Origin of the sequence: Cohnella herbarum, from assembly GCF_012849095.1 — a bacterium.
GTDB classification, from domain to species: domain Bacteria; phylum Bacillota; class Bacilli; order Paenibacillales; family Paenibacillaceae; genus Cohnella; species Cohnella herbarum.
In genome coordinates this window covers 7394115-7624800 of the sequence record NZ_CP051680.1, presented here as the reverse complement: position 1 = coordinate 7624800, position 230686 = coordinate 7394115, and the positions used below count along the sequence as shown (strand labels likewise).

General features: G+C 50.6%; 204 protein-coding genes, 5 tRNA genes, 3 pseudogenes, 2 riboswitches and 1 other annotated feature (2 of these 215 only partly in view). Of the genes and pseudogenes, 38 read left to right on the top strand and 174 right to left on the bottom strand.

All coding sequences use genetic code 11. The features are described from left to right. The 12 genes from HH215_RS32035 to HH215_RS31980 form a co-directional block, all read right to left on the bottom strand. Window positions 1–245, bottom strand: the beginning of a protein-coding gene (locus HH215_RS32035; RefSeq protein ID WP_169283599.1) for a fatty acid desaturase family protein. Its footprint begins 847 nt before the window's first position; 245 of the gene's 1092 nt are visible here — the first part of the coding sequence; it begins with the start codon at window positions 243–245; its stop codon lies off the left edge, out of view. A gap of 100 nt (window positions 246–345) precedes the next feature. Then, window positions 346–1248, bottom strand: coding sequence for a sugar phosphate isomerase/epimerase family protein (locus tag HH215_RS32030; protein WP_169283598.1), 903 nt, complete (start codon window positions 1246–1248; stop codon window positions 346–348). A 92-nt stretch (window positions 1249–1340) separates the two neighbouring features. Then, on the bottom strand, window positions 1341–2444 hold the full coding sequence (locus HH215_RS32025; RefSeq protein WP_169283597.1) for a Gfo/Idh/MocA family protein: 1104 nt from the start codon (window positions 2442–2444) through the stop codon (window positions 1341–1343). Continuing rightward, a complete protein-coding gene (locus HH215_RS32020; RefSeq protein WP_169283596.1) occupies window positions 2441–3055 on the bottom strand; it encodes a hypothetical protein in 615 nt (204 codons plus the stop codon). Before HH215_RS32020 ends, HH215_RS32025 begins: the two co-directional genes overlap by 4 nt. Before the next feature lie 792 nt (window positions 3056–3847). After that, a complete protein-coding gene (locus HH215_RS32015) occupies window positions 3848–4825 on the bottom strand; it encodes an aldose 1-epimerase (RefSeq protein WP_169283595.1) in 978 nt (325 codons plus the stop codon). A gap of 90 nt (window positions 4826–4915) precedes the next feature. Continuing rightward, window positions 4916–5914: an ABC transporter permease gene (locus HH215_RS32010; RefSeq protein WP_169283594.1), complete on the bottom strand. Its 999-nt coding sequence runs from the start codon at window positions 5912–5914 to the stop codon at window positions 4916–4918. A gap of 2 nt (window positions 5915–5916) precedes the next feature. Then, the gene (locus tag HH215_RS32005) at window positions 5917–6891 is read right to left on the bottom strand and encodes an ABC transporter permease (RefSeq protein ID WP_169283593.1); all 975 of its coding nucleotides are present in this window, start codon (window positions 6889–6891) and stop codon (window positions 5917–5919) included. Window positions 6892–6918: 27 nt separating this feature from the next. Beyond that, complete coding sequence (locus HH215_RS32000; protein ID WP_169283592.1) at window positions 6919–8430, bottom strand: sugar ABC transporter ATP-binding protein; 1512 nt, start codon at window positions 8428–8430, stop codon at window positions 6919–6921. Between the two features lie 75 nt (window positions 8431–8505). Beyond that, entirely contained in the window at window positions 8506–9597 is a 1092-nt protein-coding gene (locus HH215_RS31995) for an ABC transporter substrate-binding protein (RefSeq protein ID WP_169283591.1), read from the bottom strand. Between the two features lie 178 nt (window positions 9598–9775). Further along, window positions 9776–11404 carry a response regulator gene (locus HH215_RS31990; RefSeq protein WP_169283590.1) on the bottom strand — a complete coding sequence of 543 codons (1629 nt, stop codon included), beginning with the start codon at window positions 11402–11404 and terminating at the stop codon, window positions 9776–9778. 422 nt (window positions 11405–11826) lie between these two features. Continuing rightward, window positions 11827–13650, bottom strand: a complete 1824-nt coding sequence (locus HH215_RS31985) for a cache domain-containing sensor histidine kinase (RefSeq protein WP_169283589.1) — start codon at window positions 13648–13650, stop codon at window positions 11827–11829. Between the two features lie 701 nt (window positions 13651–14351). Beyond that, window positions 14352–15533 carry an IS256 family transposase gene (locus HH215_RS31980; RefSeq protein ID WP_169278200.1) on the bottom strand — a complete coding sequence of 394 codons (1182 nt, stop codon included), beginning with the start codon at window positions 15531–15533 and terminating at the stop codon, window positions 14352–14354. 388 nt (window positions 15534–15921) lie between these two features. Between HH215_RS31980 and HH215_RS31975 the strand changes: the two genes are divergently transcribed. The 3 genes from HH215_RS31975 (at window position 15922) to fdhD (ending at window position 19643) form a co-directional block, all read left to right on the top strand. Further along, window positions 15922–16284 (top strand): Na-translocating system protein MpsC family protein, encoded by a 363-nt coding sequence (locus tag HH215_RS31975; protein WP_169283588.1) that lies wholly within the window; start codon window positions 15922–15924, stop codon window positions 16282–16284. A gap of 194 nt (window positions 16285–16478) precedes the next feature. Beyond that, window positions 16479–18833, top strand: coding sequence for an FdhF/YdeP family oxidoreductase (locus HH215_RS31970; protein ID WP_169283587.1), 2355 nt, complete (start codon window positions 16479–16481; stop codon window positions 18831–18833). Between the two features lie 18 nt (window positions 18834–18851). Next, a complete protein-coding gene (gene fdhD / locus HH215_RS31965; RefSeq protein WP_169283586.1) occupies window positions 18852–19643 on the top strand; it encodes a formate dehydrogenase accessory sulfurtransferase FdhD in 792 nt (263 codons plus the stop codon). Between the two features lie 187 nt (window positions 19644–19830). Here fdhD and HH215_RS31960 read toward each other — a convergent pair whose 3' ends face one another. The 14 genes from HH215_RS31960 to HH215_RS31895 form a co-directional block, all read right to left on the bottom strand. Beyond that, a complete protein-coding gene (locus tag HH215_RS31960; RefSeq protein WP_169284675.1) occupies window positions 19831–21006 on the bottom strand; it encodes an MFS transporter in 1176 nt (391 codons plus the stop codon). Window positions 21007–21183: 177 nt separating this feature from the next. After that, window positions 21184–21987: an ABC transporter permease gene (locus HH215_RS31955; RefSeq protein ID WP_169283585.1), complete on the bottom strand. Its 804-nt coding sequence runs from the start codon at window positions 21985–21987 to the stop codon at window positions 21184–21186. Continuing rightward, entirely contained in the window at window positions 21971–22789 is an 819-nt protein-coding gene (locus HH215_RS31950; RefSeq protein WP_169283584.1) for an ABC transporter permease, read from the bottom strand. Before HH215_RS31950 ends, HH215_RS31955 begins: the two co-directional genes overlap by 17 nt. Continuing rightward, window positions 22786–23793 carry an ABC transporter ATP-binding protein gene (locus HH215_RS31945; RefSeq protein ID WP_169283583.1) on the bottom strand — a complete coding sequence of 336 codons (1008 nt, stop codon included), beginning with the start codon at window positions 23791–23793 and terminating at the stop codon, window positions 22786–22788. Before HH215_RS31945 ends, HH215_RS31950 begins: the two co-directional genes overlap by 4 nt. A 255-nt stretch (window positions 23794–24048) precedes the next feature. Beyond that, window positions 24049–25632 (bottom strand): stalk domain-containing protein, encoded by a 1584-nt coding sequence (locus tag HH215_RS31940; protein ID WP_169283582.1) that lies wholly within the window; start codon window positions 25630–25632, stop codon window positions 24049–24051. A 60-nt stretch (window positions 25633–25692) separates the two neighbouring features. Next, the gene (locus tag HH215_RS31935) at window positions 25693–25866 is read right to left on the bottom strand and encodes a hypothetical protein (RefSeq protein WP_169283581.1); all 174 of its coding nucleotides are present in this window, start codon (window positions 25864–25866) and stop codon (window positions 25693–25695) included. 195 nt (window positions 25867–26061) lie between these two features. Then, window positions 26062–27060 carry a zinc-dependent alcohol dehydrogenase gene (locus HH215_RS31930; RefSeq protein ID WP_169283580.1) on the bottom strand — a complete coding sequence of 333 codons (999 nt, stop codon included), beginning with the start codon at window positions 27058–27060 and terminating at the stop codon, window positions 26062–26064. Between the two features lie 59 nt (window positions 27061–27119). Beyond that, the gene (locus tag HH215_RS31925; RefSeq protein ID WP_169283579.1) at window positions 27120–30815 is read right to left on the bottom strand and encodes an RCC1 domain-containing protein; all 3696 of its coding nucleotides are present in this window, start codon (window positions 30813–30815) and stop codon (window positions 27120–27122) included. Between the two features lie 17 nt (window positions 30816–30832). Next, a complete protein-coding gene (locus HH215_RS31920; protein ID WP_169283578.1) occupies window positions 30833–31636 on the bottom strand; it encodes an amidohydrolase family protein in 804 nt (267 codons plus the stop codon). Next, the gene (locus HH215_RS31915; protein WP_169283577.1) at window positions 31633–32376 is read right to left on the bottom strand and encodes an amidohydrolase family protein; all 744 of its coding nucleotides are present in this window, start codon (window positions 32374–32376) and stop codon (window positions 31633–31635) included. The genes HH215_RS31920 and HH215_RS31915 overlap by 4 nt, the downstream gene beginning before the upstream one ends. Beyond that, a complete protein-coding gene (locus HH215_RS31910) occupies window positions 32369–33202 on the bottom strand; it encodes a hypothetical protein (RefSeq protein ID WP_169283576.1) in 834 nt (277 codons plus the stop codon). Before HH215_RS31910 ends, HH215_RS31915 begins: the two co-directional genes overlap by 8 nt. Before the next feature lie 14 nt (window positions 33203–33216). Continuing rightward, the gene (locus HH215_RS31905) at window positions 33217–34122 is read right to left on the bottom strand and encodes a carbohydrate ABC transporter permease (RefSeq protein WP_169283575.1); all 906 of its coding nucleotides are present in this window, start codon (window positions 34120–34122) and stop codon (window positions 33217–33219) included. Then, the gene (locus HH215_RS31900) at window positions 34076–34945 is read right to left on the bottom strand and encodes a carbohydrate ABC transporter permease (RefSeq protein ID WP_169283574.1); all 870 of its coding nucleotides are present in this window, start codon (window positions 34943–34945) and stop codon (window positions 34076–34078) included. Before HH215_RS31900 ends, HH215_RS31905 begins: the two co-directional genes overlap by 47 nt. Window positions 34946–35075: 130 nt before the next feature. Next, complete coding sequence (locus HH215_RS31895; protein ID WP_169283573.1) at window positions 35076–36440, bottom strand: extracellular solute-binding protein; 1365 nt, start codon at window positions 36438–36440, stop codon at window positions 35076–35078. A gap of 330 nt (window positions 36441–36770) precedes the next feature. Here HH215_RS31895 and HH215_RS31890 point away from each other — a divergent pair, with 330 nt between their 5' ends. Continuing rightward, complete coding sequence (locus HH215_RS31890; protein WP_169283572.1) at window positions 36771–38153, top strand: extracellular solute-binding protein; 1383 nt, start codon at window positions 36771–36773, stop codon at window positions 38151–38153. Between the two features lie 127 nt (window positions 38154–38280). Here the strand turns inward: HH215_RS31890 and HH215_RS31885 are convergent, their stop codons facing one another. Genes HH215_RS31885 through HH215_RS31870 form a run of 4 tightly spaced genes read right to left on the bottom strand, consistent with a single transcriptional unit; the run spans window position 38281 to window position 40927 of the window. After that, the gene (locus tag HH215_RS31885; RefSeq protein WP_169283571.1) at window positions 38281–39252 is read right to left on the bottom strand and encodes an aldose epimerase family protein; all 972 of its coding nucleotides are present in this window, start codon (window positions 39250–39252) and stop codon (window positions 38281–38283) included. 16 nt (window positions 39253–39268) lie between these two features. Continuing rightward, window positions 39269–39460: a hypothetical protein gene (locus HH215_RS31880; RefSeq protein ID WP_169283570.1), complete on the bottom strand. Its 192-nt coding sequence runs from the start codon at window positions 39458–39460 to the stop codon at window positions 39269–39271. Between the two features lie 20 nt (window positions 39461–39480). After that, window positions 39481–39804: a MocE family 2Fe-2S type ferredoxin gene (locus tag HH215_RS31875; protein ID WP_169283569.1), complete on the bottom strand. Its 324-nt coding sequence runs from the start codon at window positions 39802–39804 to the stop codon at window positions 39481–39483. Between the two features lie 16 nt (window positions 39805–39820). Further along, entirely contained in the window at window positions 39821–40927 is a 1107-nt protein-coding gene (locus tag HH215_RS31870) for a fatty acid desaturase family protein (protein ID WP_169283568.1), read from the bottom strand. 206 nt (window positions 40928–41133) lie between these two features. Between HH215_RS31870 and tgl the strand changes: the two genes are divergently transcribed. Next, complete coding sequence (tgl, locus tag HH215_RS31865) at window positions 41134–41925, top strand: spore coat transglutaminase TGL (protein WP_169283567.1); 792 nt, start codon at window positions 41134–41136, stop codon at window positions 41923–41925. A 103-nt stretch (window positions 41926–42028) separates the two neighbouring features. Continuing rightward, window positions 42029–42433: a LysM peptidoglycan-binding domain-containing protein gene (locus HH215_RS31860; RefSeq protein WP_169283566.1), complete on the top strand. Its 405-nt coding sequence runs from the start codon at window positions 42029–42031 to the stop codon at window positions 42431–42433. A 181-nt stretch (window positions 42434–42614) separates the two neighbouring features. On the opposite strand, the gene HH215_RS31855 is transcribed toward HH215_RS31860, so the two are convergent. The 12 genes from HH215_RS31855 to HH215_RS31800 all read right to left on the bottom strand — a co-directional run bounded on the left by HH215_RS31855 (window position 42615) and on the right by HH215_RS31800 (window position 54748). Beyond that, entirely contained in the window at window positions 42615–43703 is a 1089-nt protein-coding gene (locus HH215_RS31855; RefSeq protein WP_169283565.1) for a response regulator transcription factor, read from the bottom strand. Further along, window positions 43700–45511 (bottom strand): cache domain-containing sensor histidine kinase, encoded by a 1812-nt coding sequence (locus tag HH215_RS31850; protein ID WP_169283564.1) that lies wholly within the window; start codon window positions 45509–45511, stop codon window positions 43700–43702. The genes HH215_RS31855 and HH215_RS31850 overlap by 4 nt, the downstream gene beginning before the upstream one ends. Before the next feature lie 82 nt (window positions 45512–45593). Continuing rightward, entirely contained in the window at window positions 45594–47162 is a 1569-nt protein-coding gene (locus HH215_RS31845) for an extracellular solute-binding protein (RefSeq protein WP_169283563.1), read from the bottom strand. A gap of 89 nt (window positions 47163–47251) precedes the next feature. Further along, the gene (locus HH215_RS31840; RefSeq protein ID WP_169283562.1) at window positions 47252–48130 is read right to left on the bottom strand and encodes a carbohydrate ABC transporter permease; all 879 of its coding nucleotides are present in this window, start codon (window positions 48128–48130) and stop codon (window positions 47252–47254) included. A gap of 14 nt (window positions 48131–48144) precedes the next feature. After that, on the bottom strand, window positions 48145–49116 hold the full coding sequence (locus HH215_RS31835) for an ABC transporter permease (protein WP_169283561.1): 972 nt from the start codon (window positions 49114–49116) through the stop codon (window positions 48145–48147). Between the two features lie 146 nt (window positions 49117–49262). Continuing rightward, window positions 49263–51677: a discoidin domain-containing protein gene (locus tag HH215_RS31830; protein WP_169283560.1), complete on the bottom strand. Its 2415-nt coding sequence runs from the start codon at window positions 51675–51677 to the stop codon at window positions 49263–49265. A 260-nt stretch (window positions 51678–51937) separates the two neighbouring features. Then, window positions 51938–52444, bottom strand: coding sequence for a C40 family peptidase (locus tag HH215_RS31825; protein ID WP_169283559.1), 507 nt, complete (start codon window positions 52442–52444; stop codon window positions 51938–51940). A 3-nt stretch (window positions 52445–52447) separates the two neighbouring features. Then, window positions 52448–52583: riboswitch (cyclic di-AMP (ydaO/yuaA leader) on the bottom strand. A 130-nt stretch (window positions 52584–52713) separates the two neighbouring features. Continuing rightward, window positions 52714–53604, bottom strand: coding sequence for a helix-turn-helix domain-containing protein (locus HH215_RS31820; RefSeq protein WP_169283558.1), 891 nt, complete (start codon window positions 53602–53604; stop codon window positions 52714–52716). A gap of 162 nt (window positions 53605–53766) precedes the next feature. After that, a complete protein-coding gene (locus HH215_RS31815; protein WP_169283557.1) occupies window positions 53767–54294 on the bottom strand; it encodes a hypothetical protein in 528 nt (175 codons plus the stop codon). A 163-nt stretch (window positions 54295–54457) separates the two neighbouring features. Continuing rightward, a tRNA-Leu gene (locus HH215_RS31810) sits at window positions 54458–54543 on the bottom strand. A gap of 51 nt (window positions 54544–54594) precedes the next feature. Further along, a tRNA-Lys gene (locus HH215_RS31805) sits at window positions 54595–54670 on the bottom strand. Between the two features lie 3 nt (window positions 54671–54673). After that, a tRNA-Glu gene (locus tag HH215_RS31800) sits at window positions 54674–54748 on the bottom strand. A 786-nt stretch (window positions 54749–55534) separates the two neighbouring features. Here HH215_RS31800 and HH215_RS31795 point away from each other — a divergent pair. After that, on the top strand, window positions 55535–55720 hold the full coding sequence (locus HH215_RS31795) for a hypothetical protein (protein ID WP_169283556.1): 186 nt from the start codon (window positions 55535–55537) through the stop codon (window positions 55718–55720). A 67-nt stretch (window positions 55721–55787) separates the two neighbouring features. Here HH215_RS31795 and HH215_RS31790 read toward each other — a convergent pair. Both HH215_RS31790 and HH215_RS31785 read right to left on the bottom strand, forming a co-directional pair. Then, window positions 55788–55878: transfer RNA gene (locus HH215_RS31790), tRNA-Ser, on the bottom strand. 1 nt (window position 55879) lies between these two features. Then, window positions 55880–55955 (bottom strand) — tRNA-Asn (locus HH215_RS31785). A 285-nt stretch (window positions 55956–56240) separates the two neighbouring features. Here HH215_RS31785 and HH215_RS31780 point away from each other — a divergent pair. Together HH215_RS31780 and HH215_RS31775 are read left to right on the top strand one after the other, a co-directional pair. Beyond that, window positions 56241–56768 carry a TetR/AcrR family transcriptional regulator gene (locus HH215_RS31780; protein ID WP_169283555.1) on the top strand — a complete coding sequence of 176 codons (528 nt, stop codon included), beginning with the start codon at window positions 56241–56243 and terminating at the stop codon, window positions 56766–56768. Window positions 56769–56834: 66 nt separating this feature from the next. Continuing rightward, on the top strand, window positions 56835–58280 hold the full coding sequence (locus HH215_RS31775; RefSeq protein WP_169283554.1) for an MFS transporter: 1446 nt from the start codon (window positions 56835–56837) through the stop codon (window positions 58278–58280). On the opposite strand, the gene HH215_RS31770 is transcribed toward HH215_RS31775, so the two are convergent. Then, complete coding sequence (locus HH215_RS31770; protein WP_169283553.1) at window positions 58277–58777, bottom strand: SprT family protein; 501 nt, start codon at window positions 58775–58777, stop codon at window positions 58277–58279. The two genes, HH215_RS31775 and HH215_RS31770, sit on opposite strands and share 4 nt — an antisense overlap. A 116-nt stretch (window positions 58778–58893) precedes the next feature. On the opposite strand from HH215_RS31770, the gene HH215_RS31765 reads away from it, so the two are divergent. Together HH215_RS31765 and cmpA are read left to right on the top strand one after the other, a co-directional pair. Continuing rightward, the gene (locus tag HH215_RS31765; protein ID WP_169283552.1) at window positions 58894–59250 is read left to right on the top strand and encodes a hydrolase/acyltransferase; all 357 of its coding nucleotides are present in this window, start codon (window positions 58894–58896) and stop codon (window positions 59248–59250) included. Between the two features lie 84 nt (window positions 59251–59334). Beyond that, window positions 59335–59475, top strand: a complete 141-nt coding sequence (gene cmpA / locus HH215_RS31760; protein WP_169283551.1) for a cortex morphogenetic protein CmpA — start codon at window positions 59335–59337, stop codon at window positions 59473–59475. Between the two features lie 100 nt (window positions 59476–59575). On the opposite strand, the gene HH215_RS31755 is transcribed toward cmpA, so the two are convergent. The 11 genes and pseudogenes from HH215_RS31755 to HH215_RS31705 form a co-directional block, all read right to left on the bottom strand. After that, window positions 59576–60226, bottom strand: coding sequence for a nitroreductase family protein (locus HH215_RS31755; protein WP_169283550.1), 651 nt, complete (start codon window positions 60224–60226; stop codon window positions 59576–59578). A gap of 275 nt (window positions 60227–60501) precedes the next feature. After that, a complete protein-coding gene (locus HH215_RS31750; RefSeq protein ID WP_169283549.1) occupies window positions 60502–60984 on the bottom strand; it encodes an RrF2 family transcriptional regulator in 483 nt (160 codons plus the stop codon). A gap of 153 nt (window positions 60985–61137) precedes the next feature. Further along, complete coding sequence (locus tag HH215_RS31745; protein ID WP_254450291.1) at window positions 61138–61386, bottom strand: glycoside hydrolase family 99-like domain-containing protein; 249 nt, start codon at window positions 61384–61386, stop codon at window positions 61138–61140. Further along, window positions 61299–62273 (bottom strand): glycoside hydrolase family 99-like domain-containing protein, encoded by a 975-nt coding sequence (locus tag HH215_RS31740; RefSeq protein ID WP_169283547.1) that lies wholly within the window; start codon window positions 62271–62273, stop codon window positions 61299–61301. Before HH215_RS31740 ends, HH215_RS31745 begins: the two co-directional genes overlap by 88 nt. Window positions 62274–62314: 41 nt before the next feature. Next, the gene (locus tag HH215_RS31735; protein WP_169283546.1) at window positions 62315–63262 is read right to left on the bottom strand and encodes an AraC family transcriptional regulator; all 948 of its coding nucleotides are present in this window, start codon (window positions 63260–63262) and stop codon (window positions 62315–62317) included. Window positions 63263–63349: 87 nt separating this feature from the next. Continuing rightward, window positions 63350–64195, bottom strand: coding sequence for a carbohydrate ABC transporter permease (locus HH215_RS31730; protein ID WP_169283545.1), 846 nt, complete (start codon window positions 64193–64195; stop codon window positions 63350–63352). Further along, window positions 64195–65073, bottom strand: a complete 879-nt coding sequence (locus HH215_RS31725) for a carbohydrate ABC transporter permease (protein WP_169283544.1) — start codon at window positions 65071–65073, stop codon at window positions 64195–64197. Before HH215_RS31725 ends, HH215_RS31730 begins: the two co-directional genes overlap by 1 nt. An 84-nt stretch (window positions 65074–65157) precedes the next feature. Further along, window positions 65158–66482: pseudogene (locus HH215_RS31720) on the bottom strand (ABC transporter substrate-binding protein). A gap of 195 nt (window positions 66483–66677) precedes the next feature. Then, complete coding sequence (locus HH215_RS31715; RefSeq protein ID WP_169283542.1) at window positions 66678–68861, bottom strand: Tex family protein; 2184 nt, start codon at window positions 68859–68861, stop codon at window positions 66678–66680. A 104-nt stretch (window positions 68862–68965) separates the two neighbouring features. Next, window positions 68966–70297 carry a (Fe-S)-binding protein gene (locus tag HH215_RS31710; RefSeq protein WP_375140476.1) on the bottom strand — a complete coding sequence of 444 codons (1332 nt, stop codon included), beginning with the start codon at window positions 70295–70297 and terminating at the stop codon, window positions 68966–68968. Then, on the bottom strand, window positions 70290–71705 hold the full coding sequence (locus HH215_RS31705) for an FAD-linked oxidase C-terminal domain-containing protein (protein WP_169283541.1): 1416 nt from the start codon (window positions 71703–71705) through the stop codon (window positions 70290–70292). Before HH215_RS31705 ends, HH215_RS31710 begins: the two co-directional genes overlap by 8 nt. A gap of 119 nt (window positions 71706–71824) precedes the next feature. Here HH215_RS31705 and HH215_RS31700 point away from each other — a divergent pair, with 119 nt between their 5' ends. After that, on the top strand, window positions 71825–72541 hold the full coding sequence (locus HH215_RS31700; RefSeq protein ID WP_169283540.1) for a FadR/GntR family transcriptional regulator: 717 nt from the start codon (window positions 71825–71827) through the stop codon (window positions 72539–72541). A 60-nt stretch (window positions 72542–72601) separates the two neighbouring features. Here HH215_RS31700 and HH215_RS31695 read toward each other — a convergent pair whose 3' ends face one another. The 14 genes from HH215_RS31695 to HH215_RS31630 form a co-directional block, all read right to left on the bottom strand. Continuing rightward, window positions 72602–73738, bottom strand: coding sequence for a GNAT family N-acetyltransferase (locus tag HH215_RS31695; protein ID WP_169283539.1), 1137 nt, complete (start codon window positions 73736–73738; stop codon window positions 72602–72604). A 150-nt stretch (window positions 73739–73888) separates the two neighbouring features. Continuing rightward, the gene (locus HH215_RS31690) at window positions 73889–75970 is read right to left on the bottom strand and encodes a putative phage tail protein (protein ID WP_169283538.1); all 2082 of its coding nucleotides are present in this window, start codon (window positions 75968–75970) and stop codon (window positions 73889–73891) included. Between the two features lie 98 nt (window positions 75971–76068). Continuing rightward, window positions 76069–77694, bottom strand: a complete 1626-nt coding sequence (locus HH215_RS31685; protein WP_169283537.1) for a type 2 periplasmic-binding domain-containing protein — start codon at window positions 77692–77694, stop codon at window positions 76069–76071. A 178-nt stretch (window positions 77695–77872) separates the two neighbouring features. Further along, the gene (locus tag HH215_RS31680) at window positions 77873–78760 is read right to left on the bottom strand and encodes a carbohydrate ABC transporter permease (RefSeq protein WP_169283536.1); all 888 of its coding nucleotides are present in this window, start codon (window positions 78758–78760) and stop codon (window positions 77873–77875) included. Between the two features lie 40 nt (window positions 78761–78800). Then, entirely contained in the window at window positions 78801–79751 is a 951-nt protein-coding gene (locus HH215_RS31675; RefSeq protein ID WP_169283535.1) for an ABC transporter permease, read from the bottom strand. 23 nt (window positions 79752–79774) lie between these two features. Beyond that, window positions 79775–80764, bottom strand: coding sequence for a zinc-dependent alcohol dehydrogenase (locus tag HH215_RS31670; protein ID WP_169283534.1), 990 nt, complete (start codon window positions 80762–80764; stop codon window positions 79775–79777). 323 nt (window positions 80765–81087) lie between these two features. Next, window positions 81088–82518 carry an extracellular solute-binding protein gene (locus tag HH215_RS31665; protein WP_169283533.1) on the bottom strand — a complete coding sequence of 477 codons (1431 nt, stop codon included), beginning with the start codon at window positions 82516–82518 and terminating at the stop codon, window positions 81088–81090. A gap of 177 nt (window positions 82519–82695) precedes the next feature. Continuing rightward, on the bottom strand, window positions 82696–83931 hold the full coding sequence (locus tag HH215_RS31660) for an aminopeptidase (RefSeq protein WP_169283532.1): 1236 nt from the start codon (window positions 83929–83931) through the stop codon (window positions 82696–82698). A 77-nt stretch (window positions 83932–84008) separates the two neighbouring features. Next, a complete protein-coding gene (locus HH215_RS31655) occupies window positions 84009–84359 on the bottom strand; it encodes a type II toxin-antitoxin system PemK/MazF family toxin (RefSeq protein ID WP_169283531.1) in 351 nt (116 codons plus the stop codon). Window positions 84360–84362: 3 nt separating this feature from the next. Further along, the gene (locus HH215_RS31650) at window positions 84363–84644 is read right to left on the bottom strand and encodes a CopG family ribbon-helix-helix protein (protein ID WP_169283530.1); all 282 of its coding nucleotides are present in this window, start codon (window positions 84642–84644) and stop codon (window positions 84363–84365) included. A gap of 197 nt (window positions 84645–84841) precedes the next feature. Further along, entirely contained in the window at window positions 84842–86029 is a 1188-nt protein-coding gene (gene alr, locus HH215_RS31645) for an alanine racemase (protein WP_169283529.1), read from the bottom strand. A 161-nt stretch (window positions 86030–86190) separates the two neighbouring features. Continuing rightward, window positions 86191–87330, bottom strand: a complete 1140-nt coding sequence (locus HH215_RS31640) for a LolA family protein (RefSeq protein ID WP_169283528.1) — start codon at window positions 87328–87330, stop codon at window positions 86191–86193. A gap of 1434 nt (window positions 87331–88764) precedes the next feature. After that, window positions 88765–89955 carry a copper amine oxidase N-terminal domain-containing protein gene (locus tag HH215_RS31635; RefSeq protein WP_169283527.1) on the bottom strand — a complete coding sequence of 397 codons (1191 nt, stop codon included), beginning with the start codon at window positions 89953–89955 and terminating at the stop codon, window positions 88765–88767. A gap of 246 nt (window positions 89956–90201) precedes the next feature. Further along, on the bottom strand, window positions 90202–90534 hold the full coding sequence (locus HH215_RS31630) for an S-layer homology domain-containing protein (RefSeq protein WP_169283526.1): 333 nt from the start codon (window positions 90532–90534) through the stop codon (window positions 90202–90204). 109 nt (window positions 90535–90643) lie between these two features. Between HH215_RS31630 and HH215_RS31625 the strand changes: the two genes are divergently transcribed. Beyond that, window positions 90644–91183 (top strand): DUF1697 domain-containing protein, encoded by a 540-nt coding sequence (locus HH215_RS31625; protein ID WP_169283525.1) that lies wholly within the window; start codon window positions 90644–90646, stop codon window positions 91181–91183. Window positions 91184–91237: 54 nt separating this feature from the next. Here HH215_RS31625 and HH215_RS31620 read toward each other — a convergent pair whose 3' ends face one another. The 18 genes and pseudogenes from HH215_RS31620 to iolG form a co-directional block, all read right to left on the bottom strand. Further along, entirely contained in the window at window positions 91238–93058 is a 1821-nt protein-coding gene (locus tag HH215_RS31620) for an ABC transporter ATP-binding protein (protein ID WP_169283524.1), read from the bottom strand. After that, window positions 93051–94796, bottom strand: a complete 1746-nt coding sequence (locus tag HH215_RS31615; protein ID WP_169283523.1) for an ABC transporter ATP-binding protein — start codon at window positions 94794–94796, stop codon at window positions 93051–93053. Before HH215_RS31615 ends, HH215_RS31620 begins: the two co-directional genes overlap by 8 nt. A 6-nt stretch (window positions 94797–94802) precedes the next feature. Beyond that, entirely contained in the window at window positions 94803–96932 is a 2130-nt protein-coding gene (locus HH215_RS31610; protein ID WP_169283522.1) for a methyl-accepting chemotaxis protein, read from the bottom strand. 49 nt (window positions 96933–96981) lie between these two features. Further along, window positions 96982–98598, bottom strand: coding sequence for an inositol monophosphatase family protein (locus HH215_RS31605; RefSeq protein WP_169283521.1), 1617 nt, complete (start codon window positions 98596–98598; stop codon window positions 96982–96984). A gap of 17 nt (window positions 98599–98615) precedes the next feature. Beyond that, window positions 98616–99377, bottom strand: coding sequence for an MgtC/SapB family protein (locus tag HH215_RS31600; protein WP_375140475.1), 762 nt, complete (start codon window positions 99375–99377; stop codon window positions 98616–98618). 13 nt (window positions 99378–99390) lie between these two features. Next, window positions 99391–100497: an ABC transporter ATP-binding protein gene (locus HH215_RS31595; RefSeq protein WP_169283520.1), complete on the bottom strand. Its 1107-nt coding sequence runs from the start codon at window positions 100495–100497 to the stop codon at window positions 99391–99393. A gap of 1 nt (window position 100498) precedes the next feature. Next, complete coding sequence (locus HH215_RS31590) at window positions 100499–102334, bottom strand: ABC transporter permease (protein ID WP_169283519.1); 1836 nt, start codon at window positions 102332–102334, stop codon at window positions 100499–100501. Further along, on the bottom strand, window positions 102331–103215 hold the full coding sequence (locus HH215_RS31585; RefSeq protein ID WP_169283518.1) for a sugar phosphate isomerase/epimerase family protein: 885 nt from the start codon (window positions 103213–103215) through the stop codon (window positions 102331–102333). Before HH215_RS31585 ends, HH215_RS31590 begins: the two co-directional genes overlap by 4 nt. A 30-nt stretch (window positions 103216–103245) precedes the next feature. After that, window positions 103246–104514, bottom strand: coding sequence for an ABC transporter substrate-binding protein (locus HH215_RS31580; protein ID WP_169283517.1), 1269 nt, complete (start codon window positions 104512–104514; stop codon window positions 103246–103248). Window positions 104515–104548: 34 nt separating this feature from the next. Beyond that, entirely contained in the window at window positions 104549–105421 is an 873-nt protein-coding gene (locus tag HH215_RS31575; RefSeq protein WP_169283516.1) for a protein-tyrosine phosphatase family protein, read from the bottom strand. 89 nt (window positions 105422–105510) lie between these two features. Beyond that, on the bottom strand, window positions 105511–106515 hold the full coding sequence (locus HH215_RS31570) for a LacI family DNA-binding transcriptional regulator (protein ID WP_169283515.1): 1005 nt from the start codon (window positions 106513–106515) through the stop codon (window positions 105511–105513). A 105-nt stretch (window positions 106516–106620) separates the two neighbouring features. After that, window positions 106621–108066 carry a CoA-acylating methylmalonate-semialdehyde dehydrogenase gene (locus tag HH215_RS31565; RefSeq protein WP_169283514.1) on the bottom strand — a complete coding sequence of 482 codons (1446 nt, stop codon included), beginning with the start codon at window positions 108064–108066 and terminating at the stop codon, window positions 106621–106623. Further along, window positions 108066–108902: a class II fructose-bisphosphate aldolase gene (locus HH215_RS31560; protein WP_254450631.1), complete on the bottom strand. Its 837-nt coding sequence runs from the start codon at window positions 108900–108902 to the stop codon at window positions 108066–108068. Before HH215_RS31560 ends, HH215_RS31565 begins: the two co-directional genes overlap by 1 nt. A gap of 21 nt (window positions 108903–108923) precedes the next feature. Further along, window positions 108924–109925, bottom strand: coding sequence for a 5-dehydro-2-deoxygluconokinase (gene iolC / locus HH215_RS31555; RefSeq protein WP_169283512.1), 1002 nt, complete (start codon window positions 109923–109925; stop codon window positions 108924–108926). Beyond that, window positions 109922–110737 (bottom strand): 5-deoxy-glucuronate isomerase, encoded by an 816-nt coding sequence (gene iolB / locus HH215_RS31550; protein WP_169283511.1) that lies wholly within the window; start codon window positions 110735–110737, stop codon window positions 109922–109924. The genes iolC and iolB overlap by 4 nt, the downstream gene beginning before the upstream one ends. Window positions 110738–110775: 38 nt before the next feature. Next, window positions 110776–111666: a myo-inosose-2 dehydratase gene (gene iolE, locus HH215_RS31545; RefSeq protein ID WP_169283510.1), complete on the bottom strand. Its 891-nt coding sequence runs from the start codon at window positions 111664–111666 to the stop codon at window positions 110776–110778. A 20-nt stretch (window positions 111667–111686) separates the two neighbouring features. Further along, window positions 111687–113554: pseudogene (iolD, locus tag HH215_RS31540) on the bottom strand (3D-(3,5/4)-trihydroxycyclohexane-1,2-dione acylhydrolase (decyclizing)). A gap of 27 nt (window positions 113555–113581) precedes the next feature. Next, window positions 113582–114610, bottom strand: coding sequence for an inositol 2-dehydrogenase (gene iolG / locus HH215_RS31535; RefSeq protein WP_169283509.1), 1029 nt, complete (start codon window positions 114608–114610; stop codon window positions 113582–113584). A 531-nt stretch (window positions 114611–115141) separates the two neighbouring features. On the opposite strand from iolG, the gene HH215_RS31530 reads away from it, so the two are divergent. Next, window positions 115142–116557, top strand: coding sequence for a phytase (locus HH215_RS31530; RefSeq protein ID WP_169283508.1), 1416 nt, complete (start codon window positions 115142–115144; stop codon window positions 116555–116557). Window positions 116558–116583: 26 nt separating this feature from the next. On the opposite strand, the gene HH215_RS31525 is transcribed toward HH215_RS31530, so the two are convergent. From HH215_RS31525 to HH215_RS31505, 5 genes are all read right to left on the bottom strand, one after another. Then, window positions 116584–117816 (bottom strand): MFS transporter, encoded by a 1233-nt coding sequence (locus HH215_RS31525; RefSeq protein ID WP_254450290.1) that lies wholly within the window; start codon window positions 117814–117816, stop codon window positions 116584–116586. A gap of 9 nt (window positions 117817–117825) precedes the next feature. Continuing rightward, complete coding sequence (locus HH215_RS31520; protein ID WP_169283507.1) at window positions 117826–118278, bottom strand: MarR family winged helix-turn-helix transcriptional regulator; 453 nt, start codon at window positions 118276–118278, stop codon at window positions 117826–117828. A gap of 195 nt (window positions 118279–118473) precedes the next feature. Further along, window positions 118474–119310, bottom strand: coding sequence for a VanW family protein (locus HH215_RS31515; RefSeq protein WP_169283506.1), 837 nt, complete (start codon window positions 119308–119310; stop codon window positions 118474–118476). 40 nt (window positions 119311–119350) lie between these two features. Continuing rightward, a complete protein-coding gene (locus tag HH215_RS31510) occupies window positions 119351–120511 on the bottom strand; it encodes a pyridoxal phosphate-dependent aminotransferase (protein ID WP_169283505.1) in 1161 nt (386 codons plus the stop codon). Between the two features lie 143 nt (window positions 120512–120654). Then, window positions 120655–121686: a M23 family metallopeptidase gene (locus HH215_RS31505; protein WP_169283504.1), complete on the bottom strand. Its 1032-nt coding sequence runs from the start codon at window positions 121684–121686 to the stop codon at window positions 120655–120657. A 191-nt stretch (window positions 121687–121877) separates the two neighbouring features. Here HH215_RS31505 and HH215_RS31500 point away from each other — a divergent pair, with 191 nt between their 5' ends. The 3 genes from HH215_RS31500 to HH215_RS36595 are packed head-to-tail and all read left to right on the top strand — an operon-like array spanning window position 121878 to window position 124364. Next, on the top strand, window positions 121878–122600 hold the full coding sequence (locus tag HH215_RS31500) for a response regulator transcription factor (RefSeq protein ID WP_169283503.1): 723 nt from the start codon (window positions 121878–121880) through the stop codon (window positions 122598–122600). Continuing rightward, window positions 122590–123342 carry a hypothetical protein gene (locus tag HH215_RS36600; protein WP_254450289.1) on the top strand — a complete coding sequence of 251 codons (753 nt, stop codon included), beginning with the start codon at window positions 122590–122592 and terminating at the stop codon, window positions 123340–123342. Before HH215_RS31500 ends, HH215_RS36600 begins: the two co-directional genes overlap by 11 nt. Next, the gene (locus HH215_RS36595; RefSeq protein ID WP_254450288.1) at window positions 123291–124364 is read left to right on the top strand and encodes a sensor histidine kinase; all 1074 of its coding nucleotides are present in this window, start codon (window positions 123291–123293) and stop codon (window positions 124362–124364) included. Before HH215_RS36600 ends, HH215_RS36595 begins: the two co-directional genes overlap by 52 nt. Here HH215_RS36595 and HH215_RS31490 read toward each other — a convergent pair. Beyond that, window positions 124361–125029, bottom strand: a complete 669-nt coding sequence (locus HH215_RS31490; protein ID WP_169283502.1) for a M50 family metallopeptidase — start codon at window positions 125027–125029, stop codon at window positions 124361–124363. The two genes, HH215_RS36595 and HH215_RS31490, sit on opposite strands and share 4 nt — an antisense overlap. Window positions 125030–125275: 246 nt before the next feature. Between HH215_RS31490 and HH215_RS31485 the strand changes: the two genes are divergently transcribed. Then, entirely contained in the window at window positions 125276–125692 is a 417-nt protein-coding gene (locus HH215_RS31485; RefSeq protein ID WP_254450630.1) for a RelB antitoxin-like protein, read from the top strand. Window positions 125693–125938: 246 nt separating this feature from the next. Here HH215_RS31485 and HH215_RS31475 read toward each other — a convergent pair whose 3' ends face one another. From HH215_RS31475 to HH215_RS31465, 3 genes are read right to left on the bottom strand one after another with little or no spacing between them, the layout of a single operon-like run. Continuing rightward, the gene (locus HH215_RS31475; RefSeq protein WP_169283499.1) at window positions 125939–127018 is read right to left on the bottom strand and encodes a Gfo/Idh/MocA family protein; all 1080 of its coding nucleotides are present in this window, start codon (window positions 127016–127018) and stop codon (window positions 125939–125941) included. Then, window positions 127015–128073, bottom strand: a complete 1059-nt coding sequence (locus HH215_RS31470) for an AraC family transcriptional regulator (protein WP_169283498.1) — start codon at window positions 128071–128073, stop codon at window positions 127015–127017. Before HH215_RS31470 ends, HH215_RS31475 begins: the two co-directional genes overlap by 4 nt. Before the next feature lie 39 nt (window positions 128074–128112). Further along, window positions 128113–129099, bottom strand: a complete 987-nt coding sequence (locus tag HH215_RS31465; protein ID WP_169283497.1) for a Gfo/Idh/MocA family protein — start codon at window positions 129097–129099, stop codon at window positions 128113–128115. Window positions 129100–129315: 216 nt separating this feature from the next. Between HH215_RS31465 and HH215_RS31460 the strand changes: the two genes are divergently transcribed. Both HH215_RS31460 and HH215_RS31455 read left to right on the top strand, forming a co-directional pair. Further along, on the top strand, window positions 129316–130476 hold the full coding sequence (locus HH215_RS31460) for a M20 family metallopeptidase (protein WP_169284671.1): 1161 nt from the start codon (window positions 129316–129318) through the stop codon (window positions 130474–130476). Window positions 130477–130727: 251 nt separating this feature from the next. Continuing rightward, window positions 130728–134417 carry a glycosyl hydrolase family 18 protein gene (locus HH215_RS31455; RefSeq protein ID WP_169283496.1) on the top strand — a complete coding sequence of 1230 codons (3690 nt, stop codon included), beginning with the start codon at window positions 130728–130730 and terminating at the stop codon, window positions 134415–134417. Window positions 134418–134515: 98 nt separating this feature from the next. Here HH215_RS31455 and HH215_RS31450 read toward each other — a convergent pair whose 3' ends face one another. Next, window positions 134516–135385: a helix-turn-helix transcriptional regulator gene (locus tag HH215_RS31450; protein WP_169283495.1), complete on the bottom strand. Its 870-nt coding sequence runs from the start codon at window positions 135383–135385 to the stop codon at window positions 134516–134518. Window positions 135386–135512: 127 nt separating this feature from the next. Between HH215_RS31450 and HH215_RS31445 the strand changes: the two genes are divergently transcribed. After that, window positions 135513–137555 carry a beta-galactosidase gene (locus HH215_RS31445; protein WP_169283494.1) on the top strand — a complete coding sequence of 681 codons (2043 nt, stop codon included), beginning with the start codon at window positions 135513–135515 and terminating at the stop codon, window positions 137553–137555. A 167-nt stretch (window positions 137556–137722) separates the two neighbouring features. On the opposite strand, the gene HH215_RS31440 is transcribed toward HH215_RS31445, so the two are convergent. Further along, window positions 137723–138127 carry a hypothetical protein gene (locus HH215_RS31440; RefSeq protein WP_169283493.1) on the bottom strand — a complete coding sequence of 135 codons (405 nt, stop codon included), beginning with the start codon at window positions 138125–138127 and terminating at the stop codon, window positions 137723–137725. A 229-nt stretch (window positions 138128–138356) separates the two neighbouring features. Here HH215_RS31440 and HH215_RS31435 point away from each other — a divergent pair, with 229 nt between their 5' ends. Further along, window positions 138357–138701 carry a winged helix-turn-helix transcriptional regulator gene (locus tag HH215_RS31435; protein WP_169283492.1) on the top strand — a complete coding sequence of 115 codons (345 nt, stop codon included), beginning with the start codon at window positions 138357–138359 and terminating at the stop codon, window positions 138699–138701. A gap of 18 nt (window positions 138702–138719) precedes the next feature. On the opposite strand, the gene HH215_RS31430 is transcribed toward HH215_RS31435, so the two are convergent. Next, complete coding sequence (locus tag HH215_RS31430) at window positions 138720–140222, bottom strand: PH domain-containing protein (protein ID WP_169283491.1); 1503 nt, start codon at window positions 140220–140222, stop codon at window positions 138720–138722. Continuing rightward, on the bottom strand, window positions 140215–140403 hold the full coding sequence (locus HH215_RS31425) for a PH domain-containing protein (protein ID WP_510549644.1): 189 nt from the start codon (window positions 140401–140403) through the stop codon (window positions 140215–140217). Before HH215_RS31425 ends, HH215_RS31430 begins: the two co-directional genes overlap by 8 nt. Window positions 140404–140497: 94 nt before the next feature. Between HH215_RS31425 and HH215_RS31420 the strand changes: the two genes are divergently transcribed. Continuing rightward, the gene (locus tag HH215_RS31420) at window positions 140498–142231 is read left to right on the top strand and encodes a methyl-accepting chemotaxis protein (RefSeq protein WP_169283489.1); all 1734 of its coding nucleotides are present in this window, start codon (window positions 140498–140500) and stop codon (window positions 142229–142231) included. A 68-nt stretch (window positions 142232–142299) separates the two neighbouring features. On the opposite strand, the gene HH215_RS31415 is transcribed toward HH215_RS31420, so the two are convergent. Then, on the bottom strand, window positions 142300–143031 hold the full coding sequence (locus HH215_RS31415) for a glycerophosphodiester phosphodiesterase (protein WP_169283488.1): 732 nt from the start codon (window positions 143029–143031) through the stop codon (window positions 142300–142302). Window positions 143032–143162: 131 nt separating this feature from the next. Further along, window positions 143163–143291 carry a hypothetical protein gene (locus HH215_RS36775; protein ID WP_256376656.1) on the bottom strand — a complete coding sequence of 43 codons (129 nt, stop codon included), beginning with the start codon at window positions 143289–143291 and terminating at the stop codon, window positions 143163–143165. Between the two features lie 184 nt (window positions 143292–143475). On the opposite strand from HH215_RS36775, the gene HH215_RS31410 reads away from it, so the two are divergent. Then, entirely contained in the window at window positions 143476–143724 is a 249-nt protein-coding gene (locus tag HH215_RS31410; RefSeq protein ID WP_169283487.1) for a hypothetical protein, read from the top strand. After that, entirely contained in the window at window positions 143711–143935 is a 225-nt protein-coding gene (locus HH215_RS36170; protein WP_217362262.1) for a PIN domain-containing protein, read from the top strand. The genes HH215_RS31410 and HH215_RS36170 overlap by 14 nt, the downstream gene beginning before the upstream one ends. A 276-nt stretch (window positions 143936–144211) precedes the next feature. Here HH215_RS36170 and groL read toward each other — a convergent pair whose 3' ends face one another. From groL to HH215_RS31360, 9 genes are all read right to left on the bottom strand, one after another. Continuing rightward, window positions 144212–145840 (bottom strand): chaperonin GroEL, encoded by a 1629-nt coding sequence (groL, locus tag HH215_RS31400; RefSeq protein WP_169283486.1) that lies wholly within the window; start codon window positions 145838–145840, stop codon window positions 144212–144214. A gap of 35 nt (window positions 145841–145875) precedes the next feature. Further along, window positions 145876–146160, bottom strand: coding sequence for a co-chaperone GroES (gene groES / locus HH215_RS31395; RefSeq protein WP_130605926.1), 285 nt, complete (start codon window positions 146158–146160; stop codon window positions 145876–145878). Between the two features lie 240 nt (window positions 146161–146400). Then, window positions 146401–147672 (bottom strand): methyl-accepting chemotaxis protein, encoded by a 1272-nt coding sequence (locus HH215_RS31390; RefSeq protein WP_169283485.1) that lies wholly within the window; start codon window positions 147670–147672, stop codon window positions 146401–146403. Window positions 147673–147833: 161 nt separating this feature from the next. Further along, window positions 147834–148610 (bottom strand): twin-arginine translocase subunit TatC, encoded by a 777-nt coding sequence (tatC, locus tag HH215_RS31385; RefSeq protein WP_169283484.1) that lies wholly within the window; start codon window positions 148608–148610, stop codon window positions 147834–147836. 125 nt (window positions 148611–148735) lie between these two features. Continuing rightward, on the bottom strand, window positions 148736–148966 hold the full coding sequence (tatA, locus tag HH215_RS31380) for a twin-arginine translocase TatA/TatE family subunit (RefSeq protein ID WP_169283483.1): 231 nt from the start codon (window positions 148964–148966) through the stop codon (window positions 148736–148738). A 39-nt stretch (window positions 148967–149005) separates the two neighbouring features. Then, window positions 149006–150058: a molybdopterin-binding protein gene (locus HH215_RS31375; RefSeq protein ID WP_254450287.1), complete on the bottom strand. Its 1053-nt coding sequence runs from the start codon at window positions 150056–150058 to the stop codon at window positions 149006–149008. A 1-nt stretch (window position 150059) separates the two neighbouring features. After that, the gene (locus tag HH215_RS31370; RefSeq protein ID WP_169283482.1) at window positions 150060–150548 is read right to left on the bottom strand and encodes a MogA/MoaB family molybdenum cofactor biosynthesis protein; all 489 of its coding nucleotides are present in this window, start codon (window positions 150546–150548) and stop codon (window positions 150060–150062) included. Between the two features lie 55 nt (window positions 150549–150603). Further along, entirely contained in the window at window positions 150604–151095 is a 492-nt protein-coding gene (gene moaC / locus HH215_RS31365) for a cyclic pyranopterin monophosphate synthase MoaC (RefSeq protein WP_256376654.1), read from the bottom strand. Window positions 151096–151108: 13 nt separating this feature from the next. Further along, window positions 151109–151780 (bottom strand): 5-formyltetrahydrofolate cyclo-ligase, encoded by a 672-nt coding sequence (locus tag HH215_RS31360; RefSeq protein ID WP_169283480.1) that lies wholly within the window; start codon window positions 151778–151780, stop codon window positions 151109–151111. A 110-nt stretch (window positions 151781–151890) separates the two neighbouring features. Between HH215_RS31360 and HH215_RS31355 the strand changes: the two genes are divergently transcribed. From HH215_RS31355 to HH215_RS31350, 3 genes and pseudogenes are all read left to right on the top strand, one after another. After that, the gene (locus tag HH215_RS31355; protein ID WP_169283479.1) at window positions 151891–153807 is read left to right on the top strand and encodes an ABC-F family ATP-binding cassette domain-containing protein; all 1917 of its coding nucleotides are present in this window, start codon (window positions 151891–151893) and stop codon (window positions 153805–153807) included. Between the two features lie 766 nt (window positions 153808–154573). After that, on the top strand, window positions 154574–154870 hold the full coding sequence (locus HH215_RS36165) for a transposase (RefSeq protein ID WP_217362261.1): 297 nt from the start codon (window positions 154574–154576) through the stop codon (window positions 154868–154870). Window positions 154871–154878: 8 nt separating this feature from the next. Further along, window positions 154879–155745: pseudogene (locus HH215_RS31350) on the top strand (IS3 family transposase); the annotation flags it as partial. A gap of 306 nt (window positions 155746–156051) precedes the next feature. Here HH215_RS31350 and HH215_RS31345 read toward each other — a convergent pair. From HH215_RS31345 to HH215_RS31300, 10 genes are all read right to left on the bottom strand, one after another. Next, the gene (locus HH215_RS31345) at window positions 156052–157656 is read right to left on the bottom strand and encodes a 2-isopropylmalate synthase (RefSeq protein WP_375140474.1); all 1605 of its coding nucleotides are present in this window, start codon (window positions 157654–157656) and stop codon (window positions 156052–156054) included. Window positions 157657–157750: 94 nt separating this feature from the next. Next, window positions 157751–157993: a hypothetical protein gene (locus tag HH215_RS31340; RefSeq protein WP_169283478.1), complete on the bottom strand. Its 243-nt coding sequence runs from the start codon at window positions 157991–157993 to the stop codon at window positions 157751–157753. 130 nt (window positions 157994–158123) lie between these two features. Next, window positions 158124–158386: a binding site (T-box leader), on the bottom strand. Window positions 158387–158883: 497 nt separating this feature from the next. Continuing rightward, window positions 158884–159939 (bottom strand): tRNA (adenosine(37)-N6)-threonylcarbamoyltransferase complex transferase subunit TsaD, encoded by a 1056-nt coding sequence (gene tsaD / locus HH215_RS31335; protein ID WP_169283477.1) that lies wholly within the window; start codon window positions 159937–159939, stop codon window positions 158884–158886. Next, window positions 159936–160436 carry a ribosomal protein S18-alanine N-acetyltransferase gene (rimI, locus tag HH215_RS31330; RefSeq protein ID WP_254450286.1) on the bottom strand — a complete coding sequence of 167 codons (501 nt, stop codon included), beginning with the start codon at window positions 160434–160436 and terminating at the stop codon, window positions 159936–159938. The genes tsaD and rimI overlap by 4 nt, the downstream gene beginning before the upstream one ends. A gap of 4 nt (window positions 160437–160440) precedes the next feature. Further along, entirely contained in the window at window positions 160441–161235 is a 795-nt protein-coding gene (gene tsaB / locus HH215_RS31325) for a tRNA (adenosine(37)-N6)-threonylcarbamoyltransferase complex dimerization subunit type 1 TsaB (protein ID WP_169283475.1), read from the bottom strand. After that, window positions 161232–161750 (bottom strand): tRNA (adenosine(37)-N6)-threonylcarbamoyltransferase complex ATPase subunit type 1 TsaE, encoded by a 519-nt coding sequence (gene tsaE, locus HH215_RS31320; protein ID WP_169283474.1) that lies wholly within the window; start codon window positions 161748–161750, stop codon window positions 161232–161234. Before tsaE ends, tsaB begins: the two co-directional genes overlap by 4 nt. 8 nt (window positions 161751–161758) lie before the next feature. Continuing rightward, complete coding sequence (gene thiL, locus HH215_RS31315) at window positions 161759–162784, bottom strand: thiamine-phosphate kinase (RefSeq protein ID WP_254450285.1); 1026 nt, start codon at window positions 162782–162784, stop codon at window positions 161759–161761. A 123-nt stretch (window positions 162785–162907) separates the two neighbouring features. Continuing rightward, complete coding sequence (locus HH215_RS31310) at window positions 162908–163816, bottom strand: hypothetical protein (protein WP_169283472.1); 909 nt, start codon at window positions 163814–163816, stop codon at window positions 162908–162910. Continuing rightward, complete coding sequence (locus HH215_RS31305; protein ID WP_169283471.1) at window positions 163813–164307, bottom strand: GyrI-like domain-containing protein; 495 nt, start codon at window positions 164305–164307, stop codon at window positions 163813–163815. Before HH215_RS31305 ends, HH215_RS31310 begins: the two co-directional genes overlap by 4 nt. A gap of 31 nt (window positions 164308–164338) precedes the next feature. Next, on the bottom strand, window positions 164339–165595 hold the full coding sequence (locus HH215_RS31300; RefSeq protein ID WP_169283470.1) for a VOC family protein: 1257 nt from the start codon (window positions 165593–165595) through the stop codon (window positions 164339–164341). Between the two features lie 218 nt (window positions 165596–165813). Continuing rightward, a riboswitch (cyclic di-AMP (ydaO/yuaA leader) is annotated at window positions 165814–165944 on the top strand. Between the two features lie 6 nt (window positions 165945–165950). On the opposite strand from HH215_RS31300, the gene HH215_RS31295 reads away from it, so the two are divergent. Next, on the top strand, window positions 165951–166733 hold the full coding sequence (locus HH215_RS31295) for a CAP domain-containing protein (protein WP_169283469.1): 783 nt from the start codon (window positions 165951–165953) through the stop codon (window positions 166731–166733). 67 nt (window positions 166734–166800) lie between these two features. Here the strand turns inward: HH215_RS31295 and HH215_RS31290 are convergent, their stop codons facing one another. The 4 genes from HH215_RS31290 to HH215_RS31275 form a co-directional block, all read right to left on the bottom strand. Continuing rightward, window positions 166801–167181, bottom strand: a complete 381-nt coding sequence (locus HH215_RS31290) for a hypothetical protein (protein ID WP_169283468.1) — start codon at window positions 167179–167181, stop codon at window positions 166801–166803. 140 nt (window positions 167182–167321) lie between these two features. Continuing rightward, a complete protein-coding gene (locus tag HH215_RS31285) occupies window positions 167322–167885 on the bottom strand; it encodes an FAD-dependent oxidoreductase (protein WP_169283467.1) in 564 nt (187 codons plus the stop codon). A 112-nt stretch (window positions 167886–167997) separates the two neighbouring features. Continuing rightward, window positions 167998–168180 carry an H-type small acid-soluble spore protein gene (locus HH215_RS31280; RefSeq protein WP_169283466.1) on the bottom strand — a complete coding sequence of 61 codons (183 nt, stop codon included), beginning with the start codon at window positions 168178–168180 and terminating at the stop codon, window positions 167998–168000. Next, a complete protein-coding gene (locus HH215_RS31275; protein ID WP_169283465.1) occupies window positions 168177–168353 on the bottom strand; it encodes a hypothetical protein in 177 nt (58 codons plus the stop codon). Before HH215_RS31275 ends, HH215_RS31280 begins: the two co-directional genes overlap by 4 nt. Window positions 168354–168471: 118 nt before the next feature. Between HH215_RS31275 and ku the strand changes: the two genes are divergently transcribed. Further along, window positions 168472–169362, top strand: a complete 891-nt coding sequence (gene ku / locus HH215_RS31270) for a non-homologous end joining protein Ku (RefSeq protein ID WP_169283464.1) — start codon at window positions 168472–168474, stop codon at window positions 169360–169362. Between the two features lie 69 nt (window positions 169363–169431). Here the strand turns inward: ku and HH215_RS31265 are convergent, their stop codons facing one another. The 7 genes from HH215_RS31265 to catR form a co-directional block, all read right to left on the bottom strand. Beyond that, the gene (locus HH215_RS31265) at window positions 169432–170382 is read right to left on the bottom strand and encodes an ATP-dependent DNA ligase (protein ID WP_169283463.1); all 951 of its coding nucleotides are present in this window, start codon (window positions 170380–170382) and stop codon (window positions 169432–169434) included. 87 nt (window positions 170383–170469) lie between these two features. Beyond that, on the bottom strand, window positions 170470–171165 hold the full coding sequence (locus HH215_RS31260; RefSeq protein ID WP_169283462.1) for an ABC transporter permease subunit: 696 nt from the start codon (window positions 171163–171165) through the stop codon (window positions 170470–170472). Further along, entirely contained in the window at window positions 171162–172082 is a 921-nt protein-coding gene (locus HH215_RS31255) for an ABC transporter ATP-binding protein (protein WP_169283461.1), read from the bottom strand. The genes HH215_RS31260 and HH215_RS31255 overlap by 4 nt, the downstream gene beginning before the upstream one ends. Window positions 172083–172084: 2 nt before the next feature. Further along, window positions 172085–173047 carry a sensor histidine kinase gene (locus tag HH215_RS31250; protein WP_169283460.1) on the bottom strand — a complete coding sequence of 321 codons (963 nt, stop codon included), beginning with the start codon at window positions 173045–173047 and terminating at the stop codon, window positions 172085–172087. Continuing rightward, entirely contained in the window at window positions 173048–173749 is a 702-nt protein-coding gene (locus HH215_RS31245) for a response regulator transcription factor (protein ID WP_169283459.1), read from the bottom strand. A gap of 13 nt (window positions 173750–173762) precedes the next feature. After that, the gene (locus HH215_RS31240) at window positions 173763–175229 is read right to left on the bottom strand and encodes an alpha/beta hydrolase family protein (protein WP_169283458.1); all 1467 of its coding nucleotides are present in this window, start codon (window positions 175227–175229) and stop codon (window positions 173763–173765) included. Between the two features lie 214 nt (window positions 175230–175443). Continuing rightward, entirely contained in the window at window positions 175444–175764 is a 321-nt protein-coding gene (gene catR / locus HH215_RS31235; RefSeq protein WP_169283457.1) for a catDE operon transcriptional regulator CatR, read from the bottom strand. Window positions 175765–175942: 178 nt separating this feature from the next. Here catR and ligD point away from each other — a divergent pair, with 178 nt between their 5' ends. Then, entirely contained in the window at window positions 175943–176830 is an 888-nt protein-coding gene (gene ligD / locus HH215_RS31230; protein WP_169283456.1) for a non-homologous end-joining DNA ligase, read from the top strand. Window positions 176831–177269: 439 nt separating this feature from the next. On the opposite strand, the gene cls is transcribed toward ligD, so the two are convergent. Then, window positions 177270–178700 carry a cardiolipin synthase gene (gene cls, locus HH215_RS31225; protein ID WP_169284668.1) on the bottom strand — a complete coding sequence of 477 codons (1431 nt, stop codon included), beginning with the start codon at window positions 178698–178700 and terminating at the stop codon, window positions 177270–177272. 160 nt (window positions 178701–178860) lie between these two features. Between cls and HH215_RS31220 the strand changes: the two genes are divergently transcribed. Both HH215_RS31220 and HH215_RS31215 read left to right on the top strand, forming a co-directional pair. Continuing rightward, complete coding sequence (locus HH215_RS31220) at window positions 178861–179859, top strand: M23 family metallopeptidase (RefSeq protein WP_169283455.1); 999 nt, start codon at window positions 178861–178863, stop codon at window positions 179857–179859. Window positions 179860–179864: 5 nt separating this feature from the next. Then, the gene (locus HH215_RS31215; RefSeq protein ID WP_254450284.1) at window positions 179865–180308 is read left to right on the top strand and encodes a bactofilin family protein; all 444 of its coding nucleotides are present in this window, start codon (window positions 179865–179867) and stop codon (window positions 180306–180308) included. A 347-nt stretch (window positions 180309–180655) separates the two neighbouring features. On the opposite strand, the gene HH215_RS31210 is transcribed toward HH215_RS31215, so the two are convergent. From HH215_RS31210 to HH215_RS31115, 19 genes are all read right to left on the bottom strand, one after another. Continuing rightward, window positions 180656–181810, bottom strand: coding sequence for an SGNH/GDSL hydrolase family protein (locus tag HH215_RS31210; RefSeq protein ID WP_169283454.1), 1155 nt, complete (start codon window positions 181808–181810; stop codon window positions 180656–180658). Between the two features lie 28 nt (window positions 181811–181838). Beyond that, window positions 181839–183551: a glycosyl hydrolase family 28-related protein gene (locus HH215_RS31205; RefSeq protein ID WP_169283453.1), complete on the bottom strand. Its 1713-nt coding sequence runs from the start codon at window positions 183549–183551 to the stop codon at window positions 181839–181841. Window positions 183552–184903: 1352 nt separating this feature from the next. Continuing rightward, window positions 184904–186106 (bottom strand): glycosyltransferase, encoded by a 1203-nt coding sequence (locus HH215_RS31195; RefSeq protein WP_169283451.1) that lies wholly within the window; start codon window positions 186104–186106, stop codon window positions 184904–184906. A 43-nt stretch (window positions 186107–186149) separates the two neighbouring features. Then, on the bottom strand, window positions 186150–187721 hold the full coding sequence (gene murJ, locus HH215_RS31190; RefSeq protein ID WP_169283450.1) for a murein biosynthesis integral membrane protein MurJ: 1572 nt from the start codon (window positions 187719–187721) through the stop codon (window positions 186150–186152). Beyond that, complete coding sequence (locus HH215_RS31185; RefSeq protein ID WP_169283449.1) at window positions 187718–188317, bottom strand: serine O-acetyltransferase; 600 nt, start codon at window positions 188315–188317, stop codon at window positions 187718–187720. Before HH215_RS31185 ends, murJ begins: the two co-directional genes overlap by 4 nt. A 176-nt stretch (window positions 188318–188493) precedes the next feature. Further along, window positions 188494–190107 carry a glycosyl hydrolase family 28-related protein gene (locus HH215_RS31180; RefSeq protein ID WP_169283448.1) on the bottom strand — a complete coding sequence of 538 codons (1614 nt, stop codon included), beginning with the start codon at window positions 190105–190107 and terminating at the stop codon, window positions 188494–188496. An 84-nt stretch (window positions 190108–190191) separates the two neighbouring features. Beyond that, complete coding sequence (locus tag HH215_RS31175; protein ID WP_169283447.1) at window positions 190192–191184, bottom strand: GNAT family N-acetyltransferase; 993 nt, start codon at window positions 191182–191184, stop codon at window positions 190192–190194. A gap of 16 nt (window positions 191185–191200) precedes the next feature. Continuing rightward, complete coding sequence (locus HH215_RS31170; RefSeq protein ID WP_169283446.1) at window positions 191201–192217, bottom strand: GNAT family N-acetyltransferase; 1017 nt, start codon at window positions 192215–192217, stop codon at window positions 191201–191203. Between the two features lies 1 nt (window position 192218). Further along, on the bottom strand, window positions 192219–193403 hold the full coding sequence (locus HH215_RS31165; RefSeq protein ID WP_169283445.1) for a glycosyltransferase family 4 protein: 1185 nt from the start codon (window positions 193401–193403) through the stop codon (window positions 192219–192221). A gap of 13 nt (window positions 193404–193416) precedes the next feature. Then, a complete protein-coding gene (locus HH215_RS31160) occupies window positions 193417–194526 on the bottom strand; it encodes a glycosyltransferase family 52 (protein WP_169283444.1) in 1110 nt (369 codons plus the stop codon). A 144-nt stretch (window positions 194527–194670) separates the two neighbouring features. After that, window positions 194671–194895 carry a glycosyltransferase gene (locus HH215_RS37115; protein ID WP_375140473.1) on the bottom strand — a complete coding sequence of 75 codons (225 nt, stop codon included), beginning with the start codon at window positions 194893–194895 and terminating at the stop codon, window positions 194671–194673. Continuing rightward, window positions 194877–195929 (bottom strand): pseudaminic acid synthase, encoded by a 1053-nt coding sequence (gene pseI, locus HH215_RS31150; protein ID WP_169283442.1) that lies wholly within the window; start codon window positions 195927–195929, stop codon window positions 194877–194879. Before pseI ends, HH215_RS37115 begins: the two co-directional genes overlap by 19 nt. A 7-nt stretch (window positions 195930–195936) precedes the next feature. Further along, window positions 195937–196584, bottom strand: coding sequence for a formyltransferase family protein (locus HH215_RS31145; protein WP_217362260.1), 648 nt, complete (start codon window positions 196582–196584; stop codon window positions 195937–195939). Further along, window positions 196578–197621 carry a UDP-2,4-diacetamido-2,4,6-trideoxy-beta-L-altropyranose hydrolase gene (gene pseG, locus HH215_RS31140; protein ID WP_169283441.1) on the bottom strand — a complete coding sequence of 348 codons (1044 nt, stop codon included), beginning with the start codon at window positions 197619–197621 and terminating at the stop codon, window positions 196578–196580. Before pseG ends, HH215_RS31145 begins: the two co-directional genes overlap by 7 nt. Beyond that, entirely contained in the window at window positions 197618–198817 is a 1200-nt protein-coding gene (gene pseC, locus HH215_RS31135) for a UDP-4-amino-4,6-dideoxy-N-acetyl-beta-L-altrosamine transaminase (protein WP_169283440.1), read from the bottom strand. Before pseC ends, pseG begins: the two co-directional genes overlap by 4 nt. Further along, on the bottom strand, window positions 198814–199794 hold the full coding sequence (gene pseB / locus HH215_RS31130; protein WP_375140472.1) for a UDP-N-acetylglucosamine 4,6-dehydratase (inverting): 981 nt from the start codon (window positions 199792–199794) through the stop codon (window positions 198814–198816). The genes pseC and pseB overlap by 4 nt, the downstream gene beginning before the upstream one ends. Before the next feature lie 118 nt (window positions 199795–199912). Next, entirely contained in the window at window positions 199913–201202 is a 1290-nt protein-coding gene (locus HH215_RS31125; protein WP_169283438.1) for an aminotransferase class III-fold pyridoxal phosphate-dependent enzyme, read from the bottom strand. A gap of 14 nt (window positions 201203–201216) precedes the next feature. Then, entirely contained in the window at window positions 201217–202098 is an 882-nt protein-coding gene (locus tag HH215_RS31120) for an aldo/keto reductase (protein ID WP_169283437.1), read from the bottom strand. Next, window positions 202095–202907: a cytidylyltransferase domain-containing protein gene (locus HH215_RS31115; RefSeq protein WP_169283436.1), complete on the bottom strand. Its 813-nt coding sequence runs from the start codon at window positions 202905–202907 to the stop codon at window positions 202095–202097. The genes HH215_RS31120 and HH215_RS31115 overlap by 4 nt, the downstream gene beginning before the upstream one ends. Before the next feature lie 142 nt (window positions 202908–203049). Here HH215_RS31115 and HH215_RS31110 point away from each other — a divergent pair, with 142 nt between their 5' ends. The 3 genes from HH215_RS31110 to HH215_RS31100 are packed head-to-tail and all read left to right on the top strand — an operon-like array spanning window position 203050 to window position 207310. Next, the gene (locus tag HH215_RS31110; protein WP_169283435.1) at window positions 203050–204402 is read left to right on the top strand and encodes a DUF4910 domain-containing protein; all 1353 of its coding nucleotides are present in this window, start codon (window positions 203050–203052) and stop codon (window positions 204400–204402) included. Beyond that, window positions 204399–205979: a hypothetical protein gene (locus tag HH215_RS31105; RefSeq protein ID WP_169283434.1), complete on the top strand. Its 1581-nt coding sequence runs from the start codon at window positions 204399–204401 to the stop codon at window positions 205977–205979. The genes HH215_RS31110 and HH215_RS31105 overlap by 4 nt, the downstream gene beginning before the upstream one ends. A 23-nt stretch (window positions 205980–206002) precedes the next feature. Further along, entirely contained in the window at window positions 206003–207310 is a 1308-nt protein-coding gene (locus tag HH215_RS31100; RefSeq protein ID WP_169283433.1) for a DUF4910 domain-containing protein, read from the top strand. 162 nt (window positions 207311–207472) lie between these two features. Here HH215_RS31100 and HH215_RS31095 read toward each other — a convergent pair whose 3' ends face one another. The 16 genes from HH215_RS31095 to HH215_RS31020 form a co-directional block, all read right to left on the bottom strand. Continuing rightward, window positions 207473–208078, bottom strand: coding sequence for a putative colanic acid biosynthesis acetyltransferase (locus HH215_RS31095; RefSeq protein ID WP_217362259.1), 606 nt, complete (start codon window positions 208076–208078; stop codon window positions 207473–207475). Next, the gene (locus HH215_RS31090) at window positions 208075–209343 is read right to left on the bottom strand and encodes a glycosyltransferase WbuB (RefSeq protein ID WP_217362258.1); all 1269 of its coding nucleotides are present in this window, start codon (window positions 209341–209343) and stop codon (window positions 208075–208077) included. The genes HH215_RS31095 and HH215_RS31090 overlap by 4 nt, the downstream gene beginning before the upstream one ends. Window positions 209344–209379: 36 nt before the next feature. Further along, a complete protein-coding gene (locus HH215_RS31085; RefSeq protein ID WP_169283431.1) occupies window positions 209380–210732 on the bottom strand; it encodes a sugar phosphate nucleotidyltransferase in 1353 nt (450 codons plus the stop codon). Continuing rightward, window positions 210729–211904 carry a glycosyltransferase family 4 protein gene (locus HH215_RS31080; RefSeq protein ID WP_169283430.1) on the bottom strand — a complete coding sequence of 392 codons (1176 nt, stop codon included), beginning with the start codon at window positions 211902–211904 and terminating at the stop codon, window positions 210729–210731. Before HH215_RS31080 ends, HH215_RS31085 begins: the two co-directional genes overlap by 4 nt. Continuing rightward, window positions 211897–213039, bottom strand: a complete 1143-nt coding sequence (locus HH215_RS31075; RefSeq protein WP_169283429.1) for a glycosyltransferase family 4 protein — start codon at window positions 213037–213039, stop codon at window positions 211897–211899. Before HH215_RS31075 ends, HH215_RS31080 begins: the two co-directional genes overlap by 8 nt. After that, the gene (gene gmd / locus HH215_RS31070) at window positions 213036–214073 is read right to left on the bottom strand and encodes a GDP-mannose 4,6-dehydratase (RefSeq protein WP_169283428.1); all 1038 of its coding nucleotides are present in this window, start codon (window positions 214071–214073) and stop codon (window positions 213036–213038) included. Before gmd ends, HH215_RS31075 begins: the two co-directional genes overlap by 4 nt. 8 nt (window positions 214074–214081) lie before the next feature. Beyond that, entirely contained in the window at window positions 214082–215035 is a 954-nt protein-coding gene (locus tag HH215_RS31065; protein WP_169283427.1) for a GDP-L-fucose synthase family protein, read from the bottom strand. A gap of 14 nt (window positions 215036–215049) precedes the next feature. Continuing rightward, the gene (locus HH215_RS31060; RefSeq protein WP_169283426.1) at window positions 215050–215736 is read right to left on the bottom strand and encodes a sugar transferase; all 687 of its coding nucleotides are present in this window, start codon (window positions 215734–215736) and stop codon (window positions 215050–215052) included. 25 nt (window positions 215737–215761) lie between these two features. Then, window positions 215762–216658 (bottom strand): UTP--glucose-1-phosphate uridylyltransferase GalU, encoded by an 897-nt coding sequence (galU, locus tag HH215_RS31055; RefSeq protein ID WP_169283425.1) that lies wholly within the window; start codon window positions 216656–216658, stop codon window positions 215762–215764. A 20-nt stretch (window positions 216659–216678) separates the two neighbouring features. Beyond that, window positions 216679–217431, bottom strand: coding sequence for a YveK family protein (locus HH215_RS31050; RefSeq protein ID WP_169283424.1), 753 nt, complete (start codon window positions 217429–217431; stop codon window positions 216679–216681). A 51-nt stretch (window positions 217432–217482) separates the two neighbouring features. Continuing rightward, window positions 217483–218154, bottom strand: coding sequence for a CpsD/CapB family tyrosine-protein kinase (locus HH215_RS31045; protein WP_169283423.1), 672 nt, complete (start codon window positions 218152–218154; stop codon window positions 217483–217485). A gap of 200 nt (window positions 218155–218354) precedes the next feature. Further along, the gene (locus HH215_RS31040; RefSeq protein ID WP_254450283.1) at window positions 218355–219164 is read right to left on the bottom strand and encodes an ABC transporter permease; all 810 of its coding nucleotides are present in this window, start codon (window positions 219162–219164) and stop codon (window positions 218355–218357) included. Beyond that, window positions 219148–220071, bottom strand: coding sequence for an ABC transporter ATP-binding protein (locus tag HH215_RS31035; protein WP_169283421.1), 924 nt, complete (start codon window positions 220069–220071; stop codon window positions 219148–219150). The genes HH215_RS31040 and HH215_RS31035 overlap by 17 nt, the downstream gene beginning before the upstream one ends. An 83-nt stretch (window positions 220072–220154) precedes the next feature. Next, window positions 220155–220304: a hypothetical protein gene (locus HH215_RS31030; RefSeq protein WP_169283420.1), complete on the bottom strand. Its 150-nt coding sequence runs from the start codon at window positions 220302–220304 to the stop codon at window positions 220155–220157. Window positions 220305–220348: 44 nt separating this feature from the next. Beyond that, window positions 220349–221410, bottom strand: coding sequence for an LCP family glycopolymer transferase (locus HH215_RS31025; RefSeq protein WP_169283419.1), 1062 nt, complete (start codon window positions 221408–221410; stop codon window positions 220349–220351). A 20-nt stretch (window positions 221411–221430) separates the two neighbouring features. Then, complete coding sequence (locus tag HH215_RS31020) at window positions 221431–221877, bottom strand: PilZ domain-containing protein (RefSeq protein WP_169283418.1); 447 nt, start codon at window positions 221875–221877, stop codon at window positions 221431–221433. 254 nt (window positions 221878–222131) lie between these two features. Here HH215_RS31020 and HH215_RS31015 point away from each other — a divergent pair, with 254 nt between their 5' ends. Next, complete coding sequence (locus HH215_RS31015) at window positions 222132–222503, top strand: helix-turn-helix domain-containing protein (protein ID WP_169283417.1); 372 nt, start codon at window positions 222132–222134, stop codon at window positions 222501–222503. Between the two features lie 467 nt (window positions 222504–222970). On the opposite strand, the gene HH215_RS31010 is transcribed toward HH215_RS31015, so the two are convergent. The 5 genes from HH215_RS31010 to gltB all read right to left on the bottom strand — a co-directional run bounded on the left by HH215_RS31010 (window position 222971) and on the right by gltB (window position 229513). After that, window positions 222971–223336, bottom strand: a complete 366-nt coding sequence (locus HH215_RS31010) for a LytTR family DNA-binding domain-containing protein (protein WP_169283416.1) — start codon at window positions 223334–223336, stop codon at window positions 222971–222973. A gap of 69 nt (window positions 223337–223405) precedes the next feature. Then, complete coding sequence (locus tag HH215_RS31005) at window positions 223406–223534, bottom strand: cyclic lactone autoinducer peptide (protein ID WP_169283415.1); 129 nt, start codon at window positions 223532–223534, stop codon at window positions 223406–223408. A 6-nt stretch (window positions 223535–223540) separates the two neighbouring features. Next, window positions 223541–224059: an accessory gene regulator ArgB-like protein gene (locus HH215_RS31000; RefSeq protein WP_169283414.1), complete on the bottom strand. Its 519-nt coding sequence runs from the start codon at window positions 224057–224059 to the stop codon at window positions 223541–223543. 2 nt (window positions 224060–224061) lie between these two features. After that, window positions 224062–224706: a hypothetical protein gene (locus tag HH215_RS30995; protein WP_169283413.1), complete on the bottom strand. Its 645-nt coding sequence runs from the start codon at window positions 224704–224706 to the stop codon at window positions 224062–224064. A 202-nt stretch (window positions 224707–224908) separates the two neighbouring features. After that, on the bottom strand, window positions 224909–229513 hold the full coding sequence (gene gltB / locus HH215_RS30990; protein ID WP_174887647.1) for a glutamate synthase large subunit: 4605 nt from the start codon (window positions 229511–229513) through the stop codon (window positions 224909–224911). Between the two features lie 289 nt (window positions 229514–229802). Here gltB and HH215_RS30985 point away from each other — a divergent pair, with 289 nt between their 5' ends. Beyond that, a protein-coding gene (locus tag HH215_RS30985; RefSeq protein ID WP_169283412.1) for a stalk domain-containing protein crosses the window boundary here: on the top strand, window positions 229803–230686 show its 5' portion. 400 nt of this gene lie beyond the right edge of the window; only the first 884 of its 1284 coding nucleotides appear in the window; it begins with the start codon at window positions 229803–229805; its stop codon lies beyond the right edge, outside the window.

Genomic DNA, 230686 nt, shown 5'->3' with positions numbered 1-230686 from the left:
AATGCCGGAATGGCCCACCAAGTGCCCCAGGAAAGGAAGGCGAGATAGCCCAGTACAGCAAGGCCGCCGAACCAGATAATCGTATCCCGAATGGCCGGACCGTTCCTTCTTTTCATGAGTTCCTTCATCTTCGCGCGCGGAATCGGGCTCGTGTACCACTCCGCAGTCGCCAGCCCTTTCTCCTGAGCCCTTTTGCTTTCCGGACCCGTAATGCTGTAATCCCTCTTCTGCACAACGATCGCCATGCTCTAATCCACCCCGCTCGTATAAATATCTAACAGATAAGCGCAATCGCGATTGCGCTTACCTGTAGACGAAGCTTGCATGTTAACCCATCAAGCTCGATTAGACTCCGTTTTTCTTCAGTTTACCGTCCAAGAACTTTTTCGCGCGCGGAATGTCCGCCTCGTCCAAATGTTCGATAATGATAGGAATGTTCGGGTGCAGCTTGCCGAGTCTTTGCAAATACAGATCGTAATTCAAATTGCCCAGTCCCGGTGCCGGAAGCTCTACCGCTCCCGCTCCGCGGAACGTGTGCGATTCCGTCGCGTCGATTGCGGCGTGTTTCTCCGAGGTGTCTTCCGCCGGTTTGCAATCTTTGGCGTGCGCAATTTTGATTCTATCGCCCAACGTGTTAAAGATGCGATTAAGCTCGTCATCGATGTGATTAATGTTGTGGTCCGTGAAATAGTTGGTCGGATCCATCAGCAACCCAAGCCCCGGATGGTTAACGTCGGAGAATAGACGGGTCAGATGATCCACGGAACCGATGACGTTATTGACATAGTTCTCTATCAAAAACACGGAGCCGTGATCATAGGCGAATTTGGCAAGGTCTTCGAGCTGCTTGCAGATTTCCTCGTAAGCTTCCTCCGTGCCGTTTTTCGGATCCCATACCCAGTCGCTATCCGTGTTGTAAGTACCCGTTTCGCTGATGACATAAGGACTCCCCAGATCGCGAGCGTATTTTAGCAGGTTTTTAAGCCCGTTTACGTTCTGTTCGCGTTTCTTAGCATCCGGATGAATGATATTCGTGTAACCGGAAATACAGACGATAGGTAAATTCGCGTCACGAAACGCATCGCGGATCATGTGCGCTTTGTCGCGCGTCAGGTTATCCGGGGAAACGTCCATATCTTTGAAAGCAAGGTCCAATTGAACGCAGTTAAATCCGTCTTTTTTGATTCTGGAAATCGATTCCGCTAGCGAGTAAGGATAATATCCGTTAAAAATACCTACTGAGATCATGAGCAATTTCCTCCCTTAAAATGGTTTTAGTCTATAAAAGGCCGGATCTTCCAACCTTCTCGGTGCTGAAAACATAACTTTTTGAACTCGCACTATAAGTTGGATTGCGTAACTTCGCTGAAGGATATCGTCCGGCTTTCGGCAATGGATTTGTAACAAGCGTCTACGGCGGCCATCGTATTCAGGTTATCCCTGCCGCCGATTTCCGGCTCGCTGTCCGTCTCCACCGCGCGAAGCAACTGCGCCATCGTCCCTTGGAAAGCATCCGGAAACCACACCGTATCCCACTTCGGCCGGAACCATTGGTTCGGAGACTGCTTCGTCGTGAATTCGAGCGTGCTCGGCGTTCTTTCCGGATGAGGCCATCCGATCGTCCCTTGGGCCATTCCGTCCAGTCCGACGACTCTCCATTTGATATAGATGTCCTTCTCGGCGCCTTCTCCCGGCCAAGCCCAGACGTCATCCAGACTCGTAGCCATGAGTTCGTTGCCGTATTGGAACGTATATTGGGAAATCCCGTCGATGTGCTTGAATTTCGTTCTCGGATCCTTGCGCGCGACCGCCGTAACTTTCTCCGGATCGCCGAACAGGTATCGGAACGCGTCGATATGGTGGATACCCATGTTTAGAATTTCGATTCTCTCGTATTGATGAAGGAAATCCTGCCAATGCGGGATCGCCCGCATTTCGATCGTCGCCAGCACGGGTTCTCCGAGATAACCGCGATCGAGCACCGTTTTGAGCGCCCGGATCGATTGATCGTAGCGCATATTCGAGTTGACTCCGATTTTAATGCCCGCGGCTTCGCAGAGCTCGACGATCTCCCGCGCTTCCTGCGAGTTCATAGCCAGCGGCTTCTGACACAGAATGCCTTTGATATGCGGCTGCTTGACGGCCAACCTCACGACTTCGAGTTGACGATCCGGGGGAACCGCGATGTCGAGAATCTCGATCTCGGGATCTTGGACCAACTGTTCCCACTTCTCGTGTACCTTCGGGATTCCCCGCAGTTCGGCAACCGCCTTCGCGTTCGCGTAAGTACGCGACGCAATCGCAACGGGATTAAAGCCCGCATCCTTGTATGCGACCAAGTGGCAATCCCGCATGATGAATCCGGAACCGATGCAGCCGATCCGGTAATCTTTGCGCTTAGGCATTACCGGTTCGATGTTCAAGTTCAAGTCAATTGCGCTCAATCGTTGTTCCTCCTCTTCAGCCAAGCCGTTGTTATGTATTCATCATAAAATTCCGCGACCTCTAATCCGACCCATAAAATCAACTTCTTAGGAGTGTTTTTTATACCTGTTGAAGCGCTTACTTTTGACGGTTGCTGATGGATAACCATACTAACTCCCCCGCTCTCTCGCTTATAGTCGGAAAAACCGACTATGAGCCACACTAACTCGCCAATCCAGCGCTTATAGTCGAAAAAACCGACTATGAGCCACACTAACTCGCAAATCTTGCGCTTAAAGTCGGAAAATCCGACTATGAGACACACTAACTCGCAAATCTTGCGCTTATAGTCGGAAAATCCGACTATGAGCCACACTTGCTCGCTGATCCCGCACCTATAGTCGGAAAAACCGACTATGAGACACACTAACTCGCTGACTCCGCGCCTATAGTCGGAAAAACCGACTATGAGCCACACTAACTCGCCAATCCAGCGCCTATAGTCGGAAAAACCGACTATGAGACACACTATCTTGCTGATCCCGCGCCTATAGTCGGAAAAACCGACTATGAGCCACACTAACTCGCTGACTCCGCGCCTATCGTCGGAAAAACCGACTATGAGCCACACTAACTCGCTGATCCCTATAGTCGGAAAAACCGACTATGAGCCACACTAACTCGCTGACTCCGCGCCTATAGTCGGAAAAACCGACTATGAGCCACACTAATTCGCTGATCCCGCGCTTATAGTCGGAAAAACCGACTATGAGACACACTAACTCGCTGACTCCGCGCCTATAGTCGGAAAAACCGACTATGAGACACACTAACTCGCTGATCCCGCGCCTATAGTCGGAAAAACCGACTATAGGCGCAAGGGCGACGCTTGATGAAACCTATGGTCAAAAGAAAAAGTGTTGGTCCAGGAGGATTTATCCTAGATCAACACTTTTCATTTCTGGTCAAAGTGCTCATTGTCGCAAAACGCGACAATGACGGGCCCTTCACTCTCTCGCTCTCGCTCTCGCTCATTGTCGCAAAACGCGACAATGGCGGGCCCTTCTCTCTCTCGCTCACGCTCATTGTCGCAAAACGCGACAATGGCGGGCCCTTCTCTCTCTCGCTCACGCTCATTGTCGCAAAATGCGACAATGGCGGGCCCTCCACTCTCTCGCTCTCGCTCATTGTCGCGAAATGCGACAATGACGGGCCTTTCACACTCTCGCTCATGCTCATTGTCGCAAAACGCGACAATGACAGGCCCTTCTCTCTCTCGCTCTCGCTCATTGTCGCAAAACGCGACAATGGCGGGCCCTTCTCTCTCTCGCTCTCGCTCATTGTCGCAAAACGCGACAATGGTGGGCCCTTCTCTCTCTCGCTCACGCTCATTGTCGCAAAACGCGACAATGGCGAGCCTCTCCTACTCCACCCACATACCCGTGCTAAAACGGAAAGTCTCGCCTGCGCCTATGCCCCGAGCGCCCGTCAGTTCGTGCTCGTATGGAAGATTAAAAGCATCCGTCACATACGTATACGGTTCCAACGAATACGCCGCCGCCCAATCCGGCCGAAACAGGACGACGTAGGGAAACTCCGGTCCGAATCGATAGGCTATCGTATAATTCCGGTCTTTCACCACCATGCGGCAGGTGCTATCCCCTCCGGCTAGCGATAACAAAGAGCATCCGTTCACGGGATAATCGGCAATGGAAACGCCCTCGTTCAGAGCCCGGCTGAGATCCGTAACCGATGGCCTATCCGTAACGAAAGCTTCGTTCGTCACCGGCCACTCCGCTACCGCCGGAACCTGCAGTTCGATCTCTTCTCCGCTACCGTACGGCACAGAGAAATAAGGATGCAACCCGAAAGCGAACGGAGCTTCGTCCTCTCCCTCGTTCACGATCGTACCGCTCATCTCCAACCGCCCGTCGCATAGTCGAACGGTCACCGTAAACGTCAGCGGATGGGGGAAATATGCCATCAGTTCCGGATATGAAGCATAACTAAACCTGCTAGTCACGAACGCGCCTTGCTCATCTGATGCGCCCGCTTCGACAACTTCCCAAGCCCTGCTGCATATCTCGCCATGAAGATGACGATTCGGAGGCTCGTTCAACGGCAACCGATATTCCCTGCCGCGAAAATCGATCCTCCCGTCCATTACCCGATTCGGCGGAAACAGGATCGGCGTACCGTACATGAAAGTCGCGTTGTTCTCGTTCCTCAACGCGTACATGCTTGCCGGCGGAACAAGTACCTGCCGTCCCCGGCTCTCGAAACGATACAGATTGTTCCCGACACCGGGAACAATCTCCGCAACGGAATCGCTACTCGCATCAGTCAACGAAATCACCTCGAACCCATCCTGCGTCTCCCAACTAGCTGCATATCGGCTCATTTTCCCAACACCTTTCCCTTCCCTGTCTTCTTGCCTTCTTAGCTTCTTAGCTTCTTATCTTCTTCTCTTAATTCGCAGTCCAGCTAACCGTCAATTCATCTTCTGCCTACCATAAGCAATAAGAAGGAGCAACAATATAACTCCGTAAACGATCTGCCGACCGCCTTCGGTAATGTTCATCGTGATCAGAATGCTGCTCAACGATGTTAACAAAATCGCCCCGGCAACGGTTCCGTTATAACTTCCCAATCCGCCCGCCAAGGAAATTCCTCCGATCACGACCGCGATGACCGTCGGCAACATATACGTCGCGCCGATATCGAGAAAAGCAGTACCCGTATAGCTAAGCAGCAACATGCCGCCGATCGCCGATATCGCCCCGCTTGCTCCGTACACGACGGTACGCACGACCTTCGTTCTCACTCCGGACAGCTCGGTCGTCAGTTGATTGGTACCCAATCCGTACAGCACTTTGCCCCATTTCGTGCGGAGAAGGAAGACGGCGACGATCACCGCGATCACGATCCACAACAGAACCAAATGGGGAATCCCCGCGGTCCTGCCCGTTCCAAGTTCCTTCAGTAAAGGAGAAGCCATCCCCTTCGGTTGTCCGTTCGTATAGACGAGCGCTCCTCCCTGGATTACGCTTGCCATCGCCAGCGTCATGACCAGAGGAGGAACTTTGAAATAGGAAATTCCCAGCCCGCTGACGCAGCCGATCAGAAATCCAATCAGCAACACGACGATAACGGCCAAAGGAAGGTTTCCGTCCAAACCGCCGATGATCTGCGAAGACATGACGGCGCCTAGCGACGCCATCGCGCCGACGGATAGATCTATCCCTTCTCCGCCGGACATCACGACCAACATCTGCGCCAATGCGATAAACCCCAGCAGCGCGGATATGTTCAGTACATTCATTATATTAGAAAATTCGCCGAAACCGGGAGAGATGATCTGTCCCGCCACGAAAATCAATAGGGCAAGCAGATATGCGATCAGAACCTTATGATTGCCTAGGCTCTTGACCTTCCTCAACGTCAAACCCGCCGTGCGCGCCTCGTTCGTTCGTAATTGGCTCGTGCTCATGGTCAACCTCCCGATTGGGCAAGCGCCTTCTTCCGAAGCGTCGGAAGAATAGACAGCGTCAGCGCGAATATGATAATCAAGCCTTTAATCAAATCTTGGTAAAAGGAGGAAAGGTTCGCGAAAAAAATAATGTTGGATATAAACCCGAGTATCAAAGCCCCTAGAACCGCTCCGATCAGATTGCCTTTCCCGCCTTGAAGGCTGATTCCTCCGATAACGACGGCGGCTATCGAATTCAGCGTATACGCCCGGCCGATATTAGCATCGCCGGTCGCGGTCTGCGAAACGACGACCAACGCGGTCAGAACGATGAAAACGCAGCTAATCAAGAAGGCATACAGCTTCACCTTCTTCGTATTGATTCCGTTCGCGTAAGCGGCAGATTCGCTGCCTCCGACGGCGTAAATATAACGGTAGATTTTTCTTCGCGAGATAAGTCCCCAGATCGCAAGGCCAACGATAATGATCAATAACGAAATCGGTAAAATCGATGCAATGCTCGTTTGATAAGTCTCGTAAAAAAACGAAGGGATATACCCGCCCGGCTGAGGCATGATCAGCAGCGCCGCTCCGTAACACACCGAGGATACGGCGAAAGTGGATATAATCGGCGGCAGCTTTAAGTAACCGACCGTAATCCCGTTAAGCGCTCCGACCGCGAACGTAGCGACGATAGCGAGTCCGAGTCCGATAAAGACGCTGGAGGGAGAGTCGTTCATCGTCGCGGCCATGATGACCGTCGACAACGTAATCGCCATCCCGATGGACAGATCGATTCCGCCGACCAGAACGACGACCGCTTGGGCCATGCTTGCGAGCACGAGCGGGGTAAAGCTGGACAGATTGGATTGGAAGACGTCATAGGTGAAAAACCCCGGTTGCAAGGCGGCGTTCACCCCGACGACGATCAGAAAAATGATAACGATCGGGAATAAGCTATGATGTTGAAGCTTATGCAAGCGGTTATGCCCATTCAATTCGACTCACCCCACATTTGAGATAAACTAGTTTACTGCGCTCTTCGCGGATCGCAGGGATGCGGACACGAAACGTTGTTCGCTGTAATCGGAAGGCAACAGTTGTTCCACGATCTGGTCTTCGAATAGGATAAATACCCGATCGCAAATATTCATCAGCTCTTCATGATCGCTTGCGTATAGCAGCACGGAAGTTCCTTGATCGGCCAGCTTCCTTACGGTATCGTACAGTTCCTTCTTGGCGCCGACGTCGACTCCCTTAGCCGGATCGCTGAGCAACAGCACTTTAGGAGATAGAGGCAGCCACTTCCCTACGACAACCTTCTGTTGATTGCCTCCGCTTAAGAATTGCACCACTTTGCCCGGATCGTTCGGAACGATATTCACTTGGCGAATGACCTCGTCCGCTTCGGCCTTCAACTTCTTCATATTCAGGAAAAACTTCGTTTTCTTCGTCGCGAATTGCGGATAAATCAGATTTAGCAGGACGTCGTGTTGCAGGAATAACCCTTCCTTATGCCGGTCTCCCGGAACGAGAACCATCCCTTCCCTCACGGCGTGTTTAGGATGCCGCAGCTTCAGCTTCTTCCCGTTCAAGGCGATCTGCCCGCCTTCAGGCTGAATTAATCCGGACAGTACGAGCAGCAATTGCTCCTGCCCTTGTCCTTGTAGCCCTCCGAGTCCGACGATCTCGCCTTTCTTTATATCAAAGCTCACCCGATCCTTGGATTTGCGGAGCGCGAGCTCCCGGACTTCGAGCATCGTTTCCGTCTGTTTGGCGTTTCTCGGGGCGTTGTCCTTCGCATGCTCATGCTCCTTGCCCGATATCATCGAGACGATAAGGTTCTCGTCCTTTGCCTCGGTTTCGAAATCGATGGCTCCGACGGTTTCCCCGTTCCGGAAAACAACGACGTAATCGCAAATGCTTTTGATTTCCCACAACCGATGGGAGATAAAGATGATCGACGTATGAAGAGCCTTTAATTCCCGAATGACCGCGAACAGCTTCTCTACTTCGGATTGCTCCAAGGGAGCCGTCGGCTCGTCGAGGATGAGCAGCTTAGGTTTCTGGGAAATGGCTTTGGCGATTTCCACGAATTGTTTTTGCGCGAGCGAAAGATCCTTCACCTTCTCATGAATGGACAGCTCGGGCGCGAATTTCGACAGGTACGTCTGCGCGATCCGCTGCGACTGATGATCGTTCATAAAGCCCATTCGGCCTTCCGGCTCCGAGCCTAGCGTCATATTTTCCCAGATCGCCAGCTCGGGAACGAGACTCAGATGCTGATGAACCATAATGATACCGTGTTTCTTGGCTTCTTGCGGGTTCGCAACGCTGAGTCGCTCGCCGTTGAACCAAATTTCTCCGCCATCCGGCTTTACGACTCCCGAGATCATTTTAGAGAAAGTCGACTTCCCGGAACCGTTAGCCCCGAGGAGTCCGCATACTTTGCCTTGCTTGCAGATCAGATTTCCGTCGCGAAGTGCCATGACCCCGCCGTAGGATTTGCGCAACGATTTCGCTTCGAGTAATTGCATGGCCAGTCTCCTCTTGTCGAAAGAGGGAATACCGAGTACTCCCTCTTCCGTTGTTTCGATCCTATCGGTATGACATTATTCAAAAAAAGAATTCAACTGCTCTTCGGACAGCTTCTCGTCAAGCGTGTACGTATCCGGCTTGTCGGATACTTTGCCCAGCTCGGCTTCGAGGTTGTCGTTCTTGATGTGCGTGCCGATCGGATAGATGTAAGTGTTATCCGTCATAGGCAGTTTGTTTTCCTTGCCTTGAAGCATTCTGACGCCGATTCCGAGCGCGGTCGCGCCGATTCCCGGAGGGTTATTCAGTCCATAGGTGTTGAATCCTTCGCTGTCCTTCAATTCCTTCCACTTCTTAAGGAAAGCGACGTTGTTCTCGCCGGTAATGACGGGAAGTTTCTTATTCGCCGCTTGGAACGCGTTCACTACGCCAAGCGCCATACCGTCTTGGGTAAGCACGCCGTCGATTTTCGGATAGGAAGCGATCAGGTTGGAAGTCACTTGCTGCGCGTTCGCTTCGTCCCAGTTTCCGTTAACTTCGGTCAGCACTTTGATGTCCGGATGTTTCGCCAGCACTTCTTTCATCCCGATCAAGCGGTTAACGTTCGCCGGATGGCCAGGCAAGCCGCTTACGATGACGATATCGCCTTTGCCGCCCAATTCGTTCACGAACCACTCGGCAAGGTTTCTTCCGAACTGCTGCTGGTCGATGACGACGTTGAGCGATTTCTTGGTCGTTACCGGTTGGTCGAACGTAATGACGGTAATCCCTTTCTTGACCGCTTCTTCGATTACCGGATTGAGAGCGGTTTCAGAATTGGCATCGATAAGCAACAAATCGACTTTGGCGTTGATCATGTTGCGGATTTGCGCGATTTGGTTGTTCACGTCGACTCCGGCGTGCTGGATAGTAATCTTCTCGATCCAACCCTTTTGTTTGTATTCTTCCGCGAGCGTCTCGATCGCTTCCGTCATTTGCGTTCTCCAACCGTTGCCGATATATCCGTTGCTCACCCCGACGACGATCGGTTTAATCTCTTTGGATTTCTCTTGAGAGTCGCTTGCGCTGCTGCCCGAGGCCGGCTTGCTTTCGTTGTTTTTACCGCAGGCCGCCAAAATCAGAACCAATGAAAGCATGATGCACAGTACGATGGATAAACTTCTTTTCATTGAAAAGCCTCCCTTTGTCATAGAAAATCCATGATTCCATTGTCCGCAGCATCCCGAACTGTGTCATTGCTCTTGGAGGTATGGGCCGCTGTCTGAGACTTAGGTTATCATGGATGGTTACTTGCGCAGACTCACAGAATCAACTAAACGAGTGCAAAAATTATACCTTTCATTTTCCTTACGGCTTACCCGAAGTCATTTCAGGTGACCGATTTTCGGTATATTGGCTCGGGCTGATGCCGAAAAATTTCTTGAACACCTTGCTGAAATATTTCGGATCCTCGTAACCGACGATCTCCGATATTTCCTGCTGTCTCAAAGAAGTCGTCTCCAGCAAATGTTTCGCTTCCTCCATCCTGATTCTCGTAATATAGTTGTTGAAGCTTTCTCCGGTGTAGGTTTTGAAAATTCTGCTGAAATAAATCGGATTGATATGATACTTCTCGGACACCATGTTCAACGTTAAATCCGAGCTGCAGAACTCTTTAATATAAGCTTGGACGCGATATACGATTTCTTTGCCCGTAGCGTCTTGTCCCCCGATCAGATGTTGGCAAGCGCTCTCCATGTACAGATACAGCCAATCCACCATCTGATCCATATGACTGAATCCCGTTACGATATCCGTGATATCCGCAACCGAACCCGCAACCGCGTAATCGGAATGAACGGCGGCTTCTTCTTGGGAGAACTGTTTGATCATAAAATAAACCTCGAAAAACAGCTCGTGAACATGGGTGTGGTTGGTAATCTGTTTCTTGCGGACGACGTTCGTAAACAAATAATCGATGTGCTCTTTGGCCTTATCCCACTTCTTTTCCTTCAGAAATCGCGTCAGAAGTTTCGTCTCCGCGTTGAAATTCGGTTTATCGCTCTTAACCGGGATTCGCGAATAGTCGATCGCTTTGCCCGTTCCGAGCAATAGCCTTTCCTTCACGGCGTATACCGCTTCGCGGTAAGAAGCTTTGATCGCATGCGCCTGATCGTAAGCCTCGCCGATTCCGATCGTAACCCGGATGCCGAGCCTCTTCTCCAGCTTTTCCGCGAATGGGGTTAACGCTCGTACGATTTTGTCTTTGCCGTTCGCGGGATCGGGATGGAGCAGCAGGATGAATTCATGATCGGGCCGAATGTTCTTGATGACGTAGCCGTCTCCCAGATGATCCAAGTGCTCGCTGCATGCCGTTTCTATCTCGTGATAGAGGACGATATTGCGGATTCTCTCGGGATCGTCCGCGGATGAATCCAATGCTTCCGTCTTGATCACTCCGATGAGGAAACGATTCGCTTCAAGCTCCTGCTTCCACTCTTGCACGACGTCGGCCGGAACGTGCTTGGAGCTCTTGTCCGATAGCCAATGAAGCAAGGATTCCTCCTTGATCTTAAGCTTCTCCCTTTTCTCCCGTTCCTTCAGCCATGCAGGCTCGGAAGCTAGTATTTCTTCTTTGACGGCAAGGAGGGACGCCCTCATCTCCGCTTCTTTCAAAGGCTTGAGCAAATATTCCGATATCCCGTATTTCATCGCCGTACGCGCGTATTCGAACTCGCTGTAGCCGCTTATGATAATGAATTTAACGTTGTCGTTGATTTCCGTCGCTTTCCGGATCAGGTTCAACCCGTCCATGACGGGCATCGTAATATCCGTAATGACCAGATCGATATCCCCCCTCTCGATCAACTCCAGCGCCTCGGCTCCGTCGCTCGCTTCCGCGGCGACCTGCATGCCGAGCTCTTCCCAATCGACCTTCATTTTAATCCCGCTGCGTATGGGCGCTTCATCGTCCACGATCATCACGTTTAATAGCATAGTAAGAAAACCCCTCTCTCTTTAACGGATGTTAGGCAATATTATCGAACTGTGCAATGACTTGTGATAAACTTAATAGCATATCTTCTTCCGAGTAGCCACCGCCACTAGATATGAGGAGTTGTTACCCATGAGATACAGTGCTAATGGAGCACCAATTTCCTGCCCCTGCTGCCGGAATGATACTTTTAAGCTTGATTACAAAAAGTTAAACACTACCGGGATGTCATTGTTTGGACTTGATTGGGCGAATAAAGATGCAGCCATCCTGATCTGTGAAAGGTGTACTCATATCTCATGGTTTATGTCGAAACCTGATTCTGAAGGTTAGTCCCCTTCTCCCCTAAGAGTTAGGATCGTCCCGTCAAAGCTCTCTTAGATGAGAGCTTTTTTATTGCGCAAAATGCGATCTTTACGACAAATCATCGTTCATCGTTTTGCTCTGCCTCTCGCACGATAGGAATCGTGATCGTCACCTTCGTCCCTAATCCCTCCGAGCTTACGATCGTTAACCCGAACGCTTCTCCGTAGAAGCTCTTAATTCGGTGACAAACGTTCGCGAGCCCGATGTGCGAGCCCCCGTCGGTTTTGCTGCGAAGACGGTTTGACGATGTTTCCAACCTTTCGATTAACGCCGTCAGCTCCTCTTCCGTCATCCCGGAACCGTTATCTTCCACCGCGATCGATAGATTGTCCCCGCTTGGCAGAATGATGACTTTGATCGTACCGGCTTTGCGGATGCCGTGTATGACGGAGTTTTCCACGATGGGTTGAAGCAATAGCTTCACGATCTTGCATTCGCGGACGTTCGGGTCGATGATAAATTGCCAACGCAAATCTTCTCCGTACCTGGTCTTCTGAATATGCAAGTAGCGCTGCAATTGACCGACTTCTTCCTCGATCGTGGCCACGTCGTTGCCGTTCGTGCTGTATCGGAATATATCCGCTAGCATTTGAGTGATGGCGCTAATCTCTTTCTCCTGCTTCACCGTCGCGATGCTGTCGATAACGGATAACGTATTGTACAGAAAGTGGGGATTGATCTGCGATTGCAGCGCCTTGATTTCGGCGTCTTTCTGCAAAATCTCCGCCTCGTAGACTCTATCGATCAACTGGTTGATCCGTTTGAGCATCCGATTGAAGCTATTGCCGAGCACTCCGATCTCATTGTTGCTCTTCAGATTGACGAATACTTTCAGATCTCCGCCTTCGACCTTGCCCATCGCCGCGACGAGTCTTTGCACCGGTCTCGAGATGCTGATGGAGATTAACAAGGAGATCAGAATCGCCAATAAGAACAGGACAACGTCCAGTTGGATAGCGAACTTCCCTACGGAGACGATCCTTTCCATCAGATACGAATACGGGATTGCGCTGACGACATACCATCCGGTCGCAGTCGACTTGGCGTACGTGATCATGAATTTCTGCCCGTCCAAATCCGAGGAGAATATACGGTTGTCGCCTTCGCCGGAATGGACGATCTGCGGGACGAACGAATATTCCGCCGGTTTCGTCAGCTTCTTCTTGCTCAGATGGGAGACGACCTTGCCTTCCTTGTCCATAATAAAAACGAACCCGTTAGGACCTAGATCGATGTAGGAGAACGTATCCGCTAGCGCGAACTCTTTCGTTCCCAGCACGAGAGTTCCCATCACCATGCCGCTGGAAGGATCGTAGATTTTGCGCGTGAGCGTCGTTAAATACTCGTACAGCATCGAGGGACTTTGATTGCGAATCGTTCCCCTCCAATATACCGGTTCGGGTCTGCTCATCGCCTGCGTATATTCATTCGACAACTTGTAATCGGCGGACACCATCGTTTCTCCCGACGTTATCGCCAAATCCTTTTCCGCCATCAGAACCTGCGCTCCCACGATCTCGCGCTTCGAGCTTAGGATTTGACCTAGCTTCATCTTCAGTTTGGCGGCCGACTTAGCTTCCGTAGCGACGTCGTCATTCTCGGATATTTCCTTGATGAGCTGCTGAATATCGACCGCGGACACCATTTGGAGGCTAATATCCTCGATTCCCGTAAGCAAAGCGTCTAGCCGCCCAGCCGACTGAACCATGATCTGCTCCGAATAAAGTCCGGTTTTCTCTTCAATGGCTTTATAAGCGTTGTTGTATAGAACATATCCGATCAAGATCGCCGGAATGACGGTCAGAATCAGGAAAAAGACGAAAAGCTTCCACTGCAATCGCCCGAAGAACGAGCGGGACATGCGGTTCCAATGACCGAACACGGTTTTCCTCCTCTTTCTCATGCAGCATGTAGCAGGATATTCTCTCACTTTTGCCGCTATATGGCACTCTATCCAACCAATTAGTCCGCACTCAGCGGCTTGCATCGCGCTTTTTCTCGAAATCTAACCAACGGCTTGTAGCACACTTTCGCTCCGCCACCCGATTTTCGGCCGATCAACGGTGCTCAGAACCGCTATTTCGCTCCGCCACCCGATTTCCGGTCAATCAACGGTGCTCAGACACGCTATTTCGCTCCGCCACCCGATTTCCGGCCGATCAACGGTGCTCAGACACGCTATTTCGCTCCACCACCCGATTTCCGGTCAATCAACGGTGCTCAGACCCGCTATTTTGCTCCGCCACCCGATTTCCGGTCAATCAACGGTGCTCAGACCCGTTATTTCGCTCCGCCACCCGATTTTCGGCTGATCAACGGTGCTCAGACCCGCTATTTCGCTCCACCACCCGATTTCCGGTCAATCAACGGTGCTCAGAACCGCTATTTCGCTCCGCCACCCGATTTTCGGCCGATCAACGGTGCTCAGACCCGCTATTTCGTTCCGCCACCCGATTTTCGGGTAGCGTCAAGTAGTCTGTGTAGTAGGTTTTTCCATCGGGACGATGGATAGAAAAAATCAATTTGTTTAAGGTCGTGTGACTTGAGGCGCGTAGCTCAAGCGAAGGCGCGGGAGCTACAGCTTTAAGTCTTTTGTCTTGAATATTTCTCAGTGTACATCTTCTCAAATGCTGCTTTGGTGTCCGGGTCTACAAAGCCTCGAATTGCTCTTCCGCACCATTTCTCATTGTAGTCTAGGGATTGGAGGTAGATGATTTTCTCTGCTGCTTCAATGTTAGTTAGACTATTCATTGGCTTCAGGCGCTTGCGTAACTCTTTGTTCGTCCGTTCAATGGGGTTCGAAGTGTAAATCGCAGGTCGTGTGAGTGCTGGGAACTTGTAGAAGGTCAGTAATGTCGGGAGTTGTTCCTCCCACGACTTCACTTCCTTCGGATATTGCTTGCTCCATTTGGCTTTGAACCCATCGAAGACCGCCAAAGCTACATCGCCATCAAATGCCGTGTATACACCCTTCAAATCTTCGAGAAACTCGGTTTTATCGTTGACTCGAATTTTTGGAAAGGTACTTCTCACTTTATGGACGATACAATGCTGCACATCGGCCTGAGGATACACTGCTCGAAAAGCTTCCTCAAGTCCAGGTAGCCCGTCAAAAACGCCAACTAGCACTTCGGTTGCTCCGCGGTTCTTTAAGTCAATTAAGACCTCTTTCCAAACGTTAGAACTCTCTTGGCCACCGACGTAAAATCCTAGAATTTGACGTATCCCTTTCTCGTCGATACCCATGACCAAGTAAACAGCCTCGCTACTGACTGTATTACGTTTGAGCTTAACATAGAGCCCGTCCAAATAGATAACGGAGTAGCGTTTCTCTAACGGGCGCTTCTGCCACTGTTCGATGTCTTCCATAACCGTCTGTGTAATGTTACTGATGGTGGTCGGAGAGTACTGAGTACCGAACATGCTCTCGATGAACTTGGCAACTTCGCGTGTGCTCATTCCGCCTTTGTACATATGAATGATGGCCTCTTCCAACCAGCCTTCCCTACGTTGGTAGGGTTGGAACAAACGCGTTTGAAAAGTGCCTTTACGGTCGCGAGGAACTTGGAGTTCGTTTATGGTTCCGTAACGGGTTTGGAACGTACGCTTGTAGTGACCATTACGACTGTTTCGCTGATCCTGTTGCTCGTTAAGCATGTAGTTCTTAATTTCTTCACGCATGAGCAGTTCTAGCTTCTCCTGCAACAGCTTTTTTACAGCATTTTCAAGTAGATTGTCGTACGCATTTTCGGATATAGTAGTCATCGAGTAGGGCTCCTTCTTGGTGATGTCGTAATCCCGAGGATACCCTACTTTTTTGTTGCCTGTTAAGGCTCCAAATGTTGGTACACAGACTACTTTACATCATCGATTTTCGGCCGATCAACGGTGCTCAGAACCGCTATTTCGCTCGTCCTTCAACCGTTTCATTAGATGCAGCTCGCACACCAATGAATGCGCTTCCATTAGCATTCGGGTGAAGAACCATTCAGTATAGCAAGGATAAAGCAGCCCGTATTCGGAAAGCAAGCCTTGTTTTTTAGAACAAAGGATTGCCGATATATACGTTCTATTGTTAAGATGATCTTATCAACGCCTCTTGCCACGGAGCAGCGTTCCTGCCACCGGCCCTGAGGTTTAACGAGGGACAGCGATGAACCGATACGAAGCCGAATTCAGCAATCTTGTCAAAGCCTACCGGAAACGGCACATGGGCAAAGGGCCTAGCCGGATCGTCACGACGTTCTGCAAAAACTGGGCAATCTGCGAGATGGAAGGCAACCTGTCTTCAGTCGAGAAATTCATGGTTTCCGCGCAAGACGGGAAAAGCATGGTTCGCGATGCACGTACTTTGTGGGTAAAAGAAATTTACCGTAAACACCCGCCCGTTGAAATGGAAGCGCTGTTAGGCGCGAAATTTCTCGATCTGTATCTCGATATCGACGTGGACAAAGACTTCGGAATGTCGATCTTCGTGTTCGACTCGGATTTGCAAAGCAAGTTCGGCTCCGCCTAGGCGCTCTAAAATAAGAGTGCAAGCAATTTGTCAGCCGGAGAATGGCACAAAACTACGCTTATGGCATAATTGGATTGGAACCCGGCAGCGCACCTGCAAGGGACTAACCGCAAGACTTGAACTCTTCTACGCGAAGACTCATAGACTTGGCGGTTTTTTTATTTTTCGATGCGAATGTAAACGGAGGAATCCACATGGGAACAACGAAACATTCCGGCAGAATCAAGCTGCCCGGACGGCCCGATTCGAAGTTATGGGTAAGCAAAGTGCCGTTCGGACTCGGCAAGATCAAGCCGAAACATATTCGCGATACGATGAAAGTGATGTGGACCAATCGAGATAATCTGCCTTATGCTTATCGGATTTTGACGCAGGGAGTGTGCGACGGATGCGCGCTCGGCGTCTCCGGTTTGTACGACCAGACGCTGACGGGGCCGCATCTGTGCACGACGAGGTTGAACGTGTTGCGGCTGAACACGATGCCCGCGATCAAATCGGAAGTGCTGCATTCGGATATTGACGAACTGCGCAAGATGGACAGCACCCGGCTTCGGGATCTAGGACGGATACCCTATCCTATGGTTCGGGGCAAAGGAGATTGTTCGTTCCGGCGAGCGACTTGGGATGAGGCGCTTGACCGAATCGCGTCGAAAATCCGGGGCATCGATCCGAAGCAGCTCGCTTTCTATCTTACTGCCCGAGGCATTACGAACGAATCTTATTACGCCGCGGCGAAAGCGGCCCGTTATATCGGAACGAACAATATCGATAACGCATCGCGAATTTGCCACTCCCCTTCCAAGACCGCGCTTAAACGCTCGCTCGGAATCGGCGCTTCGAGTTGCAATTACAAGGATTGGATCGGTACCGACGTTCTTGTGTTCTGGGGCAGCGTAGCCGCCAACAATCAGCCGGTGTCCACGAAATACATGTACGCGGCCAAACGCAAAGGGACGAAAATCATCGTCATCAATCCTTACCGCGAACCCGCGATGGAAGGCTATTGGATTCCTTCCATTCCGGAATCCGCTCTGTTCGGGACTAAACTCGCCGACGACTTCTACCAGGTCAATATCGGCGGGGACATCGCCTTCATGAACGGAATTATGAAGGCATGGTTTGAAATGGAGGCCGTCGCGCCAGGTTCCGCGATCGACCATGATTTCGTTAACGCGCACGCCGTAGGGTACGAGTATCTGCAAGCGCATGTAGGCCGTCAGGACTGGGAGACGTTGGAACGTTCCTCCGGCTTGTCCCGCGATCGCATCGAGGAGTTCGCCCGGTTGCTTGCAAGCTCGCGGTCCGGGGTGTTCGTCTGGAGCATGGGACTTACGCAACATCGCTTCGGAACGGACAACATTTCGCAAGTCGCGAATTTGGCGTTGCTTCGAGGCTTCCTAGGACGCGAACACTGCGGGGTCATGCCGATCCGCGGACATAGCGGAGTTCAGGGCTCCGGCGAGATGGGGGCCGATCCGTTCAGCTTGCCGGGCGGAGAGTTTTACGGCAAAGACATCGAGCGGATCGAACAATTATGGGGGTTCGAGCTTCCGAAATGGCAAGGGGATATCGTCGGCGTATCGCTTGAGAACGCCTTGCTTCCCGACGATCACGAGCGCAAGCTGAAACTGTTCTACACGTCGGGCGGTAATTTTCTGGAGACGATGCCTGAGCCGGAATTCGTTCGAAGCTGCTTGGAAAACGTCGAACTCCGCGTCCATCAAGACATTGTGTTAAACACTTCGACATTGGCAGATGCCCTGGAAGAGGTTTGGGTACTTCCCGCCATGACGCGCTATGAACAGCCGGGCGGCGGAACATCCACTTCCACGGAACGAATGGTTTACTTCTCCCCGGAGATCGCCGGCCCGCGAATCGGCGAAGCGAGACCGGAGTGGGCCATCTATGCCGAGCTGGCCGCCCGTGTTAAACCGGAGAATAGCCAAGCGATCGCGTTCAACAACACGGCGCATATCCGGGAGGAAATTGCCAAGGCTTCTCCTAATTACGACGGCATTCAACATCTCTCCAAGCAGGGAGACGTATTTCAATGGGGCGGCGCATGGCTGTGCGAGGAAGGAGTTTGTCCGACGAAGGACGGCAAAGGCCGTTTGCTCCCGATCGAGCTTCCCGAGCTCCGCAAGCCGGAAGGCCAGTTCTACGCGACGACCCGCCGCGGCAAGCAATTTAATTCGATGGTGTACGGCGAGACCGACCCATTCAACGGGGCAGAACGTTACGACGTGCTGATCGAATCGGGAGACGCCGGAAAGCTGGGCATCCGCGAGGGCGATGCCGTTGTCGCCTACAATCGCTATGGCGTTTTCCACGGAAGGGCGAAATTCGAAGATATTGCCGCGGGTAACATCGAGCTTTATTGGCCGGAAGGAAACGTGGTGTTGCCTAAAGGCGTGTATGAACCTCATGCGGGCATACCGGAATATAACGCTGCCGTCGTCGTGGAGAAAGCGGAAACTTACCATGCGTTGAAGGATACCCGTTATGTCGAGAAGCGCATCGAGGAGTTGGAGCTTGATCTGCCGGGGTGAGAAAAGGAGGCGTATCCTATGGAACATCAGCTTAACGTAAAATGGCGAACGATCAAATTCAGCGGCGAGCAATCCGTTGATACGGACGAGGACATCGCGGCCGAATTCCCGCTAACGATCCGGCTAGACGGGGAAGAATTCGCTACGATCGTATGCTCTCCTAGCGATCTGACCGATCTCGTCGTCGGATTCTTGGCTTCCGAGGGCGTTATCCGCACGATGGACGACATCAAACGGATGTCGCTCGACGAGGATCGCGGATTCGCGTACGTCGACTTGCATCGCCCGCAATCGACCGCGAAGGAGCTCCATTCCAAGCGGATCATCGGCTCCTGTTGCGGCAAGAGCCGCCAGTTCTACTACCACAACGACGCCCGGACGGCCAAGACGATCGTCGGAGGAGCATCGATTGCGGCGGAGCGGTGCTTCGAGTTGATGGGGCGGATGCAAGCCGGCTCCGCCTGCTTCCATCAAACGGGCGGCGTCCATAACGCGGCGCTCTTCGACGAGGAGGGCGACATGGTCGTCCGCACGGACATCGGCAGGCATAACGCGCTCGACAAGTTGTTCGGCCATTGCCTCCGCCACCGCGTTCCGGCGAAAAGCCGCATCATCGCCTTCAGCGGACGGCTCTCCTCCGAAGTCGTGCTGAAAGCCGCCAAGATCGGCTGCCCGATCCTGCTCTCCAAATCGGCTCCGACCGATCTCGCGCTCCGTCTGGGCGTCGACCTCGGCCTCACCTGCGTCGGCTTCATCCGCGCGAATTCGATGAACGTCTACACGCACCCCGAGCGGATTATTCGCCAATAGGAGGAGCGACGAGTCGGTTCGTGTCCGCCGGTTGGAAGGCGTTCTCTTCCGCGAATTCGTTGAAGGATACGATGATGACCGTTTGCCAAATCCCCTGCCGGCAAAAGCGCGACAGGGGATTTCGGACTTCCGATATCACATTGGTTCTTCAATAATCACGCAAAGCTATCGTTGCCGTAGTGATCGGCTAAGCGACTTTCCGATCCCACATATAGACGACTGCGGCAAGCACGCAGCCGACCAGCGACAGCAACGCTCCCGTCCATGGAAGCATGCCGAGACCCGAATTCGTGATCACCATCCCGCCCAAGAAGGCTCCCCCCGCGTTGCCGAAATTAAGCGCGGAGTGATTGGACGTGGAAGCCAGCGCCGGCGCGTCCTTAGCTAACGTCATGATTCGGACTTGTAATCCCGGCAATACGGCGAACGCGGCGATTCCCCAGATGAAGATCGTGATGACGGCGGCGATGGGAAGCTCGTCGACCAATGCCAGTATCGCCAGAATCGCGGCCAATGACGCGAATCCGGCGATTAGCGTAGGCATCAGCTTCCAATCCGCGAGTTTTCCGCCGAGGATGTTGCCGACCGTTACCCCGATTCCGAACAACACCAACACCCAAGTCACGCTATATTCCGCAATGCCCGTCACCTCTTGGAGCAACGGCGCGATGTACGTAAATACCGTAAACAGACTGCTGCATCCGATCGCCCCGGTAAGCAGAACGAGCAACAGCTTCGGTTGAAGCAAGGCGCGAATTTGCCTGATCGCGCTGGAACTCTCTTGCTGGCGAATATCGGGAATTAAAGCGATGATTCCGATCAACGTAACGATTCCCATCAGGACGACGGAACCGAACGAAGCTCTCCAGCCCATATGCTGTCCGATGAACGTTCCGAAGGGCACGCCGATAATATTCGCTACCGTTAGTCCCGCCATCATGACCGAGACGGCGGCCGCCCTTCTATTGGGAGCGACCAGGTTCGCGGCGAGAATCGAGCCAACCCCGAAGAACGTGCCATGAGCGAGGGCGGTGAACAGTCTTGCCCCCATTAAGATGGCATAGTTCGGAGCGATCGCGGCAATCCCGTTGCCGATAATAAAGAGGATCATCAACAAGCAGAGCAGCTTCTTCTGCGGGATCCGATGCGTGGCCACGGCCAAGATCGGCGCTCCGATCGCAACGCTTAGCGCGTATCCCGTAATCAGTTGCCCCGCTTGCGGTATCGTGACGTTCAGATCCGAAGCGACGTTAGGCAACAACCCCATGATGACGAATTCGGTCATGCCGATCGCGAACGCTCCAGCGGTTAACGAGAACAACGCTAACGGGAATCGATCCGCCGCCTTGCCTCCGACGGCCATACTTCCAGTATTCAATTCGTTCTAACCTTCCTTCTGACTGACTAGTGAGCACTTGCGTTCGAACATCCGAAAGCTTTCATGCTTTACTAGAATAAGGGCAAACCGGAAGATGTACAATCATTCCCGTAGAAAAAACCTAATCCGCATAGTAGAATGCCTAACGGATAACCTTTGGCTTTAACTTCTCATCGCAATCGTGTTGCCCGAAGAGTATCTGCGCAACCCGATACGAAATAGCAACGCCGCGGCTATCGTAAGTCCGGCCGCCACTGCCGTAGCCCCCGCCACGAAGGCCGGATCGAAATCCTTCAACAGCCCGATGGGCAAATAGCTGATGAACCCGGCCGGCACGAGCGAGAAGAGCGCCAGCTTAGCGAGCCCTCGAAAGATATCGGAAGGATACGTCGTTAACGCGATGAAGCTGTTGAACAACTGCTGCGTAAACCCCTCGGCGTGGCCGATATAGAAAGCCGAGCAGCCTGCAATCACCATCACGGCGATAAACAGCAATCCGCTGATCAGAAGGCCGAGCGCGAATAGCAGAATGCCCCGCAAAGACGTATCCCCGGCGATAAGAAATACCGTAATTCCGAATAGGAAATCCCCGGCCGCCGTTACTGAGCTTCGGCTGGCAAGCACGCTGAGCAGCACCGGTTTCGGCTGCGACAAATACACGTCCAGCTGCCCCGTAGCGACGATTCCCGCGATTCTAGAAAAGTTGCCGAACAGCATCGCGGCCCAACCGAATCCACCCGCGCTTAATGCCCATAGCATCATGACGTCCTCCATCTCCCAGCCTTGCACGACCGGGAAACGTTCGAAGAACAGACTCCAGAAAAATAACCAAATAAAATTGTTGACGAACATCATTCCCGCCAGCAAGAAGAAGCTTAACCGATACTCCATCGCCGACGCCAGATTCACTTTCCAGCAAGTTAACGCGAACCGCACGTTCGCTCCGATTTTAGCCGCCGTTTGCATGTAGCTTCGTCACCCCTCTCCGATACAGCCAAGCTACCGCGAACCCAAGACCGATTATCCAGGCAACCTGGATTCCGAGTTGTTGCGCGAGCAGCGTTGGATCATAATGCACGGCCATCCGCGCGGGAAAATATAACGCCGCCTGAAACGGAAGCCAAGCGCATATCCGCTGCAGCCATTCCGGCATCAGATCAATCGGCAGCAGCATGCCGCCGATCGTGAATTGCAGCTTCTGCAGCACGAAATACAGACCGCTCGTCTCTTCCACCCAGAACGCGCACAGCCCGACCAACATGAGCAGCAAGAACGTAATCGTCAATGCCCCCGCGCTTAGCGCCAATAGTCCAAACCAGCCAAAGCCGAATGTCGGAGCGCCGACGAACGTCCAAGCAATGGAGCTGCCGACCAGCAGATGGACGAAGAAACGAAGCAAGGCTTCGGAGAAATAGACCGAGAAATGGTAAGCGACATAGGACTGCGGGCGAATTAATCGAATCGCGACGTCGCCGTTCTTGACCTCCTCCTCGATCCGCGAACACAACGGAGGCGCCGCCAGCGTTAATGCCTCCGTGAATACCAAATACCAAATCATATGCTTCAGGGTAAAGCCGGCAATCTCCTTCGTATAATTCCCATCGTAAGCCGCGGACCATAATTGTATGAAAACATAGAGAATAAACAACAAGAAAAAACAACGAAGCAGAAAATCGGTTTTGTACGCGAACTGGTGTCGGAACGTAATTCTGCCGACCGCCGACGTTTTACGCCAGCTTGACGTCCAGCGGCTACTCTCTCCGCTCATCCCGCCCCCTCCTTCTCCGCGCGCATGCCGTAAATATGCTTGATGATTTCCTCGAGCGGCGGATCTTCGACGTTCACGTCGGTGAAGCTGACGCGGCCGATCAGTTCGCCCATTACCCGTTCGATGTTCGTTTGTTTTAAATCCACGGTCAAGCGGTACTTGCCGCCTTCCTCTTGCAACCATTGCCCGCCCCAGATCGCGGGCAGATCTTCATAATCGATCACGTTCGGCAATGTCAGAGTGACGTTCTTGCGGCTCAGCACTTCCCGCTTCATCTTATCGACGGGCTCATCGATCAGAACGCCCCCATGATGAATGACGACGGCCCGCGAGCACAGCGTCTCTACGTCTCCGGCATCATGCGAGGTAAGGAACACGGTCGTTCCTTCCTTGCGGTTCCGTTCGCGGATCAATTCCCGTATGCGCTGCTTGACGACGGCATCCAAGCCGATCGTCGGTTCATCCATGAACAACAGCTTGGGACGGTGCAACATCGATGCCGCGATCTCGCAACGCATCCGTTCTCCCAGCGACAGCTTGCGCACCGGCGTGTGCAAATAAGGTCCAAGCTCGAAGCGTTCGATCAAGTCATCCCGTCTCTTCGTGTAATCGTCCCGCTTCAGCTCGTAGATCCGTCCGATTAACTCGAACGTATCCACGGGCGGCAGATGGTACCAGAGCTGGGATTTCTGCCCGAACACGGTACCGATGCGATAGGCCAGCCGCTCTCTTTCTTTCCACGGCGTAAACCCTAATACGTCGGCTTCACCGGACGTCGGGTGAAGAATGCCGGTCAGCATCTTGATCGTCGTAGATTTGCCCGCTCCGTTCGGGCCTAGAAACGCGACCGTCTCCCCTTCGTGAACGTTCAGATCGATCCCGCGAACCGCTTCCTTCGTCTCCCATCGGGGGTTCCACAGCGATCGAAAGCTTCCGGTCAGCCCCGTTTCCTTCCTCTTCACGCGAAAAGTTTTCCCCAATCCTCTTGTCTGCAACGCCAACATGCCGATCCTCCCCCTTTTCTCCCTCTGCCACGGTAAAGCAAAAAAGACCATCAGCCCGATCCGCCACAGAGTAGCGGAACTTGCCGAAGGTCTTTTATCCCTCTCGGTGTAAATGCGGCCATAGCCGCAGCCGGTTTCGCTCGGTTCGGCCAAGCTTGACGCGATGAACTCGCCCTAGCTTCCGGCTCCCTAGAAACCCTTCCGTTTGATGTTAGATTTTACCTTGAATAGGCGACGATGACAAGAGGATTTTTGTCAATTCGTTTTGTTTTTTGAAGCATCGTCTTTCTTTAGGTTCACGATTATATTCTGTATGCCGGGTTCGCCGTTAATCGCGATGATTCCGTCAACCGCGTAATCGACTCGATCAGTTCCAGTGTACGAACTGATTCGATAATGCCCCTCAGGAGCGTATAGCGTAAAGCGATCGCCGGTTACGGGGACAAAATAGAACCATTTGTTCCACTTATCGACAATAAAGAAACGACCGCCGTCGATTCGAATGGATTCGCTCGTCAACGTTCCGCTAACGTTGGGGGATGGGAGCTTGACGACATCGGGATCAGCTTTTCCGCCTTGAATCGTGATCGATGAAGACAAAGGAGAAATCATATGGAGACCGTTTCCGCCGACGTTTAATAGGGTATATTTCCCATCCGGCAAATCCGCATAGACCTTGTTTCCCCTCCAAATGATAGACTTCGGTATAGAATCCTTATTATTCGCGTCTCTCAAAATCAAGCTTCCATCTACAATCGTATTGCCCGAATCATCCGTTACGCTAAATGAAGGCAATGCGGGCGGCTCTTCCCGAATCGTCAGCCATCGGTTAATATGCCTTTCCTTGCTCAACTCGTAAGGCGTTTTACCGCCCATCCCGACCTTATTCGGATTCGCTCCCGCTCGGATCAACGACTGGATAATCTCATAGTTTTGAGCTTCGACCGCATTGATTAACGAGTTGTCCAAACGCGGCTTTGCGCCATGTTCAATAAGGGTATTCACCATATCCGCAGATGGAAATAGAAACTTCGGTTGCGCGGGATCCTTGCTTATATCGATGAACCCCGATGCTCTCTCCAGCAGCGTACCCGTATGGTTCTTCGCATTCGAGTCCAGTCCAGAATCGAGCAACAGGTTCAGCATTCGAGCGTTCTGAGTCAGTAGCGTACCGAATGCCAAATCGGTATCATGATATCCTGTCTTTGCACCGCTTACCAATAGGGACTGAACGGCATCGGTTTTATCGTTAACTACCGCCTCTCGCAACGGAGTGGACTCCCCGTACTCGCTTAACTTGCCGTTCGGATCTGCCCCTCTCTCTAGCAGCATTTCGATCTTCTCTGAGTTGCCGGCTTTGGCGGCTTCAAATAAATCGCGCTGAATCACGGTTCGTTCCTCTGCCGTTAGCCCTACGTTCAATATTCGATTATCTGTATCGTAAACTACTGCTTTGCCTAGAACGATACCGATGAGATCTGCGGGGATATAAATACGACCTTGCCTGGCAACCGGAGCTTGGGCCATTCGCACTTCGCGTTGTCCTGCCATTACACGATTCCGATTCATTTCCATCGTAAATACAATTCCCCGATAATGAATAACGATCGTTTTTTTCTCGTATTTCCATTGGATCCGCATAGCCTTGAACGTTTCCTTGGCCTCAAGCAAGAGACCCCCCTTCTCCTCGACGGGTCTAACCTTTAACGGCAACTCAATGGCATCGACGGAAATTCGGATTGCCGGTTGAACTGCCGAATAGACGGAGCGATCGGCTGCGACAACTGCAACGATAACTAGAAAAATAATCATCATAACGAAACTTCGCCTATCCCGCATTTTCGCCCCAGCCTCCGGCCTGTTCTCTTATTCTTGCATTCTATCATATCTCCCAATCATCTACTCATCCTGCGCTCGTCTACCGACAGGGTTAACTAGTAGTTCGATTAAGGAAAGCTCATCTTCCGATGGCGAAATCCCCGTATTCTCGGCGCGATGATCCATTTCATCCGCCATTTTATCCGGCTCATTCCGTTCGAGCATCGTTGAATAAATGTTATATAATAGTCCCATTCCAAGCTTCCTCCTCGCGACTAACTGTCCAATCTATCCGATGCCTAGTACACTCCGAGCAAAGCGATATCCGAACCGGCCGCATTCCTCCGCTTCCGCCGAGGACAAAGCTACACCTACCAAAGAAACATCGGCTATCCGGGACGTGAAAACCATGTCCTAGAAAGCCGATGTTTTATTGTCCATTTTTTTTGCTCACCCTATCTTCAGAAGTACCCCAAGCTCGTTCCCTGAGACTTCCGAGCATCGACGATACGCTTCCCCGATCTCGCTTAAAGACCATTCGCTCGTAATCATTGGATTAACCGTAATCCGCTGCTCTTGCAGCAATCTGATATAAGCCGCAAGGTTTCTTCCTTCTGTCCAACGTACGTAACCAAGCGGATAATCTACGCCGCTTTGCTCGTATATTTCATCGTAGCGGCCTGGCCCTCCCGCTCGGGAGATACGTATGTCCACTTCCTTGGAGAAAAGGGCATTCCGGTTAAAGGTCGGGTTCGGCACGCCCACGATTACGATTCGACCGCGGTCCCTTAACCAGCCGATACTTTGGTCGAGCAAGGTATCGTTGCGGCCTCCGGCGCAGAGGAGTACGCAGTCTACCCCTTCACCACGCTCAGTATGCTTCTTTAGTTGCTCTGCAAGCATCTGATCCGATGAAGCTACATATGCAGTTGGCATGCACTGATTCGCTGCGCGCCTTCGGGTCTCAAGCTTATCCGTGGCAAGAACGATAGACGAGGCAGCGTATCCTACTTGAGCAACCAGTTGCCCCAAGATGCCAAGCCCTACGATGAGGAGACTCTCACCGAAATGCGCGTCGGCTTGACGCAAGGCATGAATCGCGATCGTGCCCAATCCGGCGAATGCAGCCTCTCGCGGATCTACGGAGTTGGGGACCGGTACGGTAAGATGTTTAGGCGCGATAATGATTTCACTATGGGTCGGCACTCCGTACACCGCAGCTCTCTGTCCGGGCTGAAGATGTTCCACCGCGCTGCCTATCGCCTCGACTATTCCTACCCCGCTATATCCCGGAAGAACAAAACCGGCTTTATTTCTTAGATGCATTAACTCCGTTCCCGGGCTGATTGCCGAGTATTCCGTCCGAATTCTGACTTCATAATCGCCCAGCTCTCCCGGTTCGAAATCCTCTACTATCGGTACTCCATCTCTTACTGCAACACGTCTCATTTCCGCAAATCCTCCAGTCCGTCCTTTGCTAGGAGCGGCCGCACTGTTCATTGCTGCTTTTATCTTGTAAATCTGAAGACAGTCGTAGAATAGGCTCCCCCATCTACGCGCATGATTCGGCTTACGCCTGCCACTTCCACTGGCGTACTCCGGTTCGTCGTCGTTCCGTCTCCTAATTGTCCATAACCGTTGTCGCCCCACGCCCATACCGAGCCGTCATTGTATTTCGCTGCTAGAGTATGGTAAAGTCCTGCCCCTACCGTCTTCATATCGGTCAGATTCAAGACTTGCGTCGGAACGGTCCTTCCGATCAACGTTCCATCTCCGATTTGCCCTTTGTCGTTGGCTCCCCAAGCGAACACGGTTCCATTCGTTCTAACCGCGACGCTATGGTAACCGCCGGCAGCGATGGCCGTAACCTTATTGATTCCTATGACCTGTACGGGCGAGCTTCGGTTGATCGTCGTTCCATCGCCAAGTTGCCCGCTGTTGTTATAACCCCAGGACCATACCGTTCCGTCCTTCTTTAACGCAATGCTATGGCCCACGCTCGCATCAATAGCTTCGATATTGGACAAACCAGGAACTTGAACCGGAGTTAATCGATTGACGGTACCGTGATCCCCGAGCTGACCCGCGTTGTTAGCCCCCCATGCCCAAAGCGTCCCATCCGACTTTAAGGCAAAGCTATGGTAGCCGCCTGCGGCTATGGCAACAATGTTGCTTAACCCCGCTACCTGAACGGGAGCGCCACGATTTGCAATCGATCCGTCCCCGAGTTGTCCGCTATTGTTATAGCCCCATGCCCACACTGTTCCATCGGATTTGAGCGCCAAGCTGTGATAATGTCCCGCTTTAATCGAGATTACGTTCGTTAATGTCGGAACATCAATCGGCGCCGTACGGTTAAGTGTTGTTCCGTCTCCCAATTGACCATAGGCATTATACCCCCAAGCGGATACTGTGCCGTCGGCATTCAGCTCGAGATTATGGAACTCGCCGTTCGAAACCTGAGTCGCTCCCTGCACGGAAAGCAATCCTGGCGTCGATCTCGCTGTCGTAGAACCATCGCCAAGCTGGCCGTAAATGTTGTTCCCCCAAGTGTAAATACTTCCCTTATTCGCCGCGATCGTCGCAAACTCGTTAAAGTGCGCCGAACGAGTATAATAGGGAGAAATCGCAGGGTCAAACGATTGTGAGGAGAAAAGCTTGCGAGACATATGGAAAATTCTATCGTCCCATGGCGCGGTTTTAAGCCATTGAGTCGCGAACACTTCTTGTATTCCCGGTGCAATCGCTCCTATTCCGTCCACCGCAAAGTAAAGCTTTGGCGTTCCGACTGCGTCATACGTTAGCACATTCCTCGTAAACGTGTTTGCAAACCTCCGCATGTCCTTCTCGTCGAACACGATTCCGGCATCGTATGCGGCAGCGGCAAAATCAACCTCAATCCCGGCATAAGGGATTTTGTTCACGTCATGATCAGCCGGCCAGCATGCACTATATTCATGATTGATTGTCGCGCTAGTCCGTTCGTCCCAACCGGAATAAGTCGCGCTCTTCGTCGGGTAATAATGCCAGACATACGTGTCCTTATTGTCGTCCCACGTCAGATCGTTCTTAAACCGATTCGCCATTCGGGTAGCTTTGTTCAATGCGTCCGCTTGGTGCGGCCCGGGAATTTGCGCAAGCTCCACATAAGTTTTGCCTAAGCTAAGATAGTGGTTGAATTGGTTCTCGGAGCCGTCCACGAACATCGGCGCACCCTTGGGATATATGTACCAGCCTTCGTTGTTCGCGCCTTCAACCCATTGATAGTCATGCGTTGAAGCTGCGTCTACAGCCGCTTGGAAGAAACGATCCGCTGCCGCTTTGTACACTAGATTGCTAGATAATGCAGGAGTACTATAAACAACGTTGGCGAACGTGGCCATCGGATAAGTCAGCAATCCCGTATGAACCGGGAAGCTCATCCTAAGGGGCACGAAGCTTGTTGAAGCGCTCACGGGATTTCGAGCCGAAATAGCGGATGAAGACGATAAATCCTTGACCGTTATTCCGTTGGTCATCCCATCGAACGTGCAATACGCCCCTGCCCTGACCTTAGCGGGCGCATAATTCGTACTAGAGGGGTCCATGGTCAAATTATCGTAAGTGTCCGCCCTCTCCATATTCTTGAACGTAACGGGAATTCCCATATTAAGGGTACTGTTGTTTCCGAGCTGCCCGTAATCGTTCTTTCCCCAAGATACCGCCCGATGATCTGTGTTGATGGCAATATTATGCTGCTTTCCGGCAGCGATAGCGCTTGCGTATAATCCGGCCACTTGAACGCCAGTCAACCTCTGGGTAGTTGTCCCATCGCCGAGTTGGCCTACGTCATTTGAACCCCATGACCATACAGTTTGATCCGACTTAAGAGCCAAGCTGTGATACCCTCCGGCGGATACATTCGTTACTCCGCTAAGAGAGCTAACTTGTACAGGCGAAGAAGTCGAAGTTAAAGTACCATTCCCAAGCTGACCGTTTGAATTTGAACCCCAGCCCCATGCCGTACCATCGCTCTTCACTGCCAAGCTGTGCCCAAGTCCGCCTGAGATATCCACTACATCGGATAGAACGCCTACTTGTACGGGGGTAAGTCGGTCCGTCGTCGTGCCATCCCCCAATTGTCCAGCCTGATTGGAACCCCAAGCCCAAACCTTGCCATCCGATTGTAAAGCAAGACTGTGGTACCCTCCGGCGGCAATTGCGATAATATTGCTCAATCCGCTGACCTGTATGGGAATCGAACGATTCGCAATAGAACTGTCGCCCAGTTGACCGCTATTATTGTAGCCCCAGCTCCACACGGTCCCGTCCGATTTCCGAACAAGATTGTGATAATATCCGGAGGCGATTTCAACAACGTCCTTCAGGCCGCCGACCTCGACCGCTGATGACCGATTGGCGGTTGTTCCGTCTCCCAACTGTCCATAGGCATTGTACCCCCACCCCCATACCGTGCCATTGGTTTTCAGCACCAACGAATGAAATTCCCCTGCCGAAACCGCGCTCGCCACGTCCATTACATTGTAATAATCGATGACTCCGTCCGCCGGAAAAGGAATACTCTGGTTTGCGGTTCCGAAAGCCAACTGTCCGTAATAATTATTGCCCGCGCTCCATACTCTTCCGGTTGAGTTCAAGGCGACCGTATGAAGACCGCCAGCCGCGACCTGCTCGGCCCGCGTGTACGCTTCCAGCTTGAACGTGTTCGGTTGCGAACCCGCGGAGACTTTCAACTGATTTTCCGAAGAATCAAATAGCAGCGCGCTTCTTACCTCTAAGGTAGGAATGCCATTGGCATCCATCAGCGTGGTTGTTCCTGCGGTAAACCGCGTAGCCGCCGCCCAAGTCGGCTCCGAAAGTCCTCGGTAATCTATTTTCCCGCGAACGTTGTCTCTTAAGCCCAAGACTTGGTCGGCTTGGGTAATGAACTTATCCAAGTAAGATAGATCGGAATGCTGTTTATACATAGAGATATAGGAAGCTAGAGTAGGACCCTCCACCCAAGCAAGACTCGTGGCCCCTTCATCATTGGGTTCCATATTTCCGTTTCCTTGATTGTAGCCGTAATCCAAAGCATCGAACGTCGTTTTAGTAGAGAAATCGTAGTACTGGGCGTGAACGGATGGAATTGCGGAATCGAAAAGAGATGAACAAATCGCAAGCGTCATCGTAAAGACGGCTAGCCTCTTCAATTGAATTCTCATACTCATCATCCAACCTCTCATTTAAATAGACGCATGGCATTGCCATAAATCAGGTCGATGCGTTCCTCTTCTCCGATATCGCTGCTGGACAATTGCAGTGCCGTTGCCTCCGCGGTCTGAAGCGGCGTACAAGAGCTATACGCATAGGATTGAGCCAGTCCGGCACGACATATCGATGCAATGACGGCCAGCGGACCGTTACAGAACCACAAGTCGAACAGCACTTGGCGTATCTTGCTGTCAGACGTAACGTTTCGCATGACTAAATCTCGCTCGTGATCGCGTAAGCCGCTTATGAGCAAGGGATGACCATCCGCAGTCATGATCAACTCCGCCAGTTCGTGAAGATCAACGACATCGACGAGCAATAATCGATGCTGTAGCCTTTCGTCCTGCAAGCGTGCGCAAACTTGCAATGGAAGCCCATGTTTACGCACCTCGTTTAAAAGCTCTTGTAGTCCGTTCTCATTCAAACCGTATCCATGATAACCGGGAACGAGTCGAATTCCCCTGGCCCCCCTGCTTACCGCCCAATCCAACTCTTCCTTCCATCCGGCTTCAAGCGGATTAACGATCGGAAACGGCCACAAACGTACATCCTGTGCGGCTGCCGCGAACAACTCTTCATTGCCCGTGCGGGTGTCATGCCCGAGCACCGAGGATAAGTGACTTACGCACATCGCTCGTAACCCTAATCGATCCGCCATATCCGTTAAATCGCCCGCTTCGGCGCGAAGCGCTTGACGATCTGGCCATTGACCGATAAAAGTAAGCACGTCTATGGCTCCATAACGGGTAAACCTATCCAGCATAATGTTCATTTCGCCACCTCGGCGAGAAGCTTCGCCATATTCCCTTCCGTAACGAGCTCGAACTCCCGCTCCGACAACCGGGCTCCTAGAACTTTACCTAAGTTGCTCGCAAGGCAGGCGTAAGGCAGGTCCGAACCGAAGATGACTCTTTCCGCCCCGAGCCGATTAACGGCTAGCGCAACTTCCCCCGCGCCGATCGGGGTTCCCGATGTATCCGTGTATACATTACGATAATTAGCGATTGTATTGATTGCAGTTTCGGCTTGGCCGCCTAGATGGGCCATAATGAGACGGGCTTCGGGATATCGACGTGCCAATTCCGCCACGTGAACGGCCGTGGACTCATAATGGAGCTGATCTACGGATTTTCTCCATGCATGGATCAGAATCGGCGCGCGATAAGCGATAGCTTGCTCGACGAAAGGGTAGACGAGCGGATCATTGCACAGCGTAGCTACCCAAAGCTTAATTCCGATCATCCCTTGGTCTTCCATTCGTCCGCGGTAATCCTTCAAGGCTTCTTGGCCATGCCGAGGATTCACGTAGCAATACCCGGCCACCCGATCCCGATGGGTGCGGATGACGTTAACCATGTCATCGTTCGCTTTGCGAACCTCCTCGAATGTCGGACTGGGGTTCAAGGAATTCAACGAACTCCCTACAAAGAGTCGTATTCCTAAACGATCGCCTTCTTCTAACGTCTCATGATGCAATTCGGAGCCTTGGAGATGGATGTGCGCGTCAATCATTGGAATGTCCTGCCCCTAGCTTGGATTCGGATAATGCCGAAACGAGATCTTCAAGGGAATACACGAAACCGAAGAACAGAGACACGCTCCATAGGGATAACCGTTTAGCCTCTTCCCCTCGCGCCGTTTCTTTATTTTCGACTGCCGTCACCGCTTCCGGGACTACCGAACAAAGCAGCCCATGCCGCTTCATATCATGCATTCCGCCGGGATTCAACAGAAGACAAGCATTAAGGGCAAATCCTGTATAGATCAAATGGTTAATTCCTTGTTCTTGGCATAGGGCGAATAATTGTCCCGAAGTGGCAACCACGCCTTCATTCCCAAGCGGTTTAACCGAATCGGGAATAGCCAGACGGGCAAAGCCGGCGTTGATGTCATCGATATTATGAGCCCCCGGGAAAGCATTCGCCTTCCGAAAAGCTTCAAGATTCGCATGAGACTCATCGACGGGGATTTGCTCGATCTTCGGATCCTCTTCCCCGGCGAGTTCAACCGCATGCTTGTACCCAGGATATTGCTTATAATAATCTCCGATCGGCTCTACCACATGGAACACCGTCATGCCTGCTTCCCGGCTTGCGCTTAACAACCTAGGCAGCTCCTGCTCGGCAATCGCGTTGGCTCGAGGTAAAAATTCAACCGCTCTATACCAGCCGGGAAATCGGTCTCGCGATCCGGAATCCCATGCATGCATAACAACGATAGCCGTACGGGATAGATCCAACTCCAAATCGTCTTTGCACCACCCCGCGTAGCCTTCACCGGGGAATTCAAGCCGATCGTCTGCGTCAAACTGTTTGTAATAGCCTGTTTTCACCCTCATCTTCAATGCCCCCATTATCCTTTAACCGCGCCGATCGTGATCCCTTTTACGAAAAAGCGTTGAAACGCAACGAACAAAATGACGATAGGCGCCATCGTCCACGTTGCCCCTGCCAATACAAGACCATAATCAACGTTCTGCAATTGCATGGAGGCAAGTCCGACTTGCAGGGTTCGCATATTCTGCGATTCCGTCGCAAGAAGCGGCCAAAGGAAATCATTCCATTGCGTAATGAACCCGAAGATGCCTACGATCGCCAGCACCGGCATTGAAACGGGAACGATGATATTCCAGTACGTTCGCCATTCTGAACATCCGTCCATTCTCGCCGCTTCAAGCAAATCTTCGGGAATGGTCTGCATAAACTGCTTCGTTAAGAACACCGCCAAAGGCGATACGAGTATCGGTAGCAGGAGCGCCCAATACGTATTGAGAACTCCCATATCTCTGATTTGCATGAACAGGGGAACCATGATGATCTGAGTGGATGTCATCATGATGCTTACGATAGCCCAGAACAGAATGCGCTTGCCCGGAAACTCCTTCTTGGCGAAGGCATAGCCGGCCATGGAACAAAGAATGACGTTTCCTAACATTCCGCTTATGGCCACGATCAAGCTGTTGGACGTCCAAACCCAGATGTTCCCGGCCATCAGCTTCTTGAAGTTATCGAGCGTAAATCCTCCCCAAGATAAATCCGGAGGGGTTTGAATAGCCGACGTTGGCGGCTTAAACGACTGAAGCACCATCCAGTAAAACGGAAAGAGCAATGCGAGCGCCGCTATGCTCAGTACGATAAAGCTTACCCATTGATACCCTTTAATGCGAAGGATGACTAACCCCTCCCCTTCTCTATAGCACCTGTTGTCGCCGTCAATATTCCAAATCTTCGGACATTGTTCGGAACTGGAAAATAGCAATGATCATAACGATAACCAGCAATATAACCGCCTGCGCGGAAGCCACGCCGAAATCAAACTTCTTAAACGCATTTTCGTAAATCAGAAAACCGATCGTCGTCGTTGAACGGTTAGGACCGCCCGCGGTAAGCATATAGATCGGAGCGAACACTTGAAACGATCCGACCGTATTCACAACGATCAAATACGTAAGCGTCGGCTTTAACATCGGCAGCTTGATTTTGATCATTTCTTGCCATAGATTTGCTCCATCGATGCGCGCCGCTTCCTGGTAATCCTTCGGTATACCGCCGAGCGAGGTTACGAGAATTAAGATGTTCGCTCCCTGCGAAACGGCCACCGTCATTAGAATAATCGAGAACAAAGCGATTTTCGGATCGCCCAGCCACAATACGGGGGAAACCCCGACGAATTCGAGCAGATAATTAAGCAAGCCGAACGAGGGATGATATAACCAAAGCCATATGATCGACACTATGACGATCGGCGCAACGCTCGGCAAATAAAACGCGGATTTAAACACGCCTTGCATCCGTTGCTGAAAGGGATCTATCATGAACGCCGCAATCAATGACAACACCAGTCCTGCAACTACCGTTATGACGGTAAAAACTGCGGTAATCCATAAGGATTTCCAAAAGAAGCTATCGCCGAACACCTGATTGTAATTGCTGAAGCCGACCCATTCATAGCCGTTTAACGTCCACTTCTGGAAGCTAAGCTGTAGCCCCTTGAAGATGGGCAGGAACATGAAGCCGGCGAACATGAGGCAAGCCGGCAATAAAAATAGATAACCCGGAAGTGCTTTTCGTATACGATACATGCGTCTCACCTCAATCACTGCTTCTCGACGATTTCACTCCAAAATCATCCAATCCGTTTACGTCGGGTTTAAGACGCGCCTGGCCGCTTAGCTTAGAATCATTAAGCGGTCAGGCGCTCTCGAAACCCTGTTATTGCAGCTTTTCCATAATCAACTTGTCCAACGTATCGAGGGATTCGCCGACCGTCTTGCCGCCGGTAAGAATCGCCTGTATTTCTTTCTCCCAATCTCCCACGCTCACCAGACCGAACGCACGTGAAAACACGGAGTTTCCGTAATTGGACAAGGCGTCGAAATACGTCATTACCGGATCGTCGCTGTAGAGGTTTCCTGAAGAATTTCGTGCCGGGAAAGTTCCGATTTGCTTGACGATTTTAGAGTTTTCGGCGTTCGTAATAAAACGCGCGAATTCCATGACAAGCTTCTTCTTCTCTTCCTCTTTTTGCTTAAATACGATAAAGCCGCCTACGTTATTCCATGCCGCGGTCTCTTGGCCTTCCCCATGAGGAGGAGCGACAAATGCGATTTCAAAAGGCTTAGGAGCCTTCTTCACTTCTTCGAGCAAGAAAGGAGCATCGGGCATCATCGCGATTTGCTGATTCAGAAACATTTCCTTCGCGTTCATTGCGCTGATCCCCGCTCCTCCCGGAGGAGCGACTTTATGCTTATTAGCTAAATCTATCGTGAATTGCAAGCCGTCCGCGAACGCCTTGTCGGTAATCGCGGTTTGATCGAAAGCTGGGTTCACGATATTACCGCCGTTCGTCAATCCGTTTAAGTACATGTAGAACGGTGCGTCTTTGCCCCACACTACAGTACCGTAAACATCGGGCTTGTTTCCTCCGCTCCGGCTGAATGTCGTAGCTTGTGCCGCCTTAAGGAACTCGTCAAAGCTCCAGTCCCGCAATTCCTTGCTTGTCGGCAGCAGATCGGTAGCATTTCGTTCCTTGAATAAATCCATATTCACGGCAACGGCAGATACCATCTTCAGCCAAGGCCACATGTAAGTTTGATCTTTGTACTTAATCGCGCCCTCCACCGCATCCGAATAATCGTCCCAGTCGGCTTGAGTCAAGAACTCGTCTATCGGCTCCAAGACGCCCATCTTGCCGTACTTCGTAACCCCGCCAAAGTTATTGATGGTGTAAACCAAATCCGGCGGCGATCCGGCGGCGACGCCTACATCGATTTTCTCCGTGCCGCCAGCCCAGTCGAGCAGTTCAACGGAAATGTTCGCTTGCGGATATTGCTCCTTAAACTTGCGGGCGTATTCTTTGGCCCAATCGTCCGGATTGCCCGTCCCGTCGCCATTGATCCCGTTCATCATCGGATAGATCCAAAGCTTGATCGGAATTTCGCTTACTTTGCCTGTCTCTTTCGCGCTTTCCGATGATTGGCTGGTTGCAGAACCCGTATCGTTGCCGTTCTTCCCGCAAGCCGACATTAGCATGCCGAAGATGAAAACGGTTGCTAAAATGATGGATAATTTACGCATTTCTTGAAACCCCCATTGTTGTAGTATGAACACATTCAACGACTACCGGCCCAATGATAACTCGAAAGCAGTTCGGTACCTCCTAAAGAGTTTATTCTTCTTTCAAATTTCGTCAAAAATATGATATAATTCAAGTACGCTATAAAGGATATATGTACCGTACCTGTACCCTTTATGTTAGAGGTCGTTTTCAGCTCTGTCAATCTATTTTTCATACTTCATTTCACATTTCGTCAATTAATCTAACATGCATATGGCTTGCGTTGTCCGAGACCGGAACCACGCATCGGTTTATTTGCCTGTTTTTCTTATAGGAATAGGAGGGTCTTCATGCGTAGAGAAAACGAATTTCTTTACACCAAATTGTACAAAAACCTGAAGGAGCAAATCTGCACCGGACTTATTAAGCCGGGAGAATACTTATTGCCCGAGAACGAATTAAGCAACCACTATGGGATTAGCCGCAAATCGGTTCGCCACGCTCTTTCCTTGCTGCAGAGCGACGGACTGATCATCAAGCGCGTCGGCCTCGGCACGATGGTTCCGGAAGATCTGTTAATCGAGAAATCCGAGCCGCAAACGCTGCGGATTCTGACGCCGTCCCCCGCTTTCTTTCTTGAGCGCGGTTTGCCCATTTTCATTGAGGCCTTTAATAAAAAGCATCCGCATATCGAAGTCCAGGTTCTCGGTCTCCCTGTCGATAAATTCTGGGAGTCCTTCCATTCAAGCAACGAAATGGGCTTGATTGCCGATCTTGTCCTTGTGCCCGACATGAAGTTCTCGGAATGGAGCGGCTCGACCGATTTCGTCGACATAGCTCCGTTCTTATCCGATCTCACCGATTCCATCTATCCTAAGCTGTTGAATCACTTCGGAAGCGACGGTAAGATGTTAGCTGCTCCTTTTACCTTTTCTTCCGTATTTTTTGCATGCAATCCTCGGTTGTTCGAACAGCATGGTATACCAGTTCCGAACGCCCGCTGGAGCTTCGACGAATTCGTCGCGGCAGCCGAGCAACTGACTCTCGTGCAGGACGGCATCACGACGCAATTCGGTTTTTCCATGCATCCCGTCGTTAATCGATGGCTGGCTATGGCCGTAATGAACGGGTTTGCGCCGGGCGATCACGCCAGTCGTACGCAAGTCCTTTCCCGCACCCTGTCGGTCATTCAGGACCTGTTTTTCCGCAAACGAATCGCCACTACGTTTCCCGATATGGTGTGGCCGAGAACCCCGTTCATCCACGGGAAATCGGCTATGGTTCTGACAACGACATTCGAAATGGCCAACTGGCAAAACGACGACATGGATTTTATCCCGCAAGTCATTCCGTTGCCGTTCGACAATGATTGCTCGTCATTGCTTCTCGCAAATGCCTTTATGGTTCCTGCTTCTAGCCAAAACGTGCAGTCGGCGGTATCGTTTATCCGTTCCGCGCTGGAAGACGCTACGCAAAGTCGATTGACCGAGCAAACGCTGTTCCTTTCCGTTAAGGAATCGATTAACCTGCATGCGAAAGAGAGTTCTTATTTGCAGGCTTTGAATATTGCCAATCATCAAATCGACAACGACTACTTCATTAACGAGTTGTTCGACGACACCGTCCGAAATGCTCTCGAGGAAGAAATGAGCATGTTTTGGCTTGGCCTTGAGCCCCCTTCTTCCATTGTCGACGTATACGAAAGGTTAGTTCTGGAGTGCGCGAGAAGATAAAGGGGCAAATCGTATACCTCGTAGTCTAGCCACGACAAAGACCCTGCCCGCTTGAGAGCGATCAGGGTCTTTAAGATTGCCATAGGTCCGGTAGAAATATCTCGGCAAGCGGTACAGGTAATCTTAATTATTCAGCGCGTCTATCGTTCCCGAACCGCACGTCCAAATTCCAGCCCGCTATCTCGCCAGGAGCGATGCGGAGATGTTTACCTTGTTTGACCGCCTCCGTCAGGCTGTCGTAATAGCCGTTGCACGGCTCTAACGCGCACACCGAATAGCCGGTGTGCTCTCCTTCGTCGATCCAGAAGCCGAAGTAAGGAAGCTGCTCCTTGGACCACGCCATTTCGACGTACTCCCCCGTATCGTTCTCTCTAAGTACAGCTAAGCCTTGAGTCAGTGCTTGCTCCGCGTAAAATTTACGCGAATCAAGCGCCGTCCGCGGCCCGATCCGGTCCAGCGGTCGCGTCAAACCTCCGTCCCCATGCGGCCAAGAATAGCGTTTTCCTTTTTCCAGAACTTTACCGCCGTCGACGCACAGAAGCTCATCCAAACCTTCCGGCAAAACGATCCTCGTATGCTCCGTCGCCGCAAACAGCGGATGAGCCGTCCAGAAAACGGTCAAAGCCTCGTCTCCGGTATTCTCGACGGAATAACTCATCCGTAACGTAGACTCGTTCGAGAACGCTAGATCTCTCGAGAACCGGTAAGGCAGCGCGATGCCGTCCACGCGTCCCGCTAATCTCCCATCGACCGGATCGATCTCCCACGGAACGGACCAAAGCTCGCCATGATCGGGTAACTTTCGTCCGAAGTACTCGCCTTCCTCCGGATACTCGCATGCGACGATCGTCGGAAAGCATTCGTCCCAGCCGCTTACGTCCGCTTGGATAAAATTCGATCCATACGGAACTGCGGCCAACTTCCTAGACCCGGAATCGATCAACCATTCTTTGCCCGTAGGCTTATACAGCAACGACACGATTTTACCGCCGAGCCCGGGAACGACCGTTAGCCTAACAAGCCCCGATTCCATCTCGTAAGAAGGGAACGTTCGATAGACGGACTTTTCGATCCGGATATTGCCCCGATTGTCTCCCAATATATCCTCGCTCCCATCACCAGAACTTCGTGTCATAGAAATTCCTCACCCAGCGATGATAACGAAACAGCTCTTCGAATACGTCGTCCGGCAGCGATTCTTTATCAGCCGCCTCGGTGGAATCGCCCAAGGTTCCTCCCAGTCCCATCGCTCCGAAGCCGAGACGCGAGACGGAATCCGACGTGCCGGCGAACTTCGAGAACTTCATCTGAACCTCGACTCCCTCCTCTAACCGATCCGGATGTATACCTTGCCCGCCTCCACTTTCACGGGATAAGTTTTAAGATCAACGCAAGCCGGGGCTTTCTTCACCGCGCCCGTCGTATAGTCGAACCGACCGTTGTGCTTGGGACACTCAATGATCTTTCCCATGACGAAACCGTTTGCCAGATGTACTTTTTCATGCGTGCAATGCCCGTCGGTCGCGAAATACTCGCTATCTTCCGAACGGTAAATCGCGAACGAGCGATCCTCGTAATCGAAACGTATGACGTCCTCTTCATCGATATCGTCGGCCGCGCAAGCTTCCAACCAATTCTCGTCTTGAGCCATGTGTTGTTCCACTCCTTTAAGCTGTCGTCGTTTCCGTTCCGCCGCGAACCCTCGATACCTCAGAAGGACCATATTGATAGGGTTGCGCGGTCGGTGGCAGTTCTCTACGTATCGTATAATCACGATCTTTTCGTTGCTTCAGAAGAGCCCGAATAACTTCGGAGAACGCTTCCCAGGTGCTGCGGTTCGGTTTGGGGCAATCCCCCTTCATTTCTTCATGCAAAGCCGCCAACGCATGATAGGGAACCATCGGAAACATATGATGCTCGATATGATAGTTCATGTTCCAATAGAGAAAACGGAATACCGGATTCATATAAACGGTTCGCGTATTCAGCCGATGATCGAGTACGTCCTCATGAAGGCCGAGATGCTGGATCATTCCGAACACGACCATCAAGCAAGCCCCGTAGAAGGACGGAAGAACGATGAACATGGCCGGCAAGATGCTGGACGTGTACAAGCAAGCCGCGATAACTATGGCGAAAATAACGACGTAAGCGCGGGATTCCCAGAATGTCTTGCGATACTCGGTTTCCGGAATGAACTCTTTCTCTTCCTTGTCGATGACGCCGAAAGCATGCATGAACATCCTCTTAATATCCCGAGGCCCGCCGTATAAGTGAGCGAATTGCATAATAATAATCCGCCACACCGGAGGACGCGGTTGATGAATCTCCGGATCTCTTCCGACAACGTAAGTATCCGTATGATGCCGGGCATGGCTCCAACGCCAAGGCGTTGCCGGACGAAGAACGAGGAACGAAGAGAATTGGTAGACGACTTCGTTCATCCAAGACGTCTTGAACGCCGTTCCGTGACCGCATTCATGCCAGCGCGAATCTCCGGGCGATGCATATAATAGGCCATAGACGAAAAATGCCGGAACCGCCCACCAGGTACCCCAAGATCGATAAGCCGCTATGCCTGCTCCGGTCAGCAGAACCAGCCAAACGATCGTGTCCCTAATAGCCGGGCCGTCCTTTCGCTTCATGAGTTCTTTCAACCGTTTGCGAGGAATCGGAGTCTCGTACCATTCGGCGGCAGCGAGTCCCCGTTCCTGCGCCCTTCTATTTTCCGGTCCCGTGAGACTATAATCCCGCTTCGTTTGCGAGGTGCTCATTATTCCTTCTCCTCCTTGTTCGCATATGCATATCGGGAGCGTATGGCTAAATTATAAGCGCTTCCGCGGCGACTGTATTTGGCTCAGAGTAATAATGATGTGTCCGAAATCACAGTAGCGAACAAAAAAATACCCCGCATAAGCGCGAGGGAGAACTGTTGCACGGCGAATTCATTTTGGTTACTAAAGAAAGGGGAAAGATGTCTATGATCACTATTTCCGGCGTCCAGAGACCTATCGATACGACTTCGTGGTCTCCCGCGGAGATCAAAATTTATGAGCAGAAAAAGAACAGTACGGTTACCTACGATTACGAAACCGTTCAACAATTGAGGTTCGAAATGACTCTGAGGGCCGCAATCGTGGCCGAAGCCATTGCCTTAAGTCAGAGCGGTTTAAGATTTGCAGACTTCGATAAGGCCAAATGTAACGAGGATATGTGGACTTTAACGGATCTAGGCGGATTTTTGATCAGAGACGATAGGTCGCCCGCCGCGGGAATCCGGGATATATTCGCGAATGGCGACAAATATGCAACCGAATGCGCTACCGCCGCGGTCATTGCAGTCTATCAAGGCGTGCTCGATTCTATCCGGGAAACGGATTTCAATCGCCTCTTCGCCGGTTTGCTTCTATATGACTGGCACACGAACAAGAATTTGCGGCTTTCCGTGCACACGGATATCGAAGAGTCTTACCCCGGCGACCTGCTCTACTTCAACAATCCCGATTTTTCACCGGATACGCCGGTATGGCGCGGCGAGAACGTGATTAAGATCGGGGATGATCTGTATTATGGGCACCCTTTCGGCATCGCTCCCTCGCAAACGATTATCAACGGCTTAAACAACAATCGTCGTCCGGGTAGCAGCCAAACCGCATACCTCACCGAAACCGTTACTCAACCGGGTTATGTCTATCTTTCGCAGTATGCGTCTAATAGAAGGTCTTTTATCTCTGCCCGGATAGGCTTACGTTATTTCATATCCCCGGTATAATAGCCATGACATGAGCCTATTTTTAGGAGGAAGTGTCACCATTCCATGACCAAATCGATACTCTGCATAGACGAATGACTATCATTTATGCGGAGGTTACATTATGGATCGTGGATTTTTCCCTGGCGGCGGTTTCGGTGGAGGATTCGGTCGCCCCTTCTTCCGTCCTTTTCCCCACCCTTTTTTCCCTAATCGTTTCTTGTATCCGTTTTTCGGCTTTTCCCCGTTCTTCTTCCCGTTCTTCAGAGATGGGAAATCGGATGACATGTTATTCGCGCAGCACAAAGCTCAACCGGGCGATACGTTGGCTTCCGTTTGCCACAAATACAACATGCCTTATGCCATAGTTGAGGAAGCAAACCCGCACATTGCCAATCCGAACCAACTGAATGCCGGGGAAATCGTATCGATCCCTCGTATTTCAAACATGGTCTGCCAGAAGAGCTATAGCGAAATGCCGGTTACGACGCAGCAAGGACAGCCTATGATGCAGCAACAGAAGTCGTAGAATGGATTTGTTTCCTTCAAGAAAGGCGACAACCTGCCAAAATGCGGAGGCTGTCGCCGTTTTCTAGACTGTTCGAAAGTACGTATTCGCAATCCGATGCAAAAACGTCCTTTTGTCCTCTTCCGGCGAGACGAACGTCCGTTGCATTCTTCTATCGGGTAACTTTCCCCTCACCCGCCTCTCATCTCTCCATCCTTTTCTTGTATTCGGCGGGCGTAAGGCCGTAATACTCCTTGAATAGCTGAGAGAAGTGGACGCTATTGTCGTAACCAACCTCGCTCGCGATTTCGTACACCTTCTTATCCATTCCCAGAAGAAGCTCCCGGGCCTTGCCCATCCGGATCTGAACTAGATAGTTCCATATCGTCGTACCCGTTTCTTGCTTGAACAACTGAGCGAAATAGTTCCGGCTAATCGCCACCCTGTCCGCCAATTCCTGCAAATTCAGTTTCTCCCCGTAGTTGGCGCCGATGAAAGCTTTGACCTCCTTGACCGCGCGCCGCGAAGGGTGATCCAACAGAGCTCCGGTCACTTCGAAGATGCGATTCGATCCCTCCTCGAGACGCCTGACCGCGCACAACCGGAAGTAAGAACGCACCTTGCCCAACGGGATGGTCTTGTCCCCAAGCCCCAGATCCTTGCCTTCCCGCAGCTCGATGACGAGCTTTTCTTTGCTCAGTTCCTCCACGACCAAGCCCAGCCATGCCATTGAAAGCGAGTTAAGCAAATAAAACCTATCCCCGATCAAGCTTTCCAAAGCGTCCAGCGTATCGACGACCAAGAGAGGCATCGTCTCCAACTGCACGGTGCGGATCTGACGCACCCATCTCTGCAACAACTCTTGATGATGAGGTAGATGACGCACGAGAAGCATGGCGGCTTCCGCCCGCCGCTTCTCCGCAATCTCTCCCGCCACCCTCGACAGCACCCCGTTCAATTGCTCCTGATCGACCGGTTTCACGATGTAATCCACGGCGCCCAATCTTAAGCTCGTCTTGGCGTATTCGAATTCGTCGTAGCTGGAGACGACCACCGCGGACATCCACGGGTACTCCGCTTTCATTCGACCGATCAGCTCCAAACCGTCCATGACCGGCATTTTGACGTCCGTTACGCAGAGATCCGCGTAATGCTCGGCCAGCCATTCAAGCGCCTTGGCGCCGTTGGCCGCGGTGCCGGATACGACCGTTTCCTCGCTCTGGCTTTCGACTTTGCTGGTCAAGCTGGTTCGGATGAGCGGTTCGTCATCGACAAGCAATACCCGAATCATAGTGCGGCCCCCTCCTCGATTTCCCTGTTTCCGGCCGGATAGCGAACGATGACCTGAACTCCGCCAAGACGGCCGCCCGGCTGAAGAGTGACTCCGACGTCGCTCCGCTGATAATACGTGCGAAGCCGATAATGGGTGTTCAGCAAGCCTACGTTACCGTTCAAAGAAGTCGATTCCGGAGCGAGCGCTCCTGAGCCGGCTTCGAGCCGAGCATGGAAGCTCCTTAGTCGTACGGCATCGTACCCGGTTCCATTATCCTCGAACGACGCGAGAATCAAGTCCCCTTCCAGGCGGATCGTCACCGCAAGACGCGTAGGCTCGCCCGTCGATTCGATGCCGTGCTTGACTGCGTTCTCCGCGATCGGCTGAAAGACCGCCTTTAAGCACGGCGCGGCGCGGCAATCGTCCGGAATATCCGTCTCGAACGAGACGTTCTCCCCGTAGCGAATCCGGCAGATGTACATGTAATGGGAAACATGGGCGATCTCGTCATCCGTCCGGACGAGCGTATCGCGGTAATTCGACGTGTAGCGTAGCATTCGGGAGAGCGAGATAGCCGTTTTCTCGATATCGGCATGCCCGGCGAGATGAGCCATCGAATTGATCGATTCCAGGGCGTTATAGAGAAAATGGGAATGGATCTGGGACTGCATCGCCGATAGAACGGCCTTCTGCTGCATCAGCCGCGTCGTCGTCAGCTGAGCCACCGATTCGTCGAGTTCCTCCATCATTCGATTGAACGCGCGGCCCAGATCGGCTACTTCATCAGAGCCTCGCTCGTCGATTCGGCTAAGGAAATTGCCCGTTCGAGTCTGTTTCATATGTTTTCTTAGCTGCGACAACCGCCTCGTCACGGAGGTCGTGACCCAGGCGATCAGCACTACCGCAACAAGGAGCCCGAGGGAAGTCACCGCGACCGTCACGACTCGGACCCGGTCGATGCTTCCAGCCACGTCGCGATTGGATACGATGGCCACCGTCTTCCAGTTCGTATACGGAATCGTCTCGAACACGACGAGTTGCTTCGCATTTTTTCGATAAAAAGACCCGCTTGACTCCCGAAAATGTTCCGCGAGATCGCCGTCCAGCCTCGTCCCTACCTGTCCGGCATCCTGATGGACGAGAATGATGCCATCCGGGCCCGCGATAAAGCCTTGCCCGCCCTTTCCCAGTTCCATCTCGTTAAGAATCGCTTGGGCGGGTGCGAAAGCGATGTCCATCTTCAAATACCCTTTCGCTTCGGGTTTGCCGAAACGGCCCGCCAAGGTGAACAAGAGCATCGGGTTCGGGCTACCCATCGCATCCACGTATGCATTCGATTCGCTCACCCGCTTATAGATAGCGCCTCCCTGCGTCAGTTCCTTCAGCCATGGCTCCCGGGCGAACGAATAGTCCTTCGACACTCCGGCATCGAGCGCGTACGTGAATTCGCCGCCCTTGTCCGACAAGAGCGAGACGGACAAAATTTCCGGATGACGAACGAGAAAAGCGCGCATATAGTTTCGTTCAATCGACTGGTAGCCCGAAATCAGAGCGAATCGGTCGGACAGGGGGGCCTGGAGCCATTGATTGAATTCGTAGCTAGTCCCGAGCACGAGAAAACCCTGCTCGTACTCTTGGTACTGACGATTCAAATTCAGATTGGCCTGCCGGAGAACCTGAGCGCTGAAATGCTCGACATCCCGTCGAATCGTCCGCGACGTATCGTAGTAACTGAACAGCCCGACCAGCACCATCATCGCAACGATGATCGAGACGATCAGGCTGATCAGTTTCCATTTCAGGGAAGATCTGATTTTACGAAGCATCGGCGGACCCTCGCTCCCGAATACCGGACTTTCGGACGTAACCTTCTACAGATCGTTCCGAAAGTCCGGATGGATATCAATGCTATTTCTTCCGGTTCGCGTTATACCAATCGGTACGTTCCTTGATCAATTGATCGCCGCCCTGCGCCCGCCATTGCTTGACGAACCCGTCGAAGGAGTCGATCGGCGCTTGGCCGAGCACTATTTTGCTGGCGGCTTCCAAGAACATGGTCGTCAGGTTATAATCGCTCTTCGCCGCAGGCATGCCTACCGCTTCATTGACGAAGCCTTCCTTGGAGCCGATCTCCCGGGCCGCCTTCAGTTTCGCATAAGCCGCAGGATCGTTCAGCTTCGCTTCCTCGACGGCTTCGTTCGTTCCATGCACCTTGAAAATCGAGGTGAACGTGTTCAGTCCCTTGATCTTCTCGGTATCGACGACCGGTTTGCCGCCTTCCATCTTGTAGGCGTCACCTTCCCGTCCGAGATCCGTGAACAGCTGTCCTTCTTCGCTCATGAGCCAATCGAAATATTTGACTATCGCTTCGGGAGATTTGGCGTCCTTCATGAAGATATATGTCTTGCCGACCGGGCTCCAGCGACTACCGAGCGGGCCAACGTAACCCGTCCCGCGCGGCGTCGGAATAGCGACCACGTCGGTCTGCTCGCCTGGAATGGTCGCGTTCAAGTCCGCCTGCCACTGCCATGCCAGCGCTTGAACGTGAGACCAAGAGCCGACGAGACCCGATTTGATCTTCTGTTCCCATACCGACTTGGAGTTGGTCAGAAACTCGGAATCTATCACTTTTTCCTCGACCATCGTACGAATAAATGCAAGCGCTTCCTTCATGTTCGGCTGAATATTCTGCAAAACGACTTCCTTTCCATCATACACCTCGGTCCAAGAGTTGTTAACGCCCCACATGCCGAAAATGTTGTCTCCCCAAGTCAGCTTCTCGCGCATCGAGAACGGAATTTCATCCGGCTTGCCGTTCCCGTTAGGATCTTTGTCGCGGAACGCGCGCAGGACGTCGAGCAGTTCTTCCGACGTCGTCGGCACTTGCAGACCCAGCTTATCCAGCCAATCCTTGCGCATGTAAATGACGCTGTTCGATTGATCTGACGGCTGCGGGATGGCGAGAATTCTGCCGTTAACCGAGACCGCGTCCCAAGCCGCTTGCGGGATGAACTTCTTCAGGTTCGGACCGAATTGGTCGATCAGATCGTTCAATTCGAGAATTTTGCCGGCTTTGATCAAGTCCGAGTCCGGACCGGACCACGATTGATAAACGTCCGGAAAGTCCCCCGAGGCGAATTTCAGCCTGAGTTGATCCTCGTACTGCGCGTGCGGCAAGTAAACCATGTTTAGATCCGTGTTCGTAGCCTGCTCTAGATAAGCGATATTCGCGTCCGCCTTATCGAGAGGCGGCAGCCCTTGATCCGAGACGAACAATCGAATCTCTGCCGGCTTGGATCCGGTCTCCGGTTCCGCGGAAACTTCCCCGTTGCCTTCCGGGCTTCCGCTTTCTTGCGCTTGCGAACTTACCGCCGGACTTGATTCGTTTCCCGAGTTCGCCTTCTCGTTGCCGCAACCGGATAGAACGAGCGTCGTCAGCGCAAACAGCGCTACGAACAGCTTAACATCTCTCTTCATTCCCCGAACCTCCTTGAATAGTCTAGAATAGTTGAATAGAACGGTTGTAACCGTCGTTAAAGCCGATTGAGGATGGCGCGAAGCCGCCCTCATTCTTTGAGCGAGCCGATCAGGGCCCCTTTCACGAAATGCTTCTGGATGAAGGGATATACGAGCAGGATCGGCACGGTCGCCACGAGAATGGTGGCCATCTGCAACCCTTGCGGGGATAACATCGTATTAGCTTCGATCGCGTTAGAGAGCGTCTCGTTCATGTTGAATTGAGCGATCAGATTAAACAAGTACAATTGCAAAGGCCTTAACTCGTAGTCGTTGATATATAGCAAAGCGACGAAGTAATTGTTCCAATGATCGACCGCGTAGAAGAGCGATAGCGTCATGACGATCGGCTTGGATAGCGGGAGCGCGATTTTCCATAGGATGGCATACTCGCTCATCCCGTCCACGCGAGCCGCTTCGAACAATTCTTCCGGCAAGCCGCGGAAAAAGGTCAGGCAAATCAGCAAGTAAAAAGCGTTCAGCGCCAGAGGAACGATCATCGACCATACCGTATTGAGTAAGCCGAAGGATTTGACGACCAAATACAACGGGATCATGGGGGCATGAAAAATGATCGTGAACACGATCATCATGAGCAGAACGTGCTTGCCTCTCAGCCCCTGCTTGGAAAGAGGATAGGCGGTGATGACCGTCATCCCCATATTCAACGCCGTACCCGCTCCAACGATGAACAACGTCACCCCGAACGCGCGCCAGAACATCTCGTTGTTCAGCGCGGTGCGGTAATATTCAAGCGTGAAGCCTCGCGGCCAGAAGGTTACTTCTCCCCGGATAATCGCTCCCGGTTCGCTAAGCGAGCTTGCCAAGATAAAAAGAAACGGAAGCAGAACCGTCGCGCAAGCGGCGAGCAGCAGGAAAAGGTTGACGGTATCGAAAGTTCGTTCGGCGAACGATGGACGGTAGCTCATCTGCAAAATCCCTCCTATATCAGTCGTTCGCCGGTCGTCAAGCGGCTAACGCGGTTGGCGATAATCAAAAGCGCGAAGCCGACGATCGACTTAAACAGTCCGATAGCGGTCGTCATGCCGTACTGTCCCTTAAGAACGCCTTCGCGGTAAGCATACGTGTCGATGATATCCCCGACCGAGTAGGTGACCGGGTTGAGAAAGACGTAGATTTGCTCGAAACCGACGTCCAGGATTTGACCGATTTTCAGCAAAAACAGGATCATGATCGCAGGCATGATGCCCGGAACCGTAACATGGAGCAATTGCCTCCATCGCCCCGCTCCGTCGATTCGGGAGGCCTCGTACAGCGTGGGGCTTATTCCCGCGATAGCCGCCAGGAAGATGATGGCGTTCCACCCCATCTCCTTCCATATAGCCGACGTTACGATGATGGGACGGAACCAGCCGGGTTCTTGAAGAAAGAAGACAGGATCGAAGCCGATAGCCCGAATCAGGTGATTGATCAATCCGACCTGAGGAGAGAGAAGCATGTAGCCGAAACCGCCGACGATGACCCAGGAAAGAAAGTGCGGAATGTACACGACCGTCTGAATGAAGCGCCGCATGGCCATGTTGCGAAGTTCGTTGAGTAGAATTGCCAGCATGATCGGCGCGGGGAAAGCGAACAGCAGTTGGAGGAAGCTGATGGCCAGCGTGTTCCACAGCAGCCTGCGGAAGTGGGCGAACGCGAAAAACTGCTCGAACCATTTGAATCCCACCCACTCGCTGCGCCAGAACCCTTCATATATGTTGTAGTCCTGGAAAGCGATGACGCTACCGAGAAGCGGAACGTACCGGAATACGAGAAAATACAACACGCCGGGTACGAGCAACAAGTAAAAGGGGGCATTCCTTTTCCAATAGGAAGCTCTTCGTCGCCGCTCGGAAGCAGGATTCAGCGCTTTTCTTACGGAGGATGGCCGAATGCCGGTAGCAGATGAACCCATTCCCGTCTCTCCTTTTTCTTACCGAATAATTCCATTATAGATGCAGCGCTTTCATAGCTACAATGAGGGGATGAACCGAAATACATGGAAATCGTCCTTAAAAAGGAGGAGGCGCTTTCGCGGGAAAAGCGCCTTCTCCTGCTACACTATTTCACCGGTCCGAACGTATACACGGCGATCTCCGACACGTTGGCGGAGTTGGTCGTTTTCTGGAAGCGTAAATACCGAGTCTGAACGTTCTCCACGATATGCTCGTTCCAGGTCTGGTACGTCGCGCAGGGGTCGGTGAACAGAGGCGTCCACGTGCCGCCCGGGCTACCGGCATAAACGGTAAAATTACCCTGGTTCTGATAATCGCGGAGGTAGATTCGATCGATATCGTAGACTTGGCCAAGATCGATATACGCGAACGCGGGAGTACGACCGGCTTGGTAGCCCGGATCCCAGTAGGTAACCGGCGCTCCCCCGGTTCCGCCCCGGGGATCTCCGACAAGCGATTGTTCGTCTGCCAACAGGTTCGCGTTGCCGTAACCGGATTCGTTCGTCACTGTGGATGAGGTAAGATCCAGCCACGAGCTAGGCGACTTCGTCGTCGCCGAGACCGCGTTCGATAGCGACGACTTATTCTCGCTCTCGTCCGCGGCTTTCATGGCGAAATAATACGTTGTCGTCTGGGACAACTGCTTGACCAGCATCGTCTGGGTGGTGCCCGCGGCAGTAGGTATCGGTTCGGAACCCAAACGGGTAGCGGCTGCCCAGTCGCCTTCTCCGGTAATCGGAGATTCGCTGTAGCGTATATCGTAATATTTCGCGTCGCCCGTGTTGCCGTCGTCTCCGGGCACCGTCCAAGACAGCCGAAGCGACGTGCTCTGGATGGAGGCTACCGCCAGATCGGAGATGGCCGAAGGCGGTATCACGTCTCCGGAAGCACCGCCGTCGGGAAGAAGGCCCAATCCCTGGTGGGGCGAACTCGAAGCCAGCCGCAAGTCGTCCGTCATCCAAGGCACCGCCGTCCAATACGAGGCGTTACCGGGCGCATTGGCTTCCGTTGCGACATGGGTCTGGATACTTTGATACATTTTCCCCTCATGAACGACGTAATCGCCGGCATTATAGGTGATCGCGATCTCGTTCGGCGGCGTTAAATTATATAAGGCATTATAAGCGGTAGATTTATAGGTCCATCTCTCCAACAAGGAGTAATCGAAGTCGGAAGAGAAGGTCGGATCCCTGAATTCTACGTCGGTGACGTCGGCGTTCGCGTTGCCTGAAGCGTGATAGTTGTTCAGATCTCCGTTAGCTGCGTTCAACGGGCCGATGAATGTCCGGGTTCCCTCGTACACGTTGTCGTTGATGGAGATCGGATTTGACGGCGCGAGAGCGTTGATCAACTTATTCGTATCCGTCTCCGTCAGCTTCACTTCATTAGCCTGGAACTGGATTCCGCTAATGAAGTTATTCTCGAGCCGTAAACCGGAAGTCGTATTCTGCTGGGGAGTTGGATTATTAAGATAGGAGAAAAAGCTTCTGCTATGAGAGAAGTAGTTATCGTGAACGTAGACTTCTCCTTGGGCGGGAATTTCGCTTCCGGGCGATGCCGTCCTAGCAAGGAAATGCACGTTGAACAGGTCGCCGCCGCTTCCGATCACGATATTATGATGGATGTCGATATCGCCATCCCTGGCCGTTAGTTGGAACGCTCCGTCCTGCCAGATTTGGAAAGGATCCTTCCAGTCGAGGGCGCTGAACAGGATAACGTTGTGATGGATTTCCGCCCCGTCGCCTAAATGACTAAGCTGCAGCCCTTCCGTGCCGGAACGGACGATCCGGTTATTATAGAATTGGAGATTCGTAAACTTGTGCTGCGCGTTCGAGTCCTTGCTCGTATTGCCGATATACGCGCCTTCCGATTCGTTATCGTGAATGTACAGATCATGGATTTTAACGTCATCCATATTAGCAAGCGGCTGATTATCGGACTTAATCAAGAGTCCGGCAAATCCGGCATGCCCGACCTCTACATACGAGAGCTCGAAGCCGGTTGCGCTGTCGACCTTGAGGGCGCTATCCCTCGTGTGAGTCACTTCGATCCCATATCTGCCCTCCGAGTCCCCGTATCCTCCGTTCTTATGTCCAACGTAACTCGGATGCCCCGTCTGTTGAACCGGATCGTATTCTCCGGTCAGAACCCAATTCGATCCACCGCTAAGCCACAGCGAATAACCATGGCGTTGATTCATCGGCCTCTCCTGTTCGTTAATGAGGACCTGCCCTCCGTAATTTGTGATGACTAACGGATCACTGGCGCTTCGCTGCGGCAAATTCCGGATCGTGATATACCTGTATTTACCGGCTGGAATATAGAGCCGATCCAAAGTGCTCCATGCGACATCAGGGTACTTGGTCTGTACGTTCTCAATGGAAACCTCCGTCTGTCCTTGAATGGGTAATACGAAGACGTTCAGCGGTTCATCCGCCGATACCGTTGCTCCGCCGGCCGGGAAGATTGCAACGAATAGCAATGCTAAGGCAAGCAATTGAACGAAAGGCTTTTTTCTCATAATCCTTCCTCCTCGAATTTGGTTTTCGCTTGCTTTCCTTCCTCGTTCTTCTCCTTCCCCTTTTAAGGTAGCTTGCTATATCAGCGTAAATATTTCCCTTTCTCAATCCAATTAGGTGATGTTACGAAATACATCGCGATAGAACTATCTTTTTCTCGAGTTGTCGCCAATAATTTAAAAACCAAAAAAACCACCCAATCCCCTTCTGCTGGGGATTGGGTGGTTGGGTGATTATTGTTTTATCACTTCGCTCGCGCAGCCTACTCTTCCAACACTTGAGAATCATCTTCGCTCTCGTGACCCTCATTGATCATATCCGCGTAGTTCTCGCCGGAGACGACTCTTCTAGCCGTTACATATCTCTTAGCGTAGTATTTATCCGACAACTTACTAATCCGCACGCCTTTGCTGCTCGACGAGTGGGCGAATTGTCCGTCGCCTACATATATTCCCGCATGAGAAACCCCTTTGCCGCTCGTGTTGAAAAATACGAGGTCCCCAAGACGAAGATCGTCTTTCTCGACTTTCTCTCCGATTTTGGATTGGGAACTAGACGTTCTAGGCAGCTTCGTCTCATATTGATTAAAAATGTACAAAATAAATCCCGAGCAATCGAATCCGCTAGTCGTCGTTCCCCCCCATTTGTAAGGAGTTCCTACGACTTCATCTATTGCTTTGTTCAAATCGTTCTGCGATGCGAAAACGCTTCCCCCGCTAAAAGCAATAACCAAGACGAAGCTAAACAACGATAAGACAAACTTCTTCAATGTTGCTACTCTCCTTCGGTGCCTACGAGGTTAGCTTAAGGGTTCGGTTGAAGGTTCCCTATAATCCCTTGACAGCAGGATTAATTCACCCAACTTGGTTCTCCCGTTTCTCCAATCGAGAATTCGGCATAAATAGATATTAAATTACATTATGTAATATAAATTCAAAAAAAATGCGGTAAATCCTGCTTCCCAAAGATTAGAATCCTCTCATACGTTACGGATCCAATTACACCGTAAATGCGAGGACGAATAGAGGACCGGATCGCTTATCTGTCAGGCGTGTCCCGATACAAAGTCGCGACGAATTGGCTCAAGTTCATCCCCGTCTTCCGCTTGAACATTTTCCCGAACGCGTGAATATCCGAATACCCCACTTCCGATGCGATCTCGCTAAACGACATCCCCGATTGGAGAGCCAGACCCTTCGCCTTCTCCAGCCGTATCCATACCAAATATTGAAGCGGCGACATGCCGAAGGCTTGCTTAAACTGAGTAATAACGTAATTACGGCTCCAACCGGTCAGTCGCTCTAATTCTTCATGTCGGAAACCGCTTCTCAGGCGACTGTCGATGTAGTTGCGGATGAGCACGAGCTTGGCGCTTCCTGAAGACTCTTTGACCGCCGAAGCAGCCTCGTTGGAGCGGCGCGCCTCGGATAAAGCGAGCAATATTCCCATGAGCAGCTGCTGACATCTCACCTTAGCCAACGTTCCCGGCTGACGATAATAATGAACGAGCTCCGATAGGCGATTTTCCAGCGAGTGATCCGAATAATTCCCCATGTCGTGGGGAGTCTCCGCTTCCGATCTGCCGAACGCGAGTAGATCCTGCAACGGAAATTCCGCGCTCCCGAAATGAAAAACAATCGAAACGCACACATACGGCTTCCCCGGAACGGTATTCACGTAATGCGCCTCTCCCGGGCCTTGGAACAGCAAATCCCCCTTGGACGTATGATACCGGATTCCGCCAATGACGTACTCCGCATAACCTTCCACCACGTATTGAAGCTGATATTGCTTTAAGACCCTCGGTTTCAGCGACCACTCCTCCGGCGCGTGGAACATGTGGGCTAAAGTAATGTACGGCGGAAAATAAAACTCCTGCAAGTCCTCCAGCGTCTCGGAAGGATCGAGGTAATGCAGTTTCTTCGTCATAACCCCGCGCCGCCCCTCTAGGTTGACTCTTACTTCTACCTTTCTTTTCGACAATGAGGACGATTCTTCCTTTTCCATCTACTCCTAAAAACCTAACCTATTGAAGCAAAAAACGATCCTTCCCCGGTGCAATCCCGAGAAAAGATCGTTGCGTGCGCTTATTTAGAATATGGCGTTTTCCAAGTGTACATAGACGAGTTCCCCATCCGTCTCGATCCAACCGTTATCCAGTTGAACCGTTTGAGGCTCGTTCCCGTTCGTAATCGCCGTTAGCCGATCCTCTGCCCAGCTATTACCGGAGAACACGGTCAAGACTCGGTTAACCGCGTGTACGGCTTCTGCATTGCCGCCCGGGTACGTTACATCGAGCACAAGCCGGTTGCCTTGAATCCCGACGACTCCCTCGACTCCGTTCGAATTGGTGAACCCGATGCCATTTTCGCGGAACGACAGCTTATAGTCCAATTCTCCGAATAAGGAAACGATATCTTTGGTTGATGCCGCGACGCGTTCGTTCACTCCGTCCAAAGAGTCCACTTGCCGGCCTGCCCAATCTCTCATTTCGCCGAGCGCCGTTTCCAATTCGCTTCGCGCTTCTTCCACCGTCGGGGCCGCATTGCCGCATGCCGCAAGGAGAAGCAGAAGAAGCAATGCTAGAATAGTCGTCTTTATTTTACTTTTCGCCATCACTCACCCGTCCACCTCTCGTCGTTTTTCTCTACAATACGTATGGAGAGGAAGTTGGTAGCAATATCTAATATCCGCCCAAGCAAGAACCCCTCGTTATTTTCCGATACCGAAAAAGAACAATAAAAAAATCCCCGGGCAACCAGGGATTCGAACTTATTAAGTATGGTGCGGTCGAGAGGACTCGAACCTCCACGAGATTGCTCCCGCCAGCCCCTCAAGCTGGTGCGTCTGCCATTCCGCCACGACCGCATACTATTGAATTGTCGCCCGATTCGGCTTACGCCTTACGGAGCAAATAAATGGTGAGCCATGAAGGACTCGAACCTTCGACACCCTGATTAAAAGTCAGGTGCTCTACCAACTGAGCTAATGGCTCGCATGGTGACCCCTAGGGGATTCGAACCCCTGTTACCTCCGTGAAAGGGAGGTGTCTTAACCGCTTGACCAAGGGGCCATTTCCGGTCTGCGATTTCGTAATTTCGCGTTACCCGTTTCAGACGACAAATATGATTATATCCGAATCGGATGGCGAGTGCAAGCATTTTTTCGGCATTTTTTTCGGACAAGTTTTGAGACGAGTTATTCTTCAGATATTGGGCACAATCGGTGTGGATTCGGTCACCCATAATTCGATGCGATATTGAAAATGAACAGTGTCGAAGGCTTGCAGAAATAACGTTAAGCCATCATCTTATGGCTGCCTTATCCTCGCGTCACACAGCGCATAACACCCTGGCATCACCTTATTGTTAGCCCAGTCATCGAATTTTACACTCTTCTGCCGGAATAACGTTACTGCATCACCCTATTCCCTCCGTACTCTCATGTACCTATCAAATAACACCTTCGTATCGCCTTAATCGCAAATCCGTGTCCCCACTCTCTCTTACAACCTAGTCGAACATTTATCGCCGCTTCGCGCCGTGCGCAGCTCCCAGCTCAGCGATGTCGTCTTAACACCTCTCAAACTGTCGCAATATTTCTCCTTTGTCATTAGAAGTCGAAGTTGTTGTGTTTGTGTATCGATAGCGGAATTCCGATCCGTTATATGCATTGTAGGGTCCGTTTTTTCATGTGTTAGCGGAAGGCTTTTCCGTTATTATTCGAAAATGCATTATATTGTTGTACCTCCTGAGAGAATAACGGAAATTCGTTCCGTTAAACAATACATCGCGCTAGAAAGAGAGTGTCATAGTGGAAGAGAATTCCGTTATTGATGACGGATAAAGGGTGATGTTGGTTGGCGGTTGGCGGTTGGCGGTTGGCGGTTGGCGGTTGGCGGTTGGCGGTTGGCGGTTGGCGGTTGGCGGTTGGCGGTTGGCGGTTGGCGGTTGGCGGTTGGCGGTTGGCGGTTGGCGGTTGGCGGTTGGCGGTTGGCGGTTGGCGGTTGGCGGTTGGCGGTTGGCGGTTGGCGGTTGGCGATTAAAATCAAAAAGAGCCCTCCGGCATTAAGCCGTGGACTCTTTCAAGTCGTCTTATTGAATGAACATGGGTGGCGGGGAGAGAGGGATTCGAACCCTCGCACGCATGACACGTCTACTCCCTTAGCAGAGGAGCCCCTTATAGCCACTTGGGTATCTCCCCATGGCTCCCCGAACAGGACTCGAACCTGTGACAACTCGATTAACAGTCGAGTGCTCTACCAACTGAGCTATCAGGGAAAATTGTTTTTCAAAAGCGACAAGTAATAATTTATCATGGTTCGCAAATGAAGTCAAGCATTTGAAAATGGTTTTTTTCGTTTTTTTCGAATAACCATTTTCGCCTGACTTATCTGCAATAATTTGGTTGAAAACCATTGACTTCACCCTTTTCCGTATGTTATTTATTGATTAATAAATCAAATCACGCAAACAACACAACACATCCGTCGTCGGTTGCAGAGAACCGGAATTCAGCGGTACTTGAAGACCTGCGAGTCCATAATGAAAGGAGAAGAAACTAAGATGAGTCCTAAAGAGGAAGTCGCAGCAAGCCGGAAAGATCAGATCATGAACAGCGCGGCAGCCTTATTCGCCTCTCAGGGCTACTACAAAACAACGACGGCTCACGTAGCCGAAGACGTTGGCGTAACGCAGCCTTACGTATTTCATTTCTTCAAATCGAAGGAGCAGCTCTACCTCGCCGTATTGGAACGGGCTTACGAAAGAATGGTGAACGCCTTCTCGGTCGTGCAAGCGCCGCCTGAGCACCTAAGCGATCAGATGGGTCAAGCGTTCCACCTCTTGCTGGAAACCCACAGAAACGAGATGTTGCTGCTGATGCAATGCTTCACGACTCCAGAGCCGTCGATCAGAAGTTTCGCCAAGGAAAAATACTCCTTGATCTACGACAATATCTCAGCACGGTTCGAGAAAGCTCAAGTTCCGAATCCCGGTCACGAAGCCAGCTCTTTTATTTCCGCCGGTTTAATCATTACGCTATCGGAGGTACTTGAGATGCCGAAGCTATCCCCCTGGTGCGACCACGAGTAATCGTGGTTGAGTGTTGGCTTTAATTTATTTATTGATAAATAAAGTTATATAGAGGAGAGATAAACCATGTTCACCCCCGCCCGCGTACGACTATTATTCGTCACCTGCATCGCCTTATTCATGGCAATGCTCGATAATTTGGTACTTGGAGTCGCGCTTCCCTCGATTCAGAAGGACCTTGGCGCTACGCTTTCAGATCTGGAATGGTTCATGAACGCCTACACGCTCGCCTTCGCCGTGCTGCTTATCCCGTTTAGCGTGCTTGGAGATTCGATCGGCAGAAAAAAAGTGTTCTTGGGCGGCGTAGTCATCTTTACCCTCGGCTCCCTGCTCTCGGGTCTCAGCGACAGTTCGATCGGATTGATTCTTTCCAGAGCCCTGCAAGGCGTCGGAGGGGCCGCGATCGTTCCGCTAAGCTTGACCCTGGTCAACAAGGCTTTTCCTCCCGAGAAACGAGCCGCGGCCATCGGATTATGGTCGGGAATCTCCGGGCTTGGCCTGAGCATCGGACCGCTCGTCGGAGGATTAATTATGGAGGGCGCTCCGTGGCAAGTCATTTTCTACGTGAACGTTCCTGTCGGGATTATCGCTTTCGTGCTTGGGTTGAAATGGCTTGAGGAGTCCAAAGGAGTCCGCAAACCACTCGACCCGTTAGGCGTGTTGCTGTTGACCGCCGGTCTATTCGGGATTATATTCGGCTTGGAACGGGGAAATTCCGAAGGATGGGGAACGCCGATCGTGTATGGTTCAATCGGTCTTGGAGCCTTGCTTCTTGTTCTATTCTATTTCTGGGAAAGAACACGCGCAAACCCGTTCGTGCGCTTCGATCTATTCCGCAGCAAAGCGTATACCTTCTATACGTTCGCGGGTTTCTGGATGAACGCCGGCGTTTTCGGCGCCATCTTCCTGCTAACCTTGTTCCTCCAACAAGCGCAAGGCAACACCCCGCTCGGCGCGGGAATCAAGGAAATGGCTTGGACGACGATGACGATGATCGCCGCTCCGTTGGCAGGGCTTGCCATTAGCCGATTCGGGAATAGAACCGTATTGCTCTTCGGACTTCTGTTCCAAGCGGCGGCGCTGGCGTGGTTCGCGCTGATCATCCAATCCCAAGGATTCGATTTCCCGTTCGTCTATCTTCTGGCTCCAATGATGCTGGCGGGTACCGGAATGGGACTCAGCTTCACTCCGCTCTCCCATGGATTGATCTCTTCCGTCCCGGAAGACGCCGCGGGTGAAGCGAGCGGAATGGGTAACGCCACTCGCGAGTTAGGCGGAGTGTTCGGCATCGCGATCAGCGGTTTGATCTTCCAATCGGGCGCCGCTATTCGGTCGCCGCAGGATTTCGCCGATCATATCGTTCCGAGCCTGGGTACCGGGGCTCTCATGATGACCATCGCTTTCCTCGGAATCGCGATTTTCGTCAGGAACAAACCGAATAAACCGAACAAACCCGATCCCGCGAAACCGATCGCGAAACCGCAAACGAAATCGGCGAATTCCACGATCTAATCGGATACCCGTTTCCGTGCGTCGAGCGCCGGCTGAGGCTGTTGCACCTGCAATAGCATAAGCCGCCCTCCGCAACGTCCGCAAGCGTACTTGCGCGGGTCCGTACGCCGTTTGCGAGGATAGTTCATCCCGCAAGCGCCGCATACGAGCAAATACTTCACGGGGAGGCTTCTGGCCGCTCCGGGGAGGGGACGGCAGTGCCTCGTAGCGCCTACCTCGACGAGCAATCGCTTGAAATCCTGATCCCGATGCTGGAATCCTTTGCGCTGAAGATGAAGATGATAATGACATAACTCGTGTTTAATAATGGCTTCCGTTTCTTCGACGCCATGAATCGCTAACTGATGAGGACTGATCTCGATATTGTGGCTCTTCGTAAAATAACGGCCGCCCGTCGTTCGCAACCGAGAATTGAACGATGCGCGATGCAAGAACGGCCGCCCAAAAAATTCGAGAGACACCCGTTCAATCCATCGTTGCAGTTCCTGATCTTCCATTTTCCAATCCTCCTGAACTTCAACGTAACGCCTTTTATCGGCTTGACCTACTTGAATTGTAGACTCCGATTGGGCTACACTGTCAAGTAGAAATGGTTGAGGGGAGACCGCGTCATATGCCTGAAATGTCATACGTTCTATTGCAGCAAGAAGATGGAGAGCTCCAGTTCGTGGAGATGCCCGCTTCCCATGCTTACCAATTAAGCGCATTGAATCTACGCCTTCATAAAGAATTGACCAAATTAACCGCCGACAACGTGCCGAAGCTGCCTAAAGCGATCGCCGAATTCCGCGCGTTGGATTTACTCGACGAGAAACGTTGTCCGATCGGCGGCTTGCAATACGTCAATGAACTCGAGCAAACCTTCGCGTCGATCCGGGAGGGTTCTTATCCGCTTGTCTCGTTATTGACGGAAATACGCGCGTTGCAAGCTCAATTAGAACAGTGGTACGAAGATGAGGAAATGTTGTAATCGTTGCGTCATCGGACCTGCACGGTCATCCGCCTAGCCCCATATGCTATTCATACAGCATGTGATGGGAGGAGGACGATTTCGATGCCTCAGTGGCTCTGCAACCAATTAATGTCCGCTTTTCAGAAAAAAGACCGCCGGCAAATTCGTCTGTTGAACGATTGTTGGTTCTACTACCGCGCCAAACCCGATAGATCCAAGGATAATGTTGGGATGAACCCTTGATAATTCGTACGCCGGCCTGCAAGCTTATAAATTCCGAATCAGAAAAAAAAGGATCTTCTCCCCGCCGAGCCGGTGGGATAGAAGATCCTTTTTGGTTTTGTTACAGAGTGAATTCATTCCATCTGGCCACTTCGTCAACCGTTAGCCGCACGGAAGGATGCCCTTCTTTGGCGGCTTTACCGACCGCGATCAGCATGATCGGAATGTACCGCTCGCCGATCCCGAACGCCTCGACGAATTTCTCCGCGTTATAGCCGCCCATCGGTACCGTATCGTAGCCTCTTGCTTTGGCCGACAGCATCAGCTGCATCGAGACAAGGCCGCCGTCCGTATAAATGATTCTGCGCGCGACTTCCGGCGGCAGCGAGGAGTACATTTTCGTCGAGTTGGCGATAAACGCATCCTTCGTCGCTTCGGGCATGTAGCCCGCTTCATAGGCGCGATTAAAAGTCGTTTCGATAAGCTTGTAACCTTCCAGATCCCCAAGCACCGCAATGACCGCGGATGCTTCTACGATCTGTTGCTGGTTATTCGCGATCGGGAGCAGCTTTTCTTTCAACGGCTGAGAGTCGATGACGAGAAAACGCCAAGGCTGGACGTTGGAAGAGGAAGGAGCGCGTACCGCTTCCGCGAGCAATTCCGTCATGTCTTCTTTGGAAATCTTGAAAGACGGATCGTAACTCCTTACCGAACGACGTCCATGGACCACTTCGGAAAATGTCGGGCTTTGTACTTCGGTTGTCGTTGTCATAAATGATTCCTCCATTCGAATGATAAAACTGAGTAAAAATATACACAGTTAACAAAATGTTAACATGCATGCGTGAGGCGAATACCAGTCTGTCCGGTTCGAATCGCTTACCAATACGCTTCTCCATGAACTAAGCTCATGAATAGAATTCCCGCATTATTCTGTGTTAATTTCAGCACAGTCAACTATTCAAAAGTTGGCACAGTATCCTGCAAATAAAAAAGTCGTTTAACTGTTACTTATATTGCACAGTATAGATCCGACAAAATCAAAAGTCAACTGCTAATATTTCCGATCTCGGCAAGCGAACTTCCCGTTAAGTTTTGAGCGCGGTCCGAGATTTGTCCGACCGTATAACGACCAAGCACTTCGAGCAAGGAACGATCCATTTCGGTCGTAATCTCGCTGAAAATCGTCTTCATCTCCATACCGAACGTATGCGTGCCCGTCGTTTCCTTAATTCCGAGACACAAAGGATCGCTCACTTGAAGAACGGTGTATACTTCCGCCAGCGTAATCGAATCGGGATCTCTTTTCAACCGGTATCCGCCATCCCGTCCTTCGCGAGTTTCCAGAATTCCGCCTCTTACCAGAGTAGCTAGAATTCGTCTAAGCAACGTCGCTTCGGATTGCAAATAAACGGCTAATTCCGCGCTTGGGCAAGTTTGGATATTATCTTTCGATAAAATGACAAGCGCTTGCAGCGCTAATCCAAACCATTTCGGATGATGGGACCCGACACACTTTTCCGGCTTCATTTTATCGCCTCCAGTTGCTTGAATTGTATCGAAAGATACGCGCTTGATCAAGGGGGAAATGTGAACGGGTTGAATTTAGAGCCTCCTGGAATTCCCGAATAATGCCTTGAAAAGGCCCTGAACCTTGGCTCAGGACCTGCATCCGACCGCTTGCTATTTCCGAATTCCGAACACTTCTTTGATCGCTTCTAAATAACCCAGCCCGTTAACCGTATCCGGCTCGAGATAACTGCCTTCCGTCCACTCGTTCCATGAATTCACGGTAACTATGGGGGTGCTCAACTGCCCCCGGTCCAAATAATCCCTCACCGCGATCAATGCTTCCTTGAATTGCTCCGGCGTATTGTCCACAAGAACGGGAGTAAACGGATAACCGATATTCGCATGCGTGTCCGATTGCACCGTCCGAGGCGTTGAATCCCAACCCACCGAGACGTTCGGATAATAAGGCAAGCTGTGCTCCCCTTGAAGAACGTCCCAGTAATCGATCGATTTACGGGCGTATTCCGGGTAGGAGACAGTGGGATACCCTCAAGCGGGGTATGATGAATCCAGACGTACGAGGTCACGGAATCGAAGCCAAGAGCTTCCACCATACGCTTAGGGTCGTGAACCTTCGTTTCCGTCGGAAGGATTTGAATGCCCCAGACGACCGCGTTAAGATTAAGCTCCCCTAAGCCCGCTTCTCTCACCCGGATTCGGAATGCCTCCAGCGCATCCCTCGTCTGCTCTACGCCTCCTAAACCCTTAATCAAGCTACCAAGCTCATATAACGAAAAGTATAATTTGCCATCGACGCGCCAGTATGATGGGTGATTGAAATAGTTATGAATGATGTATTCCGTCGCTTTGTCGAACGACTCTCTTGGCGTAGGCCCTTTAGTCAACAAGGTAACGTCCGTCGAACGTTTCAGCGGAAAAATGTTGACCCAATCGTGGTTCGCCCACATGAGCGAGAATTTCAGCCTGTCGTTGTTCGAGGCTTGCATAAAGCCCGATTCAAGCGCCCTTTGCAGGAACGGTTTGCCGTCGTACCAATACCAATCGTAGATAAACGATGTCACTCCGTGATCAGCGGCAGCCGCGATTTGCTTCTCCGATACGAGAGGGTCCGATTCATCCAAATAGCCCCACAGAGGGACTTTCGGTTGTTGGTGACCGGGAAACCGCGGCGTCGCGGCTTGAACCAGATTCCACTCCGTCCACCCTTCTCCGTGCCACTCTTCGTTGCGGGGATCGATATGATAATTGGGAAAATAATAAACGGCGACTTCATAAGGGTTAGACAAAGTAGGTTCCTCCTTGATGTTACGTTGCCTGGCTGGCTTCGTTACTCGTCTTCCGAGAGATGCGGAAGCGAATTCAAATAATTTTTGGGCGATAAGCCTTCGACTTTCTTAAATACTTTACTGAAATGATGCCGGTCTTGATAACCGACCAGACTGGAAATTTCATTAATCGTATATTTGCCTTCCGCCATCAGGGTTTTCGCTTTCTCCAATCGCAGCATCGTCAAGTACTCCAGCGGCGACTTCCCCGTCGCTTGCTTAAACAGCGTACGGAAATAATTCGGAGATAGAAACAACGATTGGGCAATGTCGTTGATATTGATATCCTCATGAAGATGTTTATACATGTAGTGAATCGCCTCGATCGCTTTTTCCCCTTGAGGATGGCTCTTCTTGACGCCTTCGTCCGTCGACATATCCTTGACCATCTGATGGAGGATACGCAGCATAAGAGAACGCATAATCAAATGATATCCGTACGGCTTAGTCTGGAAAACGTTCAGCATCTCGCGGAATAAGGGCAAATAGACATGGTATTCCGGCGAGTGGATAACATACGGAAAATCGATTTCGGCCAACTCGAATACCGGCCTGTCCACAAGCTTCTCGTCTACGGGAACATGATCCAAATTCGGATAATCCACGTCCGTATAGACGACGGGATCGAAATCGAAAGGCTCCCCCATATAGGCAAGGTCGAAATGCACGGCATAATAATGAAACGTATTCCCGTCCGGATCATAACAATGATGCAGCACATGCGGCCTCATGAAATGAATATCGCCGGGTCTGAGCAAGTACTCTACTCCCTGGATATTGTAGAGACAGCCGCCTTTGGTGACGTAAATGATCTCGTAATCGTAAATAGCCCTCGGAGGGAGGCGGTACAATCTGCTCTGCGGCTCGTTTTCCGGAATGTGTTCGTGTATATATCTTACGTAAGGCGCTAAATTCATAAAGTCGATTTTCTTGATCATATGTTCACCCATCGGTTTATTCCTCCGGCTTCTTCTTCATTGTTTGTCGCAATGATTTCAGAATAGCACAGAGGGAGTTCAATGGCAGGTTAATCGCGATCAGCCCTTAATCGCTCCGGCCGTCAAACCTTTGATCATATACTTCTGCGTGATAACGAATAACAGAATGAGCGGCAACGTCGCCAGCGAACATAACGCGAAAATCCCGCCCCAATCGCTGGATCTCTCAGCCTTGAATTGAAAGATTTGCGTAATCAGCGTTAACTTGCTCTTATCCGTCAAGTACAGAAGCGGACCTATGAAATCGTTCCAGAATCCGAAAACGGTCGTGACGATCAGCGTACCGGTGGCCGGTAGAAGCAACGGGAATATAATCAGCCAATACATCCGCAAAGGACCGTAGCCATCGATGCTGGCCGCTTCCTCGAGCTCTCTGGGAATTCCTTTGGTGAAACCTACGTAGATCATCGTTGCAAAAGGAATCGTTCCCGCCGTGTACAGCAGGATCAGAAGCGTTCTCGTATTCATCAAGTGAAGCGATTGCGCCAATTTATAGATAGGCACCATGCTCGTCTGGAAGGGAATGATCATTCCCGCCAGAAATAAAACGAACAGAAATTGGAATAGCTTATGCTTGTTGCGGGAAATCGTATACCCCGCCATCGATGCGACGATAATGAGCAAGGCCAGCGTTCCGCCGCAGATGAGCAGCGTATTTAACAATGCCCGCCCAACCTGCACTTTGGCGAACACGTTCTCGAAATTCCCCCAATAAATTCGGCTTGGGAATTTAAGCGGCTCGTAGAACTCCTTCGGAAGCTTAATGCTTGCTTCGAAAATGTAGTAGCACGGGTAGAGAACAAGTAATGATAGAACGACCATGAACGCTTCGAGCATTCGATCGAATATTTTATCTCGGAGGCTGCTAACGGAAGAGGAGCGCATTAATATTCAACCTCCTTGCTTCTCGTTAATTTGAGCTGCAACGCCGTCACCACGGAAATCGCGATCATGAATAGAATTCCGGCAGCCGTCGCATAACCGAAAGTATTGTTCTTGAACGCATAGTTATAGATCACGAGCGCTAAGGTAGATGTAGCATCGCCGGGCCCTCCGTTCGTCATGATGTAAGGCATCTCGAAAAACTTAAGAGCGCCGACCATTCCGAGAAACGTGCAAATCGTAAACGACGGCATCAATAACGGGAACGTAACGAACCTGAATTTCTTCCATCCCTGAGCTCCGTCGAGCTGCGCGGATTCATAGACTTCCTGGGGAATCGACTGCAATCCCGCTAAATAAATGACTGCCCCGTATCCCGTTCCATACCATAGCTGGATCAGAATGATCGAGGTCAGCGCCGACGAAGTCGTACCCAGCCAATCCTGAATGTATTTCTCCGCCCCGAGCCTGAGAAGAAGTTCGTTGAATACCCCGTCATACTGAAGGAGATTCGACCAGGTAACCGACACGACGACAAGCGAGACGACTAGCGGGAGATAGAACGCCGTTCTTAAGAAATAGCTGGATTTGAACGGTTTATTAAGGACTAACCCCAATAACAAAGAGAGAGGGTTCTGTACGATCACTACGAATAGAGCGATGGTTACGGTGTTTAACGCCGAACGAATAAACAACCGATCCTCGAGTAAATTGCGATAGTTGTCGAGACCGATAAATTTCGGTTTGTTAATGATGTCCCACTGCGTGAAGGAGTAATACAAGCTGCTAACGAACGGATAAAAGGTAAACAGCAAAAAGATGATCAGCGCCGGTAAAGTAAAGGTGACTCCGTATACCAGCCTCTTGCGCGTTGGATGCATATTCGTTCACCTTGCTTCTGGAAAAAACCAGACGATGAGGAGAACCTCGCCTCATCGTCTCGCTTCCCGGATTTGGAATATCAATTAAGGCAGGATAATTAGATTTTTGTCTTTCTCGTAATTTTTCTGCACTTCATCCAACTCTGCGTCGCTGCCCTTGCCCCCGCCAATCACCTTTGTCACGTAATTGAGCAAACCTGTTTTTACGGAAGGAGGGTAATAAGTGCCCCACTGGTAGGTTGTCGGATTGTTCTTCAGCACTTCAAGCAATTCTTTGGTAGCGGGTAGCTTGGCTTCGATAGTAGCGCTCTTCATGCCGGACATCCCTCCTTCGCCCAAATCCGCAACGACCGCTTCGGGACTCAGGATAATAGCCAGCAAATCTTTGGCTTCCTGCGGATACTCCGTCTGAGCGTTGATGGATACGCTGTGATCCGGTCCGACGCCCATGACGACCTTGCCATTCTCGTCGCTTATCGGGAAGAAGCCCACCTCGAAAGGATCAAACCCTTTGTTCGCGAACGTATCTTGAGCGACCTGAGCCATCCAAGGCCCTTGATAGATCATCGCGGCTTTGCCCGAAGCGAATTCGATCTGGGTTTGCGGCCAGTCGATGCTTAGCGCGCTCTTGTTAAACATGTTCTTCTGCGCCAACTGCGTGAATTTGTCCAACGCGCTCTTCGTTTCCGGGCCTATCAATTGCTGGGTACCCTTGAATACGTCCGCTTCGAACGTCGGACTGGTTAAAGCTTGCGCGGTTTGAGCATAACCTCCGAAGAAGTAATCAAGCGTCCATTGATCCTTGAAGCCGACCGTGATCGGAGTGATCTTGGCTGCGTTCAGCTTTTCCCCCGCCGCAAGAAGTTCATTAAAGTTAGTCGGAGGGCTATGCCCAGGTCTGCGAAAATCTTCTTGTTGTAATAAAATCCGAACGATTGAATCGTTGTCGCGGCTCCGTAGATTTTGCCGTCGTATGCTTCGACGATCTTCGTTGCGTCGACCATGTCGTTCACCCACGGCTCGTTCGATAAATCCATCAGGTAACCCGCCTTGCCTAGGCTGGGCACTTGCTGGCTGTAAATAATATCTGCCGCGGAAGAGGATGCCAGTTCGGCTTTCAATTTATCGAAGTATTTCTCCCCGGTAAGATTATCCCATTGGATTTTGCCTTTAGGATATTTGGCCGCGAACTTCTCCTCCACGACCTTCTTGAAGGCATCGGTCGTCCCTTCGCCGTCAATGAGGAACCAACCGGAAATCCTTATCGTGAAGTCCTTGCCCTCGTTGCTTGCGGCGCTCGCATCCGGGCTCTCGCTACCCGAGCCGTCACTCGAAGATGCCTTCGGCGATGGCGACGAATTACCGGAATCGTTACTCCCGCAACCGGTGAGCGCCAGCGCCGTAACCATGCCTATCATAAGTAACGTTGTCAAAAGCTTTTTCATATTTTATCCCCCTATCGTGATCGTTACAATCTGATTATAAGCGCTTACATAAATATAGTATTTGGCGAAAACGACTTTCCAGGGGGCGTTTTCACGCATTCGAAGGCGCATACGCAAAAACCCGAAGGCTCGGCTTACTACCGGCTTCGGGTTTCTTTATTACACGGGTTGGCGCATCGTTAAGCTGACGCGGCCCTTCTTCAGATCCGAACCTAACACCCATACCGTAACCGTATCGCCGACCGCGACGACTTCGGTAGGATGCTTGACGAATTTATTGCTGATCTGGGAAATGTGAACAAGACCGTCGTTCTTGATGCCGATATCGACGAAAGCGCCGAAATCGACGACGTTGCGGACCGTCCCCTTAAGCTCCATGCCAGGCTTCAAATCCTCGATATCCAATACGTCCGTATGGAAAATCGGAGGCGGCAGCTCGTCGCGGGGATCACGTCCCGGGCGCTGCAAGCTGTCGACGATATCGCGAAGCGTCGGAATGCCTACGGCAAGCCTAGCCGATACTTCGTCCAGTTGAATCTCCTTCAGCTTGTCTTTAAGCGCATCCGTGCCGATGTCGGTTAACTTCACGCCCAGATCCTTGAACAGCTTGCCGACGACGTCGTAAGATTCCGGATGAATCGGAGTGCGGTCCAGCGGATTCTTCCCGTCGGATATGCGTAGAAATCCCGCGCATTGCTCGTAAGTTTTGGCTCCGAGACGCGGTACCTTCTGAATCTGCGAGCGTTCGACGAACTTCCCTTTCTCCTCGCGGAGCTTCACGATATTGCGGGCCATCGTCGCGTTAATGCCGGAGACGTAGGATAATAACGACGGAGACGCCGTATTCACGTCTACGCCGACATGGTTAACCGCCGATTCCACGACGCCCGACAAGCTCTCGTCCAATCTCTTCTGCGTGACGTCATGCTGGTATTGCCCAACGCCGATCGCTTTCGGTTCGATCTTGACGAGCTCGGCCAGCGGATCCTGCAAGCGGCGGGCGATAGATACCGCGCTGCGCTCAGAGACGTCCAAATCGGGGAATTCTTCGGCGGCCAGCTTGGATGCGGAATAGACGCTCGCGCCCGCTTCGTTCACGATCAAATATTGCAGGCTGCGTTCCGGCATCGCATGGATGATTCCGACGACGAATTGCTCCGTCTCGCGCGAACCCGTTCCGTTGCCGATGACGATCAGTTGCACGCCGTACTGGTTGATCAAGCGGCGGAATACGACTTCCGCCTCCGCTTTCTTGTTGTGCGGCGGCGTCGGGTACGTGACCGCGACTTCCATCAGCTTGCCCGTATCGTCCACGACGGCCAGCTTGCAGCCCGTCCGATAAGCCGGATCGACGCCGAGCACCACACGCCCTTTGACCGGAGGCTGCAACAACAGATTCCGCAGGTTCTCTGAAAATATGCCGATCGCGTGCTCCTCCGCCTTCTCGGTCAATTCGTTCCTAAGCTCGCGCTCTATGGAAGGAGAAATTAGCCGTTTATAAGCATCTTCCGCCGCTGCGGCTAATGTGTCGCGAGCAATAGATGGTCCTCTTAGCGTTCTACGATTCAACTCCTCAACGATACGATCCGTCGGAACGTCGATCGATATTCCGAGCACATCCTCGCGTTCCCCGCGATTCATCGCCAACACGCGATGAGGCGGCAGGCGCTTCACCGGCTCGGAATATTTGTAATACATTTCGTATACGGTTTCCGCTTCGGAGTCTTTGGCTTTGCTGATCAGAACTCCCTGATCCCAAGTGAACCTACGAACCCAGCGGCGAATATCCGCATCGTCCGCGATCCCTTCGGCCACGATATCGGACGCGCCTTGAACGGCTTCCTCCGCGGAGTTGACCCCCTTGTCCGGATCCACGTATTTACCCGCTTCGCCAAGCAAATCCCCCTGTCGCGGCTGAGAAAGTAACCACAACGCCAACGGTTCAAGGCCACGCTCCTTGGCGACGCTTGCGCGCGTTTTTCTTTTCTGGCGGTAAGGACGGTATAGGTCTTCGACTTCTTGCAGCTTAGTCGCCTTCACGATAGCCGCTTGAAGCTCCGGAGTCAGCTTGCCCTGCTCCTCGATGAGCCGGATGACTTCTCCTTTGCGATCTTCAAGCCCTTTAAGGTACGTGCGGCGATCATCTATGGCGCGAAGCTGCACCTCGTCGAGCTCGCCCGTCATCTCTTTCCGGTATCGCGCGATAAACGGAATCGTATTTCCGTCATCCAACAAGGCCGCTACGGTTCTGACTTGACCTAACCCGATGCCCAATTCGCCTGCGATTTGCTTAATCATTCTCTCTTGCGCAGCTTGCGTTCCCGCCTCAATGCCAATACTCATCGATAAGTGCCTCCCGCTACTATTTGCATCTTACCATTATGAATTTCAAGGCGGTCATACGCAAGTTTTCTTCTTTATTCGCTAGACATGCTACCTTCCGAACTTCAGCTTTTCACCATTCGATCGAATAGAAAATCGACGATATGAACGGCTTGGACCCGATCGTTGTCCGCATGCTTGTCGATGCCGAGCTTCATCTGCATCAAGCAGCCCGGGTTGCTCGTTACGATATAGTGAGCTTTCGTGGCATTGGCGTTTTCCATCTTGTGTTCGAGAATCTGATTGGCCATTTCCGGTTGCGTCACGTTGTATATTCCGGCCGAACCGCAACAGGAACCGGCATCCTTCATCTCCACGAGCTCCACGTCCGGCAGAGCGGCCAGCAGCTTCCTCGGAGAATTCCCGCCTTTCATGACGTTGCGCAAATGGCAGGAGTCTTGGTACGTGACGCGAACGCGGTCGTTCGATTGCGGTTGCGAGGGTTGCGGCAATCTTCCCTTCTCAACGAGAATCGTGCTGATATCCTTCACTCGCTTCGCGAACCATTCGGATTGCTCCCGCCAATCCGGCTCGTCGTGCAACAGATGGTCGTATTCGATAAGAATCGCTCCGCAGCCTCCGGCGTTGGAGATGATATAATCGACGCCAGCTTCTTGGAAAGCGCGTATATTGCTCTTGGCGAGCTGTTTGGCATCGTGTGTTTCCCCGCTATGGGCGTGGAGAGCGCCGCAACAATTTTGCGATTCGGGAATGATGACTTCGAATCCCGCCTCCGACAGCAAGCGCACCGTTTTGTTGTTCGTTTCGGTGAACATGGAATCCATCAGGCATCCCCTGAACATGCCGACCGTAGCGAGTTTCTCCCCTTTGGCGGGAATTCGCGTGCCTAACTGCTGAATGACGCCCTTGCCCGATACTTTGGGCAATGTCCGTTCAAGATCCGCCAACTGCTTGGAGAACAGTCCGACAGCTCCGGTTTTCCTGACCGCCGTTTGGAGTCCCGTCTTCTGATAAATCCGCAGTCCTTTCCCGAGGAGCCCCATCCGGTTCTGATGCGGGAACAGTTGCTTGAACACGAGCTTGCGAACGACCTTTACCCATCCGCGGTGCCGTACGGTATGCGCTTCGATCGCATCCCTTGCCTGCTCGATCAATTGGCCGTATTTCACGTCCGCCGGACAAGCCGGCTCGCAGGCTCTGCAGCCCAAACAATGGTTCATTTGGTCTTCGAACTGGTCGTTAGGCTCCATGACGCCGTCAACCGTCGCCTTCATCAGCGCGATCCGTCCGCGCGGGGATTCCGCCTCCAGTCCCGTTTCCTTGAACGTAGGACAAGCCGGCAAACAGAAGCCGCAGCGCATGCAGTTCGTCAATTGGTCATAGTCCAGCTTGATCTTCAACGTTTGCCGCAGCGCTTCGGCAGTCGATTTAGCCACGGTTCAACACCACCCTGCGTCTTGTTTCCTTGGCGAACATTTTCCCCGGGTTGAGCAGATTGAGAGGATCGAAGGCTTGCTTGATGTTCTTCATAATGGCGATGCCCGCGCTGCCTACCTTCCATTCCAAGAACGGCGCTTTAACCAAACCCACTCCATGCTCTCCGGTAATGGTTCCACCAAGCTGAATCGCCGCTTCGAAAATTTCGGCGAACGCTTCCTCGACCCTGTGGATCTCTTCATGATCCCTTGCGTCGGTCGTAGCCGTCGGATGCAGATTGCCGTCCCCCGCATGCCCGAAAGTACAAATCTGCACGTTATATTTCTGCGCGATCCGATTAATCTCCAGCACCATGTCGGCGATCTTCGAGCGCGGCACGGTCGCATCCTCCAGAATCGTCGTCGGACGGAGTCTGGCCAGCGCCGTGAACGCGCTGCGCCTTGCGGTCAGAAGCTTTAACGCCTCCTCTTGATTGCTCGCGATGCTGATCTGATCCGCCTTCTCAGCGTGGCAGATCTCGGAAATCAACTCGATGTCGCGTTCCACCGTCTCGAAGTCGCCATCCTGTTCGATCAGCAGGATCGCCGCCATGTTCAAGGGCAATCCGAGCTTCGCGTAATCGTCCACGACCCGAATCGTCGGATTATCCATGAATTCCAGCGTGGCGGGAATGATCCGGTTCTCGATAATACGGGAAACGGTACGAGCCGCTCCGTATAAATCCGTAAACATGGCCAGCATCGTCTTCTTGTGCTTGGGCGGAGGAATCAGCTTTAACGTCGCCTCCGTGACGATAGCGAGCGTGCCTTCGGAACCGATCAGCAGCTTCGTAAGATCGTAACCGGCGACGTCCTTCATCAGCTTCCCGCCGGTACGAATGATCTCCCCGGACGCAAGCACGCATTCCAGCCCGAGCACGTAATCCTTGGTCGTCCCGTATTTCAAACCGCGCAACCCTCCCGAGCATTCCGCGATGTTGCCTCCGATCGTGGAGATGGACATGCTGCTCGGATCCGGCGGATAGAACAGCCCCAACCCTTCGATATGTTCAATGAATCGTTTCGTGATGATTCCCGGTTGAACCGTTGCAGTGAGATTCTGCAAATCGACTTCCAAGATGTCGTTCATCCGGTGCATGACCATCACGACGCCCCCTTGCACGGGTACCGTTCCTCCGCATAGATTCGTCCCCGATCCCCGGCTTACCAAGGGAATGCGGTGCTTATTCAAGATCGTCATAACCGCCGAGACTTCCGCCGTATTACCGGGATAGATGACTCCGTCCGGCAATGATTGCAACATAGGCGTGCCGTCATAAGAATGCGTGACTAACGATTCCTGATCCTCTTTGTAATAACGTTCTCCTACCGCTTCCCGAAGCTCCGCGACAATCGCTCTGTCCAACATGAGATGAGCTCCTCCTCGATTATCATTTTCTGGTTAATTGATCATGTGATCTGATGACTTTTCTTATAGCTTAACGTATGATTGAATAGATGTATATGTTTTTTTATGGAGGTAGCGCCGTGGCATTCCAGAAAATCAAGACGCAAAGAGGCTCCGAAATCGTCTTGCAGCAAATCAGAGAGCAGATTCAATCGAATCTCTATCCTCCAGGATCCAAATTACCGACCGTAGTCGAACTTGCCGCAAGCTTCGAAGTCGGGCGTTCCACGATCCGCGAAGCATTGAGCGCCTTGAAAGCGATGGGGTGGGTAACGATCCGCCACGGCGGAGGCACTTACGTCAGTCTTCAGACGCCCGGTGAAGACGGCATCGAACCTACTGCATACAATACCGAGCTATTGCAGGAAGTGCTGGAAGTGCGCAAGTTCATCGAGATCGGTTGCGCTACGCTTGCGGCGAAAAGAAGAAACGACGAAGATCTCGCGGAGTTGAAAACAATCCTTGACGAAATGGAAGCCGCTCTCGATAACGAAGGGGAAAGCGAACAAGCGGATTTCCGGTTCCATCTGCTCGTCGCGAACGCCTCCCACAATTCGCTCTTGATCTCCATGATGGAATCGCTGACCGAACGGATGCAGGAAAGCATGAAGGAGTCTCGTCGGCTGTGGTTTTTCGCAGAACGTTCTTCCGCGGAGAAGCTGTTGCAGGAGCATAAGGAAATTTACGGTGCCATCGAAGCGAAGAACGAGGAGCTGGCAGGGGAAAGAATGATGCGGCATCTGGTGAAAGTAGAGAAGGTCCTCTACGTTAAAGCGCCGCAAGGAACGGGAGAATAGCCCCGCTTTGCATGCTGCATGCAAAGCGGGGCTACTCTAGTCGTGCGTGCGTGCGGTCGGTTAAACGAAGTTTAAACCGGCGGCATAAGGGAGGGGAATCGGGAATAGCTTACCGAGCATCTCCCGATACTGGGCGATTGCCGCAACGTCGGGATCAAGGTCGAACAGGACCGAGACCAGCTCCTCGGACGTAAGCCTAATCGAATTGTCGTCGATCCTTAGTTCCGCCGCCCCTTCCTCCCCTTTCACGTTATCCAGAGTTATCCTGGGAGCAACCTCATTGTTCTTCTCCTTCAGGTATGGAGCGAGCTGCGTTAGCAACCGTTTCGGATCGATGATCTTAACCGTGCCGGTGTTCGTCCCTTCCGTATAGGGAACCCGTTGAAGCGCCTCTTGCATGTCCGAATCATGGAACGGAACCGCCACCCGAAGCTCGGATAGTCCGCGCGACTCTTGGATGAAACTAAGGAGTTGAGCCGCCTTAACCGCATCGCCGCCCCATTCGACGACGAAAGGCGACGACTGCGTAGGATGTTCCGCCGGCATGGCTACGACAGCGTAAGCCGCGATGCTCCCTTCCGATTCCGCGACATAGGTCTCGTTCCTTAACTTAGAAATGCTCGCTAGGGATTCGGAACGAATAAGCAGAGCCGTTTCGTATAGTCCCCGGCGATATCGCGCGAACGCATCGTCGGCCAGAGCCTGCAGGCGAAACCGGTCGCTCTCCCGAAATTTCCTGTAGCTCGCTGAACCGGCTTGCTCGGTTTCCATGAATTGCCCAGGCTTAATCGAGTAGTTCCTAACCGACCCGAAGCGATGACACCCATGACGCCGATACAAGCTCCGATCCCCGGACACGTACAAGAGCGAAGCACCGGACGCAGCGATATGTTCGAATGCCAGCTTTAGCATATCGCCGGCGTAGCCGCGCCCCCTGTAATCCGGATGCGTGCAGACGGCGCCCATGGAGAACAACGGCAGTACCGCTTTGCCGATCTGAAGCTCGCTTGGGACGAGCCCCATGAACGCCGCGAGTTTTCCGTCTTCGAATGCGCCGACGGAACTCCCGAAATTGCCGGAGAATATGAAGGGAAATGCAACCCCCATCGAAGTTTGCTCTTCGTCGCGAAACACGAGATCGGCAAGAGCTGCCGCGCTCCCTATCTCCTTCTCCTCCACGAACCGGATTTCCGCCATTTTAATCAACCCTCTCCCTAGATGTTCTCGATTGTTTCCAGCTTCGCGTCATTCTCATTCCTGTTTAATTTATCGAAAAAAACCGCAGCGTACAAGGATTAATAATTCATGGAGACCGGCTTGCCCGAAGCAGCAATAGCAACCGTAACTCTAATCTTCGTGAGTCACCTTCTTCTCGTTAATGATCAGATTATTGCTCCCGTGCCGGATCGAATCGTTCTCGCCCGGCAGCCCGCTCCGGTCCACGCCTTTCTCCACGTTCGTTGCGTGCAGCATATGGCCCCCGTCTTCGAAGGCTCCGTCCGCAACCGCGAACCGACCGCCTTCGAACCGGGAACCGGTGGACAAATACGTATTTCGTCCGGCCTCGATGCGATAGTGGGAAGTTTCCGCATCGGCGGCCCGGCTAACGCAATTGAAAAACCGCCAATCGGTTGAGCCCGTTCCGGGTTCTTCGCGCTCGAAGAAAGCCTTGCCGGCATTCGTGCCGCTAACGGCCGCTCCCGTGCCGATCTCGACTTGGCGATCTCCCGCTCCGGTCAAGACGACTCCGGTATTCGTCATCGTTCCCCCGTGGAAGCTGAACGCCGACCCTTCCACGCGAAGAGCGCTAGCTTCGGCACTCGCGCCCTCGAGCAAGCAATCCCTGAACGATAGCTTTCCGGTTCCGGCAAATCGATTGCCGTCGATCCCGGCGAACCTGCAATTGCGGAACGACAGCTCGGCTTCCACGTTCTCGTGGGATAAGCGACGCCCTTGCGTAAGCGCGAACGAGCTATTCTCGATCACGTTCGGTCGCTCCGACCGGGCCGAAACCTGCATGAATTTCACCATTGCCTCTGCCGTGCAGTTCTTCATCTGCACGCCGTCCGGATTAAGCCAGAAGGAACCCGTATTCGCCGAGTTTTCCACGCCTTTCCGGACGAACACGTGCACGTCCTCCAGCGTGAGATCGGTCACTTTGCGGAAAGCGAGAAACCAAGAGGCCACGTGTTTCTTCACCGTGATTCTCTTCGCGCTCTCACCCCAGGTCGGACCGCTATTGGCGAAGGACATGAGCCCGGAATTGCCGACGTAAGTCAAGTCGTGCTCGTATTGGCCGTGCGTGACGAACGCCCCAAGATCGTCGCCATCGCAATGGCAGTTGTCCACGTAACAATAAGCGGATCCCGTAAAATCGTTCAGATGCCTGCCGTTGCTCGTCTGGCAATCCCGAACGTGGCCGTAAAGGCAATAGATTTGCTGGGTAAGATAACCGGTGCCGCCGATCACGACTTCCACCGGATTCGTCAGATTGCAGCGCTCGGTCACGTAGTGCGTGCAGTAACGCCGCATGACGACGGGCCAGAACGTACCGTATGCGTTGATGCCTACGGCGTCGCACTCCACGGCGAACTCGTACGCAAGCGGATGCGAACCCGTCTTATCCGTGCTGCCCGCGCCGATGAATCGCATATTCCGTACCGATACCTGCTCGACCGGAATCGCCTTTTTATAAGTAACGGTTCTGCCCGGAGCAAGCTCCCAACCGTTCTTATAATTAAATCGGACATGCGTCGCGTCTACGATCTCGGTTACCCTTATAAGCTTCTCCAGCTCCCGTTCGGCGCCGCCCGATAACGCATTCGATTGAACGATCCACCATTCGCCGACGGCGAAGGCGGAGGAATCCGATACCTCGAACAATTCCGACATTTCGGCCAGAGGCTCCGTTAAGACCAGGCTCTGCGTCAACCCGGTCAATAAACCTTGAAAGAACAACACCGCCGCGAACGGATCGTTCTCGGGCGCGTCCTCGATCCCGTCCGTGCGGACCGTAAAGCCGTTAAACTCCATGACCAGGCGACTTCTATTCATTCGGTGCCTGCGGGCGAAATTCAGATCCGAGTCCGCTTCGATTTTATATATCGTTTCATCGTTCGCCATGGCGTCGAGCGCATCGTCCGCTTGGCGATCCGTTCCGAATATGCCGAAATAACGGTAACGGCCAACGCCGTCATGGATCGTCAACCATCGTCCCGCGCCGCCATCCGCGGGCGCATGCACGGTTCCCCCATTATCGGCAGCTTTGCTGTCCGATACGAAACGAACGAACTTGCCGCCCGGATCGCCTTCCTCGTAATAACCCTTTACCCATACGGTAGTTCCCGGCTGCCTGATTTCCGGCGGAAGATTCTTAAGCGCGTCCACGTTCCGAACGCAACGTACTGCGCTGTCTGCCTGATCGTTCATCTTCGTCTCCCCTAACCGACGCGAATGGTCTGCCCAATGCGATAGAGCGGAGAGTCGATGATCCGACTCTCCGCTCCTTTCATCGTTCGATTGTTGCCTTATTGATTTGCCGATTTGAACGTAATCGCTTTACCTTGGGATGCGGCGACTTGCTCCGCGTAGTAATCGAAAATAATTTGACCGCCGTATTTGGTCATAATCTCTTCGCGGTACTTCGGCCAGTTCGAAGCATCCTTCTCGTCGTACAAAATTTTAACTTGAAGCTCGTTCATCCGTTTTCTCAGAGCGCCCAGATCCATGCCTTCTTTAATGACAAGACTCGTGCCTACGGACGGTAGAATTTTATAGCCGTTCATCGTGTTGACGATTTCCCTGTCTCTGTCGGTCACGTTCGGATCCAGAACCTCGACTCCGAACGCTTCCGGACCGGAAATCGGAGTAAACCATTGATAGACGCCGAGGAAGTTGCCTTGATCGGTTACGTTTTGTTTGATCGCGTCTTGGTTCAACGTGATTTGGTTGCCGGTACGGGTGAACTCCGTTCCTTCGCGGCCGTAGTGCGCCATCAGGAAACCTTCTTCGCTGGCGAGCCAGTCGAGCACTTGAAGGGAACGCTCGATTTCCGCATCCGACGATTTGGAACTGAGCACGAACGGATTGCTAGGCACGGGCTCAATGAATACTCCCGTCGTCGCGAACGGATCGAATGCCGCCCAATTGGCGTTGGCATTGCCGGTAATTTCCTTCGTCTTCGCCTGCAAGCCGACAGGGTTGTTGTCGAATGCCAGGTTTTTGCCGAAGCCGAGAACGATGCCCGCTTTGCCTTGCTCCGCTTTCTCGAGCTGTTGTCCGTTCTTGTTCAGAAGCCAGTCGGGATCGACAACCTTCAAGTCCAACAATGCTCTCGTGTCCGTAAGCGTCTGTTGCATGCGGAGATCCGTACGGGTATCGATGAACTGGTCGCCTTCGATTACGAAGTCGCCGATAAGACCGTTCTTCACGTAAGTAGGAAATTCCATCGACATGTTCGTTCCGTTGCCGTAAGCGGTGAAGCCGAACGTATCGTTCTTGCCGTTGCCGTCCGGATCGTTAAACGTGAAAGCTTTCATGACTTCTACCATCTCGTCGTACGATTTCGGAATTTCAAGACCGACCTTCTCTAGCCAGTCCGTACGAATGTAATAAGAACGGAAATAGTTTTTCTCGTAAGGAACCGGCGCGCGGGCGAATTTGCCTTGTACTTGATACTTAGGCAAATCTTCTTCTTTGACCCAATACTTGAAATAGTTCGGCATCTTGGCCGGAGTCACCAATCCGGTCATCTCGCGAACGACGCCGTCTTTGATATATTGGTTGGAAGTAATGCCGTCCACGAAGAAAACGTCTGGAATATCGCCGGATGCGATCAAGGAATTCAGCTTATTCTGGAAATCCGTCCCCAGAGGCATGTAGTCGATGGTCAGATCGACGTTGAACTTCTCGGCGATCGCCTTCTTCACGAAATCCGCATCCCCTTTCGGAAGCTGGGATTCCGCCGCGGCTGTCACGAACCAATTCAGCTTGATCGTTTCTTGAGCCGGAGTCCCGGAAGCTTCGCCGGAAGCCGTACCCGGCGCGGGGGAGCTGGCCGATGGAGACGCCTCGTTACCATTGTTGTTACCGCATGCCGAGACGATAAGAGTTAGAACCATCAAACAAACGAGCAGAGTGCTGTTTCTTTTCATCGATGTTACCTCCTACAAGGGATTGGATGAGTCTATTTCTTGCGTCCTTCATGTTGCGGCAATTATTCTCTACGGTATCCGGCCGAAGCTGAGTCACAGCGGCCAAGCGCATACCCCCCTTATTTAGTCAACGTCCTATTCCTCTCTCCTCCTGCCGACTAACCCTGTTTCTTGCCCCCTAGCCCTTCACGGCGCCGAGCATCATCCCTTTGATAAAATACTTCTGAAGAAACGGATACACGGCGATGACCGGAATGATCGCTACGACGACGGTGGCCATCTTGATCGATTCGGGCGGCAGCGCGCTTAATTGCGACTGCGGCACCGCAAGCTCCTGACTGACGCTCGGGGTCACGATCATGTTCCGGAGAACGACCTGGAGCGGATACAGATCCCGATCGTTCAAATACATAATTCCGTTGAAGTAAGCATTCCAGTGGTTAACTCCGTAGAACAAGCCCAACGTCGCGATAATCGGCATCGACAAGGGAAGCACGATCTTGAGCAACGTCGAAGCGTCTCCGCAGCCGTCTATCTTCGCCGCTTCTTCGACTTCCGAAGGAAGCGATTCAAAGTAAGTTTTCATGATCAGCAAGTTAAAGGTAGATACCAGTCCGGGAATGATCAGCGCCCAGATCGAATTCATGAGCCCCGTCGCCTTAACGGTAAGGAACGTCGGAATCAATCCTCCGGAGAATAGCATCGTGAACACGATCGCCAGGAGAACGGCGTTCCGGCCGGGCAAATATTTCTTGGACAACGGATACGCCAGCAGCGTGGTCACCATCAGATTGAGAGACGTTCCGATCGCCGTCACCATCGTCGTAATTCCAAGCGCTTTGGGCACCGTGTTGCTGCTTAAGATCGCCTCGAAAGCTTCCATCGTGAATTTCCGAGGTACGAGCAGGAAGCCGCCGTTGCGCAGTACCTCAGAATAAGGAGTTACCGCGACAACGAATACGTAGTAGATCGGGAACAGGGTCGCTAATCCGAAGATCGCCAACGTGATATAGATGAAGAGATCGGCAATTCGGTCGGACCATGTTTTCTGGAAAATATAAGGCACTTCCGTTCACCTCCGCTAGTTGCTTCAGTCTGCAATTCCATTACCAAATGCCGGATCCGCCGAATCGCTTAGCCAATTTGTTGGCCCCCAGCACGAGCACGAAACCGATAACCGATTTGAAAACGCCAACCGCGGCCGGAACGCTGAAATCCATCTGCTCGATCCCTCTTCTGAATATCCAAGTGTCGATAATGTCTCCGACGTTGTACACTCTCACGTTCAAGAAGATGTATACTTGCTCGAATCCGGCATCTAAGATGCTTCCCAGACGGAGGATGATCAGAAGAATGAATACGTCCCGAACGCCCGGCAGCGTGATGTGCCACATCTGTCTCCAACGTCCGGCTCCGTCTATGGAAGACGCTTCGTACAGATCGTTGTTGATGCTGGCGAGAGCGGCCAAGTAGATAATCGCTCCGTACCCCGTGCTCTTCCATATATCCGTCAGCACCAGCATCGGGCGGAACAAGGCGGAATTGGTCAGTACGTCTATCGATCCCCATCCCATATCCCGGAAGAACGTGGACACAAGGCCCGAACCCGGGCTGAAGAAGGAGAACATGATGCCGTACACGATAATCCAAGACAGGAAGTGCGGTCCGTAGGTCAACGTTTGAATCGTCCGTTTGAACCAACGCACCCGGATCTCGTTCAACATGAGCGCGAGTACCAAATCCGGCAGCATATTGAAGATAATCCTGTACAAGCTTAGCAGCACCGTGTTCTTCAGCAGATCCGGAAAGTCCGGCGACTGGAACACGATACGGAAATTATCGAAGCCGACCCAAGGGCTTCCGGAAACGCCCTTCATCAGGTTGTAATCTTGGAAAGCGATGACGAGGCCGAACATCGGGACGTAATGATAGATAATGTAATAAAGAAGGCCGGGCACCATGAACAAGTAAAGCCAACGATATCGCCATAACGTTCGGGTCCATCTCGTTGTAGCCCGGACGGGCTTGGGAACGATTGCTGACGCCGTATCTTTCATGCGCTTGTTTCCTCCCTTCCGGGTTAATCGAATCGAACGATGATTCCCATTTTATTTTGCGGTTCGCGCTCGTATCGGACGTACAATTCGGGCAGATCGTCGAACGCGACCACGTCCGACACGAGCGATTGAATCTCTATTCGTTTCTCTTGGATCATTCTTAGGAACTCTTGAATGTTGCGTCCCTCGGTCCAACGGACGTACCCGATCGGATAATCGATGCCGAGTTGCTCGTAATCGCTCTCGTATCTTCCCGGACCTCCGGCCCGCGAAATATGAATGCTGGCTTCTTTGCCGAACAGCAGATCCCGGTCGAAGCCGCTTCCCGTATCCCCGACGATGACGACCTTGCCGCGATCCCGGAGCACCTCGATGGAGCTGTCGATCAGATTGTCCTTCCGGTTGCTGGCGCATACGAGGATCGCGTCCGCTCCCTTAGTATCCGTAAGCGTATCCAACGCCGCTTTCATCTCCGCTTGATCCCCGTATACATGGGGGATACCGGCGGCGATTAGCCTGTTCCTGCGTTCTGTAAACGGTTCCAAACCGACGACTTGAAAATTAGACGCGTGCGCGATACGAGCTATAATCTGGCCGAGAATGCCCAGCCCCGTCACGACGACCGTTTCTCCGAAACGAAGGTCCGCTTGCCGAAGAGCATGTACGGCGATTGCGCCGATCCCGCAGAAGGCGGCTTCGGCGTCGGTGACGCCATCCGGTACGGGGACGGTGAGATGCTTCGGGGACAACATGATCTCGCGATGCGCCGGCGTACCGTAGCAAGCGACCCTCTGTCCCGGGCTAACGTGCGTGACGCCCTCTCCGACTTCGAGTACGACGCCCGTTGCGCTATAGCCCAGCGAGGCTTCCGAGTTTCCCCGGATCATGAGCAACTCTGTTCCAATGCTCACGGACGAACGGCTTATTTTGACTTTGACGAATTGGGGTTTAATGTCCGGCTCCGGCAGATTGACGAACACCGCAGCGCCGTTCCGTGTTTTTATCGCTCGCATACGCGCCTCCTGATGTCTTTCTGATTCGTTTCTAATCCCCATCTGATTCACATCTGATTTACATACCATCTTTTTACAATTTCTTTTAATGCATTTGATGTATATCTGATGTACCGATTATACACAGCGAATAAAAACGCTGTCAATCCGATTCTCGCGAATATTTTATATTTAGGAATAGCCTCTAAATAATCGAGAGACGATACGAATTGATTGCGGATACATTCGGCAACTGACGACAAGTCGCCGACGCACGAAAAAAGAGGCCTATCGGTTTTCAGCCGATTGACCTCATTGTCGAAATAATTTAGTTAAATTACCGGTTAGAGCTTAGCGCCCAGAATCTCTTCTTCCTGATCATCGTTCGCATTGGCCGCGTAAAGTCCCGCGATCTTCGAATGCAACGTCTGCTCGTCGATCATGCCCGACCAGAATTCCTTCAGCCACTTGGTGAATTGTCTCAAGTCCTTCATCCTAAGGCCGGTGTCCCGGTGATACGCGAAGGATGGGAACATCTCCCTGAACATCGCGTAACGTGAAGGACGCGTAAGACTCCCGTCCGACAAGGGCTTCTCCGCGGATTCCTTCCTTGCGGGAATGCTCACCGTTCGTTCGCGAATGAAATTTTGCGCCTGCGCGGAAGACAGAAACTCGACGAACCGAAGCGCGGCTTCCTTTTCCTTGGAATGCTTCACGAGCGCTGCTCCGATCGATAAGAGCAACGTTTTCTGCGGATCTCCCCGCCTTAAGCTGGGCAACGGACAGATGTCGTAATCCAGCTTGAGATGCGAAAATTCGTTCAAATTGAAATAGGTGGACAAAATAATCGAAACCTGCCCGTCCGCGAACAGTTGAATCGTCTCATCGTTGCCTTGCGCCATGTAATTCGGGAAGATGTCCCGGTTACCGATCAATTCGTTCAAAGTACGCAATCCCTCGGCCACTCTCGGACTTAGCCCGGCATCTCCCTGCGTGCTGTACGGCCGATTCCCCATCCCCTGAAGCAGAAAAACGGAATAACGGTTTTCGGAAGCCGGGAGGAAGTATACGCCGTGCCTGCCCCTGGATTGCGCAAGCTTAACCGAAGCCGAGACAAGATCCTTCCACGTCCAGTAACTGTCCGGTTCGTGCAATCCGGCATCCCTAAAGTGCTTCTTGTTGTAGCATACGACGACCGGAGAGAAGGTAATGGGCTTAACGTAGATCTCGCCTTCGTGCTGGAACGCCTCTTCGGCGATCGGGTACAACGCTCCGTCCGACTCTAAAGGCTCCAATAACGAAGTCAGCCCTTCCTCCGACCACTCCTGAAACTGCGGGCTATTGAAGGCGACGATATCCAATAGGCCGTTGGAGATCATTTCCTCGGCGGATTGGACGTAGCTTAGGTGATTCAACGTAATGCGCCGGACGTGAATGCCGGGATTCTTTCTTCCGAACTCGGCAATCAGGTCATCGATGAGAAAATCGGTCGTCAGCGAGATCGGACAACCGAAATTCAAAGCGATCGATTGCTTCGCGCTCGTGGTGACCATGCTACCGACGCGGTCGATCTTGACGATCAGCCCTTCTTCGACCAATTGATCCAAGCCTTTGCGAATCGACTTGTTGCTGAGCTGGAATTGCTTGGACAGAGCGCTCTCCGCAGGCAAATACGTTCCTTCCTGCCTAATTCCGTTAAGAATTTCCGTTCGGAGGACATTCACGAAATGATCCAGCCGCTCCTGAAACGAAGGTCGGTCTGATTTATAACTCATGTATATTTCTCCTGTATAATATCAACTTGAACATCAGATATATTTTCAGATATTTCACATCAAATGTCAACTGTCCGCTTATTGTCCGCTCATTGTCGAAACCCCTAAATCCATAAAAAACCTCTCCTCCAGCCGAAGCCGGGGAGAGGATATTATCTTATCGATACAGGGTGGGAACTAGAGAGCCCAATTCCCTTTGCGGAACACCGGAACGATCGTGCCGTCGGCCAGGATGCCGTCGATATCCATCTCCGCGGAGCCGATCATGAAATCTACGTGCGTGATGCTGGAGTTAACGCCGCTGTTCAGCAATTCCTCCGGAGACATCATCTTGCCGCCTTCGACGTTAAAGGCATATCCGCTGCCGATCGCCAGATGGTTAGAAGCATTCTCGTCGAATAACGTATTAAAGAATAACACATTCGATTGCGAGATCGGGGATTCATGCGGCACTAAAGCGACTTCTCCCAAGTAATGAGAGCCTTCGTCCGTGTCGACGAGCTGCTGCAAAATTTCCTGGCCTTTCTCCGCTTCCACTCGGACGATCCGACCGTTCTCGAAAGTAAGCTTGAAGCCGTCGATGATATTACCGCCATGGCTTAGCGGCTTGGTGCTCGACACATAACCGTTAACGCCCGTTTTCAGAGGGACCGTAAACACTTCTTCCGTCGGCATATTCGCCATGAAAGGAATCCCTTTCGCGTTGGTGCTGCTTGCGGCAACCCATAAGTGCTTCTCGGGCAGCTCGATCGTGAGCTCCGTTCCCGGCGCCCGATATTGCAGCTTGCTGAAATGCTTCTCGTTCAAGAGATCGCTCTTACCGTGTAAAGTCGCGTTATGTTCATCCCAGGCTTTCACCGGATCGGCAGCATCCAAGCGCACCGACTTGAAGATCGCCTCCCACAGCTGATCTACCGCATGCTGCTCCGAAGCGCTGTTCGGGAATACTTTGGCGGCCCAGTCTTTCGTCGACGCCGCAACTACCGTCCAACTGACCTTATCGGCTTGAATGGCTCTTCTGAATTCCGAGAGGCCTTGACCGGAAGCTTTCTGATAGTTGCCGATCCGCGATGAATCGATTCCCTTCAGTAAATCGGGGTTTGGAGAAATGATGGAGATAAAGGCCGCGCCGTTACCGACGAACGCGTTTCTCTTGGCCGTTTCCCACTCCGGGAAACGGGTAAACACTTCATCCGCCGCTTTCTCGTATTTCAAGCGGGACAACGCCTCGTCAATCCAATCCACGTGTACGTTACTTGCCCCGGCTTCATAGGCTTTGCCAGCCACGAGGCGAACGAGCGTCGCCATCTCGACCGAACCCGTAATGAACACTTCCTGATCCTGCTGAACGTTTACGCCTACTCTAACGATCAATTCCGCGTATTTTTCCAACCGTTGGTTAAAAGTCGTCATGTCTCGCACTCTCACTTTCGTTATGTACAATCGCAAAAACGACAGGAACCCGCAAGAGCAGTACCTGTCATCTTAATTTAGAAATCAATCAAACCTACGCTGATTTGCAAAGCTTCATCCACCTTGCGCATGGTCTCGTCGTCCAAATGCGTGATCTTATCCGTTAATCGCTGTTTGTCGATCGTCCGGATCTGCTCAAGCAAGATAACCGAATCCCGTTCCATGCCATGAATTTTCGCTTCTATTTCGACGTGAGTCGGCAGTTTCGCTTTCTGGATTTGCGCCGTTATGGCCGCTACGATGACCGTTGGACTGAATCGGTTGCCGATATCATTCTGAATAATCAGAACGGGTCTTACCCCGCCTTGCTCCGAACCTACGACCGGCGACAAATCCGCATAGAAAACATCCCCGCGCTTCACAATCAAAGCTTACACCCCGCTCACGAGGCGACCGAGTATGCTTTCCGCATCCTCTTCTGCGTGGAATGCTTCCGAGGCCATATGCAAATTGATCTTAGCCATCTCCAAATACCCGCGCTGCATCGCGTCGCGAATTAACCGCTTCTTGCGATCGACCAGATAATGTTTCATGGCCTGGCGGATGATCTCGCTGCGATTGGTATTCTCCTTGGCGACGACGAAGTCGACTTCGCGCAGCAAATGATCCGGAAGACTGATCATAATGCGTTTCGTATTGTGTAAATTGGCCACCGAACGGACACCCCCAAAGAATTTCCAACAAGCAACCTATTTTCCAGTATGCATGAGTTAACAAAGAAATATACGATTTCGCTAGTAAATAAGCATCGAGTCCCGCTGCCGGGCGACATCGACGAGTCGTACTATCTACAATTCGATGTCGATAATTACAATCCTGCCGCGAACGGGCAAATAATTCGTTACCAATATTATCCTAATAGCGGATTAACGACGGCAACGATTTCTCCGCCGCTTCTGTAAATACGCGGAACTCGCGCGGCTAGCATACAAGTTAACTCATAATTAAGCGTGCCCAGCTTCCCCGCGACTTCCTCGGCCGAGAGGACGGCGTCCCCTTGCTTGCCGATCAGCACGACTTCTTCACCGGGTTGTATCCTGGCGGAGCCCGCAGATTCCGCATCGCTCAAACGGATCATGCACTGATCCATGCAGATCGTTCCTAACACGGGAACTCTCCGTCCGCGTACGAGCACTTCCACTTTCCCGCTTAACATCCGGCTGAAGCCGTCCGCATAACCGATCGGAAGCGTGCCTATGGATTCTTCGCGCTGCGTGAAATACCGGGTGCCGTAGCTAATCCCTTCCCCTGCCGCCAAGCTCTTCACATGGACGATGGAAGTTTTCAAGGAAAGAACCGGTTCTAATTGCACATGGCGGGTATCCACTTCATCGCTTGGATATAAGCCGTACATGCTAATGCCTAAACGCAGCATCTGGCCTACGTGCTCCGGGAGATCTATTCCCGCGGCGCTATTCCCGGAATGAATGATCGATATCGGCATTCCGGAACGGCGTACGTAATCGACAACGCCGGCAAATCGCTCGACTTGCAGGAAAGTATACTTCTTATCGGTTTCATCGGCACGGGCATAATGGGTGAATAACCCCTCCACGTGCAATTGCGGAATCGAGAAAGCCCGCTCTAGAAAGCGCTCGGCTTCTTGACCCGGCATCAATCCCAATCTTCCCATTCCGGAGTCGATCTTGACATGCGCTCTTAATTTCTTGCCCGAAACGGATAGAGGAAGAGCGGCTGCCTCATCCAGCATTTGTTCTCGATATAGCGTGACGGTAATCCCTTGCTCTCTGGCAATCGGATAACCTTCGGGAGGCGTATATCCCAGCACCAGAATGGGGGCGCCGATTCCCGCGGCGCGGAGCTGCAACGCCTCATCCAAGAATGCGACACCCAAATAATCCGCGCCGGACGCGACTGCCCGTCTCGCAATTTCCACTGCCCCATGTCCGTAAGCATTCGCTTTGACGGAAGCCATTATTTTGGTTCCCGCTGCTAAATGTTCACGGAAAGCCCCGATGTTCCGATCCAGGGCATCTAGGGAAATCTCGGCCGCTGTCGGCCGGTAATGACAGTCCACGGACCGTTCACCTTCCCTGCTGCAAAAGCTACAATAAGTCAATGTTACCGGGAGGATGGGGTACTGTCAACGATATTCAAGCAGACAAACTTTTCCTGTCGGGAGAGAAACAGGGCCGATCCTATTGCGATCGGCCCTGCTCCCCCTTCCTTGATCCTTCCTTATTTCCCCGAAGATTGCTCCATCGATTGGGCGATGCGAATCATATCTTCCTGCGGGAGATCTTGGGTGCTTAAGCGGAATTCCACGCCGTCGTTGGTCCAGATCAGCGTGCTCGTCTCGCCCGAGGATAGATGTCCCATCGTAAAGCCAAGATCGAGCCCGATGCCTTCGTTGTACGTAACGGCACGGTCCTTGGCGACGACCTCGACGATCGTAAAGTCGTAGCTGCCCGTGTAACGGAGCATGACGCCTTGTTGATCTCCGAGTTGCAACTCGCTCTGATCCTGGAGTTCGACGCCTACGGGAAGCGCATCCGCATCAGGTTCTGTAAGCGTAAGCTTAACGGCCTCAGCCGGCGTCTCGGTTCCTTCTTGGTCCGGTTGGACGGAAGTTTCCTCGTCCGGCGTTAAGGATGCTTCCGGCGAAGAGCCGCTATCCGGCACGGCCGTAACCTCTGGGCCCGCGCTTTCCTCGGCCGTATTGGACGGCTTGGCATTCGGCGCGACTCCCATATTTTTATCCATATCGAACGCGGATTTCTCGAACTTCTTATCGAAGTTGAAGGTATCGAAGATGACCTCCACCATCTTGGTGCCGTTCGCGTCCGAAACCTCGACGTGCTTAGGCGAGTAATCCTTCTGATTCAGCCAGATCTTCTGGCGCGCGAACGATCCGTTCTGATAGTTGCCGGCCATGACGTCGAACACGTAACTTTCTTTGTCCGTCGTGAACTGCCTTTGGTTATCCAGGATGATGCTCTTCGCCAACGTTTGGAACAAGTAAACCTGTCCTTGATTGTCCGGCCAATCGCTCTGGAACCGATAGCTCTTGTTCAGCTGCGGGGTAAGCACGAATACCCCTTGGTCATTGCGGAGAACGATTTGCGTAATGTCCCGTTTGGCGTTGGTCAACGAAATCCGGTACAAATCCGGCTTCTGGTACCAAACCTCGACTTTGTACTCAAGCGGCTGTTGTCCTGTATGTAAGATCATCGTACCGCTGCCTTCATAACTCTCCATCTTGCCAACGACTTTGTCCAGGTCCTTCACGATCGAATCCGCATTTTTGCTCCCGCAACCGGCCAAGAAGATGACCGAGACAAGAACAATAGCGGTGATCCATGAAATCCGACGACGCATGCGATCCACCCCTCTGCACATTAATAATTCCATGGTTCATGTCTATGAGGGGACTTGACCATTTATGCAGACTAGCATGACAAGCTTGACGAGCCATTACTAGAACGGAATAATTCTAATTTCACGAGACCGCGTTCGTCGCGGATTCTGTACTCTTCGTAGCTCTCTAGAGTGTCCGAGATGAAAATGTTTACAGGGTTGTTGGCAAACACGGGAGCAAACAAGGAATCCATGTAAGTACTTTCTCGAATACATCGACACAAACATGAGCTCTTATGCTTGCCGTTCCTTATAGAAGATCACAGGAGGGCTGAGAGCAGCGTTTGCTATTGAGGAGCAGGTATTTACCGTGCCTCAGTCCAACTCGGCTTATTTGTTCCCTTGCCATGCCTCTAACTCGGACACTCCGAGATAAAGAAACGGCTTTGGCAGAAACAACCCCGTAAAAGATCATCTGTAGAGTAGAGAACTGAAATTTTATTGGAGGGCGTAAGCCCTGCTTTTACTTCTCCAGCTCCCCCTGCATCAAACCGTACTTGAGGCTTTCCCTCATACGGCTTTCCGATGTTCTTCTTTCTTCCGCGTTACGGTACTTTCCTAGCCGACGAGTTTCTTTAACCCCTAGTGCTGAGCGACAATGCCTGCTTCCTTTCCGCAGCTCGCTACTTCACCTTTCGGGCTTATAGGTTTGCTCTTTTCGAAAAAAAATTCTTACGGGGGAGGACATGCCTAGTTCCAGACACAACTCTCACAGCATGCCGCTCCCTATACACCGGGAGTTCTTCCGCGCTGCGTTTCCAAGGACTTCACGCGTTCCATGGTCTTCGCTCATCGAATCGGCTCTCGGCTCTCTCTTGTCCTTTCGATCAATGAAGAGCCGTTGCATTGGCCGGACTTCACTTTTCTTGCAGTAAGGAAATTAACTTGTCGAAACCCTCGAAACACTGCATACCGATAAGTCTCAAGCGAAAGTATTAGTTGAAACCTGTTCAGCCCTGTAAACAAGTCACCATTCAAATGTAAAGACCGAGTGTTACTTGCACTTGGTCTTTCCCTTCCCATAAAAGTGACTGGGGATTATGCGGCCCTAAATGTAACTGACTTACCTCCGTTTTCAAACTGATAAACACAAAAATTGGAACATGAGAACATGAAAACAAAAGCAGTAACTAAAAGTATGAACATCAGTAAAGTATTCTCTGATTTCATCCCCAAAAAATTCGTCATCATTGCAATCAATACAATAAGAGTACGCATGAATATGACTCCTAGAAAGCCCACTAAACCATTGGAACAGTTCGCTTTCAATAGTATGTTTCCACCTCGCGAGCCCCCGTCCGAGGTGGGCTTATGGCTCTTGCTTTATTTTCAAACACCTTGTCTAAATAATTAACAAAGCCACTCCAGGAGCAGAGTGGCTTTGTTAATTGATAATTATAACTTCCAAGAAGTCCCGTCGGAAAATTTAACGGCAGTTATCTTTATATTTTTAACTTTTGTAGCCAAGTCATAGAGGTTTAGAGTCCATGTATCGGTTTGAGATTGTCCAGATGTAAGATTGTTCCCTTGCGAAATCCCTTTAAATAAGTTACTTGAGCTTAAAAACCTATTTACTGGTCTGTCGAAATCGTCATAGCAACTTACTCTCATTTCATAAGCTACAATTGTTTTAGTAGTTAAGTTCTTAATAGTAAGATTTACTTCAGGTATGTCAATCAAATTGTATGTAACTTCAGTACTAATCAGTTTTATCGGTTTATTCTTATTCGCTTTAAGCTCTATTTTGAGCTTTGCGATACTTGCATCCTGAGCTTTCTTAAGCTTAGCATCGTTTGCATCTTTTTCAGATTTGATAAAGGCTCTAACTTGGTCTAGGAAATCTTGTGATTCATAATAGGCTTTAACTTTGGAGTAGTTCGTATTATTTTGAACGTTATGGTCGAAATCTTCAAGGAATTTAATTGCACTCCCGATATAAATTTCATCGCCCTTATCCTGTTTACCAACTTGAAAGCTATTATACTTATAGCTCGTGTTAAAATTAAACCCAATAACACTAGAATAGAAATCGTACTCGCTTACCTTTTTTGTTATCGGATCATAGAAGAAATCAACGATATTTAACTCGAGAAATTCTTCTCCCCGTAAGTTAACAACATAATTTCCTGTAACTTGCACAGGCAAATCAATATCATACATAGTACTACTATTATTGTTCGAAATGTGAATGATTCCTTCTGCAGATGATACACTGGCACCTAGACAATCAACAATAAATCTAAGAGGCACCATCGTAGTATTATTTATTAGCTCGACAGGTTCACTTAGAATAACGGTAACACCGTTTACTCTGGCTATCTTACTTCCCACAACCATATGGATAACAAGTCCTATTTTACTTCCTTTCAAAGATTTCCCGTCCACTTGCAATGTCAGATCTAGATATCTGAAGATTGGAGCGATAGGGACCATGGTCGTTCCATTTACTTGAACGGGTGACAGCGGTAAACTCAGAAGCTCTCCGTCAATGGATATTTGGAGATTAGATGGTGTCGCGCTAACAATATTCGGGATCTGGATAGCTAATAACATACAGATAAGAAAAGAGACTATTTTCTTAGACATGGTTTGCTCCTCTTCGACATAATCATTGTCAAAATATTATATGTAAAACATTTCCTGTGGTATTATATCACACAAGGGATTATAAGGTGTAATTAATCCCAATAATCGGAAAATCGGTGGCAAAATCCCCCCCTATGCAAGCATCTATACCTCTTCAAAGTGCATGTACGAATGGCAGGCAAGGAACCGATACAGATCGGCATTGAGACATGAACTTATAGAGACATGTTGGATGCCACACGCTAGCTATGCAGAATAGCATGACAAGCTTGACGAGTTGCCGATAGCATCGGTTAGTTTCAGTTGATTCGGGACGGCATAGTTTCTTAGCATAACTCCTTCAACTTGGACTTTAATGTCGCCTTTGACTTCTTCTACGCCGGAATCAGGGCCGTAAGTTCCCGCCTTTCTTATCGTCAGGGCCTGCTCAAAGCCAAGCATCTTCGCTACGCGATCAAGAACGACCATGACTTCCGCTCTAGTAGCCGGTTTGTTCGGCTGGAAATGTTTCTTGGAGTCCGTCGACATGAGGCCTTTATCCAGCACGCCGCCGATTAAGCCTTTGCTCCAAGCCGGCAACGACTTTATGGAAAACCAAATAATCCATAGTATACTAACATATCAATACGATCTTTCATTGTATAAATTGGGTAAATACACTAGGTCTAGTTAGGGGAGAAAAAACGAAATGACGATCTATATCGCATTGATTAGAGGGATTAACGTCGGGGGCCACAACAAGGTCCCAATGGCCGAACTGCGGAAAGCTTATGAAGCCATTGGCCTTAATCGGGTACAAACGTATATTCAGAGCGGCAATGTGCTGTTCGAATCGGAGAAAAGCGCGGATACGTTACGTCCTATGCTGGAACAGGCGATTGCGGAGACTTTCGGTATCAGCGTTACCGTCGCTATGAGAACCGCCGAACAATGGGAACGAATCGTCGCGAATTGTCCGTACGGCAAAGACGGGCTATTAGAAGGCGAGAGCATTCAAGTTACGATATTAACCGAATCTCCTTCTCCGAAAGCCATTGCCGCTCTTGAAGCGAACAAAGGTGACGGCACCGATGAGTACTTCGTCCATGGGCTGGAGATTTATTTCTTGTTCCGACGAAGCGTGCTCGATTCCAAGCTTGCAAATAGCATGAATAAGCTAGGGAATACGGCTACCTCTCGCAACATGAACACGATCAACAAACTAGCCGGGTTGGTCGGGAAAATGTAAAACACCGAGCGGAGGGGGGGAGCGTTTAAGCCCTCCCCTCCCCCTAGCCCGACTTCACTCCGCCTTAGACCTTCCAAGAGAATGCAGGTACAGTTGCTCGTAATAGCCGTGAATCTCCAGCAACTGTCCATGCGTTCCTTCTTCCACGATTTCTCCGTTTTTCATGACGAGGATGCGATCCGCATGCACGATGGTCGACAGACGATGGGCGATAACCAATGTCGTTCTCTCATAGGATACGACTTCAAGCGCGTTCTGGATCAGTTGCTCCGTATAGGAATCCATATTCGCCGTCGCCTCGTCCAAGATTAAGATGGAAGGTTTAAATACGAGAATACGCGCGAACGAGATCAGTTGCCTTTCGCCGGCCGATAATCCGCTACCGCTTTCCGACAATCGCGTTTCGTAGCCATGCTTCATCCGTCCGATTATCGAGTCGGCTCCGATCAGTCTGCAGGCTTCGATCACCCGCTCCTTGGCGACCGTCTCGTCGAACAGCCGAACGTTATCCATCACGCTCCCAGAGTAGAGGAACGGCTCCTGTTGGACAAGCCCGATCGCCCTGTGCAACTCGCTTTGGGGAAAGTATCGGATATCTTTGCCGTCGATATGAATGCTTCCCGACTGAACATCGTAAAATCGGCACAACAAGCTGATCAGCGAGCTTTTGCCCGCTCCGGTCGTTCCGACGATTCCGATCGTTTCTCCGGGTTCGACGTGCAAATCCAAGTCGCGAATAACGGGATTAGCTTCCTGATAACCGAACGTTACATTCCGAAAATCGACTTCCCCTTTCACCGCCTCTTCCGGGTGTTTCCCGCCTTCTGGATGATCCGTGATTTCCGGGGTAACCGACAGTAAATTCGAAATCCGGCCTGCCGACACCGTCGCGGACTGCAGCGTGCTCCACTGCTGGGTAATCGCGCTAATCGGTTGAAAGAACATTCGGGTGTACGTGATGAAAGCGTACAAAACGCCGAATTCCAGCTCCTGGTTCAATACCGATTTTCCACCGATCCAAACGAGAAAAGCGACGGAGACGTTGCCCAAAATATCGAATGAACGATTAAACAGTACGCTAGTGCGGATTTCCCGGAGATTCGCGCGATAATAAGAACGGTTGCGCTCTCGGAACCGGGAGCCCTGCTCCTCCTGCTGGTGAAAGGCTTGAACGATATTCATTCCGGCCAAATTCTCGGCGACGAAGGAAACGAGCCGGGAAATTTGAGTCCTTGCGTTCTGATAAGTTTTACGCATGTACGAACGAAAGGAAACCGCTATAAAAGCGATTACGGGAAGCAGCGCCAGACAATAGAGCGTACTCGTCCAATCCAGTCGGACCATCATGAAGATGATGAGAATCAGAGTAAGTCCATCCCTCATCAGGCTAAGAAGAACTTGACTGAAAAACTGGCTCAGCGTTTCCGTATCGCTGGATACGTGAGTAATTAAATTCCCCCTCGGGTTGCGATCGAAAAACGAAATCGACTGCAATCCGATATGGCCGAACAAGCTTTTGCGAACTCGCGCTACGATGTTCTGTCCGGCGAATTGCAGAAGATTGTTCTGAACGTACGTGAAAAAGAAATCCGTCAACGATAACGCGAAATAAATACCGGCAAAGAGGATTAACTGCCGATATTCCCCATGCCCTGCCAGCAAATAGTCGTCGATGAAGACTTTCACCAGATAGGGTTGCAGCAAATCCGCCGTAATCGCGAACAAAATACAAACGAATACTAGGACGAACGTTAACCGAAGAGGCCAAACGTAGGCAAGCAATAATCGCCAAACCGAAGAATACGGAGTGTCCTGTTTCGGATGGTTTAACGCTGTCTTATTGTCCAACTGCCAGTTGTCTATCGCTCTAGCCATTCATGCTCCCTTCCTCCTGCAAGGCATGAAGCTCCGCATACAAACCCTTTCGGGACAGGAGCTCCCAATGCTTGCCTCGCTGCACGATCCGTCCTTCGTCTAAGACGATAATTTCGTCCGCCGACTTCACGGCGCTAATCCGATGCGATACGATAATATTCGTTTTGCCGTCGCGTTCCTTACGAATCGAGTCGAGAATTCTATTTTCCGTAATCGAGTCGACCGCGCTAAAGCTATCGTCGAGAATGAGCACCGGCGCTTTTTTGATCAACCCGCGTGCCAAGCTCGTTCGTTGTCTCTGTCCGCCCGATAAAGTCACTCCGCGTTCCCCGAGTTTCGTATTGAATTGCTCCGGAAACTCCCGAACATCGTCGTATAATTGCGCCAAGCGTGCGGCGAGCTCCACTTCATCCAATCTTGATTTCCTTTCATAGAACGCGATATTGTCCCGAATCGTGGAGTTAAATAGAAACCCGTCTTGCGGCACGTAAGCGATCCCTTTCCTTAAGCTTCCCAGCTTTAACTCGCGCATATCTACCCCGCCCGTTGTAATCGCCCCTTCCGAGGGATCGTAAACGCGAAGCAGTAATTTCACGAGCGTGGTTTTACCGCTGCCGGTCTTGCCGACAATGCCTAGCGTTCTACCCGGCTCGAGACGCAGATCGATTCCTTGTAGCGCTAATGAAGCAGCATCGGGATAAGCAAACGAGACGTTCCGAATCTCAAGCGCGGATTGGGCGAAGTTCGCATCGTGAGCCTGTTCCTTCTCCTCCACGTCCGCTTTAACCGCGAACAAGCGATTCAGCCTTTCCAGCGACGCCCGGGAACGCTGCATCGTATTGATGACGTTGCCTATCTGCTGCAAAGGGGTGATCATCATCCTGATGTATAGCGTCAGCGCAACAAAGTTGCCCACGGTGATACTCCCGCGCAACGTCAAATACCCGCCAAAAGAGATAGCCGTGCTCATAGACAGAGCCCCCGCGAACGGAATGAGGGCCTGAAAGAAGGAAGATATGCGAACTAACCGGATCTGCTTATCGCGGACTAGATCTACCTCCCTGCCGAAGCGGCGATTCATAATCGACTCGACCGCGAATTTCTTCGTCACCCGGATGCCGCCGAACTGTTCCTCGGCCATCTCCGTCATTGCTCCAAGCGCTTGTTGAACTTCCATGGAACGCCTGCGAATGACAGGACCGAATTTAACGACGATAAAGGGGATCGTCAGCAAAGGCATGATGCACGCAAGAATTAAATAATAGGGGATGGAGCTCGTTAACATCGCGTATACGGAGGACAATAAGAGCATTATCGCGTTCGTCGTGTGATTAACCCCGCCGGATATGGATTCCCGAACGCCCTTAACGTCGTTCATGAAATAATTCAATAGTTTCCCCACTCCTTGTTTGGAGTAGAAGGAATCTGTCATTCTCGTAAAATGGTCGAAAAGCAATTGACGGGTTTCATATTCGAATACCCTGCCGATGTACATCACATGATATTGGCCGATGCCGCCAAGTGCCGCGTAGCCTACGCCGATCGCCAGAAGGAACAGCCCATAATCCGTAATGGATGATAGGCTGAGAATTCCATCGTTTAACTTATCCGTGAATTGTCCGATCGTCTTGGGGAATTGGGCGTATACGACGTTAGCAGCGGCAGTGAACGCCATTCCCGAAGCGTAGACGTACCATTTCGCTTTCAAGAAATCGAATACTAACCGAGGAGACCTCAATTTTCATCACTTCCTGACTTGTGCAAGCAAACTCTCGTCCAGCAGAAATTTATCCATCGAAGTTGTCAACTGCCGGGCAAGCTTGTTCAAATTTTGGGAAAAGGCTAAGTTTTGTTCGACCGATCGATATTGTTGTTCGGAAGATTCCGATACGAGCTCTGCTTGGGTACCCGTCGCTTGAGCGATTGCCAGCACTTCTCTAAGCGCATCCGACACCTGTTCCGAGCTGGCCGCGGATTGTTCGCAAGTTGCGGAAATCTCTTGAATGTTGGCGGCCATACGATTAACCGAATTTCGAATGTTCCGAAATTGCAGTCCGGTTCGATCCGCCTTATTCATTCCTTCGCGGACTTCTTCTACTCCTTGCTTCATCCGGTCGGACGCTTCGTTAACGGAAAATTGTATTGCCCTTACTCTCGCCTTTATTCGTTCGGTCGCCCGAGAAGATTGTTCGGACAGTTTTCTAACTTCGCTTGCTACGACGGCGAATCCCTTGCCTTGCTCTCCGGCTCTCGCGGCCTCGATCGCGGCGTTCAACGCGAGTAAGTCCGTCCTATCCGCAATGTCCCTGATCTCCCCGACGATCGTTCCGATCGACCCGGATTGTTCTTTCAACAAGTCGATCATGTTCGAGAGCTCTGTCACCGATTGGCTGATCGCGTCCATCTGTCCGATGACGGCTTGAATCGAATGGACGCCAGCATCGGCTTCTTCCGAAGCATGGGCAGCCGCTTCGGCGGCCAAGCTCATATTGTCCGAAATATGTCCCAGGCCATTAGACATCGCTAACATTTGCTCGAAAGAGGACGATGCTCCGTCCCGCTGCCGAATAGCCCCATCCGCGATCGAAGCGAATGCCGTGGAGATCCGGCTTGACCTTTCGGCGGATTCGGTCGCGCTCAGCTCCAGTCTCAGCGACGACGACGATATTTCCTGAGCGGCCTTCAAGTGCGAGGCGATCATCATTCCGAAAGTCGCGGACATTTCGTTGAACATTTCGGATATCGATCTGAGCTCGTCTTTCGCTTCGAGAGGCGCCCTGACGGTTAAGTCGCCGGAAGAGAGCTTCTGGGAATGAATGGCCAGACCGGAAACCGTTTTACGGATAGCCAAATACAACCCCCAGAACAAATACGCGTCAAGCAAGATGAAAAAGGCGATGACGGCCAACAAAACATTCCGTTCCCGCTGTTCCCCGTCCAGCTTTTCTCGGATTGTTTCTTTAAGCTCCGCCAGCACTTGGCGATACAATTCCGCATTCGCTTCTACGGCTTGCGCGGCTAACCGTTCGTACTCTGCCGGTTCCGCGCTCAATTCCGTAAGCAATCGGTAATTCACCGTATCCATCAGCTTCGCGACGGACGTCTGCTGCTTCTGCGACGCGGACTCCAAACGAACGCTTACCTTCGATCCGACTAGTTTGTCCATATACTCTTTGAGCAGCGTCAACCGCCGATTATCCATTTCATCCTTCAATAGTTCCCTATTCGTTTCCGATAGATTTCCGAGGATCGAAACTTGAAGTCCTACGGAAGATAGAATTGCCGTGCCGGCGTTCTGGTCTGACAGCTGGGTCGCCATCATCCAAAGAGAGGAAACCCTCGTTTGAGGATCAAGGTTCAGCCTTGAAGTCGCGGCAATCCGTTGCCGCAAAGCTTGGATATCCTCCACTAAGCGGACATGTAAGCCGGCAATGGTTTTATAGTCATCTTTGCGGACTTGTTGCTTGGTGAAATACCAATGGTTATTAAAATCTCTCCACTTATCTTCCGCTCCGAAGCTTGGAGCGTAATTGTCGATCCATGCGATTCTCTCTATCTCTTCGTTAACGATCATCTCCTGCTCGTTCATCCGCTCTCTATAATCGCTCAATCCGCTTCCGTACAGAAGCGCATATTCCCGATGCTTATCCAACTCCAGTTGCAATGAAGAGAGCCGGATAATCGGTTCGATGCCCCTTTGCTCCCGGGAGGTGAACGCCATTCTGTCCTGCAGATCGGACAGAAACATCCACGAGGAGAACACGATCGGAATGGTAAATATAAGTGCGACGAGCATGAATTTCTTCAAGAAATTCAACCGGTTCATCAAACGGACGGACGGTAGAAACCAAAAGGGAATCTTCCCGTTTGCCATATTGACACCTAACCCCTCTTAGGGAAATATATGCGATCTTAGCCTCTATTTATTTTAAGCAGGCCAACATTTTCGCATGGATGTTCCCGTTGCTGCCGAACATATCCTTCGTTTTTAAGCTGAACGGAGCGCCTCTCGTGTCTGACACTTGGCCTCCGGCTTCGCGAATGAGCACGACCCCGGCAGCTACGTCCCATACGTTAAGGCCGTTTTCCCAGAACGCGGTAAGCCTGCCCGCCGCCACGTAGGACATCTGGCAAGCGGCCGACCCGAGTGCACGGATCGTCCGACATCGTTTGCCTACTTCCAGCAGACCGGCCATCACTTTCTCCCGGGCTTCGGTCTTGGATGGAAACCCCGTTCCTACTACGCTTTGATCCAAGCGAGAAGTTAAGGCTACCCGCAGCGGAATCCCGTTCATGAATGCCCCTTTCCCTTTCTCCGCATAGAACATTTCATCCTTCATCGGGTCGTACACGACCCCAAGTATGATTTCTCCGTAAGAGGCCATGGCGATCGATACCGTAAATCCGGAGATGCCTTGAACGAAATTGCTCGTTCCATCGATAGGATCGACGATCCATAAGTTAGGTTCAGTCTCGGCGCTATCCAATCGTTCGGAGAAGGATTGGGCATTGTCGAACGACTCCTCTTCGCCAAGGAAAGTATGGTCCGGCGCAATTTCCCGAATTCGATCGCGGATTAACTTCTCCGATGCCCGATCGACCTCGGTGACCACGTCGAAGCTCGAGCTTTTCTCTTCGGCCAAAAATCCGCTTCCGACTCTTGATTTGATCATCGTTCCGGCTTCCATAGCAATTCTCTTCGCTTCTTCCAGCCAATTCATTTCAATCACTCCCGTCTTGTTCGTGGGCTTCAACAACTCGTTCACGATCAGGGAAATCGCATGCCGCTCGTGGTGGCCGCCGATGGATTTCGCCACTTGCTTGAGATCCGGATGGGCATTCTCGACGGCCACTCCCAAATCGGCGCGCATTAGCATCGTGAGATCGTTCAGATTATCTCCAACAGCCACGGTGTACACGTCATCGAACTCCAGAAGCCTCAACAATTGGCCTAACGCGGTTCCTTTAGAGACGTTCGAAGGCAAAATTTCCAAATAATCGGATTCGGAATAGACCATCTCGCAATCGATGCCGCAATCCCTTATCTTCCTCTCCAGATCGAGCAAACTGTCCGTTCGATCCGCGATGAGCAAAATTTTGTTAAAGGGCTCTTGGACGAAACCGGCCTGAAACGGCTTGCAGGTTACGCCGTCCTTGCGCTCGTGTTTCTCCAATCTCGCGTTGCGTTCCGGCGCATACACATTCCCGTCCCGATAGAGGAGCAACGCAACGCCGGATCGAGCGGCAACTAGCAATTCCTCCCACAGATTCAACGGCAGGGAGAGCTTTTCTTCATATAATACTTCGCCTGTTCGAGGATCGGTGATTCTCGCCCCGTTATATAAAATCATGGGAATGTCGAGCTGCAGCTGACGAACGAACCGGTCGACCGCGGCTTCCGTTCTGCCCGTGGCGAAGGTGAACAATCCTCCCCGCCGTTGGAACAACTTTATCGCGGCTTCGTTTTCCGGGCTGATCCGTTGGTCTCGCGTCAATAAAGTTCCATCCAAATCGGTAATCAACAATGTTCTTTTGTTCATATCGCCCCCCCTTTCCTTCACATGGATACCGAACCGGATTTGGCTCCTCGGCTCTTCCCCGCGTCCATATTGCCCGTTTCCAGGGAAATCACCTTCTCAAGCAGCGAAATGCGCTCCAAAGCGACGATGAACCGCTCCGGATTCTGAAGCTTAAGACTGAAAATAAGCTGCATATATCTTTCCGCGGGATGATCTTCCGCGGGATTCATCCTCAAATTAGCAATTTGAATACCTTGTTCTCCGAAAGCGCTCGCGATCTCCGCCAATACGCCGGGGTCGTCCTTGATGACGAGCTCCACTTCCTGGACCCGCCGGTGCCGTAACAGATGCTTCTCCCACCGATTAAGCAAGTACAAGCTGATCAAGACGAGAAAGGTGCAAATTCCCGCTCCCGTATAAAAGCCGGCTCCAACGCATAATCCGATTGCCGCCACGACCCACACCGAAGCCGCCGTCGTTAAGCCTTTAATCATGTTGCCGTTCCTCAAAATGGCTCCAGCGCCTAGAAAGCCTATGCCGCTTATGACTTGAGCCGCTAACCGCGCGGGGTCCACTCGGACTTGGGGCTCGTCGACGAAATCGGAGAACCCGTATACGGACAATAGCATGATCGTAGCCGACCCTAAACAAACGAGAATATGAGTACGGAATCCGGCGGCATGATTGCTCCATTCCCTCTCGATGCCCACCATGCCGCCGAACACGGTAGCTAAAACCATTCTAAGGATCAATTCCGGATAAGAGATGTGCCATACGCTATCGCTGGCGAAAGACCACACGGCGTTCTCCCCTTCAGCTCGATAACGATCGAGCAACCAGTTTTCCGGTTTCTTTGTCGTATACGTTCACTTTCTCGAGGGGGAAGGCGATCCATACCGGTTTGCCGATCTCCAGATCAATCTCGCCGATCATCTTGGCTAGAAGGCTTATATTTCCTTCCGCCGACATTTGGATCAGCGTTTCCGAACCTGCGGGGAGAACGGAGTCTACGATGCAAGGGATCCCGGTCTCCGTCCGTTCCGTCGAAATTCGAATGTCTTCCGGATAAATCGAAAGTACCGCTTTTCCGTTAAACGGTTGACGGTTCGGAATCGCAAGCGTGCCTATCGCCGATTCGACCCGAAGCGAATCACTGTAAGCGGCGGCATCGGCGTCCACGAAGTTGATTTTCGGATTTCCGATGAAGTCGGCAACCCGAATGTCGGACGGACAATGATAGATTTCTTTCGGAGAGCCTACCTGAACCAAATTTCCTTCGAAGAAAACGGCGATCTTCGTCGACATCGTAAGCGCTTCGACCTGGTCGTGCGTCACGTAAATGATCGTCGTTTTCAATTCGCGATGGAGACGCTTCAGTTCGGCTCTCATATCCAAGCGGAGCTTGGCGTCCAGATTGGACAACGGCTCGTCGAGAAGCAATATTTTCGGCTCCGTTACGATCGCACGGGCTATGGCGACCCTCTGCTGCTGCCCCCCGGACAATTCGGACGGATAACGGTCCTTATAAGGTAATATCCGCATCCGTTCTAAGGCGTTCTCGACTCTCTCTCGAGTTTTCGTCTTCGATACCCTCTGCATATTCAATCCGAAAGCCACATTCTCGTACACGGTCATATGAGGCCACAATGCATAGCTCTGGAAAACCAAGTTTAATCCTCGCTTGGACGGGGCGGCGTAGAAGTGGTTTTCTCCGTGAACCATTTCCTTATCGTTGATCGTAATGATTCCTTGCTCCGGATTCTCAAGCCCAGTGATGACCCGGAGCGTAGTCGTCTTGCCGCAGCCTGAAGGACCAAGAAGGGTCATGAAATCCCCATCCTCGATCACGAGGTTCAGGTCTTTCAGAATATGGTTTTTGTCGAAATACTTATTGATCCCTTTTAGCTCGATTCTGCTCATGTTATCCTCCAATGCCTTTGGAAATGTCGGCTTTTGCGAATTTTGTCGCCAAGAAATGCGTCGTAAGGATAATCGCGACGATGATCAGTATGATCGCATCGGAATACTGCTGGTATCCTTTGTCCGCATATTCGAACGTAAGCGTCGTTAATGTTCCTGTCTTGGGCGTAATCAATAGAATGATCAAATCCAATTCTTTCATCGCTCCTATGAACAGGAGCAAAAATGCGCTCACGACCCCTTTCCAGCTTAAAGGCACGATAATTCGGATAAACCGCCTGAACCAGCCCGCTCCTTGGATGACGGCCGCCTCCTCCAACTCGCCGCTGATCTGGAACATCGTGCTCGTTCCGGCCCTTGTCGCGAACGGAAGCTCCTTAACGATGGTAATGAGAATGATGATGCCTAACGTTCCGTACAGAGCCGGCATCAGAAACTTAGGTTGGGCGAACATGGAAAGATAGATGGCCGACAGAGAGATTCCGGGAATCAAATAAGGCAAAAACGACAGCTGTTCTACCATTTTGGAAGAGAGCGTCTTTCTCGACTTGGTGATGATGTAACCGAAGATCAGCCCGATTAGCGACGCCGCTCCGGCTCCGATAAAGGCTACCTTGAGCGAGTTGCTCAGCGCCTGTCCGATGTGATCGTTCTTAAGTACTCCGACCTCGCCCGAAGCGATGTGGGAATTGGATTCGCCGTTCCAGAAATGCGTCGTGAAGTTACCGAAGCTATAATCTCCTTCGTTCAACATGAAGGATTGCATCAACAAGAGCAAGATCGGAAAGACCGCCGCGGCGAACAAGAACAACGTAACGCCGCCGAGAATCGGATATCTCCACTTTCCTAGGGGGGTTAAGTTCTTTCTTGCGTCTTTGCCCCCGATCGTGGCATAGCTCTTGCGCTTGCCCAACGCGCGCTGGTTAATGTAGATCGTGATCGCGGAAATTCCGATCAGGATCAAGCTGAGCACATACGCATCGGATATCATTCGGTTTCGCATGCTGCCGTACAGCATCGTCGATATCGTATAGTATTTGACGGGTAATCCGAGGAATGCCGCTGGTCCGAACGTTCCCATCGTCTTGGAGAAGGTAAGGATGAACGCAGACATGATCGCCGGCAGAACGAGAGGAAAAGTGATTTTCCTCATCGTCGTGAATCTTCTTGCCCCCATTATTTCAGCCGTCTCCTCCAAGCTGCTATTAATGGAACTCAAAGCTACCGCGATCAGCAAATAGAAGAAAACGAAGTAGTGCGCGATCAAGGTTAAGGAAATCGGCAGAAATCCGTACGATACCCAGTCGGGAGGATTGATGCCGAATACGGATTGCAATAGGCCGGGATTGCCGCCTACCCGATCGTTCTTGAACACGACCAGCCATGCGAAGGTTTTGATCCAGGAAGGCAGCATGTAGGGAATGATTGCCAAGACGCCTATGGCCTTCTTGAAGGGAATATCCGAACGGGTAAGCAGCCAAGCCAGTCCCCCGCCGAGAATCATGGCGAATATCGATACGGTAATCGCGATTTGGATGGAATGCAGCATCGGCTTATAGAATATCGACTCGCTGATCTCGCTGCGAAGAACGTAGATCCAATGGTAGAATGTGAACTTGCCGGGCACCGCCTCGCTCGTCGCTCTAACGTCCTCCGGATGCCAGGTGAAGGTGTGGGAAATGATCTCCCACATCGGCAGCACGATCGCGTACACTAGGAAAACGATCGATACGATACTGATCACGTGCACGGGGTTCGATAAAATGCCTTTTAGAATGTTTAACGTCCTATTCGTGCGTAATTTTGCGGTAGGTTTCGTAAACTCGATCTTGTTCAAGCCTTGGCCTCCTTTAATCGTTGGACCGATGCCGCAATATGATCGCTCATCGACCGATCGGCGTCGAATTTGTCCAAAGTGAGCTCCAAATTGTAGACGCCTTGATAGTTCGCTTGTTTTAAAGCATCGACGTAGTGCTCCAAGGGAAGACTGTTCCGTTCCGTTAACGCGTTATGCGTTCCGGATGGGCCTAGACCATGGATGTGGGTATGGTAAGCGCTTTCCAAGAAAGCGGAAGGCGGGAGCTTCATCAGCGGTTCCTCGGGAGGAAACTCCAGCTTACTGGCGGTAAGCAAGTTCGAATAATAATGTCCCATGTCCCAACATATCCCGACATAAGGGCTGCTTACTTCATTCACCATGCTAAGCACGCCGTCGATACAATCCCCCGGATCCGCTTTGCTTGATTTACGCCGATTGTTTTCCAATGCTAACCGAATAGGCAAATCGTCCGCTTGAAGCATCGAGGACCATTCGCGAAGAAGTCCGACCGTTCGACGGCGCAACTCTTCCCTATTGCCTTGTTTCGCTTCAAAGGCATGAAGCGTCATTGTCAAACCTTCCTGGTATTCGTGAAAATGGTTAAGAATATAACGCATCGACGGGTAAGCTTCAACGAATGTTTCCCCTGGATGCTCCCCCGCGACATGTCCGTGAACCGTCAGTTGAAATCCCATGTCCCAGACGATCTTGATCAAATCCCGGTACGACCGTTCATCGGCGCCGCGGGGAAGTATTCTGATTTCGATAGAGTCGATCCCGCCGGACCTCAGCGAGCTTAGGAACGACTCTATCGATTCGTAACGCGCGATTAAATCATGTGGCGTTTCCTTGCTCAACTTTCCTAGAAATACGGGACTCTGAAGCGAATAACCCAGCATGGTTTCTGACACTCCGTTTCAAGTCTCTTTTTAGCTTACGCTTTTAATCCAAAACTCCCTGAATTTCACATAGTTGTTATAGAAATAATCGGAATCGTAGTCCCAAAGCTTTAGCTGGTCGAGCGGGACATTATCCTCGCGGACGACATTGGGTCTAGTGGAATACGAACCCGAAACGTTGTAAGGTTCGAACCCTTTGCCGGTACCGTCTACTTCGCCGGCCATCCAACGAATGAACAGTTTGGCGGCATTCGGATGCTCCGCTTCGTTAGTCACGTAAAGATACGCGGGGCCTTTGACGGAAAGACGCGGTTTAACTTCCCATGAAGCGCCGACCTTCAAGCCTTTCTCCTCGACTTCCCGCAGCTTGCTGGCCGCGGCGATCGCGATCGGCGGATTGTCCTGGCCTTTCGCTCCAACGGCTTCAACCGCTTCGTCGCTCGACTTCACTAAGACGACGTCGTTAGCGAACAATTGCTTGAAAAATTCATAGCCAGCGTTATCCGTGCCGTCGAGCACGATTTCCTTGCCGAACTTTTCTTTGTAAGCTTCAGCCATTTCATCGGCATGTTGCACGAACGATAAAAATAAATCCATCGTATCGGAAGATTGAATCGGATCGTCTACCAGCACTTTGCCCTTCCATTTCGGATCGGTCAAATCCCACCAGTTGGTAATCGGCGGTTCGTCGTAAACTTCGTTGTTGTAATAAATCGTCCTAACGGAGAAGTACATAACCAAGCCGGGAGAAGACGATTTGAACGGCTCCATCATCGTGGACTGGATATCCGTCGGCAAGTACTTATGCACCATGCCTTTCTTGATCATCTCGTTCGAGACGGAACCGCTGGAATCTTTAACGAAGATAACGTCCGAGTTCCACACTTTGGACTCTTGCTCGCGGATGACCTTTTCTACGATTTCAGGAGAACTCATCTTGTATCCTTCGACGGTAATGCCCGGATATTTTTCTTCGAAAGAAGCTTTGACGTCCTTGATCCGGCTGGACTGGGAATAAACAACGACTTTTCCCTCTTTCTTAGCCAACTCGTAAAGCTCGTCGGTCGTTTCGGTTTTGTCGAGGCCCACATCCAACGCCCATTGCGCGTTAGGATTATCGGAGTCCGGTGCGGCATTGCCGTCCGAGCTGCCGTTCTCACTGGAGCTGGGGCTTGATTCCGCGCCTTCACTTGCGTTGGCCGACTCTTTCGAATTCCCGCCGCATGCCGTCATAACCAACATCAGGACTACGATTGCGACCAAAGTTAGTTTTCCTCTTAAGCTCTTATTTCTTGACATTGTTAATTCCTCCCTTTTCTTTTTATTACATGATCTATGATTGTTTAACATTGATGTCGGATTGTCGGGTATTCAGCCATTGCGACCAAGTCGTAACGAATTCGTCTTGGTTATCGACGCAATAGCGGTAGAAGGTTTCGATGAAAGCAATTCTCTCTAGGGCAGGTGCGTTCTTGTAATTCCCGCGATCCGGGTGGAGCCGGTACATATCGCGTCCCCCGTTCAGGACGTGACGTCTAAGCAGTTCTTCGAAATTCACGAATTTCGCATTGCGTAACATATCGTGCATTAGCATAAAGGAGGAAGTGCGTCCGACTCCGCCACGACAGTGAAAATGAAGCCAGTTCGATACCGGAAGCGAAGTCGAAAAAGCGATAAAACGGTCTACTTCTTCATCGGATGGCCGATGATGGTCGGTAACGAAGAAGCGGATATAGTCGAAGCCTTCCTGCAAAACCATTTCTTGTTCCGAATAAATGGCTTTGGGATGAACGACGGGTTCGTCGATGCGGAGCGCCGATTTCCCTTCCAAATAGTCGAAGTTAAAAGCGGCCGCATCCTTGAGGAACCCGAATCTGCGGTCTTCCTCCAACAGTACTTCCTCGCTAGTTAATCCCTTGTTGGCGTTGTTGTGCTTTCCAAACCAACAAACCGCGATTCCGTTCACGAAGCCATGACTCTCTTGCCTTAAGTCCACCACGATTGCGCGAGTATCCCCGATCTCTCGCCTGATCCTGCGGAGTCCGCGTTGGGAGAATTGGCCGCTGCCGGACATTCTCAATTCCGAAAAGCCATGCATCTCGGGAGTTTTCCCGGAATCGTTTGCGAGCGGAGAAGAAGTCGATCGGAACCTCAACGGAAGATCATCCGTATTGGCTGCTTCAATGATTAAGAGCGGTTCGTTCATATGAACAAGCAACACCTTTCTTCTCAATATCTTAAAGTAAGCGCTTACCCAAAACGCGAGGCGGTTCTTTTTCCGAGCCGCTTCCTTACCTATGGAATCAACTTTCCAGTCGAACCCCGGACTACGAGCTCCGGCAATAAGACAAGACGTTGCTTCGAAGTTTTTTTCTCGTTGATCTCTTGGGAGATGAGATCGACGATTTGTTTTCCGAGTTCTTGAATCGGTTGAGCAATCGTTGTTAACGGCGGGTCGATGATCGTCGCCAATATCGTGTTATCGAACCCCACGACCGACAAGTCTCTAGGTACCGATAATCCCCGTTCCCGGGCAGCTTGGATAGCGCCGATCGCCAGCAGATCATTGCAAGCGAATATCGCCGTCGGCGGATTGTCTTCGTCGAGCAGAAGCCCTGCGGTCGCTTTCCCGTCCTGAACCTGGAAGGAACTGACCCTAACCCATTTTTCCTCGAAAAGCAGGCCGGCCTCCTCGATCGCCTGCCGGTAACCTCGTACCCGCTCCCGGCTGCTCATTACTTCGAACTTCTCCGTAATGACCGCGATACTGCGATGCCCGAGCTCGATCAGATGGTTGGCCGCAAGGTAACCGCCCAGAAAGTCGTCAACCAGTACGGTATCCACGGCCAGAGAAGGCATATCCCGGGCGATTACGGCGATCACTTGCTTCTGATGAAGCAGCTTTTTTAAGATAGCGTTGTTGTGGGCTCCTGTTGCCAAGATGATGCCATCGACGCCCTTCTGCTTAAGAAGAACGGTGTAGCTTTCTTCTTTGACCGAGTCGTTGTCCGTATTGCATATGACTAAATTGAACCCGAGCTCATGCGCGCGATCTTCAACGCTTCTGGCGATTTCGGCAAAGAACGGGTTCGCCAGATCGGGAATAAGCAAACCGATCGTATACGTTCTTTTTTTGGTAAGCGCGGAAGCCACCATGCTTGGCTGATAATTCAGCCTCTTCATAATGTCCGACACCCGTTTTCTGGTCTTATCGCTGATTCTGCCATTTTGATTGATGACTTTGGAGACCGTTGCGATCGAGACGTTGGCTTCTTTGGCGATGTCATAAATGGTTGCCATGGGGTTCCCTCCAGCTATCGAAACAAATTGTGTCGTGAATTTGGTTATATTCATCATAGACAGCCAAATTCCTTTTAACAAATTGTTCTTTTTTTAACTGAAGCTCTAATAGCGGGCGACAACCATCTTCTTGCGCGTATAAAATTCAACTCCGTCCTTTCCGTTGGCGTGAAGATCTCCATAGAATGATTTCTTATAACCCGAAAAGGGGAAGAAGGCCATGGGAGCCGGCACGCCGACGTTAATGCCAAGCATCCCCGCATCGATCGCTTCCCGAAATTCGCGTACGGCTTTTGCGCTATCGGTAAAAATGCAGGCGCCATTGGCAAATTCGGATTGATTGGCAAGTTCGATCGCTTCCTCCAACGACCCGACTCTTACGACCTGCAGAATAGGAGCGAATATTTCGTCGGTCCATATGTTCATGCCGTATTTTGCATGATCGAATATCGTAGGGCCGATAAAAAAACCGGATTTCCCGAAGGCTTCGTGCTCCCTGCCGTCCAATACGAGAGAGGCTCCCTCTTCGATCCCTTTCTCGATATAATGGACGGCCCTCGCTTTATTGGATTCCCTAATGACGGGGCCCAGAAAAACGCTGTTCTCCAATCCGTTCCCGATCGTAAGCTTCTTGGCCGTATCCGTTAACCGTTCGACCAATTCATCGGCTACTGCTCCAACGGCGACGACTACCGAACAAGCCATACAACGTTCCCCGGCCGATCCGAAAGCCGCATTCGTGATCTCCTTCACCGCTAGAGCCAGATCCGCGTCCGGCAGCACGATGGAGTGGTTTTTGGCTCCGCCTAGCGCCTGTACCCGTTTGCCGTGCGCGGCTGCCGTTTTGTAGACATATTCAGCGACCGGTTGCGAGCCAACGAAGGAGACGGCGGCAATATCGGGATGCTCCAATATTCCGTTCACCACGTCTCGGGAACCATGAACGATATTGAGTACGCCGTCCGGCAATCCCGCTTCCTTGAACAATTCGGCCAACCGAATCGCCAAGAGCGGCGTGCGTTCGGAAGGCTTGAGCACGAACGTATTGCCGCAAGCGATGGCGAGCGGGAACATCCAGCATGGAACCATCATCGGAAAGTTAAAGGGCGTAATCCCCCCTACGACTCCGATCGGGTAACGATACATCGACGATTCGATACCGGTCGCGATGTCGGGGAGAGTCGAGCCCATCATCAGAGTGGGAACGCCAGCGGCGAATTCCACGCATTCGATTCCGCGCAGTACTTCTCCGTGAGCCTCTCCGTAACTCTTGCCGTTCTCGATCGTCACGAGCCGGGCCAATTCGTCCCAGTGCTGAACGAGCAGTTGTTGATACTTAAACAAAATGCGAGCGCGGCGCGGGACTGGAACTTTACTCCACTCTCTATAGGCGACTTTGGCCGCCTGCACCGCTTTGTCGACATCCGCTCCGGTGGACAAAGGTACGCGGGCGATCGTTAGGCCGGTAGCCGGATTCGGAACTTCCTCTTCCAGGCTCGTCTGCGCATCTACCCAAGCGCCGCCGATCCAATTTTGCAATATTTTTTCCACTAAGCGTCTCTCCCTAAACCCAGGATTCGAAATTTATGCAATGCTTCTTGTTTTACCGCTTCCATCGGTTCACTGAACAATCGAATCCGATCGTATTCATCCGGACGAATCTCCATTTCATGCCGAAGCTTCTTGCCGAACGCCATCCTAAGAGCGGTACCGATGTTGACTTTAGCAATTCGCGTGGCTGCCAGTTTGCGCAAGTCTTCATCCGCCACCCCCGTCGAACCGTGCAGCACAAGAGGAGCGGCTACCTTTGCCTCGATGCGCGAGAGCAGATCGTAATCGATCTTAGCCCCCTGGACCTCCATTCGATGCACGGTTCCAATGGACACGGCGACCGCGTCGACGCCCGTTTCTTCCGCGAACCGGAACACTTCCTCCGGATCGGAATACTCGTGTTTCATCTGGATGGACGGATCGCTGTAACCTACGGAACCGATCTCGGCTTCCGTTGATATACCTCTCATGGCCGCAAGCCTTACGATTTCCCTTGTTACTCGAATGTTTTCTTCCAAAGGGAGCTGGGAGCCGTCGAACATGACCGAGGTATAGCCGTATGCCATGGCCATCGCTACATATTCATAAGACTTGCCATGATCGAGATGGACGACGACGGGAACCGTCGCGTCTTCCGCCAATCGGGTCAGAATCGGAGCGATGTAAGGAAAAGGCATATGTTGGACGGCCCCCGGATTTGTCGCCAGGATGACTGGAGCATCCAATTCCTCCGCCGCCCGTATAACGGCGACCGCATCCTCGTAACCGAAAACGTTAAACGCGGGGATGGCGTAATGACCGCCGGACGCATCTTGAATCAACTCCCTTAAGTACACAAGCAATGGAAATATCCCCCTTCAAGTTCCGCTACGGACAAAGCGATCTATTCTGTCGCGGATTTGGTCTAAAGTCGGCATCGCATCCGAGCAGCTGTGGCTTGAAACGACGATCGACGCGGACGCGCTGCCGTACTGCTGGCAACGGTCAAGGCTCCAGCCTTGCATCAAACCGTATATGAACGCTCCCGCGAACGAATCACCGGCCCCGAAAGTTTTCACGACGTTCGCCGGGAACACCGCCCCTTCGACCCTCTCTCCTCCGCGCGAGTATACGATAGAGCCGTCGCCCCCTCGCTTTACCACAACGATACGGGCTTGATGATCGAGCCACTTCCGAGCCGTTTCATCGTCATCCTGTCGTTGCGGACCTTCTGAGGATTCCAGCAAATCGAACTCCTCTCGCCCTCCCAAGACGACGTCGCAGTTTTCCGCGACCATTGTGCAATAAACCGCGATTTCTGCCTTGTTGACCCATGTATAGGGCCGGTAGTCAATATCGAAGATCGTAACGACGCCATGCTTGCGGGCATAAGCCAGAGCGACGAAAACGGCTTCGCGTGAAGGGCTCTTAGCCAGCGCCGTTCCCGAGATCAGCAAAGATCGGGCTTGACGGATGTATTCCTCGCTCACGTCTGCCGGCTCGAGCTTAAGGTCGGCCACGTTGTCCCGATACATGAGAATACTGCAATCGGTCGGGGATTTAATCTCGGTAAAAGCGAGCCCCGTTACGCTGCCGGTATCGTCGACGATCACGTTGTCCACGTTGATGTTCTCCTCATGCAGGTAGCGGGTAATAAATCTTCCGAATTGATCGTTGGACACCCGGCCGATAAATCCCGCACGTGCCCCCAGCCTTGCCAGCGCGATCGTAATATTCGCGGGCGATCCCCCAACGTATTTGGTGAACGTTAACGTCTCCTCCATCGGTCGATGGATTTCGTTCGCGTTCAGATCGATGCACAATCTGCCAAGTCCAACGAAATCAAGGGCTCGCCCCTCTGGAAAACGCAACATGCTCATGTTCTCCCTCCCTGCTCGAACAACCATTCATGCTCGGGATCGTTATGGAATTTCCAAGTTCGAACCGGTCCCGCCATTACGTTCAAATAATAAACCTCGTAACCGGGAGGCGCCGAGACCGGATGATAACCCTTCGGCACGAGTACGGCATCGCCGTCTCTTACGATCAACGCCTCGTCTATCGATCGATCATCGGTATACACTCTTTGAACGGCGAACCCATGACCCGGATTAATTCGATGATAGTAGGTTTCTTCCAGGTACGATTCGTTCGGCAGATCCAATCGATCGTGCTTATGGGGCGGATAGCTGGACCAGTGACCTGCCGGAGTTGCTACTTCCACGACCAGCAACCGTTCGGCGAGCCCTTCCTCAGGCAAAATATTGCGAATCGTGCGTTCCATAGTACCGTGTCCTCGCTTCGTAACCGCTACGTCTTCGGGCGGGATCAAGCGGGCTTCTAGCGTCCCTTCCGCCGGCGACCAACAGCAAACCAGTTCCATGTCGGTCAAAGCCTCTGCTTCGAACCGATCCCCGGCGGGAACGTAAACGGAATACGGGGGTATCCCCTCGAACACGTTCATTCTCCGTCCGATATCCGGGAAATAAGCGTTAGCCGTATTTACGTTGGCCTTTCCCGTCAGAAGTACGAGGCAAGCTTCGCGATGATCGGTCGATCTGCGGAGGATATCCCCTTTACTCAGAACGAACACTTCAAACCCTACGTATTCCCACCCAGCCGACTGGGGGGTGATTTCCAATACTTTCCCCTCGGAATCGGGGATGCCGCTCCGGACTAACAACTCAGCCATCGCTTAGATTTCCTCCTTGTTCTTCGTCCGAGCCGGAATCAAATCGAACTCAAATACCTTAGGCATTTTTCGGCATATTGATTGGGCTCGGCGACCGATGGGTCCTGCTCGGCCTCGATGATCATCCAACCGTCATACCCGATTTCCTGTAGCTTCCCAATAATCGGCTTGAAATCGATTGCTCCGTCGCCCGGAACGGTGAATACCCCCTCGATGACGGATTGCTGGAAAGGGATGTACGACCGCTTTACTCTCTCCAACACGCTCCCGCGTACGTCTTTCAAATGAACGTAAGGAATTCGTCCGGCATATTCGGATAAGAGCGCGAGCGGGTCGGCACCTCCATAGACGGCATGACCGGTATCGAATAACAAATAAACAAGTTCCGGGTCCGACGAACGCATCAGCCTGTCGATTTCTTCAGGCTTCTCCACTACAGTACCGATATGATAGTGATAGACGAGCTTCATGCCACGTTCTTTGCAAATTTCTCCGGCCCGGTTCAATCCTTCGACCATGTGACCCCATTGCCGATCGGTAAGCGGGATTACCTCCGTCTCGCCTTGCGCCCTTCGGGGATCTCCGATGATCGAGCCGCCCAACTCGCAAGTCACGATATGCTTGCAGCCCATCTCGCTTAAGAATTCGGCATGTCTGCGGTACGCATCCATTTCCTGCTCCCGATAATCGGGATCGGAGAAAAGTACGCCTTTCCATTCCGATGTCAGCTGAATGCCTTTGGCGGCTAGCGTTGCTTTAAGCACTTGGGGATCCTTAGGAAATTTACGGCAATTCTCGGTGCCCTTGAAGCCGAGTTTCTCGAAATCATGCAACAATTGCTCGCATGTATAATGATCGCCTAGCTCCAATACGTCCTCGTTTACCCAATTGATCGGAGATATGCCAAGCTTCCACTTCGACGATTCCATCGTTGTTGCTGCCTCCCCCTTCAGAAAGCTTTCGCGGATTTCAACCTCGTTTCCATCCGTTCCCTTGCCTCGTTAACGTTCTCGTTGCCCGATACTTTCGCCGGATCGACCCTCCACCAGGATTCATACCCGCCCGTATTCGTCCCGGGTAACACCTTAATATCGATCAGAACGGACACGGCCTCTTGTTTCGCCAGTTTAAGAGCTTCTTTCAATTGTTCCAACGAGCGGACCGTGAAGGTTACCGCCCCCATGCTTCTAGCCTGAGCAGCAAAGTCGATCGGCAAGTATTCTCCGCTCAACCCCCCGCAGGCTTCAAGCGCTTGCGAAATTCATTGCCGAATCCATCGCTGCCATTCTCCCTCTGCAAATTGTGGATACACTGATACCCATTGTTATCGAATAAAAGGATATTAATTTTGTAACCTTCTTGGAGACTGGTCAGCAGTTCCGAATGGAGCATCAGATAACTGCCGTCACCTACTAAGGCGTATACCTCGCGAGCAGGTTCCGCAAGCTTGGCTCCGAATGCTCCGGCAACTTCGTACCCCATGCAAGAGAATCCGTATTCCATGTGATACGTCTTCGGTTGCCGGCTTCGCCATAGACGATGCAAGTCCCCAGGTAAGCTTCCTGCCGCGCACACGATGACGGCTTCGTCGCCAATAGTCTGATTGATCTCGCCTAATACCCGCGTCTGGGCCAATCCTTCGTCCAACTCGATCCCATATAGCCGATCAACCTCTGCTTGCCACACCGCTTTCCTTGAAGCCAGCTCATCCAACGAATGGGCCGACTCGTATTTCCTCGAATCAAGCTCGGCGAGTAATTCGCTCAGAGCGACCTTAACGTCCGCTACCAATATTTGCGCATTCATCTTAGAAGCATCGTCCATGCTTACGTTAATGCCTAGATACTCCGCATTCGGATGTTGGAACGCCGTCTTCGAAGCCGTCGTAAAATCCGATAGCCTCGTACCGGCGCAGATGATCAAATCCGCTTCTCTAGCCAGAAGGTTAGCCGCAAGGGATCCGGTTGCCCCGATCGCCCCCAAGTTCAGCGGATGATCCCATTTCAACGCGCTTTTACCGGCTTGAGTCTCGGACACCGGAATGCCGAAAGCTTCGGCGAACTTCGCCAATTCCCGGGTAGCCGAGGAGTACAGCACGCCCCCGCCCGCAATGATGAGCGGTTTCTTCTTCCGCATGATCAACTCTGCCGCCCTTTGGATGGAAGTCCGCGACGGGGTCCGTCGCTCGATCGCATGCACACGTTTTCGAAAAAAATCCGCCGGATACTCGTAAGCTTCGCTTTGGACGTCTTGCGGCAGAGCCAGCGTCACGGCCCCCGTTCGTTCGGGATCGGTTAATATCCGCATTGCATTAAGCGCCGCGACCATCAGTTGTTCCGGTCTTTGAATGCGATCCCAGTACTTGCTTACCGGCTTGAACGCGTCCGTCGCGGATACCGAGTAATCGGCAGGTTGTTCGATCTGTTGCAATACCGGGTCCGGTTGACGGCAAGCAAAGTTGTCTCCCGGAAGCAATAGCAGCGGAATTCGGTTAACGGTTGCCGTTGCCGCCGCCGTAACCATATTCAGGGCTCCCGGCCCGATGGATGACGTGCAAGCGAATATTTCCATGCGGTTTTTCTGTTTGGCGAAGGCGATAGCCGCATTAGCCATTCCCTGCTCGTTCTTGCCTTGAACGAAGATCAAGTTGCCGTGTTGCCTCTCCAAGGCTTCTCCAAGACCGGTGACGTTACCATGACCGAAGATTCCCATGATTCCGCGAATAAACTTTTGTTCGACTCCATCCATTTCCACATATTGCTGATCCAAAAACCTTATTAAGGCTTGAGCCATAGTCATCCGTATCGTTTTAACCATCTTAGACCTCCTAGGGAAAGCGCTTAATCAAACGGACGGCAAAAGCTTACGAATATCCTCGATCAACACAGGAGCATTATCGATCAAAGATTTCTTCGCCGCCGCCGCGATCACTTCGGCCATGTAAGCATCGTACCCGTCTACAGGTACCGGTTTGTCGTTCAATACGCAATCAATGAACGTATCTACCTCTCGCACGTAGGATTGCTGGTATCTCTCCAAGAAAAAGTGCTTCGGCTTCTCTCTGAACACCCCCTTAGCCGTGCTCCATTCCGCCGTGCTCTCCGTATCGTTATACGTATTGGCCGTTCCGGCCGATCCGAACACTTCGACGCGCTGATCGTATCCATAGGCGGCCAAGCGACTGTTTTCGATGATGCCGAGCGTTCCGTCTTTAAACTTCAATGTCGTAACCGCCGTGTCGATGTCGCCCAATTCTCCGATCTTCGGGTCTACGAGTACGGCCCCCTTGACGAAAACCTCTTCCACTTCGCTTCCCGACAAAAACCGGGCCATATCGAAATCGTGAATCGCCATATCGAACAAAAGTCCGCCAGACACCTTAATGTAATCGTAAGACGGCGGAGAGGGATCCCGGGAAATCAACTTGACGATATGCGGTTTCCCGATTGCCCCTTCCTCGATAAGTCGACGGACTTTCATGAAATTGTGATCGAAGCGCCGGTTAAAGCCGACTTGCATCTTAATTCCGCTCCTCTTGACGATCTCCAACGCTTGCTCGGTCTTTCGAAGATCGAAGCTAATCGGTTTTTCGCAGAAAATGTGTTTTCCGGCCTTTGCCGCTTCTATAATGAAGTCGACATGCGTATCCGTCGAAGAACAAATGAATATTGCATCGATCTGCGGGTCTTGGAGCAATTGCCCGCTATCCGTCGTAATGGTCGAGATGTTTACGCTTTTGGACCATTCGCGAATCGCTTCCGGTTGAATATCGGAAACCGCTTTCAATTTCACCTGACTGTGACGCAGCAAGTTGTCGGCGTGCTGCATTCCGATTCTTCCGGCGCCGATAATTCCGATGTTCAAAGTTTTCAAGCCCATAAACTCCTTCCCTATCCTAAGTGACCGTCACCCTCACTTTTGGGTAACCGCTTAACTTAATTTGATTATAGCAACACACTTTAGGTTTGAAAAGCATAATTTTATAAATTTTGCTAATTCACTTAATGATTGGGCTCAAAATCCTTTAAGATTCTAGGGTTTTCACCTCTAATAAAACCTTCGTCAGCAGCTTTGTATTTTCGGAAAACATATGTTTCACCCCTATTTCATAGGACAAATCCCGAAATTAAGTCGCATGGAAGTTATTGACAGAGCCGATCAAGGTGATGTAAACTAAATTTGCTAATGAAAGCGCTTCATCCTTTTCGAAATAAAAACGGTAATCCGCAGCAACGTGCTCCTAGTCCTTTTTAGGAGTAATATTAACCACTTTTGGTTAAGCGCTTACCTTTAGTCTGTGTAAATGGGAGGTGATAAGCTAATCGGTTTGCCTCTGAATGCGCGTCCCTCATAGGGATAGAAAACCCGCGACAATATTCCACTGATTATTAGGAGGATTTCGAGATGAAGATGTTCAGAAAAGTAATCACTATCGGATTCGCTTTGACCCTATTGCTGCAAGTTTCCGCTTTCGTGAGCGCCGCCGAAGAAGAAGAGGAAATCGAATACGATCCGCTTCGGGAAGTATATCTCGATCCGCTTCATGCCGCCGTCGTGTATGACGGAAAAACAAAATCGATACTGTTCAAACTAAGAAACGGTACGGAAGGTAAGGTTACGATCGGAAGCGACAAATGGACCGTAGGAAAAGTATCGGGGAAATTCGATGCTCCGGTCAAATCCAAGGACGGGGTGACTTACATACCCGAAGCCGACGATTTCGAGAAACTGGTCAAGGTTGAAACGGCGAACGGCAACAGTCTCGAGACATCCGTCCAACCGCCGGCAAATTACTTTACGGTTAAAGCCGATGCGGAAACGGATGCCGTAGCGGACGGAGATGATGCCGCGGACGATCCCGCTATCTGGGTACACCCAACCGACCCGAACATGAGTACCTTGATCGCAACAAACAAAGACGGCGGGGTACTGGTATACAACTTGAACGGAAAGCAGCTCTACTCTTACGATGTAGGCGAAGTCAACAACATCGATATTCGTTACGGCTTTCCGCTAAACGGCAAGAAGGTGGACATCGTCGCCACGTCGAACCGTTCCGACAACACCATTGAGGTATTCGTGGTCGATCCCGTTAGCGGAGAATTAATAGGCGTAAACGGAGCGGTCATGCACTCCAAAATGGCGGAGGTATACGGCTTTACAATGTATCATAGCTTGGTAACCGATAAATTCTACGGTATCATCGTCGGGCACGAGGGAGAATTCGAGCAATGGGAATTTTTCGATAACGGAAAAGGAAAAATTAACGGTAAAATCGTTCGTTCCTTCCGATTAGGGAGCATTACCGAAGGCGTTGTCGCGGACGATGAATACGGATACATGTACATCGGCGAAGAAAACGTAGCTATCTGGAAATTCAATGCAGAGCCTAACGGCGGACTACTGCCGATCGGTAGGGTAGATTCCGTGGATGGCATTCGCTTAACCAACGACGTCGAAGGATTAACGATATATTACGGCAAAGACGGAGGAGGATATTTGCTTGCCTCCAGTCAAGGCAGCGACCGTTACGTCATCTATGACCGAGAGGAAGGCAACGAGTATATTACGTCCTTCGGCGTCGTTGACGGAGCCGTCGACGGCTCGTCCGAAACGGACGGAATCGACGTGATTTCATTCGGACTAGGAGATAACTATCCTAACGGAATCTTCCTGACTCAAGACGACCGAAATATCACGAACGGAGAGAAATTCAATCAGAATTTCAAAATCGTATCTTGGGATAAAATCGCGAAAGGCTCTCCGACCCCTCTCTTGATCGAGAATCAAGATCCTAGGAAGCTTAAGTTAAGACGATAATCAAATACATTTCTATAGAGGCTGCCTCAAAATCCGGCAGCCTCTTTCTTATTAAGAGCCAGCTTATTTAAGTAACGCGCGCGAATCTGAACGAACGAGAACACGGCAAGGAACAATACCATAAAACCGGCCGCGTATCGGTACATAATCGCATAATCGGACACGGCGGAGATCGCTCCAAGGATGAAGGCTCCCACGGCCACTCCCAGATCGGTTGAGTTATAGAACATGCTGTTCGCCATTCCGTATTGAGATTGCATCGAAGAGTTAAGCATCCAAGCTTGCAGCGTCGGTTGAATGGCGCCGAATCCAAGCCCGTATAACAACGCGGATACGATCAGCATGGGCATCGTCGTCGCGAAGGAAAGCACGGTTAAGCTCGCGATCACGCATAATACCGCAGGGATCAGTACGATTGCAGGCCCTCTGCTGTCGAACATTTTACCGGATATCGGCCTAATGATAATAATCGTAATCGCATTGAAGAGAAAGAACAAACCGACCTGCTCAAGATGAACGGACTTCCCGAACAAAACGATAAAGCTGAGCAATCCGCCGTAAGTCACCGCCAGCAACACATTCAGAAACGCAGGGAACAATAATTTTTTATTAAAAGGCGGTTTGTTCGGAGATCCTAAATTCGAGGCTGCAGAGTTCGAAGCACGAGTCTTGCGCGGATCTGGAGGAAGCGCACGCGACAGGAGCAGAATCGGAAACGCAATCAAAAGCGTTAGCGTTCCAGTCGCAGCCAACATGTCGAATCCCGATGTCTTCATTACCTGAAGACCGACCAACGGACCGATCGACATCGCAAGGCTAGTGGACAATCCGAAATAACCGATGCCCTCGCCCATCCTTCTGCCCGGAATGATCTGGGATACCAATGTCGGAATGATCGTACTGGCCATCCCGAATCCGATTCCATAGCCAACGCGCATTAGGAGCAAGGATCCCATCGAATTTGCCAGCATATATAGCCCTGTAATGATCGCGGCGATACCTAAACCTATATATAAGAGCGTATTGCGATGAACTTTTCTCATCAACATCGCGGTTAAGAATCGGGTAGCGATCGCGGTTAAGGCGAAAATGCTCGTGACGAGGCTTACCATCATGTCGCCAACGTGGAATTCATCCTTCACAAAAGCCGGGAAGGCGGAAAGCAGCATCTGCAAATTCAAAAATAACAATAAAGAACTTATGGTTAACGCGAGAAAAGATTTCGTCCATAATCTAGGCTGCAGCTCTTGTTGCGACACGTTTATCTCCTACTCTCTTTCCGTAATTTCGTTTACGCGGCCGCTGACGGTAATCAATAACTTCATCAGCGTTTCGTACTCCTCCTCCGAAAGACATTTCCTGACTTCCGAGTTCACCCGCTTCTCTATCGGCAACGTTTCCTGAATCAGACTCTTTCCCTTGCTCGTAATATAGACTCTGAACGAGCGACGATCATTCTCTCCGATCTGCTTGTAGACAAGTCCCTTCTGCTCCAAGTGGTCGAGTATTCTTGTCGTCGTCGGCCTGTCTTTGCCGGATCGTTCAGCGATATCCTTCTGAATTAGGCCATCCGCCTGTTCAACTTGATAGAGAACCGACCATTGCTCCGGAGTAATGTCGTATTCTTTCAACCCGCTTTGGAACAAAGCGGATAACTTACGGTACGTGTTGCCCATTAAGAATCCTAGGGAACGATTCAAATCGTATGGATGCACCGACATACTCTACATTCCTCCTTCAATCTTGCTCTTGCTTCCATTTGCAATTTACCATGATATTAATTATTAGTTGTTATAACAACTATATTCGAAACAACTAATTTTGTAAAGATGCCGCGTAACAAAAAAGCCACCGCGCAAGTATCGCGAATGGCTTGGAGCGTTTGGAAATTTCAAATCTTGAACCGTACGAATCGACTAGGCTTTCGGTAAGTAAAAGGGTTTATACGACTCTTCCTTACTGTAAGTTTTCGAATTCGGGAGCCCTTCTTCGATGACTGTGCGTTCCGTTCTCACGACCCAGCCTTTGCGATAAGGGCGATTATCTTCGGAAAGATCGCCGCCGTCGACAACCGCTTCCGGATGGAGCTCCTGAAGAACCTCGGATATAACCGAGACGGTGTACGGTAACGGTTTAGAAGATACGAACCTGCAATGGAGCATCAGATCTTCCCTGGATAACCCGATCTCGATCCGGATATCCGCCCCGTGCGTGTTCTTGAACTTCAGATCTTTCCTCCCGTACAAATAAGTCGCGTCCAACCCAAGCCCTATAAACCGTTCCTCGCCCCACAGATCGGTGCTGTGATTGTGCTTCTCGAGAATCGCCAGATTCGCCCGCAAAGCCGCATTGAAGAGCAAAGTGCTAATCAAGCAAGCTCCCCCGCCCGCGACGTATTCGATCCGGCCCCGCACGAACATCGGACCTTTGCGGAACCCCTGCTCTTCCGTCGTTCCCCCGAAATATCTCCTTAGCGAGAAGACTTCCCCGGATCTTACGATGACATGGTTTACGAGTTCGCAGCCAAGTCCCATATTATGAAATCGGCTATGGTTAACCTCTTGCAAATCTTCGCGCCATTTCATTTGAATAATGATCTCCGACAGCGTGCAGTCGCTGTCCGTATTTAGCGCTTCCGCTTTGCGTAACTTCGAGAACCGGAAATACCACCCTCTCAGCACGCTGTGCGCATCGTCCAGGAGCAATCTTGTTCCAAGATATTTAATCAATGGTTTTGTACGGACTTCGGACATGAAAGGGGAAAACCTCCTTAAGAAAATGACAGCCTCGCCGTTATCGGATGAAAAAAGCAGCCAAGCGATCGATCCCTTCCTTATACTTGCTCGACGAGAAGGACAGTCTTAGCGATTCGGGCATTCCGAAATCCGAGCCCGGAACCGTCGCTACCCCCGTAGATTCGATAATACGGGTAGCCAGTTCTAAACTCGTTTCCATACCATGACGATTCATATAGACGGAGCAATCCATCGTGATGTAGAAACTTCCATGCGAGCGGTTAACTTTCACGTCCGGTACGGACTTGAACCGTTCGACCGTGTAATCGCGACGATCTCGATACAAGTCGGCAAGCTGCCCCACTTCGTCAGGAAGATCAAGGGCGGCAATCGCGCCATGCTGCACGACGGGATCTACCGTCAACATCGTATGGTGTTGGACGACCGTCATCGGCTCGATCAGCGGCTCGGGTACGATACAGTAGCCAACGCGACGAGCATACATGCGATACCCCTTAGAGAACGCATTCGTCGTAATGAAGTCGGATCGGGCGCCCCTGAGCTGCACGGAAGAAAACGATTCGGAATCGAAGCTCATATTGCCATAGATTTCATCGTGAACGATGACGGCTTGTCCATTCACGATGGCATCCATTTCCAACATCTCGTCTCGAGAAACGATATTGCCGAGAGGATTTCCGGGGGAATTGATAACGACTACCCGCGTACGCGGCGTAACGTTTTCCCGAAAGGACTGCATGTCCACCGCCATCGTATCCGGATCGATTCGGTAGTATCGAATTTTTACTCCTGCCAACAAGGCCGAAAAACGATAAAGCGAATAGTAGGGAGAGGGAAGCAGAACCTCGTCCTCTTCTTTAAGCAATAATTGAAATAAATTACGAAAAATAGAACTTGTCCCTGCCCCGATGATAAAGCGCCGCGCTGGAATATCGACATCATATCGCTTGCGATAATACTCGGATAGCTTGTCTTTAAGCTCCGGCAGACCCGCCGGAAACACTTGCGAGCTTAGTCCGAAATCCTCAAGAGCTTCCTTCATGGCTGCAACAATTCGCGGATGAAGCGGCAACTCCGACTTACCAAGCGTCATCCGAATGACATCCTTGCCATCCCGTTCCAGATCATGGGCAATCTGATCGAGCACGAACATTAAGAAGCGCTGTTCGTAGAAATCGATATCCGTCCTCAGCTGCAAGCTTTAATCCCCCAGTTAAATGAGAATATTTTAATAATCCATCATTGTATTCGACGTTGCTCATTTACCAAAAGTTACAAACCATCGGCGCAAAAATAAAAAAGCAGCCCCGGTTTGTGAAATAACCGGAACTGCAACGATGACTAGTGTACAATTGTCTCTCCTTGACGCGGATCCAATCCCTCTTCCCATTGCACCCGAATCGATTTCCCGGCGAACAAATCCGCGTTATCGGATACCTGATAATGAAGATGGGGCTCGCTGGAGTTGCCCGAGTTGCCGCATAATCCGACCGGATCTCCCTTGGCTACTTTATCCCCGACCGCCACCTTGGCGGAGCCTTCCTGAAGATGCGCCAGGAAACTGAATTCCCCGTTGCCGTGATCGATGACGACCACGTTGCCCGCCGGAGCCTCTTCGTTCATAACGCCCACCGGCACATTGTCCTTGATATCGTTCACGACGCGGACGATCGTCCCTTCCCGCGGTGCAAGAACCGGTTGACCGAACGCATAATAGCTTTCGTTCTTCGAGGCATCGCCCTTATAAGAGGAGCCCTCTTTTACCTGTATGATATCGTATGCGTAACGTTGCATTTCGAATTCGTAGTGATAGTTCGAGAGAACGTCCCGGCCTCCCCAGAATACGTACCATTCCCCGGTGAAAGGCACTCCGTATGCGAGTTTCGTTAAGGAATTATCCGACTCCGGGAAGCTTTCCAACGGAATAAATCGCATTCCCGTTATCCGGTTTTCCTCATCCATCGTGTATACGACTCCTATTTTGCCGTCTTGCGATACTAGCGTGTATTGATTGTTCCCGTTCACTACCAATTGCGAATTGGGATTCCACGCCTTAACGCCTTCATGGACGCTTTCTATGACTTCTACAAGCTGCTCCCGGGTAATTTGCTTTTGAAACTCGGCGCTCAACTGTTCGTAAATTTCCTTATATTTTCCGTCGATTAACGCCTGACCGATTTGTTCGGGTTTGATTTTCACGTTTGCGCTTCCCTCCGATTCCGTTGCGGTTGCCTCGGTTGTCTCGGTTGCCCCAGCGGAAGCCGTCGACTTGGCGGTTGCCGTAGACGATGGTTGCTCGCTACCCTTTCCGCCTCCCCCGCATCCGGTAAGCAGAACAGCGCACGTCGTCAACAAGATCAAAGTTTTTCTCATTTCCCCACTCCGTTTCTCTACTTATCTCTCCTCATTATGAAGGATCAGTCTTACTTCATAAGAAACGGAGTCTTACGTTAGCCTTAATTCAATTAAGCAACAATTAAGGTTCCGTTAAGACTGGTCGCGTCCAGCTAAGGCCGTGGCATGATAAAATAGAAAATAGCGATTGAAGCAGAGGAGAGAACAGAGTGAACGATGCCGCCATTCTTCTCGTAGACGACGAACAAGCGATACTTCAGCTTCTGGAGACGGTTCTTCGCAAAGAAGGATTCCTAACGATAGATAAAGTCAAATCCGCCGAAGAGGCGTTAGCCGCATGCGAGAGAAAGGGTTACGACGTTATCGTCCTTGACGTTACGCTGCCGAATATGAGCGGCATCGAGGCCTGTCCTTTCATCCGCCGGCTGACGGAAGCTCCGATTCTCTTCCTAAGCGCGAGGACGACGGACTTCGATAAGCTGACCGGCTTTGCGGTCGGAGGCGACGATTATGTAACGAAGCCGTTTAATCCGCTCGAGATCGTCGCCAGAATCAAGTCCTTGTTGCGCCGTTCCGGCAAAGCCGCTCCGGTCGCGGCGGCTCCGGCCACCGGAATTATCGATTTCGGCCGATTCCAGGTTCATGAAGCTGCAGCCGAACTGCGCGTTGAGGGCAAAGACGTCCCTTGCCCTTCGCTTGTCTTTCAGCTTTTGCTGTTTCTATGCAAAAATCCGAATCGCGTATTCACCAAAAGCGAGCTATACGAGAGGGTCTGGGGGGAAAACAGCTTAAGCGACGACAACACCATCATGGTGCATATCCACAGAATCCGCGAGCGCATAGAGCCCGACCCGGCTGAACCGGTTTACCTTGTGAACGTTAGAGGGCTAGGATACAAGCTGGTCAAGAAGGAGCCGCCGCATGAACGTTAAAAATCGGATCGCGCTTCGGCTGATTGCTTGGCTCGTGCTCGTCGGCATTGTCCTCTTCGCAATGGCTTGGACTACATTATCTTGGACGATGAATCAATTGACCAAGATCGATGCTTCGCGCCAATTCGACGACGCGGGCTTGCATCGTCTAGTTCAAACGATTCGGGCCGAGGGTGACAACCTTGTCTTCGATGCCGATCTGCTCGATCAACTCCGCGAGACCGGGGGCTGGCTTCAAAGAATCGATGAGCAAGGCCAAGTAACGGATGCCTTCTTCACGCCTGCCGATGTCCCTCTTTCTTACGGACCCGGAGAATTAAATGCTTATTGGCTCGGCAAGAGTCCTTTCCCCTATCGGCTATATTTGTGGATCCAGGAAAAGAACGGCGTTCTCCACACGTTGATCTACGGAGAGACCAACAAGGAAGACAAACTTCTGCAACGATTAGCCGAACAATCCAGCGTGAAAGGCAAAGCGATTAACGTTACCGACGAATTGCGGGTCGGCTTAACAGACAGCGACTCTTGGCTGCAATTACTCAATCAAGCCGGTACCGAGTTGGCCTCGTTTAATAAACCGCAGCTTGCCATATCCGATTTCTCGGTGCAAGATTTAGTGCTTCGATCAAGCTATCCCGACCGATACGGCACGAAAGTCGTCTCTTATTATGACGAGCAGACCGGACTAACGTGGGTGCTAAGCACCCCCTATCCGGCATGGAACCAGGCCAGAAGCCGTTGATCTCCCCCGAGAATCGCGTACTATTCATCGGCATCGGACTCCTGCTTCTGGCGGCTATGCTCGTATTCGTCTTTGTTTCCTATTGGTTCGGACAACGGTTCGGCGCTCCGATCGCGCATGTCCTGAAATGGCTAAGACAGCTTGGAGAAGGGCGTTACGAGGAGCCGGTCGACGCGAGAGGAATTCCCCGCAGCCAAGATCGGCGAGGCAGAAGAAAAAGCAAGTATCGCGTTTACAGCGACGTCATAGATTCTATGGATTCTTTATCGCAATCGCTGCATAGCAACGAAAAGCTCCGGGAAGAAACCGAAAAAATGAGAGACGAGTGGATCGCCGGCGTATCGCACGACTTGAAAACTCCGCTGTCCTCGATCAAAGGTTACGCCCATGTATTAGTCAACGACTCGTACGACTGGTCAGCGGAAGAAATACGTTCGTTCGCTAATATCATTCTGGATAAGTCCTCTTACTTGGACGAGCTAATCAACGATCTAACGCTGACTTACAGACTGAAAAGCCATAACGGGAAACCGCCCTTCGAACAAGTGAGCATGAACGATTACCTGGCCGCAGCGATCCAAGAGGCGGTAAACCATCCGATGTATCCGGAAGAACGAGTCCGCTTCATCCCTTCCGATGCTCCCGTGAATTTACGCATTTATCGGCCTTGGTTCCAAAGAATCGTAGACAACTTGGTAGCTAACGCCTTATTGCATAATGAAGAGGGAACAACTTTAACGATTACGCTCCAAGCCAAGGAGCCTAATTGCGCTACCCTCACCTTCTCGGATGACGGCAAAGGGATGGATGAAGAGACGGCATCGCGGCTATTCGAGAGATATTACCGCGGTACGGACACGGAAACCAGGACGGAGGGGTCCGGACTTGGCATGGCCGTAACCAAAGCGCTCGTCGAAGCGCACGGAGGGACGATCGAGGTCGTCAGCTCCATGAAACGGGGAACATCCATTATGATCAAATGGAATTCGGAGCTCCCCCTATCGACATCGCAAATCACTTAGTCGAAGCCGCGTTTATAGAAAATCCCGATCGATATCTTGGAGCACCACAACGAGACGAAAGCGAATAATGCCCCCCAGAAAATCGCGGGAATAGGCGTGACTTCGCTTAGACTGGCCGCATCTCCCGCGGCGGCGGGGTCTTGCAACGCAAGAGTCAATATAATCAAAGAGCTGATGACGGATTCTACTAGACAGATGAAGGCCACCAGCAAATAATACCCTTTGAGCAAACCCGGCTTCTTAAGCAATAGAATGGCGACGGTGAGCGCAGCGAACCCTCCGCACCAAGCCATGCCGTATCCGTTGCGGACGAACAATGCCAATCCTAAAACCGCGACGAACGCGATTAAGATCAACCCCGCTTTCTCTTTTTTGCGCGAATGCAAGTAAAATAAGAGCACCGTGAATAAAGCGGAGCCGAAGTAGCCGGCCAACGAGATCGGAATCGACATCCAATGATCGGCATAAGCCATATACGTTACGCCGCTTTGATTGGCGTATAGATGGATATAACGTACGTCGCCTGACAAAATCAAAGTAGCGAGCGCATGGAACATTTCATGAATCAACGTATCCACATTCCGAAAAAATTCGGAAAACGGAATCAATCGGGTAAGAAAGGCGGATATCGTCAGAAATATCGCTACCCTTAGCCATGATTTCATATGAAGCTCCTCTTTCCGGGATACACCCTCTTAATTCGACATGATCTGTTAGATTATACCAACCATTCGCCTTGTAAACTAGCATAAAAAGAGAAGACGACTTAAAAGATCATTTCCCTAGCTTCTCCATTAGATTTTCACCAATTAGCCGTCATCTTTTATCCAATTGTTGGGTAAACTATAGAAAATCGGTGTACGAATCGTACGATTTGTACTATAATTGGGGGGTGAAACGGGGTGAGAGTGATGGAGACAATCCAATCAGCCAAAGCGAGAGAAAACTGGGCTAAGACGTTCGATAATGTGTTTTTCAAAGGTCCGGCGTTGATCCAAAAGAACGATCGCGTAAACCTTTTTATGAGTGGCCCGCATATGAACGTATGGCTACGTCAGCAATTCCCTCTAGAATATACGTTTGCCAAAGAAGACGGTGTACACATGGTCAGCCTTACCGGTATCCCTGACATTTTCGGATATGGAGACACGATTACCGAAGCCGGCCATGACTTGGCTGAACACCTGAAGGTTTTAACAGAGGAAATGTATGAAGATTTCGAGCGCTTTGCAACTCAACGCCCGCACGATATCCCCTACCTCTTACAATTGTCGATGATGCAAACGCAGCAATTTGAACAATTGATCGCCGTCACGGCAGATGGCTAAATGGTCGGAGCTCAAGCGTTACCTAGATAGAAACGGATGGTCGAACTATCGAACAACCGATCACTACTTCTATAGCAAGGAAGGACGACGCACAAAGGTATCCCTCTCTAGCGGCGAGATCCCACCGCCAGTCTTCCGCCGTATCCTCAAGGATCAACTGGGAATTACGATTGAAGAGTTCAACAAGGGGAAATAAAAAGCGGCGGAAAAGGGACTTCCCCTATTCCACCGCTTTTCTTTTGTCGTTTATGGCAACTCGATCGAAACTTCCCGATTCGCCTCGGCGGAACGTAACACTCCGTCGATAATCGCTTGCTGGATAAGGATTTGCTCGCCCGGAATCGGGGCTGGGCGTCCATCGCGCACCGCTTCGGCGAAATCCCGCACCTTCTCGTCGAACAGATTCAGCTTGTGCTCGATAAGCGGAATCGGAGTCTGCGTATGGCCGCCGAATTCGTCGTGGTATAGCGTGATCGATCCCACGGAGCCATCCCATACTCCGGACCATGGCCCGGTACCCGCCGACGTGACCTTGAGCCCTGCATCGGTGCCGAGGAACATCGTCGCGCCGAGCGTATCCATGTGCATCGCCCACGAGATCTTGAATTGCAGGACAAGGTCGTTCTCGAAGCGCACCATGGCGACGCCGAAATCTTCGACTTCGAACTTGCTGGCCTCCGGATGATAGAGCGGATTGCGGCCGAAATGATTGCTCGTGAACGCGGAAACGGATACCGGACGAGGGTAGCCCATCGTATTAAGCGCCATATCGAGAGAATAACATCCGATATCCGCCATCGCGCCCGCTCCTGCCAGTTTCTTGCTAATGAAGGTTCCGCCCGGCATTCCCCGGCGACGTCCGCCGCCGGTCTCGGCATAATATACGTTGCCGAGTCGTCCGGATTGCACGATATCCTGCAGCAGCTTCATATTTGGATCATAACGCGGTTGGAAACCAAGCGTTAACATATTTCCCGTTTCCCGCGCCGCTTGCGTCATCTCCAGCGCTTCCTGAAGCGTGACCGACATCGGCTTCTCCAATAACACTTGTTTACCCGCCCGCAGCGAATCGACCGTAGTCGCATGGTGAGAGACGTTAGGAGTACAAATGCTAACCGCGTCGAGTTCCTGTTCCAATAGTTTCTGATGTCCATCGTATGCCGCAGCTCCTACAAGCTGCTCCGCTTCGACGAATTGACCCGCTTTGCCAGGTATGACGTCGGCAACCGCGACGATCTCCACGAAAGGTAACTTTCTATAAGCCGATACGTGAGCTCTTGCGATTCCGCCGCTGCCGATGATGCCGATACGTAGATTTTTACTCATAAGGATCCGGTTCCTTCTTTCTCGCGTTGAGTTTGATAGGCTGCTCGATTGTCGCCGGAATGTATCCGACGATAAGCGCTTGGCGTAACTTCATACTTGCTCTTGAACACGGGGTACAAATAATTCGGGTTCGCGTAGCCGTGATTTAATGCGATCTCTTCGATCGGTTTATCGGTTCGTATGAGCTCGGAGCAAATGCCGGTCAACCGAACATGCTCCAAATAATCGCGGAACGTCGTCTGGCCTTCGCTGCGGAAAATACGCTGCAACTGCCTCGGACTGATATTGATCGTTTCCGCTACTTGCTCCAAGGAAATCGGCAGGCCTTCGTTATCTTGAATATATTGCGTCGCAAGCTCATAACGATGATAATTCATGTCCCGTTCGGGAATTGCCGGTTTCCCCTCGGTACTATCGAACAACCTGGTCGTACGTAGAAGAATTTGTACGATGGCTTGTTTCATCAACGTATAGAATCCGCTCGGCTGCTCTTCCCAAATCCGATAAGCTTCCAAGAAGCCGTTCATCGCGTGGAAGCGGTCAACGATCGGAATAGCAGGTATACGATCAAGTGCCGTAATGCAGGCGCTTGCCTCTCTCGCCTCCATGTCGTCTCCCCAGCTTTGTCCCACTGGTCCCGGAGTTTCCTCTAAAGGAACGATGTCCAGGTGCAAGCAAAGCTCGTACATCGGATCGTCAAGATCGGATTCTTGGTAATGCACGAGCTCCGGTCCCGTCAGATAGAATAGCCCCTCATGAAGATCAAAAGGCTGATCTACGAGAATAACTTTTCCTTTGCCTCTCGGGATGTAGTGAAACTCGTATTCGGAATGCTTGTGAAAGCTAATAATAGCGCCCGGCTGGAACGCCGCTAAGTGACATCGAAGCACTCGAATGCCATATCCGCCCCAACGGAACTGCAAATCCAACCGGTCCAGCGCATCGAATCTATTGGCCATGCGAGCATAAGGAAAAGGAGCCGGGCTTCCAACGGATTTCCGATCATGCGGCTTCTTGGTACCGAAGATGTCCTGCTTTTCCTTGTTGTCCGCCATTAAACGCTCCTCCTCTACGCCCGTCCGTCCATCCGAAGCTTAAGCCAACTCGTCGATCCGAATCGGACGTCCTTCCGCCACCGAACGAGTGGAAGCTTCCATTAAACGGGTTAAATCTACTGCCATTCCGATATTGTCCGTCGCTTCCGAATCGTCGCGAATATGCTCTGCCCATTGATCGAACGCGATCGGAAGCGGTTCGTCCGCTTCGAGCGTCTCCCATTTTCCGCTGCCGCTATTCGTGCGTACGCGCAGGACTTCTTCCGGGAAGCCGAACAACAGCGTTCCCTCCGTACCGTGCAGCTCGATGGAAAACGGAGAATGGCTGTTCACGAAACCCGCTTCCACGATCCCTAATGCCCCTTCCGAATAGCGAAGAACGGAAACGGCGTTATCTTCGACTTCCCTGCCCGTCACGTAACCGAAATTAGCGCTAACGCTCTCCGGCATACCCAAGAACCTCCGAACGAGATACATCGGATGGCATCCAAGGTCGATCAAGGCGCCACCGCCGCATTGCTCCTTCGAATAGAAGTGATCGGGCAGCCAATTCGCGACTCCGCCATTATGGGACAACCGTACCCGAGCAAGCGTAAGCTTGCCGAGCGAACCATCGCGGACGAACTTTTCTATCGTTTGCGTGTAGCCCGCATATAGACGAGGAAGCGACACGGTTAGTTTAACTCCCGATTCCCGGACGGCGGCAAGGATCTCTTGCACTTCTTTGTTCGTCGGCGCGACTACCTTTTCCGTGAAAATATGTTTACCCGCGCGAGCAGCCTTGACCATCACTTCGCAGTGAATGTTGGTCGGCGCATCGACGATAACGGCATCGATGTCGTCTCTGGCCAGCATCTCGTCGAGAGACGAATAGTAAGGCACGCCGTATTGAAGCGCCTTAGCCTGTCCGCGTTCCGATTTCTCGTCCCAAATCGCGACCAACTCCGTAGACGGATTATCGATCGCTTGCTGAGTGTACTCATCCGCGTGAACATGCCAGTAACTGATTTTGCCAATCCGAATCATGTGTAAGCCTCCTTGGCCATCTACTTTAAATATACGACAACAATTACAGATTACACAATTGTTAATCCATATATAATGAGTTTATGTGCCATATCGACTATGAAATTACGACATCATCGCGAGCGAAACTCATCTTGCTTGATTGTAATCCCTTGAAAGGCTACGATAGAATCAATGAGTAACAACCTATTTAAAAGGAGCATCTCCATGATCGATATGAAATCAACCCTGAACCTTACCATACAGAAATACGCTTCTCGCTTGACCGAAATCGCGGCCTTCATCGGAGCTCATCCGGAGTTGGGGCACGAGGAGCAACAAGCGTCGGCCTTGCTCGTTGCCGAGTTGGAGCAGCTCGGATTCCAAGTCGATAGAGGCGTTCTCGGACTAGAAACCGCGTTTATCGCGGAGTACCGCTCCGCCAAGTCCGGACCGATCGTCGCGCTGCTCGCGGAATACGACGCCCTTCCGGAGATCGGCCACGCCTGCGGCCATCATCTGATCTGCACGATGGCGCTTGGCGCCGCCGCGGGACTTCGCGCGGTAGCGGACGAGACGGGCGGAACGATCCGGGTATACGGAACGCCCGCCGAGGAAACGAAGGGAGCCAAGATCGATATGACCGCGGCCGGCTTATTCGATGACTGTGACATCGCGATCATGGCGCATCCTTATTATGCATACGAGCGTTCCGGTTCTTCGCTCGCGATGGATGCCCTGCAATTCGAATTTCACGGCAAAGCCGCCCATGCCGCGGCGAATCCCGATCTCGGCATTAATGCGCTCGACGCCGTTATTCAGCTGTTCAACTCCGTCAATGCTTTGCGCCAGCAGACGAGGGACGATGCCCGAATTCACGGAATCATCTCCAGCGGGGGGCAAGCGCCGAACGTGATCCCGGATTACGCCGCGGCCCGGTTCTATGTTCGCTCGGCAGCCCGCGCTTACACGGATGAGCTCACGCGCAAGGTGACCGCCTGCGCCGAAGCGGCCGGTATCGCGACGGGTTGCAAAATGACCGTCAGCAACTACGAATATTCCTACGATGAACTCCGTACGAACCAAGCATTGTCGGACGCCTTCACCGCGAATCTGTTCGCGAACGGAATTTCCGAAGCCGATATCCAGCCCGGCAATGATCACGGTTCGATGGATCTCGGGAATGTATCGCTGCGGTGTCCGGCTATCCATCCGTTCATTCGAATCGTCAACGAACCCTACCAGTTGCATACCGTCGAATTCAGGGACGCGGCGCAAACCGGGCAAGCCTACGAGGCCATGGTATTCGGAGCGAAAATGTTAGCCTCCACCGCTTACGACGTTCTGACGGATAGCGAATTGTTGCAACGAATCAAAGCGGAGTTCTCGGCCGTATAATCCCTCTCGCCTTCCCCAGATTTACGGTTTCTCGAGCCGTCGCGTTAGTCAGTATCCGGCTGACGCGGCGGCTCTTTCGTTTGCCGAAAATAGCGAATAGAAGCGAACGTTATCGAACTGCGGAATCCGCTTATAAACTCCATTGAAAACTATCATTTATCGTTATTCTTTCCCATAGTTGGCGCTCTCGGCGTGCATTAGAATCTTGTTGATTCAATAATTATCTGCAAGCGAGAGGAGTCATTGATGCTATGGTTCATGCGCTAATCGAAAGTCGCCGCACGAGGATTATCGCTTTCTGGATGAGTTTGACGTTGGTCTTGTCTTTGGGGTTATTTCCTCCGAAAGCGTTTGCGGTGGAGATCTTGCCTCCGCAGCAGTTTACGGCGGTTGAAGTCACCGCCAATAGCGTGACTTTTACTTGGAACCGAGTGGAAGGTCTAAATTCGGAAAATAACGATCCCGATTACGGCTACGACCTATGGAATGCCGCAACTGGCGATTGGAGGAAGTGGCTCGGAAGCTCTCCGACGGCCGACAACGCGAACGTGCTTACGGGTACATACGGCGGGTTATTAGCCGATACGGAATATTCCTTCTATCTTACCCCCGGCAAGAAAACTCCCTCTGACGACCACTCGACTAAAAAAAGCGCCATCGTCACGATCAAGACGGCTCCCGGGGATCCGAACGCGGAACCTAAGCCCCCTCTCGCGCCGCCGCATAATCTTAGAGTGACCGACGTGACGGAATCGGGCATTACGTTAAAGTGGACCGGCAGCCCCGGGGCGAACGGTTACGATATGTACATCACCGGCGGAAATCCGAGCTACGCGGGCATATGGGACGGATCGAACTCCTATACTTTTCCCGTCAGTCCGGCTACCGTCGTAGGCGCCGTATATACGTTCGAGGTCGCGGCGCAAAATCTGCCCGCGGTTTCCGTTCGCAGCAATCCCGTTAAGATCGCTTGGGGCCAACTCCAAGCTCCTCAAGACTTGCAGATCGTCACCGCGACCCGAACGACCGCTTCGCTCGGATGGGCGCCAACGCCCGGGGCGACCAGCTACGATATTTTCCGGAACGACGAATTCATAGGCACAAGCGATTCTAACCGGTACGTATCGTCAGGATTGACGGAAGGCGAATCGTACTCCTTCAAGGTCGTCGCCAAGAACAGGTTATGGCAATCTCCCCCTAGCAGCGAAACTACGGTTGTTCCGGGCGGCGATTACAATCTTATTACTTATTACACGTCATGGTCCGTCTATGAACGCGCATTTCAGCCGACCGACATCGATACGTCCAAACTGACTCATATCAACTATGCGTTTTCGGATTTATGCTGGAAAGGTTACGGATCGGGCGGGGTAAAATGCCAGAATGAAGATATCCCGCTGCAAAAGGATTACGTATTCGACGGAGAGATGGTTATCGGAGATCAAGAAGTCGATCTGCAAAATATGGAAACGCTAAGAACGATCCGGGCTCAACGGCCGCATCTGAATCTGATGGTTTCCGTCGGCGGTTGGTCCTGGTCGAAAAACTTCTCGAATATGGCTAAGACCGAGGAAACTCGCCGCGCCTTCGCCAATTCAGCCGTTAAATTCTTGCGCGAATACCGGTTAGATGGGCTCGATATCGATTGGGAGTACCCCGTTGAAGGCGGTTTGGAGAGCAATGCAAGAGGACCCGAAGACAAAGAAAACTTCTTGCTTATGGTCCGAACCGTACGCGAGGCGCTCGATGCGGCCGGCTCGACGGACGACAAATACTATTTGCTGACCATTGCTTCCGCGCAATCGGATGCGTTCGTCGCGAACGCCGATCTGGCTCATTCCTCCGCTTACCTCGATTTCATTAACATCATGACCTATGATTATAGCGGCACTTGGGAAGCGCTGGCCCATCATAACGCGCCCTTGTACCATGACGGCAAACATCCCAAAAGCTCGGCTCCGAGAAACAACGTTTCCGCGGCGGCCGAAGCTCATTTGAACGGCGGAGTCCCCTCTTACAAGCTCGTATTGGGCGTTCCGTTCTATGGCATCGGTTGGCTGGGATGTCCGCCGAACGGACAATATTTGACCTGCGAGGGAGGCGCGATTCCGGAAGGCGAATCTTTCGGAACCTACGAGAGCCGGGCATTCGACTTCGACGATATCGAGGCGAATTACTTGAACAAGAACGGTTACGTACGGCATTGGAACGAAGCGGCTAAAGTCCCCTACCTCTATAACAGCGAGAAACGCAGATTTATAACCTACGACGACGAACAATCGATGATGTACAAAACTTCCTTGATCAAATCTTTGAACCTCGCCGGAGCGATGAGCTGGGACATTAGCCAGGACGGCAATAAGACTTTATCCACCGTGTTAGCGCGGGACTTGCCCATCACAGGCACCGTAAATTCGGAAGTAGAGGCTCCGAAAAACATTCTAGCGAAATCTATCGGCAACACCTCGATCCAGATCAAATGGGATGCCTCCTCCAACGTTTCGGGATATGACGTCCTTGCGGGCCATACTTGGATCGGATATACGACCCAGACGGAGTTTAACATCCCCGGCCTGACCCCTAACACGGCTTATCGAATCAAGGTTATTGCCGTTCGGAAAGACGGCGATACGTTGAAGGGAGTTTCCAGCGCCAGCAACATTGATTTGAAAACGGCTAACTTGATTAGCGGAAGCGGGGGCGGCGGGGGCGGATCCCCGGCAACGGACCCCAACGGCAAAGGCGACCCAGCGGCGAACCCGTTGAAAGCCAAGGTAACGAAGGAAGGGAACAAAGCGATCTTCTCATTGGACACTGCCGAAGCCGTTAAATCGATTCAAGCTTCGAAAGCAACGACTTCGCAGATCGCGGTAAACACGGATGCCGAGAAATCGGAAGCGCTCGTCGCCATGGAAGTCATCGATGCCATTGCCGCCAAAGGCGAGCAAGCCAATCTTTCCTTAATCGTGAATCAGGTGGAATACCGCATTCCCATTAAGGCGCTTAAGCTCGGATCGGACATCGCGAGCCTTAGAATTACGCTTCAAGCTGCCGACCCGACGATTACCGCCGACTTCAAGGCCGAATCTCTAGCGCAAGGATTCAAGATTATAACGAATCCATGGGAATTCAAGATCGAAGCGCTGACTTCCGGAGGTAAAGCGACGGAGATCGAAGACTTCGGCAACGTCTACGTCAGTCGTTTCTTCAAGATTAGCGATTCGGGAATCCATAAGGAACGCGCGACCGGGATAGTATATACTCCCGGCAACAAAAAGGTATATCCCGTACCTACTCTCTTCGCCGCTAGCTCCGATGGAACGATCATCGCCGAGTTGAAGAGGACGGGGAACAGCATCTACGCGATCGTAGAGTCGGCCGCGCCCGACTTCGCGGATACGAACTTGAAATGGGCGAAACCGGACATCGAAAAGGCAGTTGCTAAAATGATTGCCTCGGGCGTCAGCCAAGATGCCTTCGGATCGAAGTCGGAGATTACGCGGGCGGAATTCGTCTCGATCGTCGTGAAGGCTCTTGGTCTCGTTCCCGGCGTGCAGAAGTCGCCGTTCAAAGACGTGAACGATCGGACGAAATTCGCGGAAGATATTATAACCGCGGTGAAGTACGGATTTATTCAAGGAAGATCGGCCGACGTCTTCGATCCGAGCGGCCCGATCACCCGCCAAGAAATCGCGGCCGTGCTCGAGAAAGCAATGACTTTCGGAGGTATCGCGAATACCGCCGAGCTTAACGTATTAACGCCCTACGCGGATCGATCGGACGTTTCCGGCTTTGCCGTTAATTCCTTAGCCTTCATGGTGGATCGGAAAATACTGACCGGAGTAACGCCGACAAAGCTCGCTCCGTTATCGAAGGTGACCAAAGCCGAAGCAACCGTAACCGCAATGAGAATGTTGCGGGCATTGAAGCTAATCGATTAACGTACGATTAGAAGAAGAAAGGCTGTCCGCGGGGTCTCAAGCGACCTCTCGCGACAGCCTTCCTTTTTTATCTCTAATCTATGGTAGTGATAGTGTGGCTAGGATAACGGTGTATCGCTTTTCGAGATCGAAGTCGACCTCGAATAGAGAAGGCGGTATTGCTCTGGAGTCATGCCTTCGTATTCCCGGAACCGACGGATAAAATAGCTGCTTTGATTAAATCCCGCTTGCTCGGCCACTTGCTTCACCGTTAATCTGCCGATCACGAGCAGCTTCTTCGCTCTGGCGATTCTCGTTTCTTGCAGGAAGGATGCCGCGGATCTGCCCATGACCCGTTGAAAGAGACGACAGAAATAAGTCGGGCTATATCCCGCGTGTCCCGCCATGCGATCCAAATCCCAATGCTCCTCGCAGCTCGCGGACATCAGGTCCGCCGTCTTGCGGATTCTCTCTTGATAGTCCAATCCCGGCGCGGCGGATAACCCTTCCGAGCTCCCTAGAAGCTCCGTCAGGATCTCGTACAAGATCGCGGATACCGTTGCCTCGTTGCCGCTTTCGTAAGAGGAGGACAGGTGCAATAGATTGTCCAACAACGCGCGTATCCGCTCCTGCCGGCCGAAGGTAAACAACCATGGGGCCCCTCTTCCTCTCCCCTCCAGTAAAGCATCCGCTCCCGTACCGTAGAAATGGATCCAATAGATGTCCCAAGGTTCCGATCGGCTTGTGAAATAATCCTGCTGCTCCCCGGGCGCGTATAGGAACCCGTTGCCTGATTGAAGCTCCGTTAATTGTCCGTTATGAACGACCGTTCCTTTGCCATCGAATAAGAGATGAATGTTGTAATAACCGAACAAACCTTTCGTCCGTCGTTCCCCGTGATCGGATTCATGAAAATACCGGCCGCACGATTCCGGGAACGCGACATATCTCCCAAAACCGGGCTTCGGCAAATAATGATGAGTTTTCATACGAACACTACTTTCGCAAGATATTGCTATACATAATAATAATATGTTATTTATCGGGAATTTGAAAAGGAATACAATCGGTTTAGACCCTAATATATTGTTATCTCGAACACGAGGAGCGTCAGTTATGTCCACTAAATCGTTAGGCTCGGATTCCTTTCAGCTAGGCGTGTGTTACTATCCGGAGCATTGGTCGGAACAGTTATGGGATGATGATTTTCGCCGCATGAAGGAGATGGGCTTCAGTATCGTCCGCGTCGCCGAATTCGCTTGGACGATCTTCGAACCAGAGGACGGCCGTTTCGCGTTCGATCTGTTCGATCGCGCGCTGGATACGGCCCATCGCCACGGATTAAAAATCATAATGGGGACGCCTACGGCAACTCCTCCCGCCTGGCTCACTCACCGCTATCCCGAAGTATTGAACGCGCGCCCTGACGGCGTCGTCTATCGGCACGGGCAACGGCGCCACTACAACTATAGCAGTCCGGTATATCGCTTCTACTGCGAGAGAATCGTGCGGCGGATGGCTCGGCACTATTCCGAACATCCCGCGGTCGTAGGGTGGCAGATCGACAACGAGTTAAACTGCGAGACGAACGATTTCCACTCCGATGCCGACCATATCGCGTTCCGTCAGTGGACTCGGAAGCAATACGGCACGTTAGATAAGCTTAACGTAGCCTGGGGAACCGTATTTTGGAGCCAAACTTATACGGACTGGGAGCAAGTATTCCTCACGAGACCGACGCCGTCGAATTCGCCGAACCCTCATCAACTGCTGGACGAGAAAAGATTCATATCCGATAACGCGATTTCGTTCGCGCGCTTGCAAGCGGATATTATTCGCGAAGACGCGCCTAACCATTGGGTGACGACGAACGGTTTATTCGGACGTCTGGACAATCACGAGATGACCGATGAACTGCTGAATTTCTTCTCCTATGACTCTTATCCGCAGTTCAGTTCCCTGGAGGACCCGGATCATCGGGAGTCCTTGCGAGATCGCAAATGGAGTTTGTCGCTAAGCGAGTCCCGCTCCGTCTCCCCGCAATTTTGCGTAATGGAACAACAATCCGGTCCCGGAGGTTGGGTTAACCAGATGGAAATGCCAGCTCCGAGACCTGGCCAAGCCCGGCTGTGGACTTACCAATCGATTGCGCACGGAGCCGATATGCTGCTTTACTTCCGCTGGAGAACGGCCACGATGGGAACGGAAATCTACTGGCACGGAATCAACGACTATCATAACCGTCCCAATCGCAGGGTTCGGGAAATCGCGCAGGTCGGGGAAGAGCTTGGCAGAATCGGCAGCTTGATTACCGGCAAAAGCTTTCAAGCTTCCATCGCGTTGTTGGAAGATTACGATAACGTCTGGGATTCCGAGTTCGACGTTTGGGTTAGGCCGCTCCGCTGGAAGAGCCGCGACAGCTGGCATAAGGCTTTGCAAGAACGGCATATTCCCGTCGACGTCGTCTACATGCGCGAATCTACTACGCTGGAGGATCTGCAGCGTTACGAGGCACTCGTATACGCCCATGCAACGATCCTGACGACCGAGAGAGCCGCGTTGCTGGACGCCTATGTGAAAGGCGGCGGCACGCTGATTATGGGTGCCAGAACCGGTTATAAGGATCAACGGGGCCAATGCCGCATGATTCCGTTCCCCGGTCTAGCCGCCGATTGGTGCGGCATAACGGTCGAGGACTTTACCTTGTGCAATGCCAACTACCCGGCGGCCGGAGCGCAATGGAACGATAGCGGGCTTTCTCCGCTCTCAACTGCCATATTTAACGAAGTATTAAGCGTAGAGTCGGAAACCGCCGAGATTATGGCCACGTATACGTCCGAGTATTATTCCGGTCAAGCGGCTTTATCCCGTAACCGGTACGGCCAAGGAACGGCTTGGTATCTCGGCTCCGCCTTCACCGAGGAAGCCGTCCACGGTATCCTCGATCGGATCGGCATCGCTTCGCCTGCCGAAGGCTGGGTCGAGCTCCCTAAGCAAGTGGAGCTCGCTATTCGCGGCGACATCGCGTTCTTGCTGAATTATAGCCAAGAGCCGGTCCAGTTGAACTTCTTGCAGCCGGTGACCGATCTGCTCTCGGGAAATCGATTATCCGAACTATCGGAACTTTCTCCCTACGGCGTGCTTGTCATCCAACGTTAGGGCATTATTCAGGGCAATCGCTTACGAAATGATTTAAGGATGAGTAATCCTTAAGGGATAACTGTAACTGTTCCTTACTGGCTGGAGAACGAGCGAAATAGCGGTGCCCAGCACCCTTATTTCTCCAGAAGCCTGCTCGCGGAGCGAAATAGCGGTGCCCAGCACCCTTATTTCTCCAAAACTTGCTCGCGGAGCGAAATAGCGGTGCCCAGCGCCCTTATTTCTCCAGAAACCTGCTCACGGAGCGAAATAGTGGTGCCCAGCGCCCTTAATTCTCCAGAAGCCTGCTCGCGGAGCGAAATAGCGATGCCCAGCACCCTTATTTCTCCAGAAGCCTGCTCGCGGAGCGAAATAGCGGTGCCCAGCACCCTTATTTCTCCAGAAACCTGCTCGCGGAGCGAAATAGCGGTGCCCAGCGCCCTTATTTCTCCAGAAGCCTGCTCGCGGAGCGAAATAGCGGTGCCCAGCACCCTTATTTCTCCAGAAACCTGCTCGCGGAGCGAAATAGCGGTGCCCAGCGCCCTTATTTCTCCAGAAGCCTGCTCGCGGAGCGAAATAGCGGTGCCCAGCACCCTTATTTCTCCAGAAACCTGCTCGCGGAGCAAAATAAAGATGCGTTTGTTTCAATTTCGTAAGCGAATGCACTAGGGCAATCATCCTTCCCAAATAGGAAAAGCGGTCGAACCGGAGGCGTATCCCTCTAGCTCGACCGCTTTTTACATATCCTTTTCCATTCATAATAAGCTATAATGCTCTTAGCTATACTTTATATATTATTGATCATATGGAGGCGTTCCTATCATGACAACACCATCCACGGAATCTTACACGATCCCTAAAGTACCCGAAGTCATAGAGTGCTCCATTGAGAAAACATTGGACGTCATCGGCGGAAAATGGGCTTTTCTCGTACTAAGGGAGTTGTTCTGCGGCACCCGGCGTTTCGGAGAGCTTCAACGCAGCATCGCTTCCGTCAGTCCTCGCGCGCTTACGAGCACGCTGCGGCACATGGAAGAGAAAGGCGTTCTGACTCGCACCGTATTCCCGACCGTTCCGGTAACCGTCGAGTATACGTTAACTCCCAAAGGAGAAGATCTGCACCAAATCGTCAAGGAAATGAAGCTTTGGGCGGCCAGATGGAGCTAATGCCGATGCTGACGGTCTCTACGATCGTCTAGAGAACCATTTTCCGATTCGCTCCGTATCCTCAACGGGAAGCATGCGCGCGGTCAAAACAGTCCCTTTCAACCCACCCATCACGGCCGCTCGTACGTCTCTTCGGCCTTTGCGGCGCTGAATAACCGATGCATGCATCGTTAACGCTTGGATATGTTTTCTGCGCATCCACGCGGTCGTAACCGCAAGCCTGCGATGCCTCAGCACGAAATGGCTTCCGTCCGTCCCCGCGGCCTCGCTGCGAAATTGCGCGTATCCCCACCACGCGACTAGAGGAAGCAGCAATAGCGCCGGCCAAGCCAACGCGAAACCGAATCCATAGATAAGTCCGGCTGCGGCTACTCCCGTTACGATCGCCTTCCACCGGACAAAAGCAAGCCAAGCTTTGCCTTCCGGAACGATCGTCGGAGCAATCGGCTTAACATCCGGCATTAGGCTTGCCAACAAACCTTCTAGCTCGTCGGCTTTTAAGTAGGGATGGAGCATAACCGACGTTTCCTTATCGGATTGCACGACCAGCAATCGGACTTCCCCCCGTCCCAACGGCTTGCGCAATAGCCCTTCGACGAATAGAACCGCTTGAACTTTAGCCACGGAGAACGTGAGCTGCCGTTTCTCTAACAAGCCATGGCTGACCGTAATTCGATCCCCGTTCCGTTCAAGTTTAAAGCCCGCGTATTTCCATACGTAAAGCCCGATAGACAATACCCAAGCCAACAATAAAGCGACTCCCGACCAAATCACAATCGCGAATGGCCCGTTCAAACTCTTCATCGCGGTATCGGCAAGGGATTCATACACCGATTTTCCTAGAATATCGTCCGCGAACGATGCAATTCCTGCTATAAAGGCCAACGTTAACTGAATATTGGTGGTCGTAAGCGCGGCTAAGGTCAATGTCTTCGAAGATACGTGTATGCTCTGTATGCTCGTCGGTGCGGTTTCGTCCGCCGCCAGCATAGCGATCGGTCGAGAGGCCGTCCGCGCAATCGATTCCGAAGCCGAAGACTGATCTTCCTCGACAACCGGGATCTCCTCTAAGTCTCTACGCGCCAGCGCTTGAATAGCTTCGGCTTCCTCGAGCGATACCGCTCGAATGACGACTTCCGGCTTTCCCCCGCCTCCCGCGGTTTCGACGACAACCTGCGAGATTCCTAACATCCTTTGGATAAACGGCTGTTGAATTTGAATCGAGTGCACGCGATTGCGATGAATCGCCTTGACCTGTCGAAACAATACGCCGCTTCGGACAAGCAACTGCCGATCGTCTCTGACATAGGTAAACCTGCGCCACGAAAGATATCCGGCAACGAATTGCACTACAAAAGCGGCAACAATGCCGTAAAAGACGATCGGCGGCCATTCGTCCGGATTTCCCCTGCGATTAATAACGACGAATACAACAATCGGAACAAGAAGGGGTTTAAGCCATTCCGCGATAATCACTAGGAAATAGAGGGGATGCTGACGGCGGACCACAGGCTCAGACATCGTCTTCCCTCACTCTCGCCCATACGGCTATTCTCCGCTGCACAGCCTCGGCATGATCCTTTTCCAACCCATGAATAGAATGCTTAGTCGCTGCCGTAACGATAACGACATCCGCCAATTCCTTCTTGCGCATAAGCGGTCCGCTGGTCAGTTCGACATGTTGAACCTTAACCATCGGAATGACGATATCCTGTATCCACTACATTTACGCGACGCTATACCGATATATAGTAAGTATACTTGCTAACATCAGACCTCAAAGGGAGAAGACCAACATGATGAACAATGTTTCCGTTAGAACGAAGCTGCTTTTTTTACTCCTTACCCCGCTTGTTTTATTTGCTGCTACAGCGCTCTACCTTCTCCAACTTAACTCCTCGAACATCGATAAACTGACGGACGTGCTTTACGAGACTAGCAACAAGGCTACGAGTCTCGTTCTGAACGCGGACAGGGATATGTATCAAGCCTCCAGCGCTTACCAGCAATTGCAATCCGCACACGTAACGCAAGAGAAAAAGAGCAAATCTATCCATGATTTCAACGAAAACGTGCAGCAGGCAAACGAACGGATTAACGAGGCGTTAACCATACTCGCTAACAAGCGTTTGAGCGGCTTAAGACATGAATCGAGCAACAAATCGATCGACGCGATCATGGAAGAGGTCGATGTTCGTTTTAACGAATGGGCACAGGAAGCGAATACATATATTAAGTCGAATACCTTTACCGTAGAGAACGAAACGAAGCTGCAGCTAGACTTCGAAGTCGCGCGCGGGAACATCAACGAGTTCGGCGAAATTCTCGAAACTTATGCCATGGGCGAATTGAAAAAGATCACGGCAAACAAAGAGCAGTCCGATATGCTCATCTATGGCACGTTGATTGTTGAGTGGATTCTCTTGCTCTTATTCGGAGCGATACTCATTCGCAAAGTAAGCAGAACGGTTTCCTTGGTTCAGTCGAAAACGAAACAAGTCTCGTTGGGCGATCTCAAATACGAGCCTCAACCTAAGTACGATAAGGACGAGCTCGGGCAAATCTTAATGTCGGTAGACGGGATGATCGGCAAAATGCGCGAGTTGATCGGCAGCATTGCCGATAGCGCCTATCAAGTCGAGACGGCATCCGAGGAGCTGGCGCTAAGCGCACGGGAATCTTCTTCCGCAGCCGGCCATGTCGCGGATAATATTCAAGAGGTGACATCCCTCGTCGATACCCAATCGAATGTCGCGGATGAAACGACCAAAGCGATCGGCGAAATGTCTTTTGGCGTTCAGAGAATCGCCGAAAGCACGAACGCGATCTCCGATCATTCCTACCAAACGAATCTCCAAGCCGACCAAGGCAGCGAGCTGTTACAAAAGATGAAGATGCAGATGGAGCAAATGTTGGGAACGATCATGGAACTCAATCGCAGCGTAGACACCCTGAACGATAAATCGGCAGAAATCGGCTCAATTACGGAAAACATCACGAACTTCGCTACTCAGACGGGGATTTTGTCGCTAAATGCTTCTATTGAGGCCGCCAGAGCCGGAGAACATGGCCGGGGCTTCGCGGTTGTCGCCCAGGAAATCCGCAAGCTTGCGACTCACTCGCTAGAATCCGCCCAAAGCATCAACGATCTCATTGCCGATACGAGAAGCGAGATCGAACAGGCTTCGGAATATATGAAAACGACCGCTTTCCAGTTCGAAGAAGGAAACTCCATCATGGACAATGTGGCCATCGGCTTTGAAACGATCGTGGAATCCATCAAACAAGTCGCCGAACAAATCCACGATACGTCGGCGATCACGCAACAAATGTCGGCAAGCTCGGAAGAAGTATCGGCAAGCATGGAGCAATCCTCATCCTCCGCGCGAGAAATCGCCGGCAAGGCGCAGAACGTCTCGGCGGCTACGGAAGAACAGCTTGCCCTAGCCGAGAATATTGCTTCCTCATCCGAGCAATTGCAACATATCGTGAAGAACCTCAACGCTTCCGTCCGGTTTTTCAAACTATAGTCTGCAAATTCCGTCAACGCATCAAAAAAAGCGGGCTTAGCGCAATTGCGCTAAGCCCGCTTCTTCCGTTAACTTCCCAATATTTTTTTCATTCTGCCCGGATAATCGGTAATGACGCCCGAGACGCCGTATTCGATCATCAGCCGAATTTGTTCCTCTCCATTAACCGTCCACGGATATACCCGAAGCCCTTGACGCACCGCTTCGCGCGCGTCTTCGATGTCCAGCTTGCCGAAGTAGGGATGGAGGGAATACACCGGAACGGTTAGCTGATTTGTCGGATCGGCAAGCGTTGCCTTATCCTCATATAGGAGACCGATTCGCGCTTCCGGTTCGATTTGTTTTAAGACCGCCAAGCAATTGAAATCGAAAGACGACACGACAACGCTCGAAAGCCTTGCCGTTCGCCGAAGCAATCGGGCTAAAGTCGTTTCTAAGCGTTGCTCGAACGAACTCTTGATCTCTATATTGATCATAATGCTAGAAGGAACAAGTTCGAATACTTCCTCTAGCAAGGGGATTCGCTCGCCCGCATACTTCTCGCTAAACCATCCGCCGGCATCCGCCCGCTTTATTTCCGCTACGGTCAGCTCCCGGATCGCACCGGTCCCGTCGCTCGTTCGGTCGATCGTCTCATCGTGACAGACGATAATCTCCCCGTCCTTGGACAGGTGAATATCCAATTCGATCGCGTCGCAGCCTTGCTCCATACCTAGCCGGAACGCCGCGAGCGTGTTTTCCGGCGCTTCTCCCGCCGCGCCTCTGTGCGCGATGATCAGAGGCTTATGATGGATTGCCATTCCTCCCGCTTCCTTCCCTCATGATATCCATTCGATGATAGAAATGAATATACCTACGGCGGGCTGGCGCTGTCAAGACAAAAAAAGCAGGAGGTCATCCCTCCTGCTCGAGCCTGCTCTTCAAACGAAAACTATTCGTTTACTTCATAAGTCGTCACGACATTATCTTTCGTAATCGTAATGACGTTATCAACGGAAGTGACGACGGCTTGCGGATTCAATAAGGAGATTAACATAACCAGAATCGCGATTTTATTCATTTTCATTCACCCCATTTTTCATAGTTTCGAGCTTATCTATATTCTAATTACACCGACAATCGGATTTTTAATCATTTATTCATTTTTCTCATTCAGCTCTCAACAGAGGCTGGAGCGACTGTAAGATTGGTAATTGTGAGTCAATTCTGAATCGGCTATACTTTAACTAAGGAAGGTGATTAATTTGAATTTCGTCAGAAAAATAACCAACAGCGATGCTCTAAAGCATATCGTCGATCTCCCTGAAAGCCTTCGGAATCAGGATGTTGAATTAATCATATTACCTATCGGAGACCCATCTCCATTCAAACTTTCAGTTCCCTCTTCTCCCACCGCTAGAGGCGCATTGAAACAGTACTCCAAATTGGATTTAATCCAATACGAACAAGATGCCTGGGAAAAGGGTGTGCAAGAAAAACATGAACATCGTTGATGCAAATTTAATTTTGCGGTACTTGCTTCAAGATGTTGATCAATTCTTAGAACAAGCCCGAGAAAAGATTGAAGACCACTATATTTTTATTCCGAATGAAGTTATTGCCGAAGCCGTTTATGTATTGGAAAAGATATATAAAGTGGAGCGAGTTCATATCTTTGATTCGTTACGGAACTTACTTTCCTACGGCAACACTATCAATGCATGACAGAAATATCCTGATCGAAGCTTTAAAGGTCTACAGTGATATAAAAATCGATTTTGTTGACTCCCTGCTTTTCGCCTACTCGAAGATAGGTGGGTATACTGTTTTCACTTTTGACAAGAAGCTTAACCAAATGATTGATGATCTACACAACGCTTAATAAAATAGGCTTCTCACAAAGTTCAATCTGAACTTGTGAGAAGCCTAATTTTTCATCATGTAATCAAATGACGTTTTCTAACTTGAGACCCTATGCTACTCAAGGGATCTCAGGTCAGTTTACATCATGCCGCCCATTCCGCCCATATCAGGCATTCCGCCGCCTGCCGGTTTGTTCGGTTCCGGCTTGTCGGCGATAACCGCTTCGGTTGTCAAGAAGACAGCCGCTACGGATGCAGCGTTCTGCAACGCGGAACGAGTAACTTTAACAGGGTCGATGATGCCCGCTTCGAACATGTTAACCCATTCGCCGGAAGCAGCGTTGTAACCTGTGCCGACTGCTTCCTTCTTCAGACGCTCAACGATAACGGAGCCTTCTTGGCCAGCGTTAGCAGCGATCGTACGAATCGGCTCTTCGAGAGCGCGAAGGATGATGTTAACGCCTGTTTTCTCGTCGCCTTCCGCGCTTACAGCAGCAACGGCAGCGTATACGTTAACGAGGGCAGTACCGCCACCGGAAACGATACCTTCTTCAACAGCCGCGCGAGTCGCGTTCAGAGCATCTTCGATACGAAGTTTGCGCTCTTTCAATTCTGTTTCTGTAGCTGCGCCGACTTTGATTACCGCAACGCCGCCAGCCAGTTTAGCCAGACGCTCTTGCAATTTCTCGCGGTCGAAATCGGAAGTCGTATCTTCGATTTGCGCTTTGATTTGGTTTACGCGAGCATCGATATCGGCTTTGTCTCCAGCACCGTCTACGACGATCGTGTTTTCTTTGTTTACGCGCACTTGACGTGCCGTACCCAATTGTTGGATCGTAGTCGATTTCAGCTCTAAGCCGAGTTCTTCCGTGATCACTTGACCGCCGGTAAGAGCGGCGATATCTTGCAGCATCGCTTTACGACGATCGCCGAAGCCAGGAGCTTTAACGCCGACGCAAGTGAACGTACCGCGCAGACGGTTAACGACGAGCGTAGACAATGCTTCGCCTTCGATGTCTTCCGCGATGATCAGCAATTGCTTGCCGGATTGAACGACTTTCTCCAGAACAGGCAAGATCTCTTGAATGTTCGAGATTTTCTTGTCCGTGATCAGGATCAGCGGGTTATCCAGATTAGCTTCCATTTTGTCCGTATCGGTAATCATGTACGGAGTGATGTAGCCGCGATCGAATTGCATACCTTCAACGACTTCAAGATCCGTGTTGAAGCCTTTGGATTCTTCAACGGTAATAACTCCGTCTTTGCCGACTTTATCCATCGCATCGGCGATCAGTTGACCTACTTCATCATCGGCAGCGGAGATTGCAGCTACTTGAGCGATGTCGTTACGACCTTCAACCGGTTTAGAGATTTTTTGCAATTCTTCAACTGCCGCTCTAACCGCTTTATCGATACCTTTACGGATAACCATAGGGTTAGCGCCAGCCGTTACGTTTTTCAAGCCTTCGCGAATCATCGCTTGAGCAAGAACCGTTGCCGTTGTCGTACCGTCGCCGGCGATGTCGTTCGTTTTGGTTGCGACTTCTTTAACCAGTTGCGCGCCCATGTTCTCGAATGCGTCTTCCAGCTCGATTTCTTTCGCAATCGTTACGCCATCGTTCGTGATCAGAGGAGAACCGAATTTTTTCTCCAGAACGACGTTACGACCTTTAGGTCCAAGCGTTACTTTAACTACGTTCGCCAATGCGTCTACACCGCGAAGCATCGAGCGACGAGCGTCTTCGCTGAATTTAATTTCTTTAGCCATCGTTAAGTACCCTCCTTAGAATCTGTTAATATTAATTAGCCTACGATCGCGTGAATATCGCTTTCTTTCATGATCAAATACTCTTTGCCTTCGTATTTGATTTCCGTACCTGCATATTTAGAGAACAATACGCGGTCGCCTTCTTTTACCTCAAGCGCGATCCGTTCACCGTCTTTAGTTAAAGCTCCGCTACCCACCGCGATAATCGTTCCTTCTTGCGGCTTTTCTTTTGCGTTATCCGGCAATACGATACCGCTGATCGTTTTTTCTTCTTTTGCGTTCGCTTCTACGAGAACGCGGTCACCCAAAGGTTTAATCATGTAAATAGCCTCCTTCTTAAATTTTAAGTTTTATTTGAAGCCATTCTTCTGTTAGCACTCAATTGTGTTAAGTGCTAATAACCATTTTCTATGATACGGTTTTTACAGATGGTTTTCAAGTCCTTTTGCGTTAAAATGCATTAAAACCTATACAAAAAAATGCGAATCCGCGTTTATAGCGGATTCGCATCGAATGAATTGGCCCATTCCCCATCGAGATTACTTGGAGAACAACCGTAATTAAGTTTTGAAGTTTCCGACGAGACCCTTCAGCCTGGAAGCCATCGTGCTGAGATTCTCGGCCGTACGCGCCATCTCCTCCGTAGAAGACAATTGCTGCTCCGTCATCGCCGATACTTGCTCCGTGAAAGAAGCCGTTTCTTCGGTAATTCGGGAAATGTCTTGTATCGATTGAACGACGGATGTACTGCCGGCCGACATTTGCTCGACCGAGGCGGCGACATCGACGATGTTAGAGCTCAATTGACCGACCTTGCCGACGATATCGCGGAAAGTTTCCTCCGCATTTCCCATGCTTTCAACCGCCGTAAATACTTGCCCGGAGCTTTGTTCGAACATCGTCACGACTTGTCCGATATCGCTCGACATCGTACCGATCGTGTCTCCGATCTGAACCGCGGATTGCTGAGTCTGATCCGCGAGTTTGCGAATCTCTCCCGCGACGACCGCAAACCCTCTTCCGTGCTCGCCGGCGCGAGCGGCCTCGATAGCCGCGTTAAGCGCCAGCAAGTTCGTCTGGTTCGCGACTTCCGAAATATAGCCGATAACTTCGCGCACCTGCTCGGATTTGTGGTTCAACCCTCTTACCACTTCTTGAAGAGAACGGAAGGCTTTGCCGACTTGGGCGATTTCCACCGAGGTCGATTGCAGCAGCTCGGACCCGGCTTCCGCTCGGCTAACGGTCGATTGCGCCGCATCCGATACTCCCGTTGTCGTTGACGCAACCTGATTCAAACCGTCTAAAGTTTCTTGCATCGTCGCCGAAATTTCCTGCGATTGCGCAACCTGGGTTTCCGAGCCTGCCGCTACTTTCTCTACCGCTTTGGATACTTCGCTGCTCACGCGAGCGTTCTCGTCCGCGCCCTGCTTGAGCAAGATTGCGGAAGCGGCTAACTCCGCCGTGCTTTCGCGCAGCTCCTTCATCATCTTCTGCAAGCCGTCGAGCATATGATTAGCCGCGCCTGCAAGATCCCCCATCTCATCGGTGGATCGGATATGTATGCGTCTCGTTAAGTCTCCTCCGGAAGAAGCGATATTCCTGAGCGTGGAGGTTACGCCGCCAATGGATTCGGTCAGATTGCGTACCAACCACATTAAGCCTAAACCGCTCGCGCCCGCGATGATCAGGATAATGACGATCATCTCGATGAATAAAACCTTATGTTCCGCGAAATCCATTCCCGTTAACAGTAGTACGAACGCCAATGCCAGCAACACAATCATGCCTACGTAACCTAACGTAATCTTACGACCTAAAGTCATATCGCGCATGCACTAGTCCCTCCCGGATTCGAACGGCCGTTGTAAGCCCTTACTTGAGACCAGTGTATCATAATTTTTCCATTTGGAATATCGAAATTTGATCCTTTATGGTTCTTTTTGGCGATATGGCTCGTTCTATAGTCCCTAGGGAGAAAGGGGCAGCACTCCGCTTAATCCTCTTGCCCGATTGCCGCGTCTTCCCGTGTTTTCATACGTTTGCCGTATGCGATTCTCGACAAGATCACGCTAAACTCGTATAGCAAAATCAGAGGCACCGCCACCATCAAATCGGAAACGACGTCCGGAGGGGTAACCAAGACTCCGACAAAGATCAGTATGAACCAAGCGACCTTGCGCATTTTGACGAGAATCGCGGGGGTCAATATTCCGATCCGACTGAGAAAGAGGATAACGAGCGGTAATTCGAACAGCAGAGAAATGGGCAGGAGAATATTGAAAAGAAACGAGAAATACTGCGTGACCCCGTAAGTTTGTTCCAGCCCCAAGTTATTCGTAATTTTTTCCGTGAACAGGAATGCCATCGGAAAGACGACGAAATAGGAAAAAGCCAATCCGATCAAAAACATAATCAACGCCCACGGAACGAATTGCAATGTAGACTTCTGCTCCTTAGGACCCAGCGCCGGCCGAACGAAGGACCAAAGCTGGAACATCGCGAACGGAAGGGCGATGACAAGCGAGATTGCGATCGCGAATTTCATATATAAGCCGATCGCGTCCCACGGCGAGAACGCGTGAAGGTCCAGGTTTTTCACCGGGGCGGCCTCCACTAAATAATCGAACACGGGCTGGGAAGCGAACAACCCTCCGACCAATCCGAGTACGAATACGATCAAAGTATAGATGATCCGCTTGCGCAGTTCGCCCAAATGCTCCGTTAACGGCATCCACTCCTCCGGCTTCAACGGGCTTGGTTTTTCCTCCATGATATCGCTTCGCCTCCATGTGCTGACAGATCATTGACCTCGAGTACGACAACAGGGCTGTCCCCTTCGCAAATGATTCATCTGCGTCGAAGGACAGCCCCTTAATGATTCATTGCCAATCCCGCTCATTCCGGGAGACGCCGTTCCGTTTTCGGTTGCTGAGTCTCTTCGGAAGAGACATCCACGCGAGTTGGTTGACGTTCCTTAGTATCGTCCATTAGATCGTTAGCGCCCTTCTTGAACTCGCGCAACGTGCGGCCGAACGCTTTACCCAATTCAGGCAATTTATTCGGTCCGAATAATAGCAACGCGATCAATACAAGCAAAATAATACCGGATGCACCGATGCCACCCATAAGTTAAACCTCCGTTTCTGTTATGCGAAATCAGGATTTCTAGCAGCGATGAAGCCCTCCGTATCCCATTCCGACGATATCTTCCTTCACAACCGTATCTCCAGCCAGAATTCTCGGCAACAAGACGTCAAATGAGGTATAGGGGTCATGCATCACGCAACCCGGCAAGCCGAATATCGGTACTCCGCGTATGTAGCCGAACAACAGCATCGAGCCCGGCAACATCGGAGTGCCGTAGCTTACGATATCCGTTCCCGCATCCGCGATGGCTCCCGGAGTACGATCGTCGGGATCCACTGACATTCCACCCGTTACGAGTATCATATCATACCCTTGATTCAGGAAATAGTGAATTTCGTTGACAATTATATGTCGATCGTCTGGAGCGAAACGTTGCTCCGCAACTTCGGAACCTAGCGCTTCGAGCTTCGCCTTCACCGCCGGGCCGAACTTGTCCGCGATTCTTCCCGAGAACACTTCGCTCCCCGTCGTTAACAACCCCGCCTTCATCAATCGAAACGGCCGAACGCTGATCGGGGCAATTCCATGCCTCTTCCGATAATCGCCGGCAATCGATTCGACGGCTTGAACCTTATGTTCGGGTACGATGAGCGGAATCGCCCTTGTCGCCGCCAATCCGTCTCCCGGGAATACGACGCGATGGTTCGTCACGGAAGCGAGAGCGATTTCTCCCAGCCGGTTAATCTCGTCTACGACTTCCCGCGCGATTCCGGCGATCCCGAGGATATCCGACTTGATCGACACCTTGCCCTCGTGCGGCTCTCCTATGGTCGTATTAACTCCGCCCAAAGCGGCCGCCATTCTGAGAGCCGCATCGTCCTCGTGAAGATCCGTTGGCGCGAGCTCTATCACGTATAGGTTCTCTTTACCGATATCCTTCAGCTTAGGAATGTCTTCACTGACAACGACATGGCCTTTGCGAAATAATCTTCCCTTGAACTCCCCGGGAACGATTTGCGTCAAGTCATGGGCCAGCACCATCCCTACAGCGTCTTCTACCATCACTTCTTTAAGCAAAGAGGAACCGATGACGGTGGAGCGATGATCCGAGGGTAAGCCGGGCATCGTCATCTTAATGCTCCCCTCTTAAGCCTTTCACTTGATCGAGCGCTTCCGGCAGCATATCCATAACGGCCATCAGATGCTCGTGAACGCCCTTCGGATCCCCCGGTAAATTCAGAATCAAGGTACGGCCGCGAATCGCGCAAATGCCCCGAAACAGCATGCCTTGCCGGGAGCGCTGGGTCACGGCTGCGCGCATCGCTTCCGGAATCCCCGGCACGATGCGTTCCGCGACCATCAACGTCGCCTCCGGAGTGACGTCGCGGAACGCGAGTCCCGTGCCGCCAGTCGTCAATATGAGATCCGCTTGATAATAATCCGCCATCTCGATCAGAGCCGCCCGCAATTCATCCTGATCGTCCGGTACGATCCGGTAATCGATAATGTCCCCGTGCAATTCTTCTTCGACCAATTCCCGAATGACCTGTGCGCTCGTATCTTCGCGTTCCCCGCGCGAACCTTTATCGCTAGCCGTTAATAAAGCAACTTTCCAACGCATTCTTCATCCCTCCGCACCCATGAGTACGAGCTTTGTCTTTGTCTTTGTCTTTCCGTTACTCGGTCGCCAAGGCGTAATCCCCGCTCTTGCCGCCCGTCTTGACCAACAGTTGTATAGGTCCGATAACCATATCCTTCTGTAATGCTTTGCACATATCGTATACGGTAAGGGCAGCAGCCGACACGGCGGTCAAAGCTTCCATCTCTACGCCGGTTTTGCCCGTTGTTTTTACCTCTGCCGTAATCCGAAGCGTGTCTGCACCGTTGTCCGAAAAACGGATATCGACTCCCGTTAACGGTAGCGGATGACACATCGGTATCCAATCCGATGTCTTCTTCGCCGCTTGGATACCGGCGATCTGTGCGACGGAAAGCACGTCCCCTTTGGCCACGGAACGCTCCCGAATTCGTTGCAGCGTCTCCGGAGCCATCGTAACGGCCCCTTCGGCAACCGCTACTCTGGCCGTCACGGCTTTGTCGGAGACATCTACCATCTTCGCGCGTCCTTGATCATTAAAATGCGTAAAATCTGTCGTGTCGTTCCCCACTGTCATACTCCCCCTATCTAAACCATACGACCCGTTCTTCCGTTGCCACTCCCGATAATCGGAGATCATGGGGCTCGATCGGCAAGAGCTCCGTCACGACCTGCGCCGCAAAACAAAAGCCGAGCCATATCGTCTCGCCGTTTCCCGAAAGCAACCTATCGGCGTACAAGCGATCGTAATAACCGCCTCCGTAGCCCAATCTACCGCCTTGTATGTGAAAAGCAATGCCCGGCACGAGAACGACGTCCAGAGGCTGCCTTCCTTCTATTAATAAAGTTTTTTGCGGGTCGGGCTCCGGAACTCCCCATTTGCCGGGAATCCAGTCTGACAATGCTTCGACCTCGCGTAGCTCCATTCCTTCTCCGCCCGGAATTATTCTTGGCGCGAATATGCGGTCACCCTGTTCCCAACTGTTCTTAATCAACGGCAGCGGCGAAGACTCCGACCGAAAAGGCGCGTACGCGCACACGTTCAAGGGACGATTCGACCGAATACGCAACGGATCGAGCACCTCTAGCCGGACACGTTCGCAAAGCTTCTCGGATCTGTTTGTCCGCTCGTCCGCAGACAATCCGTCTCTTAAGCCCGCCAGTCGGCGTCGCCATTCGGCCTTGCCGATAATCCCTTCGCTCTCCCCCATAATCTGCAGGCCTACCTTCTGAACTCCGTGAAAATCTCTTTTCATTTTATCATTGAATGCCTAATTTCGCCAAAGAATAACGACTTGGACTTTTCTTGCGCATTTACGGTACACTTGGGAGGTGAGTCGAAAAGAAATCGTCGGAGGGATTCCTCTTGCTGCTACAAGCATCCAACATTACTAAACATTACGGCGTCACTCCCGTATTGGACGGGGTATCGCTCCAAATCAATGAACGCGACCGCATCGGCTTAGTCGGCGTTAACGGGGCGGGCAAATCCACTTTTCTTCGCATCCTGGCCGGAGAACTGACCGCCGATACCGGAGCGGTTTCGAAGCCTAGGGAGCTTAAAGTCGGCTACCTTGCTCAGAACGGCGGACTTCAAGGCCATCGTACGATCATGGAAGAGATGAATTCCGCGTTCGGTCCCCTGCTCGAACAAGAACGGATATTACAAGGCTTAGAGGCGCGTGTCGCGGATCCCCAAGAGCTCGAACATCCCGAACGATACGAGACTTTGCTTGCCCAATACGCGGACGTTAGCGAGAAGTTCAGGGAGAACGGCGGGTTTGAAATGAATAACCGCATCCGCAGCATCCTCCATGGGATGGGATTCGGCAGCTTCGCGCCCGATACCGAAGTGGCTTCCCTTAGCGGCGGACAACGAACGAGACTGGCCCTGGCCAGATTGCTGCTCGTACAACCCGAGCTTTTGCTTCTAGACGAACCGACCAATCATCTGGATATCGATACGCTGACTTGGCTGGAGCAATATTTACGATCGTACGCAGGAGCCATGGTGATCGTTTCCCATGACCGTTACTTCCTTGATGCCACGGTTACGGCTATCGTAGAGATCGAACGGCATGCGGCAACGCGCTACACCGGAAACTATAGCCGGTTCATGGATCTGAAAGCCGCGGCTTTCGCCCAGCAGCTTAAGCTTTATGAACAACAACGCAAAGAAATCTCCCGAATGGAAGACTTCGTGCAGCGAAATATCGTTCGTGCCTCCACGACTAGGCGAGCTCAGAGCAGACGCAATGCCCTGGAAAGAATCGAACGCTTGGAGAAGCCGAACACGTTGCGTCAAGCGAGTTTCTCCTTTTCTACGGAACGCCGCAGCGGCAAGGAAGTTCTCAGGGCTTTTAATTGCTCAGCCGCTCCCAAGACGGAGATGGCTCCATTGTTTCGCAACGTTAGCTTCGAGGTAAAAAGAGGGGAAAGGCTGGCGCTTCTTGGCCCCAACGGGGTCGGGAAAACCACCTTGCTCCACGCGCTAATCGAGAAGCTGCCGCTGCGTACCGGAGTGTTCGAGTGGGGCGCCGGCGTCTCTCTTGGCTACTACGACCAGATGCAACGGGAGCTTAATCCGGCTAACACGGTGCTTGAGGAAGTGTGGAGCGCCTATCCTATGCAGCCCGAAGCTGAAATCCGCACCGTACTCGGCAACTTCCTGTTTAGCGGCGACGACGTGCGCAAGAAGGTAAGCGCCCTTAGCGGCGGGGAAAAAGCGCGCGTCGCGCTTTCGAAGCTCATGCTTCTCAAAGCGAACGTTCTCTTGCTGGATGAACCGACGAACCATCTGGATTTGATGAGCCGCGAAGTGCTCGAAGCCGCATTGGACGAATACGATGGCACGCTGATCTTCGTTTCCCATGACAGGTACTTCCTGAACCGGATCGCCGATCGGATTGTCGAAATGGCGCCGGACGGAGTGACGCATTTCCTGGGAAATTATGACGAGATGGTAGCGAAAAAGGAGCAAATGAAGGAATGGGAATCGTCACAAATCGACAGTGCCTCCCCTTCAACGCAGCCTGCCGTCAGTAACTATGAAGCGGATAAGCAAGCGAAACGGGAAGATCGCGCGCGTACGCGAAAACGCGAACAACTCGAGGCCGATATCGCTAGGCTGGAGTCCGAGATTACCTCTCTCGAGCTCGAGATGGCTTCTCCCGAGGTCGTTACGGATTACGTGAGATTGAGGGATATGCAAGGCGAAGCGGAACAGAAAAGAGTCGCTCTGGAAGACGCTTATGCGGAGTGGGAAGCTTTAATGGAAGATTAAATATAAGTACGCGTTCACAAGTCTGGATTCCAAATATCTTTATGCACACAGTTATACACAGCTTGCGTATCTCAAGAGCCGTTTAAGGGGCCCATCGTTCCCTTTCGAATCGTTGATACGCAAGCTTTTTTTGTCACTTTTTGCGAAGAGCCATAGTTTTCCACCGATTTATCCACATTACCCACACTGTCCACACTTCATTTGTGAAAAAATAATCCGATTCTCGATTTTCTTTCATTGCTGATGTATCAACGGTTTTTCGACCTTGTCCACAGTATGCACAGGCATTGTGGATAAGTTTGTCCACAGCGTCTAAATTCCCGCAATTGGTAAAGGAATGCGGCCACTTTAAGAAGCTCTGGCAACTCAGAGGAGATGACGGATAAACCGTCTGACTCACTCGTCTGAAGCGCTTGATCGGAGGAGTTAGACGGAACATCCGGCGATCTTGCCCGGCAGAAGGGCTTAACCAGAGGAGTTAGACGGAAAATCTATCGATCTCACCCGGCAGAAGGGCTTAAACCAGATGAGATAGACGGAAAATCGGTCGTCTTACTCTTCTGAAATAGGAGGAGTGGATTCGGGTTCCATCCCCTAATCAGCGCCTGACGCATTAAAGCTTATGTCTTACGGAAGTACAAGCCGTTATTCCGTCCAAAAAGGTACTTTTCAAAATCTAACGGCTGTACTGCAGCTAGAATAGAAAGTGGACACCTCATAAGAACTAACAGATAATAAAAAACAATAAGAAGATGAGGTGTCCGGTATGGGTGAGAAGAGACAGCGTTACAGTGAAGAGTTTAAAGAACAGACTGTTAAATACATTCAGGAACAGACAAAGACATTGCCCCAGATCGGAGAAGATTTAAACATCCCAAGTGGTACGTTAAAACAGTGGATGACCAAGTACCGCAAGTTTGAGAATGAACCGCTTGTAGATCGTGCGACCCTTCACCAGAAAGATAAGCAACTGATGGAGCAAGAACGCACGATTGAGGATCTCAAGGAAGAAATCGCTATCCTAAAAAAGGCCATGCACATCTTCAGCAAAGAAAGGAACTAAGGTTCCAATTCATCGAAGATCATCGCTCCGAGTTTCGAATGGAGAAGATGTGCACAGTTCTATGTGTATCACGGAGCGGTTACTATAAATGGCTTCTGGAGAAGACCGTCCAGAACAGTTATCAGAAGCGTCGCAGAGCGCTATTGGCGCGAATCACCTGGCTTTTCCTAGACGCTCACAACAGGTATGGTAGCCCTAAAATCACAAAACTTCTACGAAAAGAAGGTTGGACAGTTTCTGAACGTTTAGTAGGGAAAATCATGCATGAGAATGGTTTACGTTCTTGTGTATCTAAGAAATTCCGAGTGACCACCACTGACTCGAATCACGATCAACCTATAGCACCAAATGTGCTGAATCAGGATTTTAAGACGACTGCACCTAACAAGATTTGGGTAACCGATATTACCTATATACCGTGCCGTGAAGGTCGTTTGTACCTCGCCAGCGTTCTGGATTTATATACCCGTAAGATTGTGGGCTGGAAGCTCGCAGACCGGATGACAACCGATTTAGTGCTTGCAGCGCTTGATCAGGCATACAGTACGCACAAACCTCCCAAAGGGCTTATACACCACTCTGATCGGGGTTCGCAGTATGCATCAGATGAATACCGTGAAAGGTTAAAGCAATATGGCATGGAAGCAAGCATGAGCCGCAAAGGTAACTGCTACGACAACGCCTGTATCGAATCGTTCCACAGCGTGCTGAAGAAGGAGTTTATTTACTGTACGAAATTTCAAACGAAGGCGCAGGCGCAACAAGAGATGTTTGTATATATTGAGCTCTTCTACAACCGTAAGAGAATACATGGTTCGCTAGGTTACTTATCACCTTCGCAATTCGAAGCTCAGTACTATAGCAGTATTAAATAAACGCTCTTATAGCGTGTCCACTTTCTTGACAGAGGTCCATACGCGCTCTTATTTCAGTATTTTCCAGCTTAAACATACCCTTTGAACATGAATAGAGGCGTGCAGTTCCGTTAGAATATTAAACCGCTTATTTTTGACTAAATAACGACTGTGGCAGCCGCTAGAAAGTAACCCTCGATTGTACGACAGCGACGACATCCGAACTTTTAAGTAACCAAACGAAACAATCAACGAACAAACTTAATTGATCCCATTGCGCCTGCAATCGCTAAAGAAAAAGACCACCAAATTGGTGGCCTCCGCCGATCACTCGCCTGAAGCTTCTTTACGGGATTCGCGCATCTTGCGCGCCAGAATAACCCCGTTAACCGCCGCGACGTATGCTTTCGCCGCCGCAAGAATAATGTCCTGGTGAATCGCGGTTCCGATGTTCCGTTGGCCATCGCTAATGACGGTTACGACGGCTTCGCCGGACGCGTCTTCTCCCGTCGACAGGGAATGGAGCTCCAAGTCCTCGAACACGGCATCGACCGGCATCGCCTCGCGAATGCACGCAATAACCGCTTCAAGCGGTCCTTCACCCGAGCCCGTATACGTGCGCTCCGTCTCGTCTTCGACGCTAAAGATCGTAACGGATGCGATCCGGGAACGGTTGGAACCCGCCAATACTTGCAGATCGACCAAAGAATACGGCTGAACGATCGTATCCGTGGACTCGCCGACCAACTGCATCAGCATATCGTCCGTAATGATTTTTTGTTCGTCCGCTTTCTCCTTAAACCGGTTGTACAAATCCTCCATCTCCGAGTCGCCCAGCTTAATGCCGTATTCCGCTACCCGATGCTTGATGGCGTGACGCCCGGAATGTTTGCCCAAGATAATCATGCTCCGCGGAATGCCCATCGCTTCCGGATCCATAATCTCGTACGTATTGCGATTTTTCAGCAAGCCGTCTTGATGAATGCCGGATTCGTGCTGAAATGCGTTACGTCCGACGATCGGCTTGTTATACGCGATCGGGAAATGCATCGTGCGGCTGACCATCCGGGACGTCTCGTAAATATGCTCCGTGGCAATCCCCGTTTCCACGCCCATCGAGTCTCCGCGGGTTTCGATCGCCATGACAAGTTCCTCCAAGGAACAGTTGCCCGCGCGTTCGCCTACGCCGTTCACGCTAACCTCGACTTGAGTAACGCCATGCCGGATCGCCGCCAAGCTATTCGCGACCGCCAAACCAAGATCGTTATGGCAATGGGTACTGTAAATGACTTTATCCCCGCCCCGTACGCCTTGACGTACACGAGTGAACAACGGACCGAATTCTTCAGGCAGCGCGTACCCCATCGTATCCGGAATATTGATAATCGTCGCTCCCTCTTCGATGGCCGCTTCGACGACCCGGAACAGAAATTCCTCGCTCGAACGGGAAGCGTCCATCGGAGAAAATTCGATCTGATCGACGAACTGTTTGCCGTAGGCAACCATTCCCCGAAGCATCTCGATCACTTGGTCCTGCGTCTTGCGCAGTTGGAAGTCCAAGTGGATCTGCGACGAGGAAATGAACAGATGCAGCCTGCGACGAGCGGCATCTTGAGTAGCGGCAACGGCGGAATCGATATCCGCCTTCACGCAGCGGGCGAATCCGCAAATTTCCACGTTCTGAAGCTCGCGCGAGATTTGCTGGATGGCCTGAAACTCTCCCGGGCTGGATATCGGGAATCCAGGCTCGATAATATCCACGCCCATCCGCGCAAGCTGGCGAGCGATGATGATCTTCTGCTCGGGTTTCATCGATGCGCCGGGCGCTTGCTCTCCGTCTCTAAGCGTCGTATCGAAAATTTGGATTCGTCGTTTAGCTTGAACATTCGTGTTTACGTTAGTCGAGTTATTCGAGTTGGTCATGTTAGTCATTAGGTTAACCTCCTTAGATTTCATCCCCTGCGAGATGTCGGATCAATCCAAGAGAACGCCGGGTGCGTTTGTCCGGAAGCGATAGGTGCGCCGCCTACGACTGCCGGATAACGCAAAAAGCCCGTCGTCTCTTAAGGCTAGAGACGACGGGCTTGTAAGCCGCCGCGGTACCACTCCGCTTGGAGGGGTTCGTCTTCCGACGGACGAACGGATCCTCCCACTTGTGCGCCACCTTCGACCGTTCGGTCGATCGAAGATAAGCGAGCGCCCTATATCGGGGGCCAACCGAATCGATGTACCTGAAGCCGGCTGAATAATACGCCGAATCCGATTCCACCGTTCCGCTCCCGGGCGAGTTCGGTTCCCTCTTCGACTGCGTCGCACCGGCCCGCAGCTCTCTGATCCCGAGGAATGTCCTACTACTCCCGTTCATTGCGTATACAAATATAAAAGCCCACCATCTCTATATAAGAGACGGCGGGCTAAATTAGCCATCCGCGGTACCACTCTCGTTGATATTTCCATATGCCGTTCAATTCGGCAAGAAATATCCGCTCGGACCCGATCACGGGGGTTAACCGTAAGAATGTACGCAGTGGACAATCTTTCTTCCGCGTGTTTCCATTCATCCGCTCCCAGGCGAGTTTCAGGTTCCCATCCGCTGCGTTGCACCGTCCCGCAGCTCTCTGTATTCCGGGTTTGCCCTACTGTTCCTGTTCATCGCGTTTCTAAGCTTTATTCCCTTGCGGGATTGTTATTTATTATATTCACCAACGAGCGAACTGTCAATTCAATTTTCCTCATTTGTTGATTTTCTATTTGCTGTCATTATGAGTACAAATCATGTCCGCCTTCAAGCGTGACTCTATTCATTCCAGAACGGATAGAACATCCGCTGTTTCGTCAGCATACGACAATGTATCTCCCCCATCTTTCAGAGAGGTGTGAGATAACGTTATGGAATAACGTTATCTCGGTTCTTCAGATGGCTTCGGGGTCCACTAACGTTATGGCATAACGTTAGTTCTTTGAAATCTGTCTATTTTCTTTTTCTGATATGAGTTAACGTTATGGCAAAACGTTATTGCGAATATCGGAGTTACTTTGGGGACGATAGCGATACAAGATAACGTTATTTGATGCAGCCCCAGCATTAAGCATGGACAACATTTTCATTCATCAGCGATGCCGTTTAGCGGCATGTATGTCTGATAGGTTAGAATTTCCCTAGACAGACCAATCTTCAAGAGACAAGATCGGCTCCGCCTTCAGATCCAGCGATGAATACTGGCCCCGTCGCCATTTCAAATCCGCGGCCGCGGCGATCATCGCCGCATTGTCCGTACACAGCTTATTCGGCGGAATAAGCAGAGGTAATCCCGCTTCCTCGCACAGCGAGCTAAGCCTATCGCGTAAGCCTCGATTCGCCGCGACGCCTCCGCATAGAAGCATTTGACGAGCGCCGAACTCCTTGGCGGCTCTAACGGCTTTGCTTGTGACCACGTCGATAACCGATTGTTGGAACCCGCGAGCCAATGCGGAGAAATCCGGGGATTCCCCTTTCATGCGCGAACGGTTAATCTCCGACAGCACCGCGGATTTCAACCCGCTAAAGCTGAAGTCGTAACTGTCCGGCTCCAGCCAAGAGCGAGGCAAAACAATCTCTTCCGTCGCTTCTTGGGCAAGCTTGTCCACGTAGGGACCTCCCGGATAAGGAAACTGAAGCGCCCGTGCCACCTTATCATAGGCTTCCCCTACCGCATCGTCTCTTGTCCGGCCGATCACGCGGAATTTGCCTTCTTCCTCCAGCAAGACGATTTCCGTATGTCCGCCGGACACGACAAGGGCAATCGCCGGATAGACGATATCTCCGATCAGATGATTGGCATAAATATGTCCCGCGATATGATGAGTACCGATCAACGGAACGTCCAGCGCCAACGACAAGCTTTTGGCCGCGACGACCCCGACTAACAACGCGCCGATCAGACCCGGCCCTTGCGTGACCGCAACCGCATCGATCTCCGGCAAGCTAATCTTCGCTTCTCGAAGAGCTTCTTCGAGAATGAGCGTAATGCTTTCCACGTGCTTGCGCGATGCAATCTCGGGAACTACCCCGCCGAATTGCTTATGCGTCTCGATCTGGCTCGAAATGATATTCGATAAGATTTCCCTTCCGTTCCGCACGACCGCGACGGACGTCTCATCGCAGCTTGTCTCTATCGCGAGAAGCAAGTAATCGCTAGCGGATGAATCCGCCGCCGTTACGTTCGCTTCGTTCATGTTCGTTCCCCCTCTACCTCTGCCGCCCCCGCGAATTCCGCATGGTCATCGCTATCCGGCTCGAGCTCCGCCCACATAATAAGAGCGTCCTCCAGATTGTCCGAGTAATACGCGGGCCGGACTCCCGAGGGGACGAATCCCATTTTACGATATAAGGACTGCGCTCGCTCGTTGGACACGCGCACTTCCAGGGTCATACGTCTGGCCCCGAGAAAATATGCGGTCCTCATCATTTCTCTTAACAACGATTTTCCGTAACCTTTGCCTTGATATTCCGCCCTTACGGCAATATTGGTTACATGCGCTTCATCGATAATCAGCCACATGCCGCCGTATCCGATGACGTCTTCATCCAATTCCATTACCATATATTTGGCGAAAAGATTATGAGTCAACTCGTTGCGGAAAGCTTCCGCCGACCAAGGAGCCGTGAAAGCTTCGCGTTCGATATCCACGATAGCGTCGATATCGTGCAAATTCATTAAACGGTAATTCATCCTCTCACTCTCCCCGAGACGCCGCGAGCAGCTTCGCTTCCGCTTCGGCCAATTGCGTATAGTTCGGAACGAAAGAATGAACGTCATCCCGTTCGCCCAGCCTGAATCGAAGCTCCGCCAGTTGTCCGACGGCTGCCGCGTCCATATCGAAAGCCAACGTTCGCAGGTTAGCCCCGGACTGCTCGGCCAGCTCTATCGTCGTTCGATGCGTTTCCACGTCGCCTACGAACCATATTTTAGAAACTTGGGCGTCTAGCGTCGCTTCCTGCTCGATTCGCCGTGCCCAATCTTCGATCAAACGGATGCCATCGGGATCGATCATGCTCCATTCCCCCGAGAGATCAGCCGAATATCGGCAAGTATAGACCTGACCTCTTCTCGCGTCCATGAGCGGAACGATCCAATGGTTCCGATCGCTTACCATATCTTCATTCGCTTTGCGCAAATGATTCCAGGCTCCGTAAGCCAAAGCTTGCAAGCTGGACACGCCGATCAGAGGCTTGTTCCAAGCCCAAGCCAACGTCTTGGCCGCCGTCACCGCGATGCGGACGCCCGTATAAGACCCAGGGCCTTGACCCACCGCCACGGCATCCAGATCGCTCCCCCGTATTCCATTGCGGCTAAGAAGTTCCTTGATCTCGGATAGAATTCTAACCGAATGATTCCGTTCCGTGAAGGAAACAATGGAATCGAGCATCGTTCCATCTCTAACGATCGCGGCCGCGAAAGCCGCCGTCGACGTATCGAAGCTTAGAACCGTAACGGAGCGATCGCCATGCCTTGCATTCTGTGCCGTCATGCCGTAGGATCCTCCTTCTCAACCCGCTGCCATTCTAATTGGCTGCACCATAGTTCGTATTTCGCACCGACCGGTCGACAAGTTATCGTACGAGATTGCGGACCCGTCGTCTCAATATAAAGGTGTAGCCGTTCTTCAGGCAGAAGAGGCTCAATCAAGGATGCCCATTCCACCAAAGTTACGCCTTCCCCATGGAAATACTCGTCCAATCCAAGCTCATCCGCTTCTTCCAGGGACAGCCGATAGACGTCCATATGATAAAAAGGGAAATGTACTCCCTCATATTCTTTAATAATCGTATAAGTAGGACTGTTCACGATGCCTTCGACGCCGATCGCGGCCGCGAACGCTTGCGAGAAACGCGTTTTACCTGCGCCTAAGTCGCCGTCCAACGCAATAACGTCTCCGGGTCCCGCAAGCTTGGCCACCGCTTCGGCAAACTCTACCGTGCTCTTCTCGGCAATCGCTTCCCGAACGTACTTCGTCGGCGAATCGTTCGTTAATTTCCGTTGCATGATTTCCTTTACCCCTTCGGAAAATGATTATAACCGCGCTTGCTTACCGGCTTGGTCGCTCCCGCCGCCGTTTCTGCGAACACTCCCGGCAATCCCTCTTCCACTTCGCCGATGATAAACAACGGAATGCCTTCCGATCGAAAACGCTCCTTCATCGCTTGTTCGTATTCCCGGTCGGCGGTGCCTAGAAGTACGTAATCTTCCCCGCCATAGAGAACGAAATCTAGCGGATCCAAGCCATTATCGCGAGAATACGCGGCGAGTTCGCCGGAGAGCGGCAATTGCGTTTCCTTCAGCCGCAATCTCACGCCCGAAGCTTCCGCGATTTCCCAGGCTTCGCTGGCAACGCCGTCGCTTACGTCGTTAAGCGACGCTCCCCATCCTTGTTCCAACAAAAGGCGGCCCGCCTTGACCGATGGAATCGGACGTTGATGGGCTTGAATGAGCCTTGACGGAGTCGGAAGCGAAGATTTCTCGGAATGTCCGTTTCTTAGCATGCCGTGCAGTCCCCCCGCCGACAAGCCCGTAGGCCCGGTTAGGAACACGAACTGCCCTGCTTTTGCGCCATCTCGGCGAATCGCTCGGCCGGCTTCGACGGTGCCGATGAGCGTTACCGCTACGACAAGATGCGTTGGAGCCGAGGTAGTATCTCCACCGATGACTGCCACCCCGTATCTTTCCGCGCAAGCATATATACCGTCGTACAGCCGTTTCATACGTGCTGCGTCCCAAGAAGGAGGAACGCATACCGATACCAGCGCGAACTTCGGAAAGCCGCCCATCGCCGCGATGTCGCTCACGTTAGCCGCAAGCGCTTTGTACCCGATATCCTCGGCACCCATCGTCTCGTTGCGGAAATGAACTTCTTCCACCATCGTATCCATGGCAAGCAACCATTCCTGTCCAGGTGAATCGGTCACGACGGCCGCGTCGTCTCCGATGCCGAGCGTAACGCCTGCCCGGTCAAAGAACTCCTGGGACTGACGACCTTCCGTCCAGGCGCGAATGCGTCCGAATTCGTCCAGTGGCGGCACGGCGTTACCTCTTTTCGTCGTCATTTTGTCCTTAATTATATCGGGGTGCGCCTGAACATGCAAAGACCCGTTCGGCAGGCGTTGCCGATCGGGTCTTGAAAGCCATATGGCCGAATGACCTCTTTATTCCGTGTCGAGCCGACCGAATCTCCGCAACGTTCGTAAGGAGTTTAACGTTATAATCCCCTGCCATTCCGTCTTGGCCGTCTCCCATTCGTCCTCGAACCTTCCCCAAGTCCAGTTCGGCAACCAAGTTCCGTCCGCTCCCTGGGATTCGATCATCTGATCGAGGTCTCCAGGAATAACCGCTTCATATTTCGCGTAGTAACGGGATTTCGGTGAATCCACGAGCATTAGGGGAGGACAACCGTATCCGATGCGATCTTCTGGCATCCTCGCTACGCAATTGTCGATAAACTCGTCGAGCTTATTGCCGATCGCTTCGTACGCCTCCTTCGATAGGGTATTCGCCCAACGGACATAACATAACATTTCATGCATTTCTTTTAGATCGCTTTTTTCCTGCAAATATTGCGATGCATAGTCGTTTAACTCGGCTGTCAGATCCGAATGTCCGGCAACCGGAACTACATTGAAGTATCCGACGATTTCCGCGTTCGGATTTCCCCAGTGATCTTCGAATGCGCCGTAGTTCCACCAAATGGCTCTTGAGGATAACTCCGCTTCCTTCGGTATGATGTCCCAGCCAGTCCGGTTATCGTTATAGGAGTTCACCAAGTATTGCATGGCGCGCCCGATCATTGCCTCGTTCCGTATATTCTCGCTCAGCAATAGCTGAAGCGCGGTCGTCGTTGCCAGAGCCGATGAGGCCGCGCACCGAAGATCCGGTTCCAATGCCCGACCGAATCCTCCGTCATCGTTCTGAAATTTCTCTAACTCGAGATAGACATCCTCAATAGAGCCCCGCTCGAACTCATATCGGAACAAAGCAGCCTCCAGCTTCCTTGCGCCGCCCGTTAATAAAAACTGCCGTGCTCTTCCAAACGCTTCCCTGCCAAGCTTTTTCGTCATGATTGCACGTTCTCCTTTATCGGAGCATAGATATCGAAGTCGAACTCATCGATCTCGTCCGCCGGCACGAGGAACGGATTGATCGGCTTCAAGCGATTGGCCTCGTATCCGTAAGAACCTTCGTTCATATCTCGCTCGTACCCTTCGGTCCGAAACCAATCGGTCAGAAAGGCGTAAGTCTCCTCTAACCTTTCTCTATTGCCTTTCACCGTTATTTTGGCGAACTTACGCCCGGGAATCGTTATCGTCTCCAACCCATCCGGAAGGTCATCAAAGCCGCCGACCTCCACTCCCGTCCATAACGTAGTCACGCCCGTCGACCATTGCCATTCCGGAATGATCACATGCCCGAATTCGTCGTTGCATACGGCGGGGTGGTTCTTCAACAGCTCTTGAACGCGTTGCCACGCTAATCTAACTTCTTTCCCATTGCACTCGCTTCGGATTACGGCGACTCTTAACGGTTGTTTTTGTTCGATGGATACCCGCAACGAAACCCCTCCCTTAAATTCGAATATTTACTTATCGACCTTGGCACACCATAATCAAGTTCCCGTCCGGATCTTTCAAGACGAAGAAGGATATTTCGCCATGCCGCTCTAGCTCTCCGTGAAATGTCATCCCTTGATCGGCGGCAAAATCGTAAGCGGAATCGATATCGTCGGTATCGAACATAAAGAGAATTTCGAATGCTTCATGATTGCGGTACCGGTTGTCGTCTAATAAAAGCGAAGCTCCACGCGTTACCGGAACGGAATAAACCGACTGCTTAACCGACTCTTCATCCAGTGGCACTCCAAGCAGTTCGCAGTACCAGCTTGCCGCTTTCTCCATATTCTTCACATTGACGAATACTCCGCCTATGTTAGCCTTCACCGGGCTGTCCGTAACGGGAAGCCCATACTCCTTGCCTCCGTCCGCGCTCCAACAAACCATGACGGCTTTTCCTTCCGGATCATAGAAATTAAAATACGCCATCCCATCGAAACGATGGGGTTCGGACAGCACTTGCGCCTTCCTGCAGATGTATGCGTAAGCACGATCGATGTCCGATGCCGCTAACATAACGAGCGGTTTCTCTTGCTGCCAGTCCGGATTGTTATGGTTGTTGGCATCCGAGTCGAGAACGAGCCCCGTACCGGGCAAATCAAACCAGTATACCGGACCTCCGTTCATCCGTTCCTCCATAATCGGTAATCCTAGCAGCTTGCTATACCACTCTGTCGCTCGCCTTAAATCCGTCACGTGGACGAACAAACTCGCCGCTCGATTTTCAATGGGCAACTCGTGTTTTCTACGAATAGAAAACCACAATTCCATGACCGAATCCGGGTTATCGTTGCCTTTGTACCGATCGTCATATAATTCGAAATGGACTCCGCCGGCCGGCTCGTAATCGGAATTCGGAAGCCAAGCGCTTTCGTAATATTGAAAGGCCTCTCCAATTTCATCAATAGGCCCTCTTCGCTGTATGACGCAGTACAGACCGCCTGCGAACGATTCGGCCACCATCCCCTCGGGGATATTCCCGATTGCGGCGACTCCTGCCCCGGCAATGTAATCGAAGGCTTGCCCCGGCATATCCTCCGGTCCGAATATACACATCCCGTAGCTTTTTCCGTCGAAATGGAGGATTTCTTCCCCGCGAGTGTTAAAGCGCTGCCAAAGCTTGCTGATTTCGTTTTTAGAATTCGGCGTATGATGCTTCGGCGTATACCGAATCTTCTCCCCTACTACGTTAAACGGTTCTTTCCACGCGATGCGCGCTTCGAGTTTCATTCTTTTGCTCCCTTCGATTTACGTGCAATGCCGGTTTAGTCTCGCCACCCTTATACGAATATACATTCGCCTTTTTTACTGGGAATTCCTGCTTAATGGATTATGAGAATAATATTATTTGAGATTCTAAACGCCGCCAAGTCAACAAAAACGGGCGTCGATCGTTCCGCTTGGCAGGATTTATGAAATGATTTCGCTTCCGCTAGCTGATAGACTTTGAGATATTCCAGCCGAAGTCCACAACGGACGCGGAGAACCCACCACCATGGGGTGAAGCCGCGCAACATGCGGCGGGGCAACTTTGGTCCTAACCCGACAGCTAACTCCGCAGGCAAACAAGGGAGGAACATCATTCATGAACAAGCATCACAAGCACAATAAAGGTCTGAAGAAGACTCTCATATTAGGTACGTTGGCACTCGCCGTATCCATTCCGACAGGCATTGGCGCAGCATCCGCGGCAGGCACGTCCGGAAGCAACTACGCGCAGACAACAACGATCACGCAAGTCACGAGCCGTCTAGGCATCGATCTGAACACGCTATTGCAACAAATCATGCAAGGCAAATATCCCGTCGTATCCAAACCCGGAACAGGCACGGAAAATTCGGGCAACGGTCAAGTGACGCAGCCTAGCAAACCGGGTACGGGTTCCGGCAACGGTCAAGTGACTCAACCGAGCAAGCCTAGCACCGGAACAGGTTCCGGTACAGGTAATGGAACGGGCGCAGGTTCTGGAACAGGCACAGGTTCTGGAACGGTTGCTACATCCGCTTACGCTACCGAAGTCGTATCTATCGTTAACCAAGAGCGCGCGAAAGCAGGCTTGAGCGCGTTGAAAATGTCGAATGCCACGCTAACGAAAATGGCGTTGGACAAAGCGAAAGACATGTACAATAACGGTTACTTCGACCACAATTCTCCGACTTACGGTTCGCCGTTCGACATGATGAAGCAATACGGAATCAGCTACAGATATGCCGGCGAGAATATCGCCAAAGGTCAGCGTACTCCGCAAGAAGTCATGACGGCATGGATGAACAGCTCCGGTCATCGCGCGAACATTCTGAGCGCGAACTTCACGACGATCGGCGTAGCTTATTATAACGGCGTATGGGTTCAAGAATTCATCGCATAGTAAAAACCGAAAAGGCATCGCGAACCGCCCATGCGGATTGCGATGCCTTTTTTTTTACATGAAACCATCAAACAATTCGTTTCAACTGAGCTTCTTGCTCAATCGACCTGGACGAGAGCAATTCGATGATCCGCTGCTGGCTCTCCTGAATAGCCTCATAACGCTTAACGCTCTCGTTTGTTTCCAGTACAGCCCGTTTAATCAGTTGAGAATCTTCTTCTAATGCTTCTAAGCGTGTTTCTACCTGATCTAACCGCGTCTCCACGTTCTCTAACCGCGTTTCCATTCGATCTAGCCGTACTTCTACCCGGTCTAACCGCTCTTCTACTCGATCTAACCGCTCTTCTACTCGATCTAACCGTGTTTCAATCCGCTCTAATCGTTGATGAACAGGCGCTAATTCTTCTCGAATAACGGATTGTAACATATCCTTTAATTCGTGATTCATTGTTCCAACTCCCATCATCCATGTACGGATGATTGTACCAGAAATTTGGTCGCCGTACGAATGAAATATGTTGCTTCCTGTAGAATAAAACATCCCATCCGTTCAAAGAACGAAATGGGATGGACAGGATCATGATCTATTTAAGACTTCAATACGTCATGGTCGACGTAACGCTCGCCATTGATCTCGCTAATGACGTTAATCGCGACTTTAGCGCCGTCTCCGGCGGTAATAATCGTGTGCATGCTAACTCCGGCCACGGTACCGGCAGCCCAGATATTGTCGATGCTCGTCTTGCCTTCCGGCGTGCAATCGACGATCGTCTTGATCCGCGGCTCCGTTCCCGGCTTCGTGCGAACGCCGCTAGCCTCGGCTGCGTCGACGAACATCCCCGTAGCCAGAATAACATGACCCGCTTCGTACGTTTCTCCCTCGGTCTCGATCTTGATGAAACCGTCCCCTGCCGTTAGCTTCGTAGCTTTCGCGACTACGAATTCCGCTCCGAATTTCGCGGCTTGTCTTTTACCGGCCGCGACGAGGTCGGGACCCGAGATTCCCTCTGTTCCATAGTGATTTTCCAACCAAGCTCGTTTCGTTACGCTTTGGTCACTATCGATAACGAGCGTTTTCTTCCCTGCCTTCGCAGTGAAGATTGCCGCGCTCGCGCCTGCCGGACCTCCGCCGATAATGGCGATATCGTACATAACAACCACTCCTTAAGGGATATTATGGAACTCACCTTATTGTAGCACGAGCTTGACCTGCTTTCAAAAAGTAAGCCCATCGTATCTCCCGGTCGTTACGCTTCCTTCGACATTAATGCTCCTTCAGCCGCTCGACGCCTACCGTCTGTGTATCGGTCGGATTTTGTCCGACTTGCACCGTCGCCACGCCGTTCTCGACGTCCACTTTTTCTATCCACACCGATTGTCCGTCATCTAATCGAACGGCGATGTTATCCGAGGAATCGTAAATCTCCTGCGCTCTTTGAGCATTCACGGAATATCCTCCTCCATCGTTCCCGTCGTCGTTTCCGAAATTAATCCGTTCTGCAACGTGACTTGCCCTCCGCCTAAACCTTCGTTAATCATGCGATCAACGTCCATGTCGTAAACGTCTCTTCCCTCGTGCATCGAATCCGCGACCACTTGATCCTTATTTTCCGTATCCATGTTGGCGATCTACCTCCCGATATTGACTTTTCGACCTTTTCCAATATTCCCTGCACGGTTGGTTTCCATGCGGAGTGGGAACCTTAAGACGACGAAAAAACGAAAAGGAGATCCGCCCATGCATACCGTGTGGAAAGGCGCCATCAGCTTCGGATTGGTACACGTCCCCGTCAAAATGTTCACCGCTACCGAAGACAAGGACATCCACTTGCGAATGATCCATAAGGAGTGCGGCACGCCAATCTCGAACGTTCGAACTTGCCCTCATTGCGAGAAGGAAGTCCAATGGGATGAAATCTCGAAAGGGTACGAGTATGAGAAGGGCAGGTTCGTCTTATTCGATTCCGATGAACTCGATGCCATCAAGCCGGAAAATACGAGAACGATTCAAATCCTGGATTTCGTCGATTTGACGGAAATCGACCCGCTGTATTACCAGAAGGCTTATTATTTATCTCCGGATCAAGCCGGGTCGGGGGCATACAATCTGTTGCTGGAAGCGATGCGCCAATCCGGCAAAATCGGCATTGCCAAAATTGCGATCCGCAGCAAAAGCAGCCTCGCGGCCATTCGAGCCGTCGACAATTGCATCTGCATGGAAACGATGCATTATCCGGATGAAATCCGTTCGTTGCAGCTAGTGCCGAATTTACCCGAACAGACGACGGTGAACGAACGGGAGCTTACTATGGCGAAAATGCTAATCGAACAGCTATCGACGCCATTCGATCCGAACAAGTATACCGACGATTACCGAATCAGCCTTCAGGAAGCTATTCAGCGTAAAATATCCGGAGAGGGCCCCGACATCGTTACCGCTCCCGCCGCGGAAAAAACGAACGTTATCGATCTCATGGCCGCGCTTCAAGCAAGCTTAGAGGCGGTTAAGCCAGCCTCGACGCCATTACCGGATTCGGCAGTCGATCCATCTGCCGATCCATCCGGCGACCGTAACAAAGCAAAACCGCGAGGAACCCGCGGCCGCAAAAAAGAAGGAGCCGTTCCCTGAACGGTTCCTCGGCTTCACGACCGCAAGTTCGGATTCCTCCTGGATCAAACCTGCCTGTTTTTATAACGTTCAATCTAATTGCTTAAACGTACAATCCGTCAATTTCACCTCGTGAACGATGCTTTGCATCGAAGGATGTCTCATCGTTCGGTTTCGCGTCCATTCCATGAACTGTATTTTTACGATAATGCGCGGGGTTAACCATACCGCTTCATCGGCTCTTTCCGGGGTACTGCCGAACGGGTTGGAAGAGGAGAACAGAGGAATCGCTTGTTTCGTAAGCTCGATCGTCTCCGCGCCCGTCAGTTTACCCATTCCGGAATGTCCGATATATTGCAAACTTCCGTGCTCATCATAGAGCCCTAGCAGCATGGAACTCACGATATTGTGCTTGATAATCACTCCGCCGATCACGGCATGCAAATCGTGAAAAATTTTGAATTTGCGCCAACGGCCGTCTTTGCCCGACAAGGAGTAATCGCTCTGTTTGTCCTTCAGAACGATTCCTTCCATTCGATGGGCTCTCATGACCTGCAGCAGACCGCCTGCATCGCTGAAATTTTGCACGATTTGCACGTTCGCTCGCGGTAAGATTATTTCTTGCAATAAGCGTTGCCTGACCGATAAAGGCTTACTCGTCACCCATTCTCCTTCGTTATATAGCACGTCGAAGATCATGTAAGTAACGGGAACTTGCGATTGAACTTGAGCCGCACGGTTAAGGTTTCTGATGCTGTCGCGTTTCATGATTTCATGAAAGGAAGGTTTGTCGGCATCGAAAGCAATCAATTCCCCGTCCAAAATAAACGAAGAGGAACGGCAATAATCGTTTGGAATCAGCAGTTCGGGGTATTGCAACGTCCGTTCGTTCCGTCTGCGATTGAACAGCCTGATCCGATGACCGTCGAAGTACGATAACATCCGAACTCCGTCCCATTTGATTTGCGCGATCCATTGATCGCCCGAAGGGATTCGCTTAGCCGAGATCGGCTCGAAGGGAAATACCGCAGTCAAATCCATACGTCTAATCGGGTACTCCTTTTCGCTACTCGCGTTTTCCACTCAGTATACCCAATTCATCCATAGAACCGGTCAAGACCATTTAAGTCACGACACGTCATCGCGATTGGCCTTGAGAATCGTCCAGTACGCGCCTGCCGCGCCGATCGCCGCCAACGAAATCGTAACCGCGGGGATCACGCTAAGCGTAAGCCCGTTATTCGTCGCATATATGGCGAACTCGATGACGAAAGAGGACGTCACCGTCGTCGTCGCCGATTTCCGGATCATTCCCAGAACGAACGGGATCCAATTAATCGCCGTCGTCAGACCGGCTTGCACGAACATCTCGACCGTTTGCCCGTATAAGATTTCTCGGGTAAGCGGCTCTTTAATATAATCATAATAGACATTCATCCCGCAGAATGCCGAGCTAATAATCAGATTAGAGACGATGAGAACGATAAAGGTGACAAGCGAGACCAGCAGCAGCTTGGAAAGAAGCACCTTTCGTCGATCGATCGGATAACCGAACAACAGCGAGATCGTTTTGCTCGTATACTCTCCGACGATCATTCTGGCCATAAGCACGGCAGCGAATATCCCAAACGTAATACTCACCATAGCACGGATAAAAGCGAACGCGACGGCGTAAGTCGGAGACGAGGCGATGCTTTCATCCTGCCACCCTTGTTGCTGAAGCGTCCATACGATGCCCGCGAGCGCCAGATTCGCCGCGATGACGCCGACGATGTATCCGCCGAATTTGTATTTTTTCAATTCCAGCTTCATGAGCAGAATCATGCGCCATCGCCTCTTTCCATGAGGCTGAAGAAGTAATCCTCCAACGAATGCCGCTTGCGCCCGATCTCTTCGATGTTAACGCCGTTTAAGACTAACGCTTTGACGATGTCGGATTGGGGCAAGCGGAAGTCGTAGATACGGATCGTCGACTCGCTCATCACTTTAAAGTTGCGGATGTCCAGCTTATCGTCCAGCACTCCGGCCGCTTTCCAAGTATCGTTCGTCGTCAGTTCGATATGCTCCATCCCTTTCTCGCGAATGTTCGACATCGCTACTTCCCGAACGAGCTTACCTTCCCGGATCACGCCGATCGTATCCGCAACCTGCTCCAGTTCGCCGAGCAGATGGCTGGAAAGGAATAGAGTCATTCCGTATTCCCTGCTCAGCATGGCGAACAAACTTCTCATATCCTTGATTCCGATCGGATCGAGGCCGTTGATCGGCTCGTCCAGGATCAATAGCTCCGGCCGGGTCGCGATCGCCCTAGCTAATCCCAGTCGCTGCTTCATTCCAAGGGAGAAAGATTTCACCGCCTTAGCCGCGGCGTCCGTTAAGCCGACTAAAGCAAGAGCTTCGTCGATGGCCCGGCTGTCATGATAGCCCATATACTCGCAATGCAGCTTCAAATTTTCCCGGGCGGTCAGCTTTTCGTAAAATATCGGATATTCGATCAGGCTGCCCAATCGTTTCAGCGCTTCGAAGGAGCTGCTCGTCAACCGTTCGCCGAACAACTCGATATCGCCTCCGGTCGGTTTCCACAATCCCGTCAGCATCTTCATGACCGATGTTTTGCCAGCGCCGTTCGGTCCGAGAAATCCGTAGATTTCCCCTTTCTTGACATGCAGGTTCACTTCGGACACGATGGCTTTCCCGCCCGCGATTTTGCTGAGCCCGCTCGTGCTAATGACATAGGTCACGGTTAGCCACCTCCTTCGCTCTCCCTCATGAACGAACCCGCTCGCCTTAGACGCACGGTGAACGTTGTTCTCTCGAACGGCCGACTCTCTAACGCAATCTCTCCGTCCAGATGTTCGACGAGCCGCTTCGTTATCGTTAAGCCCAAGCCGCTCCCCTGGTAAAGCCGGATCCGGGAATCTTCCAGCGTGTACATGCGTTCGAATACCCGATCTCCGTGCGTTTCGCTTATTCCTTTGCCGCGATCCCATACGTCGACGTATACGAAACGCTCGTCCTCGCGCAGCGCCAAACCGACGGTCATGCCGTCGCTTCCGTATCGAATGGCGTTGGAGATGAGATTATGCAAAATCCGATCCAGCGCTTCCACGTTGCCCAGCGCGTAAATCGGTTTCTCCGGGACATCAATGACAGCTTCCAAACCCGCGGTTTCGATTTGATTGTAGAAAAAGAGCAAGTTATTTTTGCAGATTTCGCTCATATTGACTCGGATCAGTTGCAACTCCTTGTCGCCGGACTCTAAGCGGGCCAAGTCGAAAAACTTGTTGATGATCAGCAAAATTTCCGCAGCTTTATTGTGAACATTCTTAAGAAGCTGCTGCCTTTCGCCCTCCGCCATCTTCCCGTCGCGTAAAATCGTTTCCGTCAAGCCTAGCACGACAGTGAGCGGAGTTCTCAGATCATGGGAAATGTTGGCGAGCATTTTGCGGATATCGGTTTCCTTCCGCGCGTATTTCAAGAACGTTTCGTCCTTTTTCTCCAACAGCCCGTTCAGTTCGACCAGCAATGCCTTCAATGCGCGATCGTCCGTAAACAGCAGCACTTTCTCGGAACGACCGTCCTCCACGATCGTCCGGAGCTTGTCGCATACGTAAGACAAGTTCCTTTCCCGTTTCCGGCCAGTCCGGTACTGGGCGATATTGAGCGCGATTAGCGCAATGACGATACCGATCAGAATCCCGACCACTCAAAACTCCCCCAGCTTATATCCGATGCCCCATAACGTCTTAATGTATTTCGGCTCGGAAGGACGATCCTCGATCTTGTCCCGCAGCCTGCTCATATGAACGTTAATGCTGTTCTCGTCGCCGTAGTATTCTTCGTTCCACACCGAACGGTAAATTTGCTCCTTCGTGAACAGCTTCTTCGGATGGGTGGCGAGCAGGAATAGAATTTGGAACTCTTTGGCCGTCAGCTTGATATCCCTTCCGTTCTTGGAGACGGCGAAGTTGTCCGCGTCGATCGTCAGTTCGTGAACTTGCAAAACCCTCGGCGCAACCTGCTCCCGGGCAGCGGCCGAATATTGCGTTGCCCGGCGGATTGCCGCCTTTACTCTAGCCGTAAGCTCGATCAACGAGAACGGCTTAACGATATAGTCGTCCGCCCCGAAGCCGAGACCGAGAGCCTTGTCTACGTCTCCGTCCTTGGCCGACATAATAAGAATCGGAATGACGTTATCCGCTCGGGTCAGCTTCAAGAACTCCATGCCGTCCAGCTTGGGAAGCATCAGGTCGAGCAGAATCAAGTCGAACGGCTGCCGTCCGAACAACCGGATCGCCTGCTCTCCATCGTAAGCGCAGACGATCTCGAAGCCTTCCTTGCTTAAATGATTCGCCACCATCTCGCTGATCGAGCGGTCGTCTTCCACTAGCAATATTTGTGTTTTCATGCTTGATATTATATCACTTATTCGTTTTGAAATTGACCTCGGGATACTTGGCGTCCAACTGCCGAAGTACCGAATCGTCCGCCCCGTTTAGATATCGCTCGAAGAAAGCGAGCGTAAATTCGTTGACGATGCGATGGATTTGCTTCGGTTGCTCGCCTTTCGCCCGAAACAGCAGGGAATACAAACTGTAATCGCTGAAGCTAATATGCGTCGAATGCGGAATGACCATGGAGAAGCCGTCGTTCGCGACGGCATCCTTAAACCTTCGCATAAGATCGTAAAAGTCTTTCTCGACCGCCTCGCGGTTTCTTCCCGTAATTTCGTACAGCTCTTCCCGGGTGCTCGAGTCAAGCCCCTCTTCGAACCGATCGGCATCGAGCGTTCCTTGCGCGTTCATCAGCAAGAACGGTTTCCCGACGCCTCCCGCGGGAAGCGGTTCTCCGAACATTCCGCCGTCCATGTCGATAGCGGCTTTCACGCGGGCGTCGCGCGCCAGCATCTGCGCGGCGGCAGCTCCTCCGTAGGAATGTCCGAACATGCCGATTCTAACGAGATCGAGCCTATTCGCAAAACGATCGCTTTCCCCGCCCCGATTCAATCGTTCAAGTTGATCCAGCACGAATGCCGCGTCCGCGGTCCAAACCGACATGAGCTCATCGAATCCCGCCTTCGTCGTGGGCTGGTTCTCGATGTTAAACTTCGCCGTGCGGCCGTCCGGGTAAACGGTCGCTCCCGATTGATAGGCGTGATCGATGCCCACGACGATATAACCTCGACTCGCAAGCTCCTCGACCTCGAACGTATTCTGGTTGCGATTGCCGCCCATGCCGTGAGAGAAAACAAGAACGGGGTAGCGCCACTGAGCTTCGGACAGGGTGGCTTCGGGACGGGCATGCGTCCGAACGAGGCCCAGATGCCCCATCGCGAAGGCGGGCAACCCGAATTGCTCCGCTAACGCCGCCTTCACTTCCGGGGAGTTCTCTACGTACCGAGCCGGTTTCTTCCCGCTTCCCTCCAGAGCCGGATACCACATTTGCACCATCAGTTCGCGCTTCGTCCGCGAAACGTCGGACCATGTTTCCGTGCGCTTCTCATCGATCCAATGATACGTCATCGTTCCTACCGGATAACTTCCGGACAGCTTCGCGAACGAGAAGATCGGCATGGCGACCGGCGGAATGATCGCGATGGCCAGATAGATCGTCAACAGCACCGTTTGAATCGTAACCGTATACCACTTCCTCGACTTCGTTTTATCCCTGCCGACGTATAAGTACGCCGTTAAGAGAATCAACGTCAAGTACGCCGGAATCATTCGCCAGCTCGCGCCTTCCACGGACGCTTGCACGATGGCGGCCAGGTAAGCTACGGCAAGCGTCCAGAGCGAACCGATAGCCGGGCCGACTTTTTTCCTCTTCATAATTACCCCATACAACAGTCCGAAATTCACGACGACCAGTACGATTTCCCAAAATCTCATCTTATCAAGCCACTCCTTTTCGATCGTCCAAAATCTGGAGGCTGAGTCGATTTCTATTCTAGGAACAAAGATTATCGTTTCTCTTTCTTAATTCTTAACTGTTTCTTACATTTTCCCTATAGTCACAGAACGCAAAAAAACGTCGATAGAACTTCGCCCGAAGGCTGATCTATCCACGTTTATTATTTTTGCATCCGCTCGCTGGGAAGCGGCTTTACTCCGCAAGCTCGATCCATTCGCTGGACCAGCTAAGAATGTTATCGAACAACGGAGCTAACGCTTTCCCTTTATCCGTCAATTTATATTCAATGCGCACCGGAGTTTCCGGAAAAACATCCCGCTTGATGATTCCTTCGGCTTCTAATTCTTTTAGACGTTCCGACAACACCTTGCCGCTCAAATTCGGAAGCGAGCCTTCGATTCGGGCGAAACGTTGCGGGCCTTGAAGCAATTGAAAGACGATCAACGCCGTCCACCGTTTGCTCAGCAGCTCCATCGCTTTCTCGAATCGAGGACACATTTGCGGTTGGTCCATGATCAACACCTCATCCCTTGTACTTCTTATTATACGCCACTTTGTTACATTAGGTAACCGCATGATAATAAGTAATCATTAGGACTTCTTTCCAAGGACGGAGTCCTTATTCGCGGATTCGGCAATACTAAACGACAAAGTAATCGCCACGGATATCGATGCTAAGGAGAGTCTTAGAATGGTACAACAGCTTACGGTAGTACGTCTCGGTCAATTCGAATTGAAGATCTCGCATCCGGACAAGATGATCTGGCCCGAAGCCGGGATCACGAAGCTGCAATACGTGCGGATCTTAACCGAGCTCGCCCCTTACATCCTCCCGTATACATCCGGCCGTTTTTTGACTACGATTCGTTATCCGGAGGGTATTCACGGCGTCTCCTTTTACCAGAAAAACTGTCCCCAGCCGAAGCCCGATTTCGTTAACACTGCCATGGATGGCAAAATCCGCTACGTCGTATTGGATTCCGTTCCCGCTTTGTTGTGGATGGGTAGCCTATATAGCTTGGAATTCCACGTTTCCTCCGATGAGATTGCGAATCCGCTTCCGAATACGTGGATGTTGGACATGGATCCTACGCTGGAGGAAGAACCCAGGTTAATGGAAGCGACCTCGCTCGTCGGGCAACTGCTGGGCTCGTTAGGGCTAAACGCCGTACCCAAAACCTCCGGAGCGACCGGAGTGCAGATCGTTATGCCTATCGAGCGAGGACCGACCTTCGACGAGCTAAGACAATTCGGCAAGTTTATTTCCGAATATCTCGTGGCTCAGAACCCGCGGCTGTTTACCGTCGAGAGGATGAAAAAAGACAGGGGGGATCTGATTTACTTGGATTATCTCCAACATTACGCGGGCAAGACGCTGCCTGCTCCCTATTCTCCGCGAGCCAGGCCGGGAGCCACCGTCTCGACTCCTTTATCGTGGGACGAAGTGCGCCAAGACGTTAAACCGATCGACTTTCATTTGCTCAATATTAGAGAGCGGCTGCAAACCCGCGGAGATCTTCTATCCGCCGTGACGAGCCAGTCGCTGGCCCCGATTATCACCCATGTTCTCGGGAAGTGATCAAGATTCGACGTCGAATACGCTCCTTGAGTTACTTCGTGATCAAAAGTCGACTTTTTGAACCTCCTCTACAAATGAAAGTTCAAAAAGCCGGCTTTTCAGCACCGAGAAGGTTGGATGAAGCTAGGGACCGAGGAGCGGAGCGTAGGAAGAACCTACGTGAGCACCGGAAGGCCCGGCTGAATTCAAGATTCGACGTCGAATACGCTTCTTGCTTTGCTTCGTGATCAAAAGTCGACTTTTTGAACCTCTTCTTCTAAATGAAAGTTCAAAAAGCCGGCTTTTCAGCACCGAGAAGGTTGGATGAAGCTAGGGACCGAGGAGCGGAGCGTAGGAAGAACCTACGTGAGCACCGGAAGGCCCGGCTGAATTCAAGATTCGACGTCGAATACGCTTCTTGCTTCGCTTCGTGATCAAAAGTCGACTTTTTGAACCTCCTCTACAGTAGAGGGGATAAAATTCTTGCTAGGGCTTCCTTTACCTTTTGCGTTTTCGAGCGATCCAGAAACTTCTGTAAGTTGATTTCCGTGCTATCCTCCAGATCTTGCAAGAAATCGCTCTCCAAGCGGGATATGGCCGCCGGATCGAACAAATGGGCATTGATCTCGAAGTTGCTGAAGAAGCTGCGTAAATCCATATTCGCCGAGCCGACGACCGAAATGTATCGATCCACGACCAATGTTTTCGCGTGCACGAAGCCTTTTTTATACTGATATACGCGTACGCCCGATCGCATCATCTCTTCAACGTAGGACAACGTCGCCAAATGGACAAGCCAAGTATCCGGAACGTAGGGAATAATGATGCGAACGTCGAGCCCGCTCGTCGCCGCGTCGTGCAAGACCATCGCAATGCTCGCGCTCGGAATGAAATAAGGGGTCGTCATCCAGATTCGATCCTTCGCGGACGTCATCATGGCGAAGACGGAATCGTGAATCGCGTCCCCTCTTCGGTTCGGACCTGCGGGAACGATCTGCACGGGCTCTACGGCTGCGCATTCATGCTCGGGAAAAAACGTCGGATCGTCCGGTTTCTCCCGCGTCGCCATCTCCCAATCTTTCAAAAAAACCTCTTGAAGCCAATAGACCGAATCCCCTTCAAGCCTAATATGGGTATCTCTCCAGTAGCCCAAACGAGGATGCTTCCCTATGTATTCATCCCCTACGTTGATGCCTCCGACGAACCCGATCAGCCCGTCCACTACGATGATTTTACGATGGTTCCGGTAGTTCATTCTTTTTTTCAGAAAAGACGGCCTTAACGGAAAGAAACATGCGCACTCCACGCCTCCCTGTTCCAAGATCCGTATGTAGGAATCCTTCAGCTTAATGCTCCCTATTCCGTCGTATAACAGCTTCACCTTCACGCCCTCGCGCGCTTTGCGGATAAGCGCTTGTTGAAACTCTCTCCCGATGTCGTCGTCCCTTACGATGTACGCGGACAGATGAATATGCGACTTCGCTCCGCGGATTGCTTTCAGCATCGATTCGTACGTATCCATCCCGTTATTGAAAATTTCGCTGCGGTTATGCCCCGAGATCGGCAGTTCCCCTCCTTTAAGAAGCGCTCGCAGCAATCTCGGCTGAGCGATAAAAGGAGAGCCTGCCGGAAACTCGGATAAACTCGTCAGGTTCGTGCTCATCTTCAGCAGCTTCGCCCGGCGACGTTGATCCAAGCTGCCGCGGCGACGCGCTTTCCGGCTTCTGCGGAACTCGGTCGCGAGAAAATAATACAAAATAAACCCGACAAGCGGAAATAAAAACAAAATGAACAACCACGCGGTTGCATGCGCGGGTCTGCGAAACTCGAGCAGCAGTATCGTCGCCGCTTGAAAGATAAAGATAAATAACAGAATGCTAAGTCCGAGCACAATCATCGCTAATCCTCGCCGTCTCGTAATGATTTATAGATGTCGTTCGCATAGTTAGGTCACTTTCGAACTCTCATTATTTTGGAATGAAAGAAAGGTTTCAAGAATAAATAGCATTATATATAGCCTCCAAAAAGCGTTCACTTTGAAAGGAGAGCCGATGGGACATCGAACACGGAAGTCGAAATGGTCGCTGCTGCTTATTAGGGATGCCGATCGTCGCGTTAAGCAATTCCGGGTGTCGGGGAGAACGGTCGTCTTTTTGCCCGTCACCGCGGCTCTGGCCGTCGCAGGCGGTTTCGCGTTCCTGGAGTTGAAGGCGACGACCCGAATTCACGAGTTGGAGTTACGATTGGCCATGGAATCCGCGGAGCACGACCGTACGCTAACCGGGAAATCCGCCGAAGTTCTGACCCTTAAGCAAGAGCTTCTCCAACTTGACGAACAAACCGACCGTCTGCAAAGCCGGATGAACGAGCTGAACGAGCTCGAAGGAAAATTGAGACGATTCATCGGAAAATACGGAGACGGAACGGGAGCGAGCTCGTCCAATCCGAATATAGCCGACTCTCCTCCCCACTCCGAAGTTGCGGTTTCCGCTTTCGCGGATTCCAACCCGGACGATCGGCTGTCCGCGGCGGCCATGGAGTCGACGATTGCCGATTTCACCGAGCTTTCGGCCATGCTGGATGAATTGGCGATTTCCATGGAAGCCAATCTTCGCAAAGCCGAGCAGAAACGCGCCGAGATGGACGCCATTCCCTCGGAATGGCCGACCGTATCGAGACGCCTGACCTCCGGGTTCGGTTATCGGAGCGATCCGTTCACGCGGAAATCCACTTTCCATGCGGGAGTGGATATTACCGGCGATATCGGGGACCCAATCTACGCCGCCGGCGATGGCACGGTAAAGGAAGCCGGATTCAATCGCACACGGGGTAATTATATCATCATTGCCCATCGCAATGGATTGGAATCCTGGTACATGCATTTAAGCTTTATCGGGGTGACCGTCGGACAACAGCTTCAGCGCGGAGATTTAATCGGAAAGATGGGAAACAGCGGGCGAAGCACGGGGCCGCATCTGCACTTTCAGATCGTCTCGAGCGAAGAGCCGGTTAACCCTCTACCTTATTTACGACAAGTGAAGGAGGATTGAAACTTATGTTCAAGAACAAGAAACATCCGCCCGGCATGACCGATACGTTAATCGGGGTCGGTACGGAGATGAACGGACTGTTGAAATCCCAAGCGGGAATACGGATCGAAGGGGCTTACCAAGGGGACATCGAGAGCAAGGGGGATATCGTCATCGGAGAAAGCGGCGTCGCGAAATCCAATATTACCGCCAGAGACGTGACGATCGCGGGCAAAGTGTACGGGGATGTGCATACCGTCGGAAAATTGCTCATAACGGCGACGGGACAGTTGCACGGAAACTCGCACGCGGCCATTCTGAACGTGCAAGAAGGCGGCATACTTAACGGCGGCAGCCAGATGGGGCGATCGGATACTAGGACGGCGGGAGCCCTATCGGAGGGGTCTACGTCGAGCGCGGGTTCGGGACCGAAGGAGCACGGGGATAAGAAAACGAAGCAGGCGGTTTGAGTCCGCCTGCTTCTTACGATTAACTATGTAAGTATTTGATCTCAAACTTCCTTCGAACGATTGAGATAAGGCCTACCACTCCGTCAACAAGCATAACGCATCGGCTCGATCTACCGCCGACCAAACACCCGAGCAAGGGACCACAACTCCGATCAATACGTTCGTATGTATGGTCCCTCACTATTTTTCAAGAAGACTTTCAGCTCTAGCTCTGAATAGATGCAGTTATGATTACATCTTCTAGAGGTCACAATTCAACAGCAAATAACCACAATTTTCAGTCATTGCGGTTGTAGTAGTTACTTTAGTCCTGCCCTGCAATGACATAGGGATTGCGGCAAGTCAATTTAGTTACTAATGAAACCAACAATATTTGCAAAGGTACCTTGAGAACTAGAGCTTACTTGCGGAGCAATCTCCACTTTCAAACGATGTTTACCTTTGGTTAGTCCGTTGACGACAAGACTCTTCCAATTCACAACAAAATCCAACCGAGTATTGATTTGTTTCCGTAATTCTCCATCGATATAAACATTCAGAACCCCGCCATTAGGATCAGTTATATAGGATAGGCCAAGAAATTCCCCTTCAAATTCGCTTTCTGCGGAGAATCCTGAAGAATTGCCGATAAGAGAACCTCCGCTCTTAAAGAATCCATTTAAGGAATCCCATTCAGTGAATGTTTGACCTGTCGTGAAGGAAGAATTGACATAGATTAACGAATCCTTTAGTGGGGCAATTCGCTTTCCTGAATCATATTGACGGTTAATCGAATCAAAGATCTGCTCAGCGTATAATTTATAACCTTGATCGTTGGGGTGCACACCGTCTATTGTTAATGAATCAATTGAAAATCCAGAATCCCTATATGCTTGCCTCGTGTCTACGTTAATGAGCTGGTAATGAACCGATATGGATTTGATGATATCCGGATAACTATCCGATTGCAGACTACTTTCCACGATAGTGACAATCTCAGCAAATGGGTTATCTTGCTTAATACGCCGAACAAGATTTTCATAGATTGCACCGAATTCTTCTTCCTTTAATGAACCCTGATCATTCTGTCCGTAACAGATAAATACAATGTCATACCCCTCGGGTTTCTTGGGAATTTTCTCGATATAATCGATCCAACCAGCCAGCACTACCGCGCCGCCCATTGTGATTCGATTCATGAATGGGACTACTTCATATTTATCCCTTAAAGATTGATTCAATAAACTGAACCATTGATTCCCCTCGGAAGCCCCATCGCTCTGTCCGATGCTATCCCCAATAACCAAATATCGGATTGCCTTACCCTGTCTCAATTTATCGTATACCGTAAGATTGGATTTTTGCTCGATACTTGAAGAAAGCCTCCTCAAGAGTTGTTTATCTTCATCAATATTCTTTTGTTCTTTCACTTTGGAGAGTTTATCTCCGTAATAAGCCATAGCGCCGATGACAACGAAGATTACAAATATAGGAATTAGGATTTTACTCTCAAACATGCGCATATCATTTCCTCCTGCACAATGTTAATACTCATCCTATGTACTCAATCAAGCATAATCCTTTCGCATTACGCTCATCTACTTGAGAACCGGAACAAAGACGCAGCTTACGTTTCGGATCTGTATCGCATTCAAATAAGGGATTGGAATCAGCGGTAAAGCCATGACTGGCTTGTTCAGCATAAACTTCGGCTATTCGAGTAGGCTGATTCTCGGAGGTTTCAACCCAATATTCTGCTTTCGATTGGCTTTTTACCGAGTCTGGTTTGCTTATAAATTTCACATTGAGGATCAATGCACCGAGCGGCAGTTGAAAGGTTTCAGCTTCTCCTTTATAAGGTAACGCTCCAAACGAGCTTTTAACACTGATGACCTTCTTAGTTAACATTGCGCGATTGTTATATTGATAACCGTGATCGGAATCATAAAACCCTGTTTCATGGGTAGCATGGATGCTTCTGCAATTAAGAAACTTAATAGAAGGACGTCCAGCGCTAAACTCCTCTAGCGATTGTTCTTCCATGGTATATACGATGAATTGATCAGCCATCAGTCCATGGGCAAATTCACAGCTCAGGTATGTGACATTATGCGGGGTTGCCCATGAGCGAGATAGATAGCGGTATTCATGCATACCCATAAGGATGCAACTTTGAAAAATGATCGTTGGCATCTTTTGGTTAATAGATCTAAATATCGCATTCACTGACGGTTCCAATTGAAAGGCTTGCGAAGACATATCACAGCTAATGAAGGATACCGTACCGTCATTCCACTCGCATTCGATAAGCTTACTATTTTTATTCCGATGTTCGAATCTCGCTCCAATGCAAGAGAATCGTTCCACACCTCCATGATGGCTTCCGTTCTTTAACTTAAAGAACGTCCCCCCCTTAGTCTCATCGTAATGCATTATGCTACCGCCCCAAAGATTAACATTCCCTCCTTTCTCTAATACCAGATAATCTCCTTCCTCCACTTCGAATTGACAAGAGAAAAAGTTATAATTCAGGAATTGGTCAGAACCTTTATCCGCAGGCACATACAAGGCCGCATTAACAGTGCCGGAGAAATTACAGTGGTACCATGTCATTTCGCTGTTGTTGTTGGTCCCTTCTAGACGAAACACATAGTTCCAATTGCCGCTCCACATACACCTTTCAAACGTATAGTTTTGTGCCGCCCCTTCGGAATAAGAATACATAAAGTTATTTTTTCCATTTTTCGATATAAATTCGATATCAGAAACGCTAATACCCAACCATGCATCGCTATTGCTAAGTAAATATTTTCCAGATGACTCATTCAAATAATAAATCTGTGTCAACCCTCTTCCGGCACCTTGAATGACGAAGCCCAATGTCTTCTTTCGTAAGGTTCTAGACATCAAAGCATCCGGCTTGCGAATAATGTAACATCCTTCTGGAACGTATAACTTAACTCTTCCCCGAGCAGTATTGTTTCCTAACGCAAGTGAGGCAGGATTAGCAGCGATCGAGTTTTCCACATGACGAATCGCTCGAATGAATGCATTGCTGCTATCCTTAACCCCTGTAGGGTCAGCCCCGAAGTCCACCACATTAATCCAAGATGGACTCTGGTTCGTGGACTCGACGATGACGTTCTGTAAGGCCGGTTCCCGGGTGAAAACACGTCCGCCTAAGACTCCTCCGGATACTAAACCAACAATGCTTGCTGCAACTCCAACTAGGAACTCTCTTCTTCCTATCTTTGATTTATCCATTATGAAGTCTCCTAACAGGCTGTAATGGTATCGACTGCTTACTCAACCTGAAAATAGCTTTAGGAACGATGACCATAATGACGTAAGTTCCAAAACAGTACGCAAAAGCATTCATTAGATCTCCCCGGTATATGACAAACAAGTAACCTGCTATTAATGCATGCGTATACCGGTCCGTAATCGCATCCGATTCTAACCTATTGACGAATTTTGATATCAAATATGCACCTAAGAATATGCCAAACCATCCAAAGTTAATGTAAAATTCACTAGGAATGGGATTCGAGATATTAGTGAAATTCATTTCGAATCTCGTAGATATGAAATTACCAACAGCTTCACCTGAACTTAGTGGTTTTCCTGACCAAATATTACGCGGAACAAAGAAGAACAACACGCCAAGCATCTGATATCCGTATGCAAATCCATTGGCATTCACATAATGAAAGGTCGCAATGAGATTTGAGTATGCATCGAAATGCAGTTCTGTTAGCTGGTCGAACATTAAATGGTACAAGGAGGGCATCTCGAAATTTTGGAATCCGTATCGGAAATTATTCATTATAGGAAAGATGAACAACAGCCCGGAAAAAATGATCCACAAGAACCGACTGGGATTAATTTTCTGACTGTAGTAGAGGTACACGATTACGATGATACAGAACCCGATGTATGATCGATTCGTGTTAAAAGGACTTAATTGGTATATAGCAATTATTGAAGAAACTAGCACATATATGAAATTCGCTATATTCCCCTTTCGTTTCCAAGTATTAAACGAGAAAAGCCAATTCGCGAACACTGCTCCTTGAACGCTGATATTAACTAAGAGCAAAATCGATTTGTTAGAAATCAATGTGGAATAATCTGCGTCTCCGAAAAAGAAACCAAGCTTGAAGCGGGCAAACGTAACTGTGGCTATTGATAACGCCGCTAGGAAATATCCTGTTCTCACATAATTATTGACGAAAGAAAGCACTGCCTTGTTATCGGTGCTCTCGCTTACCTTAATTACTTGTGACTGTCTCCTAAACAACAAATATATGATATTCCATAGAAATAGAAGCGAGTTTGCTCTAAGAATATCAGATTTAGTTATAGGAAGAGAGTTGGGGAAATATTCAGCATAATTAATCTGAACTATCGGAGCAAGGAAAAAGAACATATATACGAACACCCAAATGATCGTATCTAAGTTAAGCTGTTTATTCCGGACAGATTGATTCAATCCGATGGCAATACACAATAAGTTCAGAAAAAATGATATCAACACAAGCGATGACCCCACTGAGTCCGTATACAGATAGCAAAAAACCGCATTGGTAAGTGTGAAACAAATTAGACCGTAAACTCTAAGCATCAGACGTGCTCCTTCCGGCGACACTTATGATGTAGTGATAAATCGAAACTAATTTATTTCCAAACTGATCGGGATGCAACTCTCTTATTTTTTCTTTGCCCGCTATTCCAATTTGTCGTGTACGCTCAGGGTTCTGAATGAGTTCGTTCAAGGCTTGTTCCAAATCACTCACATTGTTAGATTCGACGAGAAGACCGTTCACTCGATCGGAGATAATATCCGCGATCCCCTCCCCTTTACAGCCTATAATCGGAATTCCAAAAGACATAGCTTCCGCATAGACGACACCGAACGCCTCATCCCAACTGGGCAGGCAGAATATCGATGCAGTAGCCAGTTCCTCCATCGCTTCTGGATGAGATAGAGTTCCCTTGAATAACACCTTCTCACCAATGCCTAAACTCCAGGCGAGTGTCTTCAAAGAATCGTAATAATCCCCGTTACCGATGATAATGAGCTTATACTCCGAATATTTCTTTACAATTCTTGCGTAAGCTTGAAGAAGGATGTGTACGCCTTTCCTTTCAATCAGCGATGCTATTATTACAATGTTATATTCCTGAGGACGATTGATCGTCCTCTCTGCCGTCCAGAATGTATTATACAAAATGTCCATCCGGTCATGATTGACATAGGGAGAAATATTATTCTTGACCTTGTGACTAACCGCAAACACCTTTTCTGCCCCCGCAATAATCTTCCTCGAGACCGATTTTAGCCATCCATTTTCCGGGAATCGATTATACTTATCCACGTCGTGCAATGTTAACACGTAAGGAATACCAAATCGTTTACTTAACCTGTACGCAAGTACCCCATCGGGGTATAGGTTGTGAGCATGAATGATTTGGAATTGATCAAGATCGATCTCGCGGCTAATTGAAGCTGCAATAAATCGGGATTGGAAGCCTAAGAAATGAAACAACAGGTTGTCCAGCAGCGCTTGAGGTTTTGTTCTAAATAATCGGGGATGGTAAACTTTAATGCCCTCGTAGTCTTCTTGTTTTGGAATATGGGCATATTCTCTTATCTTCTTAGATAGAACTCCAAAAGCTTGGGGGATATATGGCACCGCGTTGACTACTTCCACATCCACTCCCTTGGCTTTGAGTGCTAACGCTTGCTGGTGAGCCCAAATACCAAGATATGGAGTATTATCTTTCGGATATGCCCATGATAAAAATAATATCTTCACGATGATGTCCCCTTCAATCGTAGTGCAGTGGTTCAAGGATTGTTTATCCGTTCGCCTTGACCGTCCCGCTGCTTCTTTTCCAATGGAACTTGGCAGATAACTTGTTAAATACGAATTCGACTTCTTGAATTCTTAGCAATTTTACGATGATAAAATAAAATACCATACCCGTCACTAAACAGAAGACCGTTATGAGTACATTCGTTCCCTCCATGTTCAATAGCCTTAGAGCACCTTCGCGGATGGAGAGCGCGATCAGCGTCGCTAATACGGAAGAAATGAAAATTTTAAGAAGATAAACAACAGAAATATCCACTTTGTGATTTTTATTTTTTCGAACATATGTGAATAAAGTGAACATAAATGAGATGACCATGGCAACCGATGTTGCAACCGCGATTCCGATATACTGGAGGCTTGGAACCAAGAGGATGCAGCCTGCAATAAAAGTGCTTAAGTAAATACAAGAAGCAATCAGCGGAGTTCTAATATTCTCCTGACCGAACATAAGCCTAGTGAAAAATTCGCGAATGGGAATGACCATAATCCCTAGTGAAAGAATCATAAATGAAATGGCTGTCTTGTGTGTCGCGGCCTGATCGAATGCTCCTCTTTCCAATAACGCGTTAATAATGTTAGGAGCGAAAGCCATACAGATCAGCATCACCGGGGTGACGAGAAGTAATAAACTCTTAACAGACGTGGACACCATCGTGTTGTATTCTCTAATATTTTTCTCTGCCAATGCTCTTACCACGGACGGATAGATTGCGCTAACCAGCGCTGTCCCAAACAAAGTGACGGGCAACATAATTATACGATTCGCATAATTAAGCGCAGATGCGCTCCCTGGGGAGAGGTTGGATGAGAAAAAACGAGTAGCTAACACAAGACATTGATCAATAACGCCAATACCAATAATAGGTATGGCCAAAACTAGCAGTTTCTTTAGATCTTTATCCTTGAAATTCAGGTATAGCTTATACCTGACACCTAATCTTTTCATCATCGGCCATTGGACGATAACTTGAAGCACTGTTCCTACAACGAAACCAATCGCAATGGATGTAATACCGATCCAACGATTCAAGACAATCATGAATACGATAACGACGACGTTATTCATTACTGTAAGAAAAGCTGGTATTGTAAAATGGTTAAGACTGTTCAGCACGGCGGATTGCGAATAGGAAAGTCCGAAAAACAAAATACTGGGAAGTAATATCCATAATAGCTTCTGAATCTGTTCTTGGTTTGCGGAATCCGATGCGAAAAAGGAAGCTAGCGGACCACTAAACCAATAGCATAGACCTGTTAGCAAGATGACGACTATTAGAATAACGTTTATGGAGTTGCTGAACATATATGATGCTTCTTCCGCGCTATGTTCGACTCTTTTCTTTATAAACAATGGGATAAACCCCGCCATGAACACTCCGCCGATAAAGGTAAGAATGAAGGAAGGAATCGTATTCGCAAATAAATAAGAATCCATATCGACATTGGCACCATAATATGCGGCATTGAGAACTTCACGCGTCAACCCGAGTACGCTACTTAGAATATTACCGACGAAGAGAATGAAAGCCCCTGTAAAAATCGCCCTAGTACTCATTGGGCAACCTGCGACATTAAAGCTACAGAATTCGTCATGTCGCTTATCGCCGACGAGCCTATCTCTACGGCTTTGGGAGCGGCTATTACGCTTTCAGGAGGGATATTCGAAACGATAACCGCATTTGCCCCAATCACGCTATTCTTGCCGATCGTGATAGGTCCAACTATAACGGCACCGGGGAATATCACGACTCTCTCTTCAATGGTTGGATATCCTTTAGGCTTATTCGAGCTTGTCAGCTCCGGATAATTCGCCCCGATCGTGACATTCTGAAATACCGTTACACTTGTGTGAATGACAGCATCGCCGATAACCGTTCCAACACCGTGATTGATTCTAAAACCAGAGCCAATATTGATTTTGAATGAAATCTCAACACCGTAGAACATGATATTGATTCTCTGCATTACGGTCGCCAGATAGGAAAGTTTAAGGTTATAAAAAAAATGAGAAAGCCGGTAAATCATCATAATATGAAATTCTCTCTTTAGTAATACAGCCCTAAACATATCCATTCTTGATGGTTCCTTATCGATAAGCATCCGCAAATCTTCTTTTAATTTCGACAGTAAGCTCTCTTTGGGTTTAAACAAAACCATTTCCTCCCTCAAGCACATAAACTTTATTATGTTACGAATCGTATCTATGGTTCTCTCTATAATTTATGACACATTTCGTATCATGTCAAGTGAATTAGCGGTCGTTTTGATACATTTCGTATTTATTATTTCAAAATAAAAAGCCCCCGCGGGCTTTTACAATAATAAAATTATCCCATGTACTCGATCATACAGTACCCTTTTTTTATCTCATTAACACCGCTGGATGCCGTTAATACGATATGTCTTTTCTCATCGGTATCGCATACGAAAAACGTTTCCTGCTGCGTATTAAAGCCTTTCTTTGTATCGCCTTGAACGGGGTTTGCCGAAGCAAGCACTGTGGGATTTGCCTCACTTGTACTCACTGTATAATTCCAACCCGGGTAAGAAGCCTTGATCGATCCCGGTGGAATGAAAATTGAAACCTTGGTAATGATCGCTCCTAACGGGATAAACACGTCTTCCGTCGGATACTTATTATAGGGCAAGGCATTGTTAGCCGTATTAATGGATACGATTTTCTTGAATGCAGTACCCGAAGTCGTTCTGGACCAGTTCAACTCCGTATCGAAAATATGCTTCGATTGGCTTGTTCCCGCTAACCCGCTGCATTTCTGAAAACTAATTTGAGGTACTCCCCCGTCGTTAAAGCCGGATGTATTGACTAGGCTAATAAATTGCTCGGGATGCGCATGTTGAGTAATCAAGCAATTCCGGTATGCAATGTTCTCAAGCCGCTGAAAACTGGCGAACGTATATTTGTATTCATGCCTTCCTTGCAAATTGCAATTGTCGAATACGATATTAGGATAGGAATCTCCGCCAGAGTTAAAACTCGCACTCACCAAGTTTTTGTCAGACTGGAACGATTGGGAACCACATTCGATATTCAAGAAGGTGATAATACCGGATTTCCACTCGCTTTGAACCAACTTACTATCGGGAGTAGTCAGCTCTACCCGCGCGCCTACACATATGAAACGCATAGCACCGCCGTTATGATCGCCCCCTCCAACTCCGAGTTTAAAGAAAGTGCCTCCTAAGCCCTGCTGTGTCGTAGGGTAGTAGAGTAAACTTCCTCCAATTACATTAATGCTGCCACCTTTTTGTACATCGATAAAGTCACCCTTGGAGACTTCGAACTGGCAAGAAATGAAGTCATAGTTTACGAATTGATCCGATGCCGTAGCTGGAATGTACAAGGCTTTTACCCACTCACCCGAAAATCCGCATCGGTACCAAGTCATTTCGCTGTTTGTGTTCGTTCCTTCCAAGTGAAATCCATATCCCCATTTTCCGCCAAAATGGCACCTTTCAATCTCCATATTATGGCTTCGGCCAGTGGAGTAGGAATAGAAAAAATGGTTCGTGATCTTAGTCGAGAAGAATTCAATATCCGAAATGTGCATTTGGTTCCATCCATCCCGATTATAGAACAAATATTGATTAGTTCCGGGGGGATCAAAGATGATCCGAGAGATCATTCTCCCGTCACCTACGACAGAAAAACCCATTGTCGTCGGAGACACCGAATCGTTCATTAACGCTTTGCCGGCCTTTACAATATAAGTTCCGGCAGGAATATAGAGTTTAATATTCCCCCTTCTTGCACCCGGGTTTTGCGGAAAATTGCTGATCAATCTAATAACTTCATTCCTTGCCGCAATAAAGGCAGCCGTATCGTCCGTTACGCCATCGCCTTTGGCACCAAAGGACTTGATATTCAATACGCTGTACAGGTCTTTGATCTCGTCCATCAATTCTTTCTCATTAATTGGCATATCCACACCTCCCCATTCTGCTTTGCATAATAAAATATGCTAAGCAAAGGGGGCCGGTTACGGTACATGCCCTCCATGAACAACCTAAATAATCGACTGCTTTAAGTAGTAGAAAAATTTGAAAATTTTCCCATGAGTCTTGGAAATTTGAAAATAAGGCTTCTGCTTCGCACCGAAGGATCTAAAGAAACTTTCGACCGTCTCATGCATTCCGCCGTAAAAGTCGAATGGGAGATTTTCCTTCGACATAAGTTGAATGGCATGCCAAATCAACATGGCGTGAGGACCGCTGTTCCTAAAAGTAAAATCCGCCCCGCCGAGCAAGTTATACGCGCAACCGGAATCCCACACGAGATAGACTCCGCTATGGATTTTTCCCGACGCATCGACCGCAAGTAATATTTTTCGCAGATTACGCTTGCTCAGTTCCTTATCCAATCGTTTCAATGTTTCTCGACTATAGGGAATGGGGAAAGTTTTCGGATCGAAATTACCGCTATGCATCTCGTAAAACTGATCTACGTCGTCGCTCTCGATAACTTTCAGCATCTGCTGGGATTTCTCGATACCGCTTCTGATATTTTCCCTGAAATTGGCGTACACGGCGGCCGGATCTTGTAAATCCTCGATCACGTAAGTGTACCGCGTAGTCTGCCGGAAACCTCTCCAATAGAAGGTGCTCCAATTCGTAATGTTTCGGTTGAAATGCTGATAGGAATAATCCACATCCGGCATTTGTCCGATAATCTCCAAGTGGAGCTCCCTCTCGTATGCTAATCTCGTCGCGTACTTCTGATTAGGCGGATATTTAATCCATATCCCTAACGTAAGCGTCAGTTCGGGCATCTGAATCAGATTAAAGCCGTACTTCTTAACCTTATAGAACGGTAAGCTCGCGACGACTTCGTTGCCTTTCTCCACGATAATGACGTCCCAGTTGTCCGTTCCCCCGCATACGATATCCAGCCACCAATCTCGGTCGAACAATGGGATACTCGAATTTGTTCTACAGAGTTCTCTGTATTTGTACTTCGCATTCAGAACGATATCGGGCTGATTCCGGATTCTTTCGCTCATTCCTCACACCTCCTGACTATAGGCTTCCGCATATCGTAACGGTAACGATAGCCGTCATTTGACTTAAAGCTTGCTTGACATAGTAAGCGAACTGAAATAATTTCCCTTTAATCTTGGACACTTGGAAATACGATTGCTGTTTCGCCCCCATCGCCCTGAAGAACCGTTCAACCGGCTCGTGCATTCCGCCGTGGAGATCGAACTGCTTCGTCACCTTCGACATTTCCTTAATGGCATGCCAGAGCAAGAAGGAATGCGAGCCGCTTTTCCTTAATTCGGAATCCGCGCCGCCAAGTAAATAGTAAGCGCAATTCGCATCCCAAACCATGTAGATCGCGCTGTGGATTCGGTCCTGTTCATCGACCGCGAACCAGATTCTACGACAGTTTCGCTCGCTGCAGGCCTGATCGAGAGGCTTAAGAATTTCGAAGCTATGAGGCATTGAAACTTGTTGCCGATCGAACGTTTTTTTGTTGATTTCATGGAACTTGTCGAGATCGTCGCTTTCAACCACTCTTAAAATCTTCTCCGCCTTGCGAATTTCCGCCCGGATATTGTCTCTGAAGTTGGCGTAAATCCGATCCAGATCCCGAAGATCTTCGAAAACGTAAGTATAACGAGTCGTTTGTCTGAATCCTTTCCAATAGAACGGGCTCCAATTCGTGATGTTCCAATGAAAATGCTGATACGAATAATCGACTTCCGGCAGCCTTTCGATTAGCTCAAGGAAAACCTCTCGCTCGTAAGCGAGCTTATCCTCTTCGCTTTGGCCGCTGGGATACTTCATCCAAATTCCCATCGTTAACGTTAGCTCCGGCATCTGGATAACCTTGAACATGTATTTCTTGATCCTGTGGTACGGTAAACTCGCAATGACTTCCCCGTTCCTCTCAATCAAGATAACATCCCAATTGTCCGTGCCCCCGCAAGTAATATCCAGCCACCAGTCCTGGTCGAACAACGACATCTCGCCGTTGCTCCGGCACAACTCCCTATACTTGCTCTTCGCGTCCATCCCTGTTCTCTTGTTCATCTCACGTACCCCCTCTTGATTCGGACAATTGCGTCAGCTTCGCCCTGAACATCTCTTCATAGAGTGCCGTGGTTTTTCCGACATAACGTTCCTGAGTGAATTCCTGTAAATAAAGATTCCTGGCTTGAACGCCCATCACCTGATAGTCCATCTCGAAAATCCGGCCGATGGCTTCCTTTAACTTATCGCTGTCGCAAGGACTGACCATGATTCCGGTATTTCCCCTTACCATCTCGGGAACTCCCCCGACGTCGGTCGCGACGACGGGAAGCCCCATGCTCATCGCTTCCAAGATCACCGTAGGGAATATATCATAGACGGAAGGCAGTATCAGTACGTCGCTTTGCGCAAGCAACTCCGGAACGTCCCTCCGCAACCCGAGCATGAACACGCATTGCTCCAAGTCTAGCTGCTTAATGAGATTTATCAGCTTTTCTTTATAATCCTTCTCATGCTCGAAGGCCACGTCGCCGACGATTACGAATTTAATTCGGGGATGATCCGCCTTCAGTTTGGCTGCCGCTTCGATCAGATACTCCAGTCCTTTCATCGGAGACAACCGCGCGATCGTGATGGCAATCCGGTCGTTCGCAGAGAGGCCCAAATGATCCCTTAATCGTTCCGTCGGGAGCCTCGTCTCTTGAACCGATTTCGTAATCCCATTGTAGATTTTGACTAGTTTACCGGATTCCTTGTTGAACCATCGGAACATGATCTTGCTTCTATCGCAAAGCACAATGACCCTATCATTGAACAGATGATTCAGAAGCGCTACGAACTTGTAGGCGACCAACGGATTACGCGCAAGCTCGTGCACGGTCTGCACGGTGGGAATTCCCAACAGCTTACCGGTCACGTTGGCGCCGATAACTTCCATCTTATGGGAATGAATCAAGTCGATGCGATACTTCCTGACGATTTGTTTGATAGCTTTGAATGACTTGACCAATACGTAGAGATTGCGAAAATAATAACCCGCGTCCGTTGGTTTGCCGAATACGGCAAGGGGACCTATTAGCACCGTTGCCCCTAACGATTCGTACTTTGCCACATAGTCCGTTGGCGCCGATAACATAACAAAGCTTCGGTACCGCGACTTATCCAGCCCTTCGACTAACTGAAGCAATACCGTATCTACACCCCCGACTTGGCTTGCATAGGGCTGGACGAACAAGATGTTTTTCACCGTTGATTCCCCCTCACATCGTTTCGAACCGGATATGATATTTCTCCGCCAATTCGCGGAACCGGGTAGAGATGAGTTCGTCCTCCATCATCATGCCCATGCTTTCGATAATGAAAATATCCAGGCTTTCGTCCGACTTACAGAGATCGAACAAATTCAAGACGGCCGTGCTTCCGAACGAGAAGACGTTTACTTTACGGATATCATTCTTGATCATCACTAAGTACAGCAATTCGATGGGCAGCTTCTTCGGAAGGGAAACGACTTGTTCCGACATCCCTTCAAGGGATAGTTGCTCTCCGGGATGCTGTTTGAAAAATATCGGGGTAATCTTATCCTTGACGGTCTCGTCGACTCTGGCCAGGATTTCTTCCAAATAGTTCTTGCGTTCGGCGATCTCGTCAATGAACGGTTCCGTAAGTACGATTGTCATCGATTTCTTGTCTTTCAATGAACGGTCGATTTCGTAAAGCTCCGGGTAGATTCGGTAACATTCATCTATGATTTGCGGCATTTGCAAATATTCTTTGAAGGAAATCGGTAACGCCTTCGTCTTATTCCGGAGAGGATTTTTCCTATCGGACATAATCAATTCGGGTCGTTGAAGCCACACCGAAGTGATCCACTTCAAACTGCCGAAATATCCTCCCGGCAACCCGAACCACGGAGCTATTTTTTTCAGAAATCGCATGTGCCATTTGGTGTGGGTACTGTTGTTGATGTAATTGCCGAACCCTTCTTCATATAAATAGGAACGCTTTCCTTCCTTGTTGAACTTGCGGATGATCGCATACTCTACCGCGACGAAATCGTGCGCAAGGAATACTTCCTCATAATGGCTAATATCCGCCAAGGAAGCCGGCAAATATTTTCTCCAGGAATGATAGAAAACGAATTTCCGGACGGGATTCATCCTTAGTTTGAACTGGTCCAGCGTTCCGTCATCGATGAATAGCACCTTGTCCCAAATTCCCGTTTCCCTGACTTTATAGCTGAAATCCCCTGCCTCGTAGAAGTGATTCAAGATGACGATGTCGCAATGTTCGAACCCGCACCCATGCTTGATCAACCTAGCCAGGAGATACTGATACGGCTTAGTGCAGACGAACAGTCTTTTATCCATTGACGTTGATCCCACCTCTTACCTACTCCTTTTTAAGTTGATCAATAGAGTGTTTAAGAATTCAGGCAGCAGCTTTTTGACTATCTTTAGGATTTGAATCGTTCCGATGCGGGGACGAAAGTCGCCCCATTCCGTCAAAGCCAATTACTCGTAATACAAATGTTTATACCTATGATTATCATGAAACTGCCATGGCTTGGGCGGGCCCGTAAAATGAACGATGGACGGTCGATGAATGGCTTCTCCCATCGAAGCGTTTTCGTTAAGCCGCTTCTTGCTCGCCTTGAGCATGTTTCTCTGAATATTACATCTCGGGTCCAGTTCCAGCCATTTATCGTGTAAGACCGCATTCACCCCAATAAGTCCCATCTCAGCGCCGTACCTGCCTTAATGTCTTTAGACGCCGTTCTCCCAATAAAGTGATCTATGTATTTGGGAGGAAGGCCGTATCCCGGACGAATAATTCTCACGTTCTCTTCGTCAAGCGTTTCGCCGCGTGCAACATCCTTGCTAATATAGAGAGAACGCCGATACTTTAAAGAAGACTTTTCTTTGTCGGTTAATCCGTACTTAACGGTACCCAGCGCTTGGCGCGCGATTTCCGTCTCGGAAACGAGAAGTTTCATTTCCGCAGGCTCGAGCGAGAATGCCGAATCCACGCCGCCTTCGGACCGGGAGATCGTGAAATGCTTCTCGATCACCGTAGCTCCGAGCACGACGCTTGCTACAGCTGCTCCAATCCCAAGCGTATGGTCGGATAATCCGATCTCGCACCGAAACAATTCCTTCATGTGCGGGATCGTAAGCAGATGACTGTCTGCCGGGGAAGCCGGATAATTACTCGTGCACTTAAGCAAGACGAGATCAGTACATCCCGCTTCTCTCGCCGTGTTCACCATTTCATCCAATTCCGCCAGAGTCGCCATCCCCGTCGAAATAATCAGAGGTTTTCCCGTTCTTGCCGCATGGCGAATAAGAGGAAGATCGTTATTCTCGAAAGAAGCGATTTTGTAAAACGGGGTATCCAAGCTCTCTAGAAAATCAACCGCTTTCGGATGGAACGGCGTACTAAAGGGAATAATACCCCGCTCCCGGCAACGCTTGTATATCGGTTCGTGCCACTCCCATGGCGTATAAGCCTGTTCGTATAACCGATATAAAGACTGGCCTTTCCAGAGACTGCCGGGGTCGTGGATAAAGAAGTCTTCCGATTCCATATCAAGCGTCATTAAATCCGCCGTGTAGGTTTGCAGCTTCAGCGCGTGCGCCCCAGATGCGGCGGCTGCATCCACTATCTCAAGCGCTTTGTCGAGGGATTGATTATGGTTTCCCGACATCTCCGCGATTATGAAGGGAGGATATCCTTCCCCTATGACTCGGTTGCCCAAGCGGATCTCGCTCATGTTTGCTTCACCTTCTTCTCTCTACTTTAACCTCGAACGTACTTCCGCCCAATTCAAAATAACAAGGATATCGTTCGTTATCCGCAACGCGCATCAATCTAAACTGTTCGCGAATCGTAAGATCCGGATTCAATCTGCTATCCTCGGGAGTTCTTCGCGGATAATAAGTGCTTTCTCCTTGCTGAACTTCAGCATGCGCGACAACGGCCGGGTATTGCATAAGGAATCGATTGCATAAGGCGATCGTCGTTCGGCCCAGTTCGGACCTCATCTCGTCAATCAACTCGGTTCCTTGGAATACGATCTTTTCACGTAAGTAGATCGGCCCGTCATCGACCTTCTCCGCCGCTTCGAATAACACGACCGGTATCTCGTTGTCGCCATCTAAAATTCTCCAAGTCAGGGGCGACCAGCCTTTCCCCTTCGGCAAATCGCTGGCATGTACGACAAGGTTATGTCGATTGAGGGCTAGTAGGGCGGGGGGCACGATCTGTTCACAACCAAGATAGAAGGCAATGTCGCCAGCCGTAATCTCGGACACCTCGTGCGTCCAAATAATTTCCTGCGCGAATGATTTTAATGTAGGCATCCACGTCGGGATGTGGTCGTTAATCCAGTTCCTTCGATCGGATACGATCGTGATTTGCTTCAACATTTCATCAACTCCTTCATCATTCTCCCAGCGCCAAGACCATCCACAAGTTCCTTACCTCTTGATGACATCGTTGTCCTAAGTTCAACGTTCCGTATGAATTCCAGTACTTTATCCCGAATATGTTCGGCCCGTACATCCTCGGCACGACCCAATAAGGCAATAAGGTTATTTTTGGACGCGCATTCCGACAGTTCTACTTGGTTCTCGGCCGTCATGATCACGATGGCCGGTAAACCTAGACAACATCTCTCCCAAGTCGTCGTTCCTCCGGATCCGATCGCTAAATCCGCTTCGCTCATCAACTCCGCCATATTCTCCGCATGGTCAACACATTGTACGTTGTCCAGTTCCCCGCAGAGAGCGCGAATTCGTTCTGCTTGCGCATTAATCTTGCCCGTCAGAACTTTCGCGCTCAGCTTGCCCGGATGCCGTTCTTCAAGTTGCTTTACGGCTTGCAGAGTCTTGATCGTTTCCCCGGTAGGGTCCGCGCCGCCGAATGAGACAAGAAGACTGACGACTTCATCCGAGCGATTAACGAAAGTTTTTGCCGCGGCGAAATCCGGTTTCAACAATGCATATCGTGGTCCTAACCGCAGCTTCGTATCCGGCATGACGAGCTTGGAATAACGTTCCTCCGGATGGTCGTATAGGTTCTGGTCCAGCAAAAGATCGCATCGGTGCGGTCGATTCGCAAGATCATCGATAACCATTATTTTACGCGCGCAGGGGTGCACGACGGCTTCGTATCTTGCATCCAGGCCATAGTGATCGACAATGAGCCAAGTTGCCTTCTTCTGCCATCGATGAAGGTAAGCGATCGTATGTCGCGCGTCTTCTTCCCAACTATCGTCTTGGCATGGGACGACATGAACGGGATAACCGCGGCTATGAATATACGCGATAAGATTCCCTTTCGTCTCCTTGCAAATAAAAGCAACGTTGGCTTGAGACTTTAACTCGTCCGCAAGAGTCAAGCATCTCATGACATGACCCGAACCGATTTCGTTTGAAGCATCGGTTCTAATGTGGATTCTCATCCGACCGCGTTGACCTCCATGCACTCTCCGATGACTTGGCGAACGGCATGAATGACATCCTCGACATCCTGATCCGTCATTCCCGGGTACAGCGGGAGCGTTAAGATGCTTTCATAAAGGCTCTCGGCTTTCTTGCAGAGCCCTTGCGGGTATCCAAGGTCTTCGTAGTACGGGTGTAAATAAACCGGTATGTAGTGCAGATTTACTCCTATATTCTCATCGTGCAGACGACTGAATATCTCGTCGCGCCCGGTATTCAACTTATCAAGATCCAAGCGAATCGCGTACAAATGCCAGCTGGAATTCCCATCGTCTGCTTGATAGGGAATCCGAATGGCCGACAGCTCTCGGAAAGCGTGATTATACGTCTCGGCTATTCTTCTCCTTCTGCTAACGAAGGCGTCCAGTTTATCCAGCTGGCTCATCGCGAGAGCGGCGGAAATATCCGTTAACCTATAGTTGTAGCCTAAACTTTGCATCTCGTAATACCATTTACCGGGCGATGGACGGCCCAATCGGGAAGGCTCGCGAACGATGCCATGATTACGAAAATCTAGCAATCTACCGTAATACAGCTCGTTATCGGTCGTAATCACCCCGCCTTCCCCTGCCGTGATGTGTTTGACGGGATGCAGGCTGAACATGGTCATATGGCTGATCGAACCGATTTGACGCGAGCGATAAGTAGCGCCTAGCGCATGCGCGGCATCCTCGATGACAACCAAACCGTACTTTGCCGCCAAGTCAAGAATCGTATCCAGATTCGCCGGCTGTCCGGTGAAATCTACCGGAATAATCGCTTTTGTCCGCTTCGTAATGAGACGTTCGATCGATTGCGGGTCAATGTTATACGTTCTCTCGTCAATGTCCGCAAAGACGGGCTTGCCGCCTTGATACAGCACGCAGTTGGCACTTGCCGCGAACGTTATCGGCGTCGTAATCACTTCATCGCCTTCGCCGATGCCAGCGGCATAACAAGCTGCGTGCAAAGCAGCCGTGCCGTTGGCGAATGCCACCGCATACCGGGCTCCGACTTTCTCGGCAATCTTGCTTTCGAATTCAGGGACATATGGGCCGGTCGTCAAGTAATCCCCGCGAAGTACCGATGTTACCGCTTCGATATCCTTCTCATCGATCCATTGGCGCCCGTAGGGCAGAAAAGTAGATCGTTTCTTATTTCCCGCTTGAACATTCATGCATATTCCCCTAAATACTCTATGATTTCTTCATCCGTCAACCAGTGGCTGTTCGTATGGCTGCTGTAACTGAATCTTTCATGAAGAGGAACTCCGCCATAATACTCGCTTTCATGTTCGTCCAACCAAACTGGGTATTCCGGCTTAATGACGAAATAATTGTCGAATTCAACCGTCTTGCGAGCGTCATCTTCCGTAATCATCGCCTCGTGCAGCTTCTCCCCCGGTCGAATGCCTACGTACTCCACCCTGCAATTAGGAGCGATTAACCGGGCCAGATCGACGATTTTAACGCTCGGAATTTTGGGTACGAATATTTCTCCGCCCTTCATACGGCCTAAACAATCCTGTACGAATTGGACGCCTTGATCCAATGTGATCCAAAAACGGGTCATTCTCTCGTCGGTAATCGGCAAGCGGCCCGAGTTTCTTAGCTTGTGGAAAAAAGGAATCACGCTCCCTCGGCTTCCGACCACGTTACCGTACCTTACTACGGAAAATTTGGTTCCGACGTCTCCTACATAGGAGTTCGCGGCAACGAACAACTTATCCGAAGCAAGTTTCGTCGCTCCGTATAGATTGATCGGATTGGCCGCTTTATCGGTGCTTAAGGCGATGACTCTCTTAACTCCCCGGTTGATAGCCGCGTCGATGACGTTCTGCGCCCCGAGGATATTCGTGCGAACCGCTTCGAACGGGTTATATTCGCAAGCCGTCACATGTTTAAGCGCCGCGGCGTGAACGACGATATCGACTCCGTCGAAAGCCCGGTTAAGCCTCTCCTGGTCTCTTACGTCCCCAATGAAGAATCTCATTCTAGGATCGGTGAATTCCTGGCTCATCTCGTACTGCTTCAATTCATCCCTGCTCAGAACGATGACTTTGCGAACGTCCAACTCCAGCATTTTCCGAACGAAGTTTTTGCCGAATGATCCCGTCCCTCCGGTTACCAAAACCGTTTTCCCATTGAAATTCACGAAGCATCTTCTCCTCATCTTTCGATACGTTACGTTTCTTTAAGACAATATTATGTTACAATTTGTATCATGTCAAGTCGTAATATTTTCTTTTCGCGTCGTGCGTTTCTCATGCTTATTACCTCAATTTGAATAACGGTTCTAGCGGCAGGCATTTGAGTTTCCGCTCCAATTGCCGTTCGCCCAATGCCGTGCTTAACTCTTTCAGTACTTCGTCATAAGCGTTAAGCAGCGTCGCGATATCTTGATCGGTATGCGAATAGCTCATATTGTGCGAACCGACGGTGAGTATGCCGCGAGCAAGCATTTCCTGCATATAAAAGGTCTTTATCACCCATGAACTGTACTCCGGCGTGTCTTGAATCGTTAAGAATGACCAGGACGGACTGCCGGCGACGGATAATATGCTCTCAAGCCCATGAACGCGAATGAGCGCGCGAAGTCCTTCCATCACTTTCGACCCTTGATCCCGAAGCGTTTGGATCACCGGCTCGGACTCCATTTTGTTCATCGCAGCCAGAGCGGCGGCAAGAGATAACGTCTCGCCTCCGAAGGTAAACGAGAAGAAAATATCCTCCATTACCTGCATGATTTCCCGCTTGCCTACGATCGCGGAGATCGGATAGCCGTTAGCCATTCCTTTACCGAATGTAGCTAAATCAGGGATGACGCCAAAGACGCTCTGGGCTCCTCCCAAATGAAATCTGAATCCCGTAATCGTCTCGTCGAAGATAAGCACCGTTCCGTTCCGATCGCATAGCCGCCTTATTCCTTCGAGAAATCCATGCGCGGGAGATGTCGTATTCATCGGTTCCAGAATAACCGCGGCGATTTGCCCGGAATGCTCGTCGAACAATCTCTCCAATTGTTCAAGGCGATTGTAGGAAAATGCGTGCGTTAATCGGCGCACGGCCTCGGGAACGCCTCTATGCCGCGCCGTCGATCCGATGTACCAATCTTGCCAGCCGTGATAGCCGCAAGTGGCGACATGTTCCCTGCCTGTATAGGCTCTTGCCAAGCGAATCGCGCCTGCGGTAGCATCGGAACCGTTCTTGCCGAATCGCACCATCTCCGCGCATGGGATTAACTCCACCATTTTTTCCGAGACCTGCATTTCAAGTCGATGAGGCAAGCTGAAGGAAACCCCGTTGTCCATCTGGCTTCGAACCGCATCATCTACGTCGGAATCCCGATAACCTAAAGTAACGGCGCCTAAGCTATTTACGAAGTCGATATATTCGTTGCCGTCGGCGTCCCATACATGGCTACCCAATCCTTTTTCAATAAAATAAGGAGAAACTTCCAACGGGTAGTGGGTTTTGCTTTTACTAAAAGTTTGACTGCCAAGCGGAATCGTATTTAACGCTCTGGTTAAGAGACTTTCTGAACGGGCGTATCTAGTAGACATTAGAATCACCTTCCTCAACTGGTTTTCCATAAGGATGGATTAAGTAACGAAGAGTCCGTAGAGGCGAATTTCGAAAAATCAAGTCCTTTGGCTGGATTCCGCATAGATGCGACCAACTGCCGCAACTGATCGCAACGATTAACCCCACACACGAACGCATCGATCTCCGGAAGCCCGTCAACGAATGAGAGAGCCGCCTCCACGGGGGTAATCCCTCTTTCGGATATATAACGGTGAAAGCTTTGAAGCCGACCAACGTAAGGTCGGAAATATGCAGGCAAGTTATACGGCTCCATGCAGAGCAGCCCTTGCAGGAATACGGAACGGGCTTGTACCTCGATACCCATCGATTGACAACGATTAAGGAAGCCGTTCCGAACGAGACGCTGATCGAAAAGGTTGACAGGTACTTGAATGAGATCAATCGGGTAACTGTTAATAAGCTCGTTGATCCGGTCTTCGGCATATACGGATACCCCTACCTTCTCCGCGAGTCCCATCCGTTTGCACTTTTGCAATCCCTTCATAATCTCATCGCCATAAGGGGAGAGCAGTTCATCCGCCCTATGCAGCAACAGGCCGTATACATTGCGCTGCCCGAGTCTCTTAAGCGACTCCGTCATAAGGCTCACTACTTCGTTCGATTCGAACGAACACCTATCTTGCGGGATCAATGCCGGAAATTTAGTCGTTATCCGGAAAGAATGCCGCTTACGCAATAATTTCCCTAGCACTTCCTCGCTTTCCCCGTAAACAGCTGCCGTATCGATAACCGATATGCCGCTTTCCTCAGCCAAATCCAAGATTTCCCTTGCTTCTTCCAGCGAGGTTTGACCGCCCGTATTCGACACTCCGTAGTTCATGCCGAACTGTACGGTACCCAGCCCTAATTTCATCCCTTATCCGCTCCCTTATTTTCCGCCATTGCGACCTCGCGGTGCTCTGCATAAGACCAATCGATACTCGATCCTTCGTTCCGTTGATATCCGCCGTTGATCTCCGCCAATCGAGGATAACGTTCTACGATTCGAAACCAGTCCTCTAAAGTAGCTAGTCTAGCGCTAACTCCGAGTTCCGCCGCTTTCTCCGTAAGAGCAAGCAGAAACTCGTAGTCCTTCTCTTCGTCGAGCGTCCATCTCATCCCCGAGTAATCTTGCGAAGCCGCCACATTGTTACATGGGAACCATTGCGGATGTCGATGTATGAACGGTGTCACATGCTCCCTATCAAACGGGTTGTCCGCTTCTTTCCATGCCCGCTCCAAAGCCTCGAACGAGAATACTTCCACGTCGAGGCCATCGGGGAAGGTAGGGGGATGAATATTGGACACGTAATGTAGCGATAGATACTGATCGAGGAACGAACCGACCACAGTATCGACAATCCCCGGGTCGATCAAAGGGCAATCGCCCGTGATCCTTACGATGACATCCGCGCCGGTCATCGCGGCAACTCGGTAATATCGGTCTAGAACGTCATTCTCGTCCCCCCGATAAACCTCGATATTCAGCCGTAGCATTTCCTTCTCTACGGCATCGTCTTTCTCCGATGAACTCGTTGCGACGACGATCTCGTGTAATGAACCGCATTGGGATAGACGCTTGTGAATAAGCTCCAACACCGAAATTCCATCTAGAGATCGCAGTATTTTGCCCGGCAAACGGGACGATCCCATGCGCGCTTGAATGATCGCCACGACTTTCATTTCCCCCACCCCTAATTGAGTAATCGACTGCGAAAAACGTGATTGACTGACTTTGATTTGTAGTATAAAGTAAAATTATGTTAGATACAATACGTAACATTAATATTACGAAATGTATATTTTTGTAGGAGGTACCCTTACCATGGAACCGGAATTTTCTCAAATGAGCCGACAAAGAATGAAAAATCTGATCGAGCCCTACTACATGCTCAATCGCGTAACCGTTGGAGACGAAACCACGCTATTCGCCCGTAGCCTAGCGGAGTACTTAAAGGTGGATCTCTTCTCCGTGCCCTCGGGAACGAAATGTTTGACTTGGTCCATTCCCGCCAAATGGATCGTTCGGGAAGCCTACATCGAAACAATAGAAGGAGAACGGATCGCGGATTTTGCTTGGAATCCTCTCTATTTGAACGCATACTCCGTCCCCTTCAGCGGAACCGTCACGAAAGATGATTTGGTTAAACATCTTTCCCCCCATCCCGTATTGGAGGATAGGCTGCTCTACTCGAATCGCTGGCAATACCATAAAAAACATACGCAATGGGGATTCAGCATCCCTACGGCCGTAGTCGACAGCCTGAGCCAAGAGAGCTATCGGGTTCATATCGACACTGCATTCGAGCAAGGGAGTATGGAAATCATCGATTGGACGTTACCGGGCAAATCGAAAGAAACCGTATTTTTCGCTGCCCATACCTGTCATCCGGGCCAAGTGAACGACGGAATAGCTTGTATCGCCGTTCTGGTCGAACTGTTTCAATATTTGGAGGCATTGCCTGAGCGGCATTATTCGTACCGTCTCATCATTGGACCGGAATATTTCGCGGCCGCGGCGGTATTGGCGCACGGCAAGGACATCCAGCACCTTCGGTACGGATTTTATCTGGATATGATGGCAAACTCTTTGCCCCTCAGCTTCTCCCGATCCTTCCAAGGAAACAGTTACGCGGATCGGATTACCCGTTCCGTTCTTGCCCAGTACGACACCGACAAGTTAGATGCGTCTTATCGCAGCCTATACGGAAACGACGAAATGTTCTACGACGGTCCCGGTTTCGAAATTCCGACCGTTTGCCTTTGCCGGCATCCCTACAAGTATTACCATACGGATCGGGATAACCTGGATAACTGTGATTTCGATAAATTGGAGGAGTCGCTGGACATGCTGAAGGATTTGATCGAAACATTCGAAACCGATACCGTTCCGACCCTCAATTACGAGGGACCTTTATATTTAACGGATTACAATCTTTATATCGATCCGAAAATCGATCAAAAAGGATATACCGCGCTTCAAGAAATACAGATTCTAATGAACGGCGAAAGAAGCTGCTTGGACATCGCGGAAATGATCGGCGTGGATTTCCTGTTCGTGAGGAGCTTCGTTAACGAATTGAGCAAACACGGACTTGTCACTCTGCGATATCGCGGACCGCATAAGGCAACCGCCACTCCCCGTGAACTTCCCTCTTATGAGGAGGCGATCAAATGAGAAGTTACCGCAGCCATTTAACGCACGCCGCCCCCGTCGCGACGGCAATTATGCGCAAACCTACCTTCCGTTCATCCGCGATATTTCCCGTTTTCCACATGGCCGGTATGTCCACCCGAATCTGCTTCCTTGGATATTGGATGGTAAAACGGAATATTCAGGAAATCCAATCGGTTACTACCTTACGATCGAAAGAAGGCGCAACGATCTACAGAACTACTGAACGCATTACGGAAGCCAAAGCATATCGGATCGAGCTTGAAGACTTGCTAGACGCCATCGGCCACGAGAATGCCGTTGGGTTTACCGGAAGCTTGGAAATCGAGTTCTTCTCTTCCCGCGATCTTGTATTCTCTTATCCCGCGGTTGTAGTCAATTATTACGGCCCAGGATTCGGGAGCGTGGTACATACGGCTCAACGCGTGTATAACGATGAAGAAGATCGCCGCATTAACCAAGAAGCGCTTGTCTCGGAAGCTGGCTTCAACATTTATGCCGACGGCGATAACGAGCCCTTCTTCTCCTTTATCAATGGTTTCGAAACGGTTAAATCCGGATGCATAACGATGAAATTCTTCAATAACAAAAAAGAAACGATGGACTTAACCATCGACGTCCCCCTATTAGCTCCCTATGAAACGAAGGTCGTTTATCCGGACCGTCTTACCGATCTTCAAAGCTTTCTGGACGGCAATCCGGGAACGGTCCGAATCCATTTCGACGTTGATTGGGTATTCCCCAGAATTATTGCCGGAAATTTCCAGAGCTCCAAAGCGGCGCTGAGCGTTACCCATACTTATTACGACTGTTCTAGCCGTATGGGCAAGGAAGACTATTGGCAAGAACCGCAAGAGGGATGGCACTCCGCCAGCATGCTCATACCGGTAACCCTTACGGGACGGCGCTATACGCACGTGAATTTCTACCCGATCTATTCCCCGTGCGAGTTAGCTGTCGACATCGAGTTCTACGGCCCCGAAGGAAATCTGTTGGATTCCAAACACCAAGTACAGAAGATTTCTCCGACCGATAACCGATTGCAAACCGTCGATCTCAACGCCTTGTGCCGAGAGCTCGCCATCGATGGCGAGCAATCGATCGGAGCCCATCTCATCGCCAGGCCTCTCGGCAATAGCAGACTTCCTACTCGTCTGAAAGTCGGTTTGGATTACGGATTAAACGAGGATTCTCTCCCCTGCAATATTTGTAAAAGCATGGATGTATTCAATCCTGCGCTCGAGCAAAAGAGGAGCAGCTTCCATTGGGCACCGGTCATAACCGATCAAGAGGATGGAACGGTGTGGATCATGAATAGCAGTCCAATGAATCCTTATATGCGTAGCGCATCCCTTACTTTAACTTTCTATCGCGAAGAAGATACCGCGACGCTTACCCGTCAAATGACCCTTCCGCCTAACGGAAGCTACTGTTTGCGTTTGAGCGATCATCCCGAACTTCAAAAGTTTTTCGGTCGCCGGATAGGTTGGTATACTTGCGTTTCGGACAACCCGCATATTAAAACCTATTACTTATGCGAAGGAAGCTCCGGCATTGTCGGCGGCGACCACGATTTCTAATATCCCTGAAGGAGAATTCGAATATGCTTATGGAATTATTCGATCGATTGTTCCCGATTAATCGGAGCATTACCGGCGAGGGCGTCAGACAATCGCTCAGCATCTTGAACGAGGTCGTTCCCATCTCCCAACGCGAGTATCCGTCCGGAACGGAATGTTTCGACTGGACGGTTCCCAAAGAGTGGAACGTGAAAGCCGCTTACGTGAAAGACGGACAAGGAAGAACGCTTATCGATTTCGCGGATAATAATCTGCACTTGATGGGATACAGCATCCCTTTCCGGGGTTACGTAACCAGAACGGAGCTCATGGAGCATTTACATACGAAACCCGAGCTCCCCAATGCGATTCCTTACATGATGTCCTATTATAAAGAAAACTGGGGATTTTGCGTTGAGCATAACCGGCTTCATGAGTTTACGGACGACCGGTACGAAGTAATGATCGACTCCGAACTTAAAGAGGGACACATGACCTTCGGGGAGGGATATATTAAAGGCTCCTCCGACAAGGAGATTCTTCTGTCAACCTATGTCTGCCATCCATCGATGGCCATTAACGAGCTTTCGGGACCGTTGGTTCAAACTATGATCTACCGTTACTTGCTTCAGAAGGAAAATCCGAAGTATAGCTACAGATTTCTGTACTTGCCGGAAACGATCGGCTCGTTGCTCTATTTAAGCTTGCATGGGGAGGAGCTCAAGCAAAATGTAGTCGCTGGATATGTCGTCACTTGCGTTGGACACGGGGAGTCCTTTACCTACAAGAAGAGCAAACGCGCCGATACTTTAGCCGACAAAGCCGCAATCCATGTGCTCAAGCAATCCGGCAAGCCCTATACGATCGTAGACTGGAATCCCTTCGGCAGCGATGAACGACAATACTGTAGCCAAGGGTTCAAGCTTCCCGTCGGAAGCCTCATGCGCACGATGTACGGAGAATATCCGGAATATCATACTTCGCTGGATAATCGCGAGCTTATCTCGGATGAAGCAATGCAGGAAACCGTTCAAATGTACATCGACTTGATCGAGACGCTAGAAGCCAACGAAACCTATGAATGTACCCACATTCATGGCGAGCCAAAGTTAGACAAACGCGGATTATATCCTTATATGGGCGGTACCCGGACTAAAGCCGAGAAACACCGCATCTTAGCCATTACGAACTTAATCGCATTCAGCGATGGTTCCCACGATCTAATCGATATCGCCGAAAAATTGAACGTGTCGGGCAAAGATTTACGAGAAGCCGCCAACCTGCTTGAACAGAGTGGCTTACTTCGGAACATTAAAGAAATTCGTTATGACTTGGCTACCCTAATGGGATAATCTTCGAGTTTAGAGATTAGATACTAAGTAGCCAAGAACGGCATTCGTCCTCGAGTTCTTTGAAACTGGCATAAGGGGCTGACCCAAAAGGAAAGATTCCTTTTGGGTCAGCCCCTTCAAAGTCTATTGCGTTCATTAAGCCGATGCAGAGCTTCTCTCGCACTACTTATGCAGCAAATGGATCTTGGAGAATCCCTCCCCACTTGCTCCCAAGGCATCAAACCTCATCTTAATATATTTAGCCGGCGTTCCGGCATGAACTTCATTACCGGGTATATCGTGCAGTACCGTGCTCCGCGCTGCCACGACGGCCATCGTTCCTATCGTAACGCCAGGATATACGAATACGTCGCTGGCGATCCAAGCTCCATCTTCGATTCGAATCGGCTTTATGACCAACGAGAAGGCTGGATCGTCCATCTTATGGCTACCGGTGCATAAGTAGCCGTTCTGCGAAACGACGCAATGCTTTCCGATAGTAATCGTGTCCAAGCTGTATAACTCCGCATGATCCCCGATCCATGAGTGTTCTCCCACTTTTACCTTCCATGGATAAGTGAATCTGGCCGATGGCCTTATTTTGACCCCCGTGCCAATATCGGCCCCGAACAGCCGCAGCAGCCAGTTTCTCCAACCGTACATCGGCTGCAAAGACCATCGAAAGAGCGTCCCTTGAATGAACCACCACAGCAATGCAACGATTCCGTTTCTTCCTCTAGAATAATGACTTTGACTATACAAATCTAAACGAACAAGATTATTCATCATGCTCTTACCCCTAATTCAATCATAATTTGTTGGAAGGCATTCATCACCGATTCATAACCCAGGTAGCTCACCGCATACTCCCTAGCGTGGTCGCCATGAAGCTTGCGGTCTTCCGAACGAATGGATAACGACAATAACGCTTCTGTCAGTTTCGCTGCATCCTCGGGGGGGATGAGAACCCCCGCCCGCGACTGTTTCATGACCGAATGAACCGCCGTCTGCTCCTCCGCTGCCGCGATAACGGCTCTGCCGCTTGCTAACATGCCCGTTAGCTTGGAAGGCATCACTAAATCCGAAGCATTCCGTTTCTGCATCAGGAGATGAACATCCGCCATATTAAGCAGATCGTTCAACTTCTCCGCGGGTTGCAAAGGAAGGAACCTTACGTTCGACAAGCGCTGTTTGCTAGCTCTCTCCATGAGTTTGGATTTGGCTACGCCTTCCCCGCATAACATAAATTGGACATGGGACATCGATTGCAGTTTTTCAGCCGCATCCAGAACGGTATCCAATCCTTGCTTCTCTCCCATATTGCCAGAGTAGAGCACCACTAAATCTTCCCGGGCATACCCCATATTCTCTCGAAATCTGTTTCGCGCCTCGTCCGGCAACGGATGAATGACGGAGATATCGACCCAATTAGGGAACAGCTTAATCCGGTTGGAAGGTACGCCTTTCTTGAGCAATCGCCGAGTCATCGGCTCGCTAATGGAAGATACGGTATCGAATCTTCGCATCAACCAGCTTTCCAAGCCGATTACCCACGACTTCAATCGCGTATAGTTTGGCAACAACCCCAGTTCGAAAGCCGCATCCACTTCAAAGTCTTGAACATGGAGCCAGGTCTTGATTTTTAGAAGCTTGGCAAATACGATCGCCATCGGCGACAAGGCTAATGGAGGTTCAACGATCAGACACACGTCAGGTCTCCATAACATATGTTTGAACAACAATGGAATACTGGAGAACGCGAATGAGAAAAGGTGCAGCAGTCTCTTTAGTCCCGACCCCGATTTTGGAACCCATAACGGACAACGCCAGATCGTAGCCCCGTTCCACGACTCCTTCTTATAACGGTAGGAAGAATACCCTTCCTGCACTTGCCAGTGGGGATAATAGGGAGGTGCCGTTATGACTCTCACTTCATATCCATGCTCGGTCAGCCACTGGACCATCTCTCCGTTATATTTTCCGATACCCGTAAGTTCCGGAACGAAATTGATGCTATATAACAATAGCTTCTTTCGACGCGGAGATTGCTTCAATTCAACCAACTCCCCCATTACAGCCTGTAAGAAGCCTTATACCGCAGTCTCTCCCCAGGAGTAAGAGAATTCAACGACATCCCCTTGCTGCAGGAGCCCTCCCATTTGGATTTCAATCATTTCCAAATCCGTTATCGCCTTTAATCCATGTTTGGATCGGGGAGGAATCTGACAAACCGATCCCGCTTCTACCGGAATCGTCTTACCGTCCAAGTATATTTCCCCTTTGCCGCTAATAATGCTCCACAACTCGGTTCTCTGGAAGTGAACCTCAATGCTTCTTTGTTTTCCAGCGATCATGGATATACGCGACGTCATCGTTTCCTTGTTTTCTTGCTGGATGTAATCCAGAACTTTGGATGAACCCCATTGGTACTCCTCGTACATAGGCCTTTGCTCGAAAACCATCAATTCCTTAAGGCGGGTGCTTGCGGATTTGTCCGATACGAGTATCCCGTCCGGGCTAGCCGCCACGACAACGTCCGACAGCCCCAAGACGGTAATCGGGATATGTAGTTCGTTGATGATATGCGTATTGTTCGAGTCATCGCTCATGACACTTTTCCCAATCTGGGAAACCGCCATCTCCTCCGTCAACGTATTCCAAGTACCAAGATCCTTCCAATAACCATCATAAGGCAGCATGATGATCTCGTCGCATTTCTCTACGACTTCGTAATCGAAGCTCGTCTTTTTTAATCGATGGTACTGCTTAACAAGCTCCTCGTATTGCAAAGATATCCCTTGTTCGTAAAGACGGGTAATCAGGTAATCGAGCTTAAAGGCAAACACCCCGCAATTCCATAAGGCTTGCTCGACCTCAATTAACCGCTCCGCCTCGGCTTCAACCGGTTTCTCTCGGAAACTCTTCACCGTCCGGTACTCCTCTGTCCCCTTAACGGCCTCCGGAACGATATACCCGTATTTCGACGATGGGTAAGTCGGCTTCACGCCTATTAACGCCAAATTCGCGGAAGACTGATTTAATAGCAGGTTCAGTTGCTTCAAATTCTCGAAGAAACGGTCGTCCACGTAAGGATCTACCGGGAGCACGACAATCGTCTCGTCTAGATTCGCTCCCAAGACGGAGTAAAGGTAAGTTGCCGAGAGCGCTATCGCGGGAAAGGTATCCCTTCTTTCCGGTTCAATGATGATAGACGCTTCCGGGCCAATCTGGCTGGTAATCATATCCACTTGTTTGGCGCTTGTAGCAAACAAGGTGTTTTGGGCTAATCCCACATTGTTCAACTGCCGCCATACGCGTTGCAGCATGGACTCCATTTGTCCATCGGGATTGCGCAATATTTTCAGGAATTGTTTGGACCTGGCATCGTTAGACAAAGGCCAAAGCCTTTTCCCGGATCCTCCGGATAACAAAATTAATCTCAAGCGATTCCCTCCTCGCGATCGTGTCTATCGTTTGCAAAGAACTTGCGGTAGAGATCCCCGAACTTTTCCTGCGTAAGCTTGGATGCATACTCGTTCGGCCCCCCATCCGGTTCCTCGTCCTTGCCGTTTAACCGATCAAGAGCGGTTTGCAGCTTACGAGCAAGATCATCCGGCCTATCCGATTCGAAAGTTAATCCGAGCCGATATTTCTCGATGGTAAATCCTACCTCCCCATGACCAGGGCCTACGATAAGCTTCTTTCGCGCGGCCCCCTCGACGAGAGGCCCGCTCTGGGCCGAATACATGCTTCGGTAGGGCAGTACGACGGAATCGCACGTCTGAAAATAAAAGTTGGCCGCTTCGGTGGATATGTACTTTAGATCCAGGAATACTTTGTTCGTTATTCCGTTTTCCAGTGCGATGCGGTCGATATCCGCTTTGTTGAAATAATCTTCGGATCCGGCAACCAATACAGTGAAATCTTCATCCTTTAGCCGAGCCACAGCTTCGAGGAGCAAATCTATCCCCTTGTCGTATCGGAGTCCGCCAAAACACAAGAAAAACGGTCTTTTATAAGAAGCAAGTTTTTGTTTGATTCTCTTAATTTCTCCGGCCTCGCTATTCTTCACATCCGAATGGTGAAACGAGGGAAAATATATGGTGACGACGCGTCGATTGCCGACATTGGCCAGACAGCGCACTACCCTGTCTCGGGTGAAATCGCCGTGTACTACGATTCGGTCAATCACTCTCATGTTCAGCAACCAATAGAATACTTTCTCTTTCCACTTTCTAGTGGGATACCAGTGTAAAGTTCCCGTAATTTCCAATCCGATTAATAAGGGAAGCAATAGAAATAAGGAAATAATGTTGCTATCCATGAATAGCAAATGGATCTTGCGGTAATCATTCTTTCGGGCGTATCTTAGCATGCGGAGCAATATCACCGTTCGCGCCCTTATGCTCATGATTCCCTTTCTAAGAGGGAGGTCGACATTATGAACGGTGATGCCCTCCTCTTGAAGAGCACGCACGATCTTCGGGTTGTTACTTTCGGTGTAGTAGCAAACCCGATTCGGTCTACCTTCTCTTTTGACGTGTTTCATAATTAAGGAATTATAATTGTAATGATGCCCGTCATTCGATAGGTCGTAGAAAAGAATGTCATCCAATTCTTGCAGCATCCCCGCTTACAGTTGGTTCTTCCAGAAATGAGGCGAACCGTTCCATGTGTCTGGAAGCCATCTGTTTAATAGTATAGCGACAGGAAATACTCTGACTTACCGCGCCGAATTCCGCTCTGGCCGCATCGTTGTCCAATAGATATTGACACTTCCTCACAAACTCGTTCATGTTCCTGACATCGACGACGAAACCGTTACGGCCATCGTCTACCAGGTCGTATGCCGCCCCTGCTCCGGTCGTCGTTACGACCGGCAATCCGAACGAAATCGCTTCATTGATAACAAGGCCCCATACGTCCTGATGCGTGGGCAAGACGAATAAATCCGCGGCACGGTAAAACTCGATAAGTTGCTCTCTGCTCATAAAGTCTTTAAGAACGACATGGTCGAGTTCCATGTCCTTAATGATTTTCTTGTACTCGTCTTTTAAGGGGCCGCCTCCGACGATCACCAATGAGGTTTGCCCGTCGTCCAGTTGGGGAGAGGCTTTCAGAAGTTCCGCGAAGCCTTTGCGCGAAATAAATTGGCCGATGGATAGGATCACCTTTGACTTTAAACGTTCTTGCCGTTTGAAAGACTCTAGTCTCTCGGGCCGCATTGGGCTTCGCTCCTTCTCGCTGTAGGATAAGGAGGCAAACGGGTATTCGTACACGAAAGCGGGATCGGCCCCGTAATGCGTTAAATATTTCGTGCACTGTTGACCGGAGGACAGCCAACCAGTTGCGGAAGAGATGAAATACTTCTTGATTCTATGTTTCCAATCTCTTTCCCGTGCTATGAATCCTCCATCCGAGTTCAGCAAGAATGGAATCCGATGGGATCTAAGCCACTGAATCGCCGCCATTTCCGTCGGGGAACTGTAGCACCCGAGTACGTAGATATCGAATCTGCTTGCTCTCAGCGCCTTGATGATCGACCAGTTCACATGCTTATCTAGACCGATCGTGATCCCTTTAAGGAATTCGTAGGAAAAGTTCATCTTGCTCTTCTCCACGTTCCAACTGCGATTGGATTCGTTTTCCGCTTCGAACCACACCGTCAGACTACAATATTTTCCTAACTCATTGAAGAATTCTACCCGATAAGGGGAGGGTATGTTCGTAATGAACAAAACCTTCATCATACAACTTCGCTCCAGCTCGCCGCGACCAAGGGATTATGGAAGTCATATCCTTGTTGCTTCGGATCGCTTACCGTTATAGCTTGATTAAGGCGAATATCAGAGTCTACCATCATCTGGATAAGCTGCATGAACCCTACTTTGCGTTCCCACCCCAGCTGTTTGACCGCCTTCTCCGGATTGCCAAGAAGCAAATCGACTTCGGCCGGCCTATGGAATTTCTCGTCGTTCACGACATAATCCCTGTAATCCAATCCGACGTAGGAAAAAGCGACCTCTAGCAGTTCTCTGACGGAATGCGTCTCTCCGGTCGCAATGACGTAATCGTTGGCCTTTTCCTGCTGAAGCATAAGCCACATGGCCTGCACGTAATCTCCCGCGAATCCCCAATCCCTCCTGGCATCGAGGTTCCCCATCCGCAGCTCGGATTGCATACCCAATTTAATCCGGGCTACGGCATTCGTTACCTTGCGGGTAACGAATTCAAATCCTCTCCGCGGCGATTCATGATTAAACAGGATCCCGGAACAAGCGAACAGATTAAAACTTTCGCGATAATTAACGGTCATCCAATGTCCGTAAACTTTAGCGACCCCGTAGGGGCTCCTAGGATAAAATGGCGTCGTTTCCTTCTGGGGAGTTTCCAAAACCTTGCCGAACATTTCACTGCTCGAAGCTTGGTAGAAGCGAGCCGAAGGTTTGATCAGGCGAACTGCTTCCAACATGTTCGTTACTCCGACCGCGGTTAGCTCGCTGGTCAGCAGAGGCTGTAGCCAAGAAGTCTCCACGTAAGATTGTGCGCCCAGATTATACACTTCGTCAGGATCGGCCATTTGCAGAGCGCGGATTACCGAACTTAAATCGGATAAGTCACCGTCGATAACCTCGATTTTGTCCAGAATGTGCTCGATATTCGTGTAGTTTGGCGTGCTCGTTCTTCTCCTTAAACCATATACGCGATACCCCTTGCCCAGTAAAAACTCGGCTAGATAGGAACCATCCTGTCCGGTGATTCCGGTAATTAGAGCTCTCTTCATATATCCTCCTAAATTTCGCCGGCCAGCGCTAAATTTTGTTGGCTTTCTACATACCATCGATACGTTGACTCAATCCCTAACTTAAGAGGTATTCGAGCATGCCACTCTAGTCTTGATAACTTGCCGATATCCAACCTTTTTCTTGGCGTTCCATCCGGCATATCGCCATTGAATATCAGTTCGCCTTTATATCCAACTACTTCTTTCACGAGATTCGCCAGCTCCATGATGGTCAGATCTTCGCCCACGCCAATGTTTATGATTTCAGCGTCATCGTAATGCTTCATGAGGTGCAAGCATGCGTCAGCTAAATCGTCCACGTGAAGAAACTCCCGGTAAGGCTTTCCCGTCCCCCAGATTTCCACGTGCTGCTTGCCGTCTGCATGGGCATCGTGCATTTTTCTGATCAGAGCGGGTAATACGTGAGAAGTTCTAGGGTTGAAATTATCGTAAGGCCCGTAGAGATTCGTTGGCATAACGGAAATGAAATTCGTTCCGTATTGACGGTTGTAAGACTGGCACATGATAATACCCGCGATCTTCGCAACGGCATACGGTTCATTCGTCGCTTCCAAAAGGCCGCTCAATAGATACTCCTCTTTAAGTGGCTGAGGAGCGTATTTGGGATAGATGCAGCTGCTTCCGAGGAACATCAATTTTTTCGCCCCGGCTTTGTATGCAGCGTCGATAACGTTCGTTTGTATGAGAAGATTATCCCGGATAAACTCTGCAGGATAATCGCGATTTGCAACGATACCGCCTACCTTCGCCGCAGCCAGAAACACGTAATCGATGGATTGGGAAGCAAAAAAGTCGTTAACGGCAACGGTATTCCTTAAATCCAGTTCGTTGCTACTACGGCTCACGAGGTTGGAGTATCCATTGGATTTCAACTTTCTCCAGATCGCCGAACCTACCATCCCTCTATGGCCTGCAACGTAAATCGTAGAATTATGATCCATCTTAATCCCTCATCTCAATAAGCATCTTTGGCTCCAAGCAGTACCTTTATCGTTCTGAAGATCAGCTTGATATCGAGCCAAATCGATCTCTTCCTGATGTATTCAAGATCCAGTTCCACCATTGCGTTGAAATCAAGCGAGTTACGGCCGCTTACTTGCCACAATCCAGTACAGCCCGGCGTCACCTGAAGACGTTGCTTATCGTAGCCGGAGTACCTCTCCACTTCTCGCGGCAACGGCGGACGAGGTCCAACGATGCTCATCTCGCCCTTTAGAACATTGAGAAATTGCGGAAGTTCATCCAAACTCGTTCGTCGGATAAACCGACCAACCCGCGTCACCCTCGGATCTTCCTTCATCTTGAACATCGCTCCGTTAACTTCGTTGAGATGCAGGAGTTGATTAAGTATGTGATCCGCATTGCTGACCATAGAACGAAATTTGTACATTTGAAAATGTTTCCCGTTTTTGCCCACTCTTTTCTGCTGAAAAAAAACATTTCCTTTAGGGTCTTCCAATTTAATAGCTATGGCCACTGCCAAAAATACCGGTAACAGCAGGAACATTCCGAGCGTCGCCAAAACGAAATCCAACGAACGTTTAACGATTTCTTGGCGTATTCGAATGCTAGGAGTTGAACTATTGGGATATCGATAATAAGATTTCGAATCGATCTCTAATTCGGCTTCTCTGGGAACCATCTATGACCACTCCTATGAACCTTCTTTATATTTTCTGCAATTTGAGGTTACTTACGATGTCTTCTAGAACGTTGATCAAGGGAAATTTCAATTCTTCGTTCCGCAGGGCGAAATCCAAGGTCGTGATAATAAAACCGAGCTTATCCCCAACGTCGAAACGTTTCCCTTCGAAATGGTAGGCGTATACCCGATTGATCTCGTTTAACTGCTGGATGGCGTCGGTCAACTGAATTTCCCCGCCTGCACCGGCCTGCTGCTTCTCCAAAATATTAAAGATGTCAGGTGTAAGAATATATCTTCCTAGTACCGCTAGGTTGGAAGATACCGTTCCAAAGGGAGGCTTTTCTATTAACTGGGCAATATCCGTCAGTCTTCCGTTGGTTTCATAAGGAACAACGATTCCATATCGATGAGTTTCTTCCATCGGCACCGGTTGGACGCCGATAATGGATTTCTGCGTATGCTCAAATTGAGTCATAAGCTGCTTCAAGCAAGGAACTTCCGCTTCTACGATATCGTCCCCAAGCAAAACGGCGAACGGTTCGTCCCCGATAAACTTGCGAGCGCACCATACTGCGTGCCCCAAACCTAGCGGCTCCCGCTGACGAATATAATGGATATCTACTAAATTCGAGGATCTTAATACCTCTTCCAGCAACTTCAGCTTGTTCTTCTCGAACAGCGTATGCTCAAGCTCAAAATGACTGTCGAAGTGATCTTCTATCGCTCTTTTGCCCTTGCCCGTAACGATGATGATCTCCTCGATACCCGATTGCACTGCCTCCTCGACGATATATTGAATCGTTGGCTTATCCACGATCGGTAACATTTCCTTCGGCATTGCTTTCGTTGCCGGTAAAAACCGTGTTCCTAGCCCAGCTGCCGGAATAATGGCTTTCTTTACCCTCTTTAATTCCTTCAAACTCTCTCATCCTTTCATAACTATCTATTTAAGCTAATTTGTACCGCATCATTGACACTGCTCTTTTGGGATCTGTGGGCGCTTTTCTTTAAGTCCGATTTCTTGATTCTTGCGATCGTGCTCAGCACCGGCTTATCCAAGATCGCCATCACTTCTTTCTCAGTCTTAATCGAATCGTCGAAATACTCCCACAACAATATCATTCCAACGGATACGATCAAGGAAAGAATAAAAGCAATGGCAAGCTTGGTCGTCAAGCTTGGAGAGATAGGTTGGGAGCTATTAAAGGCATCAGCTTGGCTTAGAATGGTCACGTTATCCACGCTCATGATTTTGGGGATCTCTTCCTTGAATACCTCTGCAATTGAATTCACGATGAGCGCAGCCTTCTCAGGCGAAGATTGTTGGATGGAAATACTCATGATTTGCGATTTACTTGAAGAGGTTACTTTCACTTGCGAAATGAGCTGATAAGTATTGAGACCCAGCTCTGAATGGTTAGCAACGACCTTGCCCATGATCGCCGGAGTCGCGATAATTTCTTTATAAGTATCAATGATCATAAGATCAGAGTTCATTTCGTTTATGTCGAGTTTAGAATCATCGGATTGGCGTGAGGAGTTTACAATCACCTTGCTGTTTGCTTCATAAACGGGTTCGGAATATAAATAATCATAGGCCCCCGCCAATCCGCAAAATAAGATAGCCATCACGCAGATGAACCACAGCCTTTTCAGCAATATCCTGAAGTAGATCTTAATCTCGGACTCCATTTGAAACCTCCCTGATTAGATGGATAGCAGAGGAACAAGTCTGCTTTAGATTTATTTTCCGTATCCGAATCGGTATTCTCTTCTCATACCTTTCTGATCGTTCAAGACAACCCCTAGTATCCTTGCATTCGCGTACGTGAGATAAGCCAATGCTTTCTGCGCCAATTCTCTTTTCGTCTTTCCCGACCGAACCACGAACACGACTCCGTCGCATTTGGATGCGAGTATGTGTGCATCGGTAACGATCAAGGCCGGCGGGGAATCGAGAATAATGATTTCATAGCTTGCTTTCAATTCCTCCAACAGCTTTGCCATTCTATCCGAATCAAGCAATTCCGCCGGATTGGGGGGGACAGTGCCCGAAGGCAGCAAGGTCAGATTATCGACGTGGGTATCGAGCAAACATTGTTCCAACTGATAATGGCCAGCGAGCAAATGCGATAGCCCGTTGCGGTTCGATTTCATAAAGTACTCATGCTGGGTAGGCTTGCGCAAATCGCAATCCACGATTACGACTTTCTTGCCCAACTGCGCGAATGATACGGCCATATTAACGACGGTTAATGATTTCCCGGTTTTCTTCTCTGTCGAGGTTACAAGTATGGTTTGTACCGGGCGATCGATCGATGACCAATGAATGTTGGTTCTCAAAGTTTTATATGCTTCGGTGACGGGAGAATAAGGATTCTCAAATGTAATGATTTTGCGATTATTGTCCGGCATCACAATCCTCCTTGCTTGATCAGAATTAATTCTAACAATAAGATACAAACTGTAGCATGTCAATACTTTTCGGCTTAAAAAATTCCGTTTTTGCGACATTTTGTTTCAAAACAAAAAAACCTTGCAGCAATTGCCGCAAGGTCTCGTTTTGTTACCGTTTACTTTTTACTTCTATTAACTGTCCAAATCCACAACAGCCCTTAAGCCGAAATATCCCGCTTACGGAACACCGTCCAGGACACCACGTTAAACAAGATAAAGTACGCCGCAAGAACGGCGAGAGAGAACCCCAGCGTCGTCGGATGGTTCGGAATCGGTCCGGAACCTCCGTCGATATAGGAGGTGAGATCGAGATGCATGAACAACACATACTTCACCCACGCTTTATCCGCCATAGCGAACAAGCCGGTAATCAGATTACCCGCGAAGAGGAAGGCGACCGATAAACCGATGGCCAATCCGCCGCTGCGGAATGCCGAAGACATCGTGAATCCGAACGTAACGATAATAATCAGCGTAATGAATTGAAACAGATAAAACATCAGAACGTATTCCCAGTCGGACAAGGAGGAACCCATACCCGACGATAATTCGCTTGTATTTCCAGCATAGCTGAACACGATCATATTCACGAATAACGTAACGATAAACGCGACGACTACGAACGCCAACGCGAATAACAGCGTAGAGACGTACTTCGACAACAAGATCGTAGAGCGGCTCCAAGGGCGAATCAATAGCAATTTGATCGTCCCCCAAGTAAACTCTCCTGCAACGCTGTCGGCCGCTATGACTACGGTGAAGATCGTAATGAGGACGAACAGGATGTAAGATTCCGTCATCATCATCGACCAGTTGGATAGATCGTCTCCTCCGGAGAGTAGAACCAGGATAGATACGAGCGGAGGGATCAACACGATAAACCCGAGCATAATCCATGTTCGCATCCGATAATAAATCTTCATATTCTCGTTCTGGATAAGCTTATAGAAATTAGCCAATCGTCTCACTCCCCGTCATCTCGAGGAATTGGTCTTCCAACGATTTCGTCTTCACACGAATTCCATAGATATTGATTCCCGCTTCCACTAATCTGCGATTGATCGCGGCAATTCCCGCTCGATCGGACGTTAAGAGGAGCAGGCCATCCGCGATACGTGCCGCGCCTTGCCCTTCAAGGATGCCTAAGGCAGCATCCGGATGGTCAACGTCGAACAGCACTTCTTCCAATAAAGCCTTACCATTCTCATCCTGCCCTCGGATAGAACGGACGTCGATGATCTGGCCCTTCTGTAGAATCGCTACCCGATCGCACATTAATTCCATCTCGGACAGTAAATGCGAGGAGACGAGAACGGCAGTGCCTTCGTCTTGCGCTAAACGCCGCAAGTAATCCCTTAGCTCGCGTATTCCCGCCGGGTCCAAGCCGTTCGTCGGCTCGTCCAGAACGAGAAGCTTCGGTCTGTGCATAATCGCTTGCGCGACGCCCAGCCGTTGTCTCATACCCAAGGAGTATTTCTTGACTTTGTCGTGAATGCGCCCTTGAAGGCCCACGAGTTCAATGGCCTCTTGTATTCTTTCCTTTGTAATGGATGGGTTCATCCTGGCGTAATGAAGCAAATTCTGATATCCGGTTAGAAATTTGTACATCTCCGGATTTTCCACGATGGCGCCGACCTGAACGATAGCGTTGGAGAAGTCCGTCCGGACGCTATGTTCCCCGATATGAATATCGCCGGCGGTCATTCCCATTAGCCCGACGATCATTCGGATCGTCGTCGTCTTGCCTGATCCGTTCGGACCTAGAAATCCAAACACTTCGCCCGGTTGTACCTCGAAAGATACCCGGTCGATTATCGTTCTCTTGCCGATGACTTTTGTCACGTTCTGCAAGCGAACGACGGGAGCTAGTGACATGATCTTACCTCCGACATTAGGATGCATACAGGACAATTATACCAATAGCAAGTCGGAAAACCGAATTTTTAGGTAAATTTTATTTAAACAGACCTGGTAGCGATCTCGCAATGCACGCAGCAACCGAGTGGATAGAGCACGCGATAGTACCCGGTTCGGAATAATAACCCTGCCTGCTCCATCGTTTTCAACTGCTCGCATTTCACGCAATAGAATAAGACCGAGTGTTCCATAATTGCCTCCTCGTTTTCCTATTTATAGTCCATATGTCATCCGATTAAGGCGAGATAAGGAGATTGAGCATTGTCGCTTGAATTTTTTGCCTCTCTTCGGGCGTAACGGTATAATAATAGATCCCGTTAATCATCGTGCCTCTGCCCTGAACGGAGATCGTTTCCACGTTCGTAATCGAAGGGCGATACTTCAAAGCAAGATCGATCATATTTTGCGAAGTCAGATTCGTTCGAACATATTCGGATAGATGGGATAACACGCGCGGAAGTTTGGTGATCGAATTTACGCTAACTACCCGGTCTACCGCATCGGACAACACTTGTCTCTGCCGTTGCGTTCGGCCGAAATCCCCTTGAGGATCCTGCTTGCGCATACGGCTATAAGCCAACGCTTCCGCTCCGTCTAAATGTTGAGCCCCCAGCGGAAAAGAATTACCCTCGTAATCGAAAGCTCTTGGATTGTCCACATCCACGCCGCCTACCGTGTCTACGATGTTGACGAGACCTTCCATGTTCGTTTTCATATAGAAAGCGATCGGCACTCCGAACAACCGTTCGACCGCCTCGACCGCCAGCGAGGTGCCGCCGAAAGCGTACGAATGATTGATTTTGTCGTACTTGCCCGAGTTGGGCATAAGAGCCCTCGTATCCCGCGGAATGGAAATGGCGATCGCGGAACCTGTCTTAGGTTGAATGGCGAGCAAGATCATCGTATCGCTCCGACCGCGATCTCCCGCCCTCTCATCCACTCCGAGCAACAACATGCTGAAGGGATCTTCATTCCTCAAGTTCGGGCGTCGAAGCTTCTCTGCCGTCTCTTCATCTAATCCATCCGCCGAACCCTGTTTGTTATCCGGCTTCGCTTCCTCGACCAGCGGCGTCGTATCGGCAGGAATTACGGAGTTTCGCTCAAGAGCTTCTGCTTTTTGCGGAGGCTTCTCCGATTCGAATTCAGGTTTCACCCATTTGACGGAAGGAAGAGGTTCATACATCGCGTCCATCGTATGCTGCATGGAATACCATAGGTAACCACCACTCAGTAAGGCGATAACAAGTAACGACAATAAGGAATAGATAGCTATTCTGATCCACAACGCCCGTTTCAATTGCGTTTCCCCTTCCCGCCTTACGAAGTAACGTCCAATTTTTTGAACTGCCCGTCGCTGCCCCGATCGATAATTTTCTTATATAAGGTATGGATATGCGGACTCGACACAAGCACCAGACGCATATACTCGTGTAACCTAAACTGAAAGGCTTGCCTATCCAATCCGGACATTACCCATCTCGTTCCATATCGAAATAAGCCGTCTTGATCGCCGGTGTGCACGACAACGACTCTTGCTTTCACCGTATAGTGGCCCAGTTGCAGCTTTAACAACCACTGTATGTCCTCCCTTACGGGAATGAGCAAACTCGTCGTGAATCGGCAACCTCCGACGCTTATATTATCGAGTAACACTCGTTGCGAACGGCTTCTCGTCTCCCTATCCCCAACGCACCATAGAGAGATATCCGCGATTAACGGAGCCGTTAACTTAAAACGAATATGCTCCCGCCGATTTTCTTGCATTTCCTCCTCCATCACATCACCAAACCCATTCACCCAGATACGTTATGTATCTAATAATTGAGTTTAATGTACGATACATATTGTAACATGTCAAGGAAAAACTTCGTTTTCGTGCTACGTTTACGTGTTTATTTAGGTCATAAAGTGGTTATTACTATATAATCGCCAAAATGATGCGACGTTTTGTCGCAAATAATGCAATTGTTTGATCAACATATTATGATGAAATCAAAGACCAGCTTGGGAGGGATCTAATGAATATCGGCAGTCGTCTCGCTTTTCTAAGAGACCAACGCGGTTTGACTCAAGAAGAGCTTGCTTCTTCTCTTGGCATTTCACGTGCGGCATTATCCCACTACGAGAAAAACCGCAGAGAGCCGGATACGGAAACACTGGGGAAGGTCGCCGACTTATTCCAGGTTTCGATAGACTATTTGGTCGGAAGAACCTCTCAAACCAACATCGCCTTAGATCCTGAAGTCCGCCAATTTTCCGATGAACTGGAACTTGCCGACGATCAATTATTGGACAACTTCTCGCTAACCATCGATGGCAGGAAGTTAACGGCCGAAGAAGCACGCAGGTTCATCGCCTTTGTCCGCGCGGAACGTAACATGAGCAATTAAAAGATTAGAAAAAACCTCAGCTGGGTACCCGGTTATGCGACCATTGGGTTCCAGATGAGGTTTTTATTTATGTACTTTATGTAAGCGGTTGGTCTAAGATTTAGTTATGGTTGACCGGAGTTTTATATTCCTCTGGCCATCTGTCCTTCTGTATTCCTAACTGCTCCAGAATCTTGCGGATGTCAATTTCCAACGGTTGTTTGCTTTCATTGTTACCCATCGGCATTTCCCTCACCATCTCCGCTCCCAAACCCTCTCTACGATTCCGGTATTGAAACACTAATGTTAGTATAGGATATAGGTCTTGCGGAGGGTGTCGAGCAGTGGGACCCAAATCGTAAAAAATACTCGGAACTTTTGTCGAATAGCCCCCTTTCCCCACGAAAAATACATATTTTGTTATTAATGGAGACGCAAGAGCAGAAAAGCGTATCGGCAATAAAAAAACCTGCCCTAGATGGACAAGTTCATTTGAGATTCCGCTCGATCCAAGTCAATATCATATCCTTAAGTTTGCCTATATTCATAAAAGCTACGATAGCGCTTTGACTGTTCGAATTGCTTTGATCGTCAAAAAAGACTAATCCACGTTTCTCGTCAAATGCTTTGACCTTCTTCATGTTTACAAGATTCGTACGATCCAGCTTAAGAAAGCCGATTGACTCCGATTGCTTGGCATACATGCTTAGTGACGGAACGAGCGGGTAAACCCTGCCCTCGGGCGTATGAAATACGATCGCTCCATCTTCTGTCTGGATATATAATACATCTGCCATATCCATCATGATGACTTCACCTTCGTTGTTCCTATCCCTTGTGACAGGCTGATTCATGAACTCCACTCCACATAAGATTCCTCGCGTATCAGACTGCCGGACGAAAGTCCGGCAGCCGTGAAACGTTTACTGCTTCAACAATTCGGCAGGTACCTCTGGACGGTGACCTACCGCGCCCATGCAGGCAGTCGTAACAAATAAAGTAGCTGCCATGCCTAAAGCTGTGGCCAGAAACGTAAATAACCTTCTGTTCATCTTATCTCACCTCCTTTTATAGGGAACTAGCGTTAGCGTTACTATGAACCATGAGAGCGCTAGTATTTCGGATTGAAATATCAAATTGGAGAAAACCATCGCCACTGCGATATACTTCATCAGGGTCAATCTCTTATCCGAAAGCGTGGAATGATTTTTAAAATCGACCGGGGCATACTTCCACACGACTACACCGCTAATCACTGTAAAAACAAATACAAAAGGTAAAGTCAGCGGTACAAAGGGAACTAAAGTAACGGCGGCCGATGAAACGAGTATGCACATCACCGGTGATTTCAAATGATGTCCTCCGGCCAAGTACCGCAAGATCGCGATTACTGCCAGCGCCAAGCAAGTCTCTGAGAACTTGCCGTCAATAAGTCCAATAATCAAGCTTAAAATAACAGTTACTACATTTGTCATAATCGATATTAACGCGTATTTCATCACTTCCTTGCTGACATGACGGCGCTCATTGTGCTCGTATACGTAATTGCTAATCCTTTCGGAAAAAGCCTCAATCATCTCTACAGCTCCTTTCTAAAGGCTAAAAATACTAACAAAATAAAGGATAAGAACAAAAAAGTACTAAGCGTACTGTACAAAAAATTATAATTAATAAAAATGTATGCCACACCGGATATGAACAAACAAGCAACGATACAAATCGCTAGTAATAATAAATTGACCCCTTTCAATACGACTTTAACGGAACGATCCGGTACGAATGAAAATCCGATCCTTTTCTTCGATAGCCATATAGCAAAACAAATCGTAATGATTGAACCTGCGACTTGTATCAATTTTACATTCACTAGGCTGCCGGTAATTTCATCCATTGAATATCCGATTTGCAGCAACAATATGATTACGGCTTGAATCGTGAGATAGCTTAAGTAGCTTGTTACTACCATTAACAAGGCATAGAATAATTGAATTCGAAATACCAACCATGCAAATATTATGAACCATATCAACATGACTAAAGGCGTAACGCTATCTAAATGGAAAACAAACCGTAATAAATATGACGATTGGGCCATAACGGTACCCGCAATTAGGGCATGAGTCAAATATCCTTTCAAAGAAAACCGAAATGTCGTTAACATCAAAACGATTATTGCAACAACCTCAAAAATGTTCACTGAAACATCTAGCAAAAATTGAGACATTTTGTGCCTCCTGCTTCATGTATGTACTCGCTTTCATTTTACACCTAAATTTACCATAAAGAAAGAATTTTAATAGTTTTGGATTAAAATCCATCTCTAGCATTCTTTGTTTTTCTCCATGGACTTTCACGTTATGACAAAAAAACGCCGATAGAGGCGTTGAACGCTTCTATCGGCGTAAAGGGTACAAATGCTATTCGGTTTAGTTGCCGCCTACGCGGGACAAATCCCGCATATTCGCTTCGAAGGCAGCTAACAAAGCCTGTTCTCCGCTAAGTCCCTGAGCTTGCACCTTGGCGATTTGCTCCATCATCCGTTTGTAGTCTTTCGGGATGATTTTAACGAATTTGCCAACGATGTTGTTCCAATCCTCCAGCACTCTACGCCCGAGGTCGCTATTCGTGTACTGAACATGGTTACCGATCATCGCGCGAACTTCGGCGATTTCCGCTTCTACCTCAAGGGATTCCAACCCGACCATCTCGAAATTGCAACGATTGACGAACTTCCCGTCCCAATCGATCACGTAAGCGATACCGCCGGACATTCCCGCGGCGAAGTTGCGACCGGTCTTGCCCAGCACGACTACGCGTCCCCCCGTCATATATTCGCAGCCGTGGTCTCCGACGCCTTCGACGACGACGTTAACGCCGCTGTTGCGCACCGCGAACCTCTCACCCGCAGCGCCGCGAATATAAGCTTCGCCGCTCGTCGCGCCATAGAGCGCCGTATTGCCGATAATGACGTTATCTTCGGCTTTGAACGTGGATAACGGGGACGGATAGATTGCGATCTTCCCGCCCGATAACCCTTTGCCGACGTAATCGTTCGAATCGCCTTCGAGCGTTAACGTCATTCCCTTAGGCATGAACGCGCCGAAGCTCTGACCCGCAGTGCCGACGAAATGGAACTGGATCGTATCCGCGGGCAGACCGTCTTTGCCGTAGCGGTTCGTCACTTCCGAACCGACGATCGTTCCGACGACCCGATTCGTATTCTTGATCGGGAACGTCCCCTTGACCGCTTGGCCCCTCTCCAATGCCGGAGCCGCCGCAGCGAGCAACGCTTGCATATCGAGCGACTCTTCCAGCAAGTGATCTTGGGACTTGGCATTGAACCGGAACGAGCCTTCCGGCAATTCCGGCATATGAAGCAACGGCGTCAGGTCGATGCCTTGCGTCTTGTAGTGTTTAACCGCAAGCTTCGTATCCAAGCGATCTACCCGTCCGATCATCTCTTCGACGGTACGGAAGCCGAGTTGCGCCATGATCTCGCGGAATTCCTGCGCGATGAATTTCATGAAATGAACGGCATGGTCCGGATCGCCCATGAACTTCTTGCGAAGCTCGGGGTTTTGCGTCGCGACGCCGACCGGGCATGTATCCAATTGACAGACGCGCATCATGATGCAGCCAAGCACGACGAGCGGCGCCGTCGAAAAGCCGTATTCTTCGGCGCCTAGCAACGCGGCGATCGCGATATCGCGGCCCGTCATCATTTTACCGTCGGTTTCGACGACGACGCGGTCGCGCAGGTTGTTCAAGATCAGCGTTTGGTGCGTCTCCGCAAGACCCAGCTCCCACGGCAAGCCCGCATGGCGGATCGAACCGATCGGGGAAGCCCCCGTGCCTCCGTCGTACCCGCTGACGAGGATAACGTCGGCGCGGCCTTTGGCAACGCCCGCCGCTATCGTTCCTACGCCCACTTCGGAAACGAGCTTCACGTTAATACGAGCGCGCGGATTCGCGTTCTTCAAGTCGTGAATCAATTCAGCGAGATCCTCGATCGAATAGATATCGTGATGCGGCGGCGGCGAGATCAGACCGACCCCCGGCGTCGTTCCGCGCACTTCGGCTACCCATGGATACACCTTGCGTCCCATAAGCTGTCCGCCTTCGCCCGGCTTTGCCCCTTGCGCCATCTTGATCTGAATCTCTTCCGCGTTGGAGAGGTAATAGCTCGTTACGCCGAAGCGGCCCGATGCGACTTGTTTGATCGCGCTGCGACGGGAATCGCCGTTCGCATCCGGAACGTAACGCGCCGGATCTTCCCCGCCTTCGCCGGAATTAGACTTCCCGCCGATTCTGTTCATCGCGATCGCAAGCGATTCATGAGCCTCTTTGCTGATCGACCCGAACGACATCGCGCCGGTTTTGAACCTTTTGAAGATCGATTCGATCGGTTCGACCTCTTCGATCGGAACCGGCGGTTGGTCGAAGTTGAATTGCAACAACGAACGAAGCGTACGGGCTTGCTCGTATTCGCCTTGGACAAGCGCCGAATACTTTTTATACGTATCATAGTTGCCCGTACGGGTAGCCATTTGGAGCGTATGGATCGTCTGCGGGTTAAACAGATGATCCTCTCCGCCTTTGCGCCATTGATAATCTCCGCCGGAATCCAGCTCCCGCTCGGCTCCCTCTTGCGTAGTGAACGCGCGAAGATGCGCGGACAACGTTTCTTGCGTAATGACGTCGAAGCCTACGCCTTCGATGCGGGAAGCGGTTCCCGTGAAATACTGATCGATGACTTCCGAATTCAAGCCGACCGCTTCGAAGATTTGCGCTCCGCGGTAAGACTGGATCGTGGAAATCCCCATCTTGGACAATACCTTAACGACGCCTTTGGTTGCGGCTTTAATATAGTTCTTAACGGCTTTCTCGTGCGAAATATTGCGCATCATGCCTTGGCGGATCAGGTCGTCGAGCGTCTCGAACGCCAGATAAGGATTCACCGCGCTTACGCCGTAACCGAGAAGCAACGCGAAATGATGCACCTCGCGCGGCTCGCCGGATTCGAGCAGGATGCTCACCTTCGTCCGGGTACCTTGACGGATCAAATGATGATGCAGCGTCGATACCGCAAGTAAGGAAGGAATCGCCGCATTGTCCGCATCGATGCCTTTGTCGGATAGAATCAGAATGTTGTGTCCTTTGGAAATCAAACGATCGGCCGCTTCGCATAACAGCTTCAGCGCATCGCGCAAACCTTGCTCCCCGTCTTGGACCGAGAAGAAAATCGGCAGCGTGATCGATTTGAATCCCGGACGGTGAACGTGCCGCAGCTTCGCGAACTCTTCGTTCGATAGGAAAGGCGTATATAGACGGATATGACGGCTGCTCTCCGGCTCCGGATTAAGCAGATTCCGCTCGGGTCCGACCGTCGTATAAGTCGAAGTGACGATTTCCTCGCGGATCGCATCGATCGGCGGGTTCGTGACTTGCGCGAACAATTGCTTGAAATAGTTGAACAACCGTTGAGGCTTCTCGGACAGAACCGCAAGCGGGGAATCGTATCCCATCGACGCTAGCGGCTCGACGCCGGTCAGAGCCATCGGCTCCATCACTTTGCGAATATCTTCGAACGAATAGCCGAATGCTTGCTGACGCAGTTGAACCGTATCGTGATCCGGCTCGGGCAGCTCCGCCGCATCCGGGAGATCTTCCAGATCGACGAGATGATCGTTCAGCCATTCGCGATAAGGATGCTCCGTTACGATCGAACGTTTGACCTCTTCATCGGAGATGATGCGTCCCTCTTTCGTATCGACGAGCAAAATACGGCCCGGGCGCAAACGATCCTTGAGGACGATATCCTCTTGCGGAATATCGACGACTCCGGCTTCGGACGCCAGGACGATCAGATCGTCTTTCGTCACGTAGTAACGGGCGGGACGCAAGCCGTTCCGGTCCAAGATCGCGCCGATTTGCACGCCGTCCGTAAATCCGACCGCGGCCGGACCGTCCCAGGGTTCCATCAAGCAAGCATGGTATTCGTAGAACGCTCTTTTTTCCTCGTCCATATGTTCGTCGTTTTGCCATGGTTCCGGTACCATCATCATCGCGGCATGCGCCATGGAACGTCCGGACAAGTACATGAACTCGAACGTATTATCGAACATCGCCGTATCGGAACCGTCCGGAGCGATAACCGGTTTGACCTTTGCGAGGTCGTCGCCGAACAGCTCGGAATCGAACAGAGTCTGGCGGGCATGCATCCAGTTGATATTGCCCCGTAACGTGTTGATTTCGCCGTTGTGAATCAAATAGTTGAACGGATGCGCTCTTTCCCAGCTTGGGAACGTGTTCGTGCTGAACCGGGAGTGGACAAGCGCCATTGCCGTTTCCAATTCGGGAGCGTGAAGCTCGGGATAGAAAAGTCCGACCTGCTCCGTCGTGAGCATTCCTTTATAGACGATTTTCTTGCTCGAGAAGCTTGGAAAATAAAACATATCCGCGCCTTCGATGCCCGAGTAGCGAATCGCTTGCTCCGAACGCTTGCGAATGACGTACAGCTTGCGTTCGAACGCCATATCGCTGGCCAACGCGGCCGAGCGTGCGATGAACGCTTGACGAACGAAAGGCTTGACCTTCTTCGAGGATTTACCAAGCGACTCATCGTTCGTCGGAACCGTACGCCAACCCAGCAGGGTTTGTCCTTCTTCGGCGATAATCGACTCGAAGATCGATTCGTGATTGCGACGAACCGATTCTTCTTGCGGTAGGAATACCATTCCGACCGCATATTGGCCTTCTTCAGGCAAAGTAAACCCTAGCTTCGCCGTTTCCGCTTGGAAGAAGCGATGCGGGATTTGCAACAAGATCCCCGCTCCGTCGCCGGTGCTCGGTTCGCTGCCTTGGCCGCCGCGATGCTCCATGTTGAAGAGCAGCGTTAACGCCTGTTCTACGATTTCATGCGACTTCCGTCCTTTGATATGCGCGACAAATCCCATGCCGCATGCGTCTTTCTCGAACTGCGGGTCGTACATCCCCTGTTTGACAGGCAGACCTTTACGCATCTCTATCATATATATCAACCTTTCTATTCGCAGTATTGGAAAATAAGCAATAACGGCTTCAAATCCCATCCCAAATGACCTAGAATATAATTTACTGGAGGGAAGGTACGGAAGACCGGGGATTTTGTGATAAGATGACGTGGACTAGTCGCGGCGACAATTCATATTTATTCAATGAATGATATATTATTTTACCATCGCCGCGAAATGAATGACAATTTAATATTTTTATGAAGTCGATAACCTTTGTTATGTGCCTACCACGAAAGATGAAGAAAAAAGGAGGAATTTGTCGCTTATGAAATTCAAATCGCGCAAACCGTTTACCGCCCTCATCGCTTCTTTACTTGCTTTATCGGTTGTCCCTTCCGTCTCAGCCGCGGACAACGCGGCCGCGGTATCCAAAGATGCTTACCGAATCGTAGCCCTCGGAGACTCGCTCAGCGTCGGATTCGAACCGTTGCCCGAGATTATCAACCAAACTTCCGCACCCTATGGCTACGTCGACCGACTGTTCGATCAATCCCTGTTTCGCGATCGATCGGAAATGGCTAATTACGCGATATTGGGATTAACGACTAAGGGACTGAACAATCTGCTTCAAGGCGCCGCCGATCAATCGAAGCTGACTTCCGCGGATTTGCAAGATTTCTCTTCGTTCGCCGCAGGAGTCGCCCAGCAAGCGGATCAAGTTGCCGCTAAAACGCCAGAGCTCGCCGCCGATCTCGGCATGGCGGATCTTGTCGTATTGACGATTGGCGGAAATGATTTTACAGCCATTATTAACGACGCCAAAGACAAACCAATAGAATCCGCACGTCAAATTATACAGGACAGCTTCTTGAAAACAATGAATAATTATACGGAAGATTTAGATAAAATGATGACTATTTTGCACGAACTTGCACCAAATGCACAAATCGTTGTCGCGGACCAATACCTTCCTTTGTTTAAGGGTCATGAATTGTATCCAGACCTGTTGCAAGTTGCTAAGAAGCTGACTACTGAATTAGATACTTTCGCCAATGGACTGAGCAAAAAAGGAATCCCCTTGAAGATCGCTCATGTCTCGGAGAAATTCGTCGGCAACGAAGCTTCATATACCTACTTCAACATGATGGAGAATTTCGATATACACCCGAAACAAGCCGGTTATGAAGCCATGGCGCAAGCTTTCTCGCA

What these genes read in the sequence shown, in the direction of transcription:
- HH215_RS31460 (WP_169284671.1), top strand. Translation starts at nt 129,316, where the DNA reads ATGAAATCAACCCTGAACCTTACCATACAGAAATACGCTTCTCGCTTG.
- HH215_RS31715 (WP_169283542.1), bottom strand. Translation starts at nt 68,861, where the DNA reads ATGAGTATTGGCATTGAGGCGGGAACGCAAGCTGCGCAAGAGAGAATG.
- HH215_RS31930 (WP_169283580.1), bottom strand. Translation starts at nt 27,060, where the DNA reads ATGAGACGTGTTGCAGTAAGAGATGGAGTACCGATAGTAGAGGATTTC.
- HH215_RS31210 (WP_169283454.1), bottom strand. Translation starts at nt 181,810, where the DNA reads ATGCGCATGTTTGAGAGTAAAATCCTAATTCCTATATTTGTAATCTTC.
- HH215_RS31470 (WP_169283498.1), bottom strand. Translation starts at nt 128,073, where the DNA reads ATGGCGGACAACAAGGAAAAGCAGGACATCTTCGGTACCAAGAAGCCG.
- rimI (WP_254450286.1), bottom strand. Translation starts at nt 160,436, where the DNA reads ATGAATTACCGTTTAATGAATTTGCACGATATCGACGCTATCGTGGAT.
- HH215_RS31060 (WP_169283426.1), bottom strand. Translation starts at nt 215,736, where the DNA reads ATGGTTCCCAGAGAAGCCGAATTAGAGATCGATTCGAAATCTTATTAT.
- HH215_RS31285 (WP_169283467.1), bottom strand. Translation starts at nt 167,885, where the DNA reads ATGTACGATATCGCCATTATCGGCGGAGGTCCGGCAGGCGCGAGCGCG.
- HH215_RS31735 (WP_169283546.1), bottom strand. Translation starts at nt 63,262, where the DNA reads ATGGGTGAACATATGATCAAGAAAATCGACTTTATGAATTTAGCGCCT.
- HH215_RS31990 (WP_169283590.1), bottom strand. Translation starts at nt 11,404, where the DNA reads ATGCTATTAAACGTGATGATCGTGGACGATGAAGCGCCCATACGCAGC.
- HH215_RS31160 (WP_169283444.1), bottom strand. Translation starts at nt 194,526, where the DNA reads ATGGATAAAAGACTGTTCGTCTGCACTAAGCCGTATCAGTATCTCCTG.
- HH215_RS31660 (WP_169283532.1), bottom strand. Translation starts at nt 83,931, where the DNA reads ATGACGACTTTTAACCAACGGTTGGAAAAATACGCGGAATTGATCGTT.
- ligD (WP_169283456.1), top strand. Translation starts at nt 175,943, where the DNA reads ATGGTACAACAGCTTACGGTAGTACGTCTCGGTCAATTCGAATTGAAG.
- HH215_RS31820 (WP_169283558.1), bottom strand. Translation starts at nt 53,604, where the DNA reads ATGACGAAGAAACTGCATTACCTCGATCCTTCCGAGACGCTGGAGGAC.
- HH215_RS31980 (WP_169278200.1), bottom strand. Translation starts at nt 15,533, where the DNA reads ATGACTACTATATCCGAAAATGCGTACGACAATCTACTTGAAAATGCT.
- HH215_RS32030 (WP_169283598.1), bottom strand. Translation starts at nt 1,248, where the DNA reads ATGATCTCAGTAGGTATTTTTAACGGATATTATCCTTACTCGCTAGCG.
- tsaB (WP_169283475.1), bottom strand. Translation starts at nt 161,235, where the DNA reads ATGACGGCACAGAATGCAAGGCATGGCGATCGCTCCGTTACGGTTCTA.
- HH215_RS31705 (WP_169283541.1), bottom strand. Translation starts at nt 71,705, where the DNA reads ATGTTGGACAGAGCGATTGTCGCGGAGCTTCGGGAAGCGGTAGGAGAA.
- HH215_RS31375 (WP_254450287.1), bottom strand. Translation starts at nt 150,058, where the DNA reads ATGACGATGCCCGGCTTACCCTCGGATCATCGCTCCACCGTCATCGGT.
- HH215_RS31955 (WP_169283585.1), bottom strand. Translation starts at nt 21,987, where the DNA reads ATGCAAACGGCGGCTAAAATCGGAGCGAACGTGCGGTTCGCGTTAACT.
- HH215_RS31945 (WP_169283583.1), bottom strand. Translation starts at nt 23,793, where the DNA reads ATGTTGGCGTTGCAGACAAGAGGATTGGGGAAAACTTTTCGCGTGAAG.
- HH215_RS31245 (WP_169283459.1), bottom strand. Translation starts at nt 173,749, where the DNA reads ATGAAAACACAAATATTGCTAGTGGAAGACGACCGCTCGATCAGCGAG.
- HH215_RS31030 (WP_169283420.1), bottom strand. Translation starts at nt 220,304, where the DNA reads ATGGAACACTCGGTCTTATTCTATTGCGTGAAATGCGAGCAGTTGAAA.
- iolC (WP_169283512.1), bottom strand. Translation starts at nt 109,925, where the DNA reads ATGAGCATGTTGCGTTTTCCAGAGGGGCGAGCCCTTGATTTCGTTGGA.
- HH215_RS31755 (WP_169283550.1), bottom strand. Translation starts at nt 60,226, where the DNA reads ATGACAACGACAACCGAAGTACAAAGCCCGACATTTTCCGAAGTGGTC.
- HH215_RS36775 (WP_256376656.1), bottom strand. Translation starts at nt 143,291, where the DNA reads ATGAATAAAATCGCGATTCTGGTTATGTTAATCTCCTTATTGAATCCG.
- HH215_RS31570 (WP_169283515.1), bottom strand. Translation starts at nt 106,515, where the DNA reads ATGGCAACCATTTATGACATCGCCAAAGAAGCCAACGTCTCGATCGCA.
- HH215_RS31915 (WP_169283577.1), bottom strand. Translation starts at nt 32,376, where the DNA reads ATGATTGACGCGCACATCCATCTCCAAGGCTCCGAATTGCATCATGAG.
- HH215_RS31445 (WP_169283494.1), top strand. Translation starts at nt 135,513, where the DNA reads ATGTCCACTAAATCGTTAGGCTCGGATTCCTTTCAGCTAGGCGTGTGT.
- HH215_RS31515 (WP_169283506.1), bottom strand. Translation starts at nt 119,310, where the DNA reads ATGTCCGAAGTCCGTACAAAACCATTGATTAAATATCTTGGAACAAGA.
- ku (WP_169283464.1), top strand. Translation starts at nt 168,472, where the DNA reads ATGCATACCGTGTGGAAAGGCGCCATCAGCTTCGGATTGGTACACGTC.
- HH215_RS30995 (WP_169283413.1), bottom strand. Translation starts at nt 224,706, where the DNA reads ATGTCTCAATTTTTGCTAGATGTTTCAGTGAACATTTTTGAGGTTGTT.
- HH215_RS31295 (WP_169283469.1), top strand. Translation starts at nt 165,951, where the DNA reads ATGAACAAGCATCACAAGCACAATAAAGGTCTGAAGAAGACTCTCATA.
- HH215_RS31145 (WP_217362260.1), bottom strand. Translation starts at nt 196,584, where the DNA reads ATGTTGAAGCAAATCACGATCGTATCCGATCGAAGGAACTGGATTAAC.
- HH215_RS31580 (WP_169283517.1), bottom strand. Translation starts at nt 104,514, where the DNA reads ATGTCAAGAAATAAGAGCTTAAGAGGAAAACTAACTTTGGTCGCAATC.
- HH215_RS31920 (WP_169283578.1), bottom strand. Translation starts at nt 31,636, where the DNA reads ATGAACATTATGCTGGATAGGTTTACCCGTTATGGAGCCATAGACGTG.
- HH215_RS31345 (WP_375140474.1), bottom strand. Translation starts at nt 157,656, where the DNA reads ATGACTAACATGACCAACTCGAATAACTCGACTAACGTAAACACGAAT.
- HH215_RS31575 (WP_169283516.1), bottom strand. Translation starts at nt 105,421, where the DNA reads ATGAACGAACCGCTCTTAATCATTGAAGCAGCCAATACGGATGATCTT.
- HH215_RS31530 (WP_169283508.1), top strand. Translation starts at nt 115,142, where the DNA reads ATGAAGATGTTCAGAAAAGTAATCACTATCGGATTCGCTTTGACCCTA.
- groL (WP_169283486.1), bottom strand. Translation starts at nt 145,840, where the DNA reads ATGGCTAAAGAAATTAAATTCAGCGAAGACGCTCGTCGCTCGATGCTT.
- HH215_RS31415 (WP_169283488.1), bottom strand. Translation starts at nt 143,031, where the DNA reads ATGGCAATCCATCATAAGCCTCTGATCATCGCGCACAGAGGCGCGGCG.
- HH215_RS31685 (WP_169283537.1), bottom strand. Translation starts at nt 77,694, where the DNA reads ATGAAAAGAAACAGCACTCTGCTCGTTTGTTTGATGGTTCTAACTCTT.
- HH215_RS31860 (WP_169283566.1), top strand. Translation starts at nt 42,029, where the DNA reads ATGGATCGTGGATTTTTCCCTGGCGGCGGTTTCGGTGGAGGATTCGGT.
- fdhD (WP_169283586.1), top strand. Translation starts at nt 18,852, where the DNA reads ATGGAACATCAGCTTAACGTAAAATGGCGAACGATCAAATTCAGCGGC.
- HH215_RS31360 (WP_169283480.1), bottom strand. Translation starts at nt 151,780, where the DNA reads ATGAAAAGAGATTTTCACGGAGTTCAGAAGGTAGGCCTGCAGATTATG.
- iolE (WP_169283510.1), bottom strand. Translation starts at nt 111,666, where the DNA reads ATGGAATCGTCGAAGTGGAAGCTTGGCATATCTCCGATCAATTGGGTA.
- HH215_RS31035 (WP_169283421.1), bottom strand. Translation starts at nt 220,071, where the DNA reads ATGTCACTAGCTCCCGTCGTTCGCTTGCAGAACGTGACAAAAGTCATC.
- HH215_RS31310 (WP_169283472.1), bottom strand. Translation starts at nt 163,816, where the DNA reads ATGACGAAAAAGCTTGGCAGGGAAGCGTTTGGAAGAGCACGGCAGTTT.
- HH215_RS31725 (WP_169283544.1), bottom strand. Translation starts at nt 65,073, where the DNA reads ATGCATCCAACGCGCAAGAGGCTGGTATACGGAGTCACCTTTACTTTA.
- HH215_RS31830 (WP_169283560.1), bottom strand. Translation starts at nt 51,677, where the DNA reads ATGAGAAAAAAGCCTTTCGTTCAATTGCTTGCCTTAGCATTGCTATTC.
- HH215_RS31450 (WP_169283495.1), bottom strand. Translation starts at nt 135,385, where the DNA reads ATGAAAACTCATCATTATTTGCCGAAGCCCGGTTTTGGGAGATATGTC.
- HH215_RS31665 (WP_169283533.1), bottom strand. Translation starts at nt 82,518, where the DNA reads ATGAGTTATAAATCAGACCGACCTTCGTTTCAGGAGCGGCTGGATCAT.
- cmpA (WP_169283551.1), top strand. Translation starts at nt 59,335, where the DNA reads ATGCCTCAGTGGCTCTGCAACCAATTAATGTCCGCTTTTCAGAAAAAA.
- HH215_RS31215 (WP_254450284.1), top strand. Translation starts at nt 179,865, where the DNA reads ATGTTCAAGAACAAGAAACATCCGCCCGGCATGACCGATACGTTAATC.
- HH215_RS31455 (WP_169283496.1), top strand. Translation starts at nt 130,728, where the DNA reads ATGGTTCATGCGCTAATCGAAAGTCGCCGCACGAGGATTATCGCTTTC.
- HH215_RS31605 (WP_169283521.1), bottom strand. Translation starts at nt 98,598, where the DNA reads ATGAACAAAAGAACATTGTTGATTACCGATTTGGATGGAACTTTATTG.
- HH215_RS31110 (WP_169283435.1), top strand. Translation starts at nt 203,050, where the DNA reads ATGGAACCGGAATTTTCTCAAATGAGCCGACAAAGAATGAAAAATCTG.
- HH215_RS31430 (WP_169283491.1), bottom strand. Translation starts at nt 140,222, where the DNA reads ATGTCTGAGCCTGTGGTCCGCCGTCAGCATCCCCTCTATTTCCTAGTG.
- HH215_RS31120 (WP_169283437.1), bottom strand. Translation starts at nt 202,098, where the DNA reads ATGAAATTAGGGCTGGGTACCGTACAGTTCGGCATGAACTACGGAGTG.
- HH215_RS32015 (WP_169283595.1), bottom strand. Translation starts at nt 4,825, where the DNA reads ATGAGCCGATATGCAGCTAGTTGGGAGACGCAGGATGGGTTCGAGGTG.
- HH215_RS31850 (WP_169283564.1), bottom strand. Translation starts at nt 45,511, where the DNA reads ATGCTTCGTAAAATCAGATCTTCCCTGAAATGGAAACTGATCAGCCTG.
- HH215_RS31485 (WP_254450630.1), top strand. Translation starts at nt 125,276, where the DNA reads ATGGAGACAATCCAATCAGCCAAAGCGAGAGAAAACTGGGCTAAGACG.
- tatC (WP_169283484.1), bottom strand. Translation starts at nt 148,610, where the DNA reads ATGGAGGAAAAACCAAGCCCGTTGAAGCCGGAGGAGTGGATGCCGTTA.
- HH215_RS31290 (WP_169283468.1), bottom strand. Translation starts at nt 167,181, where the DNA reads ATGAATCACGAATTAAAGGATATGTTACAATCCGTTATTCGAGAAGAA.
- HH215_RS31775 (WP_169283554.1), top strand. Translation starts at nt 56,835, where the DNA reads ATGTTCACCCCCGCCCGCGTACGACTATTATTCGTCACCTGCATCGCC.
- HH215_RS31065 (WP_169283427.1), bottom strand. Translation starts at nt 215,035, where the DNA reads ATGGATCATAATTCTACGATTTACGTTGCAGGCCATAGAGGGATGGTA.
- HH215_RS36165 (WP_217362261.1), top strand. Translation starts at nt 154,574, where the DNA reads ATGGGTGAGAAGAGACAGCGTTACAGTGAAGAGTTTAAAGAACAGACT.
- HH215_RS31970 (WP_169283587.1), top strand. Translation starts at nt 16,479, where the DNA reads ATGGGAACAACGAAACATTCCGGCAGAATCAAGCTGCCCGGACGGCCC.
- HH215_RS31670 (WP_169283534.1), bottom strand. Translation starts at nt 80,764, where the DNA reads ATGCGAGCGATAAAAACACGGAACGGCGCTGCGGTGTTCGTCAATCTG.
- HH215_RS31870 (WP_169283568.1), bottom strand. Translation starts at nt 40,927, where the DNA reads ATGAGCACCTCGCAAACGAAGCGGGATTATAGTCTCACGGGACCGGAA.
- HH215_RS31855 (WP_169283565.1), bottom strand. Translation starts at nt 43,703, where the DNA reads ATGATTCGGGTATTGCTTGTCGATGACGAACCGCTCATCCGAACCAGC.
- HH215_RS31695 (WP_169283539.1), bottom strand. Translation starts at nt 73,738, where the DNA reads ATGGCGGAAATCCGGTTCGTGGAGGAGAAGGAGATAGGGAGCGCGGCA.
- HH215_RS31585 (WP_169283518.1), bottom strand. Translation starts at nt 103,215, where the DNA reads ATGCTGGGTTATTCGCTTCAGAGTCCCGTATTTCTAGGAAAGTTGAGC.
- HH215_RS31435 (WP_169283492.1), top strand. Translation starts at nt 138,357, where the DNA reads ATGACAACACCATCCACGGAATCTTACACGATCCCTAAAGTACCCGAA.
- HH215_RS31260 (WP_169283462.1), bottom strand. Translation starts at nt 171,165, where the DNA reads ATGATTCTGCTCATGAAGCTGGAATTGAAAAAATACAAATTCGGCGGA.
- HH215_RS31845 (WP_169283563.1), bottom strand. Translation starts at nt 47,162, where the DNA reads ATGAAGAGAGATGTTAAGCTGTTCGTAGCGCTGTTTGCGCTGACGACG.
- HH215_RS31835 (WP_169283561.1), bottom strand. Translation starts at nt 49,116, where the DNA reads ATGGGTTCATCTGCTACCGGCATTCGGCCATCCTCCGTAAGAAAAGCG.
- HH215_RS31520 (WP_169283507.1), bottom strand. Translation starts at nt 118,278, where the DNA reads ATGTCGGTGCATCCATACGATTTGAATCGTTCCCTAGGATTCTTAATG.
- tgl (WP_169283567.1), top strand. Translation starts at nt 41,134, where the DNA reads ATGATCACTATTTCCGGCGTCCAGAGACCTATCGATACGACTTCGTGG.
- tsaE (WP_169283474.1), bottom strand. Translation starts at nt 161,750, where the DNA reads ATGCAACGGAAATTAACGAACGATTCGCCGACGAAGTACGTTCGGGAA.
- HH215_RS31020 (WP_169283418.1), bottom strand. Translation starts at nt 221,877, where the DNA reads ATGCAAGAAAATCGGCGGGAGCATATTCGTTTTAAGTTAACGGCTCCG.
- HH215_RS31900 (WP_169283574.1), bottom strand. Translation starts at nt 34,945, where the DNA reads ATGTATCGTATACGAAAAGCACTTCCGGGTTATCTATTTTTATTGCCG.
- HH215_RS31205 (WP_169283453.1), bottom strand. Translation starts at nt 183,551, where the DNA reads ATGGATAAATCAAAGATAGGAAGAAGAGAGTTCCTAGTTGGAGTTGCA.
- HH215_RS31420 (WP_169283489.1), top strand. Translation starts at nt 140,498, where the DNA reads ATGATGAACAATGTTTCCGTTAGAACGAAGCTGCTTTTTTTACTCCTT.
- HH215_RS31910 (WP_169283576.1), bottom strand. Translation starts at nt 33,202, where the DNA reads ATGAGGGTGAAAACAGGCTATTACAAACAGTTTGACGCAGACGATCGG.
- HH215_RS31620 (WP_169283524.1), bottom strand. Translation starts at nt 93,058, where the DNA reads ATGGCTAGAGCGATAGACAACTGGCAGTTGGACAATAAGACAGCGTTA.
- pseI (WP_169283442.1), bottom strand. Translation starts at nt 195,929, where the DNA reads ATGAGCGAGATCCGCTTGGGCAACCGAGTCATAGGGGAAGGATATCCT.
- HH215_RS31595 (WP_169283520.1), bottom strand. Translation starts at nt 100,497, where the DNA reads ATGAGCAGAATCGAGCTAAAAGGGATCAATAAGTATTTCGACAAAAAC.
- iolB (WP_169283511.1), bottom strand. Translation starts at nt 110,737, where the DNA reads ATGGCTGAGTTGTTAGTCCGGAGCGGCATCCCCGATTCCGAGGGGAAA.
- HH215_RS31050 (WP_169283424.1), bottom strand. Translation starts at nt 217,431, where the DNA reads ATGGAGTCCGAGATTAAGATCTACTTCAGGATATTGCTGAAAAGGCTG.
- HH215_RS31015 (WP_169283417.1), top strand. Translation starts at nt 222,132, where the DNA reads ATGAATATCGGCAGTCGTCTCGCTTTTCTAAGAGACCAACGCGGTTTG.
- HH215_RS31940 (WP_169283582.1), bottom strand. Translation starts at nt 25,632, where the DNA reads ATGCGGGATAGGCGAAGTTTCGTTATGATGATTATTTTTCTAGTTATC.
- HH215_RS31765 (WP_169283552.1), top strand. Translation starts at nt 58,894, where the DNA reads ATGCCTGAAATGTCATACGTTCTATTGCAGCAAGAAGATGGAGAGCTC.
- pseG (WP_169283441.1), bottom strand. Translation starts at nt 197,621, where the DNA reads ATGAGAATCCACATTAGAACCGATGCTTCAAACGAAATCGGTTCGGGT.
- HH215_RS37115 (WP_375140473.1), bottom strand. Translation starts at nt 194,895, where the DNA reads ATGGGACTTATTGGGGTGAATGCGGTCTTACACGATAAATGGCTGGAA.
- HH215_RS31075 (WP_169283429.1), bottom strand. Translation starts at nt 213,039, where the DNA reads ATGATGAAGGTTTTGTTCATTACGAACATACCCTCCCCTTATCGGGTA.
- HH215_RS31125 (WP_169283438.1), bottom strand. Translation starts at nt 201,202, where the DNA reads ATGTCTACTAGATACGCCCGTTCAGAAAGTCTCTTAACCAGAGCGTTA.
- HH215_RS31770 (WP_169283553.1), bottom strand. Translation starts at nt 58,777, where the DNA reads ATGGAAGATCAGGAACTGCAACGATGGATTGAACGGGTGTCTCTCGAA.
- HH215_RS32000 (WP_169283592.1), bottom strand. Translation starts at nt 8,430, where the DNA reads ATGCAATTACTCGAAGCGAAATCGTTGCGCAAATCCTACGGCGGGGTC.
- tatA (WP_169283483.1), bottom strand. Translation starts at nt 148,966, where the DNA reads ATGGGTGGCATCGGTGCATCCGGTATTATTTTGCTTGTATTGATCGCG.
- HH215_RS31625 (WP_169283525.1), top strand. Translation starts at nt 90,644, where the DNA reads ATGACGATCTATATCGCATTGATTAGAGGGATTAACGTCGGGGGCCAC.
- HH215_RS31975 (WP_169283588.1), top strand. Translation starts at nt 15,922, where the DNA reads ATGAACCGATACGAAGCCGAATTCAGCAATCTTGTCAAAGCCTACCGG.
- gmd (WP_169283428.1), bottom strand. Translation starts at nt 214,073, where the DNA reads ATGAAGAGAGCTCTAATTACCGGAATCACCGGACAGGATGGTTCCTAT.
- gltB (WP_174887647.1), bottom strand. Translation starts at nt 229,513, where the DNA reads ATGATAGAGATGCGTAAAGGTCTGCCTGTCAAACAGGGGATGTACGAC.
- HH215_RS31750 (WP_169283549.1), bottom strand. Translation starts at nt 60,984, where the DNA reads ATGAAGCCGGAAAAGTGTGTCGGGTCCCATCATCCGAAATGGTTTGGA.
- HH215_RS31875 (WP_169283569.1), bottom strand. Translation starts at nt 39,804, where the DNA reads ATGGCTCAAGACGAGAATTGGTTGGAAGCTTGCGCGGCCGACGATATC.
- HH215_RS31640 (WP_169283528.1), bottom strand. Translation starts at nt 87,330, where the DNA reads ATGCGTCGTCGGATTTCATGGATCACCGCTATTGTTCTTGTCTCGGTC.
- HH215_RS31045 (WP_169283423.1), bottom strand. Translation starts at nt 218,154, where the DNA reads ATGCCGGACAATAATCGCAAAATCATTACATTTGAGAATCCTTATTCT.
- HH215_RS31010 (WP_169283416.1), bottom strand. Translation starts at nt 223,336, where the DNA reads ATGAATCAGCCTGTCACAAGGGATAGGAACAACGAAGGTGAAGTCATC.
- HH215_RS31895 (WP_169283573.1), bottom strand. Translation starts at nt 36,440, where the DNA reads ATGCGTAAATTATCCATCATTTTAGCAACCGTTTTCATCTTCGGCATG.
- HH215_RS31505 (WP_169283504.1), bottom strand. Translation starts at nt 121,686, where the DNA reads ATGAGAAAAACTTTGATCTTGTTGACGACGTGCGCTGTTCTGCTTACC.
- HH215_RS31370 (WP_169283482.1), bottom strand. Translation starts at nt 150,548, where the DNA reads ATGCGTTGGAAAGTTGCTTTATTAACGGCTAGCGATAAAGGTTCGCGC.
- HH215_RS31610 (WP_169283522.1), bottom strand. Translation starts at nt 96,932, where the DNA reads ATGGCAAACGGGAAGATTCCCTTTTGGTTTCTACCGTCCGTCCGTTTG.
- tsaD (WP_169283477.1), bottom strand. Translation starts at nt 159,939, where the DNA reads ATGAACGAAGCGAACGTAACGGCGGCGGATTCATCCGCTAGCGATTAC.
- HH215_RS31465 (WP_169283497.1), bottom strand. Translation starts at nt 129,099, where the DNA reads ATGATTCGGATTGGCAAAATCAGTTACTGGCATGTTCACGCGGATGAG.
- HH215_RS31170 (WP_169283446.1), bottom strand. Translation starts at nt 192,217, where the DNA reads ATGAACAAGAGAACAGGGATGGACGCGAAGAGCAAGTATAGGGAGTTG.
- HH215_RS36600 (WP_254450289.1), top strand. Translation starts at nt 122,590, where the DNA reads ATGAACGTTAAAAATCGGATCGCGCTTCGGCTGATTGCTTGGCTCGTG.
- HH215_RS31840 (WP_169283562.1), bottom strand. Translation starts at nt 48,130, where the DNA reads ATGAGCTACCGTCCATCGTTCGCCGAACGAACTTTCGATACCGTCAAC.
- murJ (WP_169283450.1), bottom strand. Translation starts at nt 187,721, where the DNA reads ATGAGTACTAGGGCGATTTTTACAGGGGCTTTCATTCTCTTCGTCGGT.
- HH215_RS31100 (WP_169283433.1), top strand. Translation starts at nt 206,003, where the DNA reads ATGCTTATGGAATTATTCGATCGATTGTTCCCGATTAATCGGAGCATT.
- HH215_RS31275 (WP_169283465.1), bottom strand. Translation starts at nt 168,353, where the DNA reads ATGGATACGGAAAATAAGGATCAAGTGGTCGCGGATTCGATGCACGAG.
- HH215_RS32010 (WP_169283594.1), bottom strand. Translation starts at nt 5,914, where the DNA reads ATGAGCACGAGCCAATTACGAACGAACGAGGCGCGCACGGCGGGTTTG.
- HH215_RS31675 (WP_169283535.1), bottom strand. Translation starts at nt 79,751, where the DNA reads ATGAAAGATACGGCGTCAGCAATCGTTCCCAAGCCCGTCCGGGCTACA.
- HH215_RS31175 (WP_169283447.1), bottom strand. Translation starts at nt 191,184, where the DNA reads ATGAGCGAAAGAATCCGGAATCAGCCCGATATCGTTCTGAATGCGAAG.
- HH215_RS31890 (WP_169283572.1), top strand. Translation starts at nt 36,771, where the DNA reads ATGCGTAGAGAAAACGAATTTCTTTACACCAAATTGTACAAAAACCTG.
- HH215_RS31960 (WP_169284675.1), bottom strand. Translation starts at nt 21,006, where the DNA reads ATGGCCGTCGGAGGCAAGGCGGCGGATCGATTCCCGTTAGCGTTGTTC.
- HH215_RS31490 (WP_169283502.1), bottom strand. Translation starts at nt 125,029, where the DNA reads ATGAAATCATGGCTAAGGGTAGCGATATTTCTGACGATATCCGCCTTT.
- HH215_RS31925 (WP_169283579.1), bottom strand. Translation starts at nt 30,815, where the DNA reads ATGAGAATTCAATTGAAGAGGCTAGCCGTCTTTACGATGACGCTTGCG.
- HH215_RS31115 (WP_169283436.1), bottom strand. Translation starts at nt 202,907, where the DNA reads ATGAAAGTCGTGGCGATCATTCAAGCGCGCATGGGATCGTCCCGTTTG.
- HH215_RS31390 (WP_169283485.1), bottom strand. Translation starts at nt 147,672, where the DNA reads ATGCGCGATATGACTTTAGGTCGTAAGATTACGTTAGGTTACGTAGGC.
- HH215_RS31730 (WP_169283545.1), bottom strand. Translation starts at nt 64,195, where the DNA reads ATGCGCTCCTCTTCCGTTAGCAGCCTCCGAGATAAAATATTCGATCGA.
- HH215_RS31880 (WP_169283570.1), bottom strand. Translation starts at nt 39,460, where the DNA reads ATGAAGTTCTCGAAGTTCGCCGGCACGTCGGATTCCGTCTCGCGTCTC.
- HH215_RS31105 (WP_169283434.1), top strand. Translation starts at nt 204,399, where the DNA reads ATGAGAAGTTACCGCAGCCATTTAACGCACGCCGCCCCCGTCGCGACG.
- HH215_RS31635 (WP_169283527.1), bottom strand. Translation starts at nt 89,955, where the DNA reads ATGTCTAAGAAAATAGTCTCTTTTCTTATCTGTATGTTATTAGCTATC.
- HH215_RS31005 (WP_169283415.1), bottom strand. Translation starts at nt 223,534, where the DNA reads ATGAACAGAAGGTTATTTACGTTTCTGGCCACAGCTTTAGGCATGGCA.
- HH215_RS31240 (WP_169283458.1), bottom strand. Translation starts at nt 175,229, where the DNA reads ATGAGATTTTGGGAAATCGTACTGGTCGTCGTGAATTTCGGACTGTTG.
- HH215_RS31950 (WP_169283584.1), bottom strand. Translation starts at nt 22,789, where the DNA reads ATGAGCGGAGAGAGTAGCCGCTGGACGTCAAGCTGGCGTAAAACGTCG.
- groES (WP_130605926.1), bottom strand. Translation starts at nt 146,160, where the DNA reads ATGATTAAACCTTTGGGTGACCGCGTTCTCGTAGAAGCGAACGCAAAA.
- HH215_RS31265 (WP_169283463.1), bottom strand. Translation starts at nt 170,382, where the DNA reads ATGGATTTGACTGCGGTATTTCCCTTCGAGCCGATCTCGGCTAAGCGA.
- pseC (WP_169283440.1), bottom strand. Translation starts at nt 198,817, where the DNA reads ATGAATGTTCAAGCGGGAAATAAGAAACGATCTACTTTTCTGCCCTAC.
- HH215_RS31000 (WP_169283414.1), bottom strand. Translation starts at nt 224,059, where the DNA reads ATGATTGAGGCTTTTTCCGAAAGGATTAGCAATTACGTATACGAGCAC.
- HH215_RS31220 (WP_169283455.1), top strand. Translation starts at nt 178,861, where the DNA reads ATGGGACATCGAACACGGAAGTCGAAATGGTCGCTGCTGCTTATTAGG.
- catR (WP_169283457.1), bottom strand. Translation starts at nt 175,764, where the DNA reads ATGGACCAACCGCAAATGTGTCCTCGATTCGAGAAAGCGATGGAGCTG.
- HH215_RS31300 (WP_169283470.1), bottom strand. Translation starts at nt 165,595, where the DNA reads ATGAAACTCGAAGCGCGCATCGCGTGGAAAGAACCGTTTAACGTAGTA.
- HH215_RS31995 (WP_169283591.1), bottom strand. Translation starts at nt 9,597, where the DNA reads ATGAAAAGAAGTTTATCCATCGTACTGTGCATCATGCTTTCATTGGTT.
- HH215_RS36170 (WP_217362262.1), top strand. Translation starts at nt 143,711, where the DNA reads ATGAACATCGTTGATGCAAATTTAATTTTGCGGTACTTGCTTCAAGAT.
- HH215_RS31935 (WP_169283581.1), bottom strand. Translation starts at nt 25,866, where the DNA reads ATGGGACTATTATATAACATTTATTCAACGATGCTCGAACGGAATGAG.
- HH215_RS31690 (WP_169283538.1), bottom strand. Translation starts at nt 75,970, where the DNA reads ATGAACGATCAGGCAGACAGCGCAGTACGTTGCGTTCGGAACGTGGAC.
- HH215_RS31780 (WP_169283555.1), top strand. Translation starts at nt 56,241, where the DNA reads ATGAGTCCTAAAGAGGAAGTCGCAGCAAGCCGGAAAGATCAGATCATG.
- HH215_RS31095 (WP_217362259.1), bottom strand. Translation starts at nt 208,078, where the DNA reads ATGATGAATAATCTTGTTCGTTTAGATTTGTATAGTCAAAGTCATTAT.
- HH215_RS31475 (WP_169283499.1), bottom strand. Translation starts at nt 127,018, where the DNA reads ATGAGTAAAAATCTACGTATCGGCATCATCGGCAGCGGCGGAATCGCA.
- HH215_RS31180 (WP_169283448.1), bottom strand. Translation starts at nt 190,107, where the DNA reads ATGCCAATTAATGAGAAAGAATTGATGGACGAGATCAAAGACCTGTAC.